Source organism: Spirochaetae bacterium HGW-Spirochaetae-1 (assembly GCA_002839375.1).
Lineage (GTDB): Bacteria > Spirochaetota > UBA4802 > UBA4802 > UBA5550 > PGXY01.
The window spans coordinates 379864-556027 of the sequence record PGXY01000004.1 but is presented as its reverse complement, the minus strand read 5'-3'; the positions used below and the strand labels follow the sequence as shown (position 1 = coordinate 556027).

149 protein-coding genes, 1 tRNA gene and 2 pseudogenes are annotated in these 176164 nt (G+C 46.1%); 68 read left to right on the top strand and 84 right to left on the bottom strand.

Going from position 1 to position 176164, the window contains the following annotated elements; all coding sequences use genetic code 11:
* Positions 1-726 precede the first annotated feature (726 nt).
* The 10 genes from CVV44_10315 to CVV44_10270 all read left to right on the top strand — a co-directional run bounded on the left by CVV44_10315 (position 727) and on the right by CVV44_10270 (position 6171).
* Positions 727-1461, top strand: a complete 735-nt coding sequence (locus tag CVV44_10315) for a hypothetical protein (protein ID PKL39247.1) — start codon at positions 727-729, stop codon at positions 1459-1461.
* A 227-nt stretch (positions 1462-1688) separates the two neighbouring features.
* The gene (locus CVV44_10310) at positions 1689-1952 is read left to right on the top strand and encodes a hypothetical protein (protein ID PKL39246.1); all 264 of its coding nucleotides are present in this window, start codon (positions 1689-1691) and stop codon (positions 1950-1952) included.
* Positions 1921-2289 (top strand): XRE family transcriptional regulator, encoded by a 369-nt coding sequence (locus CVV44_10305; protein ID PKL39245.1) that lies wholly within the window; start codon positions 1921-1923, stop codon positions 2287-2289. The genes CVV44_10310 and CVV44_10305 overlap by 32 nt, the downstream gene beginning before the upstream one ends.
* 333 nt (positions 2290-2622) lie before the next feature.
* Positions 2623-3012, top strand: a complete 390-nt coding sequence (locus CVV44_10300; GenBank protein PKL39244.1) for a hypothetical protein — start codon at positions 2623-2625, stop codon at positions 3010-3012.
* Positions 2999-3274, top strand: coding sequence for an XRE family transcriptional regulator (locus tag CVV44_10295; protein PKL39243.1), 276 nt, complete (start codon positions 2999-3001; stop codon positions 3272-3274). Before CVV44_10300 ends, CVV44_10295 begins: the two co-directional genes overlap by 14 nt.
* A gap of 92 nt (positions 3275-3366) precedes the next feature.
* Positions 3367-4520, top strand: a protein-coding gene (locus CVV44_10290; GenBank protein ID PKL39242.1) for an IS3 family transposase whose coding sequence is annotated in 2 segments (ribosomal slippage) — positions 3367-3622 and positions 3622-4520 — 1155 coding nt in all. Because the reading frame shifts where the segments join, the coding sequence is not laid out codon by codon here.
* A 94-nt stretch (positions 4521-4614) separates the two neighbouring features.
* Positions 4615-4896: a plasmid maintenance system killer gene (locus CVV44_10285; protein ID PKL39241.1), complete on the top strand. Its 282-nt coding sequence runs from the start codon at positions 4615-4617 to the stop codon at positions 4894-4896.
* A gap of 12 nt (positions 4897-4908) precedes the next feature.
* The gene (gene higA, locus CVV44_10280; protein ID PKL39240.1) at positions 4909-5211 is read left to right on the top strand and encodes an addiction module antidote protein, HigA family; all 303 of its coding nucleotides are present in this window, start codon (positions 4909-4911) and stop codon (positions 5209-5211) included.
* 380 nt (positions 5212-5591) lie between these two features.
* Complete coding sequence (locus CVV44_10275) at positions 5592-5843, top strand: AbrB/MazE/SpoVT family DNA-binding domain-containing protein (protein PKL39239.1); 252 nt, start codon at positions 5592-5594, stop codon at positions 5841-5843.
* Between the two features lie 4 nt (positions 5844-5847).
* Positions 5848-6171 (top strand): growth inhibitor PemK, encoded by a 324-nt coding sequence (locus tag CVV44_10270; GenBank protein ID PKL39238.1) that lies wholly within the window; start codon positions 5848-5850, stop codon positions 6169-6171.
* Between the two features lie 135 nt (positions 6172-6306).
* On the opposite strand, the gene CVV44_10265 is transcribed toward CVV44_10270, so the two are convergent.
* Positions 6307-7335 carry an IS5/IS1182 family transposase gene (locus CVV44_10265; protein ID PKL39237.1) on the bottom strand — a complete coding sequence of 343 codons (1029 nt, stop codon included), beginning with the start codon at positions 7333-7335 and terminating at the stop codon, positions 6307-6309.
* Between the two features lie 388 nt (positions 7336-7723).
* Here CVV44_10265 and CVV44_10260 point away from each other — a divergent pair, with 388 nt between their 5' ends.
* From CVV44_10260 to CVV44_10250, 3 genes are all read left to right on the top strand, one after another.
* Entirely contained in the window at positions 7724-8278 is a 555-nt protein-coding gene (locus CVV44_10260; protein PKL39236.1) for an N-acetyltransferase, read from the top strand.
* Positions 8279-8542: 264 nt separating this feature from the next.
* Positions 8543-9241, top strand: a complete 699-nt coding sequence (locus CVV44_10255) for a hypothetical protein (GenBank protein PKL39235.1) — start codon at positions 8543-8545, stop codon at positions 9239-9241.
* Between the two features lie 271 nt (positions 9242-9512).
* Entirely contained in the window at positions 9513-10286 is a 774-nt protein-coding gene (locus CVV44_10250; protein PKL39234.1) for an SAM-dependent methyltransferase, read from the top strand.
* Between the two features lie 393 nt (positions 10287-10679).
* Here the strand turns inward: CVV44_10250 and CVV44_10245 are convergent, their stop codons facing one another.
* From CVV44_10245 to CVV44_10230, 4 genes are all read right to left on the bottom strand, one after another.
* Entirely contained in the window at positions 10680-14153 is a 3474-nt protein-coding gene (locus CVV44_10245) for a hypothetical protein (protein ID PKL39233.1), read from the bottom strand.
* Positions 14153-14494 carry a circadian clock protein KaiB gene (locus CVV44_10240; protein PKL39232.1) on the bottom strand — a complete coding sequence of 114 codons (342 nt, stop codon included), beginning with the start codon at positions 14492-14494 and terminating at the stop codon, positions 14153-14155. Before CVV44_10240 ends, CVV44_10245 begins: the two co-directional genes overlap by 1 nt.
* Positions 14491-16245, bottom strand: a complete 1755-nt coding sequence (locus CVV44_10235; protein ID PKL39231.1) for a KaiC 1 — start codon at positions 16243-16245, stop codon at positions 14491-14493. Before CVV44_10235 ends, CVV44_10240 begins: the two co-directional genes overlap by 4 nt.
* A gap of 324 nt (positions 16246-16569) precedes the next feature.
* Positions 16570-17439, bottom strand: a complete 870-nt coding sequence (locus CVV44_10230; protein ID PKL39230.1) for a hypothetical protein — start codon at positions 17437-17439, stop codon at positions 16570-16572.
* 370 nt (positions 17440-17809) lie between these two features.
* On the opposite strand from CVV44_10230, the gene CVV44_10225 reads away from it, so the two are divergent.
* The 4 genes from CVV44_10225 (at position 17810) to CVV44_10210 (ending at position 20806) form a co-directional block, all read left to right on the top strand.
* Positions 17810-18322 carry a hypothetical protein gene (locus tag CVV44_10225; protein PKL39229.1) on the top strand — a complete coding sequence of 171 codons (513 nt, stop codon included), beginning with the start codon at positions 17810-17812 and terminating at the stop codon, positions 18320-18322.
* Between the two features lie 34 nt (positions 18323-18356).
* Complete coding sequence (locus CVV44_10220) at positions 18357-18929, top strand: hypothetical protein (protein PKL39228.1); 573 nt, start codon at positions 18357-18359, stop codon at positions 18927-18929.
* 13 nt (positions 18930-18942) lie between these two features.
* The gene (locus CVV44_10215; protein ID PKL39227.1) at positions 18943-19338 is read left to right on the top strand and encodes a hypothetical protein; all 396 of its coding nucleotides are present in this window, start codon (positions 18943-18945) and stop codon (positions 19336-19338) included.
* Positions 19339-19480: 142 nt separating this feature from the next.
* A complete protein-coding gene (locus CVV44_10210) occupies positions 19481-20806 on the top strand; it encodes a ribonuclease (GenBank protein ID PKL39226.1) in 1326 nt (441 codons plus the stop codon).
* A gap of 160 nt (positions 20807-20966) precedes the next feature.
* Here the strand turns inward: CVV44_10210 and CVV44_10205 are convergent, their stop codons facing one another.
* Both CVV44_10205 and CVV44_10200 read right to left on the bottom strand, forming a co-directional pair.
* Positions 20967-22442: a hypothetical protein gene (locus tag CVV44_10205; protein PKL39225.1), complete on the bottom strand. Its 1476-nt coding sequence runs from the start codon at positions 22440-22442 to the stop codon at positions 20967-20969.
* A gap of 174 nt (positions 22443-22616) precedes the next feature.
* On the bottom strand, positions 22617-23501 hold the full coding sequence (locus tag CVV44_10200; GenBank protein PKL39224.1) for a hypothetical protein: 885 nt from the start codon (positions 23499-23501) through the stop codon (positions 22617-22619).
* A 234-nt stretch (positions 23502-23735) separates the two neighbouring features.
* Here CVV44_10200 and CVV44_10195 point away from each other — a divergent pair, with 234 nt between their 5' ends.
* Complete coding sequence (locus tag CVV44_10195) at positions 23736-25106, top strand: hypothetical protein (GenBank protein PKL39223.1); 1371 nt, start codon at positions 23736-23738, stop codon at positions 25104-25106.
* A 5-nt stretch (positions 25107-25111) separates the two neighbouring features.
* Here the strand turns inward: CVV44_10195 and CVV44_10190 are convergent, their stop codons facing one another.
* The 6 genes from CVV44_10190 to CVV44_10165 all read right to left on the bottom strand — a co-directional run bounded on the left by CVV44_10190 (position 25112) and on the right by CVV44_10165 (position 30402).
* Positions 25112-26662, bottom strand: a complete 1551-nt coding sequence (locus CVV44_10190) for a hypothetical protein (protein PKL39222.1) — start codon at positions 26660-26662, stop codon at positions 25112-25114.
* A 337-nt stretch (positions 26663-26999) separates the two neighbouring features.
* Positions 27000-27653 carry a hypothetical protein gene (locus tag CVV44_10185; protein PKL39221.1) on the bottom strand — a complete coding sequence of 218 codons (654 nt, stop codon included), beginning with the start codon at positions 27651-27653 and terminating at the stop codon, positions 27000-27002.
* Positions 27654-27664: 11 nt separating this feature from the next.
* A complete protein-coding gene (locus CVV44_10180; protein PKL39220.1) occupies positions 27665-28501 on the bottom strand; it encodes a short-chain dehydrogenase in 837 nt (278 codons plus the stop codon).
* A 93-nt stretch (positions 28502-28594) separates the two neighbouring features.
* Positions 28595-29746, bottom strand: coding sequence for a hypothetical protein (locus CVV44_10175; protein ID PKL39219.1), 1152 nt, complete (start codon positions 29744-29746; stop codon positions 28595-28597).
* An 11-nt stretch (positions 29747-29757) separates the two neighbouring features.
* Positions 29758-29830 (bottom strand) — tRNA-Ala (locus CVV44_10170).
* Between the two features lie 137 nt (positions 29831-29967).
* Positions 29968-30402: a hypothetical protein gene (locus tag CVV44_10165; protein ID PKL39218.1), complete on the bottom strand. Its 435-nt coding sequence runs from the start codon at positions 30400-30402 to the stop codon at positions 29968-29970.
* Between the two features lie 108 nt (positions 30403-30510).
* Here CVV44_10165 and CVV44_10160 point away from each other — a divergent pair, with 108 nt between their 5' ends.
* Positions 30511-31308 carry a hypothetical protein gene (locus tag CVV44_10160; GenBank protein PKL39217.1) on the top strand — a complete coding sequence of 266 codons (798 nt, stop codon included), beginning with the start codon at positions 30511-30513 and terminating at the stop codon, positions 31306-31308.
* Between the two features lie 66 nt (positions 31309-31374).
* On the top strand, positions 31375-32304 hold the full coding sequence (locus CVV44_10155) for a hypothetical protein (GenBank protein ID PKL39216.1): 930 nt from the start codon (positions 31375-31377) through the stop codon (positions 32302-32304).
* Between the two features lie 10 nt (positions 32305-32314).
* Here the strand turns inward: CVV44_10155 and CVV44_10150 are convergent, their stop codons facing one another.
* The 3 genes from CVV44_10150 to CVV44_10140 form a co-directional block, all read right to left on the bottom strand.
* Positions 32315-32740, bottom strand: a complete 426-nt coding sequence (locus CVV44_10150) for a hypothetical protein (protein ID PKL39215.1) — start codon at positions 32738-32740, stop codon at positions 32315-32317.
* A gap of 144 nt (positions 32741-32884) precedes the next feature.
* Positions 32885-34216 carry a DNA repair protein RadA gene (locus CVV44_10145; GenBank protein ID PKL39214.1) on the bottom strand — a complete coding sequence of 444 codons (1332 nt, stop codon included), beginning with the start codon at positions 34214-34216 and terminating at the stop codon, positions 32885-32887.
* Entirely contained in the window at positions 34216-35094 is an 879-nt protein-coding gene (locus CVV44_10140; protein ID PKL39213.1) for a hypothetical protein, read from the bottom strand. Before CVV44_10140 ends, CVV44_10145 begins: the two co-directional genes overlap by 1 nt.
* Before the next feature lie 677 nt (positions 35095-35771).
* Between CVV44_10140 and CVV44_10135 the strand changes: the two genes are divergently transcribed.
* The 3 genes from CVV44_10135 (at position 35772) to CVV44_10125 (ending at position 37815) form a co-directional block, all read left to right on the top strand.
* Entirely contained in the window at positions 35772-36047 is a 276-nt protein-coding gene (locus CVV44_10135) for a hypothetical protein (GenBank protein PKL39212.1), read from the top strand.
* 61 nt (positions 36048-36108) lie between these two features.
* Positions 36109-37221, top strand: a complete 1113-nt coding sequence (locus CVV44_10130) for a hypothetical protein (GenBank protein PKL39211.1) — start codon at positions 36109-36111, stop codon at positions 37219-37221.
* A gap of 9 nt (positions 37222-37230) precedes the next feature.
* Positions 37231-37815, top strand: a complete 585-nt coding sequence (locus CVV44_10125) for a Holliday junction branch migration protein RuvA (protein PKL39210.1) — start codon at positions 37231-37233, stop codon at positions 37813-37815.
* Between the two features lie 145 nt (positions 37816-37960).
* Here the strand turns inward: CVV44_10125 and CVV44_10120 are convergent, their stop codons facing one another.
* From CVV44_10120 to CVV44_10080, 9 genes are all read right to left on the bottom strand, one after another.
* Entirely contained in the window at positions 37961-39355 is a 1395-nt protein-coding gene (locus CVV44_10120; protein ID PKL39209.1) for a hypothetical protein, read from the bottom strand.
* Between the two features lie 107 nt (positions 39356-39462).
* Positions 39463-41220: a pyruvate kinase gene (gene pyk, locus CVV44_10115; GenBank protein ID PKL39260.1), complete on the bottom strand. Its 1758-nt coding sequence runs from the start codon at positions 41218-41220 to the stop codon at positions 39463-39465.
* Between the two features lie 57 nt (positions 41221-41277).
* Positions 41278-43101 (bottom strand): hypothetical protein, encoded by a 1824-nt coding sequence (locus CVV44_10110; protein PKL39208.1) that lies wholly within the window; start codon positions 43099-43101, stop codon positions 41278-41280.
* Between the two features lie 96 nt (positions 43102-43197).
* The gene (locus CVV44_10105) at positions 43198-44268 is read right to left on the bottom strand and encodes a hypothetical protein (GenBank protein PKL39207.1); all 1071 of its coding nucleotides are present in this window, start codon (positions 44266-44268) and stop codon (positions 43198-43200) included.
* A gap of 211 nt (positions 44269-44479) precedes the next feature.
* A complete protein-coding gene (locus tag CVV44_10100; protein ID PKL39206.1) occupies positions 44480-45640 on the bottom strand; it encodes a hypothetical protein in 1161 nt (386 codons plus the stop codon).
* Between the two features lie 11 nt (positions 45641-45651).
* Positions 45652-46620 (bottom strand): hypothetical protein, encoded by a 969-nt coding sequence (locus CVV44_10095; protein PKL39205.1) that lies wholly within the window; start codon positions 46618-46620, stop codon positions 45652-45654.
* Positions 46621-46648: 28 nt separating this feature from the next.
* On the bottom strand, positions 46649-47374 hold the full coding sequence (locus CVV44_10090) for a hypothetical protein (GenBank protein ID PKL39204.1): 726 nt from the start codon (positions 47372-47374) through the stop codon (positions 46649-46651).
* Positions 47371-47889: a hypothetical protein gene (locus CVV44_10085; GenBank protein PKL39203.1), complete on the bottom strand. Its 519-nt coding sequence runs from the start codon at positions 47887-47889 to the stop codon at positions 47371-47373. Before CVV44_10085 ends, CVV44_10090 begins: the two co-directional genes overlap by 4 nt.
* A 171-nt stretch (positions 47890-48060) precedes the next feature.
* Positions 48061-48591 carry a hypothetical protein gene (locus tag CVV44_10080; protein PKL39202.1) on the bottom strand — a complete coding sequence of 177 codons (531 nt, stop codon included), beginning with the start codon at positions 48589-48591 and terminating at the stop codon, positions 48061-48063.
* Between the two features lie 216 nt (positions 48592-48807).
* Between CVV44_10080 and CVV44_10075 the strand changes: the two genes are divergently transcribed.
* Complete coding sequence (locus tag CVV44_10075) at positions 48808-49818, top strand: hypothetical protein (GenBank protein PKL39201.1); 1011 nt, start codon at positions 48808-48810, stop codon at positions 49816-49818.
* Between the two features lie 23 nt (positions 49819-49841).
* On the opposite strand, the gene CVV44_10070 is transcribed toward CVV44_10075, so the two are convergent.
* From CVV44_10070 to CVV44_10060, 3 genes are all read right to left on the bottom strand, one after another.
* Entirely contained in the window at positions 49842-50768 is a 927-nt protein-coding gene (locus tag CVV44_10070; protein PKL39200.1) for an alpha/beta hydrolase, read from the bottom strand.
* A gap of 153 nt (positions 50769-50921) precedes the next feature.
* Entirely contained in the window at positions 50922-51584 is a 663-nt protein-coding gene (locus tag CVV44_10065; protein ID PKL39199.1) for a hypothetical protein, read from the bottom strand.
* Between the two features lie 105 nt (positions 51585-51689).
* Complete coding sequence (locus tag CVV44_10060; GenBank protein ID PKL39198.1) at positions 51690-52289, bottom strand: hypothetical protein; 600 nt, start codon at positions 52287-52289, stop codon at positions 51690-51692.
* Between the two features lie 217 nt (positions 52290-52506).
* On the opposite strand from CVV44_10060, the gene CVV44_10055 reads away from it, so the two are divergent.
* The 4 genes from CVV44_10055 to CVV44_10040 are packed head-to-tail and all read left to right on the top strand — an operon-like array spanning position 52507 to position 54436.
* On the top strand, positions 52507-53028 hold the full coding sequence (locus CVV44_10055) for a gamma carbonic anhydrase family protein (GenBank protein ID PKL39197.1): 522 nt from the start codon (positions 52507-52509) through the stop codon (positions 53026-53028).
* Between the two features lie 26 nt (positions 53029-53054).
* A complete protein-coding gene (locus CVV44_10050) occupies positions 53055-53417 on the top strand; it encodes a DUF4389 domain-containing protein (protein PKL39196.1) in 363 nt (120 codons plus the stop codon).
* A 30-nt stretch (positions 53418-53447) separates the two neighbouring features.
* The gene (locus CVV44_10045; GenBank protein ID PKL39195.1) at positions 53448-53888 is read left to right on the top strand and encodes a hypothetical protein; all 441 of its coding nucleotides are present in this window, start codon (positions 53448-53450) and stop codon (positions 53886-53888) included.
* Between the two features lie 59 nt (positions 53889-53947).
* The gene (locus CVV44_10040) at positions 53948-54436 is read left to right on the top strand and encodes a pyridoxamine 5'-phosphate oxidase family protein (GenBank protein ID PKL39194.1); all 489 of its coding nucleotides are present in this window, start codon (positions 53948-53950) and stop codon (positions 54434-54436) included.
* 9 nt (positions 54437-54445) lie between these two features.
* On the opposite strand, the gene CVV44_10035 is transcribed toward CVV44_10040, so the two are convergent.
* Positions 54446-55195, bottom strand: coding sequence for a hypothetical protein (locus CVV44_10035; GenBank protein ID PKL39193.1), 750 nt, complete (start codon positions 55193-55195; stop codon positions 54446-54448).
* Between the two features lie 25 nt (positions 55196-55220).
* Between CVV44_10035 and CVV44_10030 the strand changes: the two genes are divergently transcribed.
* From CVV44_10030 to CVV44_10020, 3 genes are read left to right on the top strand one after another with little or no spacing between them, the layout of a single operon-like run.
* A complete protein-coding gene (locus tag CVV44_10030) occupies positions 55221-55571 on the top strand; it encodes a hypothetical protein (GenBank protein ID PKL39192.1) in 351 nt (116 codons plus the stop codon).
* 34 nt (positions 55572-55605) lie between these two features.
* Positions 55606-57174 (top strand): hypothetical protein, encoded by a 1569-nt coding sequence (locus CVV44_10025; GenBank protein PKL39191.1) that lies wholly within the window; start codon positions 55606-55608, stop codon positions 57172-57174.
* A complete protein-coding gene (locus tag CVV44_10020) occupies positions 57171-57752 on the top strand; it encodes a Cro/Cl family transcriptional regulator (protein ID PKL39190.1) in 582 nt (193 codons plus the stop codon). Before CVV44_10025 ends, CVV44_10020 begins: the two co-directional genes overlap by 4 nt.
* 100 nt (positions 57753-57852) lie before the next feature.
* Here the strand turns inward: CVV44_10020 and CVV44_10015 are convergent, their stop codons facing one another.
* Complete coding sequence (locus tag CVV44_10015) at positions 57853-58458, bottom strand: N-acetyltransferase (protein ID PKL39189.1); 606 nt, start codon at positions 58456-58458, stop codon at positions 57853-57855.
* A 250-nt stretch (positions 58459-58708) separates the two neighbouring features.
* On the opposite strand from CVV44_10015, the gene CVV44_10010 reads away from it, so the two are divergent.
* Both CVV44_10010 and CVV44_10005 read left to right on the top strand, forming a co-directional pair.
* Entirely contained in the window at positions 58709-59899 is a 1191-nt protein-coding gene (locus tag CVV44_10010; GenBank protein ID PKL39188.1) for a hypothetical protein, read from the top strand.
* 132 nt (positions 59900-60031) lie between these two features.
* A complete protein-coding gene (locus tag CVV44_10005; protein ID PKL39187.1) occupies positions 60032-60322 on the top strand; it encodes a hypothetical protein in 291 nt (96 codons plus the stop codon).
* Positions 60323-60843: 521 nt separating this feature from the next.
* Here CVV44_10005 and CVV44_10000 read toward each other — a convergent pair.
* The 12 genes and pseudogenes from CVV44_10000 to CVV44_09945 all read right to left on the bottom strand — a co-directional run bounded on the left by CVV44_10000 (position 60844) and on the right by CVV44_09945 (position 76123).
* Positions 60844-62064, bottom strand: a pseudogene (locus CVV44_10000) (Myo-inositol-1-phosphate synthase).
* 535 nt (positions 62065-62599) lie between these two features.
* Positions 62600-63625, bottom strand: a complete 1026-nt coding sequence (locus CVV44_09995; protein PKL39186.1) for a hypothetical protein — start codon at positions 63623-63625, stop codon at positions 62600-62602.
* 280 nt (positions 63626-63905) lie between these two features.
* Positions 63906-65177 carry a hypothetical protein gene (locus CVV44_09990; protein ID PKL39185.1) on the bottom strand — a complete coding sequence of 424 codons (1272 nt, stop codon included), beginning with the start codon at positions 65175-65177 and terminating at the stop codon, positions 63906-63908.
* 229 nt (positions 65178-65406) lie between these two features.
* A complete protein-coding gene (locus CVV44_09985) occupies positions 65407-66549 on the bottom strand; it encodes an acyl-CoA dehydrogenase (protein ID PKL39184.1) in 1143 nt (380 codons plus the stop codon).
* A gap of 10 nt (positions 66550-66559) precedes the next feature.
* Positions 66560-67111, bottom strand: a complete 552-nt coding sequence (locus CVV44_09980) for an XRE family transcriptional regulator (GenBank protein ID PKL39183.1) — start codon at positions 67109-67111, stop codon at positions 66560-66562.
* A gap of 30 nt (positions 67112-67141) precedes the next feature.
* A complete protein-coding gene (locus tag CVV44_09975; protein ID PKL39182.1) occupies positions 67142-67909 on the bottom strand; it encodes a 3-hydroxyacyl-CoA dehydrogenase in 768 nt (255 codons plus the stop codon).
* 555 nt (positions 67910-68464) lie between these two features.
* Positions 68465-68839, bottom strand: coding sequence for an NAD(FAD)-dependent dehydrogenase (locus CVV44_09970; protein PKL39181.1), 375 nt, complete (start codon positions 68837-68839; stop codon positions 68465-68467).
* 1 nt (position 68840) lies between these two features.
* Positions 68841-70109 (bottom strand): pyridine nucleotide-disulfide oxidoreductase, encoded by a 1269-nt coding sequence (locus CVV44_09965; GenBank protein ID PKL39180.1) that lies wholly within the window; start codon positions 70107-70109, stop codon positions 68841-68843.
* Positions 70106-71863, bottom strand: coding sequence for an FAD/NAD(P)-binding oxidoreductase (locus CVV44_09960; GenBank protein PKL39179.1), 1758 nt, complete (start codon positions 71861-71863; stop codon positions 70106-70108). The genes CVV44_09965 and CVV44_09960 overlap by 4 nt, the downstream gene beginning before the upstream one ends.
* Positions 71864-71894: 31 nt before the next feature.
* Positions 71895-73622 carry an FAD-binding oxidoreductase gene (locus tag CVV44_09955; protein ID PKL39259.1) on the bottom strand — a complete coding sequence of 576 codons (1728 nt, stop codon included), beginning with the start codon at positions 73620-73622 and terminating at the stop codon, positions 71895-71897.
* Positions 73623-73730: 108 nt separating this feature from the next.
* Positions 73731-75401 carry a glycerol-3-phosphate dehydrogenase gene (locus CVV44_09950; protein PKL39178.1) on the bottom strand — a complete coding sequence of 557 codons (1671 nt, stop codon included), beginning with the start codon at positions 75399-75401 and terminating at the stop codon, positions 73731-73733.
* Positions 75398-76123: a hypothetical protein gene (locus CVV44_09945; protein ID PKL39177.1), complete on the bottom strand. Its 726-nt coding sequence runs from the start codon at positions 76121-76123 to the stop codon at positions 75398-75400. The genes CVV44_09950 and CVV44_09945 overlap by 4 nt, the downstream gene beginning before the upstream one ends.
* Before the next feature lie 346 nt (positions 76124-76469).
* On the opposite strand from CVV44_09945, the gene CVV44_09940 reads away from it, so the two are divergent.
* Complete coding sequence (locus CVV44_09940) at positions 76470-78911, top strand: hypothetical protein (GenBank protein PKL39176.1); 2442 nt, start codon at positions 76470-76472, stop codon at positions 78909-78911.
* A 778-nt stretch (positions 78912-79689) separates the two neighbouring features.
* Here the strand turns inward: CVV44_09940 and CVV44_09935 are convergent.
* The gene (locus tag CVV44_09935) at positions 79690-80328 is read right to left on the bottom strand and encodes a hypothetical protein (protein ID PKL39175.1); all 639 of its coding nucleotides are present in this window, start codon (positions 80326-80328) and stop codon (positions 79690-79692) included.
* A 452-nt stretch (positions 80329-80780) separates the two neighbouring features.
* On the opposite strand from CVV44_09935, the gene CVV44_09930 reads away from it, so the two are divergent.
* The gene (locus CVV44_09930; protein ID PKL39174.1) at positions 80781-80963 is read left to right on the top strand and encodes a hypothetical protein; all 183 of its coding nucleotides are present in this window, start codon (positions 80781-80783) and stop codon (positions 80961-80963) included.
* A gap of 6 nt (positions 80964-80969) precedes the next feature.
* Positions 80970-81194, top strand: a complete 225-nt coding sequence (locus CVV44_09925) for a hypothetical protein (GenBank protein ID PKL39173.1) — start codon at positions 80970-80972, stop codon at positions 81192-81194.
* Positions 81195-81507: 313 nt separating this feature from the next.
* Here CVV44_09925 and CVV44_09920 read toward each other — a convergent pair whose 3' ends face one another.
* The gene (locus CVV44_09920; protein ID PKL39172.1) at positions 81508-81909 is read right to left on the bottom strand and encodes a hypothetical protein; all 402 of its coding nucleotides are present in this window, start codon (positions 81907-81909) and stop codon (positions 81508-81510) included.
* A gap of 252 nt (positions 81910-82161) precedes the next feature.
* Here CVV44_09920 and CVV44_09915 point away from each other — a divergent pair, with 252 nt between their 5' ends.
* The 3 genes from CVV44_09915 (at position 82162) to CVV44_09905 (ending at position 84530) form a co-directional block, all read left to right on the top strand.
* Positions 82162-83406, top strand: a complete 1245-nt coding sequence (locus CVV44_09915) for a phosphoribosylamine--glycine ligase (GenBank protein PKL39171.1) — start codon at positions 82162-82164, stop codon at positions 83404-83406.
* A 34-nt stretch (positions 83407-83440) separates the two neighbouring features.
* Positions 83441-83980 (top strand): hypothetical protein, encoded by a 540-nt coding sequence (locus tag CVV44_09910; protein PKL39170.1) that lies wholly within the window; start codon positions 83441-83443, stop codon positions 83978-83980.
* Positions 83981-84149: 169 nt separating this feature from the next.
* Positions 84150-84530 (top strand): hypothetical protein, encoded by a 381-nt coding sequence (locus tag CVV44_09905; GenBank protein ID PKL39169.1) that lies wholly within the window; start codon positions 84150-84152, stop codon positions 84528-84530.
* A gap of 48 nt (positions 84531-84578) precedes the next feature.
* Here the strand turns inward: CVV44_09905 and msrA are convergent, their stop codons facing one another.
* On the bottom strand, positions 84579-85130 hold the full coding sequence (gene msrA / locus CVV44_09900) for a peptide-methionine (S)-S-oxide reductase (GenBank protein ID PKL39168.1): 552 nt from the start codon (positions 85128-85130) through the stop codon (positions 84579-84581).
* Between the two features lie 329 nt (positions 85131-85459).
* Here msrA and CVV44_09895 point away from each other — a divergent pair, with 329 nt between their 5' ends.
* Positions 85460-86374, top strand: a complete 915-nt coding sequence (locus tag CVV44_09895; GenBank protein PKL39167.1) for a hypothetical protein — start codon at positions 85460-85462, stop codon at positions 86372-86374.
* Positions 86375-86406: 32 nt separating this feature from the next.
* On the opposite strand, the gene CVV44_09890 is transcribed toward CVV44_09895, so the two are convergent.
* Positions 86407-86799, bottom strand: a complete 393-nt coding sequence (locus CVV44_09890; protein PKL39166.1) for a hypothetical protein — start codon at positions 86797-86799, stop codon at positions 86407-86409.
* Between the two features lie 127 nt (positions 86800-86926).
* On the opposite strand from CVV44_09890, the gene CVV44_09885 reads away from it, so the two are divergent.
* Complete coding sequence (locus CVV44_09885; GenBank protein ID PKL39165.1) at positions 86927-88096, top strand: class I SAM-dependent rRNA methyltransferase; 1170 nt, start codon at positions 86927-86929, stop codon at positions 88094-88096.
* 75 nt (positions 88097-88171) lie between these two features.
* Here the strand turns inward: CVV44_09885 and CVV44_09880 are convergent, their stop codons facing one another.
* The 3 genes from CVV44_09880 to CVV44_09870 all read right to left on the bottom strand — a co-directional run bounded on the left by CVV44_09880 (position 88172) and on the right by CVV44_09870 (position 96526).
* Complete coding sequence (locus CVV44_09880) at positions 88172-90160, bottom strand: hypothetical protein (protein ID PKL39164.1); 1989 nt, start codon at positions 90158-90160, stop codon at positions 88172-88174.
* 735 nt (positions 90161-90895) lie between these two features.
* Entirely contained in the window at positions 90896-92047 is a 1152-nt protein-coding gene (locus CVV44_09875) for a glyceraldehyde-3-phosphate dehydrogenase (protein PKL39163.1), read from the bottom strand.
* Between the two features lie 69 nt (positions 92048-92116).
* On the bottom strand, positions 92117-96526 hold the full coding sequence (locus CVV44_09870) for a hypothetical protein (protein ID PKL39162.1): 4410 nt from the start codon (positions 96524-96526) through the stop codon (positions 92117-92119).
* A gap of 224 nt (positions 96527-96750) precedes the next feature.
* On the opposite strand from CVV44_09870, the gene CVV44_09865 reads away from it, so the two are divergent.
* On the top strand, positions 96751-98082 hold the full coding sequence (locus tag CVV44_09865; protein ID PKL39258.1) for an MATE family efflux transporter: 1332 nt from the start codon (positions 96751-96753) through the stop codon (positions 98080-98082).
* Entirely contained in the window at positions 98072-98929 is an 858-nt protein-coding gene (locus CVV44_09860; protein ID PKL39161.1) for a hypothetical protein, read from the top strand. The genes CVV44_09865 and CVV44_09860 overlap by 11 nt, the downstream gene beginning before the upstream one ends.
* Positions 98930-99199: 270 nt before the next feature.
* Here the strand turns inward: CVV44_09860 and CVV44_09855 are convergent, their stop codons facing one another.
* Positions 99200-100384, bottom strand: a complete 1185-nt coding sequence (locus CVV44_09855; GenBank protein PKL39160.1) for a hypothetical protein — start codon at positions 100382-100384, stop codon at positions 99200-99202.
* Between the two features lie 541 nt (positions 100385-100925).
* On the opposite strand from CVV44_09855, the gene CVV44_09850 reads away from it, so the two are divergent.
* The 4 genes from CVV44_09850 to CVV44_09835 all read left to right on the top strand — a co-directional run bounded on the left by CVV44_09850 (position 100926) and on the right by CVV44_09835 (position 106226).
* Positions 100926-101471 (top strand): hypothetical protein, encoded by a 546-nt coding sequence (locus CVV44_09850; GenBank protein PKL39159.1) that lies wholly within the window; start codon positions 100926-100928, stop codon positions 101469-101471.
* Between the two features lie 441 nt (positions 101472-101912).
* Positions 101913-102329, top strand: coding sequence for a hypothetical protein (locus CVV44_09845; protein PKL39158.1), 417 nt, complete (start codon positions 101913-101915; stop codon positions 102327-102329).
* A gap of 25 nt (positions 102330-102354) precedes the next feature.
* On the top strand, positions 102355-103326 hold the full coding sequence (locus CVV44_09840) for a hypothetical protein (GenBank protein ID PKL39157.1): 972 nt from the start codon (positions 102355-102357) through the stop codon (positions 103324-103326).
* Positions 103327-103352: 26 nt separating this feature from the next.
* A complete protein-coding gene (locus tag CVV44_09835; protein PKL39156.1) occupies positions 103353-106226 on the top strand; it encodes a hypothetical protein in 2874 nt (957 codons plus the stop codon).
* Between the two features lie 254 nt (positions 106227-106480).
* Here CVV44_09835 and CVV44_09830 read toward each other — a convergent pair whose 3' ends face one another.
* Positions 106481-107053, bottom strand: coding sequence for a hypothetical protein (locus CVV44_09830; GenBank protein ID PKL39155.1), 573 nt, complete (start codon positions 107051-107053; stop codon positions 106481-106483).
* Between the two features lie 84 nt (positions 107054-107137).
* Here CVV44_09830 and CVV44_09825 point away from each other — a divergent pair, with 84 nt between their 5' ends.
* The 3 genes from CVV44_09825 to CVV44_09815 all read left to right on the top strand — a co-directional run bounded on the left by CVV44_09825 (position 107138) and on the right by CVV44_09815 (position 110714).
* Entirely contained in the window at positions 107138-108070 is a 933-nt protein-coding gene (locus tag CVV44_09825; protein ID PKL39154.1) for a hypothetical protein, read from the top strand.
* A 600-nt stretch (positions 108071-108670) separates the two neighbouring features.
* Positions 108671-109525, top strand: a complete 855-nt coding sequence (locus tag CVV44_09820) for a MoxR family ATPase (protein ID PKL39153.1) — start codon at positions 108671-108673, stop codon at positions 109523-109525.
* Entirely contained in the window at positions 109515-110714 is a 1200-nt protein-coding gene (locus CVV44_09815) for a VWA containing CoxE family protein (GenBank protein ID PKL39152.1), read from the top strand. Before CVV44_09820 ends, CVV44_09815 begins: the two co-directional genes overlap by 11 nt.
* A gap of 7 nt (positions 110715-110721) precedes the next feature.
* Here the strand turns inward: CVV44_09815 and CVV44_09810 are convergent, their stop codons facing one another.
* The gene (locus CVV44_09810; GenBank protein PKL39151.1) at positions 110722-111765 is read right to left on the bottom strand and encodes a hypothetical protein; all 1044 of its coding nucleotides are present in this window, start codon (positions 111763-111765) and stop codon (positions 110722-110724) included.
* 84 nt (positions 111766-111849) lie between these two features.
* Here CVV44_09810 and CVV44_09805 point away from each other — a divergent pair, with 84 nt between their 5' ends.
* Positions 111850-113058 (top strand): hypothetical protein, encoded by a 1209-nt coding sequence (locus CVV44_09805; protein ID PKL39150.1) that lies wholly within the window; start codon positions 111850-111852, stop codon positions 113056-113058.
* On the opposite strand, the gene CVV44_09800 is transcribed toward CVV44_09805, so the two are convergent.
* From CVV44_09800 to CVV44_09780, 5 genes are all read right to left on the bottom strand, one after another.
* Positions 113055-114161 (bottom strand): hypothetical protein, encoded by a 1107-nt coding sequence (locus tag CVV44_09800; GenBank protein ID PKL39149.1) that lies wholly within the window; start codon positions 114159-114161, stop codon positions 113055-113057. The genes CVV44_09805 and CVV44_09800 overlap by 4 nt on opposite strands.
* Positions 114162-114408: 247 nt before the next feature.
* Complete coding sequence (locus CVV44_09795) at positions 114409-115056, bottom strand: hypothetical protein (GenBank protein PKL39148.1); 648 nt, start codon at positions 115054-115056, stop codon at positions 114409-114411.
* A gap of 119 nt (positions 115057-115175) precedes the next feature.
* On the bottom strand, positions 115176-118892 hold the full coding sequence (locus tag CVV44_09790) for an FAD-linked oxidase (GenBank protein ID PKL39147.1): 3717 nt from the start codon (positions 118890-118892) through the stop codon (positions 115176-115178).
* A 179-nt stretch (positions 118893-119071) separates the two neighbouring features.
* On the bottom strand, positions 119072-120082 hold the full coding sequence (locus CVV44_09785; GenBank protein ID PKL39146.1) for a hypothetical protein: 1011 nt from the start codon (positions 120080-120082) through the stop codon (positions 119072-119074).
* 138 nt (positions 120083-120220) lie between these two features.
* Positions 120221-120535 (bottom strand): YggU family protein, encoded by a 315-nt coding sequence (locus tag CVV44_09780; GenBank protein PKL39145.1) that lies wholly within the window; start codon positions 120533-120535, stop codon positions 120221-120223.
* Between the two features lie 141 nt (positions 120536-120676).
* Here CVV44_09780 and CVV44_09775 point away from each other — a divergent pair, with 141 nt between their 5' ends.
* The 5 genes from CVV44_09775 to CVV44_09755 all read left to right on the top strand — a co-directional run bounded on the left by CVV44_09775 (position 120677) and on the right by CVV44_09755 (position 127706).
* Positions 120677-121297, top strand: a complete 621-nt coding sequence (locus CVV44_09775) for an MBL fold metallo-hydrolase (GenBank protein ID PKL39144.1) — start codon at positions 120677-120679, stop codon at positions 121295-121297.
* A gap of 117 nt (positions 121298-121414) precedes the next feature.
* Positions 121415-122644, top strand: a complete 1230-nt coding sequence (locus CVV44_09770) for an aspartate aminotransferase family protein (GenBank protein PKL39143.1) — start codon at positions 121415-121417, stop codon at positions 122642-122644.
* Between the two features lie 4 nt (positions 122645-122648).
* Positions 122649-124178, top strand: coding sequence for a hypothetical protein (locus CVV44_09765; GenBank protein ID PKL39142.1), 1530 nt, complete (start codon positions 122649-122651; stop codon positions 124176-124178).
* 19 nt (positions 124179-124197) lie between these two features.
* On the top strand, positions 124198-125571 hold the full coding sequence (locus CVV44_09760) for a peptidase U34 (protein ID PKL39141.1): 1374 nt from the start codon (positions 124198-124200) through the stop codon (positions 125569-125571).
* The gene (locus CVV44_09755; protein ID PKL39140.1) at positions 125568-127706 is read left to right on the top strand and encodes a hypothetical protein; all 2139 of its coding nucleotides are present in this window, start codon (positions 125568-125570) and stop codon (positions 127704-127706) included. The genes CVV44_09760 and CVV44_09755 overlap by 4 nt, the downstream gene beginning before the upstream one ends.
* A 310-nt stretch (positions 127707-128016) precedes the next feature.
* Here CVV44_09755 and CVV44_09750 read toward each other — a convergent pair whose 3' ends face one another.
* The 3 genes from CVV44_09750 to CVV44_09740 all read right to left on the bottom strand — a co-directional run bounded on the left by CVV44_09750 (position 128017) and on the right by CVV44_09740 (position 130435).
* Complete coding sequence (locus CVV44_09750) at positions 128017-128346, bottom strand: hypothetical protein (protein PKL39139.1); 330 nt, start codon at positions 128344-128346, stop codon at positions 128017-128019.
* Positions 128347-128428: 82 nt separating this feature from the next.
* Positions 128429-128704, bottom strand: a complete 276-nt coding sequence (locus tag CVV44_09745; GenBank protein PKL39138.1) for an acylphosphatase — start codon at positions 128702-128704, stop codon at positions 128429-128431.
* Between the two features lie 60 nt (positions 128705-128764).
* Complete coding sequence (locus CVV44_09740) at positions 128765-130435, bottom strand: hypothetical protein (GenBank protein ID PKL39137.1); 1671 nt, start codon at positions 130433-130435, stop codon at positions 128765-128767.
* A 163-nt stretch (positions 130436-130598) separates the two neighbouring features.
* Here CVV44_09740 and CVV44_09735 point away from each other — a divergent pair, with 163 nt between their 5' ends.
* Positions 130599-131030 (top strand): hypothetical protein, encoded by a 432-nt coding sequence (locus tag CVV44_09735; protein ID PKL39136.1) that lies wholly within the window; start codon positions 130599-130601, stop codon positions 131028-131030.
* Positions 131027-131869, top strand: coding sequence for a hypothetical protein (locus CVV44_09730; GenBank protein ID PKL39135.1), 843 nt, complete (start codon positions 131027-131029; stop codon positions 131867-131869). The genes CVV44_09735 and CVV44_09730 overlap by 4 nt, the downstream gene beginning before the upstream one ends.
* Here CVV44_09730 and CVV44_09725 read toward each other — a convergent pair.
* The 3 genes from CVV44_09725 to CVV44_09715 form a co-directional block, all read right to left on the bottom strand.
* Complete coding sequence (locus CVV44_09725; GenBank protein PKL39134.1) at positions 131838-133709, bottom strand: hypothetical protein; 1872 nt, start codon at positions 133707-133709, stop codon at positions 131838-131840. The two genes, CVV44_09730 and CVV44_09725, sit on opposite strands and share 32 nt — an antisense overlap.
* Positions 133710-133999: 290 nt before the next feature.
* A complete protein-coding gene (locus CVV44_09720) occupies positions 134000-134803 on the bottom strand; it encodes a hypothetical protein (protein PKL39133.1) in 804 nt (267 codons plus the stop codon).
* Between the two features lie 36 nt (positions 134804-134839).
* The gene (locus CVV44_09715) at positions 134840-136162 is read right to left on the bottom strand and encodes a hypothetical protein (GenBank protein ID PKL39132.1); all 1323 of its coding nucleotides are present in this window, start codon (positions 136160-136162) and stop codon (positions 134840-134842) included.
* Positions 136163-136364: 202 nt separating this feature from the next.
* Between CVV44_09715 and CVV44_09710 the strand changes: the two genes are divergently transcribed.
* Entirely contained in the window at positions 136365-138563 is a 2199-nt protein-coding gene (locus CVV44_09710) for a hypothetical protein (protein PKL39131.1), read from the top strand.
* A 341-nt stretch (positions 138564-138904) separates the two neighbouring features.
* On the opposite strand, the gene CVV44_09705 is transcribed toward CVV44_09710, so the two are convergent.
* The gene (locus CVV44_09705) at positions 138905-139126 is read right to left on the bottom strand and encodes a hypothetical protein (GenBank protein PKL39130.1); all 222 of its coding nucleotides are present in this window, start codon (positions 139124-139126) and stop codon (positions 138905-138907) included.
* Positions 139127-139282: 156 nt separating this feature from the next.
* Here CVV44_09705 and CVV44_09700 point away from each other — a divergent pair, with 156 nt between their 5' ends.
* Positions 139283-140215 (top strand): RluA family pseudouridine synthase, encoded by a 933-nt coding sequence (locus CVV44_09700; GenBank protein PKL39129.1) that lies wholly within the window; start codon positions 139283-139285, stop codon positions 140213-140215.
* Here CVV44_09700 and CVV44_09695 read toward each other — a convergent pair.
* Together CVV44_09695 and CVV44_09690 are read right to left on the bottom strand one after the other, a co-directional pair.
* Positions 140193-140759, bottom strand: coding sequence for a hypothetical protein (locus CVV44_09695; GenBank protein ID PKL39128.1), 567 nt, complete (start codon positions 140757-140759; stop codon positions 140193-140195). The two genes, CVV44_09700 and CVV44_09695, sit on opposite strands and share 23 nt — an antisense overlap.
* 13 nt (positions 140760-140772) lie before the next feature.
* Positions 140773-143787, bottom strand: a complete 3015-nt coding sequence (locus tag CVV44_09690; GenBank protein ID PKL39127.1) for a hypothetical protein — start codon at positions 143785-143787, stop codon at positions 140773-140775.
* 218 nt (positions 143788-144005) lie between these two features.
* Here CVV44_09690 and CVV44_09685 point away from each other — a divergent pair, with 218 nt between their 5' ends.
* The 3 genes from CVV44_09685 to CVV44_09675 all read left to right on the top strand — a co-directional run bounded on the left by CVV44_09685 (position 144006) and on the right by CVV44_09675 (position 146590).
* Complete coding sequence (locus CVV44_09685) at positions 144006-145301, top strand: hypothetical protein (protein PKL39126.1); 1296 nt, start codon at positions 144006-144008, stop codon at positions 145299-145301.
* Positions 145302-145379: 78 nt separating this feature from the next.
* Positions 145380-146129, top strand: coding sequence for a YebC/PmpR family DNA-binding transcriptional regulator (locus tag CVV44_09680; protein ID PKL39125.1), 750 nt, complete (start codon positions 145380-145382; stop codon positions 146127-146129).
* Positions 146130-146131: 2 nt separating this feature from the next.
* Positions 146132-146590, top strand: a complete 459-nt coding sequence (locus CVV44_09675) for a crossover junction endodeoxyribonuclease RuvC (protein ID PKL39124.1) — start codon at positions 146132-146134, stop codon at positions 146588-146590.
* 22 nt (positions 146591-146612) lie between these two features.
* Here CVV44_09675 and CVV44_09670 read toward each other — a convergent pair whose 3' ends face one another.
* The gene (locus CVV44_09670) at positions 146613-148511 is read right to left on the bottom strand and encodes a hypothetical protein (GenBank protein PKL39123.1); all 1899 of its coding nucleotides are present in this window, start codon (positions 148509-148511) and stop codon (positions 146613-146615) included.
* A 251-nt stretch (positions 148512-148762) separates the two neighbouring features.
* Here CVV44_09670 and CVV44_09665 point away from each other — a divergent pair, with 251 nt between their 5' ends.
* Positions 148763-149551 carry a hypothetical protein gene (locus CVV44_09665; GenBank protein ID PKL39122.1) on the top strand — a complete coding sequence of 263 codons (789 nt, stop codon included), beginning with the start codon at positions 148763-148765 and terminating at the stop codon, positions 149549-149551.
* A gap of 396 nt (positions 149552-149947) precedes the next feature.
* Here the strand turns inward: CVV44_09665 and CVV44_09660 are convergent.
* Positions 149948-150601: pseudogene (locus CVV44_09660) on the bottom strand (nitroreductase).
* 277 nt (positions 150602-150878) lie between these two features.
* Between CVV44_09660 and CVV44_09655 the strand changes: the two are divergent.
* Positions 150879-152480: an acyl-CoA dehydrogenase gene (locus tag CVV44_09655; protein PKL39121.1), complete on the top strand. Its 1602-nt coding sequence runs from the start codon at positions 150879-150881 to the stop codon at positions 152478-152480.
* A gap of 17 nt (positions 152481-152497) precedes the next feature.
* Here CVV44_09655 and CVV44_09650 read toward each other — a convergent pair whose 3' ends face one another.
* Positions 152498-153100 (bottom strand): TetR/AcrR family transcriptional regulator, encoded by a 603-nt coding sequence (locus tag CVV44_09650; GenBank protein PKL39120.1) that lies wholly within the window; start codon positions 153098-153100, stop codon positions 152498-152500.
* Complete coding sequence (locus tag CVV44_09645) at positions 153097-154437, bottom strand: hypothetical protein (GenBank protein PKL39119.1); 1341 nt, start codon at positions 154435-154437, stop codon at positions 153097-153099. Before CVV44_09645 ends, CVV44_09650 begins: the two co-directional genes overlap by 4 nt.
* A gap of 93 nt (positions 154438-154530) precedes the next feature.
* Between CVV44_09645 and CVV44_09640 the strand changes: the two genes are divergently transcribed.
* Positions 154531-156567, top strand: a complete 2037-nt coding sequence (locus CVV44_09640; GenBank protein PKL39118.1) for a hypothetical protein — start codon at positions 154531-154533, stop codon at positions 156565-156567.
* A 70-nt stretch (positions 156568-156637) separates the two neighbouring features.
* Here the strand turns inward: CVV44_09640 and CVV44_09635 are convergent, their stop codons facing one another.
* From CVV44_09635 to CVV44_09610, 6 genes are all read right to left on the bottom strand, one after another.
* On the bottom strand, positions 156638-157693 hold the full coding sequence (locus CVV44_09635; protein ID PKL39117.1) for a hypothetical protein: 1056 nt from the start codon (positions 157691-157693) through the stop codon (positions 156638-156640).
* A gap of 18 nt (positions 157694-157711) precedes the next feature.
* Positions 157712-158473, bottom strand: a complete 762-nt coding sequence (locus CVV44_09630) for a hypothetical protein (GenBank protein ID PKL39116.1) — start codon at positions 158471-158473, stop codon at positions 157712-157714.
* Positions 158474-158535: 62 nt separating this feature from the next.
* Positions 158536-159834 carry a hypothetical protein gene (locus tag CVV44_09625; protein ID PKL39115.1) on the bottom strand — a complete coding sequence of 433 codons (1299 nt, stop codon included), beginning with the start codon at positions 159832-159834 and terminating at the stop codon, positions 158536-158538.
* A 250-nt stretch (positions 159835-160084) separates the two neighbouring features.
* A complete protein-coding gene (locus CVV44_09620) occupies positions 160085-162157 on the bottom strand; it encodes a chloride channel protein (protein PKL39114.1) in 2073 nt (690 codons plus the stop codon).
* A 315-nt stretch (positions 162158-162472) separates the two neighbouring features.
* Positions 162473-164050, bottom strand: coding sequence for an arylsulfatase (locus CVV44_09615; GenBank protein ID PKL39113.1), 1578 nt, complete (start codon positions 164048-164050; stop codon positions 162473-162475).
* A gap of 268 nt (positions 164051-164318) precedes the next feature.
* Complete coding sequence (locus tag CVV44_09610; protein ID PKL39257.1) at positions 164319-165242, bottom strand: radical SAM protein; 924 nt, start codon at positions 165240-165242, stop codon at positions 164319-164321.
* 283 nt (positions 165243-165525) lie between these two features.
* Between CVV44_09610 and CVV44_09605 the strand changes: the two genes are divergently transcribed.
* Positions 165526-167364 (top strand): hypothetical protein, encoded by a 1839-nt coding sequence (locus tag CVV44_09605; protein ID PKL39112.1) that lies wholly within the window; start codon positions 165526-165528, stop codon positions 167362-167364.
* Between the two features lie 6 nt (positions 167365-167370).
* Here CVV44_09605 and CVV44_09600 read toward each other — a convergent pair whose 3' ends face one another.
* The 4 genes from CVV44_09600 to surE all read right to left on the bottom strand — a co-directional run bounded on the left by CVV44_09600 (position 167371) and on the right by surE (position 170993).
* Positions 167371-168951: a carbohydrate kinase gene (locus CVV44_09600; protein ID PKL39111.1), complete on the bottom strand. Its 1581-nt coding sequence runs from the start codon at positions 168949-168951 to the stop codon at positions 167371-167373.
* A 108-nt stretch (positions 168952-169059) separates the two neighbouring features.
* Positions 169060-169410 carry an anti-sigma factor antagonist gene (locus CVV44_09595; GenBank protein PKL39110.1) on the bottom strand — a complete coding sequence of 117 codons (351 nt, stop codon included), beginning with the start codon at positions 169408-169410 and terminating at the stop codon, positions 169060-169062.
* A 117-nt stretch (positions 169411-169527) separates the two neighbouring features.
* On the bottom strand, positions 169528-170226 hold the full coding sequence (locus tag CVV44_09590) for a hypothetical protein (GenBank protein PKL39109.1): 699 nt from the start codon (positions 170224-170226) through the stop codon (positions 169528-169530).
* Between the two features lie 17 nt (positions 170227-170243).
* Positions 170244-170993, bottom strand: a complete 750-nt coding sequence (gene surE / locus CVV44_09585; protein ID PKL39108.1) for a 5'/3'-nucleotidase SurE — start codon at positions 170991-170993, stop codon at positions 170244-170246.
* A gap of 148 nt (positions 170994-171141) precedes the next feature.
* Here surE and CVV44_09580 point away from each other — a divergent pair, with 148 nt between their 5' ends.
* Positions 171142-172095: an aldo/keto reductase gene (locus CVV44_09580; GenBank protein ID PKL39107.1), complete on the top strand. Its 954-nt coding sequence runs from the start codon at positions 171142-171144 to the stop codon at positions 172093-172095.
* Between the two features lie 8 nt (positions 172096-172103).
* Here the strand turns inward: CVV44_09580 and CVV44_09575 are convergent, their stop codons facing one another.
* From CVV44_09575 to CVV44_09560, 4 genes are all read right to left on the bottom strand, one after another.
* Entirely contained in the window at positions 172104-172493 is a 390-nt protein-coding gene (locus tag CVV44_09575; GenBank protein ID PKL39106.1) for a response regulator, read from the bottom strand.
* 166 nt (positions 172494-172659) lie between these two features.
* A complete protein-coding gene (locus CVV44_09570; GenBank protein ID PKL39105.1) occupies positions 172660-173268 on the bottom strand; it encodes a hypothetical protein in 609 nt (202 codons plus the stop codon).
* Positions 173265-174197: a riboflavin biosynthesis protein RibF gene (locus CVV44_09565; protein PKL39104.1), complete on the bottom strand. Its 933-nt coding sequence runs from the start codon at positions 174195-174197 to the stop codon at positions 173265-173267. Before CVV44_09565 ends, CVV44_09570 begins: the two co-directional genes overlap by 4 nt.
* Positions 174198-174223: 26 nt before the next feature.
* A complete protein-coding gene (locus CVV44_09560) occupies positions 174224-175855 on the bottom strand; it encodes a chorismate synthase (GenBank protein ID PKL39103.1) in 1632 nt (543 codons plus the stop codon).
* Positions 175856-176164: the final 309 nt, after the last annotated feature.

Sequence of the window (176164 nt, the reverse complement as noted above, 5' to 3'; positions counted from 1 at the left end):
CATACCAAAAAGTTGTTGATTTAATAAATTCTTAAGTGTTACTGTAATTTATGTTTTAATTGCAACGTCGGGTATGCTCAAACGTTATATGAAATCAAAGCGCACAACAGGTTGCAAATTGGTATATATTCTTTTGACAATAATTTTAATATCTAATAATGGAACATTACATTATGAATGATTTATCCTCATTAAAAAGAATATTTGCTAATAGTACTCTTACTCTAATATTCATTTTTTTTGTAATTTGGTCGTTTTTATGGATACCAATAAGCTTGCTATTCGAGCAAAATCATCATATGATTATTTTTTCAGGAATGTTAGCACCTATATCAGGTTTCTTTCTAATTTTTTCTGATAATTTTATCAATATATTATGTTCATGGAATAGCAATGGTTTTAGACAAGAATTATTGCCATTTTTTATTTATTGGGGAGTATTATTATTTGCATTGATAAATATTCATAGATATAAGAAGAGATTAAAAAGTAATTCAAAATAATTTATTACTTTAGTATTTGTGCGCTTTGACTTCATATAACTGAGCATACCCGCTCGCTCACTACCGTTCGCTCGGGCTTCGCCACATTGCCCTCTCTCCTTACCGAAAAGTTGTTGATTAAATAAATTCCAAAGTGTTAATGTACTTATTGTCTAAATTGCAACGTCGGGTATGCTCTGACGTTATAGGCAACTAATTTTTAGAATAATTAGCTAATAAAAATATGATACAAGTTAAAAATGAATTCTTTTCCCCAAGATTTTGTGCCTTTTTTGACATCTTAGGTTTTAAGTTTTTTTTAAAAGATCAAGGACCATTATTTTTAGCTAATGTACTTGAGAAAATTCTTAATGAAAATTATAAATATCATTCACCAGAATGGAACCTCGATGGGGTAGTAATTTTAAATACACTTGTTGAATATATAGTTTTTTCTGATTCAATTGTGTTACTATCTAGAAAGAATTCTCTACCGAATGATTTTTATTTAGCCTGCAATCAATTGTTTAGTTTTTTTATTTGGGAAAAAATCCCACTACGCGGAGGAATTTCATTTGGTAATATTTATTACAATAATTATAAAAATATTCTAATAGGGCAGCCAGTAATTGATGCATACAATGTTGAAGGTAATCAAAAATGGATTGGTTGCTCATTTCATAAGTCATGTTTTGAATATGATAATACTTTGAAACATCCATTATCACATTCTATCCACTATTTCCCTTATAAAATCCCAGTAAAAGGAAATAGAGTTGGTACAGTTAATATTGCGTTAGCAGGTTGGGCTCGAGATAAAAATATTTTGTCTAGATTGAAAGATTTGAAACGTTTTAGTCCAATAGATTCACATTTATACTATCAAAACACTATTGACTTTGTCAAATTAACGACTAATTATAAAAAAAGTGCTAGATATATGTTAGATAATGGATATTTATATGACACAGAATGTTAACAAATTATAACATAGTTTAAAAATTAGCTGCATATAACACAGCATATAAGCTCGTCGCTATCGCTCCTCGGCCTTCGGCACATTTGCCTCCGCAAAGCTCCGGCAAACGTCTTATATGCTCGAACGTTATGCGCAATAACAACAAATCTTTCGGCCGAGCGTCCTGCCCGGCTTTTTAAGAATATTTTTTTACTTGACGCATAGTCATTTATTGACTACTATTGCTTATGTACAAACTAATATTGAGAAAAAGCGTACTAAAAAGCATCGAGAAAATGCCTAAAAAAGTGCAAGAAAAAATGAATCTCCTTGTGAAAGATTTACGTGATAAAGGACCTTTCCGCTCAGAATGGCCAAATTATTGCAAATTAGATGATGATCAACATCATTGTCATTTGTCATATAAATGGGTTGCTTGTTGGAAATATGAAAAAAATACAATAATTATAGAGGTATATTATGCAGGCTCACGTGAAAACGCCCCATATTAAAATTGATATTAAAGGTGATATTCATCCTAAAATTCTTTCTGTATTAAAAGAATTATATGGGAAGAAAGTAAAATTTATTAAAGATAAAGATGATGAATATGTAAATATTCTTGAGACTGATTGGTATAAAAAAATTAATTCTGAAATGACGCCTGGGAAAATTATGAAAATTTATCGTGAAATTCATAAGATAACCCAAGAGGATTTAGGAAAGAAAATGGGTGGCATTTCTAAACAAAATATTTCACATATGGAGAGAGGTATTAGATCGATTAGTAAATCAAATGCCAAGGTGTTATCAAAAATATTTAACGTACCGGTCGATCGTTTTATTTAATATTTATCTTTATAAAATATTTTTCTCTGCCTTCGACCATCCGTGGTCTCAGGCAGAATTAACTTTTTCTAATTGTTGTCACTGCGAATAACTGAGCATACTCGCTCACTACCGTTCGCTCGGCCTGCGGCACATTGTCCCCACTCCAAACCGAAAAGTTGTTGCTTAAATAAATTATAAATAGTTATGATGTTGATTGTGGCCACAACAACGTCGGGTATGCTCAAACGTTAGGCGAAAGATTTTGCCGCCCTATTTCATTCGCACATACTTACTCAATAATAAATCTCACAAAATTATTCTTGACAATACATCTTATATGATGTATATTGAATTATGTCAAAGTGGAATATTATTTATTATGAAGCTGCAGATGGGAAATGCCCGGTAGAAGAATTTATCGATTCAAGAAATATTAATAATAAAGCCAAAATATTTAGCATGTTTACTCTTCTTGAAGAAAGAGGACCAAATCTACCAAGACCTTATGCAGATCTTTTAAAAGACGGAATACACGAATTAAGAATTAAATTATCTGGCGATCAAATTAGAATTCTCTACTTTTTCTGTTATAAAGAATTTATCATACTTACTCATTCTTTTAGCAAGAAAACAGATAAAGTCCCAGAAGCAGAAATTAAAAAGGCAATTAATTATAGAGAAGATTTCTTAAATAGAATTACAGAGTCCCAGTTACGGGAGGCCAACAATGAAAACATTTAAAAAGCATTTAGAAAAAGAATTAAAAGACAATAATTTTAAAAAGAAATATGAAGAAGAAAATGAGTTATTGGAAATTTCTTTAAAAATCCTGGAAGAAAGGAATAAGCTTGGCTTAACCCAAAAAGAACTGGCAGCAAAAGCTAATATAACTCAGCAACAATTATCAAAAGTAGAGAATGGAATCAATTGTAATATGGCTACCTTCTTGAAGGTATGCAATGCTTTGGACATTAAATTAGGGTTAAAAAAGGCAAGAGTTTAGTTTTTGTGTAAGCGGCAAATTCCTGGCCTTGCCCGGGAAAACCGGACACTCAGTTAAGCTTATAACCGATAATAAGTTTAATGGAGTTGTCAATGAATACAAGAAGAAAATACGACAAGCAGTTTAAAATAGATGCGGTTACCATGGTATCCACAGGGAACAAGACAGCATCAGAAATAGCCAGGGACCTGGGTATTCGTCCTGACCTAGTATCCCGCTGGAAGAGAGAGTTAGAAGAGGAAAGCAAGACGGCATTTACTGGTCAGGGAAATCCCCGGGATGAAGAGATTGCCCGTTTGAAGAAAGAGAATGCTGAACTGAAGATGGAAAGGGATATCCTAAAAAAGGCAATGGCCATTTTCTCCAAACCCGAGAAATGAAATATACGTTCATGAAAAATAATAGCATGATTTTCCCGGTAAAGAAAATGGCCCAGATGTTTCAGGTTTCTCCAAGCAGCTATTATGCCTGGCTGAAAAGAAAGCCAAGCGCTCATGAGTTTCGAGATGCTGAATTGGTGTTGGCAATAAAGCGAACCTTTTCAAAATATCGTGAGAGATACGGCAGTCCCAGGATATACAAGTATCTCCGTGGCAGTAGATATAGCTGCGCCAGGAGCCGTGTTGCCCGTTTAATGCGTGAAAGTGGGCTTGTAGCACGCCATAAAAGGCGATTCAAGGTTACAACTGACTCAAAACATGACCATCCCATCTCGCCCAATCTGGTGGATCGGAATTTTTCTGTAGACTCCGTTAATACATACTGGGTAAGCGATATAACCTATATTGCAACTGTGGAAGGATGGCTTTATCTCTGTACGGTTATCGATTTATTTTCCAGGAAGGTCGTGGGCTGGTCAATGGCTTCCCACATGAGGGCCGAGCTTGCTATTGATGCCTTAGATATGGCGGTCAAACACCGGAATCCTCACAAAGGACTGATCTTTCATTCTGACTGTGGGATACAGTATGCTTCAATAGCTTTCAGAGAGAAACTGGAAAGTTATAAAATGATTCAGAGTATGAGTCGTAAGGGCAATTGCTGGGACAATGCTCCGGCTGAAAGTTTTTTCTCAACATTAAAAATGGAAGAAGTGTATCTGAGAAAATATCAATCAAGGGAGGAGGCGCGGCAATCTATATTTGAGTATATTGAGGTGTTTTATAATAGGCAAAGAAGTCATTCTTTTCTTGACTATATGAGTCCGGCAAAGTATGAGGAGCTTAGTTTACTGAAAGTTGCTTAACCCGGTGTCCGGAATATCCGGGCAAGCCCATCCTGCCCGCTTCGATTACTAATAAAATAGTTGACATTATTAACGTTTGGCGTTACTATATATCATGATTAAGTCTTTTAAATGTAAAGAAACAGAGAAAATCTGGAACCAACAATTCTCTAAACATTTTCCTGAAAGCATTCATAAAATTGCTCTTAGAAAATTATTTATGATTCATAGAGCTGGAGAGCTTAGAGATTTATCAATTCCACCTGCTAATAGATTAGAAAAATTAAAAGGTGATCGTAAAAATCAATATAGCATCAGAATTAATGACCAATTTAGGATTTGCTTCTTCTGGGAAGAATCAAATGTCTATGAAGTCGAAATTGTTGATTACCATTAAGGGATAATAATTATGAAAAAAATTAGTAATATACATCCTGGCGAAATATTAAAGGAAGAATTTTTAATACCCTTTAATATATCAGCTTATAGACTTGCAAAAGATACAAATATTCCTCCTACCAGGATTTCTCAGATTATTAAAGGCAAACGTAGTATAACTGCTGATACAGCATTGCGATTTTCAAAATATTTTGGAACAACACCTGATTTCTGGCTTGGATTACAGATGGAATATGATCTGAGAGAAGAGAAATCATTAAAAGAAAAAGAATTAAAAGGGATTAAAACAATAAGAATAGCTCATTCTGCCTGAAAATATTTTACTCGCTTTTCGAGCATCCGTGGTCTCAAAGCGAAGAGAACCATCTTATATAAATGCGGTCAAATCGCACAACAGAGCATACACGGCGCTCATCCTTATCTATTAGAAATCTAACATTATACTTATTATTAAAAAGGAGTTGCAATCCTGAATTAAGGGTTTTAAAGTTTGCTCAATTGGCCTAGCGGCCAACTGCGTGTATGCTCTGACGTTATATGAAATTATCTTCCCCCTTTTACTTCGTAAAACCAGTTTTCCGAATAAATCTTCTCCCGTTCTTTATAATAAAATAATCATGTTTAATCAGATATTCTGCTTGAAAAATAAATCACCTATTATTACATTGTAATTACATTTAGCGAGGTTATAGTATGATTATAAAAATTGTCCCTATTGGCAATTCTAAAGGAATAAGAATTCCTAATTACATCCTACAACAGTTACAAGTCGATAAGCAGATAGAATTAGTTTTTGACGAAACCAAAAGCGAAATTATTTTAAAGCCAATTAAAGAAATAAGGCAAGGATGGAGTGAAGCTTTTAAGAAAATGAATTCCAACAGTGATGACAGCCTAATCATTGATGATTCCATTGATTTAAATGATAACGATTGGGAATGGTAATTGCATGGAAATTTTACAATATCATGTCTACCTTATTAATTTAGATCCTACTGTTGGTCACGAAATTCAAAAAACCAGACCATGCCTTATCATCTCACCTGACGAAATGAATGAAAATATTAAAACCGTTATTATAGCTCCTATGACCACAAAATCCCTTAAATATCCAACACGAGTTCCTGTTACTTTTCAAAATACTAAAGGTTGGATTGTTTTAGATCAGATAAGGACTATAGATCAAAAAAGAATAATTAAGAAATTAGGAAAAATTAATTCTAATACCGTAGCTGAAATTAAAAACGTCATTAAGGAAATGCTTATTGATTAATTTCATCTTAAGGGGACTTCTAAAAACCCCTTATAATATAGTATAAAATAGTTTCTTGATAAGCCTTGATCCATTTTTGAAATAAAAGCTTATCTGTTTTTCAAAACATGGAATCGTTTTCTTCCGATTTACCTGTTATATCCTGCATAATTGAGTAAATCGGCACATGTTATATGTCAAATTTATTAGTCCCACAATTCCGTCATTCCGTTTATGTCCAATTGCACGGCTGTTACTGCCTTTCATGCTGGTTTTTATAAATCCAAATACATGTTCAACCCGTGCTCGGGATTTTGATTTCAATCGATTCTTCTCTTTTTGTTTTTTGCTTAATGGAGCACCGCGGTATCCCTTCTCATGTATTCTATTCCTTATACTCCTGTGTTCCAGTAACTGCTTTACCGGGTCTCCTGAATAGGCGCTGTCTCCATAAAGTTCATGATGAGCATCATCTTTATTCAACAAGTCTCCCAAGACCTGAGAATCATGAATGCTCGCATCTGTCGTCTTATAGGCCCGGATCAGTTTGGTTTTTCTATCTACTTTTATATGGTTCTTGTAACCATAGTGATTGATTCCGTTTTTCTTCGTCCAGCGAGCGTCTGTATCTTTTTGACAATATTTGTGCGGATTATCTTGCCAATCGTCAGGGACCTCTCCCTTTTTTATCTGCTCATTTTCTTCTTTGCTGTTTCTTTGGCGTGGGGCCTCGACAAAACTTGCATCTACAATCGATCCTTTATATGCAATGATTCCATGCTCATCCAGATACCTGTCATATTTCTTGAACAGTTTCTCAATAGCATTCGCCTGCGTGAGATTTTCTCGAAACAGCCATATCGTATTTTGATCAGGAATATCATCACTGATATTTAATCCTAAAAACCTCATAAAGCTCAATCTATCGTTGATCTGATACTCCATCTGCTCATCTGATAAGTTATAAAGTCTCTGTAAAATCAGTATCTTGAACATCATTATATAATCACCAGGCGGTCGGCCGCCTGGACCTTTAGCCTGTTTCTTGAATACTTTTTTTAGTAGAGGACGAAACAGCTCCCAATCTAACATTTCATTTATTACTATAAGAGGATCACCTTTGCTTTCCAGTTTTTCCAATCTGAATTGCTCATCAAATAATCCTCGTTGCTTGTTTTTCTTCATGATTCCCTATTCAATAATTTTATTATTGAATAGTTATAACTGATTATGATAATTTGTCAATTAATCTTGAGTTTTTAGAAGCCCCCTTAAGAAATAGTATTTATTTCGTCATTTTTTTAATTTTTTTGTAGCTTCTATTTCATACCTTTTATTATCTATGTAAAATTGACTTGATGACAGTCACCGTTGCATCGGGCTCAGGCGTCCTTCCTTCGCCCGCCTGGTTGCTTACCGCGCTCCGCCTTCATAAAACACGGCGTGTTGCGCGGCGGCGGTGTACCGCCTTGGCCTACAGCATATTTTGCCTCCGCGGGTACGCTCCGGCAAAACATCGCAAACGCCGCGGACGTTATGCGACATTTTTATTCTCAAGAGGAAGACATTATAAATGGAATTAAATAATATTGAAATTAAAGAATCAGGTGTAAATGACTTTAATAATATTATGGAAGTTGAAGAACTAGCATTTGGCTATGATAAAGAAGCCATATTAACTGCAAGTCTTCTAAAAGACAAAACAGCCAAGCCCATTCTTTCGCTACTTGCATTCGATAATTATGAAGCGATTGGTCATATTTTATTTACAAGAGTATATATTGATGAAATGATAAATCAGCCCCTACTTCATATTCTAGCACCTTTGGCAGTTAAACCTGATTACCAAAAACAAGGAATTGGTGGACTTTTGATCATGGAAGGATTAAAACGGTTGAAAGAAATGGGATCAGAAATGGTTTTTGTTTTAGGTCATATTGAGTATTATCCTAAATTTGGTTTTGTTCCAAATGCTCAAATAAATGGTTTTTCTGCACCATTCCCAATTCCAGAGGAATTTAAAGATGCATGGATGGTTCAATCATTAAATTCAAGAAAACTTTATAATAAAACTGGAAAAATTATATGCGCCAATGAATTGAATAAACCAGAACACTGGAGAGAATAAAATCTGCGCCTAACAAAGCATATAAGCTTCGACGCTTCGCTCCTTGGCCTACGGCACATTTTATCTTCATTTCATTACAGCAAAACGTCTTATATGCTTTAACGTTGTGCGCAATACTGCGCAAACCTTTATAAAATGAGCCGACGTCCATGTCGGCTCATTCCACGCCTGTATTTCTTCTATGTAATAAATATCTTATTGACATTATTATAGTATCTTGTTTTTGTTTTAAAAAATACAGGTTAATGAGGTCTGGGTCCTATTATGAAGAAATTATTCATCATCTTATCACTTTTTATTATCACGCTTTATCCACTGAAGTCTTTCGCAGAAGAAGCACCCATTATAAATTTTGGAACTATTATTTTGGGTTTAGGTGATTTAGCCTCTTTTAATAATTATAGTGGTGAATTATTTGAAAATTATAAAAACGACTTTAATTTCAACCAGGGTCTTTCTTTAGATGCACAATTTATTGTTTTCAAAGGTTTTGCGGTAGGGGGGACTCTTAACTTCAAGTACTTTGAATATGAAACATTATTACCAAGTTTCTTTACAGCGACAACATATCAATCAACTGCAAAAAATTTTATTATTGGTGTAGGGCCATCTTTATTTTATTACTATCAATTAAAGGATCTTATTCCATTTCTTGGTTTTCAATTTTTATATTCTCTTAAAAATGTAAAATTTCTCGAAAATGGTACTGAATCTGAGATGGTAAAATATAATTTAAATCTATATACCTACTCTGCAATAATAGGTTTATCATATATGTTGACTAAATACCTTGCTTTCTATTGCTCATACAGTTATAACAGACAAATGAGCAAAATGACAAACGTAAAAGTATATGGTTCAGCCCCTGATGAGATGTTTTTTTATTTTCATGATAATAAAGATAAAGAAATATGGGGAGATATTAATAGTTTAAATATCGGAGTAAAAATTTTCATTAATTGATTCATTTTCCACACGTCAGCCTTCAACATTGTGTTTCAGGCTGCCTGTTCAATATGCACAGTAAAGCACATAACAGCGAATACACTAATCACTGATGTTACATTTCGCTCAATTGGCCAAAGACGGTCAACTGCGTGTATTCGCTAACGTTATTTGCCATTAATTCCTAATATTTGAAAGGGAATTATAACGGCGGCATCCATGTCACCGTAAAAGTATCTTGTATAAAATAATAAACTATAACATCACGAAGTTCCTGGAGGAACACAAAATGAGCAATGAAGAGCATAATATCCACGATTTTGATATTGCATTAATTTGCGAATATTTTTCCAGTATGGATCGTCAAGGCCCAGGAAGCCAGGAAGCAACAATAAAAGCATTGAGCTTTATTGATAATATACACGAAAAATCAAACATTGTTGATCTTGGTTGTGGTACTGGAGGTCAAACTATAGTTTTGGCTCAAAACACTCCAGGGAATATTACAGCTATTGATTTATTCCCTGGTTTTATTGACAAATTAAATGACAATGCACAAAAATTGAATCTTCAAAACAGAGTTAAAGGCGTTATTGGTTCAATGGATAAACTTGATTTTCAATTAAATGAATTGGACCTTATTTGGAGTGAAGGAGCTATATATAATATCGGTTTTGAAAAGGGTATGAATTATTGGAATAAGTTTTTGAAAAAAGGCGGCTATGTTGCTGTTACTGAGGCGTCCTGGTTTACAGAAGAACGGCCAAAAGAAATATTTGATTTTTGGAATGAAGCATATCCTGAAATAGACACCATTCCAAATAAAATTGCTCAAATTCAAAAAGCAGGCTATGTTGTTATGGCATCATTCATATTACCTGAAATTTGTTGGATTGACAATTTTTTTGTTCCGGAAATAACAGCACAAAAAATATTTTTGGATAAATACAAAGGCAATAAATCTGCCGAAGAATTCGTAAAATACGAAAAGCATGGAGCTGAACTTTATAATAAGTATAAAGAATATTATGGGTATGTATTTTATATTGGAAAGAAAATATAGAAACCCCACGAGCATCCGTACTGACGGCTAACGTAGCGGAATTAACGGTATACAACAGGGTTTACCCGGCTCCCGCTGGTCGCCAAATTCGGGTAAACGCGAACGTTAAGTGAAATGGTTAATTTTGCCCGCCGTCCTGGCGGTCTTGATAATTAGCAATTGGAATAATATATGAATACTATTATAAAACCACTAAGAAACAGAAAAAGATCAAAAAACAAAGAATACAATATGAAGAGAAGGAGATACAATGTATTATCCCCTGGGAGTTACAGATCCAGATTATTGTATTCTAAATTTTTCAGCAGAACAAATGAGAATATATCAGAATTTTAAATCAGAAAATATTGTTATTAAGCAATTATATAATAATTGAAAACCGGGACAATTTCACTACCGCGGTACCAGGAATTTTGTCTGAAAGATTTCCCCCGGTACCGGTTTGCTGAAAAGGAAACCCTGCATTTCTTCACATCTGAGAAGGTGCAGCAGTTTCGATTGCTCCTCTGTTTCCACGCCTTCTGCGACCACCTTGAGATTCATCGAATGCGCAAGGTTGATGATTGTGGAGACCAGCGCCAGTCCTTCGGGCCCCGCAACCATGTCTATTATGAATGACCGGTCAATTTTTAATATGTCCACCGGCAATCTGGCAAGATAACTGAGAGAAGAGAATCCGGTTCCGAAATCGTCAATGGCAATAGTGATACCCAGGGCCCTTATATCCCGCAGAGTGATTATATGGCGTTTAACGTCCTCCATAATCAGGCTTTCGGTAATCTCCAGTTCCAGCCCGGACGCGGCATGAGGGCCAAGGGCGATGACTTCCTTTATCTCGTCTATAAAGCCGATATTTCGCAGTTGCAGCGCGGATACATTTACGGCGATGCGAACTACATCCAGCCCCGCTTCGCGCCAGCGCAGGTTATCCGTTACAGCCTTGCGCAGCGCCCAGCGCCCCACTTCATGTATTAAGCCGGTTTCTTCCAGAATGGGGATGAACTCCAAGGGCGGTATCAGGCCCGAATCCGGTTTATTCCAGCGGATCAGGGCCTCTGCGCTTGCGACCTTCCTGTTGGCGAGATTTATCTTGGGCTGGTAAAAAAGCACGAATTCTTCGTTGTCGATCGCCTGGCGCAGCTGGTTTTCCAGGGTGAGCTTGTGAGAAAGCGATTCTGTCATTTTCTGCGTGTGAAACAGGTACCGCGCACCGCTGGACTTTGCTTTTTTAAGAGCTGCTTCTGCGTTCCTCAACAGGATTTCAGCATTGGAGCCGTCGTCCGGATATATCGCGATACCGACTTTAGCATTGATGCGGAACACATTTTTATTCATGCTGAATTGGTGCTGGGAAAATGTTGCCAGGGTATTCTCGATAAAGTGTACCGTATCATTATCCAGATTGACTTTCGGCATCACCACCGCAAAATGGTCTGCATCTATTCGCGCCAGGAGGTTGATGCCACCTATATTGAGGCTCAGCCACTCAGCAACCTGCTTCAATAGATCATCGCCATTTTTCCATCCGAGGCTGTCATTGATGTTCTTGAAGCGTTCCAGGTCAATTTTAAATACGGCAAGCTTGTGATTTCCAGCGACGGCGCTAAGCATGTGCTGCGCCACACGGTCAAGGAACAGTCTGCGGTTGGCGAGGCCTGTGACTTCATCGTAGTACGCAAGATAGTCAAGCCGTTCCTTTTTTTCGATATGATCAATGGCAAAGGCAATGTCTCCGGCCAGTTCTTTCAACAAGCTCATTTCTTCTTTTTGAAAAAATTCTATTTCACCGGCATAGAGAGAGAGAACGCCAACGGCTTCGCCCGCAACAATCAGCGGCAAAGCGACCATTGAGAAGATACCGTATTCCCCGTATCTTTTTCCTGCAAAAACCAGGGGGTCCTTTACCGAATCTTTGGATATAACAAACTTTTTATTGGCAATGGCCTGTACCACATTTTTATTTGACACATCATCACCTGACAGCAGCAGGTTCTTTATGTCTGCCAGCAAATCCATGTTATCTCCATGCGAAGCTGCCGTGACGATCTTCTTTGTGCGCTGATCTACAATGTATAACAGTGCCATGCGGAAACCGCCTTTCTCTACGGCGATTTTACAGGCTTCATTAAACAGTCCGTTCCGGTCCTGCGCATGCACGATCAAGATATTGATACTGCTGAGTAACGAATAAAGGCGGTTGAGATATGTGATCCTGGCTTCCACTTTCTTCTGTTCGGTGATGTCTTCGCCTATGCTTGCTGTTCCGATTACTTTGCCGTATTCCGAGCGCAGCACCGTATGGTTCCAGCGTATCAACCGGCGCTCGCCTGAACGGGTGAGAATCCCGCTTTCAAGATGCCGTGATCCCGGCCCGTCCAGGAGGAGCTCCGCATAAACCTTTTTTTTCGTATCGATAATTTCAGGCGACAGAAAATGCTCCGCCCAGTACCGTCCGATAACTTCCTCTTTTTTCCAGCCGGTAATACGAAGTATATACTCGTTGCAATAGGTGATCCGTCCCTCGCGGTCGCGCATTACCGAAAGAAGCTCCACATTTCCCAGCAGATCAGTGAATTTCCGTTCACTTTCGAGTAATTTAAGTTCCTCCCGTTTGCGGTCGGTAACATCCTGATTGACGCCAATCAGCCGAATTGTGTTGCCCTGCAAGTCCTTCTGGACTCTGAGACGGACTTCCACCCAGACAATTTCCCCTTTCCCGGTTAATATGCGAGTCTCGGTCATGGAAAAATAATCCGGATCCCGGGTTTCAAAAGCCAATTGAATCTGTTGACCAATCAGGGACGCATCTTCAGGACAGACGTAACGACTGGCAAAATCCGCAGAAGACATCCGGTAGCCGCCTGCTTCCTCCGCTGTAATTTTGTGCAGTAAATAATATTGATCATTAAAGATGAATTCGTCCGTTGAAAATTCATATTCCCAGTAACCTATCCTGGCAATTGTTAAGGCTTCAGAAAGTTGTTTCTCCCGGGCCTTCCGCTCCGTAATGTCTGTCATGGTAACGACACTTCCCAGCAGTTCGTCCCGTGCGCTCTTCAGATGGCCGAGGCTTACCAGAAAATCAAACCGCTGCCCGTCGCCGTGCAGTGCCGCCTCAATCGGCTGATGAAGGTTTTGATCGATGGGGCCGAGGGAAGAAAACAGTGTACCGTCAGGCAGGCGCAGGGGAAAGGCCTGCTCAAAGAGTTCTCCCTTCAGATCCCTGCCGGAGAACTCCTGAGCCTTCCTGCTGGCGCGAATGATCCGCCCTGTGCCGTCGTAGATCACGATGGCGTCCGCGGCCTGTTCCAGAATTGAGCGTGCCAGTCTTTCATCGGCAAGTATAGCTTCATTGCGTTTCTGTTCAGTCAGGTCCATTGCCACCATACAGAAGGAATCGGGCCCCTCGCCCGGTGACATGCGGCTCACCGACAGGAAGACCGGCACCGGTGTACCGTCAGCGGCAGTAAGGGCCAGTTCCTCACGACGGGTGACGGAAATGACGTCCTGCAGCAGGGCCTTTATCACCTGCCGGCTTTCCGGCTCAAACCAGTTGTAGATCTCCGAGCCGATCACTTTTTCAAGGGGACTTCCCATCATCCCGGCAAAACGCCGGTTGGAATAGAGCACCAGACCTTCCGGAGTCATGATGACCGCCCCTTCGCTCATGTTCTCAACCAGAGTCCGGTATGGTTGATCCGCGCCCTTGAGGATAAACAACCGTGCACCGGCCGCGCCCGGAACCAGCAGAGCGTCAGCCTCGCCTCCCATTATATCGCGCAGAGATTGTTCGGCGATTTCAAGCCGGGCGCGAAGATCTCTGTTTTCCGCGAGGAGATTCTGGTGGGCTGCAGGTTTTTTTAACATCACGATTTCTTCTTAATATCGAGCCCCACCAGCACGCGGTCGGTATTCGACAGATCGCCGATAACGCGGCGCAGAGGGGGCGGGAGTTTCTTGATAAGTGTCGGCACGGCGACAATCTGTTCACCCCGTGCCAGCTGCGGTTGCTGGTACAGGTCAATTACGTCAAGCTCATAAAACCCTTTCAGATTTTCCTCGCAGATTTTTTTAATGTTGGCAATGGTGTTGCTGGATTTCGCAGAATGTCCGGCAATATACAGTTTCAAAATATAATATTCGGAAGATTTTTTTCGCGTCGGACTTTTAACTTTTGGTTTCGCGGCGAAGTCCGGGTTTGCTTTCATTTCGATTTCACCTTCCCTTTGTTCGGCTTAGCGTCAACATTACGGCTTATTCCCATATCCAGGCGTCCCTGCGCGAGCTGCGCTTTCTCTGCTGTTTCCTGGCCGATGATTTTTAACGAGGCGATCTCCTGCACTGCGAACTCCGCGCGCAGCATGGCAATCTGCGCCTCCAGGGTCGTTCGTTTGCGTTCCAGCTCGATCCGCCGGAGCTCAACGTCCTGATTGCGAAGTATAAGCGATGCTTCATTTTCCGCCTCCTTCGTCAGCCGCGCCGACCCGGTCAGTACCCCCTCCGGCCCCACGTAAACGTCACGTAATTCCACGCCGTGGCCGGTGAGTAAAAACTCTCGAATCTGGTTTGAGTGCGACATACCGCGGGATTTCATGATAGCCAGGAGGCGGTTGCGTTCGCTGCCGGTATCGATATCGCGCAGAAGCAGCCAGGTGTCAATGAGGGATGAAATAGCAACCTCTCCTTCATCCATCGGGCTGCTGCCCTTGGTTAAATTGGTGTACAGGCCAGTAATCTGATTCGTTTTTAGAAAATCCGTCAGTCGCATCAGCATTGAGTTGACCGCAATCTCGTTATCCCCGATGATGAAACTGTTTAACGGATCCAGGATCGCAACCTGTGGTTTGAATTTAGTGATCAAATCGTGTTTTACGGCCAGGTGCGATTCAAGGCCCATAAAGGAAGGACGCATCGAATGAATCTCAAGCAAACCTTTCTTTGTCCACTGTTTCAGATCGATCCCGACGGAAAGCATATTGCGCATGATCTGATCGGGTGACTCTTCGAATGAGAAATATATTACCCGCTCATTGCGACGGCAGGCTGCTTCTGCAAAGTGCGCGGCAAAGATGCTCTTGCCAGTCCCCGGCGAGCCGGAGATCAGAACGCTGCTGCCCCTGTAATAGCCCCTGCCCCCCAGCATGGCATCCAGCCGCTCAATACCGCTGGATATGCATTCACTGGAGGCTCTGTGGTCCAGATTCAGCGAGGTGATGGGAAGTACGGAAATGCCGTCGATATTAATCAGAAAGGGGTACTCGTTTGTGCCGTGCTTTGATCCGCGGTACTTCACCACGCGAAGGCGCCTCGAAGAGGTCTGCTCGTTTACGTGGTGGTCCAGCAGGATCACACAATCGGAGACATATTCTTCCAGTCCCTGGCGTGTCAGCGTCTTATCTCCGCGTTCGCCGGTGATGATGGCCGTCACCCCTTTCTCCTTCAGCCAGAGAAACAGGCGGCGCAGTTCGGCGCGCAAAATAATCGTGTTGGTGAAACCTCCGAAGAGCGACTCGATGGTATCCAGCACAACCCGCTTTGCTCCAATGGAATCAATTGCATAGCCCAGCCGGATAAACAAACCTTCAAGGTTGTATTCGCCGCTCTCCTCAATTTCACTTCGTTCGATGAGGATATAATCCAGGATCAGTTTTTTGCGCGCAATGAGGGCGTTCAGATCAAAACCGAGAGACTTGACATTATCAGTCAGATCTCCGACCGTCTCTTCGAAGGTCATGAATACCCCCGGCTCATTGTATTCTGTGGCTCCCCGGACCAGAAATTCCATGGCCAGCAATGTTTTGCCGCAGCCTGTACCGCCGCAAATAAGCGTCGGTCTTCCTGCGGGAAGTCCTCCATCGGTAATTTCGTCAAGCCCCTTTATACCGGTGGGAGCCTTGGACAGTTGAGCCCCGGCCTTTTTTCTTGAGTTGCTTCCGGAAGAGGGCTTTGATTTTGCCATAATTTATTCCTCATTTTTTAAATACATGAACAACTGCCCACAGTGCACTAATAATATAGCCTTACCAGCCCAATGATTCAAATTTATTGTATTAATTGGAGGCAGATGTCACATATTAACGGCTTTTTTTGTGTTTATCTGATTTTTAATGGTTTTTGTAAGGAAAGGACCCCAGGAATAAGTGAAATACAGTTTTCCGCTCTGAATTACATTGTCATGCAGGAAATAACGCGCAGCTTAACAACTACACAGGACTCCGAAAGACTCCGCCCTGCTTGGGTTGCGCCCATCCGAGGGCTATGGCAGAATAAATTGTTCCGCTTTTTATAGTGATGGTTCTGACCGAATGATATTGTTTCTCTTGATAAATTCCCCGTGGCCATAAACTTCCTTGCCGATGAATTTCATTTCCACGGCTCCCGCAGGGCAATTGTTAATGCAGCCAAGACATGCTATACACTTACCTGTATCTACGGTCCCTTCTTCGGGATTAATGGCATTGACGGTGCATGCTCTTTTGCATTTCCCGCAGCTAATGCATTTTTCCGTATTGATCCTGTGGCCGGTTATCATGAGTTTTGTCACACCGATAGAAGGACTCCCCTTGATTATGTTTCTCATGCTGAAATTTCCCGATACTTCTGCAGTATTTCCTTCTGAAATTTTAGTAAAAATTTCAAGAGCGAATTTCTCAGCGGCGCTGAATGTATCAGCCCCGGGTCGATCCTTATATTTAAGGACTCGCTCACTGTTACCCGAGGACCAGGTTAGAGCGTAAGAAGACATGCAGCTGAATTCAGCAGTACCTGCAGGGACTCCCCCTTTCTTTGCAAGGAGTTCCGTGAGTTCACAAACAGTATTATGCTGATTTCCCCCCTCACCTCCGAATGTGACAAAAACAGCAATCGGTGTACCGTCGATGTGAGGTATCCCATCAAGCCATTCCCTGAAATTTTGCGGGACCTCATAATAGTATACCGGGGTGCCGACAGCTATAATGTCGTAATTATCAAGTGATCCCTTGTCGATATCCCTGTAATCACCATAATCTACTTTAAGCCCCGTTTTTTTCCAGGCCGCTGCTATGGCCCTGCCGACTCTTTCGGTGTTCCCTGTCTGGCTGTACCACATAATCAGCCCTTTACCAGGTTTTCCTTTTTTCATGTTAACCCCTGACATTACAATTTTTCTCATCCCTTTCCCCAGGGCAGTGAGCCCTATTGCTGCAAAAATCCCTGTGATAATAAAGCTTTTCCTTGATAACACTCTATACCTCAGTTTTATATTTTTATAATTTGACAATTATCGAACTATCTCCCTTTAGTCAACTAAATAAAATGCGAAATACCGGGTTTTCTGTGATTAATTGAATTAAATAGAGTCATTCGATGGATGCAGGTAATTTTACATGAAATATCAAAACTTGATGATCATAAAGGTATTGAATTATTACATGTTTGTGGTGCAGAATGTTCAAGCTCGACATCGCCCATACCATGCATGTTGAGTTATACGATACATTTCACCCATCATACCGGCGGGCAGAGGAGGAAATAAATATCACATGTATAAATTCATTTTCTGCATTATGCTGATACTGTTGTCATGTAATTCCGGTAATAAATGCATAAATTATAATCCATTACATCTATCCAAAGATGATTACCATATTGTCGACATGACAATTACCGGCCCGTTAAATACTCATGCAAATTCTGATATTATTATGATTTCGGGCAGTTGGGATCAATATGATCTGATCGGAGAATTCCAGATTGTAAAATATTTTGACATTCAAAATTACTTATCGTCAGATTTATTGCGCTTATTGTATAATTCCTCTATTGATCCTTTCAAGGAAAAAGAATTCAATACTGCCATTCATGACATCATTCTCAATTCCAGCAAAAAGGCTATTGAAATCGGCAATACATACAAAGCCGATGCTGTCTTTTTTTATGGCAGTAAAACAAATCCACTATCTGAATACAAAAAAAACACCATGAATATCAGGCTAAAAGAAGGCTGTGATAATTATATATATTCCAAATATTTGCTTTTAAAAAACAGGCAATGAACTATCATACATATACAAAACCGAGGTTACATTCATGTCAATAGTTGTGGCGGTCAAAAAACAGGGCAAAATAATCATCGCAGCGGATTCCATGATTTCTTTCGGCAATACGGTCATTCATGAGGATAACAGTCCCGTCAACAAAATATACCGCGTGGGCGGCACCTATATCGGCACTACGGGATGGTCCATTTATGACAACATACTCAACGATTACCTGCAGAAGCAGCAGGATATTGACCTGGAATCACGCAACGCGATCTTCTCGTTTTTCATTAACTTCTGGAAGACCATGCACAATGAATATTCCTTCGTGAATGACCAGAGCGAAGACGAGGAGAAATCTCCCTTTGCCGACCTTGACAGCGAATTCCTGGTGGTCAACCGGAGCGGCATTTTTTTCGTATCTTCGGACATGGGCGTAACCCAGTTTAAAAAATTTTTCGCCATCGGTTCCGGATCAAGCCTGGCCCTGGGTGCTCTGAACGTGCTGTATGATCTTGCTCTTTCCCCTGAGGAAATCGCAAAAGCGGCCATTAACACGGCAATCAAGTTCAATGATGCCTGCGGAGGCAGAATAATTATGAAAAAACTGGATCTAACATAAGCGGCACCATATCATGAAACATAGCAAAGTCATTGACCGGCTGAAAAAATGGCGGGACCGGCAGGCAACGCTTGTGGTCATTCTGTACCTTTCCTGCAAGGACCCGCGGGTGCCCCGAACGGCAAAAATCATAGCCCTCAGTGTCGTTGCATATGCCCTGAGTCCCATTGACCTCATCCCCGATTTCATACCCGTGCTCGGTTATCTCGACGACCTGGTGATCATTCCCGCGGGCATTTATATCGCCCTCAGGCTTATACCCCGGGAGGTAATTGAAGAAAACAGGGAACGGGCGGAACATATCAGGAAAAATGATCTTCCCCGCTTCAGAGCTGCAGCAGCAGTTATCATCATTATCTGGATTTTACTTATCCTCGCTGTCGTGTATTACCTGTATTATCATGCATAATTGAACGTGACCGCATTGCATGGTATTTCCCTTACCGAAAAAATATCTTAAAACACATGATTATAAAATAAAAATTAATTGCATTTTTGAAGGGGCCTGTTATATTTATAGTATTCAATAAGACATAATAGTTTAATTGTTAATGCTGAATTCCGAAAATAAAACATTCGTTCTCGACACCAACGTTGTCCTCTACGACTACCGCTGTATTTATTCCTTTGAAGAACATAATGTCGTAATACCCATCACGCTCCTGGAAGAAATCGACAAATTCAAACGCGGGAACGAGATCATCAATTTCAACGCCAGGGAATTCTCACGGGAGCTGGACGCCCTCATCGGAGACAAATTTCTCCATGAAGGCGTAAAACTGGAATCGGGCGGCGTCATAATAGTTAAAACCAATATAAAAAAGGACGACTATCTCCGTGAAATTTTCTGGGAGGATAAACCCGACCACCGGATTCTGACCGTGGCGTATAACCTCTCCAAGGAATACGGTACGGATAAGGTATGCCTGGTATCCAAGGATATCAATCTCCGCATGAAGTCCAAGAGCATCGGTGTTTTTGCCGAGGATTATGAAACGGGGAAAATAAAGAACATCGATGAACTCTACTCGGGGAAAAACATGATCGAAGGCATTCATCACGATGTCATCGACCGAATATACAAGGAAACGCATGTCCCCCTGGAGGAAACGGGTATCGGCATTACGCCCGTTCCAAACGAAAACTTTATCCTGAGGAACACCAGCCAGAGCATCCTGGCCACATATATCAAAGAGGAAAACGCCCTTCGCATCGTGGAAAAAAGACGGGCCTACGGCATCACCCCCCGCAATGCCGAACAGATTTTCGCCCTCAATGCCTGCATGGACCCCCGCATCTCCCTGGTCACCCTTTCTGGCAAGGCCGGTACGGGCAAAACCCTCATGGCTCTGGCCGCTTCCCTTGAAAAAAGAAAAGAGTACAAGCAGATATTTCTGGCCCGTCCCATCATCCCTCTGTCTAACAGGGACATCGGTTATCTGCCGGGCGATGTTCATGATAAACTCGATCCCTACATGCAGCCCCTTTTCGACAACCTCTCCGTCATTCAGAACCAGTTCGCCGAGGATTCCCCCGACTACAGCCGGATAAACGACATGATCAGCAATAAAAAGCTGCTCATCACGGCCCTGGCATACATCAGGGGGAGAAGCCTTCCCCGGGTATTCTTCATTGTGGACGAGGCCCAGAACCTGACGCCCCACGAGGTAAAAACGATCATCACCCGGGCCGGCGAAGGCACAAAGATAGTCTTTACCGGAGACCCCTACCAGATAGACACGCCCTATCTCGATTCCCGCAGTAACGGTCTCACCTGCCTGATCGATAAAATGAAGGGCCAGGAAATATACGCCCACATAACCATGGAGAAGGGAGAACGCTCCCTGCTGGCTGAGATAGCCTCGAATCTGCTGTAGATATTCAGGAATTTACTTCGCGAAAAACCACTTGATGGGACACAAGATATCTTACCTGAACCTGTTCCTGACAACCAATAGGTCAGATTACTGGCATAAAGTTCCGGACAGGCAAGGCTTTTAAAATTTTACCGAGAGCTATTTCCCGGGCCGATTCACATTACCGGATGAACTGCCATTCAAAGGTATAGCCCACAACCCGTATGCGGCCGGTTTTCCCCCAGACAGCCACCTTCGTGTGCCTTTGATTGCACAGGTATTTGCCGATGAAAGCCTTCACCAACTCATCCTGATGTTCCAGATTGTTAAGCAGTTCCTCAGGGATCTCGATATTACCATTGAGATATCTCTCGGTTTCACAAAGACCCCGTTCAATAGGCCATTGCCGGATGTTATCCGTTGTATGAAGCAGAAGGTCAAAGGATGCCCCCTTTACATGAATCCGCAATGTGGCGGGTGAAGTATAGCACCAGAAATCCAACAGTTCGCCCGCCCAATATTCTTTCGTGATAGTCCCCGGCGGTGTAATTCCATCCGGCAGGCTGTTAACGTTCTCCATGTTTATTGAATAGTATGCATCCTCATTATCACCCAGGTTCTCCAGTGAGCTGTCATAATCTCTGTTCTCAAGGATGGTCCCGGCAAGGGGCTCACCAGTATTATGGAACACCCAGGACCCGGGACCCTCCATCTCCGTTACATCCTTCTCGAAGTAACCGGTTTTTCCCTGTTCATTCATCCCCTCTACGCGCATTGTCCTGTGAACGCAATTCTTGCCGATACGGTAAATGCTGATTCTGTCCGTAATCTTCCCCTTGATTTTCGGATGCATGATCCAGGGAGGAGAGGGAAGCTGCATTTTCGGAAACTCTTTGCCCCTCTGATCGTAATAGGAATACTGGAAAAAAATTGGATCGTTCCCGCCAAGATCGAAGTCATAAAACCGGGTGAACATATCGCCATATTCATTTATAATGAAAAGGAAAGAACCGCTGCTGCTCACGTTTACTGCCCTGAATCTTCCCCGGTAAGGTGTGGTGATTTCATAACTCAGGTCCTGGGGAAGCCATGGATCAATCATTGTCAGGTTCTGTCCGGTGCTGTTCAATGTCCAGATGTGAGAGCACCTCCCAAGGCCTATCTTAAACAGGTTCCCGGCGGGGTCTGTCCAGTTACTATCGGTTACGGGAGACACACTTGACCAGTCCCATTTGATTATATCCTCGGGAAGTTTCATTCCCACGCCCAGCCAGAAGGGCGGGCCCCAGTTTTTCTGCCAGAAGAAGAGGGATCTGTCACTCATGGCATTGTTCATTGTATAGATATCATGCTCGCTGTTAATGGCAATCATGTATTCATTGTCCAGGGCAATTTCAATTACATCTCCTTCAAGGCCGTCGGGAAGGTCCAGACTTTGCCACTCTTCATCAATGCCGGTCTGTTCCAGGTTGGCCTTGATCCAGATGGAACCCCCGCGGTTTGCGGCATAATATTTATTGTTAAAGGTCTCCTGGTTTCCCCGGAAGATTATTTTTACCGGAAGATCAGGAGGGGTCAGAGCATCGTCAGTCTGGTAACACCGGATAAATCCTGATAGTGTAAAAGATAGCAAAAGGAAAACCAGTTTCTTTTCCATAGGATACTCCGGAAAGGTTAATTTTTGGATGCCAAATATTAAACCAACCAGACGGTTTGTCAAATATAATATGAATAAGTGAATAATTTTTTCATTTGTTCATATTACTTAATAGAGATTCTTTTTAGATAAGGTTTCTATCAAAAAAAGGTAATTATTCACCGCCTGTAACCGTCAGTGCAGGAGTTCCAGGCCACAATAAAACTGGAGCCGACGCTCCCTGCTGTCCACAAAGCCGAAAATATTTCCATAGAGCATTTTTCCGTACAGGCCCACTGATCGTCCCACGGCCTTCCACTCGTAGAGCATGCCAGCCTTGACCACAACAGTATTCACGTTGTTGATAACGGGATATGAAACCGTCCTGGTGACCACCGATCCGCCGTCATTGAAATAGATATCATCGTCGCGCTCGGCGTATCCCCGGAATATGCACCGGTCAAAGACGGAAAGAAAGACCCTCCAGCTGCCGCTTACGGAATAGGCGATATCAAACCCGGCCGAGAGGCCATGACTCTGGGAGAGATCCGTATTGTGCAGTTCCGGCGTATTTTTCGAACAGAAATAAAACTGGTAATCAAATATGATGGCCATCTCGATAATTTTTTTCCACACAAAACGGCCCCGCAGGAGCATGGAATTGAGATTGATGTTCCGGTAGAGATTGTCATAAATCATTTCATATGCGCTGTCGTTGTGTTCATAAAATCCCATGGTGGGGTGAGCGCTTTCGTGCTCAAATCCGCCATAGAAGGACAATTTCTGCACATCATCATCCAGCACGGCATGGCCGTAATACAGTGACGCGAAACCGCGCCAATTGTGATTTGGCAGAATTCCCTGACTGAAACGCTTTTCATTTCTTGATTCAAGAAAAGCTCCCAGGTACAGGTTCCAGAAGGAAATATGTTCCCCTATTTTTGCCGATGGCACTCCGTAAAATTCAATGCCCGACGAGGGATTGTCGGGGTCTGCCAGTACTCCCGTTCCGGCCCATACCACCCGTATGAAAAACAGGAAAATTATAACCGTAAAAAGAATTTTTTTTTCAAAATGCATAGTTATCCACCAGAGTCAAAATAATTTTTTCAATAAGCCCCATCATTCTATATACGGGATTATGATACAGGACATACCAGTACCTGTCAATTCTATTGACTCAATGTTTCCATTATAGCGTTTATGATGCCGCTCCGTCATCACAGAAAATGGAATGAATTAATTTCACCGCCGAGTATTGACTGAAAGAGCTTTCTGTACTATGATCAAAGACAATTAACAGAATGGCGGACTATGATGATTAAAAAACTGCGGGACTACATACTGGAACCCTATTACCGGCATCCCTTCATCGAGCAGAAACAGGCCCAGGCGCTCTTTTTCTATATTTTGATGGGCATACCGGTCATTTTCATCATCCTGCTCCTGGTTGCTTTCTTTTCCCCTGAAAATTTCATGGCAGTATTTCCTGTGATCATCTTCATGTCTGTTGTCGCTCTGATTTCCCTGTTTATGCTGCGTCGGGGATTGTACGAAATAGCAGCCAATACCATCACGATTAGTATTCTGGTTTCCCTCCTCGGCGGACTGGCTATCTGGGTAAAAACCAATCCCCTGTTGGTATTCTCTTCAGATTTTTATCTGCTCCTTGTGGTGATAATACAGGCCTCGTTGTTCTGCTCCCGGAAGTGGGTCATCTTTTACAGCCTGACCATATTGATTGCAAATTTCGCATTCTACATCGCGGTCTTCTACACTACCGATCCTGCCAATCACGGGAATATCACCCTCAGTGTCATCTTCATCACACTTGCCGTCTCCCTCTTAACAATACTGACCCAGCTATCCACGGGCATCTTTACCAGCGCCATGTCAAAACTGGAGAATGAACTGAAAGTTAATGTGGGGCAGTTCCTGACGATCCAGGACCTCCATGATTCCTCGGAAAAGCTTCAACATGATTATGATACAGTAAAAGAGGTTTCCCTCAAGGACGCACTCACGGGCCTGAAAAACCGGCGTTTTCTCAATGAAATAATTTTCGATGAAATCAATATATTTTTAAGTCAGAAAACATCCATTATCAGATCCGGTATTAACAAGAGATCACGGATCCTGGGTGTATATGGCATCTTTATCGCTGACATCGATCATTTCAAAAAAGTCAATGATACGTATGGCCATGATTCCGGCGACATGGTTCTGCAGCAGCTTTCGGAGCTGCTGCTTCATTCCATCCGCAAAGATGACATAGCGATTCGATATGGCGGCGAGGAATTTCTCATCATTCTGAAAAACTCCACTGCTGAATTTCTTCCCGAGTTCGCGGAAAAATTACGCACGGCCATCGAAGCCTTTGATTTTAAATTGCAGAATGGTCTTGTATTGCGGCAAACCTGTTCAATAGGCTTCTGCGGCCTGCCCTTCGATGAGAACAATCCCGACAGCATCGGCATGAATGACTGCATCTCCCTGGCCGATGGCGCGCTCTATTACTCCAAAAATAACGGACGTAACAGGTGGACGGGAATAGAAAAGGGATTGTTCGAACTGAGAAGTGAGCAGATCAAGGAAGTGTGTTCCTCGCTGGAAAATTCCTGCAGGGAGGGCGTTATACGGCTTCGAACCGGAAGGGCCGGCCAGGAGGAGTATATCGAAACATGATTCTATCAGCTGCTTTGCGACAGCGCCATGAGGTTCTGGGCCGATTGCGCTATTTCCTTTGACGTTCCTGTTAGCTCCTCTGATCCCGACGCAATCTCCTGGGCCGTGTTATTGATAACGGTAAGACTCTTGCTAACCTCTTCAAAGGCCTGTTTCTGTTCATTGATGGCCACGAGAATGTTGTTAGCTTCGTCGATAACACCTCCCAGTGATATCCGCGCCTGCTTGTTCTGTTCCAGGTCCTGCCTGGTTATCTCCCGCACGCCGTCCACCATGTTGCTGAAATCGGAGATGTGGCCTATCATGCGGTTCAACGATTCAATAAATATCTCCATTGTTTTGTAGGCCTTGTTAATTTCCGTATTGCTGCTGGCGAAAAGATCATTGATTGATTTCACGTTGGTTGAAGTGTTATCGGCGAGCTTACCGATCTCATCGGCAACGACGGCAAAGCCCCGGCCGTGTTCCCCGGCCCGTGCCGCCTCGATGGCCGCGTTGAGCGAAAGAAGATTTATCTGTTCGGAAATATCCTCGATAATTTTAACCGTTTCTTCAACGTTTTTAAATCGCGATGCCGCGCTGCTCATGACCTTCAGGGTGTCCTGAATTTCCAGGCGGGATTTTTCCACCATGTGATTTAGATCATCACGAATGACCATACCCCGCTGCATGTTTTCCTCAGCCTTGCTGACAATGGAATACAGAGCCTCCATCTCATTGCGGACCCTCTGGGTCAACTGAACCTGCTTCTCGGCCATGTGGTACATGCTTTCCCCGCTTGCTGCCACTTCCTCGACTGTGGAGGTTATTTCCTCTACGGAAGACGCCTGGGTCTGAGCATTGTCCGAAAATGAATCGACGGCCCCGGCCATCTGTTCCGTTGAGGCAGCCAGCTTTGAGGCCACTTCCGTGGTCTCCTCAAGAATATTCCTGATATTGGAACTAAAGCTGCGGTTCTCATCCAGTGTCTGCCTTATGCGCAGATTTGCCGTATCGGAAATGCTGGCGAAGGCATAGCAGCAGGCGCCCGAGAGGATATAGGTTATAAGCCCGTCGGCGGTAAAGTCTACCATCTGCTCCCCGGTCAGAGAACCCCTGGCCAGAAAAAACTGCCCGACGGCTACTATGAGAACTGAATTGAGGCCCGTGTAAATCAACACCCATCTTTTCCTCGTCAGGATCGTGGCCAGAATAATGATTGGGTAGAGATAATCGATTGAATTCATCTTTGTGACGGCATCCTTCTGGGCCGTGGTGGAAAAAAAAGATGCCCATATCCCGGCCATCATGATGACTACAAGAAGATGTGAGGCAGCCCTGCTCTTCCCGGCCCGGACAAGAAAAAGGGAAACAGCCACCATCACTTGTATGGTGAGAATGGAAAGCACACTTACATTCAGGATATCCCGACCCATTTTAAAAAGGTATACATTGACCAGTACTCCCAGAAGCAAAAATATAACTCCGGCCATGATAACGATGACCTTCACCTTCTGCTGTTCCGTGTAATCACTGTCTTCATATTTATTCAGAAAATAACCGAATAAACTGTTCATGATATTTCTCCTTTACCGCCCTACCGGGTATGAATACACATAACTCTTCTCATAATTTCGTATCTACAATGTATCTCGACATCAAACAGAAACAGCTTATATCATACAACAATCAGGGATAAAGGTCAAAACTTTTATTTGCCTTTCCATGGAAGCAAAAAAGCTCCATGAAATAAATGCGGGAAATCAGGGGATATGTATCATTATAAATAGAGAAGGGATGTTTCGCTTATGCCGGATATTTAAGCCAGTCCCGGCTCCGTTAAAATGAAAATATAACAAAACCGAAACCGGCCTAATCAGAAATGATAATAAGAGATATACTGCTGTTGTCAGCCTATTGCGGTCCAACCCATGAAGCCGGTTCTCCAAATATCATGAAGGGCGAGGGGTTGATGGACCCGCCGCCCGCCGCCATATGCCCAACACCGATAAACAAATGATCATTAACCTTCCGGAGTTCATCATGCATGGAATCTACGGGAAAGGAATTGTAGGGACTGTAATCAAGATGATAGGAATCGCGTTCATCATAGGCTGATTTGCCCACATAGGTGTCAATTCTCCGGGTCCTGGTTTTAATTATCTTTCCATCATCGCCGGTAGAAGAAAAGATATTATATCCCGACCCCTTTTTGGCATCCACGGGCCGGAAGGCCTTACCGGTCCATTTTCCCGGCCCAAAAAAATGATCTGTATAAAAGTCAACACCGGCTGCCATGATCCCGCTGGGCAGATTTGCCGCCAGGTATTCACCGTTCAGGTCATTAATTTCCGGAGCGGGCAGTGAATAGTAAAGCTGGAGAAAACGCGACTTGGAAAGTTTTTTGATGTCCTCTACCGTGACCTCAGCCATTTTTTTCCCCATAATTGCCTCGGCGCTTTCTCCCTTATATCCAAAGCTGTTTTGAAGAATATTTATTCCCGTAATGCCGATGCTGCTGAAAAGCAGTACGGCCACTGCGATAAGTATAATTTTCTTTGCGTTCATTGTGTCCTCCCTTAATTTGATCGTCCCGTAAAATTATCCATGGCCCTTCCGGAACCAAAAACATTGAGCAGCGCATCGAAGATATCCGTGGGTAAAAGCCTCATGGCCATCATGGTATAGATGCTGTGAGGCGGCATCATGACATACGGCTTGTCTTTCTTTACGGCCCCGATGATTTTTTTAGCTGCCGTTGCGGGTTTGATGAAGGGGCTGAAAAGAAAGGGCTTGAAACCCTTGAACATGCCGGTGTCAATAATATAGGGGCATACACAGGTGATCTTCACGCCCCGGTGACCGAATTTTTTCATTTCCCGACGAAGCGCCTCAGAGAGCCCCACCTCGGCAAACTTACTGGCGGCATAGTCGGAGAGTATGGGCATACCCAGAAGCCCGCTCGACGAGGCCACATTGACGATATTTCCCTTCCCCTGCTTAACCATATCATGAATGAATTCCTTGGTGAAATAGAGATGCCCCCAGTAGTTGATGGCCATAGTGCGTTCCATTTCCTCGATACTGAGATCCAGAAAACTCTTCCCCGTTATCGTGCCTGCGTTATTGATCAAAACATCAACGCCGCCGAAATCCTTTCTGATCTCCTGCGCAACGGAGCTCACCTTTTTTTTGTCGGAGATGTCGCAGATATATGTTTTAATCCTGGTGCCCTGTTTTTCCGCAAGGGCCGCCGTCTCCTCGAGCCCCTTCCCGTTAACGTCAACCAGGGCGCAGTTGGCCTTTTCCGCGGCAAAACCCCGGGCCATAAGCCTGCCGATACCGCTCCCGGCTCCCGTGATGAGAACATTTTTGTTTTTTAAATCCTTCATAATTCCTGTTACCCCCTTTTTCATTCTTAAATAGCATAAGGGGATATAGCCGTATTTAAATTTTTAATTCGACCGGATTTATAATCCCGGACCCATTATTTTACGAGCGTGAGGAGGTTACCGGGCAGAGGAACCGTGCGATTCCCTGTATTGTTTGGGCGTGATGCCGGTGAAACGTGAGAAGGCATCGTAGAAAGTGGATTTTGAATTGAATCCCACGGCGTAGGCAATGGTAAGGATTGACCGTCCCGCTTCTTCCAGCAGGAGCCTTTTCGCCTCTTCTATCCGGTATTGATTGATGAAGGTGTTGAAGTTGGTATCCCGTTCGCTGTTGAGAAGATGGGACAGCTGATGGGGCGTTATGGAAAGGATGTCGGCCAGATCTTTCAAAGAAAGTGTTTCGCTTGTGTACAGCTTTTCCTCTTTCATAAGACGTTCCAGGTTGAACAGAAGCGACTCGGGGTCAATGCCGGTGAGAAGTTTTTTGCGGTGATACTGCTTCTTCGCCTCGATGATCACGAGCTGAATCAGGCTGGGATATCGCACACCGGTAATATAAGAACTGATGAGCAGAAGCGAGATGATCACTGCCCCATACTTCACGGCCGCCATGCTGCTCAGCAGGTATCCCAGGAGCACCATTTCTGAAGCGGCCAGGGTGATGACGGCATAGACCGCATTAACGGCCGTGATGGGCATCCTGCTCCTTCGGTATTCTTGTATCATCCTCATAGACAGCATCCCCAGGAGAAGCAGGACCTCTAACGATGCAGCCCCGGTTATCATCCTTATCACCACGAGAGAACGGGAATTGAGGCCCGTAAGCAGGGACTCTATCATGGTCAGCTTTCCCGCATTGCTCTGCACAAGATAATACATGTCCAGCGGCATTGCCAGGAATGCGGGGATAAAGATGAGCCATTTCCTTCCCGATAAATCGCTGGAGGGAAAAACAACAAAAAAATAAGCCCGGTATGCCAGGGGTATGGCAAGAAACAAAAATGTAAGATGCATGAAAAGAAGACCGGGATAGGACAGTGCCCCTTCCGATATTATCAGGGCGAATTGAAACTGCAGAATTGTTAATATGAAAAGGAGCGATGACAGGTTATAGTTCTCAACCTGTTTTCCGCGGATAAAAACGTGTATAAGGGAAAAAAGCAGTGAAAGACAACCGCCAAAAACCAGTATGTATCGGGCAATCGCTTCAGGTAACATAATCCTGATCCTGCCGGCATGCACCGCATGACCGGCGGGGTTTTCTTTCATGCTTCATTATGTGGAGCTGAGGGGGATCGAACCCCTGGCCTCCAGAGTGCGATTCTGGCGCTCTCCCAGCTGAGCTACAGCCCCTTTTCTTACGCCGGCCCTTGCTATTCATACTCTCCCATTCCCGGGAGCATTGATGTTTCATGAACCAGATTGACACTGTTTTTCACGATCATTTTTTTCAAGCACAATTGTATAATATTATACTTCTTTTTTATTTGTCATATAGCCAGGGTGATGCTCATACCGATAGTGCCCATTCCTGCCACGATCTGTAGAGAGTTCAGTATAAAGAGCGGCTTGTTGAGACAGTAGGGATTTTTCTGACCCGAAAGGTATTCCCATTCCCGGTAGGCATGGCTCAGCACAAAAAGCGAGGCAATGGCATAAAATACGGGCGACGAATGGTAATTGCTGACCCCGAGAGAATTATAGATAAGAGCGCCACCAAGGAGAATATCCGTTGCGGCAATACCCATGTTTTCCGGTGTAGCCCAGTCGGATCCCGACACATTCATGCCGATAAGCAGGGATGTTGCTTCCAGGGCGGCAATACCACCCGATCCCAGCATGGTCCACCGGTTCACCTGATCCAGTGATGCTTCCCGGGAAAGATATATCGTGCCGTTCCCGGCGAAGAGCGGGGATGACAACATTATAATAGAGCATAATCCGCAAATAATTAATATTTTTTTCATGGCACCCTTGCTGGTTTCAGTTCTATTTCTACCAGGAAATAAAACCATACCGGGCGGTAGAAGTCAATGATTTTCCTGTATCGCTCCAGCAGAGCCAAACAGAGAGCATTAGCTTCGTCCAATATAACTCCTGATTATTTACTTTACAAAGATGCACCGAAAACCCATTATAAGGACATGGAAAGTGAATATCTCGATAACGAAGGGAACATCATCGATTACTATTCGGTTTTTGAAATTCCCTATAATGCTGAACCCCATGCCATCAGGAACGCTTTCCGGACGCTCATAAAGCAGCATCATCCCGATATCTCCCATGATTATTCAAACGACAATACAGATCTTATAGACCTGATTATCCGGGCATACCGCGTTCTGGCCGACACCGAAACCAGGAAAGACTATGACCGCTATCTCTTTAAAAACGTGCAGCTCAGATACAGCACCACCCTGGTAATTCCGCGGCGAAGGGTCAAGTATTCCGCTTCACTGAATGAGCTGCTGAAGGCCAACCTGAAGCCCCGGGGAATAAAACGGAAGGATATTCTTCTAAATTTCGGGCAGGATATTGAAATCTTAGTCACACCCGAGGAAGGCCGCCGGGGAGCCGTCGCCTATATCGAACTTCCGTCACGCATGACATGCCCGCTCTGTTCGGGCCGCAACCCGCAGTGTCATGTATGCCGCGGCATGGGAAGGATACACACCACGTCCCATCTCGAGGTATCAATCCCGCCCCATACTGAAAGCGGCACCGTAATCGACGTTGACCTGCTGAAAATAAGGCCCGACCGCTTTACCTCGTTCAGGGCCCGGGGCATACGTATCAGGATAAGCCGTCTCCCCGATAATTCAGCGGTGTGAATTTCTTTACTGCCGGGTTGATGGACAAATCCCCGGAACTTTTACCATTCAACTACAGGACAATGTATGATAAACGGGGAGCACATCATTAATACAATTGCACATGAAATAATAGTCCATCTCGGGAAGGGCATACGTACCGGCGACGACATACTTGAATTCGCCTGGAACGTTATCGGCGTCGCCGATCTTCATGAAACGGCGGAACTCATCTGCGCCGATGATGCTTACGGCCAGGGACTGGCGGAAATGGTGTTTTTCCCGGATCATACGATCCGTCTCCTCCTGGAACCCCTTATCCCGGCGTCAGGTCTTTCACGAGAGGAAACCGAAAAGGTGCGGGAACTGGTTGCCCGTTCCGTGGAATCAGTAGCCGTTTCACTGGCCGATGACGATATCTCCATTACCGTCGATGTTCCGTTATGCGACACCTTATCAAACCATTATATGCGCCATCTCAACCTGACAAGGAAAACTCCCATCCCCCTTTCACATCCCATTGATAATACGGGGAAAGCAGCCCGATACATGGAGGCACGGATGCGCATCCGCAACTCCCCGTACCTGCTCACGCCTCATCAGGAAAGGCACATAACCGATCTTGTGCGGAACCTTGCGGGACCGGTACATTGCAGCGACAGAGACTTTCTGCAGGCCGTTGATTTCCTGCTCCGTATCATGAGTGAAAAAGAACAGGACACAGACCTCCGCAGCCTCCTGTATGAAAATAAAAAAACATGGCTCAATATCCTCGTGCAGACCCGTCGCTTCGATGAAATGAGCAGGAGCTACAGTATGGATTTTCTCATGTCACAGAGGATTTTTCCGCCGGCAACGGGATACGATGAAGCGCTGCGGAACATAGAACTGGTTGATGTGGTGAGCACTGCACTTTACGGAACAGCAGCCCCGTCGCCTGCCGGTGATGATTCACGTGTAGTTGAAATAAAGGAGATCAATGCCGGGGCCATGAAAAAAATACTGGATAACCTGTGATGCGACGGCCTTACCGGTTATCAATAAGATAATCGAGCACCAGTCCGAAAAATTGCCGCTCTTTCCCCTGATAGCGCCATCCCAGGTGATTCATACAGACGGAGCACAGGGCCACGTCCCAGCGGTAGCCTTTAAACCAGGTAAACTCCTCGGTTGGAACTCCGCAGCTCACGCATCCCCGGGCCGATGAAAAACAACCGATACGATATACAATTCCCGCGGGATTGGTAAATGCAATACTCATTCTGCCCTCTATTTCAATTCTCTCCTTCGGCGAGGTAATGATATTCCTGCAGTAACGGCAGATGAGGAGATGTTCCTCTTCATCCCTTTCCTCGGTATTTTCGTGGGGCTGATCTGCGACAGAAGCATAGTCCACGGGGTCGGGCTGTCTGAAAAACAGCCTGTGGGGAGGGTCATTCCTGTATCCTATCATTAAAAAACTCATATCCTCTGTCCGGCGGTGAAAATACCCCTGATATATTAATACTATGATTTACCCCTTCACAGCAAGTTTTTATTGATACTTCATGGGAAAATCGGCGGGAAAAGAAGGATACACCGGGCCCGAAACAGCCGGTCAGAAAAGGAGATTTATGGCTTCGCTGATTTTTTTAACGCCGTGAATGGTGCCTTCAAAACCGGCGTTCCTGGCATCCTTCATGTCGCTTTCCGATACGACGACCGTATGAAAGCCCGAGGCCCGGAATTCCTGCATTCTCCTGGAACACTGTGATACGGGCCTCACGTCCCCTGACAGGGATATCTCGCCGAGAAATCCCGTTCCTTCCGGCACGGGCCGGTCCTTCATACTCGAGGCTATGGCCATAGCCACGGCAAGATCTGCGGCCGTTTCATTGATCCGGAAACCTCCCGATACGTTTATAAAAACATCAAAGGAATTCAGCTTCAGCCCGGCATGTTTCTCCAGAACGGCATTGATGATGATCAGGCGGTTCTGGTCTAACCCGTCGGACATGCGCCGGGGATTTGAAAAGGTGGTAAAGGTAACGAGCGACTGTACCTCGAAGAGAATGGTTCTGCTGCCCTCAATGGCGGCCGAAACGGCGTTCCCCGGCGATGACGATGAAAAGCTGTTCAGAAAGACCCGGTTCTTGTCCTTCACCTCCTGGAGTCCCGAGGCGGTCATGCGGAAAAGGCCCACCTCGTTGACCGATCCGAAGCGGTTTTTGAAGGCCCGGAGCATCCTGAAATCCCGGGAGAAATCACCCTCGAAATACAGCACCGTATCCACCAGGTGTTCCAGCAGTTTCGGGCCGGCAATGGCGCCGTCCTTGGTGATATGCCCCACGAGTATCACCGGCACGCCGGACTGCTTGGCCATATCCACAAGCCGCGACGCCGATTCTCTAATCTGGCTCACGGACCCGGCTGCCCCCGGTATTTCACCGGAATAGATGGTCTGTATGGAATCCACCACGATACACTGCGGCTTTTCCGCCGCGGCCAGAGCGATAATATCCTCCACTGCCGTATTCGTGGAAATTTTTATCCTGTCCAGATCAATACCCAGACGCTCCGCCCTCTGACGCAGCTGCGCCGGCGATTCCTCGCCCGAGACATAGACGGTATCGAGGTAATGGGCCACCTGGAGGGCCATGGTGGATTTGCCGATGCCGGGTTCGCCGCCCATGAGGATCACGGAACCGGGCACGATGCCGCCTCCGCAGACCAGGTTGAACTCCCCGATACCAGTTTGAATACGCTGCACGCCTTCTATAGATACGGAAGACAGGGGGACAGCCGCGGGTTTTGTATGTTTATGTGAAGGCCGGGAAGCTTCCACTTCGACCATGGTATTCCATTCCTGGCAGGAAGGACATCTTCCATGCCATTTAACCGAGTCGGCCCCGCAGGCCGTACAGACATAATACTCCTTTTTTTTAGCCATTACTTCTGTTTTTGCTTGAAGAATAATTTCGACGGATCGTCCTTAAGACTCCTGAAGAGGTCCTTGGCCGAGATAGATGCATCCTTGAGGTTTTCATACACTTCCTCCTCGACCAGGAGCTTGCCGAGAGTCCCGCGTCCCTTCTCGAGGCGGAAGATGATCTTATTCAGGTTACTGGTTGTTTCCGAAAGATTGCGCAGGCTGATGGAGATTTCCTCCTTGTTTTTTTCGGAAAGATATGCCATGTTTGTGGCCAGCTTGTTGAGTTGATCCATGAGTATCTGGGTCTTTGCCGAAAGGAGAATGATCGTGCCCTTGGCACCAAGGACCGATTTGCGGATATCAGAGCGGTTCTCCTCGGTGATATTGTTGAGGTTTTCCACGAATTTTTTCGAATTCTGAAAAATCTCAGCCAGCATCTCGCTGCCGCTTTCATCCTGGAGAAAGCTCTGGAAGGTGAGCATCATCTGGTCAAAGCTTGCAGGATCAATGGCGTATATTTTGTCGCCATCCTGGTAAAAATCATCCACATTGACCGAGGGCGGGATAAAAACGTTAATGTATTTTTCACCGATGAGGCCTGTGGTGAAAATGGCGAACTTGGCGGTCTTGAGAAGATTATATTTCCGGTCAACCCAAATGGTCACCTCGGTTTTCTCGCCGGACTGATTGATATCTTCCACAAAACCGATTTTTATACCCCCGGCGATTTTAACCGGGGAATTGATGCTGAGACCGTTCAGGAACCCGAAATAGAGGCGCAGGTGATAGCCGGACTGCGATACATTGATCTTTGCCAGAAGAGCCACGAATATGATAAAGATGGTAAAGCTCACCGTTATCATGAGGCCCACTTTTGCTTCATTATTTAATTTCATACTATTGTCCCGTCACCATCTTCTGGATACTCCAGGTAAGGGATAGTATCCACGCACATTAATAAAGTAAAGAAAAAAACGGGATTTTTTATGGGTCCGGGGTGCTTTAGGCAGGTAATTAATCACATTGTGGTGCAACGCCCCTGCAGTACAGGAAACAGGCAATCAGCCGGTTCCGGTATAGGCGGATATTTCCAGGTGAAAGTGTTACGGCAGGAAAAAGCGCAAAGTCTGCCGGTTAGATAATAGTAAGATGATCACAATCGCTTCAATAAAAATTGAATAGTCTCATCTGACTTTTTTGTATTGTTCTGAAGAAGGGATTCCTTTATTTTCCGCATCTGTATCAGCTTATCCTGTAATTCTTTGACCTTGTCAATTCTCTCTGCGAATGTATCACGCTCGTCCATTATCACTCACCACACTAATTGATTCTTCTCTTTTCACACGACCGTATCTGCCCGATACAGCACACTACACACAGGATTGTGATATCCCCCCCGGAGGGATTAAAAATATTTTTTAAAGGAATTTCCCAAAAGATTACACCATACGTAATCCGGGAAAAATGTTTTAATAAACCTGAAGTGTTATCACACTGCTTTTAAAGCGAATGGAATCGAAACGATAAAAAGGGAGCCCTTCAGGATCAAGTAAAAAAAATCCCTTGGGACATAATGATTAAAAAAATATCATTCCTACTGAATGATCTGATAGATTATACGGCAAAAGTAATCGAAGAATGCAACCACAATATCAACGTTGATCAGGAAATGCAATGTAAAAACGATACGGCCAAAAAAAAAGAAGAGTCGCCCACCCTACATGGACGTCGCCTGCCGCTTGCTGCGAGAAACCGCCGGACCGGTAAAAGAATTGACAGAAACCCCATCCGATGTGTTGTACTGATTACAGTGTTTCCATTAATTCATGACGGGCAGCTGTGTAATTAAAAAATTAATTAACGACAGTGTCGTATTTTTTCAGCAAATAAACAGGTAGAGGTAGTGTACGATGAAAGGAACTATCGAACTCTCGGGGAACAGCCTCAAAATAAAATCCTCGCGCATCTCCCTGGTCGTATTTACCATTATCGGCGGTCTCATGTTTCTGGGCGGCCTGACCATCATGGGAAAAATCCATCCTGTTGATCATATTCTTTTCAGCTTCGGGATACTCTTCACTGCCGCAGGGCTCTTCGCCCTTCTCAATTCACGGTATTATAAAATGAGCATCGACGGGGAAAAGGGATTCATCGGCATTCTCGATTCATCACTGAAAGCCATTACACCGCTCCGGATACCCCTTGACTATTATTCATGGATAACCGTACAGAAAAAGATGGGCTCCGGTAGCACCGGCTTCGAGGTCCATCTCATGAACGAACTGGGGGCTTCAGTGCTGCTGGCCCTTTTCAATGACAGGAACGGGGCCATGAACTTTGCCCGGGATCTCCAGAGCCTCATGGGTGTGGATCTTCTTCTGGATCATGAGCCTTACAGCCGTATTCGGGCCGGTATGAAAAAAAGCACGACGACGATAGAAAGCTGCGGGATTGAAGGCCTGGACATCAAAGTAACCGTTGACGGGGCCGCAACGACCTTTTCCTGGAAAAGCCGGTACAGGTTTTATCATTACATCCTCATGGCCTCGATCCTGTACGGATTCTTCCACATCATACATTTTCTGATAATTCCAATTCAGGACATAGATACGCTTAAATATTTTCTCTACGGACTGATTGTCTTCATGATGATACTTCTCGTGCTGATGTTTCTCACCCAGATCCTGGGAAGGCATGTCCTGACCATTGGGCCCCGGGGAGTAAGCTATTACCTGAATATCCTGGGGAAGTGGCTCAGATATCAGGAGATATCACGGGGTGATATCGGCATGGTGAAAAATTCACTGAATATGAGCGACGATACCCTGAACATAATCAGCAAGAAGGGCCTTGATACCATGGTCCGCCTGAGCTCGGAAATGAAAGACGGCGATAACGAACTCTCCCTTTCCAGGGCATCGGATATTTTTTCCCTGCAGAAGGAGATAATCATGATAGATTCTTCGGCCCTGAATATCGCCGAACGCTTTTGCATAGAACAGAAAATAATGAATATCCTCTGAAGGACTACCATGATAGCAAAACTGACCGGAAAAATCGATGAGCTGAAACCAATGGAGTGCATCCTCGACGTGGGAGGTGTGGGATACCAGGTACATATTCCCCTTTCCACCTATGAGACAATTCAGGGGAAAGAGGATATCACGCTCTTCATCTACACGCTGCACCGCGAGGACCAGATGAAACTGTTCGGTTTTTCCACACAGCGGGAAAAGGAGCTTTTTACCGTTCTGCTCAACATAAGCGGTATAGGCCCCTCCATGGCCCTGTCGCTCCTTTCGGGAATCAGCATCGAAGATCTGGTCAGGTCTGTTCAGAACGACGATAGCAGCCGGCTTGTTAAAATACCGGGGATCGGGAAAGCGAAGGCGGAAAAGCTTATATTCGAACTGAAGAGAAAGCTGAAAAAAATAGAGTCCATCCCGGCCGCATCGGGTACCGCGACGGGCATCCGCAATGACGCTCTGGAGGCCCTGGTATCACTGGGATTCGACGAGGCCCGGGCAGCGAAGGTGATAGACGGCGTCAGGGAGGGTAATCCCGAAGCGACCCTGGAGACGGTGATAAAGGCGGCACTCCGTCAGTTCTCGGCATAAAGCCCGGCCATCGGCTTTATTCTTTTTTTATCACCGCATTTTAAATTGTTCCGGAGCCCAAAGGGAACGTGGTATATTTGCCGGTATGGGAATGGTTTTACCGCTCGTTAATCCGGATGTCTTTTTACCGATGGCAGTATCCCGGTTAAAATTTTATAGCGTCAATTTCTCCACGCTCCGCGGAGCCGAACATGCCGCAGCTGACGGCAAAATCGATAAATATCTCCAGGAGCAGCGGGTCGAGCTGTGTGTTCTTGGTCACAAATTCGGTCTTCATCATTTTGAAGGCCTCTATATTTGACATCTTTTTTCTTCCCGTGAGGGCAAGAAATACATCGATTATTTCGATCACCTTGCAGGGAAAAAAGGACAGGACGCGGCCGTTTTTAAATTCATTCTCATCATAGGTCATGAAATAATCGGCGTTTTGGAAATCATATTTTTTTCCCGTGAGCTTTCCCATGACGGGAGCGGAAAAATTATAACTCCTTTTCCCGCCATAGTACTCATGATGGAAGGCGGCCATGGCGGTAACCGGGAAGGAGTGACTCTTCGTTTTCAGTAACATGTTGTATCCGGTCAGAACATGAAGCCTCACAATTTCAGGGTCATAGGCGTCATTGCCGTCATGATAGGCGATGAAGGGAATCTTGCCTATATCGTACAACAGGGCCCCGACCGCATACTGGACCAGGTCTTTTTCCGTATCAATACGCCTGAAACCTCCCCTGACAACTGTTTCAACGGAAATATTGATATCGGGCAGCCGGCGGCGATAATATCGAAGCAGTTTTTCCTTGAAATTACCGCGGATGTTTTTTGTAAAAAGTCCCTTATCGATATAATTATTATAGTATAGGCCAAAACCGATGAACCAGAGCAGGGCCTTGCACATATTGGTTATAGTGTAGGAACCGGTATCAATTTTTTCTATCAGGAGAAAGTTTTTATCGGAATTATTAACCCTGAAAAACTCAATGAGCATCTTCACTATCCATTCTGTTTTAATGAAAACGCCCAATATATTTTCCCTCACGTTCTCCGTGGAAAGGTTGTCCTCCAGGTTTGCGTAATTGGCGTAAAAGGTGTTGGCGATGACCTCCACCATTTTTATGATTGCTTCGATATCAAAATCGGAATTGCTTTTCTGCAGGGCGTGCAGCGATTCAATGCTCCCGTCCAGTATTTCCTCCCGCTCGGCGACAGAGCAAGTCTGGAAACGGCCAACCTGTTCCTCGGTATTGCCGTACAGTTCCATTGCCCTGGCAAGGGCTGAACCGGCATTGGCAGCCAGGGGCCTTCGCTCCCTGTTGCGGGCAGAAACCTTTCCCTGCCAGTTATCCTCGATAAAGAGTTCGATATCCCTGGCTGTTTCACCCAGAAAATGCTCGAGCTTTTCAACCGGAATGGTGACCAGCTGTCCTTCGATATTTTTTCTGAATACCGGAACACCGGCTCTCACCAGGCCACGCAGGTTTTCCGATACCACGTCGTAGGTTACTGATTTCAGATTCAGCTTTTCATTTTTTTCTTCTGCCATAACCAACTGCACTACACTTTTTATAATTAATGCACTTACTATTTCATATCACGAGAGCAATGTCAACAGGTAAATAAATGTGAATAACCGTGGACGGCTCACACATCTCAGGACTTGATGGAACGGACACCGCTGAAGACCAGTCCCCTGCCGGCATCGACGGTTACAACGGTACCGCTCTTCAGAATCTCCGTGGCCTCCATGGCTCCGGCCAGTACGGGGATTTCCAGGGCACGCGCCACTATGGCTGCCTTTGAATCATCGGGGTCCTCCTCGGTTATGACCGCCGCGGCGTTCTTTATTGCCTGGAGCACATTGTCAGTGCTTTTCTCAATGACGAGAATGTCACCGGCGGTGAAATATTTCAGGGCATCGCTCTCACGGTGTATGACACAGAGGTTTCCCGTGGCGGAAAATTTATTGAGTCCCCTTCCCTCAAGGAGTACATCACCGACGATATGGACCTTTAGCGTGTTTGTCGTACCGCTTATCCCGGCCGGCATCCCCCCGGAAATGACTATCAGGTCGCCGTTTTTTATTATGGCGGTTTCCGCAGATTTCGCTATGGCCTGGTTAAAGATTTCGTCTGTGGAATCTTTCATCTCCGTCAGCACGGGATAGACTCCCCAGGTCAGGGAAAGCTGGTTGAAAACCTTTTCAGAAATTGTCGTGGCAATGATGGGGCAGGCGGGCCTGTATCGGGATACCATTCGGGCCGTATGCCCCGACTTGGTAACCGATACGATTGCCGAAGCGCTCAGCGTATGGGCGGTTTCACAGGTGGCGTAGCTGATGGCATTAGTCACATTTCGCGAAACTGATATATCCATATCATGAAACCGCTTTATGTAATCAATGTTTTTTTCGGTTTCAACGGCGATTTTTGACATGGTGAGCACCGCCTCAACAGGATACTTTCCCACGGAGGTTTCACCGGAGAGCATGATGGCGCTGGTGTTGTCGTAAATGGCATTGGCAACATCGGTGATCTCGGCCCTGGTGGGACGCGGATTGCGTATCATGGAATCAAGCATCTGTGTTGCCGTGATTGCCGGCTTGCCGGCGATAAAGCATTTTTTGATGAGTTCCTTCTGTATGGCCGGAAGCTCCTCGAAGGGAATCTCCACGCCCATATCACCCCGCGCCACCATGACACCGTCACTTACCCGGACAATGTCATCGATATTGTTCACGCCGTCCCTGTTCTCAATTTTAGCTATGATTTTTATAAACAGCCCGTTGTTTTCCTCCAATACCTTTTTCAGGTCCTTCACATCGGCGGCAGTCCTCACAAAAGAGGCCGCAATGTAATCAAAGTTATTGCGGATGCCGAATTTCAGATCCTCCCGGTCCCTTTCACTGACAAAGGGCTGGTTGATGTTAACCCCGGGAACATTGACTCCCTTGTTATTACTGAGCTGTCCGCCGTTAACGACCTCGCACTCGACATCGGTCTCCGTACAGGAAAGCACCTTCATCTCCAGGAGACCGTCATCCATAAGGATGCGGTCACCGCGGCTCACATCACGGGGAAGACCAGCGTAGGTTACGGATACACGTTTGTCGCTGCCGGGTTCATTCCTTGTAGTCAGGGTGAATACCTCTCCCTGCTTCAGCTCAACAGGTCCATTTTCGAATTTGCCGATCCGGATTTCGGGCCCCTTGGTGTCCAGGAGGAGTCCTACGGGAAGACCAAATTCAGCGCGTAGTTTCATGAACAGTTCCACGCGCTTCTGGTGTTCCTCGTATGTACCGTGGGAAAAATTGAGCCTGGCCACGTTCATCCCGTTCAGGAACAGCTGCCTGAGCACGGCTTCATTGTCCGTTGCCGGTCCCAGTGTACAGACGATTTTTGTTTTCCTTATATATTGTGCCATGCTATCACAGGCCTCCGGTTCCTAGTATTGCAGATTTCCACGCCGTTACAGACCGCTCACATCGGTATCTTTATCGAACGAGACCGTTATATCATAGGTTATTTCCACTTTTTTCCCCGCACCGATCTCCATCTTCCATTTCCGTATGCCCTGTGCGTAATCTGTCGTTTTTTCAAAGACACCGTCCTTCATGAATGGGTGGGACAGGTTTGCAACCTCTACCTGTATCTTCTTGTTGCGCGAAACGGGAATATTATCGACGATGACGATCTCCCGGTTTGCCTTAATCTGATTCTCCACGACGATCTTGTAAATATACAGAATGCGCCGGTTCCCGCCGAATACTCCCGCCGTGTCCTCGTATTTTTTTACCAGTTCTTTTTTCGCCGTTATGCGGGGTTCCATGCCAAGCACAATATCCTCCTTTTTACCCACGGGTGTGAAAGGCATAGCCACCTTCCCCATGAACTCATTTTCCAGGAAGAGCTGGGCTTCACCCTGGAGCCAGGGAAGGGCCGTGCTGTTCGATGTCTCCACCCGGAGGAAACTGTTCGTGATCTGCGACGGGATTACTTCGTAATAAAACCGGACATTATCGGCACCGCTGATGGCATAATCCTTGATAAATTTTTTCTGATATTTAGCCGACGAAAGGATGCTCTGTTTTAAAGGCAGGGTCAGGTCAAGATAGGGTCCCTTTTCAGAAATAGTGGTTTCCGGCAATAAAGCCGGAGCCCCTTCCTTTTCCTCCACGGATTCGGAGGCGGCAAAATCCATCTTCTCGGCCTTCTTGGCCCTGAAGGAACGGTTAGAAGCACCGCCCGCATATTCGTCCCGATCCTCCACTATATCCAGGTACCAGGGCTGCACTACAGGCGGGTTGATGGTATTCACGGGAGATCCCGTGGACAACGCCAGGGTGATATCCTTCCAGTCCTCGCCGGTATTCTGGAAAATATTTCCATAGATAACCAGGTTGATATCGCCTTTCTCACGGCTGGCCCTGACATCATAGAGCATGTTCCAGTAGGTGTTGGGAATGACATAGCTGACCGTAACCTCCACGGACCGTTCCGTCGGCGAGAATATTGAAATGATAACACGTTTCTCGATATCAACTTTGCCCGATGTTCCCGTGAAGAGCTTGCGCCGCTCGGCGTATTTTGTCGTTATATCATTGAACTGCTGAACCGCCATGGATGATTTGTTGCTGCTCACGGCCTGGTTCAGGGAGCGATAGGTTTCAAAATAGCTGTAGCCGGCGATCTGGGAAAGCTCAAACTCCCAGTTCTGTATTTCCTTGCCGATTTTTTCCCTGTTTTTTTCAATGGATCTCTTTTCATTCAGAAGCTTCTTTTTCTTTTCAACAACCCATCCCAGGGTATCATCCCACACCTTTACCTGGGGTATCCGTGTTGCCAGTTCCTTAGACACGGTCTGGTCGGTAAACTTTAATATGGAATCAAGGAACTCTTCCTGGGATTTAATGTTTTTAAGATCATCGACGAAAACCTGGTCCTGCTCACGCAGCTTTTCCAGTTTTTCCTCTATCTCCAGGATGCGTGTCTGTTTCTTTTTTATAAGTGCTTTCTTTTCCACTTCCAGGGAAAGTATCTTTCCCGGAAAATCCCTGGGCAGGCTCCCTTTCACGGACCAGTCATAGAGGAGTTCCGGCAGCGTTGAAAGCACAATCATGTTCTGTCCTTTCACCAGGGATACGCTGGCCGTGCGTGTTATTTCAGCCTGGTTCTGGTACAGTTTAACCGAAATAATTTTACTCTGGTAGGCTGCCTCTTCATTGCCCCTGCCCGTTCCTGTAATATATAGAGATAGTATGCATATAGAGATAAATCCTGCCATGCGTTTCATTTTCAGTTTCCTCCGGATTATTGTTACTGAACAGTTCCCCTATCATATCGCCAATCGCCAAAATGTCAACCGTATAATCCGGTACTCTTCCCATGATCAGTGCAGGGCCTCCAGGAGGCATTGCGAGAGTTTCCTGGCTTGACCCGATCCGCTTCCCTGGAACACAAAGCTGACCAGAACATACTTCTCTTCCCTGAACCTGAAGCAGATAACGTTCCATCCGTGTGTCCGGTATTTTCCGTTTACATGGCTCGCTGTACCTGTTTTGCCTGCCAGGAGAATTACCTCCCTGTTATTCACGGTCAGAGACTTCAGTGTTCCATGCAAGAGGGTTTCCCTCATGGGTTCAATGACCATGGCGGCCGTTGCGTCCGATATGGCCAGCCCATACTGCTCTACCCTGCCCGTATACGGCGCCTCGAAAGGGCTCAAAATGGAAGAACGGGCAAAAAGGGCCCCAAAAGCAGCAGCAACCTGGAGGGGGGAAACCTGTAAAAGACCCCCTTCTCCGATGGCGGCAGCACACCGGCGGAATGAAGTGGCGCCGGGTATATCCTTGAAATCCTCCTCGGTAACTGCCACGAGCCTGCATCCCGTATTTTCATGGAGATGCCACGTGTTCATAAGCAGACGGAAAAAATCACCGGGATTCCCGCATGCAGCGGTGAGGAAATACACATTGCATGAATCAATCAAGGCCCTGCTCAGGATAACATCGCCGTGTCCATTCCGGAGAGAGCATCTGAAATGCGGTTCTTGTCCACTGTCACGCGACAGGTTGAACACCCGCATATCATCAGCTGAAAATCCCGGTCCCGGGTCCGGCGTGAAACGCCCCTGGCACCTGACAGAAACACGGGGATCGAACCGGAACAGGCTCCTGTTTTCAAGCAGGACCACGGCAGACCAGACCTTGGCCAGCGATCCCGGAGGGAAGCGCTGCTCCAGGGCTATACGCCGGTTAAACACATACACAATCTCGCCGCTCGCTATGTTCATAATAACAACGGCAGAGCCCGGGTTTTTCATTTCAAACCTGGCCAGTATTGGATCAAGCCGCGAGGTATCGGGAAATGCATTCACTGGCTTTTGCGTCCCGGCCGGCAGGGAGGACAGAAATAATATAGCCGGAACAAAAATAATTATTTTAAATTTATTGAATCTCATCAGGCATCTCAATGAATATCCTGTCACAGTAAATGTCTGCGATCATGATAAAAAGAAACAGGCAGTGCTCATTTAAACGCAATTATTGCGCTTCCATAGTATTAATAAACCTGATTGTATCGCAATACAAGTAATTTTTTACAGAAGCTGTTTACTGTGGATAAGATAATTTTGAAAAGGAATAAGCAATTCTGACTGTTATTAATTTATGCTACAGTTTATTTTCCTCAATCACATATTCTGAATCATAATTTACTTGGCTGCACAAATCATAAGCTATGGAGGTTAAAAGCTTACTATTATTTCTTATTGTAAATAATCCTTGCACTGTTTCTAAATTAGGAAAATTTAAAGAGGTTAAATTGTTATTCAAGGAAATAGTTAAATCATTATTAATATTAACAAGTGCTCTCATTTCTATTCTATTAATATTCAAATTATTAGAAATAATTAGACTATTAATCTGTAAAATATTTTGAAAAGAATTTATTTCGGTTAAGTTTGTATTTCCAGAAATTTTTACATCCATAATATTGCCGTAAAAATTCTGAAAACAATTAATTGAAATCAATTGAGCATTAGTATTAATAGTGATATTCCCATTAAAGCTTTTTATCAGACTATTTAAGTCATCAAGCGACTCTAGTATGCCATTATATGAAATGTTTATATCACCTTCAATTGAATGTAGAGAATCAAACCCGCTTACTGTTTTTAATTTTTCATTATTAATAATATTAAAATCACCCTCGATAACCGCCAAATTTTTAAATCCATAAGTATCTTCTAAATATTTATTATTTATAATATTTAAATCACCTCTAATTATAGTTAAAAAATTCAGAGCCTCTAAATTCAACATATCCAATGAATTAACTGAATCAATTGTCAAATCTCCATCTATTATTGATTTTTTATATAACAGTTTCAAATCATCAGTATCCTTTATTAGTACATTACCAAAAACAGAAGGATTAAAACGATTAACAGTTAAAGTATATTCATTGATTCTTTTATTTACTCCGATGATTTTAACTTTTACTAGATTATCTCCATATTGTAACGGCAATGACCTACATTCATTTTTTTGTCCAATTGGAACCTCGCCTAAATAAAAATAGAAATCAGACTTTTCTAATTGGGGTACCGGATAAAGGGTTATCTCATCAATTGATGATTCGATAGATAGAGAATATTTTGTAATCTTTGAATTAAATTCCGGGGTTAGTGTTCCACTTGAAATATCTAAAGACATCAATATTGGTTTAGAAGTATATTCAGAAATATTTTCATTATAATAATCATAATCCATACATGAAAACAGCAGAGCTGCCACAAGAAATATCCCTGAATAATACATCATTTTCCTCATAGAGCATTACCTCACATCATGTAGCGCACACCTGCACTAAAAATTACAAATTGCATTCCGGCCTTTGTTTCGATTATATAATTATACTGTGTCTCAAGAAAAAGCTGCGCCCTGCCAAACATGATTCCCGCGCTCATTCCCGCGCGTATCATGAACTCCAGGGCGCTCCTGTCTTCACTGCCGATTTTATTGTAACAGATGCCTGCAGCCATGAATGGGGCAATGCTGCAGCGGGTAAAATAAAAGGGATAGCCTATACCGCCAAGCATGGGCACTATGGAAGAATACTTTTTGTTTTCCCTGTCGATGAATCCCAGGTATCCGGTCATTAGAGCAGGCATGAAATTATGATACTGGAGGCCCAGGCCCGCGTTTACGGCGAATCCCCTGGACACCCTTTCGGACAGGACATGAACGGGCTGTATATATCCCGCGGAGATATCCGCCCACAGGGAGTTCATCCCAGCCCATGAAAAGGATTTTTCATCATAAGGGTCATTCAGATAGGCATTGATCTTTTTCGAGAGACCCATGACACATCGAGGGAGGTCTCGTTCGCGAAGAAAGGTATCGCTGCAGGCATAAAGTATACTGCCCGATCCGGCATCAACGACCCTGATGTTAATGGTGTAATCCTCGATCCGGTCAATGCTTCCCATGACGACATACTCGGCCGACAGGAATCGCCCGATCTGCGCAGCGCAGTGAGTATCATAACACTGCAGGGTCCCCCTGTTCTGCTGTACTATGATGTCCCGGTACTTGCTCCGCTCCAGGATGCGGACCCGCTGATTTTCATACAGCAGTATTTCCAGCCGGTTCCGGGCAATCTCACCACTGGCGGAGGAGACATTGTTGACGGTAAAATCAAGGACCACTACATTCAGCGGCTCAGGCGCCCATGATTCTGCATTGAGCCCCTGGCTGACGAAAAGAGTTATTATTATAACCACTGTTATGTTATATAATAATTTCTTCACAACACTGCCTCGATCCCGGCTGAAAAACTTATTTCACCTTAGCATATATTTCACCGGCAATTTCCCCGGCCTTCATCTCCAGATCGGCCGGTGACCCGCCTTCAAAGGACCGGGCGAAAAGAATCTGTCCGTCCTTTCGTACCAGCCGTAGAAAAAGAATGCAGGAACCATCATTCCCGGCCAGCTGTCCCCGGAGAATCATGTCAGGCTTGCCGGATGCCCCCACGGTGCATCGCTTCGCGCACACTGTTTCCAGTTCCCGCTTCAGTGCATTGAGCACTCTGCCACCGCCTGTCTCGTCCAGATTAACGAGAGTGAAGGGCTCGACCGATATGACCGGGACCGGAAGCGAAGACCGTTCTTTCTCACCGCCCGTACCGTCACGCGGCAGAGTCTCCGGTTCGGAAATATCCTGAACGTCTTCAATCTTTTGCTCCTGGCTTTTCTTTTCCATTATAACGGCCTTCACACCGTAATAGCCGCCCGTCGCAACGGACCCGGCAACGACAGCAGCCGTAACGACTGTAACCGCCGCACTCTGGAGCATACTGATCCCGATACCCAGTCTCTTCGACAAAAGAAAGACAAGAACAACGGCGCCTATGACGGGATTATACCTTCCCAGCTTTTTCAGCGTAAGCCGGAACGATTGACCGGCATGAGCAAGCACATGCTCCCTGACATGCGGAGCCGCTTCATCGGTGAACCGGTATTTTTCAAGCAATTGCCTGATTGCCGCAGCCTGGTCTTTCATAATAGATCCTCGATGGAATTCACTCCCTTCTCCTGCAGGTATCCGATTATATGCTGCATGACGGACTGGTAACGGTATCGCACCTGCCGGCTTGTCATACCCAGGGCTTTTGAAGCTTCCTTGTAGGTATATTTCCGTATCGCCACCAGGTCAAAAATAACCCGGCTCTTCCGATCATCAATGCTGTCGATGGCTTCTTCGATGATAATCCTGGTATCACGGAACCCGTTCACAAAGGCATGGGCCGGATCATCGAAGATGCTCTCAATATCATCATTGCCCCTGCCCTTTTTCCGGTAATAATTCATGACCTCAAAACGCATGGTACCCAGGAGCCAGGTCCGGGGGTCAGCCACGTCATGCATTTTCTGGTAGTAGAGTATGAATACGTTCTGGGTTATATCCTCGGCGTCATCGAGACTCCCGACCTTGGTACATATCGTACTGAAGATCATGGGATAGTAAGCGCTGAACGTATCACTATACTCTCTGTCTTTTTTCGATAAAAGAACCATTCACCTGGCCAATTATATAAGCGTTATCTGACGTCAAAAATTGACAATCTTACAAAAATAAAAATGCATTTTTAAAATGCAAGAACAAACCAGTCAGACGGTTATTTTTCAATAACGTCACATTAATTTCATGTACATGTAAAAATTATTTTACGGAAATTCGATGGATTTTTATCGGCGGTTTTTATCCATGGCGGCCCTGATTCGGGCCCAGAATTCATGGGGTTCGATGCTATAGGTGATAAACTGGTTGATATGGTTTTTAATATCATCGGGAAAAGTCTGCCAGTATTTTTTTTGCCAGTCCGGAGGAAGGTCCCGGAGTTCCTCGCGGGACATTCGCCCTGTTTTGAACATGACATACTGCAGGATCATGGTTTTCAATACATCGGGGGGGAGTTTCTTGACCGCACTGGCCGGCGCCGCTGAACCGGGAATCATCTCCTCAAGCAATTGCGCCAATTCCCGGTCGGTGATGTCGGGTTTATGCTGCTTTGCCAGGCGCACCACCAGGTCCCGGGCCGTGCGCCTGATATTGTCCCTGGTAAGTCCCATCTGCTTCTGTATGTCCTGGGCCATGCCCCGGGCCATGCCGTTGATGTTCATTCCGCCGACGGAGGAACTGCTTTTTTTCTGAGCCAGAAGACGCTCAAGTTCCTTCCGCTGTTCCGGCGATGCCTGCTCCATATATTCGCGCAGCATCTGCTGTATTGCCTCGTCACGATTCATGGTATCTATCTTTTATCAGGCCTTAATAAAAATCAATAGATTTACTCCATCAAAAACTATTTTTACAATTACCAGTAACTTTTACCCACAGGCGCAACTTACTTCATTATGGACGCTTTTAAAAGAACTTTTACAAAGCGCCTTTAACTAACATCTCATTACTCACGGATTACGGCTGTGAATAGTAAAATGAAATTTATTTTAAAAACAACCATCGTATTGACGGTGGTCATTATGGCGGCCTTTATGACGGGCTACATCCTGACCGGAGGAACGTACACGGTACCGGCGACCGTCGAAACCGATCCATCCATACCGCGGATAGCGCTGAACGATACCCTGTTTCATGTTGAAATCTTCGGCCGCGAGAAAAACCCCCTCGTCATAGTACTCCACGGTGGACCAGGAGCTGATTTCCGGTACCTCCTTCCCCTGAAAGAACTCTCGGACCGTTACCAGGTTCTCTTTTACGATCAAAGGGGCACGGGGCTCTCGGCCCGTAACTGCGGGGAAAAGCCCACACTGGAATCGTCTATTGCGGACCTCAATGCCATGGTTGAACATTTCGGGAAGGGCAGGAAAGTCAATCTCATTGGTCATTCCTGGGGAGCCATGCTGGCAGCTGTGTATGCGGGGAGATATCCCGCCAAGATCGATCACCTGGTCCTGGCCGAACCGGGATTCCTTACAGCAGACACGGCAAAAGTATTTCTTCAAAGAACAAAACCGTCCCTGAGCATGTCATCCCTGTCCTTCATGATACGGACATGGTTACAGTCCCTCCATCTCAAGGGCGGTGATGCCCATGCCCGGCGGGATTTCATCATGGGACAGTTCATGACCGCCTATGATGGGAATGATCATCCGATGCAGGGATACTTCTGCGGGGACCGGCAGTCCGAGGAGTCAAAACAGATATGGCGCTTCGGGTATGAAGCCATGGAAAGCATAATCAGGTCAGGAATGGACAGTAATGGGAATTTCACAACCGATTTCACCGGCGGCCTTGAAAAATTTAAAGGAAAGGTTCTTTTTATTTCCGGCGAATGCAACACCATAACCGGCAAGGACCAGCAGATTCGCAACATGACCCATTTCCCCTGGGCCGAACTTGTGGTATTAAAAGACACGGGACATTACATGCTGTCAGAAAATTCACATGAAGCTATTGCCGTCATACGGCAGTACTTTCATCAGTGACCGTAAACCGGCCTGAAGCAGCATCAGATTATATAACGTCTCACGAAGAGGCCGATCTTTTCTATTGCCTCCCTGCCTTCACTAAAAAGATTGGCATAGAGCTGAAAATCATGGAACATCTCCTCCCATATCTCCAGGGTGACGTCCACGCCGTTCTCCTTCGCCTTTGCTGCGAAACGGGTTGTATGATCGAGAAGAATTTCAGCGTCTCCAGTCTGCATTAGAAGAGGCGGCAGCCCGGAAGGATCGCCGTACACGGGAGAAATATGAGGATCACGCGGATCGGCACCGGCACAGTATGCGGCGGAAATCCCGGGCAGAATTTTAGGCGGTATCATGACCTCCTGCTCCGCCAGGCTGTGAATTGTCTCACCTCCCATGGACAGGTCCGCAAAGGCCGAAAGAGTCACGGCAGCCCGGGGAAGGGGTTCCCCTCCCTGCTTCAGTGCAAGAAGCGTGGCCAGGGTAAGACCGCCGCCGGCCGAATCGCCGGCTATGAATGTATTACGGGCACTCTCTTCACCCATCGGTCCGTTCAGCTGCATCCACCGGTATGCCGTGAGAGCATCATCCAGGGCTGCCGGGAAAGGATTCTCCGGCGCCAGCCGGTAATCGATAAGCAGCACGGCACAACCGGCGGCCCTGGAAATCCATGCCGCCAGGTTGCGGTGCGATATAATGCCGCCCGCCACATATCCGCCCCCATGAAGGAACAGTATCCTGTTTTTCGGTTCTGCATCACAATCATAGATCCATGCAGCCGGGACCGTCCCGGCCGTCACTTCACTCAATGATGCCCTGTCCGAAAAGGGCTGTATCCCCATGTTCATGAAAAACCTGAGGCGGTTTATATCATCCTGATTTCCCGAATAGTCAAATCGCTGTATAATTTTTTTAATGCTGTCCCTGATACGGTAAAACTCCCTGGAAGCCATATCCCCTGTCTCCATCCATCTTGAATAATAAACATCTGCTCTGGACAGCTTTTAGTATCAACAACATTTTCCTTTTAAATGGAAACATTAAAAAAATATTAATGATCAGCCATTCATTCGATAATCAGAATTTAACCGGGCACCTTACATTACCTGTCTGGCTGTTCTTCACTGCCGGACAAAGTCTTTTTTGTGCAGGGCTTTGGCGCTTGCCCAGTACTTATCCTGCTTTGACTGTTTCCGTACACCCGTCATGGTCTTGAAGGGATGATCCGTTGAAGCAATATTGACTACCCAGGCTGGAAGAGAACCGCCCACATCGGCAAAAAGCTGATACACGATGACGATCTCCCCATTGCTCTGCCTTGTGATAGTGAAAGTTCCGTTCATCTTGGCCATATGCACCAGCCCGGAATCCTTTTTATAGGTACTCTCAATCCTGTTAATATCAACCTTGGCAACCCCTTTGGCGAAATCCACGTGCTGAACCACATTTATGACCACGTCCCTGTCGGTCACAACGGGAAGATCAAGGATAAAATACATATCAAAATTGCTGTCGGTCTTTTTGTTTATCACGGAGAGCCCTCCGCACATACCATACCATTCATAGTAGTGCTCTGGATCCTTCATGACCTCCACAGCCACCTCAAAGGGAGTTTTGCTGTTCATAACCGCCCGCATTTCCTTGTAGGGTGAACCTGTCACATCACGGGTGAAAACCTTTACTCCCTTTGAATCCTTACTCAGTTTCCAGGTTTCCTGAGCTGTTGTAGGCAAAATCCCCACGGCAAAAATCATTACGAGAAAGAATAATGAAACCTTTTTCATTGAATACCCCCTGTTTATTTAAAACCGTCCAGACGGTTATAAATAAACAGGGGGTATTAACAAATCAAGAACATTTTTAACTTTGTGTCGGAAATTTTACAGGAATCACCTTCCCTTAAAGTTGAGTCCTTTCAGGGCAAAATTGAAGATAAAGTCGATGATCTCATCGATGCTCAGTCTTCCATCGGGCGAATACCACATACGCGTACGGACAATCATGGAGGCAATGCAGTACACGGCCATGCGGTCATCGGCCGTGTTAAAAATCTTCCGCTCCATGCCGCGCCTGATGATTGTGCTGGCTATCCTGTCATAATCATCGCGAAGCCTGATAATCTTTTTTTTATTGGCCGGAGACAGGCTGCCCAGTTCCATATCGAATAGGAGTTTCGACGACCGCCGGTGTCCCAGGGTCAGCCGTGTATGATTTTCGATGACAAGGCGCAGCTGCCGGACCGGGTCGCCGTCATCTTCATGCTCCAGGTGCCGTATCGGTTCAATGATCTGGTTCATCTCATCTATTAGGATTTCAAAGAGTATCTGTTCTTTGTTGGTGAAAAAATTATAGATATTGGCGGGTCTGAACCCGCAGGCCTGGGCGATGTCCCTCATGCTGGTTTCCATGTATCCCTTTTCCCAGAAAAGAACGCGGGACCTGTCCATTATGAGTTCTTTCTGGGGTTTATCCTTTGATGTTTTCGCCATGTATCATTCCCCTGAAGCCTTTCAGTATATCCAAACCGATATTATACAAGAGCGATCAATAATTTTTGCCCTCTGTCAAGTAAAAATCACTCTGCGGCCAAACAGTGCCCAATCATCATGCGGCAATCTAACAAATAATCCCCATGCCGTGATTAGTGATTGACGGCAGCTTGTATGGAGGATATGCTCATGCTATTAAATCTGCAGGGAAATAATCATGAAGTATACATTGAACGGCCGAGGCCCCACGACAAAGGGTGAACATTTTATCGCCGATAATGCCGTGGTCATCGGCTCCGTAATACTTGAAAACAATGCCAGCATATGGTTTAACGCCGTTGTACGCGGAGACTCCAACACCATCACCATCGGTGAAAACAGCAACATACAGGACAGCTGCGTTCTTCATGTTGACGACACCTATTCTCTCGCGATCGGCAGAGACGTAACGGTGGGACACAAGGTCATGCTGCACGGCTGCATCATCGGCGATGAATGCCTTATCGGCATCAACGCCGTAATCCTCAACGGCGCCGTCATAGGAAAAAACTGCTTAATCGGCGCCAATACCCTCATCACCGAGAACAAGCACATCCCCGACGGCTCCGTAGTCATGGGATCTCCCGGCAGGGTGGTGCGGCAGATAACGGAAGATGACATTGAGACCATACGGGATTCGGCCCGTCACTATGTCAAAAATTCCCGGCGCTACGCCATGGACCTGATACGGGAGGAATGACTCAAAGTCTGCAAATAACACCTTAAATGGGCAACATTATTACAGGAGGAATATCCATGATAGACAACAGTGAAATCAAACAGCACCTGAAAAATACCGGCACCTGGCTGCGGCTCTTCTACATGTTTTTATTTATCATCTTCATGGGAGCTGCGATAAATATCTTCGCCATCATTCTGATATTTCAGATGCTTTTAAATCTATTCACGGGAGAACCCAACAGACAGGCGCGGGTCTTCAGCGCCCAGCTTTCACAATACATGTACCAGGTGCTTCTATTCCTCGGTTACGCCACCGATGACCGCCCGTTTCCTTTTTCAGACTGGCCCGCTCCCGAGTTGGAGCTGGATTATGATACATCGCTTCCAACATCTGTCGATGAAGACTGATGTGACACTCCGTGGTCAGTAAAAAAGACCATGACCCTGAACGATTATATAAAAGAAAAAGTCAACCGGGCCGGTGACAATCCCCTGATTGAATCCCCTTTCGGTTTCAGTAAGAAGGGCGCCTTTCTCAACAAATGGCAGATAAGCCTGAACCTTGCCTCCCTGTACGCCCGTTCCGGCGGAGTCTTTTTCTCATCAAGCAATCCCGTGGAAATATATGTCCCTGCCACGGAAAAGGGCACCGTTCCCCTCACGGAAGACGAGCAGCCCTATGGCTGGACAGGGAAAATCAATCCCGATCTGGCTGAGCAGGCCGTATGGTGGGCCTTCGAAATCCTCACCGATTCAGAATCCAGCCGGTTCCTTAAGGAAGAGCATCCGCGGGTCATATTCCATTTTTTTGAGATGGGGCGGCGTCATGAACTTGCCGTACGGTTCGGTGAAGGGGATTGGGAAGTAATTGATGAATAGGATATCATACGACGGAAAAGTGAATTGACTTTTCCCGGCCGGTCCGGTAGACCATAACCATGCGAAGACATGACAAGGAAATAAAGGATGTAGCCGTCATTGAGGCCGTGCTTAACAAGGCGGCCATCTGTCACCTCTCACTGGCGCGGGACAATCAGCCCTATGTTGTACCGGTCAATTTCGGCTACCGGGAATACAGCCTCTACTTTCACTCGGCGCGAGAAGGTAAAAAAATAAAGATGATTCGGGAAAACAGCAATGTCTGTTTTGCCGCTGAAACGGATATCGAACTGGTCACCGGTGAAAAGGCATGCGACTGGGGCGCCCGGTATTACAGCGTCATCGGTTTCGGATCAGCCTATCTCATGGACTCCCGGGAGGAAAAGACACGAGCCCTGGACATCATAATGGAAAAATATGCCGGTACGGGTATATACGAATACAGCCATGATCTGGTAGAGAACATGGCTGTGATTCGCATTGATATTACCGATATGTCAGGCAAAGTCTCGGGGTATAAGGATCATACCGCCCTGTTGAAGAAATAAATTCCTCTCTTACAGTGAAACCGATGCCCCGAAGCTGGCGTAGAACCGGTTGATATCCTTGGCACCGGGAGCAGTATAATCATAAAAATCCTTCGTCGGAACAATGATATAATGAAATGAACTGGTGTAGGTTACGATACCCACGGCTATCTCAAGGGCCGCGGAAAAATCGATATCGCTGATACCCCTCAGTCCGTATGAATCATAATTATAATATCCGCCTGCCACACCCAGGGTCAGACCAGCTTCCTTGGTCAGCTCAAATCCATGGCTCAGGGCAAGCTGGACATAGAAGTCTTTCGCATCGCCCGATTCCTGGTAAATGTCATGATAGAAGGTCAGCGTGGGTGACAGGGGCACCGAGGTGAGCCCGGCAGTCAGGTACCAGTACATAAAGTTATAATCGGTATTCCATGTCAGGAAATACCAGAACCCGCCTCCCACAGAAACCATGTCGGCAATGGTGGTGGAATAATCGACGGCGAAATCCGTCGAGTGAATATCTTTATTGTCTACTCCGTCAGGAGAAGCCGACGTATCCACGGGCTTTCCGTCAAAAACCCAGTCTTCCGAAAGCTCGGCACCCAGGGTGAGTACCAGGCCCGACCCCATAACATCATAGGCCACGGTGGGAAAGAAAACGCCGTCTTCCTGGAAATAGGGCGTACCGCGCCAGTAATAGTTGCTCCAGTAGTCCAGCCCCACGGTGAGACCGATACCGCCCGCATCGCCCTCGGCAGCTTCAGTTTCCTGGGCCATGGCGCCTGCAGTATAAAGGAAAACGATGATAAGAGAAAAAGAGAACAGCAAAAACGTTTTTTTTAACATTTCTCATACTCCTTGCATTTTTATATATACGATATACATAATGGGACCTGTTTACACGGACGGTCAATCGCTCATCAGGAAAAATACCTTCTGTCTCCGATTCCGACATGTAACTTTTTTAATTAATGTATTATACAAAAAAGACCGGCATTTTCAATTAAAATTTTCCCGGGAATCCACATTCATATTTTTCATTACGCATCGGGAAATAAAAAAAAAGAGATTCAAAGATAACGGTATTATTCCGATGAATACTCTAATAAGGTATTTTTATATTTCTGCTGACCTTCATCCTGACAGAATATGAAACGGGAAAAAACAACTGAAAGTGGGGCTCACTAATGAACGTACTCGCCACTGAAAGAATTATAAACAGAACCAGGTATATATTCGCTATTTTTTTTATAGTCCTGGCAATTTCCTCTCTGAGATCCGGTTCTGAAAAGGCCATTTATCTTTCCATTCTCATTGGCGGCGTTATCCACCTTTCTGTAGCCATAGTAAACCAGGTGTATATCGCCCTGAAAAAAACGCCCATGGCACTTATCTATATTTCAGTGACCATTGAAGTTATGATTCTCTTTTTCGTCAAATTTTCCTTTCACTATGATGCCTTCAACGGATGGGCGCTGACTGTCAAGGAATCGGCCACTTTTATACTTTATATACTGTATGTTATCATTCATTCCCTGCGCTTTAACGGCAGGCTGAACATATATATGGGAATTATCACTATTACGAGTTATATTATCCTTATTGCCATGGGAATCGCATGGGGCGGTATGAGCTTTGTCACAGATTCAAAACTCATTTTCGAGCCCGGCGCTTTGCGGATACCGACTGAACTGGCAAAAATTCTTTTCATGATGGGCAACACCTACTTTGTGTATCTCATGGCCAACTTTACAACAAATAATGTACGACTTATCGAAAATGCCCGGCAGACCGCCAGTGACAACCTGGAAAGAACCAATACACTTCTCAGCAACGTGCGCGATGTGGCCTCTACTCTTGCCAGTTCCATGGAGGAAATGTCGGCCACGACCCTTTCCCTGGCCGAAAACACCCAGTCCCAGACCGCCATGGAAGATGAAATAATGACTGCCAGCACAATCAATGATTCCAGTATTGATGAACTGGCTGCAAATGCCGACACTCAGAGTGTCAGCTTTAAAACCCTCACCGGCAAAATGAACGAGCTTTCCCATTCTATTGAAGACCTCAACCAAGAGACGGCCGACGCCCTGAAGCAGACCCGGTCCATCGCGGAACGTGTAGCCGACGGCGAGAAGGCACTTCAAACAACCAATGAAATAATGAGGGCCATTGAAAACAGCTCATCGGAAATGACTAATATCATGGGCCTCATCAACGATATTTCCGACCAGGTCAACCTCCTTTCTCTCAACGCCTCAATCGAATCGGCCCGTGCCGGTGACGCTGGCCGGGGCTTCGCCGTTGTAGCCGATGAGATTTCCAAACTCGCCGACAGGACGGCCCACAGCATCAAGGATATCGGACAGATCATTCAGACCAATAAAACAGATATCCAGAAAGGCCTTGAAAGCGTAAGCTACCTGAGTGACATCATTAAACTGATCATCAACGATATCGGGGGCATCGGTAGTCTTATGCAGCGCATATCGGAATTCATGAATCTGCAGATCAAATATAATAATGACGTGGCAGCCGAATCGGAAAGCATGCGATATATCTCAGAAAAAATAGACGAATCACTTGAGACTCATCGTGCATCTACCATGAACATTTCCGACGCCATCAAAAAAATCAGCAAGGTGGGTCAGGAGAACTCCAGCGCCGCCGAGGAAATGGCGGCAAATACGGAAGAGATAGCCAGTGTGGCCGAACGGCTCAACAGGCTCGTGGATTCCTTCGAATTCACGATATGAATACACAGAACTATCTTCGATCGACGGCAATCATTGACTGGACACACCCGGCGGTAACAGGCAAGGCACGTGAACTTTCACAAGGCCTGAACACACCGGCTGCCATTGCACTAAAATGTTTTGAATTCGTCCGCGATGATATATTCCACAGCCATGATCATAAAATGAATCCCGTGACGCTGACTGCCTCGGATGTGCTGCTGCACCGCACCGGGTACTGCTATGCCAAGAGCCATCTCCTGGCGGCTCTGCTCAGGGCCAATGGTATCCCCACAGGCCTGTGCTATCAGCGCCTGACGCTTGAAGAAGGTTCACCGCCCTATTGCCTTCACGGCCTCAACGCCGTATATCTTCCCGAAACAGGCTGGTATCGCATGGACGCCAGGGGAAACAGGAGTGATGTTGACGCCCGGTTCACACCTCCCGTGGAGCGGCTGGCCTTCCCCGGGGGAAAACCCGGAGAGGTAATGATAACGGGAATCTGGTCCGATCCACTTCCCATAGTGGTGGAAGTCCTGTCGACATACAGGACCTATGACGAGGTGAGGAAAAATCTCCCCGATGTGGAGTTGGGCTGATCCACCTCCCTGCAATGAATAATGCGCTCCGCGCCCCTATCCCTTCTTCCTGAACACCAGGAATTTTGATCCCGGGAAATCTATCCAGGGACAGCAAATTTTACTTTCTTATCATCGCCCAGTGGCGCACATCAGAACCAGGTATGACGGATTCAGCAGCAATTTCAAAACCGTACCTCGCATAAAGACCTATGTTTTTTTCATTATGCGTGTCAAGATAACAGGGAAGGCTCTCCCTGTCAGCTTTTTCAAGCCCCGGCCGCATGAGTTCTGATGCAAATCCCTTCCCCCTGTATTTTTCATCAATCCCGATTGTGGAAAGGTACATATGCGGTTCTCCGAGACTTTCAGCATGTATGGCTCTCATATGCTCGCTGGCCATGATCTGCCTGCCGATCGCTTCTTTCCCCTGCCTGAACAGCATCTTTAACGCGCCGAACCGTACCTGGTCAACCAGGCCCCTCTTTAGTGCCGTAAAGGGCAACCATATAGATGCGCCCTCGAACCCCGGTGATACGGCACAAACAAATCCTTTTTTCTGTGCGTGGGCAGCGATGAACCTGAAAGTATAAAAAGTCAGCTCAACCCTCGTACTCTCATCGGGGAAAAAGAAAACAAACAAGGGATCATTTTTAAACGCCCTGGACAAGACATACGCTGCATCATTAATCATATTTTTATTTATTTGTTGCATAAAACATTCCATCCTTCGAACCTCTTTCAGTTGAATGCAATATTTAACAGAAAATTCCAGACAGGCAAGGATTTTAAAAATTATTGTTTTTTTATTTTTGCATTATAATATTATGGGTACTTCTAAAAATCAGGTTTTCTCATTATTACAAGAATGATAAAACCTGATTTTTCCAATGCTTGTACCCACAAGGGAACTTCCAAAATTTAATTTTTAAAGGTTCCCTTATATCCGGATACAGAAAATACTTACAGGGTGATACATGGAACCGGCATACATTACGGTATTTTTTACTATTTATTGTTTTATCGGGTGGCTGATTGAGTTCGTTTACAGGTCATGGACACAGAAACGTCTCATTAACCCGGGATTTCTTTTCGGACCCTTTGTTCCCGTTTACGGAACAGGCGCCCTGCTGATTCTCGGTGTACAAAATTACATCGGCGATCTAAACATGGCTGTGCAATTCATTGTATACGTCATTCTGCTTTCCGTGATCGAGTATATAACCGGGGAATTTTTCGAAAGACTGTTCGACCTCAAACTATGGGATTATTCAGACAGCAAGCTTAACATCAATGGCAAGATATGCCTGACGTTTTCACTGGCCTGGGGTGTTCTTGCCATGGCCGTTGTCTATCTTCTGCAGCCGTTCATAGCAAAAAATGTATACCGGCTGGAAAACGGTCAGGCTGCAATGATATCCGGCCTGCTGGGTGCCTATTTTATCTCTGATTTGTCGGCATCGGTTGTTTCACTGAACAGGTTCAGGGCCAATTTGCGCTACCTGTACGAAAAATATGTTACCCTCAACAACGCCGAAGTTGAGCGGATACTTGGTTCATTCAAACGGATTCTCGGCGCTTTCCCTGACCTCAACCGAAAACTTGATGAAAACCTCGGTAAAAATATCAAACTGAAAGTAAATACCGCTATGGGTAAAATGTCTGACATTGTGGAATCAGTAATTAACGAAAGGCGTCCCGACAGCGATGAATATAACAATATAGTCAAAGATATTCTCGATCATCCGGAATTTATGAAGCTCAATAACTTTTTTCATCACAACTCATCGATTTATGAACACGCAAAAGCCGTGTCATATATTGCCTACAGAACCTGCAAGTATTTGAATCTGGATTATATATCTGCGGCCCGGGGGGGATTACTTCACGACTTTTTTCTGTATGACTGGCGTAATCATGACGAGCCTGAACTTCACCGGGACAAATATCATGGTGTGGAACATCCGCGCATCGCTCTTGAAAATTCAATGAAGTATTTTCCCGTCAATGACATAGAAAAGGACATCATCGTTAAACACATGTGGCCCCTTACGCTGATTCCTCCACGATACCGGGAATCCTACATTGTAACGTTCGTTGACAAACATGTCTCCTCTCGGGAGTTCATTGACGAGTTCAGAAAAAAAAGAGGCAGAATGAAAGAATAGTAGACTTTACAATATATTAGATTTATGCTTATTGCCGATAATGATTTAGTATACTACTTATCGTGTTCAATGGAACCGGCAAGGATGATATTACATGGTTTGTAGCAGTTGATTGAATAATAAATTTATTAAATAAGAGGAGCAGTCATAATGGAAAAAGCAAAGTCAGTAAAAAAAACCACGACGAAGAAGAAATCGGCAAGCAAACCCAAGGCTCCGGCAAAACCGAAAAAGCCTGCCGCTAAAAAAGCCGCACCCAAGGCGAAAAAGCCGGCCGTAAAAAAAGCCGTCAAGAAAGCTGTGAAGAAAACGGCAAGCAAGCCCAAGGCTCCGGCAAAACCGAAAAAGCCGGCCAGGCTCCGGCAAAACCGAAAAAGCCGGCCGCAAAAAAAGCCGCACCCAAGGCGAAAAAGCCGGTCATAAAAAAAGCCGTTCAATCGGCCACCCCGATGACGGATTTTGTCATAGAGCGCGTTAGAAAGATTGACGGGCGCGGCAAGTAATAAATTCATATGAAGAAACGGCGTGCGCCCATTGGCACGCCGTTCATGTCAAAAACCGGTCACAGTGATATCATGTCTATTGCTTGTACTGAACCTGTCGGAGCATGCGAATCTGTTCCGGGCAGGCAAAGCTTTTTTTGAATTTTAACGCCATCGACCGCCAGATCCTAAAAGAAAAGGCACTGGCCTGCATTCTTAACATACATTATGAGGATTCCCTGGCAATTTCAGCTGCGACCCTGGCGAATCCTGACTCAGCGAGACCTGGATGCATGAAATATCCAGCCGGAAAGCGAATATATTTTATGCAAGTGGAAAGATATAAACGCCCCCGGTTATCCCGCGGGCTTTTATATCTGGCCTTCTTCTCAGGTTTTATTCGTAATCGTTTTTCCCGTCCTGGAAGGTATAGGGCAGATCTTTCGCCTTCGGGTTGCGGTCCTTCAACTGGGGAGTCGTAAGATCCGTGAGGACACGGCGCGAGAGGGCGTCACATTCGAATTTCGCATCCTGTGTCCTCAACTGGAGCGGAGGAGTCTTTTGCGTCCACGCCGACGGGCCTCTCAGAAATCCGACGATTCCCATCTCCGAGGCGACCTTACAGAAACGAATTGCCGATACCACTACTCCTCCCGAGTTCGGAGAATCCTGCACAGACAGACGAGCTGCTATTTCGTAGCGCGCGCCGGCGAATCCGTAGGCGACTATATCGAAGTTCGCGATCTTATTGTCCGAGCCGAGATGTCTCCCGCCCGGTTTTTGCTGAACCGTAAGCGACGGACCGGCGAAGAGGGTCATCCCGCATATCGATTCGTCGCGTACTATATTCTGCCCTTTGAGTACATTCTCCTTGGAAATATGTTTGTTCACGAGCCGCTCCTGTTTTGCCATGTTAAGGAAGTCGGTATTCGCGGTTCTGCCGGTGCGTATATTTTCCTGCCCCTGTGTGGAGCCGGCTGCCATATTCATCTGGATATGCTGCGTGATCATAAGACCGGAATCAAGCATTGCACCCTGGAGCACTTCTGACATGCGTGATGATCCCCACGCGGAGCGCATATCCGAGCCGACGATTGTCAGTCCGGCATCGATGAAACGCTGTTCGACAACCTGTGTTTCCTTCGTCTCAATGAGGGTGGGGATGCAATTGACAAAATGAACACCGGCTTTGATCGAAATGTCGATCCAGAATCGTGTCGCATCTTCGGATCCTACGGGGAGATAGTTGATGAGCACATCAACTTTTGTGTCTTTTATAAGGGTTATGATTTCATCAGTCGTTTTTGCGCGTTCGTCGCTTGTGCGGAATGATACATCCTGGTGATACTTAAGCATGTGAGGCGCTACACCGTCCATCACGGGTGCGCAGTAAACCATCGTTCCTTCGGCAATGCAGGTGTTGTCGATTTCCCGGACATGATCCATGGCACAATTGGGCGCGGCACGGAGCGCGACGCTAAGCGGCTTGTTCACTTTACGCGGATCGATGTCAAAACCAATCACGAATTCTATATCGTTGACCGTATATCCCCCGATATCCTCATACATCAGACCGACTTTATCTTCGGGGTTCTGGGCATAATATTGAATTCCTTCAACAAGCGATTTTGCGCAGTTGCCTGCGCCGATAATTCCTACTTTAATTCTCGACTTTGCTTCCACGGACAAGCCTCCAGAGCTTCTCAAATAGTTCAATAGTCAGGTAAGCCCTTCCGGCCGCCTGCTTTGGCGCACATTCTATGTCTGATTTTTCCCACAAGAGATGTGACAATATATTTATATGCAATATTCGTGCCATAGTTTGCGGTAAACAGTATCATTGTTCAACAATTTTTTATTTATTTATCTATGCATTTAAGCATAGATAAGGGTAATTTTTTCAATAAAATTGATTTTATTGTGATCATGTGCTGTGAATAAATAACAGTGAGAGAAATAACGGCAGACAAAACAACTTTTTTTTTTTTTTTATAGCGGCGAATAAAATACATGTATCGATTTTACAACAGGGACTGGCTCTGTAAAACCGTTTCACAGGTCTCGACAAATCAAGCCGTTTTCTCGGCCTGCTGCTTAAGCTGCCCATTACACGACAACCATCTTCCATGGAATTTAGCGGCATTGACCAGGGGATTCTGTTCGAGCGTCAGGAGTCCCTTTGTATTTCCATTTGATCCTTCTTTATGGTACCTTGTAATTAATTAAGGATATTAAAGCCTAAATCATCGGCGCTGTTATTTGTTATATTTTTCTGGTGTGATCCGTCCACATCCATCATGTAAATTTCAGCATTGCCGTCACGATCTGAACGGAAGAATATTTTTAATCCATCAGGAGAAAATAACGGGTATCTGTCACTTGCACTATTGTTTGTAAGCCGCGTTTGATCTGACCCGTCCGCATCCATTGTATAGATTTCATTATTTCCGTCACGGTTTGAATAAAAGGCAATCCTTGACCCGTCAGGTGAAAAAACAGGGGCATAGTCATCTCCACTATTATCTGTAAGCCGTGTTTGATCTGACCCGTCAGCATCCATTATATAGATTTCATTATTCCCGTCACGGTTTGAATAAAAGGCAATCCTTGACCCGTCAGGTGAAAAAACACAGTTTCCTTCTACAAAAGTATTATACGTAAGTTGTGTTTCATTTGACCCATCTGCATCCACTATAAAAATTTCAACATCACCATCACGGCTTGACTGAAAGGCGACCTTTGATCCGTCGGGTGAAAAAACGCCGCTTATATCTACAGACGTTGAATTGGAGAGAACTATTTCATCAGTGCCGTCAATAATAAATGTATCAAAATCCGTACCGCTAATGTTTCTCGTAATAAGAATTTTTGAGCCGTCAGGTGAAAAGCCCCGCAAATATTCATCAGCTGCAGTATTGCTAAGGTTAGTCTGGGCTGATCCGTCTATATTCATAATGTATATCTCGCCATTACCATCCCTGTTGGATTCAAAAGCTACTTGTGATCCATCAGGGGAAAAAACGGGAAACTTGTCGTCAGTACTATTATTGGTCAGCCTGGTCTCATTTGTACCGTCAGTATTTATTATGTAAATCTCCGTATTGCCATCACGGTCAGAATAAAAGGCAACAGTATAGACTTCAGGTGAACTGTTAGCCCCGTTGTCACCACACCCTGATACAATAAAAACAAAGACGAAGGCCATTATTATAAGAATTCCCGGCAGCAGATGAACACGTTTCATAATATCCTCCTTACAGGTAGATTAATGAATATCTGGTGAAACCATCGATTTGAACTGTATTATAGTATTATACTGCAGGTTAAAGTCAGACTTGTAAAGTAATAAATTCAATGAGCTGAGGCTCATTTATGTTCACTAAATGCCTGATACACGAAACTGCTATGGCAGAACAGGGCCCTGCCTCAGAGGTCCGGGGCCTGAAAGCCCGCTGCTAGAAGGAAATTTCCTGTACATCAAAGGCACGTTCATTGCCATGATACGCGCCTTTGATATATTCGTCCTAGATATGCAGTCCCACACTGAGAGAAAAATTAACCCCCGAGATGTTGGCGGTAATGCGCTTGTCGTTCTGGTCCCGGGCGAAGTTGTAGTAGGGATACCGGGGAAAAATACCCGAGGCATCAATGTCACCTGTCTCCCGGTTGTCATCGGCCGTATAGAACAAATCCGGCTTAATTGTCGTGGCAATGAGATAACCCAGGGAGAGGTTGATGGAGATGCGCTTTGAGATGAGAAATTCTGCGATGATACCGGGATTGAATACATGAACTACGGAGCCGGCGGCGTTCACCACGATGCGCTGTTCGGCATATTCAGGTGAAACGTAAGTACCGCTGTTGTCTGCATCGAAGCTCACCGGTACTGGAAAGCCGTGGATCTCCTGCTCGATATTGACCATCTTGCCCATGCCGAACCAGTACTCCATGCGGGCGCCCAGGGTGAGCCACCGGTAGACCGGATAGAGACCATCCACATAGAGCTTAATCATGGCAACGTTCACGTGATAGTTGTGCTGAATGCTAAACTCACGACTAGAAATGTAAATGGAAAAAGGGGTAAAGGCGCTGGTTTCAACCCCGGTCTGGGCAGTGGTAGAAGCGTTCATATCATATTTGTCGGTTCTGAATTCTATAATCTTTCCGTAAACAAAGCCGCCGCCCACGCGGAGATAGCGCAGGGGCTTATAACCCACGTTAAGGCTCATCATCGGACCCATGCTGCCGTCGTTGGTGATAATGGGATTCATGCCAAGGGAAATGCTTATGCCGTATTCGCTCTGGAAAGCCGACCAGTAGACCTCGTCGGCGGTCTTGATCATTTCCTCGCGCTGTACCTTCACGGTTTTAGCTACAATCACTTCACCCTTTTCCGTCGAGATGATGCGGGCCGTGATGCTTATGGTCTCACCGGTTTCGGACACCGTTCCCAGAAGCAGAAGTTCGGCCCCGGAAAGTTCTCCGGCTTTGACCGCCTGTTCCTGGTTTACCATGCCGGTCATGGAAAGCTCCATTTCCTTCATGATCTTGCTGATGCTCTTTCGTTCAACGAGCCGGAAGACAGTGCTGCTGCCCATTTCTCCCGTAAGCAGGGCGCCCACCGTGGCACCAATATCGTGCTTTTTCATCATTGGCGTCACATTATCAAAGTCCAGGACGGCAATGCGCTTCTTGATAAGCACCTGTCCGGTCTTCTGTATGTATTCCCTGGACAGGTCTTCCGCCAGGTCATTGATCTCCGACATGGCAAAGACGGACGATGAGACAAAAATCATTACACTCAGTAGAAGTAGACGGGGTCATCAACAGGATAAATACTATGCCTTGTAAATCTCTTAAGTGCAGAACTTCATATAAAGTTTTCTTCAGAGTACCTGCTGCACTTCAAAGTTGACCTTAGGAGTTGATCCCGGCGACCGCCCAGGTCCCGGGCCACGAGATTCACCGGGTTTCATCCTTTTATCCACGGTGATCCCGTTTATGGCCGCCATGAAAATAAAAAATTCAGGGGACCATGGAATTATCAGTTTCCCTCGCAATAACCATTCTCTGTATTTCTGATGTACCCTCATAAATAGTAGTCACCCTTGCATCACGGTAGATCCTTTCAATTTTATAATCCTTTATGTAGCCGTATCCTCCGAAGATCTGAAGCGCACGGTAGGCGCATCTGTTAAGAGCCTCACTGGCAAACAGCTTGGCAATAGATGCCTCCCTTGTAAAGCTGCATTTCTTTTCCTTTGACATGGCTGCGCTCCAGGTAAGAAGACAGGCTGCCTCATAATCTGTGCTGATGTCGGCTATCATATTTTCTATTGACTGGTGGCGGATAATTGGTTTTCCGAACTGCTTTCTTTCACGGGCATAGTGCACACTTTCGTGAAGACAGGCTGCTATCATGCCCGTAGCCTGTGAGGCAATTCCGATTCTTCCGCTATCAAGTGCGTTGAGCGCAATTTTCAGACCCATGCCCGGCTTCCCCAGCATCATATCCTTATCTATTCTGCAATTTTCAAGAAAAACTTCAACTGTATTTGAAGCGTTCAGACCCATTTTCTTCTCAGCTTTTCCAATGATCAGACCCTTGGTCCCTTTGGGAACAAGAAAAGCAGTGAGCCCTCCCTTGCCGGATGAGGTCCTGGCAATAACAATAAAAATTCCGGCATAGGCTCCATTTGTAATAAACTGTTTGCTCCCGTTAAGGATATATGAATTGCCCTTTAATTCCGCTGTAGTCTTGAGTCCGCCGGGGTCAGAGCCTGCATCGGGCTCGGTAAGACAGAATGCCCCTATATGTTCCCCGGACGCAAGGGGAAACAGAAAATTGCGCTTCTGCTCCTCTGTTCCAAAGTTGTATATGGGTTCAGTTGTAAGATTTGTTACGCTGAGGGTTACCGCCACTGATGCGCAGGCCCAGGCAATTTCCTGCAAAGCCAGACTGTAGCTCACCGGGCCTGCATTGGCGCCGCCGTATTCTTCGGGTATCATCATTCCGAAGATGCCCAGTTCCCCCAGTTTTTTAATTATTTCCTCAGGGAATCTTCCGGCCTCGTTATACTCCCTGGCAACAGGTTCAATCTCGCTGCGGGAAAAAGTCCGGATCATGTCACGTATCATTATTTGTTCGTCGGTCAGAGTAAGATTCATTGCAGTATCCTTATGGTGTGTAGAGTGTAACGATCAGCACGGTTTCAGTCTTACCTGGATTTTTCAGAGAGTGCTTGATTCCCGAATTGAAATGAAGGGTTTCATCCTTTTTAAGGTGATGGTTTTTCGCTCCGACCTTTATCTCCACCTGGCCTTTGAGGGTATATACAAATTCCTCCCCTTCGTGCTGATAATGTATTTTGGGGTGTTCCGATTCCGGAGGGATAGTTACCCGAAAGGACCGAAGGTGATGGTCCTTTGCCTCCGGGGTAAGCACCTTATACTGATATGCCTCTTCCCGTCTTTTAAATCCCTGGATTCTTTCATTTTTATTGTCTTTAGATTTTAATATATCATCGGGGCTTACAGTCAATGCTCTGGATATTTTCAGGATATCTCCTACGGGAGCAAAATCATTTCCCTCTTCTATCTTTTCAAGATGTTTAACGGAAAGACCTGTCATCTCAGAAAGTTTTTCTATTGATATCTTTTTTTTATTTCTGAGTTTCACAAGTCTTTCGCCAATGGGATTTACAGCTGATAATTCAGGTTTTTTTTTCATATTCACCCTGTTTTTTAATAATAGTATTATTTACTTATTCCCCATTCTTACACCTGCATCAAGCCGTATAACTTCTCCGTTCAGCATTTTATTTTCAATAATATGAAGAACAAGTTTTGCAAATTCTTCAGATTTTCCGAACCTCTTTGGGAATGGAATCATTTTTACAAGAGAATCCTTAACATTTTCCGGCATCTGACCAGTCATTGCCGTTTCAAAAATACCCGGTGCAATTGTATTATTCCTTATTCCGGAATCTGCAAGATCCCTTGCGATGGGCAGGGTCATGGCAACAATTCCCCCCTTCGACGCAGCATAGGCGCACTGTCCAATCTGACCGTCAAAAGCGGCAATAGATGCGGTATTTATAATCACCCCTCTCTCGCCATCTTCTCCCGGAGTGTTTTTAAGCATTCTGTCTGCAGCCAGTCTGATAACATTTACCGTCCCAACCAGATTTATATCAATAGTCTTTTTAAATGATTCAAGATTTAACGGGCCTTTGCTCCCGGCAATTTTTCCTGCACTGATAATACCTGCGCAGTTAACAACACTGTTCAGATTACCGAATTTCTCAATAGTTTTATCAATAGCCTTAATAACATCATTTTCATCGGCAATATTGCATTTAATGAAAATGCTGTTTTTACCAAGCTCCTCTGCAAGGGATTTCCCGCTTTCCTCGGCAAGGTCGAGGATTGCAGCTCTGCCGCCGGTTGCAATAATTTCCCTTACAACAGCAGCACCCAGTCCTGCAGCCCCGCCTGTAACAATTGCAGTCACATTAATTAATTCCATACAGTATCTCCATATAAGATTTTTCTCTGATATTCAGAAATTTTCGTTGCCGGAAATCGGCCCGGGGGACACAAGACATCTTATCCGAACCTGTTCCTCACGACCAATATGTCAAATTATTAGCAGAATATTCCGGGCAGGCAAGGCTTTTTTTAAATTTTAAATTTTAAATTTTTCTGTTATGGCCTCCCCGGTCGCTTCGATACGATCGCCTGATTGCCGGGTAAAAGCAATGCCGTCGTATCTAAGCAGCGATCACTCAGCAACCGGGGCCTTACTCCTTTCGCGGTATTTCACCCCAGGACCGAGACCTCGGTTGCCGAGTGTTTCACGCAGTGAAACGTATCGAGGCGCCCGAGGCTGGCGAGACTTTAGATATACAGGAAATTCCGTCACCAAAAACCGGTTCATGGGATACAACGCAGGTTATCGGAACCTGTTCCTGATGACCAATATGTCAAATTATTAGCAGAATATTCCGGGCAGGCAAGGCTTTTTTAAAATTTTATTCTACAACGGCCTCTTTCATTCACTCACATTAAAATTGTTTTCCGGCTACACCGCTATCTCCGACATATCTCCCGTGGCAACGAGGTTCACTTCACTTCCGCAGAGTCCGCGGGCTACCACGTCGCCGGGTTTCATCCGTTTATCAACGCTGATCACGTTTATGGCCGTCATGAAATGAAATATTTCCCGCAGGGGCACTTCCCGGTCGGTCTTCACGCTCAGGCGGGGAAAATCGTGGAAAGATGTCTGCACCGTTGAGGTAATGCTTCTCATGGGGCACACCAGTTCCTGCTGCGCATAGTCCTTTCCCTTTTTGCACCGGTTCCCCTGCACCGTGAATTCTTCACCGGACCGTTCTATCTCAATGGCGCATCCCAGTGGGCACGATATGCAGGTTATAACAGCTGCTGTATGTTCCATGTTATTGTTCCTCCCTCAGTTCAACGGTAATTTCACGGGCATCTTTGGGAATATCCTCCATCTTCAGCACAACCCGTTCCATTTCCGGCGGCTTCACGATGCGGTACTTCTTTGTCACGAGTTCAACATCTCCGGCCATAATGCGCAGCCGTGCATCGGTGAAGGTCTTGCTGCTGCGGAAATACAGGATCGCATCATGGGTACTGCTCGTGTCGATAAACTGGGGAACCGTGTACATGACGTGTCCCCGGTGTCCCACGGGCACCAGCTTCCGCTCAAGCAGGCCATCCCGTGCATAGGCCGCTGCACGCCGCCCCGCTATTTCACCGCTCTCGGAAACATAGTCCACGAGGTCGTTCACATGCAGGGCATTGCCGCAGGAGAAAATCCCATCGCGCATGGTCATCATGGTGTGGTCCACCACGGGTCCCTTTGTTTTTCCATCCATAGCCACATCAAGGGGATCAAGAATGTCGTTCTCGGGAATGAGACCCACGGAGAGAATGAGGGAGTCACAGTCTATATAGCGCTCCGTTCCGGCGATTGGCCGGAACTTTTCATCTACGGCCGCTACAGTCACGCCTTCGACGCGTTTCTCGCCGTGGACCTGCGTAACCGTTGTACCCAGGTGAAGGGGAATATTGAAATCCTCCAGACACTGGACAATATTTCTCGTCAAGCCCGAGGGCTCTTTCTGCAGCTCATACACGCCCTCCACCACGGCCCCCTCCAGCGTGAGGCGCCGCGCCATGATAAGACCGATGTCCCCCGAGCCCAGGATCACGCACTTTTTCACCGGCATGAGTCCCTGGATGTTTATAAAGTACTGGGCCAGTCCAGCAGTCAACACCCCGGCGGGCCTGCTGCCGTGTATAAAAATCTGCCGCGAGGTCCTCTCCCGGCATCCCATGGCCATGATCACCGCCGTTGCCCTGGAATAGAAAACACCTTCCTTCTTATTTACCAGCGCAAGATGATACGCACCATCCCGGCGGGATATTTCCGTGAGAAATGAATTGAGAAAAACGGGGATATTCCGCTCCCGGGCCATTTCCACATACCGCGAGGCATACTCGGGCCCCGTGAGCTTTTCCTTAAACCGGACAAGACCGAACCCGTCATGTATGCACTGTTTCAGGATGCCTCCCGGCCGTTCCTCTCTTTCAATAACGCAGACCCTGGCACCGGCATCATGGGCCGATATGGCCGAGGCCAGTCCAGCCGGCCCGCCGCCGATTACTATGACATCCCATTCTTGTTCCGTTCTCATGCCTGACCTCCGCCGATGATCGTCTTCACCGTTCGTCCCCGGTACTCCCGCTCCTCCTTGGTATGGCCGAAGAAGAAGGGTGAACCCGGGCCCTTTTTGGTGATACCGGTTATATCTACATCCAGTTCTTCGGCCATGATCTCCAGCACGCGCGGCGTGCAGAACCCGCCGTGGCATCGTCCCGCGCTCACCCTGACCCTTCTCTTCAGCCCGTCCATGGTGGCTACGGGAATGGGAGATCGCATGGCATCGCGGATCTCCCCCTCGGAAATCTCCTCGCAGCGGCAGACGATCCTGCCGTAGGCCGGGTTCCGCCTGATGAAGAGATCGCGCTCATCCAGGGGCATGTTTTTCAGAACCGGTATCCCTTTACGTATGGGATTATAATTTTTCTTTTCATTGACGGTCATTTTTTTTCCCAGGATTCCCAGGGATATTTTTACGATATCTTCTGCTATGGCCGGCGCCGAGGCAAGCCCCGGCGACTGGATTCCCGCAGCATGGACCAGATTGTCCACATGCTCCGAGGCCTCGACGATGAAATCCTCCTCGTAGGTGCAGGCCCGTATCCCGGCGAAATAGGTTATTATCTGGGACCGGTCAAGCTTTCGGTTTAGTTCTATATGATGCATCAATTCGTTAATATCACCGGGGTCCGTGGCATAATTTTCACGATAGGAAACCTCCCGGGCCGTGGGACCGACAAGTATGTTTCCCTCGGGCGTCATGACCAGGCCGCCTCCCTTGGTCTTTGAATCAGACTTCAGCAGATTCGGCATGGCCGTTATATGGCTCTGGTACCGGCCGGTTTTGAGATCCATGATGGCGTCGGTTCCCTTTCTTCCGTGCAGGGAAAAAAAACGATCATCGGCATAACCGGCTATTGTATCAGCCCAGATCCCGGCAGCGTTAATAACAACACGGGCCGTACAGCTGCCGCGGTTTGTTCGTATCCTTTCAATACTGCCTTCCTTCATGTCAAAACCCGTCACCACGGTGCTTAAGATCACCTCGGCCCCGTTCTGCACGGCGTTTTCGGCATAGGCTATCACCATCTTGTAGGGCGAGAGAACTCCCGCCGAGGGAAGGAAAAAGGCGCCGTACTGTTTATCCACGAGCCAGGGTTCCATTTTAGCCACCTTCTTGCGGCTCAGGTAGCAGTATCCGTCAACGTTATTTTTCTTCGCCCGCGCCTTCATTATCGGAACTGCCAGTCTCATAAGAGGACTGCTGAAGAGAATCATGGAACCGGGCCGGTGAAATTCCACGCCCAGTTCCTTTGTCACCCGGGAATAAAGCCTGTTTCCCCGGACATTATAGATGGTTTTCTTCGTTTTCGCCCTTGCCGCGAAACCGTCATGTATCATACCGTCATTGCGACCCGAGGCGTGTTTGGCCATATCCTCCTCTTTTTCAAAAAGGGCGATTGATATGTCATACCGGGAAAGCTCACGGGCTATGGCAGCACCGGTAATTCCTCCCCCGATGATAACCGCGTCAAAATGCCGGCCTTCCAAAAAGGAATCCCGGAGAGCGGGTACCGACATGGAATCCGCCGGGGCGCCGGGAACCTCGATATCGTTTACCACGGCCTTGTAGCCCCTGCCGGCAGCTGCATAACCGGCGTTAATCTTTTCATCCCATGTTTTAACCGTTCCCGTAAGCACTATGGAGGAACGCCATTCCACGGCCTCAATGCTTTTGAACCCCTTCCGGTCCAGGGCTTTTCTCACGGCTTGATATTTCTTTCCCATAACATCCTCTGATAATCATTCTGGTTTGAGGTTAACTATTTTTTATTTTGCGCCAGTCCGTCCCTTTCAGATCAAGTCCCATCTGCCCGCCGGGATTCATAATGTTCTTCGGATCGAAATGTCCCTTCAGTGTCCTGAGAACATCCATCTGTTCTTTCCCGAGATGCCTTTCCATCCAGGGCCCTATCATCCGTCCCACACCATGATGATGTGACAGGGAACCGCCACTGCGTTCAACAGCGTCGATAATTCCGTCCTGAAACTCAACATAGTCTTTGATATCGTTGTCCTTTATGAAATATATAAAGTAGAGATTCGTTCCCTGGGGATAAAAATGTGAACAGTGTGTCATGCATATGGTACCCGGACGGCTCTTGACGAACTTCCTCACTTCCTGATGGACTTTGTGCAGATTGTCCCATTTCACTCCCGTTTCCAGCGTGTCTGATAGAATCCCATAATCCATGAGATCTTCCCTGATGTAGGGGTCCCTGTAGCGTCCCGGCTCCCACTGCCTGGTGGCGAAACCGGTGAGATACATGCCGCCGTGTTTTTTACATATAGTTTTTACCTGTTTCTTGATGTTGGCCGTAAAATGCTTCTCCCCGTCGGCGGAGCCCAGGAAGAGACAGCGCTCCATGGGCCTGAACCCTCTCAGGGTCATGAGCCTGTCTAAAATTGTCCCATCGATGCCGTAATGTTTCAGGCCCATATGGGTTTCTTCTTCATCGGATATTCTGAAAACGGCAGGCATACCGAACTCACTCTGAGATATCTCCCGGCTCGCATCAACAGCGTCTTTCCATGATGGGAAGATAAATCCGAAATATCGTCGGTTCTCCGGCATATATCGGTATAGCTTCCATGTCACTTCCGTGACAACACCGAAGGTTCCCTCGCTCCCCTTTAATATATCCGTAACCTTTGGTCCCGTTGCCGTTCCCGGGTAATCCAGCGTTCGGATTGTTCCGGAGGGCGTCACGACTTCCATGCTCAGCACCAGGTCATAGGCGTCGCCGTAATATGACGATTGCTGGCCGGAACCCAGTGTAACGATCCATCCACCCACGGATGAATATTCAAATGACTGGGGGAAATGGCCGCAGGTATATTTTCTTTTCGCCCCGAACTTTTCCGGTGCCTTATTCAACGCTTCTTCAAAGGCCGGTCCCATCATTCCGGCCTGAACGCGGACGGTCTGGTTGGTCTCATTCAATTCAATAATCTTATTCATGTGCGTTGACATTACAAGAGTCACGCCGCCCTTGGCGGGATAAAGACCGAAATTAACCGATGAACCTCCGCCGAATACATACACAGGTATCTTCTGCCGGTTGCAATATGTAACAACTTCCTGAATATCCTCACTGCTTCGGGGGTGGATCACAATATCCGACACCCTGTTTACCTTGCCACGGCGCAGATACATGGCTTCCTCAATTGTCTTGCCAGTTGAAAACTTCAGCCTGTCATATTCACTGGAAGAAATATTTTCAGCGCCGACTATCTTCGCAAGGCTGCCCACCTGGGTCTTTGACAGTTTTACAGCAGCCTTATAGTGTACCGGCTCATTCCCGGTCGTTTTCTTTTCCCTGAAATCGTCATCAGTCATGTTGCAAATCTCTTTAAGCGCCTGTAAAAATTTCCCATTGGGATGCTTGAAACCAAGAGGATCACCCCATTTAAAAATAGATCGGTATGAGCCCTGTACCGGGGCCTCCTCATTCCAGTCCGGTTGAAATCCCATTTTTTTAGCCATATCTTCCTCCATTTAAATTATTCTTGTGTTGTTGATGGGGCCCCTACTCAAGAGTACTGGGCTTTCCAGCATGCGCCTTTAACTATATATGAGCGCCAAGTCCGGATGTTATTCCGGAATCCGCAACTGGTCCAGAACTTCTTTTATCTCTTTTTTCTTCCGCTTCTCATCCCACTTCAGCTCGCGGGCCGCTGTGTCAGCAATTTTTTTGAGGACCGCGTCACCGGGATGGCCCAGAGTACCCAGACCGGTTCTCCTGAAGAGAATATCCTTCAGGGTCAGGGCCATCTCGTTCCTGATGGCATATATCACCTGGGCCAGCATTTCCCCGTCTCTGTTCAGGGGCGCAGACCATTCCTTTTTTTCACCGGCAATGGCCATGACCGCGTCCAGTTCCCTGCCGTAAATCCGGCTGAGATAGTCCATGTGAGAATCGCGGAAACTGTTATATTTCTTCTTGCATTCCAGGACGAACATCTCCATGTCGGGAATCTCGCTTCCCGCGAGATATTCCTTGGCAGTGATTTCCTCACCGATTTTTTTCCCGATTTTTTCCTTCACCATTTTCATGACACTGCCGGCCAGGTTCCGGCTCGTGGTGTATTTCCCGCCTTCCACTGTTACAAGACCATCGAGGCCGTCCTCTTTGTTGTCGTAAATCTCGTACTTGCGGGAAGACTCATAGACGTCCTCGGTCTGGTCTTCCACGAGGGGCCGAAGGCCGCCGTAAGTGTAGAGAATATCATCATATTTTATCAGAGACCCGTTTCCAAAAGACTCATTTACTTCCGATATAAGGGACTCTATACTCTTTCGCGTAACGCAGTATTCATCGGGGCTTCCAACATACTCCGTGTCCGTTGTTCCGATAAGAGAGTGGTTTCTCCAGGGAATGAGAAAAAAATGTTTCCCTGCCGCCGTGGTGGAGCCCACGATATGATCGTTGATGAGCTTTTTCGTTATAATGTGAATGCCTTCGGAGCGCCGCAGTTTTTCATCGGCCTTTTTCCCTCCGGCCAGGTTAAGGAGGATATCGGCCCAGGGACCGCCGCAGTTAATTACCAGCTTGCCCCTGATATCATGTTCTTTGTTTTTTATCAGGTCCTTCACCCTGACACCCGTTATTCGCCGGTGCTTGCCGTCCCCACCGTTAGTGATAAAATCCATGGCTTTTGTATAGTTGGATACCTGTGCGCCGTATTTCACCGCCGATTTAATGAACGCCAGGGTCAGCCGTTCCGGGACAATGCTGACACAGTCATAGTACATGGCTGCCCCGGTAAGCCCCTCCTTTTTAACATTTGGTTCCATTTTCAGGACCCTGTCCCGGGAGACCATGCGGTGCATGGGCAGCTTTTTGCTTTTATCCCATGTCCACCCCTTGTCGAAGGAAAGTATATCATAAAGAATCATGCCGATTTCAATGAACCATTTATTGTTTGAGAGACGGGTATCGCTCGATGTGAACATGACGGGCATGGGATAGACAAAATTAGGGGCGATATTCTCCATGATACGCCGCTCCCGCAGCGACTCCCGGACCAGGCCGAACTCGAACGTTGCAAGATACCGGAGCCCGCCGTGGATCATCTTTGATGTGGCCGACGAGGTGGCGGAACCGAAATCCCCTTTTTCCACCAGTGCCACGGACAAACCCCTGCTTGCGGCATCGTACGCCACAGCCGCACCCGTGATGCCGCCTCCCACGATAACAAGATCAAACTCCTTTCCCGCATACTCTTCAATAAAACGTTTCATCAGGGAACCTCCTACGGTCATGATAGACCATTTATCTCCCGGTATTTTTTATAGATGCGTTCCTCCGTATAGAGCAGCACATCGGCCATTATATTTTTTGCCCTTGTATCATCGCGATTTTCAAGGGCTTCCAATATCTCGTGGTGGAATTTCAGCGACCGGCGGCTATTATCCCTATCATCGAAATAGAGATATCCGTAATCACGGTACACCTGGTTGAAAAAGTTCAGTATGAATACATAGAGAAGGTTACCGCTGGCCTTCCCGATGATATGATGCACGCGCAGGTCTCCCTCGAGAACGGTCTCTTCTATTTCAGAAGAAATGACGGACCTGAGCTCCGACAGATGCTCTTCGGTTCTGTACAGGGCCGCCCGGCCTGCCATTTCGGCTCCCATTATTCTCCGCACATCGAGCAGGTTTGCCAGAATGCCGACATTGATGCGGTCTCCCATATAGATGAGCGTTTTCAGCAGTTCCAGGTTGCCGCTTTCCAGGTAATTGCGCACATAGATACCGTCTCCGTGATGAATATCGATAAGTCCCAGCATCTCCAGTTTTTTCAGGGCTTCACGTACCGTTGAACGGTTTACATCAAGACTTATGGCAAGTTCACGTTCAGCGGGAAGTTTATCGCCGGCTGCCAGTTCACCCGAAATTATCTTTTTTTCTATCTGAAGAACAATTTCTTCGTGCAGCCTGCTCTTATTGACGGGAATAAGCGTTTTCAGCTTCTGTGTCATGGGTTTTTCTGGCTCCAATATTGGTCCGATGGTCCATTGGTCCGACCAATTACAATGTACATATAAAACATCATAGCGTCAAGTATATTAATGCGGAAAAAGGCATCAGGTAAAACATATTAAAAAGAAGTCGAGGCTGCCGGGGCCGATGAAAAAACGCTGCAGGGTATAGAGTCACTGATTTCCTATTTCTCTTTAAAAACAAAGTCCAACCGGACGGAAATTAATATTGACATTAAAGTGGTTCACTCTAATATGGAATACTATTCATCATTTAAATAATTTCATATTATCTTGAAATAAAGAAACTCTTATTTAACATGTCAAAAGTTATAAATATTATATAATGGAGTACAATATGTGCAGAATGTTGAAATTACTATGTTTTTTCTTCGCTATCGCTATATCTCTGTCTGCCTGCGATGGAGTAGAAGGAGCCTCCGATTCGGATTTACTTGTCGCTTCGTTTCTGCCGGAAAATAACTCAGCGGATATAAGCACCACAACGGATATTACTATTCTTTTTAATCGCCCTGTTTTACAGGATGGTTGGATGATATTGATAAATGACACACCGGTTATGTCCGGCAGCTTTGATGTATCAGGAAAAATACTTACCATTACACCTTCACAACCCTTCAACCGGGACGAGCATATTGAGATTGAACTGATCAATTTCGTAAGCGCCGAGGATGTAAATATTATTCTCGGAGAAGACAACAGGTTTTTTTCATTTAACACAACCCCCGAGCCGAGCTTCTCAATAAGCCCCATGAATGGTACAACAGAAATCGAGGTAGACAGTAATATTATACTTACATTTGACGAGCCGGCAGACCCGGACGCATCATGGAGTGTCGTTATTAATGGTACTGATGAATATACCACAGGACAGTGGAATACTTCCTGTACTCAACTGACAATTGAACCAGCGGTTGATTTCAGAAGAAATACAGAAGTAACCGTTCTGGCACGCGGGTTCCAGGTCAGTCTTGATAATTACTCATTCAGTGATGCAAATTCTTCATTTTCAACGGTAAGCGAGCTTCCCATCATATCTGCAACTCCGGCGAACGGTGCTGCAGATATTGCCCTGGATACAAACATCGTGCTTGCTTTTGACGAACCGGTTGACACGGGTTCTTCCTGGACTGTCACTGTCAATGGGACCGATGAATACACGTCAGGCAGTTGGAATGACGATAATACCCGGTTAACAATTGACCCTGCCACCAGTTTTTCAAAGGACCAGCGGGTGACGGTTACCACAAATGGATTTACCGCAAGTCTTGACGGATGTGATTTTTCACCAATAACAATATCTTTTGGAACAATTGGGAAAAAAATACTATACCGTGCCAGTCATGACTCCGCTTCACCTTGCGAATTATACGTTGCCTCGTTATATGGAACCGGCCAGGTTAAGGTTAATGGCCCTCTACTTCAAGGCAGAACCATCATTACTTTTAGCTGGTCACCTGATGGTTCCCGTATTTTTTACCTTGCTGAAAAATCATTTAATAATTTTTATTATCTTTATTCAGTGCTTCCGGATGGAACGGGATTGACGCAGGTTAATAATAACCTCGTTGCTGGAGGGAGTGTTCAATATTATAAAGTTACCGGTGATGGTTCAAGAGTTATTTATTGTGCTGACCAGGAAACCGACGGAATATTGGAATTATATTCAGTCGTTTCTGATGGCAGAGATTGTATAAAACTTAATGGAACTCTTAATAGAGGTGTATCTGTTCATAGTTATGACTTGTCTCCTGATAATTCTCTTGTAGCATATATAGCCTCTGAAGCAGCCATAAACATTCATGATCAACTGTTTGTCGTTTCACCGGATGGTACAGGTAAAGTAATATTCAATCAGGCTCCAGATGGGTATGTTCGTTCCTTCGCCTGGTCACCCGATGGTTCAAGAATCCTTTATACGGTCAAATTTTATAATGATGATAGAGTTAGATTATATTCAATCAGGCCGGATGGAACCGATAAAATTTTATTAAGTACTTTAATTTATGATGATTCAGTTTTATCATTCTCCTGGGCCAATAATAGTAATTGTGTTGCCTTCACGACAAAAGATCATGATTTGGATTTCTACAGGCTGTACACTGTACAGGCAGACGGTAAGGAAGAAACCCTGGTCAGCGGCGCATACAATGTATTTAATTATTCGCTGTCTCCGGACAGTACAAAAATATGCTTTGTCGGCAATTCTGATCTCTTTATAGTACCTATTGGCGGAACTGACATTGTAAAGCTGACCATGTATTCATGTCACTTATGGCTCTATGCCTGGTCTCCAGATGGCGCAAGAATCGTCTATCAGGCTGATCAGCAGACTTACGACCAGTGGGAGCTTTATTCCATTCTTTCTGACGGCACAGATTTGCTCAAATTAAATAAAACAATTATTGCTGGTGGAGATATCCAATCATATAATAACTTAAGCGCTTTCCTTTTTACTCCTGACGGTTCGAGGATCATTTATCGGGGAGATCTGATTAGGGATGAGAAATATGAACTCTTTTCCGTGGCACCGGATGGCACTGACAATATTCAATTGACCAATTCGTTTACCGGGATTGTATGGGCTCCATTTTATATCACCGCAGACAGTCAAAGAATAATATATCTCGCTAATCATGAAACAGGTAAAGGAACACAGCTCTATTCTATTAGACCTGATGGAACAGATCCAATAAAAATAAGCAATGACACGGGTGGTGCAAGTATCTACTCAGTAGGTAACTTTGTCGTTCAGCCGGGAGAATAATAAATACTTAGATTAAAAAATTCAAAATATAATCACAGTATGAACAATGGCTGAGGTGTCTGGTTTCGTTGGAAATATAGGAAATTCCTTCGATAAAAAACGGTTGAAGGGACAGTGAAATATAAGTTGCAAGGTACAAGAAAAAAGGGACAAGTTAAACTATGCTGGCAATTTAGACTTTCACCTTGCATCTTGAACCTTGCTACTCTGATATTACATTGACAAAATATTCCGGGAAGGCAAGGCTTTTTTAAAATTTTCGCTGAAGGATTATCCGGGACAAGTTTTTTGAAAGTGACTCTTCATTTTCCGCGCTGCCATGCTTGACTGCCACTAAAGAGAGTATCAGGCAGAGTACGTGAACAATGAGTTTTATCGGGCGTTTTTTTGTATACATGGTAAACTTCCCCCATCATTTAATTAAAGTCATCTTATACCCATTATTACGGTCACAGCAATACTTTTAAATATATAATCAACTGCTGCACCATCAGCCAGCGCATAAGGCAATGGTCCTTCGTCTATCTTGATGTCTACGTACAACTCGGTTACAGCGGCTACTTTAAACAGGATGCATAGGACCCCTTTGACGCTGCCTCTACATCAAAAATTAATTAGAATGCGAACTAGAGGTATTCTGGAATTATAGTGGGTAATTTTGCTGCTGGTGTTGCCTTTTAGCATCTGTACAGTTCCCTGAAACAGCTGCCAGAGACTGATAAAAAAAGAGACCGGTTTAAAACCAGTCTCTTTTTTTATTTTTGTATGTTTATCTGTATTAAGGATTAACAATGCATGTGTAGGATCGGACACCACTGATAGTGGCTGGATTAATGTCCATATATTCAACATAAATATCATCAGTTGTATTCCAAAGGTCTACATTAGTCCATGACGTAGATACTAAACCGATATAACGGTATAATCCATTATTTGTAATATGGCTGGTAAAATTATAACCATCGGCATAATCAGATCCTGTCCAGTTTATTCCCATAAAATCTATTTCTATGCTGGTGTTATTCTTAACCCAGAGAGCATAATAACCGCTTGGTGTATTAAGTGTATAGGTACCAGATGTTCCGGCTCCCGGGGTGTGATAGACATTACTGTCGAAAGCTGTTCCGATATCACTAGCGCTCTCCTTTTGTATCGTTACACTGCTGGGTTTTGATGTATAGGTGTAAGAGCACGTGTCGCCTACGTCCATGGTACCGCAGGAGCTGGGGCCAACATATACATTGCTCAGCATGGCACCAGTGTTGTTCACAAAAGTGATTGTATAAGGGGTAGGATCGGGGTCCAGATCGTCATCGTCATCGTCACCGCCGCCGCCACCGGCATCACATCCTGCCAGAATGAGAGTTAAAGCAAATAAAAGAGAAAAGATTAGCCTGTAATTAAAAAGTAACTTCATGATTATAACTCCTCCTATAGAGTAATAGATGTAAGCTTTTGACTGAATTAGAGCAAAACTCTAAAAGTGTCAAGCATATTGTATTAATATTAATAAAAGATATAATATTTAATGCATATATAAAAAAGATTATCTCTGTATTTAGAGTATCATGGTCATGTAAGGCTTTTTTAGTTCTGTTGCAGGATAAAAAACCTTAAAGAGCTTGAAATATAGGAAATTCCTTCGATAAAAAACGGTTGAGGGGACACAACAGATCTTACTTGTGCTGAATCTGTCGAAGCATCGGAACCCGTTCCTGATGACCAATAGGTCAAAAGATTAGCAGAAAGTTCCCGGCAGGCGAGGTTTTTTAAATTATTTTGACTTGACTCTTACTTTTATACGAGATATCTTTGCTTAAAAGTCAATATTCTAGGCTCAAAAATACTTTTTACCAAGTGAGCAGTGTTATGATTTCAGTACATCAAAAATACATCATCGATGATAACGGCAAAAAAACCAACGTAATCCTTACCAAAAAAGACTATGACCGCCTCATGGATTACATTGAAGACCTTGAAGATATCGCTGCTTATGATAAAGCAAAACAGCAACATGACACACCCGCCTCATGGAAAGATATAAAACGGTAAGCTGCTATGTATGAAATTCTTTTCTCTCCTGCCGCCACGAGAGATTATAAAAAAATACCTCAAAAAGATATTCCCCGTCTCAACAAAGCCATTGACACCCTGGCTCAAAACCCAAGGCCCGTGGGATATAAAAAATTAAGAGGGGTCCCGGTCTATACGGAGGTTTCTCACCATGTTCTGATCAGATGTACACATATACTATACGAAGGTGAAGGCCTGTTAATTGAATGAAAAACCATATTTTATCGGGTCGTGGATATGTGGCAGCTTAGATTGTCATTCCTATTAAAAATCCTTACCGCAGAAAGCGAGCCCATGGACGGGCGAGCGCATTGGCTGTGGTCGAGGATGGCACACGATGTGCCTCCGCAGACCACACTGAGCGAGTTACTTGCAATCATAGTGCCAGCCCCTCGCGGCGCCTGAGCGAGCGCCCTTTTTTGTGGCGCGACAAAAAAGGGGCACCACCATCCGCCCCGTGGTAACGGGGCAATTGGTTCCAATGCCGTGGATTACGGCAAAAACTGCCCCGCAGAGCCCACCCTCAATCCCCGTTCCGCAGGAGCCACTGGGAGACCAGTTCCTCTGCTTCCTTCTCCTGTATTTTCTCCCTCTGCGAGTCCCTGCCGAAAAGCACGGCATGTTTCAGCCAGTGGTGGGCCACCTCATGGAAAAAAGTGGTAATGAATTTATTGTATTTACTCCTGAACAGCTCATAATTGAGCACGATAATGCTTTTCCCCGTCACCAGTTCTGCCGGGATATAATAACCGTCAAGTGTATCATTAATGACAATGACGATACAGTCCTGATAGATGGTTTCCGCCACCTTCGTGGGCAGTTTTTTCAGCAGAAATTCCACGGCAGCCTTCACATCGCCGTTATCTCCGAAGAAAAAAAGGTCATTCATTGCCGAAATGTTTTTCTGTTGTGTGTATGATGACATTACGCATTTCCCTTATCTGCTCTGACCCCTATTACCTACACACCTGGTAGTTATGCAAACAGGAGAAAGATGAAAATATCTTCTATAATCTAAATAATTTCCCCTCAATTTTCAAATTTTTTCTTTACGTACACGCCTGCTACGGAAGAAATCACCTGTTGTACCTGCAATGTTAATACACCTGCATTATAGCTTTTGAATTGACTTTTTTAATGCTGTTATGAAAAATACAGGAAGAAACTGGGGGAAATCATGAAATATCTCGTTATCGGGTCCGGCGGCAGGGAACATACCATAGCCTGGCGGCTTCTGAAAGATGGAAGCGCCAATGAGGTGTATGTGGCGCCGGGCAACGGCGGCATCGATCCGGCATATCGTGTTAATCTGGGCATCAACGACTTCGAAGGAATCACACGATTCTGCCGGGAAAAAGGGATTGATACGGTCGTGGTGGGCCCCGAGGCGCCCCTGGCGGCCGGCATCGTAGACCACCTGCAGAAAGAGAATATCCCCGTATTCGGCCCTTCGGCAGAAGCAGCCCGGCTCGAAGGAAGCAAACTCTTCGCCAAGATGATCATGGAAAAATACGGGATACCCACGGCTGGGCACCATGATTTTACAGGAAAGGCCGAACTTCTTGATTTCATTAAAAGCCAGGAGCAATTCCCTGTTGTCATAAAGCTCGACGGGCTTGCCGCGGGAAAGGGTGTCGGAATACCCGAGTCCCGGGAAGAGGCCCTTGCCTTCACCAATGAAAACGTGGGGGACACGACCCGCGTCTTTGTCGAGGATTTTCTCCAGGGTGAAGAGGCATCGGTACTGGGCATTTCCGACGGCACGACAGTCCTGACCTTCGTGGCTGCGCAGGACCATAAGCGTATCTTCGACGGCGACCGGGGACCCAATACGGGCGGTATGGGCGCCTATGCGCCGGCTCCCGTAGTCACCGACGAGCGCCTGAAACGGATTCATTCCATGGTGCTGCAGCCCACCATTGACGGCATGAAAAAGGAGGGGGTTCCCTTCAAGGGCATACTCTATGCCGGGGTCATCATACACGGTGATGATATAAAAGTTCTGGAATTCAATGTCCGCTTCGGCGACCCCGAAGCCCAGGTAATCCTGCCTCTCCTGGAAGGCAAACTGGGCGATTTTATACAGGGCTCAATAAAAGGCACGCTGCATACAAAAACTATATCATTCAAAAAAAAGCATGCCATCACCGTGGTCATGTCGTCGGGAGGATATCCCGGTGATTACGAAAAGGGGAAAGAGATAACCGGCCTCGATTCACTGAGCAATTCCATCACGGCCTTCCATGCCGGCACAGTGGAAAAAGACGGAAAATTTTTCACCAACGGCGGGAGAGTCCTGAATATAACGGCGCTGGGAGACTCTCTTGTCCAGGCCAGGGACGCGGTGTACAATGAAATCGACAGGATTTCCTTTGACGATGCCTTTTATCGGAAAGACATCGCCCACCGGGCTTTAAAGTAAAATAACCGTGTAGGGGAGCAAAGGGGAAAGATACATGAAAAAACAAGTGCCTGTAATTATTATCGCCGTGATGCTGATTCTTTTTTCTTACGAGTTGCGTTCTAAGCCGATACAATACAATGAAGATGGATCCATCCAATATACGGCAAAAGACGGCAGTGTCACCATCATTCCCATGGACGGAAAAACACCCTATGGCGAGCCCATTGAGGATGGGAAACGAACCGTGCGCCGTGGTGACTTCACCATTGAGGTAATTTATTCCAGCCGGCTCTCCGACGACATCCTGGATGGGCCGGTTAAGCAGCTCTTCGATGAGTTAGTGACCCAACTGGGACGCTGGGTCAATGATAACCCCCTTCCCGCTGAATCCCTGCGACTGGTCATATCGAACTGCCGCTTCTGCAAGACCGGCTATTGCAGAAGACAAAAAAGCAGGGGAATTATTCTCACTACCTATAGGGGCGAAACCGAATTGAAACGCTTCATCATTCAATACGAGGACCTGGTTAAAAAAGGTGCAGCTGTCGATGCAGCAGCGTCAGCGGTTAAGGAACTCATGCCCGTTAAGTGAAACACAAGCGGCACGCGCCTCTCCGCCTGCCGCGTCAAAGTCCCGCTATTATCAAATCCCTTCAAATATTCGGATATTTCATCCATGCAACAATATTTATATATAAATTAACAGGCTAAATAATGTATATTCATCTTTTTTTAATGAAGAAATTTTTTTTAATATTCCCTTGACTACGGGCTTCCGTGAGCTGAAATGGTTTTATCAAGATGAAACATTTTTCATATGCATGAAGGATTTTATGAACATACGACTGGATTCAATCAACTCTATTGAGGACATTATTGAGAACCTGAGCGACGAGGAAAAAGAACTGCATCATGAACTTATAGTGGAATGCAGAAAACGTGAGGTGCAGACTATTCAGGCCGGTATAACCACCAGGAACAATATAATCAGGCTGGGTAATGCTGCCTTTCATATTATCTCCAACCTGGAAAAGATTTATCGGACCTCGCAGAATCTGGAACAGGATTCCATAAACACAAAAAACAGGATAATGGAAAACAAGCTTCGGAATATGCCCGACGATAAGTTTTTCAACGCCTGACTTCCGGGACAGTATACAGTATAAAGAACACAGCGTTGCGCTTCCCGATCATTTATCCCAGTACTTCAGGATGAAACGATCCCTGCCGGAATTATTCCGGTACATTTTATACCTGAAACTGTCTTTATTGTGATAATCCTGGTGATATTCCTCGGCACGATAAAAAACACCGGCCATGCGTATCTCGGTGACAATGGGGGCACCGAAACGCTTTGACTTTTCCAGCCTGTCTCTCGATTTCTGTGCCATGGCTTTCTGCTCTTCGGAATGATAAAAAATAGCCGTTTTATACTGGGTGCCGCGATCAACAAACTGCCCGCCCGTATCGGTGGGATCGATCTGCTGCCAGAAAACATCTAAAAGCTCATTATAGCTTATTATGGCCGGATCATAGGTAATCTGCACCGCTTCGATATGGCCCGTTGTTCCTGAACATATTTCTTCATAGGTTGGATTGTCAGTATGTCCTCCGGTGTATCCGGAAGCAACCCCCACAACTCCCTTCAGGTTCTCAAAAGGCGGCACCATACACCAGAAACACCCCCCGGCAAATGTGGCCTTTTCCTGTTTTATCCCGGCCTGTCTTTCCTTTCCATCCATTATACTCTCCATGCCTGCCAGTAAAATTATCGTTAATAATATATTCAAATACTTCATATCAAATCACCAGAAACACGTGAATGGACATTCCCTCTCATCATCAACCTTTTTCCTTTCAGGTATTGACATGTGGTTATTACAGAAAAGGAAAGTTACTTTTTTACGTGCCGGTCTGTGTGAATAAATTATTTCTTGCACTTTTAAAAATATCGGGCTGTAATAGAATACAGAGCGCCTGTGGCGTATGAATTCGTATTGACTCACCGGGATCACAGCAAAATCGCAATCCTGATTGATTAAGAAGATACTACACTCATGGAGCCGGATTAATGAAGAGCAGAACAAATCAACTGTCTAAAATAATGAAAAACAATAAACCCGCTGATTATCTCAAAGAGATAAAACGCATATTTTTATTTCATTATCCCGAAAAGGATTTCCACCCGATCAATAAAGCCTACACCATAACAAAAAATCTTTTTGAAGGCAACTATCCCGGCTACCGCTCGTGCAACACCCAGTATCATGACTTCCACCATACGCTGGACGCTACCCTGGCCGCGGTACGGCTCCTCGATGGATATTCCCTTGGCAAAAAGCCCATGGTTAATGAAACAGCCCGGGACCTCATCATTGCCGCCCTGTTCCATGATTCGGGATATATTCAGACAAAAAGTGATTACCGCGGTACGGGAGCTAAATATACAAAAGATCATGTAAACCGCAGTATTGAATTCCTTGCACAAATTAACGGTCAGTTGAAACTGAGCGGTTCCAGTGTTGAGAGAATCTCATGGAATATACAGAGTACGGGCCTCAACACCAGTTTTAACGACATCCCATTCAAATCCAGGGAGGAGCGGACAGCCGGGGCCATGCTGGGCTCGGCCGATCTTCTGGGCCAGATGGCCGACAGGGATTACCTGGAAAAGCTCCTGTTCCTCTATTATGAATTCAGGGAGGCGGGAGTTCCCGGATACGACACCGAGTTTGATATAATCAGGAAAACCAGGGGGTTCTATGAACTCACGGACAGTCGCCTAAAGAATGAATATCTCAATGTCCAGCGCTTCTCCAGGTTTCATTTCAAAACACGATACCACATCAACTCTAATCTGTACACAGTGGCCATTAAGCGGCATATGAAATATCTGAACGGGATTATCGATGATGAAGACACCAATTTCAGGGTTAAGCTCAAGCGCGGCGATCAGAAGATGATTAAATCAAAAGTCACGAAATAAAGCAGGGGAATTGAAGCATGCATTTTTGACAATCAGCCCAGCTGATCAAAGAGCAGGCCCTCCCTGCCACAAATGTGATCCACGGCCTCAAGGAACTTTTCATGGGTAATATTTTTTTCCCGGACTGCCAGGACAGTGCCTTTCCGATCGGTGATGATGATATCGATAAACACCTCATCCTCCTCACGGTGAATACGGAAACGTAACGGGGAATCCTGTATTTCCAGCTGGCTGTTCGCATCTTCCACCATGGTAATCATATCATCGACATAATCCTTTACCTCATTCCTGCCATCATCGCCATGATGCCGCCGGCTATTCCGTCCTTTACCGTCTTTTCCCGGATCATGCTGCACACGGGTATCGGGATAAAAAACGACATCAGCTTTCTTTATGCGGTATTCCTTATGTGCTATTTCATCCATGGTTCACCTACTCATTATTAATATCGGTACTATTGAGTCAATAATAGAGATATTCAGGTAAAAAAAGGCTGAAGAATTAAAAATGAATTGTCATGCATCATGCCGTCTCATATCTGTATAAACGGCCATGGAAGCAGTATATCTTAAAAAAAACAGGGAAAAATCCATTCTGAACCGGCACCCATGGATATTTTCCGGAGCGTTGCAATCGCGCGCCTCCCACATAGAAGACGGGGACATGGTCGCCGTGTGCAGTAGCGACGGTGTCCATCTGGGCTATGGATACTTCAACAGCAGAACCCCCATCGCCATTCGTATGCTTTCGTTTTCTGAGCGGCCCGTCACGAAGGATTATCTCGGGGAACTTTTGACAAATGCCCTGAATAAACGCACGCATAATCCCCTGCTCTCCGGAACGAGCGCCATACGACTGGTCTTTTCCGAAGGCGATTTCCTGCCGGGACTCATTGTGGACCGGTACAATGAACACCTGGTGGTCCAGTTCCTGACGCTGGGCATGGAAAAGCTTCGGGACCCTATAATCAATCTTCTCGTGGAACTGGTGCAACCCGCCGGTATTTATGAGCGAAGTGAACATGAGGGACGAAAACTCGAAGGGATATCTGAGCGTTGCGGCCAGGTATATGGAACAACACCGGAAGAGGTTGTCATTGAGGAAAACGGGGTATCCATCTTAGTCAACCTGCATCACGGTCAGAAAACGGGTTTTTTTATTGATCAGCGCGAAAACCGGCTCATGATTCAGGGCCTGGCCCGGGATAGAAGCATTTTGAATCTCTTCAGCTACACGGGAGGATTCTCTCTCCATGCCCTCAAAGGAGGGGCACGGGAAGTCATCTCAGTTGATTCCTCGCAGGACGCCCTTGGCATGGCGGAACGAAATGCCGAACTTAACGGCTTTCATAAAAATAGCCGTTATATAAAATCAGATGTATTCCAGTATATACGCGAGGCCCCGCTGGACAGCAGCCTCATTATCTGTGATCCGCCGGCCCTGGTAAAAAACCGCTCATCCCTGGAAAAGGGGTGCCGGGGCTACAAAGACCTCAATCTCCAGATCGCCCGCCGATGTCCCGCCGGGACACTGCTGCTTACCTGCTCCTGTTCACGCTTTGTGGATATGGACCTGTTCCAAAAAGTCCTGTTCTCAGCCCTGGCAGACTCGGGCAGAAACGGCTCTATCCTGGGAAAATTCAACCACCCCGGCGACCATCCCGTCAGCATCTACTGCCCTGAAACGGAATATCTGAAGGCCGTGCTATTGTATATTGAATAAATCAGGAGTAGTATCTCTAAAAAAACCGGCAGCAATCGCCGCCGGAATTTTTGCACATTCCAATTACCGATTATGCTAAGTCGCTGACACCCCATCCCATCCGGCAAGTCTTGCAAAAAGCCACCAGGCAGCCTGAGCTTTTACTACACAATTCAAAGTAGCTGCACGTGGGCTATCTGAATGAGCACAGTCCGTACAGCCGCTGAAAGAATCTCCGTCTCCCATAGTGAGAATATCCAGTATATCACCGTCATGACGTTCAAGATATTCAACTGCCCAGTTGTTAGCACCTGAATTATAATTCAAATTATCGGTGATATATAAATCACCAAAGTAATTGTTATCGGGATCATAGCATTCCAAATCATAGTAATCGATGAGCCAGCGGTTGTTGGCAATACAATGAGAACGAATCTGCGCTGCCGCCTGGGCAATAAATGCAGTCTCATCCTGGCCTCCTGTATGACCGGTCATGAAAACGAATTCTACCGGATGTTCCGCTGCGCGGGGATTAGTTCCTTCTGCACTATATTCGGCAATGAGATTTTCCATATTTGTTATATACCGATCAATATTGTGGCCGTCGATACTACACCATGACCACATAACAACATTTATGTGATAATTATCGGCATTATCAAGGAAGATACGCGTAGCATTCGCCCAAGGGGTATTTCCGTATTCATCTTCAGAATCTTCGGTGCTGAGATCATGATATCCCGACATGATGGGATCATAGGAATCAAGATCTAAGCCCTCGCTGCCGTCTTCGCTTAGCTGATAAAGATCACCAAAAGCGGGATAAGCCTCAAGGGTGTTCATCCCTGATATGATCTGGCTCCCATGCGAGGTATTCTGATAGGCAATATGCAGGACATCTTTCGCGGTATTTATCCACTCTTCAGGAACCTGAGATAGATCAATACAGGTATGGTCTGCCATGACAGATACTTCTATAGGATTCTGCACCGTGCCTTCAGTGATATCCGAGTAATTTGAATTGTATGAGCCATTATAAGCACATACCCGGTAAAAATACACAGCTCCTGAAGAGAGCCCTTCATCGGAATACGCGGTGACATTGGCAGCAACTGCTGCAATTTCCTCAAAGATTCCCGATTCACCCATCTTCCGCTCAATTCTGAACCCGGTTTCATTTCCGGACATATCATCCCACTCAAGATTGATGCTTGTGGTGGAACCTGAAAGCGCGGATAAATTCTCGGGCGCATATATGTATTCTGCCGCATCAACCACGGTGAAAGCATGTGTTGCCGAACCGCCTCTTTCACCATCTCCTGAAAAGATGCTCACATCCAGTCGATAGGTCCCGATGGTAAGGTTACTGCCAAAAGTTGCCGTTGCACCGGTTTGAATCAGGCCTCCATTGAGATACCACCTATAAACCGGTTCCTCCTCCGCAGTAATATTTTCTCCATTGGCGGTTACCGTCATTGAGCCTCCCTCCTGGAGCAGGTTCAACTGGCCGGTCAATACAACATTGATTGGATCATTCATGACTTCGTCGATAACGATCGTCGCATCACCGCCTTCATTAATGGTAACATTAATCGTCGCGCTCGTTGTGGCATCATTGACAATCCGCACTGTCTCCATTGCGCCGCCGATATCCCTGGTCTCATTGCTGATTACCAGGGTGAGATCATAATAACCGGCGGGAATTGCATCGTTCGTGTATGTAGCGCTGTCCGTGCCGATATCAAATACAACAGGGATTGGTGTCGCAGTGGAAACGCGGGAAATAAGCTGAGATGAAATCTGAACTGTCCCCGTGTAATCTCCCCAAGTAACCGTGAGAGCCAGGGCACCTTCCCCTGACAGCGGGCTTATGGTAATGTTGCATGTTGTTCCAAGTGAATTGACAAGCGTGGTTTCGCCCTGTCCAAAGCCGATAATTGTTCCCTCGGCGTTCAGGCCATCAACCTCTATCACCCATGTACCCAGCACGATATCATCAATAGTAACCGAGCTTTCCACGGTTGACACAGAAAAAGTAGCTCCTCCCGGCCCTGTTCCACGAACATCATATCGGCTGATATCCATATCGATTTCAGGTAGAATACTCCGTCCATTGTTTACCGAGAAATCAATGGTCAGAGTACCTTTATCGCCCTGCGGTAGACATCCGGGAATCAGGATCAAAGAAAATGTACAAAGAAGCAAAAAACACAGGCGTAACAGCCTGGCACCTATTCTTTGCCCGGTTAATAATAGAAAAAATTTCATGACGTACCCCCTTTTTCGGATAGTTTAATTTTTCAGGGGGCTGATTTGACTTATTTGTATTTATTTGAAGTGATATATGATTTTGCTGTCAACTCAGGGCCCCTGCTTTTCTTTACATACTGAGACAGTTATGCAAAGAATATACAGTTTAAGCTTTTTTTAGAAGCTCGTGTATTCATATATAGTGCTAAAACATTTCAAGTGCAGATATTTTTTGTAGTTGGACCTCCCACTCTAACAGTTGTAAAATAGTGATATATATGGACATTTTCAATTATTAATGAATATACAGTGTTTTACCTTGTATAAACGCTGACCATGAAATTTGCTTTGCTATAAAAATTCTGAATGGCGAATGGGAAAAGCTCTAAATTAATGCTTTTGTAAATCGGAGTAATATACTAAATTTATGGAGAAAAATCAAAAATAAATGGGATTTTTTTGAATAAATTGAAAAAAAAGGGCCTTTCGGCCCAATTTTTTTAAAGTAATGTTCTTATATCTTATATGTTTATACCTTCTGAAAAGACAGGCATCTCAACAGAAAATTTCCTACCGCCTTCCCGTCATATGATCATAGAGCCTCATGAGCGAACAGACATAACCGAATTCATTATCATACCAAAAGTTCAGATCCACCATGGTGAAAAACTGGTTGTTTCTTTTTGAAGTCCTTCGATGCGTGAAGGGAGAGTCATACACGGTTGACCAGGGGCTGCCGATAATATCACCGCTCACGAGCTGGTCAGTAGAGAACTTCATGATGTCGGGATTTTTCCTGCTATATTCGCGGAAAATTTCATGTATTTGATCATTGTCGAATTCACCCATGAGGGTTATATCGAGAATAACGATGGATCCAGTGTTGGTGGGAACACGAATCGATGAAGCCTGTGACCCGATACCCAGATCCCGTATTTCCGGGATCACTTCCAGGACGGCATTGGCGGCTCCCGTTGACGTGGGAATCATATTGTTGATGATGCTTCTTCTTTTCCGTGTATCCTTGTCTCCCGCCTTCGGCAGGGAATCAAGCACACTCTGGGAATTGGTGGCAGCATGAACCGTCGTGAGTGAATAGGAGATGAATTTATCGCCGAAATGGTCAACCAGAGCCTTGATGGGAGGAGCACAACAGTTCGTGGTGCACGATGCATTGGATATAACAGTATGGATACTTTCATCATACTTGTCAAAGTTAATACCGCCCACAACGGTGATCGAATCCTCGGGAAGCATGGCACCCTTGTTCTTTATCTTGAAAGGAGCGCTCAGGATAACTTTTTTCGCGTGATTGAGATGTCCCCGCAGTGAATTATTTTCCGTAGCAGTAGGGTCCGTCATTTTACCCGTTGTATCAAAAACGACATCCACGCCGTACTCAGACCAGGGGATATTGCCAGGGACACGGCACGGCGCATCATTGAGCCATATGATTTTTACCCCGTTCATGTACAGGTTGCCGCCGCGTATCTCTACCCGCTCATCTCCCTGCAATCCGAAAAAAAACCGGGAATAGGAACCATAGGTCGAGTCATAGCTTAAATAGGTCGCCAGGTCCTCGATGCTTTTCCCCACTTCACGTCCCGTGGAAATTACTATACTGTCCTGTTCTTTGCGTGCCGTCAGGCTCCAGACCAGAAGTTTCCCTATTCTGCCGATACTGTTGACCCCCACCGCCGATGTTATGGATATGCTGCTCATATTTTTCTCCTTGTAAATCGTAGTTACCCGTATATATGGCAGGGTCTCAGTCCCCGCATATAATCATGGTCAATGACCGTTTCTTTTTCTCGTGGGATGATGCCCCAGGTATACGTACCCGGTATTCCCGTCAATGGTAATATGGTCTCCTTCCAGTATCCTGACCTTTTCCCCGTCCATGAGAACCCGGTCAACGACGGCTATGTTCCGGTCCTCATCAATCTTCATGATGTTAAAATCACTGACACCGCTCTTTTCAAGACGCCGCATCTGGAGAACGGCATGCGAGGTCATGCCGCCGATGCAGGTCAGTATCCCATCCGACTCTTTCAGACCCATGACGTCCTCGGGGTTCGTTTCGGGACGCATGAGGATTATTTTTTCTCCGGGATATTTGTTCCGCATAATGCCTATGCGGTCCATGTCAAAAACCGCCCTGCCCGATACGGCTCCCCCCGATGCGGCCAGTCCCTGTCCAAGGAGGGAGTGCTGCAGATCAGCCGGAGACTCCTCCAGTTCCTCTACATCGAATATATGCTTGGTCATTCCGCGTATCTGCAGTATGTAGATCAGGTCATTCTCCATGGTGAACTCAATCTCCACGTCATTGCCCCAGCTGTCCCTGATCTGTTTCACCAGGAGAAAAAGATTCCGGTAAATATCCGGGAACTTGTTTTCCATGGAAGGATAAATGCTGCTATGCTCATATATTTTTTTCTGTTCTTCGCTGATGGGGAATACCTTCGCCACTCCGCTGACAATGTCATGACCCTGGGCACGTGTCTTGTATTCACCGAAGAGGCTGATTTTTTCCTTTCCCAGGTACTGGCTGTGCACCACGCCTGTGATGTTGAACGGCGAATAGTTACCGAAAACCATCTGCTGAACAACGACGGCGGTTCCCCACTCACCGGAAATATTGATATAATCCCTGTAGTTCCTGGCTATCTCCGAATCCCAGGATTCATAAACGGCAATGATGGCATGGAGGAGCTGTTCGTAAGGGTCCTTGGGTATGGAGTAGCCAAAATTGTTAATGGCATAGCGGTAACGAAGGGTCAGAGCCTCCATCTGTTTTCCCGTAAGCATCTCCTTGAGAGCAACGCCTGCTTCCTCTTTTGCCTCATTCATGAGGCTCTCGAAAATGCTTCTTTCCATGCCAAAGGAGGATATGGCCAGGTCCTGGATAAGCCGGCGAAAACAGTCATAGGCGAACCATTTATCATGGCGGGCATACTGATCCAGGATTTCCTGGGTTATTCCCACATTGGTTATGGTATCCATAACACCGGGCATGGAAAAGACGGCGCCGCTGCGAACAGAAAGCAGAACGGGATTCCGCTTGTTGGCGTAACGGCCGCCCGTATACAGGTCGATATTTTTTTTCAGAACATGTAGTATCTTTCTTTTAAAACGGGGATTTTTCAGGTTCCCGTCCTTAAGTCTCTTGTATAGACCGGAGGAAATGATAAAACCGGGAGGAACATTGACTCCCTCCATGTTTGCCGCAAAGAGCAGGCCATGGGCCTTATTTCCCACCTGCCAGATCGGGGCGTATATCTTCCCCTGCCCCGGGAAGGCCTCTGTTTTCCCGATTGCGAAAGCCACATTTCCCCGGAACCGTTTCCCCGTGTCGCTGTTGACGCACACCAGGTCCCCGTGCTCTTCAAGATCATAGATAATACAATCACGCATGGAGATAAGAAAATTATCAAAGAGCTGCAGGTGGGGGGACTGCATGATCTGGTCACGGAGCAGCCTGTCCACAACAGTGTCGATATTCTGCGGTTTGCCATTGGGGATAAAACGCCGGGAAATATTATCGACGCCGATGGTATGCACTGCTGCCCGGCATACATCTTTGAACGTTTCGTTGAAACGATCCGATATTTCACCATGGATGGTGATGAGGTAATTCACCACATCACGAAACTGGGAGGTTTTCATATTGGGCGTTTCCAGCAGGTTCGCCACGGTAATCATCTCCTGGTTGACAAGTCCATCGACCAGAAAGGCGCGGATAAACAGCTGCATGACTGTTTTCATCCGTTTGTAATCGGGGACCACGAGGGCATCACTGAAAAAATCCTCTACTATTTTTTCAAAGAAAGAAAAACGGACCAGGTTCATCTGGAAAAAAACCTTCAGCGTATCAAATTTTTTCTCCTTATAGGAACCGTACATGGACGGAATGCCAAAGGCGATGTGCCGTTTGAATTCAATGGTGTCCAGGGCCTCGAACCGCCTGCTGCTGAGAAGCACCGATTCCTTCAGCTCATGCTGCACCTTTAAAAGTTCATCCAGGGCCTCTATGGTATTCTCTCCCTGTAATATATCAAAAAAATCCCTGGGTGGATCAAAGAGGCCCTCCGAGGCATATTTCATAAGTTTATCAATCCCCCGGATATCGGAGAAATTGTATTTATCAACGAGCATGCGGTAGACATGAAGAAAGGTGATGAATTTCTCGATGTTCACCTTGGAAATATTGCACTGGCTCACCACATTGAAAAGTTTGCGGAAATCATCATCGGAAATTTCATAGAGCATTTTCCATATGGATATTTTCGACTCATCGAGGCCCGCCATGCCGGAAATATAGTGAAGCATGCTGGTCATTTCCGTTGGGTTTCTCGAATCAAAATACCGGTTGCAGTAATCAAGCACCACGGTCTTTTCTCCGTTGCCGACATCTTCAAAATCGTTTTCCGTGACGAATGTATTGAAGTATTCCTTTCCCACGGCCTCCAGAATATCCCAAAAATGAAGATGATCATACTGGGAAAAATTCTTTTTGAGCTTCTGGAAAATTATTTGGGCGGCCTTCTCGTCGGCCATGTTGATCATCCTGAAAAAACCGTCGATATTTTCGTATACCTCGCCGGGGATCATATTCAACAGGATTTCTTTTTCTCCGCTCATCCAGTATTCCATAACATTCTGGAAAAGGGTGACGGTCCTGCTTGATGATTCAACATGCACCTGCTTCCTCAGGAAATGGATGAGATCGTTCATGCGGTGATTGGTATCAATTTTTTCCGTGAAGGAACGAATGTCTCCCGTGGCGCCGATATCATGGTAGAAAGCCGGAAATACCGCGGCCAGGGACGTGATAAGATAAAACACCTCACCAAGATCGCTGTTCAGAAGTTCCGAGATGTCCCTCTGGAAAACATCGGTGTCTTTCAGGTACACGCCGCCGAGCTTCATGTTGACTATAAGACTGGCTGCAAGTTTTTTCATAACCGGCGGATTCAGCTCGATGAGTTTCATCCATGTTCTGATATTTTCCAGGTGGCTGGCATTGACGATCACTGACCAGTCTGAGGCGACACCGGAGAACTCGGGAAAACAGAAACGGGAAGCTACAAGTATGTCATTGAAGTAATCGATGAGAGAGATGTTCCCCGACTCTATGATTGTTTTCCCGATATTGTAGATGGTGGAAAAGGCCGAATTATAATTCCCATCCCGCTCGATCTCTGAAAGGAGTATGGGCATCACCAGGTCGATTATGTTCTTAAGGAGGTCATGATTTCTCCTCGCTACAAACACGGTGCATGCCGATGCCACCGTCCTCGATATAAACAGCTGCAGTTCACCGTCATTCCCTTCATGGGACTTCTTTATCAAATAGGAGAGAAGGGGAAGTATGGAATTATCCCGGACCAGTGTCCCCTCTTCTATCATACGTCGTATGCGGAGACATATCTTCTCCCATGTTCTGGCATTATGTGAGAAATCCATCAATATATGGTGTTGAACAAGCAGATCAGCCGGTGCTTCCGATAGGACCCGTTCAATCTGGCGGAGATTCCCGTCATAGGTGGTCTCTGACACGATATCGAACATATGAACAAGTTCATCCTGCACAATCTCGTCGTCGATGTATGATATCAATGTTTGTATCTCGGAGTCATTGGTCTTTATGGAACTGTTTACATACAGGCGATACTGGAGGAACAAAAATTTACCTATAATGCCTGTAATATCACCATCCCGGTCTCCCGCGGTGATAAGCAAGCTGCCCAGGTTCTTTACCCTGTTGTTTATGGCCTTGAAATAAAAACCCTCTTCACTCTCCTGCATCATTATATCGAGAAATGACGAGGCATTGGCATCAAAAATTTCCTTTACGGGGATAAATTCATCTTTCCCGTCAATCACCTGCTTAACCACAAAGATATAACGGTCAAAAAAAGTATCACTGGCGCGGAGAGCCGACACCTTCCTGCGTGCCACGGCTTCAATAAGATAATGAAAAATGATATTCAAAACATCGTGGGCATAGGGGATACTATCGTAAAGGAAGTCATACAGGTAGGACCGGAACTCGGCGATGACATACTTCCAGTCAATGTTCGTATGTTCAAGTTCAAAGATGAGATTCTCCACCTTTTTCACGGCTCCATACCTGTCCCCCACTGGTAGGTACAGAGCCTGAAGATCAGGTGGGTGCATGTGATTTAATTCATTCATGTCAGCCCGGTGTCACATGTGATAACATACTGATGATAAGAAAAGTATAACCATGGAATGAGCGCACAGTCCATAGGCCAAAGCACTTATTGAAAATGGGACAGCCCCTATTTTATATATAGGGGAATCCCCTATAGAAGGGTGGGTCATAAAAACTATATGAGGTCGGCTCAAGGAACAGGTTTTAGATTGCCATAATAATGGCGATCTATATAGTTATGCCCATGAAATATATATCTCTATTTAAAAACCGGGAATTGCAGGCCATTGCCGTAAAAAGCTGGGATATAAGCTGGCCCATGATATTCATCATGTTTTTTGAATTCGTGATAAATCTCACCGATGTCTATATAGCCGGTAAGCTTGGCCGTGAATACCAGGCCGCCGTGGGATTTGTCTCCACTCTGTATTTCATTTTCGTGGTCATCGGCAACGCCCTGACAATCGGGACCGTGGCTGTAACGGCCCGGCAATTTGCCTCGGACAGACAGGCCTTTGCGGACTCGGCCTGGTCCATAACCGTAACCATTCTTGTCCTGGGAGGCCTGCTGGGAGTTTTCGGCCTTCTCTTTTCACCGCTGATACTCTCCATCATACATATCCCCCGTGAAGTAAAGGAAGTTGCCGGACCGCTGTTGGAAATATATGCTGCATCGCTGGTGTTCCACTATTTTCTCATCAACAGCAACGGTCTCATGCGGGCCGGTGACATGATACGAAAATCCATGTCCACCATGGCAGTGACGGCCCTGAGCAATATCATCCTCAATTTTATCCTGGTTTTCCACACACCGCTGGGATACCGTGGAATAGCCCTTTCCACCGCTCTCAGCGTTCTCCTGGGCTGTATCCTGAATTATCTCCACCTGGGCCCGGTTTTGCGGCAAAAAAAGACCTTTTCCCGGGAAAACGTGAAACGAATCGCCGTTATTGGATGGCCCGCCGTTCTTCTTCGCGGGGCCTGGCAGCTGGGCTCAACGGTTCTTTTTCTCATTATCGGCTCCCTGCCCTTTCACAGCGTGGAGACACTGGCCGCCTTTACCAATGGCATGCGCATAGAATCGGCGATTTTTCTGCCTGCCTTTGCCTTTAATATGGCCAACGCCGTAATCGTGGGGAATTATCTTGGTCAGAAAAAAACCGATGACGCCTTCAGGGCGGGACTTATCACGGCTTTTCTCAGTGTTATCGTCATCGTCATACTGACCCTCCTTGTCGTACTCAATGCCGGTCAACTTTCCCGTTTTCTCTCCAACGATTCTATTGTCGTTGCGGAATCGATACGCTATATTTATATCAGCATGATAAGCGAACCCTTCATGGCCTGGGCCGTGGTGCTGAGCGGCGGCCTGAACGGTGCGGGGGACACACGCAGCGTCATGATTATTGTGGTTATGAGCCTCTGGCTTGTCAGAATTCCCCTGGCATATGTCCTGGGTATTACGGCGGGTCTGGGTGCGCCGGCCATCTGGTGGGCCATGAACGCCTCCATTTTTTTACATGCCCTTTTTGTAACACGACGATATTTACAGAGGAATTGGTTATATGATGAATAGGGAAAAACTTGGTCTGCAGCACAAGGATGTTCTTTTCACTGCATTAAAACTGGCAGGCACAAATCTCTCGGAGTACAGCTTCGCCAACCTGTACCTCTTCAGGGATGTACACGATTATCATGTCATTTCAGACCGTGAAACCTGGATAGAGGGACGGACCAGGAAAGGCCGGCGGTATATAATGCCCACGAGAGATATTCGCGAACTGGAAGTCTCCTATCTCCGCGATATATTGATGGAATATGAAAACATGTATCCCATCCCCGAGGAATGGCTCACTGCCTTCAGCGGCGAAGAGTATTTATTCAGCTACAGCAACGACGATTCCGATTACATGCATCACATAGAAAAAATGGGCTCCTATGCCGGGAAAAAAATGCATAAAAAGAAAAACCTTCTCACACAGTTTCTCGCTCTTTACACTCATCAGGCCCTTCCTCTGACGGAAAAAGAGATGGCAGATGCCCACCGCATACTGGACCTGTGGCAGAAGGAGATGACCGTTGCCCCCGAGGAGACAGACTATTATTCCACAAAGGAGGCTCTGACCCTCTACGATGAGCTCATTCTCTGCGGCGGCATCTATTACGTCGACAACGAGCCGGCGGGATTCATCATTGGCGAGGAGTTGAACGAAAAGGTTTTTGCGCTCCACTTCGCCAAGGGCCTGCGCCGGTACAAGGGAATCTACCAGTTCATGTATAACAATTTTGCCAATATCATGCCGAAAAAATACTGCTGTTTCAATTTTGAACAGGATATGGGAAACGAGGCTCTTCGCCAGGCCAAGGAGTCTTATTATCCTGAAGACATGGTGAAGAAATACAATGTCATGCTGAAAAAATAAACCGGGCGGGTATTTGATACATAGTAAATTCCGACGCCGAAAACCAATCCATGGGACGCAAGATGTCTTATCCGAAGCTGATCCTGATGATCGATATGTTAAATTATCAGCAGAATATTCGGGCAGGCAAAGCTTTTATAAATTTTTTCCCGCTTCATTAAGACAGTCATGTAACAATGGATTCAGTAAAACGGATTATTGCTGCGCTTATTGCGGATAGAAGGAATTTATTCCTGCACAGATAAAATGCATCCCTCGGTGTCGAAACCCTTAAGTCAAATTCACTTTCACAAGGTTGATCTTGCTGTATGCAGTTGCGTCGGTTTCGTCACGCATTTCAAAAGTGCCCAGATTATGATCAGAGTCAGCAGCAAATTTTAAATACCCGTAGAGATAACCGCTTTTAGGGGAACCCTGTGCTGTCGCTTCATCCAGTAGATCGTCATACATCACTGAGTCCAGGGCTACAATGTCTTTGGATAAGTACAGTGTGCTGGAGGGGCCTGTTCCGCTGGCGCCTCCCAGGGTAATGAATGCGTGGGGAGAAGAGGTGTTGCCATTTATATTTCCAAACAGTCCATCTGCTACAATAAGCCTGAGCTTCTCTTTTATAGGCATGCAGATATCGGCCAGGCCGGCGCTATTGCGCCAATCTCCGGGTCCGCAATCATGCATAGCCAACATATGGTCCAGAGAACCGATCATCATTTTCATGGCTCCTGTGCTCATACCAGAACTGTGCCAGCTGAGTACCGGCATCAGGATAATATGGTCAGCCTCATCTATTGCACGGGCGATTTTTTCTGCGCTTGAAGGCTCATGACCGGAAGTAAAGGTAATGTCGGATCCGTATTCTCCCTGGTACAAATCCCATGAGATGGAACTCTTATGCCGGCATACATTGATAATACGGTCCTCTGCTGGTGATTCGGCTAGTGTTCGCGACGGATCTGAAATTACAATATTCGACGCAGGAATTCCCAGAAGGTCAACCAGTCCGTATATTACTGCGCTGATGGGAGCGGCGACATTATTTTTTCTGCTGTTGTCATTGTTGTTGTATGCGTTAAGATGAATCATCACCATTTCGCCGTTGTTATACGGTACAAGTGAGCGCCATGCTTCTTCATCCGTGCTTTTCCCGGCAAGCTCCCTTACGCCACGCCCTACCATGGCATCAACGGCATCCTGGTCTGTATATTGATAAAAATCATCAGGATTTACCCCGTTCCACGAGGTTGCGTCAGAATCGATTACGCGCACAACACGGTTAACAGGTATTGAGTCTTTGTTAGATTGATTACTGTCTGCGCATGATGAAAAATAAATGGCCGCAGCACCGCTGGCAGCTGAAAGAAGGAAATCCCTTCTCGTGGTAAGACCCGATCCCGGCCTGTTTAAAATGTCTGTTTTTTCATCCCTTTTGTATTTGCCGTCCATTGTCTTATTCTTCATAGTCGCCCCCTCGTCTTTGGAGTGATTTCAGGAATAATACACAAAAAGCTTTATATCGTACAATAGAACTGGCAAATGAAAAGGATTAGATAATATAATAAGTCGGATGATTTACGGGATTTATAACTTTAACATAATATAAGGTTGATAGCCGGTCAAGCCGTTTTTCCCATAATCTGCGGCTACTGTCTTGAATTTTAAATTGAACTTTTGCCATAAGGATATCAGCATTATATTAATATCTGTAATCCTGGCACATACTATATCCTCAGGATTTTTCAGACGCTACGGATGACACACATGCAAACAGAAAGATGTTTTTAATGTCCTTATCAGATTTGATGGAAAGGAAAATGTTTTAAAATTGATACAAATGAAATATGTATTAAGGCTGTTCATGATTTTTTTATGAGCTTGTGATAATTCATCGGGAAGTGATATCAGTACCAGGTCCTGGGGAAAAGAGGAGCGCCTATCACCGTATAATCTGCACTATGAAACCAACCCTTCAGCGGTCATTGATTCCACCGGCAATGCCATAGTGACCTGGCAGCAGACCGACATGATGACATCAACTACAAGGATTGCCTCGAATCGGTATACAAAAAGTGACGGATGGGGTATTCCGCAATTCGTGGATCAGCAGAATGCCGGGACCAGCGCCGATCCATTGATAGGTGTCGACTATGAAGATACGATTCTAACATTTTGGCCATGGCTTTATTATAACGGATCGACAACCCATCACTGCTTCAGTGCACGATATACGGACGAATTCGGATGGGAGATCCCCGAATATGCTGATTACCATAACGGAATTTATTCCCTTACAACCCCGGATTTTTCCATGTCTCCGGCAGGAGGGGCCTTTGCCGTATGGGTGCAGGAGGATTCAACGGTATATAATATCATGGCAGCTCGCTTTACAAGGGATTCGGGCTGGGGTGAGCCGGAACTGGCTGAATTCGATGATACGGCCAATGCCCTCTATCCCCGCCTCTCCATGAATCCCGACGGGCAGGCCATAATTGTATGGATGCACTCTGACGGGTATTTCTACCAGGTGTGGGCTAATCTGTTTGAGTGATACGGGCATGCACAGCACTACAAAACAGTCCATGGACACAAGATGCCTTATCCGAAAGGGTAAAATAGACTATTCCCCCTGTTTTATAAGCTCCCCGTTAAGGTATTCAGGAGGCTCTGACCCCATTCAGGGAAAAAGGGATGCAGGTGGATGAGCGAATATTTAATAATAAGTACTGCAAAATATCCATAATAAACTCTATATGGATGTATTTAAATATTGACAATTATCGAAAATTTTAGTATTTTTTATTAAATACCATATAATCCGACCGGATGGGTTTATAGTGGGATATAAAGATAAAATATCGAATTGGGCCGTCTGGTATCAGGGAATTGTCATAATAAAATATATGGGTCAAGTGTAAGAACTCCTGTCCGATTCCTGGCAAAACATTAAATCTGTTTGTACCCGGAAAATTCAGGACTGGAAGATGAAGCTATGAACAGATTTATTAATGTACTCACGATTCTGATAATTGCATCCAGCCATGGCGCAGCAGGAAATAACAGTATTGCCGTGCGGCTCAGCATCAATACGTTTAAATCAACACATAGTGACAACACCATGGTTGAAAAGATGACATCAGTCCTGTACCGGGAGCTTGTAAGGCTTCGCGGCCAGGACTGTGTGATATATAAAAACACCGGCGGATTTGACAGAAGCGCGAACAGGCAGCTTACCGGTTCGGTTGAAAAGATCGACGCAACGTATTTTATTACGATAAAAGTCCTGGATGGAGAAAAGGGAGAACAGCTCTTTAATAAAACCTGCACTGCAGACTCCGGTGACATTGAAAAGACAATGAGGGATATCGCAAAACAAATCCATAAAGACAGGCGTGTCTGGCAGAGATAGCCGGGTTGCGTATAAAACACGACATATGGAGACACTCATGAAGAAATTTTTACCTGCTTTTCTTCTAATATTATTTCCATTCACTGTACTGGCAAAGGACCGTGTAGCCATACTTGATTTTCAGACATATAACTGCCCGCAGTCCGTGGCCCGTGTCGTGGGACAGATGACGAATTCTCGCATCTTTGAGACGAAGGTCTTCACCCTGGTGGAACGGGAAGAGATGGAGGCCATTTTAAGGGAGATGTCGTTGCAACAGACGGGATGCACCGATTCGTCCTGCGCAGTTCAAATGGGTAAACTTCTTTCGGCGAACAAGATCCTCACCGGCACCGTACTGAAGATGGACACTTTCAACATCGCGGTAAAAGTCATAAATGTTGAAAACGGAAAGGTCGAAGGGAGTTATCGTTCCGAGGCAATGAACGCTGCGGATTTTGAGCCGGCGGTGTTGTCTATAGTGGAGAAGGTGCGTTACGATTTCCGCAACGAGCTGTACCTGAGCATTGCCGCGAGCGCCGGGTACAGAAAGGCGCTGGGAGATTATTCGGGTATCGCTGATAATGGTTATGGTGGCAGTATCCATGCCGGCCTGCACAATTTTCTTTTCAAAGGCGGTGTCCTGTCCATGGGTACCGGTTTTTTTACCTTTGAGGGCGCCGATGGCGCGATTGATTCAATCCTGGCAATTCCGGTAACCGCCGGTTTCGGCTACAGCCTGAACATTTCCCGCAACATTCATATCATCCCCATTTTTGGCACCGGTATTCACGCGAACCTCATGAACCATGATCCCGATAACGCGGACCAGTACGGCAATTATGAATATACACGGGAGGTTTTCATCGATCCCGTTATATTTTTGCAGTGTGACGTGGAGATGACCATAACTCCTTTTGTGCAGCTTTTTCTATCGCCGTCATATACCATCATGTTTGAAAAAGGAAAGACCGGGCAGATCCCTGGACTCGATGGCGGCATAAGGTTAACGTTTTAACATGAATTAAACGCAGGGGGAAATCGATGAAAAAAATATCTATTTTTATAATGATAATATCTGCATTTGTTTCAAGCATGTCGTGTTTTGATAACAGCATGATAGAAAAAGGCGAGCTGTCAATGGAGGACCCGCGGCTTCCTGAAATAAATATCAAACAGGGCGGTACTCCTATACCGGATAACAGCGGGGTATATGATGTAACAGGCGCCAGGGTAGGTGGCGCTTACACGGATGTTGTGTTTACAATAGAAAACATAGGTACTGCCGAATTGAACCTTATCGGATCTCCCCGTGTTTCCATAGAGAATGACACTGACAATGAATTCCAGGTCATCGAACAGCCATCAGAGGCGGTTATTGCCCCGGGAAGAAATAGCACGTTTTCCGTACGCTTTTCTCCCGTGAGTTCGCAGGAAAAAGCCGTAACGGTTTCTATTGTGAATGATGATTTTGATGAAGGCGATTATACTTTTACTCTTAACGGGATCAGCGTTCCCGATGTTGATTTCAGGGCAAGGCTGAGACGGGGAATCGCACCCTTAACAGTCAATTTCGAGAGTCTGTCGACCGGGAATATAACAAAGCTGGAATGGGACTTTAACGGCGACGGCACCGTGGATGCCACCGGAGCGACCGCTGAATATCAGTATATCAACCCAGGGACATATACAGTCGTACTCAACGCTACCGGAGTTGGCGGTGTAAATTATCGCATTAAGACCAGTTACGTGACAACCAGCAGTCCTCAAAAGCATGTTATCGATGACGGATTCAACATGGCAACAGCCGTTCGGGCCGCCGATATCGATGGTGATTCGTACATGGATATTGTTGCTACCAGTTACGAGTTTACCATGGGAACTCCGGTAGGGACAGATGAGATAGCCTGGTGGAAAAATGACGGGAGCGGTACTTTTACAAAAAATATTATCACTGATACATTCGAATATCCGCAATATCTTTCAGTCGCCGATATGGATTTTGACGGCGATCTCGATGTCATCTGCCAGGGAAAATTTGACGGCGGCCAGATTTACTGGTGGGAGAATGGCGGCGATGGCACCTCATGGACCGAACATGCCATTACCTCCTCCTATCACAACATGCTGTATTTTGATGTGTATGATATGGACGGCGACAGCGACATGGACCTGGTGAGCTTTTCTGACAGTACGGCATATGGTTCAGCTGATTATGTTAATTTTTGCAACAATCAAATCAACCTGGGATATGGCTGGTCCATGTCTTCAATAATAAGCCTGTTTGCCAGTGGTGGCATTGGCAGCGCTCATTTTCTTTACCTGGCCGATTTCAACAATGACACGTATCAGGATATTCTTGTAGGCGGCTATTACGGCGTTCGCTGGTATATGAACTCAGGAAATAATACGAGTTATACGGAATACGAGATTGGCGATATTTCTACTACAGATAACATGTCTCACAAGGCCGTTGCCGATATCGACAATGACGGCGACAGTGATGTTTTTTCAATAGTGAGCAATACCGGCACTGAGATTCTATGGTATGATAACGCCATGGGGACAAGCGGATGGGAGCAAGACTGGGAAGCCTTTACCATAACGACAGATTCGAAGGGCATTGACAGGCTGCGCGCCTTTGACGTCAATGATGACGGGAAAACGGACCTTATCGGCGGTTCACAAAATTTTGGGGATATCTGCTGGTGGGAAAACAATGGCGTATACGGTGACAGTTCCTGGTTGAAGCACCAGGTGGCCAGTACCTTCACGGGCATCTGCGGCGTGGATGCCGCCGACTTTAACGGTGATGGCGTTGTGGATATACTCGGCACCAGGATTTCAGGCGAGATCGCCTGGTGGGACATCAGCCACACTGACTGGTTCAGCAGGACTATTGACTCGTCAAACGGGTCCCCTGCTGCGCCTTATCCTGTTGACATCGATGGAGACGGCGACCTGGATTTAATCGGTGGATACGCTAATCTGGGAGAGGTGGTCCTGTACGAGAACCATGGTGACGCTTCTTTTATTGATCCTGTGACTATTGACAGCAGCTTTACGTCTCCGTATTCGTTCTATGCCGTCGACCTTGACAGGGATAATGATGTCGATATCATCGTGTCGGGCAGTGCCGATATTGCCTGGTACGAGAATGACGGGGATAATAATTTCACCCGCCATGATGTTGCAAACGACTTATCCTACGCCTATTCGGTTTGCGCCGCCGACTTGAACGGCGACGATGAAATTGATTTAATCTGCACTTCTCATTATAATAACGCTATCTTCTGGTGGGATAATGATGGGAATGAAACTTTCGCGACAAAACATATACTCGATGGTAATATAAACTGGCCCAAGTCGATTGCCGTGGGCGACATTGACGGCAACTCGACTGTTGATGTAGTCGTAGCAGGATCAGGCACAAGCGGCCTGGCCTGGTATAACAATAACGGGACAGGGACTTTTGTAAAGACTGTCCTCGGTTCGGGATCCAACAGCGTCCATATATGTGACCTTGACGATGACGGGCATAAGGACATAGTCGTATATGAATGCATAGATAACGCCATAGACTGGTGGAAAAACGATGGAAGCCAGAACTTTAGCCTCCAGACATCTCTGGCCACGGGACTTGATGGTGATTACACGAAAATTTATATTGCCGATTTCAATGGCGATGGAGACCACGATATTGTATCGACAAATGTATATGGCAATGCGATAGTATTGCTGGAAAACGATGGCAGCGAAGTCTTCACCATGCATTCCATTGAAACGGAATTCGCCAGTCCGTCGTATGTTCATGCCGCTGACATGGACAATGACGGTGACAGTGACATACTGGCTGTTTCCGGTGATGACGATACCATTGTCTTATGGGAGAATAATATACTGGAATATGGAGAATAATTTTAACACCACACAGCCTTAAGGGGGCATATCGCCAGACTCGATGCACCGATTTTCCCATCGAATGGACTTTCTGGCGATACCGATATAACCGGATGAAGAAGCAATCCGCGTCATATACAAACAGGCTAAGCAGATATTTACTACTGGCTGTACTGACGAAAGCTGTGTCACACAGATTACCGACGGCATCAACGCCCATGAATCCCAAGTACCGAATAAACATGCAGGCGCCGGACCTTTAAAATAGTTGTTCAGGATTTAAGAATTGACTCCACCATATGATTTATCAATACCCTGGCATCATTCAGTCCTTTCGACATCTCCCTGTGCCCAAGCAAATGCAGTTCAACCAGGCCATGAATAAAGGCGTATAGAATTGCTGTTTTTTCAATTAATATTTTAGTATCCGTCTCTTTGTTTGACAGAGCCCCGGAAACAAACAGAGCGACTTTCTGGAAAACAGAATAAGCCGCCTGTTGTATCTCCGGATACTTTTCCTCATCCCACTTGGTGTTAAACATTAGTTGGTAATGCCCTGGATTTTCCATTGCAAAATTATAATAAACAATAAAAATCTCAATTAAAAGCCGTTTGGAATCTTTAACTATTCCTTCTAATTTATGAATCTTTTCTCCCAGTAGAGTGAAATCTTCTACAACAATCGTAGCCAGAAGCGATTCTTTATTCTCAAAATGCCGGTATAATGCCGAGCGTGATAACCCGGCCAGCCTCCCGACTTCCCGCATTGATACTGCCTCAACTCCTTTGCTGTCAATCAGGTCATGGGTAACTCTGAGCAGACTTTGCCTGGTTTCCTTATTCATTTCTATTATTATCCTTAAATATTTATAAATTCAGTTTTTTATCATATAATGTTGACTATGTCAACATAGTTTGTTATATTATTTATGTTGACAGCGTCAACATTCAAAAACAGGAGAAAATATATGAAAACATATCTTATCACAGGTTCAACCAGCGGATTGGGTCTCGAAATTGTAAAGAATCTTGCGAAAAATAAAGAAAACAGGGTGATAATGGCAATTCGTAATCTTAACAGGGGCCGGGAAATTACCCGGGAAACGGGAAGCAATGTCGAAGCAGTTCAGCTTGATTTATCGCAGCTATCCAATATCAGACAATTTATACAAAAATGGGACACGCAAATTGACGGTTTGATAAATAACGCCGGTGTACAGTTCGTTGACCATACAAAATTTACACCCGATGGATATGAAGAAACCATAGCGGTTAACCATTTAGCTGCTTTTATGCTCACTATCGGCTTACAACCGTATATCAAAAAAGAAGGAAGAATTCTATTTATCGGGAGCGGCACTCACAATCCGAATTATCCTTATGGAAAGATGTATGGATTCAGAGGTGCTCAGTATACATCTATTGATGAATTACTCCGGGGAAAGTCCGGCGCGGGAAACACGAAGCAGAAGAATCTTGACAGGTACGCTACGTCAAAGTTTCTGAACACGATTACCGCTGTGGAACTGTCAAAAAGATTTAAAAATACTTCTTCATATGTGCTTGACCCAGGGCTTATGCCTGGAACCGGTCTTGCTCGCAGGCAGAATAAAATCATACAGTTCTTATGGAGGAATATAATGCCGGCAATGAGGTTCCTTTTGCCTGATACGAGTTCAACCAAAAAATCGGCCGGAGCTGCTGCCTGGATCATGACAACACCACATATTCAAAACAAACCGGGTACCGTTTTTTCTTACAATAAAAAGCCGTCTGTTTATGTCTGGAAAGACAACGTTTTCGATGAAAAAATTGGCGCTGCAATTTATGAAGATTCTATGAAAGTCATTGGAGAATTTTAAATTAAATTTTGCAATATAGGGAATTCCGCCACCGGAAACCAGCCCATGGAACACAAGATGTCTTATCCGAAGCTGGCATCCCGGCAACTGTTGAGTGAATGTATTGACAAAATATTCCGGGAAGGTAAAGCTTTTTTAAATTTGATGAACTTTTCCTCGCTCTGAACAGAAGTACACATAAAGTATACGAATGAGAAACAGTGATTGCTGGAGGAATCGACCGGTGACACTATTTCACTGAAAAAATAATCCAGGCGGGTATTTTCGTACCCGCCTGAATAGCTCTAAACGTTCTGGGAGGATAGTTTAAACTTAACAAGAAGATATCAAAGGGTATTTGATAAATATATAATATACTAAAATACTGTAAGTGTCAAGTCATAATGCTGTTTTTTTTAATTTGAAAGAAAAAAACAGTGGATACAGGATACCAGAAAGTTCTTGCCATGATCAGCATCATATAAATCATTGGCCTAGAAACCAGAAATACTGCATAAAGAAGGTCATCCCGGGGAATATTTCATCCATATCATACGGATGAAATCCCTAAAATGGCTCTCCCCGTGCAGTATGCTTAACCTACGAGACAGGCGGATAATTATGGATTATTTTAAAGGTACACCGGACTATGTCATATCTCCCCAGCTGAAAGATAACGTCAACGTATCCATCGCGCTGGGACGGCCCCTGATTGTAAAAGGCGAACCGGGAACGGGAAAAACACTTCTGGCCCATGCCATAGCCAGGGGGCTGGACAAGGAACTGTTTATCTGGAACATTAAGTCCACCACTAAGGCGCGCGAGGGTCTCTATGTATATGATACGGTCCAGCGCCTCAACGATGCGCGTTTCGGCGAGGGAGACGTATCGGATATCAAGGAATACATCAAGCTAGGAAAGCTGGGCGAGGCTTTTGCCGCCGATAAGCAGGTTGTTCTTCTCATCGATGAAATAGACAAGGCCGATATAGAATTCCCCAATGACCTTCTCAATGAGCTCGATGAGATGTCCTTCTATATACCGGAGACCCGGGAGACCATCAAGGCCGCCACACGACCCATCGTAATCATTACTTCAAACAGCGAAAGGGAACTGCCCGACCCCTTCCTCCGCCGTTGCGTCTTTCATTATATCGAGTTTCCCGAAGAAGCACTCATGGAGGAGATTGTCAAGGTGCATCATCCCGACATAGAAAAAAAGCTGCTGAGAGAGGCACTGAAAAAGTTTTACTGGATCAGGCAGTTCGATATGCTGAGGAAAAAACCCTCCACGAGCGAACTCATCGACTGGCTCCAGGCTCTCATGGTGGGAGGCATCTCCATAAAAAAACTGGAGCAGGAAATTCCCTTTCTCGGAACACTCCTGAAAAAAAAGGAAGACATCGAACTCGTTGACAAATCGGGAAAATCTCATTACGCCTACAACGCCAGCATGAGGACACGGGATGTTTATTAATTTCTTCTTTAACCTGAAATCGCGGGGCGTTCCCGTTTCCATGCACGAGTGGATAACCCTGCATAAGGCGCTGTCCATGAATCTCAACGACTGCAGCCTGACGCGATTTTATCATGTAGCCCGCTCAATTCTGGTAAAGAATGAAATATTTTTCGACAAATATGACCTGGCCTTTCTCGATACCTTTAAAGACATTGAAACTACCGACGAGCTCCTGGAAAAAATCCTGGAATCACTGAAAAAGGTTGAACAGCTCAAGCTTTCCGAAGAGGAAAAAAAGCAGATGGAGCAGCTAAACCTGGACGAAGTGCTTAAAAACTTCGAGGAACAGCTGAAGGAACAATGGGGCGAGGGATTCAAGGACCATATCGGCGGCAACAAGGCCATCGGCACGGGAGGGCGTTCCACACAGGGGGCCTGGGGATACAATCCCGCCGGTGTGCGCATCGGCCAGGGCGAATCCATTCACCGGCGGGCCATACAGATAGCGGAAAAACGGTCCTTTAAAAATTATTCCAGCGATATTACCCTGGACACTCGCCAGATGAGGGTAGCCCTGTCACACCTGCGATCACTCCTCCCCGTCGGGCAGGGAGAACGGCTTGATGTGGAAGCCACTATCGACGAGACCTGCAAAAATGCCGGAGAGATCGAATTCGTATGGGAGAACAAGGAGAAAAAGGCAGCCAAGGTGGCCCTCTTCATGGACGTGGGCGGCTCCATGACGCCCTACTCTGAACTGGTTGAGCGTCTTTTTTCCGCAGCATCGTCACAGATAAACAAATTCAGGCACTTCTATTTTCATAACTGCCTGTACCAGGACCTCTGGACCAACATGGAGCGGAACGAATCGGTCTCCACCATGGATTTCCTGAAAAGCGAGGATCCCGATTACAAGGTGATTATTGTGGGGGACGGCGAAATGGCCCCCTCGGAGCTCACGTGGGTAAACGGCGCCATCGATTACTGGTATTATAATGAAATTCCCGGCATTATATGGCTTCAGAAGCTGAAAGATCACTTCAAAAACGTCATCTGGCTCAACCCTCTTCCGGCCCGGTCATGGAACTATGTTCACACGATAAAAATGATCAGGGAAATATTCCCCATGTTTGAACTGACCCTGGACGGCATCGACGAAGGCGTGAAATACCTCATGACGGGCAAATGCGCCCTCTATGATCTGTAAAAAGGAATTATTTCCCTCCGCTCAATGACTCCTTCATCTCCAGCTTGGCCATGGCGCGCTCACGGTACTCCCGGGCCTTCTGATGATTGGGATCAATTGCCAGAACATTGTTCCATTCCCGCACCGCAGATTTATAATCACCGCTGTCATAATATTTCTGACCCAGGTTATAATACTTCCAGATATTGTTTTTGAGATACGTCTCAAGCTGCTGGATATAGACCTCGGTCTTTTTAAAACCCTTTTCTTTTCTTTCCAGGGCCTTGAAGCTGTAATAAGCCGGAAAATACTGCTTCCTCTGATATAATCTCAATGCGTTTTTGTAATCTGTATCAATGGCAATTTTTTTATTACATTCATTTATCATTTCCTTAAGCTCCGGCTTAACCGGATTGTAATAGATCGCCTTTCCCAGCAGGTTTTTTGCATATTCGTATCGTTGTTTTTCCATAAAGGCTACGGCTTTCTTCTCATAGGGCTCAGACCGCTCATCCATGGCTTCTTCGATATCCTTCATCAAAATAGATGCATCGGGACTCATGGGACTCAGCTTTTTTGCCCGCTCGCATTGATTATATGCGTCTTTGTACCTGCCCTGCCGGTTCAATTTCCTTGCGTACTTCATTACGGCGTTTAAGGTTGTTTCCAGGTTGTCCCTGCATTCACTGATCTGAAAATCCACATCCTCATAGTTATCATCCTCTTCCTTGACAATGAGAAACATGTTCAGAGCCGCTTCATATCTTTTCACCTTCATATATTGCTTGCCCTGCGTGTAATAGCTGTTGGCCTTCTGGCGCGACCTCTGTTCCTTCTTTTTCAGAAAGCGGCTTGTTTGTCCGTAATAATACTTTATTTTACCATATTCGGGATCGATTGAAATGACTGTTTTAAATTTATCATGGGCTGCCGTGTACTGTCCCTGGTTGTATAACCTTACACCTTCCTCATAGGTAGTATCTCGTTTCTCCTTCATATGCCGGAAAATCATGGCGCACCCGGTACTATGTAATGCGGCAATAATGACAAGAAATGCGATAACCTTTTTCATGATAATACTAAATCCCCCATTAAGATTTTAACCATATTCTCGCCCTTGCATCCCTACCATGTCAACGATTTTTACCTGTTTTTGATGACAGAAAAAGAATGTATCCCTTCCACAGGGTCAAAATGTTTATTCTTGACATTATTCCCGCTTTTCCGTATCGTCACAAACCATGAACATGTCTGTATATACACAGGTAGCATTATGCCGGGGATGATAACGCATCAGCGCATCCTCATCGACAGCATCAAGCTTCTGGGAGCAAGGAAAAAATCGACCTATCTGCTCCGATCCATCGCCGCCCTGTTTTCATCGGATGAATACTACCGCGCCGCCGTCTTTGGCTCCCTGGGTCCCAATATATTCGATTATATTCCGCAAAGAAATAGAAAGCACTATTACGGCCATGAGATATCATTCTTCCTTCACAATGGCAACAGTGAAAAACTCATCGCCGCCATGTTGGACCGCCTCTATTCATATGAGGATAAGAACAATGAATGGAGCGCCGAACAGCGCGCCTATCTCTATGGCTTTATTTCCCATATGATTGCCGACGCCCTTATACATCCCTTTATTTTTTTCTGGTCCGGCTTTCCCGATTCCTTTGACCGGAAGGAAACCGTTTTTTACCGTGAACAGAACCTCCTGTTTCAATACAACATAGACAACTACTACCTGTACAAGGATGAGAGGAGAAATGAACTGGAGCCCGATATCGGAAAACTCCTGCCCGTCAGAAAGCGTGCCCTGGCCGATCAGCTGCGTCACGCCATTAAGGACATCATCCTTGAGGCCCTGAACAAATCATATCCTGATATTTATCCGAAAATTATATGGCGGGATAAAAAAGAGAATGAAAGCAATTATACCGGGACCTGGGGATATCTCGACGCCGTTCCTTTTCTTATTAAAACCGTCTATGGTATAAAAACGAATAAAAATATTTATTTTTCCAATTTTGTGCGCGAGATTCGCATGAAAAAATTGTTCTATTCGGACTTCCTGGTGCAGTATCCCCAACCGCGCAGGCTGAATACCCATGTGCTCAACTTCCACCGGGAACGCTGGAACTATCCTACGGAAAAAACCGGGCTGCATTATGAATCGATCGATGACCTTCTCAAACAGGCCTGTGAAAAAATTGTTACGGTCTGGGAAAAAATAGAGGCTTCACTCTACACCGGTCAGTATCCCGATATAACTTCCATGCTTGCCGACAATGCCTATACGGGAGTAAAAAACGCCGGTTTTGATGCCATGGATATTAAGAATCCCTCAAGAATACTGGACTAATCAAGCCGATCCACAATGAGCTGGAAATAATCCCTGGCTAATTGCTTCAGCTGGGCTTCTCCCATGAGTTTGATGAGTCCCGGATTTCGGCCAATATCCCTGTTCCCCGATTTTTCAGCGACATATTTAACGAAATTCATGGCTGCAATCCTGTGGGGATTGATGGCATTGTAGTTGACATAGCTGTACATGACTGAGAGTCCCAGGTACGGTTTCGCATAAATGGTGCTCATGAGCGAAAGCTCCTCGCCGTTGACCTGGTCATAATAGTTAAAGCGGTTGTTGATCATTTTATGTGTAAGCTCATGGATGACGAACATCTCCCATATTTCATCGCGGATGCGGCTGCTGCCGCTGAAACTTTTATTCAGGCAGAATTTAATATCGTCCGTTACACGTGAGCCGACAAAAAAAAGCGATTTAACATTTTCACCTTTGATGGTTTTTCTCGCAATGAGGGCGTCATTGAGCACCTCTTCCATGTTTATATAAATCATGTCATAGTAGAAAGTGGAATTGCTGGTGGAGAATTCATCGTAGTAAATGAAGGGCTGTATGTTATAAATTTTATCCTTATGTTCCATAAGGGGGTGTTTTGTGGTAATTTCCACCTTTTTGCCATAGATACAATAATCAAGGGTTATCTTTCTGAATTCCCGGTTCTTATCACGGGAAAATTTCAATATGATATTCCGATCAACGAGAATATCCTCGATCCGGTGCAGTTCCTGATCATCAAGCCGGACTGATTCAAGATACACCGACAGCATAGTCCTGGCCAGGCCCTTCAGAGCCCCCTCGGGAAGGGAATTAAGATAGCTTTTATAGGCGTTGATGTGAAATCCCTCGTGGGCCATTATTTTCAGAGGAATGCTGTCCTTCTGGATCAGGTTTACAAAATGAGGGTTTTCATTAAAGAGAAGAACAATATAGGCATAGAACTTGCCGTTGACATTTTTAATATTTACCGATTCAGATTGGTAATAATTATTGCCCCAGCTGGAATAATCATAGGCGTCATCACTGGCCGCAAGATTCGTCCCCGGCAGATGGAAAATAATGCAGGCAAAGAAGATTCCTGATATGAAAGACTTACGCTTCATTGAATATCCCCGGTCTTTAATCTACTGAAAAAGAATCATTATGACAACACAGGACAGTGAAGAGTTAGCAAAGTATACTCTTTTTTTCAATTACTAAATATAAGAGGGGGATAAAAAGCCGATTCCGGACCTGCATGGGACTCTCAGACAGTTCGAGAGATGCGGCCCCGGGGGAAATCCGTTTATAACGGCAGGCAATAGGCCCGGAGAAGGCGCACCGCCATGGTCAGGGTATATGACGGGACCCTCACCGCCTCCAGTTTTTCAAATCATAGAGCTGGCGGTAAACGGGATTGCCATCCATGTCAAAAATGAGAAGAGCCGCCTCGTTAAAAAAGTAATAGTTTTTCTTGTAGACGCTGAGATGATATGTCCGTAATACCAGCTTGTCCACAAGATGGTAGGCTTTGCCGGTAGTGGGATCAACTCCCTTCCTGGGTTCATGGGGATATTTTTTATATTCAACTATCTCTTTACCGAAGAAATCTTTTTTAATATTTCCCTGTTCATCATACACGGGATATTCAAAATTTTTAATATCATCAGGACTGGCTACAAATGTTTTTATACGTTCGGCAGGCGGAATGGGCCGTTCGAAACTGCTCCGTGTCGCTTCGACGTTTTCAAAAGTCGCTATGGTAAAAATATACATATCAATGGGATCATCGGTGAGATTTTCGATGACCATCTCAATTTCAAGAATATCTCCCTTCCCCGTCACATCAATACGTTTGTTAAAGTAGATGGGTTTTACCGTAAACCTGTTGCTGTATTGCGCCAGAACAGGGATGTTCTTCTGTGTTTTTTTACCGGCATCCGTCTCTTTCGGTGGTTCCTGAGAAAAGAGAAAAACCGGTATGGAGAGAAATAATATCAAGAGCGCCCTTTTACCCATAGCTATCCTCGTTCTTATCACAAGTATTCACTTACTTTTTCGGCTTTTTTCCGTAACCGGTAAAGCTTTTTATGGATATGGCAATGGACTCCTTTAAATTATAATTTTCACAGGTTCCATTATAGTATAATCCGCTCAATGCCGTTCTGCTTTTTGATATTCTTTTTAAAATCCCGTTTCCAGTGCTTACCCAGTATTTCATCGGCAAGGTAAACCACCATGGACTGCCCCTTTACCGTAAGGCGCCCGTGTATTTTTGATAGACCCTGTACACAGCTCGGACAGGTCGTCAGTACCGTGGCCTTCTCATGGCGGTGATAATGACGGGATATATTGTCGGATTTTCTCTCCCGCAGCTTGTTGGAAATATCCGGCGTGGAAAGGGACAGTGTTCCCCCTTCTCCGCAGCAGTTAGGCGCGCTGACGGGCTTCGCATTCAGCAGGACTGAAAAGGTCTTATCGACACCCAGGCGCTTCATGGGGGAATGGCAGGGATCATGATACAAAAGCTGTTCGCCACTCCGGTCGATGCGGTAAAGCTCCTCGCGGGCCATGAATTCATTAACATCGATAATGGCCGAATCGGCAAAAATATTTTCAATCTTGTATTTGTTCAGCATCTCAAAACAGGTCCCGCAGGAAACCACCACGTCTTCAATATCCATGTACCCGATAGTGTCGGCCATACGATGAAACATGACCCTGTTTTCATAACTCTTGTTCTTCGCCTGTTTTACCCTGCCATTAAACAGCATGGGGTAACCGCAGCACAGATACTCCGGCGCTATAACGACCCGAATGCCCGCATAATAGAGAAGGGCGATGACGGCCATGCTGATTTCGGGAAACATGCGCTCTGAGCCGCACCCGGGAAAATAAACAACGCTTTTTTTGACCGGCTTCGACGGATCTGAAAAGGCATAGAAGGTATTGCTTCCCCTGAGATTGAATATTTCGCGGATAGTCCTCTCGCCGGAATGCGGGAAGGGCGCTTTCAGCATTTCAGTAACTTGCGGCAGAATCTTCGCCGTGATGGGGAAAAAGGGCCTGCCGAAATAATAGGCCATGCGCTGGCCGCTATAACCGATTTTCAGCAGCAGTATTCTGAAAAAGGTATTAATCCTCACACCGCGACGCCGCAGATAAAAAAGAACAAAGGAGGTTATTAACTTGAATTTTGACCGGTGCCTCTCCACCAGTAATTCCTTGATGGCAAGGGTGACCTCGCCGAAATCAATATTTACCGGGCACGGTTTATAGCAGTTATGACAGCCCGTGCAATGATCGGAAATTTCCCGGAGCATGCGGAAATTCCGAAAGCTCAGGCGGCTCGAGGTCTGCGCCTCGTAGAGCACGGCCTCGGAGATAAGAGAGACCCCCAGTATTTTATTGCGGGGGCTGTAAAACATGGTGGCCCCGGGATGATGCGTATTGCACACGTCTTTGCATTTCCCGCAACGGACACAGGCCGCAATGGACGTGGTCAGTTTCCCCAGGTCCGATGCTTCCAGGATGAAAGCCTCCTTGCCGAGAAGGTTGAACGACGGCGTATAAATGCTGCTGGCGGGGAAATCGGAGCGGAGTTTCCCCGGGTTAAAAAGATCATCGGGATCGTTCTGTTTTTTATAGACGGCATAATCATCGAGGACATGCTGGTCTATGAATTTAAGTTTTGTGAGGCCTATACCGTGCTCTCCCGAGATGACGCCGCCCAGGTCCTTGGTCTTTCGCATGATGATGCCGGCCGTTTCATCGGCCTCCTGAAGCATGGCGTAATCATTGGAATGGACGGGAATATTTACATGGATATTCCCGTCACCGGCATGCATGTGCGTGGCAATGATTATCTTCCGGTTTCTCCGATCCCTGAAAAGCCCGGTTATTTCCTCAATGAGCTCGTCGTAGCCATGGAAGAGCTGCCTGAAGCTTTCGATCACCTTTTTTTCCAGGTTTATAAGCAGGTCATTGTCCCTGATATATTCGAATACCAGCCGGGTGTCGCCGGTGAACCGGGGATCGACATCCTTCAGCACATCAATGGGCTGTCCTATATTGCCTATGTACTGCATGAACGTTGATTTGATCTCCTGGAGCTGGGCCAGGAAGGTCTTCAGCTTATGGGGAAGAAATGAATCGTCCTCCAGTGCTTTATTCGTATAAAATTCATCCACATCGTTTATAAGTCCGACATAGTTTTCCAGTTCCTTCCGGATATTGAGCATCTCGATAAAATCGGCGAAGAGCGGCAGCGATTCAATGGGAATGACCACGTCCTCGTTGAGCTTGAATGCATTGGTGTGCCTCGCGATTGCGCCCAGGTTTTTCCTGTCCTTCCAGAAAGCCTCCCTCATGGACTCCGTTTCCGCAATAAAGCCCTCGGCGTCATAGGTCTTCACCATGTCGATCATGGCGCTGCTTGCCTCGACCAGGGCTTTTTCATTGTTGCCCTCTATATCGATAAGGAGCACGGCCTTGGGAAGCTCGCTGCGGTCCGATTTGTTCCGGTAATTTATAGCCACTTCATATTTTTCGTCGAAGTGTTCCAGGGCCGTCAGGCTCGCTTCGGTGTTTCCGGCAAAGGAATTGAGAATATCAACGATGGCCCGCGAGGCGTTTATCAGGTTTTTCCCGAAAAATTCAAGACAGACCGTCCGGCAGTGATCAAAGGGCCGGTATAACACGAATTTCGCCGAGACAATGATGCCGTCGCCGCCTTCCTTCTGTATGCCGGGAACCCCTCCCAGGGCCTTGTTGGTGATATCCTTACCCACGCCCTTTTTCCGTATGTCCGTTCCCTTCAGGGTTATAGTGTTGATCAGGTCGCGCGCTTCCTTTCTTCTTATGCGGTACACCAGGAAGGTCACTTCGTCATCGGGCATGATTTTATGATGGGGATGGTCCTGACGCAGGACCTCGATGATCTCGCCCCGTGAATTGACGATGCGAAAGGAATAAATATTGTCAATTGCCGTTCCCCACATGACGCATTTTTTTCCGCCGGCATTTTCGGCGATGTTCCCGCCGATAGTGGAGGCCCAGGCCGAAGTGGGGTCCGTGGCAAAAATGTAGCCCTGCCCGGAGCAATGGTGCATGGCGTTTTCGGTAATAACACCCGCTTCCACTTCCACCACGGGAATATCGCCCCCGTTTTCATGGATGATTTCTATGTCGCTTATTTTACGCAGTTTTTCCGTGTTGATGACGGCCGTGTTCTTGTACACCGGTATGGCGCCGCCCGTGAGCCCCGTACCGCCGCCCCGGGGAATGATTTTCAGGTTCAGCTTCTGGGCCGTCCGTATGATGCCCGGTATTTCTTCCGCCGTGTCGGGATAGAGCACAACCTGGGGATATTCGACGCGCCAGTCCGTGGCGTCCGTAACATGAGAGACTTTTTGAAAGGCCGAGAATAAAATATTTCCGCCAGCCGTTACCTGGCTAAAGGCGGAATGTATTTTTTTTCTGGCGCGCTCTTCCTGTTTAAAGCTCTGGAAAAATTCCTGGTCCACTCTGCGGGCCCGTTTGATGATCTCAAGAACCAGATCATCCGTGGCGTTTTTCCTGATAATGGCCAGCTTGAGCTTGTGTTGCTTTTTCAGGTTATACTGCTTTTCCCGGTGCTCCAGAAAATCATTGAAGATATAGGGATTTCGGTCTATAATGAAAATATCACCCATGATCTCGAAAAGGAGCTTGGCGCTCCGGCCCGTTACCCTCTTGCTTCTCAGTTCATTGAGCATATCCCAGGTTTCAGCATCGAAATACTTGAGGATGATCTCTTTATCGGAGAAGGAGGTATAGTTATAAGGAATTTCACGATATTTGGCGTCTCTATTCATAGGACATACCTCCCTTCTTCAGCATTTCCAAAACAGTTCATTGTACAATAATAAAGACCCTGCCGGTCAATAATAGAACAGGCCGGATTTTTTACAAGAAAAAGAACCAGTTACGGCATAGATGAATTAATTACAAGCATTTTCAACAATTTGCAGGGGAATCTATGATGGAGAGTATATTAAAATCCCACGCCGAAGTTAAAGGCATAGTAGCTGGTTTTGTTCCGCGAGAACTGGCCATCGAGAGAATTGCCCTTATGATATTCCAGGGAAAAACGCAGCCTGGTCATGGGATGGCGGTAATGGCTGAATTCAACTCCCAGGGCAGTGGTGGTATCGAGATTCCATCGGTTATCCTGGACGTTCCTGAAATGCGTCGCGATATAGGGCTGCCAGGTGACGGGATCAATGATACCCATGGGCAGCCAGGGCCGCAGTTCAATACCATATTCCGTATAAAACGGTTCCAGATCATAGGACGGATCATGGCGCATCACCATGCCGAACCCGGCATAGAGTCGTATACGATCAAAAAATGTATAGGCCCCGAATATATCGGCGCACTCCTTGCTGGCATTGATCCGGTTCAGTCCCGGGTACGCGACAAGGAACTCATCACCGACATGGGATGAAAGATGGTAGAAGCGGGCCTTCATGGAAAAATCCTTCCAGGCATAGGTGATGGGGGCTCCCACGTAATAATCGGCGTTGAGGAGATTGGTGGCTGCCTGGGGATAATCGGTCTTGGCGAAAACCGCCCATATGCAGCCCTCGGCATTGAGCTGCAGCGCGCCCCAGTCGCCGTATATCCTCACCAGGGGAAGACGGGCACCGAAGGAGATGGGTGCAAAGATTTTGCTGTTGTCGAAGATATAGGTCTTTTTGCCGTCGGCATCATATATGTACGCGTCATAGGTGGTATCGGCAACTCTGAAAGTCGATGACATTTCAACGCGGCGCGGATCGGCGAGGAAGCCGGGGAAGAGGTCCGAATCAGGAAGGAGTTCTGTTTTGATCAAACCATGGGACGCATGTTGTTCATCAGCTTCATCGGTTAACAGTATGATACCGGTGCCGTCATTATTGCCGCTAGGAGGAACAGGGATATCGCCGCCCTGGGAAAAAATCTGAACAGGAATTCCCATGGCAATAATAATCGAAAAAAGTATGGTAATCAACCTGTTCTGCATAGCTGATATCCGGCCCGTTTACATTTCTCACATGGGCTGAAATTAAGTTTCTTTTAATAAAATATATGGAAAATACAAGCTTTTTTTAAGGATAATCCATTGTGCCTCTGTCCATACTGGAACCGTTATCGCCGACGGTCAGGAGCGTAGTTTCCGGAACACCTCGTCGGTGGTCATATCGACGATAAGCAGGCGTTTTTTCCGGCTTTTATGTCCTTTCACGATAACAACGGAGGATTTTGGGACGTGGAGTGTTTTGGCGAAAATACGAACGCATTCCTCATTGGCGGCGCCGTCCACGGGCGGTGAATTCAGATAGACCTTTATGACGTTATCATCACAAAGAACGATCTGCGTTCTCGATGATTTGGGCGAAACGGTGATATCAAGGATGGTTTCTTTCTTTTCCACAATACGGTCCTTCCCGTAACTATTCCTGCCGCCCGTGATCATATGTGTCAAATAATATTTGACACATATACCGTAAGTGCCTGATATTAAAAACAATAATCATGCGACTCGTTTACCTTGAAGTAAAAGCTGCATGAGCTGTAAAGGATTTCACGAAATACATCAATCCCACGGAGAACTACAATGGAAATATTAATATATGAAAACGGCCCGTTCATGGTCAATTCATACCTTGTCATTAACAAGGAAACATCGGCCTGCTTCATTCTCGATCCCGGTTTTGAGGTAAACCCGCTGCTGGAGAAAATCCGCAGCGACAAGCTGAACCTGGAAGCTATCATCGCCACGCACGGCCATATCGATCATGTCGAGGGCGTCAATGCCATAAAAAAGAAATACCCCGTTCCCTTCATGGTTAATGAACTGGATAAACCCCTCCTTGAAACCATTCCTGTTCAGGCGCGCATGTTCGGCGTACCGGACCCGGGCGTTCCCGTTCCCGACGCAAACCTTCCCACGGAAGGAAACATAACCGTAGCCGGACTTACCCTGGAACTTCTGTACACGCCAGGACATTCCCGCGGGTCCGTATCCATACAGATCGACAGCGTGGTCTTCAGCGGCGATGCACTTTTTAACTTTTCCATAGGCAGGACCGATCTTCCCGGAGGGGATTATGTTGAACTGATATCATCCATAAAAGAAAAACTCTTCACACTCCCCGATGATATCAGGGTGTTGCCGGGTCACGGCCCGGAAACCACCATCGGCAGGGAAAAAACGATGAATCCTTTTTTTAATTGATTCCCCGACAAAAGGTTTGAATTTTCCCCGGTCCCGGAGTAGACTGAATACTCTCATTTTCCGGCTTATGCAACGATTCCTTTTTTACCAATTTCGAATCATGCTGCGGAGGGGACGATGAAAGGGGAAAAAGAAATAATTATCGACGATTACGCCCGGCACATATCTCCGGGAAAAGTTGACCTTTACAGGAAATACGGTCTCCTGCTTGTTCCCCGCAAAAGAAGCGGCTGCTATCTCCAGGACCGCGAAGGGAAAAAATATTTTAACTGCCATTGCAACGGCGGTGTCTTCAACCTGGGACATCGCAATCACGCCATCATTAAGGCACTCACGACGGGACTGAAAACCTACGATATCGGCAACCACCATCTTATCAGCGAACCCAAAACCATGCTTGCCCGGGCCCTGGCCGAATCACTGCCCCGGGGCCTCGATCAGGTAGTCTACGGTGTGAGCGGCGGCGAGGCCGTTGACCTGGCCATAAAACTTGCCCGTGGCGTCACGGGCCGCGGCGGGATCGTTTCAGCCAGGGGCGGATACCACGGCCACACGGGATTCGCCCTTGCAGCGGGCGATAAAAAATACCGTGAAAAATTCCGCCCCATGGCCCCGGGCTTCAGCCAGGTCCCCTTTGATGATACTACCGCCATGGAAAAAGCCGTTACGCAGAAAACTGCGGCAGTGATCCTGGAAACCATTCCGGCCACCATGGGTATTGCCGTCGCTGAAAATAATTATTTCCGGAAAGTAAAAGAAATATGCCAAAACCAGGGCGCCCTTCTCATTCTCGACGAAGTCCAGACCGGCTTCGGCCGAACAGGGAAACTCTGGGGTTTCGAACATTTCAGGGTAGTGCCCGACATCGTTGTCCTGGGCAAGGGCATGAGCGGGGGTATCTATCCCATGAGTGCCACCATCTTCAGAAGCACCCTGGCCTCATTTTTCAAAGACGACCCCTTCATACATATATCCACCTTCGGCGGGAGCGAGGTAGGCTGCTTTGCAGCCCTGGAGACGCTGAGAATATCCCGTGAGCCCGGCTTCCTGAAGAATGTGAAGGATATAGGGGCCATGCTGAAGAAGGAACTGGGGAAACTCTCACGGAAATATCCCCGTCCCGGACTTTCCGTGCGGGGACTGGGACTCATGATGGGACTGGCCTTCAAGGATGAAATCACGTCCCTGTTCATGCTCAAACTTCTTTTCGACAGGGGTATTTATCTTGTCTATTCAGGCAACGATCCCCGCGTGCTGCAGTTTCTTCCTCCTCTCATCATGAAGGAAAAAGATGCGGCTTTCCTGTTGAAAAGGATCGAGTCAGCTTTAAAAACGGTATCGGGTTAAGGCCATGAATACAACCAAAAGCTCATATTCTTCCTGCCTGGAATTGTTTAAGGATATGGCAGACGTCTACGGACTGAAGGAAAAACGCCTGCGCTTCATGAAACTGGCCGGCGTCAACGGAGAAATCCGCCGGTTAAAGAACAGGTTTCTCCAGGACCGTGCCGGGCATAAGCCATTCATTCCCCCCGACCTGTCTTCCCTGTCACCGCGGGCCCTGGATATCCTCATCGGCCTTTTCGGCCAGCATGGCGAGGCCCGGACAATCCTGGATCTTGACCGGCGTATACTGGACCTGGACCATGATGAATTCCAGGCCTTCCTTTCGGAAAGGATCGACAGCACGGGTGCACGAAACAATCTATACGCGCTGCTGTTAGGTGATGGTGAATCGATGAGATCTATCATAAGCCGTCAGGTTCCCTACCTGGAAAAGTATATCCCCGTCATGCGGATCATTGACGAAATGGCGGCCCGGAACCTCGGGCTTCGCGACGAACAGGCCGTGACTTTGGAACATATCATCGTTAATTTCGATGAAATAAAACTGAACCTGAGCCGTGATACGGCGCTGTATAAACGTTTTATCCGGGACCTGCGGCCCCTTTATCATGAGCAGTCAAATCTCTCCATCATCGGCTACGGGGAGATATCAACGGTAATGGAGATATCTAAGGGCGGTTTTCTCGATTCGGGAAACCGGCATCTGCCGCCTAAGGACCAGGAATGGATATGGAAAAAAATGCCTCCTTTCCCTTCCCTGGAGGAGGCACTGTCCTTTGAAAAACTCTACCAGGAATACCGCCGCATCATTGTTGAAGAAGTGGGCATTGACGTACCGGAACAGAGGATCGCCTGCTTCCCCTTTAAGGACCAGTACATGGTGTACGCCGGCCAGAAAAGGATCGATCCCTCGCGGGTCTGTCACCACCTTATCAGAAATCTGGACCACGGGGAAGCCATCACGCTTTTCAGGCTGCTGTTGACAAAATTCGGGCTTCTCCATTCCTTCAACCATTCAGAAGGAACCGTTCGTATCGGCTTTGACGGACAGCTCTCAAACTGGGTCCATATTCCCGGCAAAAAAAGCAGGGGAAGTATCTCGGCCGACGATGATCTTTTCTATGTTGATACAAGTTCTCCCCTCATACGTATCAATGGAGTGGAACAGCTCAATGTGGAGCTCTTCATCAAGAACGCCCCGTCTTTCCTGCGCTATCTCCTGAAAAAACTCTTCCTCCAGGAAGTGGTGGACCGCTATTATGATCTGCGCTCCGTGCTCATCGATCTCATCGGCAATCTCCACAAGGAACAGCGCTCCGACCTCATCGATGATTACATAGATCTTGCTAATGAATTCATCAGGGAGAAAAATATGGGGCCGGAACTTACCCGGAAAGAAATTGATACCTATTATTCACGTGACGCGAATATCTGGAGATTCTATCAGACGGCCCGCCGAATCGATAAATTTTTCATTGAAAAAATTCTGAGAAAACGCTATAATCTGAGACTACCGGGAAAAGTAGAACGCTGAAAACAGCAGGAGGACTGGAATGTGTGATACACTTATTGCCACGCCATCGGTAACGGCCCGGGGAGAAATGATACTGGGAAAAAACTCCGACAGGGAACCCAACGAAGCGCAGAACATCACCTATATTCCTGCGCGGACCCACAACCATGGCACTGTCGCGCAATACACCTACATACAGATACCGCAGGTCCGTCACACCTATGCCGTGTTCCTGTCCCGTCCCTTCTGGATGCCCGGTGCCGAGATGGGAGTGAATGAACACGGTGTAGCCATAGGCAATGAGGCGGTGTACAGCAAAGAGCCCTATGCCAAAACGGGCCTTACGGGCATGGATCTACTCAGGCTGGCCCTGGAACGCGCTACAACGGCCAAGGAGGCCTATGAAGTTATTCTTTCCCTGATCAGTCAGCACGGCCAGGGGGGAAACTGCGCCATGGAAGGGAAGCTCTATTACCACAACTCATACATCATAGCCGATCCCCGCGATGCCTATGTACTGGAAACGGCCGACAGGCTCTGGGTGCTAAAAAAGGTCATCACCACGGCGAGCATTTCCAACAGTCTTTCCATCGAGGATGATTTTACAAAAACCTCGCCGGGCCTGGAAGATTATGCCAGGAAAAAGGGATATACCGGCAAAAATGAGCGGCTCAATTTCAGCAGGGACTTCAGCGATACGATATTCACCCATTTCGGCCGGGGACACATCCGGCACAACTGCAGCACCGGTCTGCTCTCGGCGGGAGAAAAGAGCATCACGGCCCTGGACATGATGCGCTATCTTCGCGACCATAACGCGCCGGAGCCCTTCATGCCGGGGAAAAAACACATGGAGCGCATATGCATGCACGGCGGAGGATTTATAGCCTACCAGTCAACAGGCTCCATGGTGGCCGTGCTCAGGGACGGACAGCACCCGCTTATTTACTTCACGGGAACTTCGGCACCCTGTGTGAGTCTTTTCAAACCCCATGCCTTTCCCGCGCCGGGTGAGGCATATGTGGAAAACCATTTTTCTTCCCAAAGTGATCAGGGCATGGATATCTACGGTTCAGCGGGCCGTCACTATGATCCGGCAACACTCTGGTGGACCGGCGAGGATATCCACCGCCGGGTCCTCATGAATTACCCCGAACTGGCCCCGTCGCTTCAGGCCGGAAGAGACGCCCTGGAGAAGGATATGACGGCCCTGATGGAAGAAGAGCAGAACGGAAAAGACAGCCAGAGGTTTCACAGGAAATGCGCCGATCTTACGGAAAAGCTCCTTTCTGAGCATGCTCGCATGGCCCGGAATGTGAAGGAAAGGTACAAGGCCATAAAGAAAATAAATGCCCCGCTTCTCTTTCGTCTCCACTGGGGTAGAATAAACCGCAAGGCCAGGTTCCTGCCATGAAACATAGAAAAAGCACCGTCACTTTGATTTTCTTTTTGGCCGTCATAGCTGTTTCCTGTAGTACCGGTATCACGCTACCGCTTGAAACGGGCTGGCGTCTCTCCATGGATGACAACGGCCAAAACGGCACCATTGATTATGATGATTCATCATGGACCGTTATCGATCTTCCCGCCATGCTGTCACGGGAAAAAAAGCGGCAGGTGCTTTGGATAAGAAAAAGTATCACCATCCCCGAAGACTTCAGGAACAAGGACCTGTCCCTTTACGCGGGGAAAATATGGGATGCCGATACAGTCTGGTTCAACGGCGAGATCATCGGCACAAGCGGTTCCGAACATCCTGATTTTTTTTCAGAATGGAACATGGACAGGGTATATCATATCCCGCAGGGAATAATCCGGTTCAAAGAAAATAATATCATCGCCATCCGCATCTATGCCAATCAGAAGGCCCTCGTCAACGGAAGACCCTATATAGCACAATCACGGCAGGTCCGCATCGATTCATTCTGGAAAAAATTCATGGCGCAGTATGTCCCAATGGCTACGGGCTTCATAACTCTCCTCATGGGTTTCTCTACGCTTTTCCAGTTTTTCAATAACCGGACGGACAAAGTATCGCTTCATTACACCGGCGTTTCATTTCTCTGGTCGATCCTGACCCTGCATTATTACATTCCCAATTTCGGCATATCCTATAACATAAAGGAAAACCTGAACTATTTTCTCCTGGCAGTGGAGATAGGCTGGATATACTTTTTCCTGGAAAGCCTGTTTAATGTTAGATATAAAAAGATCCGCATCGTCATCATATGCTGTGTCTGCGCCGGTTCCCTGCTCAGCCTGACCGGAACGGAGAACGATCCCGTAACGGGCTGGCGTTCCGACATCATAGGAGCACTGGGTATAATCGCTCAGGTTATATGGGGATATGTCATACTGAAATCCATTCGTGTAAAAAGAGAAGCGCGCATAATCTTCGCGGCCTACATCATATTCATGCTGCTCCTGCTTCATGATATTCTGGCTCTCACCAATATAATATCCTATGATTTCTTTTACATTCCCCTGGGGTATACGGCCATAATTATCGCTTTCGGCACGATCCTGGGGTTTCAATCAATCAATACGGCACGGCAACTTACAGCGGCCGGTATGGAGGTGGAGAAAAAGAATGCCAGCCTGAACAGTATTCTCAATAACATCCGCCATGCCGTCACTGAACTTTCACATAATTCCGGCGAACTGGACAAAACAACACAGACACTGACGAAACGAATGGATTCCCAGGGAGCAAGCCTGGAGGAGACGGGTGCTGCCATAGAGGAGGTGACCGCTTCCTTTGAGTCCGTTGCGGCCAGCACCACACAGCAGGATGAAAACATTATCAGCATCAAGGACCTGATACTCCAGTATGTGGAATCAATAAATAAAATTACGGGCGCCGCGCGGAATGCCCTGGATCTTTCCGACAGGAGCAGAGAACAGACCGGAGAGAGCAGGGAAAGCCTCAATAAAATAGTCGAGGGTATGAACAAGATTAAAAGTTCTTCAGGCGCAATACGGGAAATCACCGAAATGATCAATGATATTTCGGAACAGACCAATCTTCTTTCGCTCAACGCTGCAATAGAAGCGGCCAGGGCCGGAGAGCACGGCAGGGGCTTTGCCGTTGTCGCCCAGGAGATCGGAAAGCTGGCCGATCGCGCCATCCAGCAGGCCAAATCGATTCAGAATATCACCAATGAAACCCTGCATGATATAGAGGAGGAAACCCGGGTAGTCCTGTCATCATCGCAATCGATCAATGATGTAGAAAAATCCGTTCATAATGTGGGAAGCGCCATCAGCCTGATTCTTGAACTATGCCTGTCCCAGGAGAAGCTTACAGATAATATTCAGCGAAACATGGAATCAATTGCCGTTCAGTCCGGCGAAATAACAAATTCCACCCGGGAACAGAGCACAACCATTTCAGAAGTTTCCAGGGCCCTGGATAACATGACCTCCATCATGTATGAAGTAATTACAAACGCCGACGCCCTTTTTGACGTTTTCGGAAAACTGCAGTCACAGATAGGGAATCTGCAGGGCATTTCGGACTCGGAGGAAATAGCCGGCCTTACAAAATAGAGAAAGGGGGAAACCTTTCAGGAAAGTTTCCCCCTTTCTCATCTTCTCGTGTTATTCTTACACGTACAACTTTGGGTACACACAGTACCGTACTCGACTCACCCCTCGGGGTGTAGTTAAAGAAACATAAATGTTGTAGAAACCGTGTAAAACATTTATAATTGAAATATAATGATAACGGAATAAAAGTCAAAAATTTTTATTCTTTTTAAAATTTAAAATTAAAATACAGGTAAAAAAACACCCCTGTGCGGAGACAGGGGTGTTGGTGATTATGCCGTTTAATGTACAGCAGATAAAGCGCGCTTTATTAAAAACTGCTCAATGCTGCATCAATAGTATCGAATAATTTAATAACCGATGTTACCTTGGTAAGCTCCAGGACTTTTTTTACTTCCTCATTGGCCGAGGCCAGTCTTAATTGCGACTTCAGACTTTGATTTATATTAAGAAAAATACCGATTCCCGAACTGGTGATCATTTTAACATCGACAAGATTAAGCACGAGTTTTTTAATATCATTATTGATAATTGCCTGCTGCAGCTTTTCCTTTAAATCCGGAACATCAAGGGTATGAACTTCCGTCATCACTATCTTCACGACAAATACGCCCGATCCTCTGTCATTTATTTCTATCATTGCTCCTCTCCCTGATTATATCGTTAGATACGTTCTTATAGAATATTCCGGGTCAAGTCAACAAAAAATTAAACTCATGACACTAGAACCGGTAATCCCCGCGAACTGCACCGGTGTAATCGACGCTGTCAATGGATTCAATCATACCGTAAAATTGTACCCGCCGCGGATTGCTTTCGAGTGCACTTATATATCGTTCAATCGCTATCCCATCATCAGTGTCGAGCAGCACTTCCACGGTCCCATCGTAAAGGTTCGTGGCCGCGCCACTGAGTCCCATGTTCCGGGCATAGGTGCTGCAATACTGACGGCAGCAGACACCCTGGACCCGGCCGTGAAGAATAAGACGCCTTGCCATATCGGGCTCCTGGTAATATATATACAGTTCTCCCCTGGTGCCAGGGGGATACTTTCTGCTTCACCGATATACATCGGGCTGATTTGCATCGGTATATTTCCTGCTCTGACCCCGGAATCCATTCCTGACAAGGAACTCGTTGAAGGCCTTTTTCATGGGACCGGTAATAGCTGCCTTGGGAAGGGAATAGCGTCGGTCATACTTGGAACAGTATACCCGCAGCGTATACCCCCCTGATCCGGTACCGGAAAAGCGAGCCTTTACCGTATTCCCCTCGCTGAACTCCAGCACCCAGGCCCCGTTCAATGACGCCAACTCGCCGGTCACGGGATGCCGGTAATCCCAGGAGCAGGCCGTATTCAATATGAGATCACCGAACCTTTCACCGGCCTGTCCCGGACTTCCATTAAAAATATTCTTCAGCTGCTCCATTTCAGACATGTCAGAACCGGACACCTCTCCGCGTGTAAAATAGACCCTGCCGAAATCCTTCCAGATATCTTCCATGAGCTCACGGGGATTTTTCCCCGTATGGAGAATGATTTTCAATAAAAATACCGTGGAGAAAATGCCGTCCTTCTCACGCAGGAAGGGATTGCCCACACCATTGCTCTCCTCAACTCCCCAGTTACCCAGTTCCGCTATCCACTTGAATCCCGTGGGTGTTTCCACAATCTTCACCGGCATTGGCTTATATTTTTCCGTGAGCCAGGCTTCCATTTTATCCACACTGCCGGCAGTAACCGTGGACCGGCAGAAATACATAGTGCCGTCGAAAAGCCTGTCAAGCCCGATGAGATCACCATACCGGGCAAACAGGGCAAATTCGTCGGCCGACTCCACAAAAAATCCCCTGCCTCCGTCGAGCCGGCGGTCCACGTCGGAATCCCATGCCGAGACTATATCAAACTGACCCGTATTGTTCATTTCGATAAGCCTTTCAATGTAATCAAAATCAGGTTCGGGATGAAGCGGCTCCCCTTTCTCATCACAGCCGCCCAGGTCTTCGCGCGGCTCCTCGCGGAGTATAACAGTGTCCATGCCGAGACGGTTGATGAAAACCTCCCTTGCAAATGGCCCGGCAGCACCATGCATGGCATCGAAGGCCCCACGAATTCCCCTTTCGGCAATCATTTTCCGCATTTCGGTAAAACCGAATATACCGTCGAGCAGATCGGCATACATGGCGATGATATTCACCCTGCTTATGAGGCCCATTGCCTCTGCAGCGTCGTAATCGGTGGTGAGAAACCGGTCGCACCGGTTCTGGAATTGGTGTATCCGATCCACAGTATCGTCCAGGGCAGGCGCTCCGCCGGCATTGTTGACTTTGATTCCCACATCGGTAAAAGGATTATGGCTGGCCGTGAGTATAATCCCACCGGCGGTCTTCAGGCTTCTGATCCCATGAGACATGGCAGGCGTACTGGCAATGCCATTTTCGGCGATAATAACCCTGAAACCATTAGCAGCGAGAATCGATGCCATGGTCCTGATTCTACCGCTGTTCCCCTTCCTGGGATCACCTCCCAGCAGCAATGTGTCATTCTTTTCCGAAACAGTATGTGAATCCGTCAGTTCCCGAAAATATGAGGCTATGCCCTGTGTAAATTGTTCAAGAAAAAGAGGGCGATTATATACATCCTGGGTTTCCCGTAATCCCGAGGTGCCCATTTTTTTAATTGCATGGGGGTTGTCGATCGTAATCTCCTTAATGACAGGCATGCTCATTCCAGGGCTCCTTTTGTTTCTGTATAATTCCCGTAATCACTTCTTAATAGATACGGTCAATAATATTATTTGTCAAACGAAATTATAGGTTGAAGGAATCGGGCCAACTGTGCATTATTGGATATGAATACTGATCAATGCAAAATCAGAAGGAAGTATACTCATGGATAAAAGTTATCACGGTGCCTGCATCCCGCTATTAATGATCATCGTCATGACCATGTTTGCATGTTCCGGGAAGGACCTGCGAAACGCCCGGCGTTACGAAGGCGTGAAAGGCGATACACTGCGTGTATGCGTACGGGAAACCGCAGTCGATGAGGATCTGGAAAAGGATTCGGTACAGCACAGAAAGCAGGTCCTGGAGCTGGGAAAAAAACGGGCCGTCGCACTTCTTATCGGTCATCTGAGGATAACCTACACTGCCCTAGCTGACGCCGGTGCCGTTGAAAAAAAAATTATAGAAGCACTGGAAAAAGGAACCATTATCGCCATTGAATGCAAAGAAGACTGGTGTGAGTCCTTCATTGATTTTCCCCTGAAGGATATAATCGATGAGGCGGAAAAACAGGCTGCGGGAAACGGGACAAAATGAAACCCGGTTCCATTCAGATCATCACTACCGACGACGGGTCTCCCACACTCTATTTCGGCGAATACGATGAAGCCATGCATACGCAATCAGGTGCCTATACAGAATCACTGATCAAGCACATATACCCGTCACGGATTCTTGACGCAGGCGGTGAATCCCTGTCGGTCCTGGACATTGGTTTTGGACTGGGATACAATATACTCGCTCTCCTGATGGAAATTAAAAAATGCCATAAGGCCAGACCCCTGTCGGTCGTGTCGCTGGAAAAAGACAGGTCCTACGCCCCGTTCCTCGAGAAGATACATTTCGACGATGAACGTGAAATATACTTTGATCTTGTGAAAAAAGCCTTCATGACCGGCGAAGCCCGGGAGGGCCCTATCAACATTTCAGTACTCCTGGGAGATGCCAGGGAAACCATCCTTACGGTTCAGCACCGATCCTTTGACGCCGTATTTCACGATCCCTTCTCACCGTCGAAGAACCCCGAGCTCTGGAGTGTTGAATATTTCCGTCATATCCTGGGCCTGATGAAGGGGACTGCCGTTCTGACAACCTATTCCAGTGCTGCACAGGTTCGGATGGCCATGCTGGACGCGGGTTTCATCGTGGGAAAGGGACCGTCCATGGGAAGGAAACGGGAAGGCACCATAGCATCGGGGGGACCCATCGTCGATCCCCTTGACGCCGGCGAATTGCAGGCCCTTCGTGAAAACTACAAATCCACGCCATACCGGGACCCTGGTTTAAGAACAGATCGCGAAGATATATTAAAGCGAAGATTAAAGGAAATGGAGGAGGTGAGGGTCAGAGCATATCATCAAGCTCATCAAAAATAGACTTGGAGGGATCGAGTGTATCGAGGTTTTCTTCAAGGTTCTGTTCCGATACCTTCTCTGCACCCATTGACTTGAGGATGTTTTCCTGTTCCCCTTCCTTGTATTCGATGCTGCCGGAAAGATCCCCGCCCTGGGCAAGCCTGCTCACAAAGGCTGAAGCGTAATTATACATGGACTGAATTGCCTCATATACTTTTTTCCCGTGGAGTTTTTTCTTTCCCTCAATATTGTCATCGAGCATGAGGGGGTCCTGGGGATTCAGTACAAACTTCTGGATCGTATTCATATCTTCAATCAGAGGCTTTAATTCCTCCGACAGTTTTTCCATATAGGCACGGACTACCATGCGGGCCATTTTACCTGACTGGTCTCTCTTTTTGAGAATATCCTGCAGGCGTTTTGAATAAGCAATATACTGAGTGTTGCTCGATGGTTTTTCATTGCGTATCTTCTCGTAATTGGCGAAAATAGCCGCGTAATCACGCAGGCCGTCCGTGGGCTTTCTCATATCATCATACAACTGCTGAAGGCGTGTACCGTAATTGAATTTCCCGTCAGCGGTGAATTCAACATTGAACTTTATTTTATTTGTCGTCAGGAGGAACGAATACTCACTGTCGAATTCGCTGAACAGAAGAAAGGTAACAAGCACCTTGTCATTATCACTGATATGCTCGAAAAGGCCCTTTTTATCATAAACATTGCGCAGTTCCTGGAGATTCAGCCTGTACATAAGCTGAAGGCCTCTTTTAATATTGTCGGGAATGCTCTTCTTTTCCTCCCTTTGCCGGTCTTCGGAATCGATAACGCCTTCTTCATCATCGCCCATCGTGGTATCATCATATCCCGGTTTGTTGAAAATGCGGTTTCCCGGTTTTTCAGCATCGGAGATGGAAAAAATATCTTCTATCTCCTGGCTGTCAAACTGGATAAAATGCCCCTCATAGAGACAAAGCAGCCAGTGCAATCGGGGATAGAGCTTGTGAAAAAGAACATTCAGGGCGTGCTTCACCTTTCTTTTCCGGGCCGATAATCCCTGTGATTTTTTGTTCTCTACCATCTCCTGCAGTTCCAGGGCTTTAATGAAACCGTTGTATATGCTGTTTTCATAGAGTTTAACGAGGTGGAGGCGACGGTAAATTTCCATGAGAGGGTCCTTCAGTTCCGAGACATTCTTTGGGACATCGGGAAAATTAATATAATGCTCCACTATCTGGTCCGTGGTCATCTTATCATAGATATTGCCAATCATCTCGATCACTTCGAAGTACAGGGGCTTGATCCTGTCGAGACGCTGCGTTATACGTGCTCCATTGGTAAGGTTTTTTTTAAAAATATCCAGGTAAATTACCTGTATTTCCATCAGGGCAGACTTGTAGGTGTTGTTAAAGCGTTCGAGAAACTTTGGGTGGAAATAAAGACCATTGAACCGAGCGACCTTCAGCAACCGAAGATGCAGCCTTATTTTCAGCCTGTTCATGAAGGCGCTGAAGTGGCTCTCAATGACAGGGCTTCTCGATGACAGCAATCCTGATATCGGCTTCCCGTTTGCTCCCGTCCTGTGCCGCTCGCTATAGGGAACTGCGCTGCGGGCCTTTTTATTATGTTCGTCAAGCCGTTCCTTGTATACCTGCTGCTTATCCCGATCTATTATCAGGCTTCTGCGTTTAGACCGTTCGGTGACAATTTCACCGCCGGCATCGACAAACTTGTCAAACAGCTTCTTCCTGGTGGATTGATCCAGCCTGTCGACACCGATATTTTCTTTTGTTTTATCAATTTCAGTCATAATTATTATTTTTTTAACACGATTTGTCACCCTGGCAGGGACGGTAAACATTCACTCAACAATATTCTTTGGAGCCTGCCATGACCTCCAGTGCAAATGAAAATTAATACTAATTAAGCACGAGGTTTATTGTCAATTATAATCTCTTTTCATTATTAATCAAACCATATCAACTCTACCAAAGAGCAACCAGGTTTTTTCAATTTCCAATCAAGCCATAGTTATAATTACAATATAGAAATAACTAGTACTAAAATACTGAAAATATTATTATTTTCAATGCTTTCTTTATGGAGCGTCAAACATGGCCAAAGAGTGGGTAAAATACATACGATCAATGGTCATTTCACAGGTTTCCTTTTCCCTGCGCCTTTCCCTGTTTTTTCCCTGCCCGATAACGGTCGTCCTGATTTCTTCTGGGCATCGGCCGGGATTACTGCCGTTCTTTTCCGGTCACGATGACTTTCCCCCGCAGCAGGTTTTTCTGTGTGCAGCTTGATCAGCTCGCCTTCTTCAATAGTATAAATAGCGTCGGCCTTGCTTACAAACTCTTTCTCATGGGTGGCCAGGATTGTTGTTATCCCCCGTTCCTCTTTAAGTCGCAGGAAAAGGTTGATGATATCCCGGGTGGTTTGCCCATCCAGGTTCCCCGTGGGCTCATCGGCCAGGATGATCTTGGGATTATTCACAACAGCCCTGGCAATGGCTACACGCTGCCGCTCTCCTCCCGAGAGTGTGGCCGGATATTGCCGTATAATGTTGCCGATTCCCAGCAGTTCCACCAGCGCATCGATTTCCTTATACACATTAACTGAAATATTCCGGTTGAGGGAAGCGGGATAAAGAATATTTTCATATGCGGTCATTTCGGGAAAAAGGTTGAAAAACTGAAAAACAAATCCCATAGTGCGGTTCCGGAACCGGGCCCGTTTGAAATCGCCCCACTGGAAAATATCCTGGCCATTATAAAAAACCGTTCCGGTGTGGGGCTTCAGGAGCCCCGATAGTATGCCCAGGAGTGTGCTTTTCCCGGAGCCCGACTTCCCCGTTATGGCCACAATGCTCTTCCCCTCCAGGCTCAGGGAAACATCCCTGAGTATCTCCCGCTCACCGTATACCATACTGATGTTCCGAATATCAAGCATTCACATTTCTCCGCGCGGCATTAATAAGTCGATAATTCACTTTCCCATTGTCCTGAAAAGATTTTTATTCGACGCGAATATCGCCGGTATCAGCGCTGAACAGGACGATATGACAATGGACAGGCCCACTGAATACGCCAGGAGGTTCTCCTTAACGGGTTTCAGTTCAAGTCCCTTCAGCGCCGGTATCCACTCCGCTATCCGCGATGAAAGCAAATGAGTAAGATAACTCCCGGCAAAATATCCCACGACACCGAGAATAGCGCCGATAAAGGCCGCCTCAAAAACAAAACCGGCAATAATACGCAGCTTCGAGACCCCAATGACGCGCTTCAGGGAGATGTCATAACTGCGGTTATAGACGATAACCAGGTAGGAATTAAAAATCGAGATGATTGTGAGCAGCCCCAGGACCGCTCCCAGGAGAAAAAACATTCCGTCCAGGATTGTCATGGCCTTGTTTGTTTTCTGAGAGATTGCGCTCTGGGATTCCACCTGGAGACCCATGCGCTCCAGCTTTCGCGTCGTATCCGGCAGGGTCTTTGTATCTTTTACCCGGGCGAACATGCGGATATAGGAAAAGCCCTTAACTGCATATCCCTCATCCATTCGGTGCTTACGGCAGAACTCGGAGACAAAGGTGCTCGGCACAACTATGCCGGGAAAATCGATTTCCCCCGAGAGCGAATGGAGAACTCCCGGGATTTCATGCATCATCTCTTTGCCCTGGGGATTTACAGTGGATATAATGATACTCCCGGTAAATCCCACAAGCTGCTGTTCGCTCAATTGCGGAAGGCCCATCTGTGCAGTGTAGGTATTGATAAGCTGAAGCCCGATTTTAGGAATGATAACCGGGACCGGCTCCCGGTTGATGAATTCTTTCCAGCGGCTGTTCCTGTTTCTGAAATATCCCGCATCAATCCCGAAAACAGGAACGCGCTGGACCTGGTAATAGCCGAACATACCGACACGGATGCGTGTTGTGTAATTTATTTTAGTGAGGCTGTAAACATCACTGAATTCCTTCATGCCCCGAATGCTTTCCACCAGCGATTCGGTTAAAGTGTTCTCCTTACTGGCAAATACATCATGACCCGGTTTGGTTTTTGGATGTATGATAATTTCATTTATATCCAGCGTGCCGAATAATTTCTGGCCGATGTAGTCCTTAACGGACTGCCGCAGGGACAGATAAAGCACCATGAAGGAAATGAGGAAGAGTATGCCAAAACTGGAAAAAAGGGCCTTCAGTATGTTCTTTGAAAGATCCTTAAAATAAAATCTCAGATTTAGGACAATATATCGAAACATATTTTTCCTGTTTGAAACCATATTTATAATAAATAACGGTATCATTATATAAACGGTAAAAATTATGAAGTCAAGCTATTTTCGTTGAATCGGAATTAAACAGGTACAGTGGGAAAAAATGATATCATTTTCAAATAAATCATTTACAAAAATAATTAATAATGAATATTAAAGGACGTCAGGGTAGGGAGTCCCCTGGCTAAAGTTTTATATTGCCGTTGACAGAAATGTATCACAAATAACCGCCATGATAAAAAAACTTCTCATACTAGGGTTGCTTATAACAACTTTTTCCCCTGCTAATATTATACTTACTGCAGGAAAAAAATACTCCATCGCGGTTTTTCCATTCACCACACCGCGTGATTCAATCTCCGTAGATACCATAACCGAGTCTATCAAAAATCAAATCTTAAAACATGACAATCTTTCCATTTCACAGAAAAACGGGATCGGCAATTACCGGTGTACGATACGGCAGCGAAGCATCGAACCGTCACGTATTTCCATGAATGCCGGTTATATACTTAAACCGGTGCCGAATAACCAGCCTTGCTATCAGACATTTACAGCCTCAGGTGATTTTCTCAGCGGTATAAAAATTTTCCATTCCACGTGCGGCATGAGAGATGAAATGGCCTATGTATTCTCTCTCATGAACGCCATGGGCGGAACAATCATCAGATCAATACCCGTGACTTTCACACCCACGGAAGAATCGGGATCTACACTCATCACCTTCCCTCCCGTGCCTTCTTCAAAGGATAAAATCTTTCGCTTCACCCTTACTCCAGCCAACCTTGCCCATCCGTCTCCCCTGCTCATCGGTTTCTCCACATCCAACACCTACAGAGAAGGGGCATTCTACGAAAACAATATTGCATCACAGTCGGACATCATCTTTGACGAAGTGTACAGTGACGGCATAACCATTTCTAGAGAAACCAGCGGCGATAACGATGACAATGATAAAGCAATGCCGGATGTGGACTGTGACTATTACCTCTCCGGGGCCATGGAAGAACAGGAGGGCGTCTATACTATTACCGCCTTCCTTTATTCCGTTGAAGCCCGTACAGTTGTTTTTACCGTAACACAGACCGTGGAAGACGCTAATAATATTCTCGACGCCGCGACATCCCTGGCCGGACACTTGTCCCGCTTTCTTGGCACTGATCATCACCGAACGGGGAAAGCAGAACCTACCATGGGCGGTTCCCCTACTTCGGTTTTTATAACCTGGGATGCTTCCGGGGAAAACGATACGTACCGTATCTACAGGGCTGCCCGTCCCCAGGGACCCTTCAGGAAAATTGGTGAATCAGGGTCCACAAGCTATATCGACTATAGCGCTGAACCGGGGATTGAATACTGGTATACTGTTGAGGCGTTGAGGGATTCCATACCCGGCGACCAATTCCAGCCGGGTCCTGGCTACCGTGCCCTTCCGGTCCCCGCTGGAGAAAAAATTGATGCCGTAATAGAGTCCAAGAAGCATCGACGTCCCGCCATCCGCAATCCCCGGGAAAAGGCCCTGGTGAACAATGAACTGGCCTTCCTGGACAAGTATTACATGAACAGCATCACGCTCTCCCTTATCTTTTTCCTGGGCAAATCCTATGTGGAGAACGGTACAATCACTGTTTTAAAGGACTTTGATGTAATGATCGCTGACCGGGAATCGCATACCATATATCTCATAAAAAACAACGCATATATGTTACACTTCTTCTCCTATGATATCTTTAAACTTTTAGATGCAAGCAGGCCGGTCCACGGCGTGCTCCATGCCATAACCTTTGGCCCTCAGGGTAACGCCGAAGCTTATATATTGAATGGGCTGGGCGTACAGGATAAAAAAGGGACCTGGATTGCCGAAACATCGGTAACCTTCCAAATGATTTTGCCATCGGGAACTAATGACTGTTACCTGGACCTGGAGGCAGCACCCCGGCTCCTCAGGGAACGCCCCTATCAGCCCTGCCTGATATACGCCAATGGAACCCTGGTAGGGAAAAAGGTGCTGCTGCACCGGGAAAAATTCCGTACGCTGATCCCGAAGGAACTGGCCACTGCGGGCGTGCTGAAGCTTACCCTGTCATTCCCCCCTGCATGCTCCTACGAGGGCCTTGCGGAAGAATCAAAAAACCCGGCACCGGAGGTATTGCTGACATCCATGACAATTTCCCAACGGGACACGGAATCGGAATTATTTGATCGGCTCATTAAAAACGGCATCTACTTCTGCATCGCCGAGGGGGACAGACCCTTTGTACGGCAGGACGGCACAGTTCAGCATCTCCCATCCTTTGAGGTCCTGGGTATGACCACGGAGTATTTTAAAGACAGCGAAGACTGGCGATCAAACACTGTCATGATTGGCACGAGCAATACAAAGCTTATTGAAGAGATGAAGAAGGTGTGGAAAAAGGGCGGCAACAAATAAGTCTCTGGCTATAGTACAATTGAAAATTTCTCTTTATTCTCCTTTATTATCGTTGACACTACACATATATGTATATACATTTGTTTAGTAGTCAATCAGATTTGTGGTAATGATTCTCACCACCCGCAAGGAGGATGTCATGCAACTTACAAACAGCGTTAAAAATGAAATGATACATATAGTCACGGAGCAGCTAAAGCACAGCACCCTGCAAACCGCTTCTCCTGACCTCATAGCCCGTCATCTCCTGAGCTACTACAATTATGATTTACAGAAGGTTCTGGATCTGGCGGTGTGACCCGGCTGGTATATATTCTGCTATATTGAGCAAAGCCGGAACATCAGTCCCACTGCGTCCTACAGTAGTTCATCCCCGGTTGTGATACCTGGAAGCCCTCGTCGTGCTCCACGACAAGAATTTCGTCCTTCAGGTCTTCCAGTATAGCCCGAAGCTGTGTGCCCGTGAGGGCAAACTCGGTTTCCAGGGCATCCATGGTAACGAAAAAACCATGGTTCGTTTTATGATAAATATAGTTTAGTATATCGCGTGTCTGTTGTTTCATGAAAGATTAAATACCCACGGCTTATTTTTAGGACATTGTGCGCTTTTTATCTGAGGTTTAAAGTACTTTTTTAAAGTAGTCATGCCCGGGGACAGAGCCCTCCTCTCCAATAAGGGCTTGATTTTTATGCACGGAATACGCATATAGGTGTGACCCATGGAAAGAATAATCGAATCAACCGTACCCGGGAACTTTGACGGATACCGCCTTGACCGCTACCTGGCGGAGCGATTCACCTATCTCAGCCGTTCTGCCTGGCAGCGTGAAATCGGTGCCGGAAATATCAGCCTGAATGGCAGCGTAGTCGTGAACTATCATAAAAGGCTCAAAGGCGGGGATTTCATGTCCTTCACTGGACGGGATATCTACGAACCGGAAGTGGACCGTGACTATGCGCTATTATACGAGGATGATGATATTCTGGCCGTAAACAAACCGGGAAACATCCCGGTACACCCCTCGGGCAGGTTCTTCCACAACACCCTTCTCATGATCCTGCAGGAGGACAGGGGACAGAGCCTCTTCCCGGTGCATCGCCTGGACCGAGAGACTTCCGGGGTCATACTCTTCGCCAAAAATGCCGAAACAGTTTCTCTTCTCAATAGAAAATCGGATTCCTGGGAAAAAATCTACCTGGCCCTGGTCCACGGTACGGTTGGCGAAGGACCCTTTATGGACAACACCCCTATAGGCTCTGACCCCCGGTCCCATATACAGAAAAGACGCGCTGCCTATGAAGGGGCCCCCGAAGAGGCCCTGACTCTCTTTGAACGGATAAGCGTTTTTGGCAAGTATTCCCTGGTACAGGCAACACTGAGAACGGGCCGCCAGCACCAGATACGGGTTCATCTGCTTCACCAGGGATACCCCATTGTGGGAGACAAACTCTACGGCCTGGATGAAAGGTACTACCTTGAATTCATCGAGAAGGGATACACGCCGGAGCTTCTGACAAAGCTCGGATTTCCCCGATCGGCCCTCCACGCATGGAAGCTCCATTTTCCCCATCCCCGGATGGGGAAAATTATCAGCGTCGTGGCGCCCCTGCCCCGGGATATGGAAGAATTTATTGGCGGCCTTGAGATTTGATCATTTCGCGGAATTTGTAATAATGCCGCATCATCACACCAATGCCCAGCAGCAGAAAGATATACTTCAGGATTGAAACAAGGGAGGAAACGAGTACCGCCGGTTCTCTTAATATTTTTGTCACAATTATGAAAATATGGAGGCTGTTTTCAGCCATTTCCAGCATAACATACACCAGAGGCAGAATGTAAATCAAGCCGTCACGTTTCCTGACAGCTTCACCGCCAAGCAGTCTTGTCTGGACCCTGAAATAGGCCGTAGCCGATGACAGGAGAAATGCCGCAGAAAGGGCATATAAATAATCGATCCAGATGGTCTGGACATAATAGTCAATGCCGCCGGTTCCCCACGATGCCAGGACCGTATCGAAATCTTTGCTGGTAAAGGCTATCTGGAGAAAAAGAATCTCAAGACCACCGGACCCCGACAGCCGTGAATCAATACGGTTGATGATTAAAATGAGAACAGCCGTCACCACAAGGGAAAAGATAACCACCTTTTTCTGGGCCAGGGCATCGGTTAGTTTTGACAGCATGCCGGTCATTATCTCCTGCGTTCTACTTCTGATCCGTTTTTTCTTCTTCGTCGCCGAGCCTGATTTCGTAGGCCGATTTATTAATAGGAAGGGGCATTTCCTCGTCCTTCTCGTCCTCCATGGCATTTTTAGGCGACTCAACTTTCCATTTATTCTTTTCATCCTCGTTCTTTTTGTTTATACCGTCTATCCGGGCCTGGATCGTCACGTCATTGGGATCTTCAAGCAGCGCCTTCTCATAATTGACCCTGGCCTCGGCCAGGTTTCCCAGTTTTTCATAGGAAAGGCCCAGGTACAGGAAGATGGATGAATTTTTCTCCCGCTGCTGAAGGGACTGGTTCAGATATTGAATTGCATCCTGTATCCTCCCCATGGAGAAGTAGAGAACACCCATGAGATAGAGAACCTTGGGGTGGTCCTTTCTCAATTTCATGGCGTTCTGGAGATAGATGAAAGAATTATCCAGATCCTGCAGTGTGAGGCAGAGAAGCCCCAGCCGGTAATTGGCCTCGAAATTGTCCTTGTTGATTATAAGAATGGCGCGGTAAAGGGTTTTTGCTCCCTCCCAGTTCCTGTCCTTCTCCAGACGCAAAGCCGCGTTGAAATAATATTCCTCCTTGTAGGAAAGAATAACATTGAGATAACTGCGCAGTTCCGTCATGTATTCCGTGTAACGCTTCAGGTCAAAGAGAAAAGTCGTTTCATCCTCGTAACGTTTTTCCGCTTCGGCGAGTTCTGTTTTTTTCAGCTTGCTCAATATATCGGCATTGCGCGCCAGGGCATTCCTGAGGAAAAGGCCGAAATAGAAGTCTTTCTGGTCATGGCTCACAAGCCCGGTGATGGCATCATTCCTGGAACCCATGAGATCATAAATCTCACGGTCGGCAAAAGCCTTTCCCGTTACTGGTCTGAATCGCCTAATGGTCTTCCCCTGGTCTTCCGGAAGGAACCTGGCAAGGTCCCCCAGGTCGGTGAAGAGCAGGTGTGAATATAGCTGAGTCTCATCGAAAAACAGGTTCTTCGGCTCCTTCTTGTTATGCATGAAGTCCAGAATCATATTTCTGTTGTTTTCAGAAAAACGGAAATCGTTGTCCGATGAAAGGACAACCAGTATATCAGAAAAAAGATACACGATATGATTTTTATAGAGATCGTCCATGTTTTTCACGGCCAGATTTACCAGCGCCGGGTCACTCAGGTCCGTATGGAAGGTCTGGACAAACATCCCGCCTTCCTCAAGGCGTTCCTTCAGCATGGCGTAATAAACACGGGAAAAGCGGAATTCATTCATGGTCTGATCAAGAAGGTTCGGGTTATCAACAATAGTTCTGAACTTTCTTTTTTCCCTGTAAAGGTAGATCATAATATCCTGCTCATCGGGGATATAGAGCTGCTCCCCGGCGATGGGAAGCCGGTTGTGATCCACATTCTCCTCCGAAAGGGGGTCCACGCAGAGTGCATTCTTGAAATAAGCGAAAATGGGATTCCTGAAAAATTTCTGGTTGCCGTCGATGATGAGGATGCGCTTCTGCATATCCTCGTGGTGCATGGCAATGGCGATGAAGGCACGTTTCATATTGCGGATGATACTGTCCTCCATTTTAAATACAGGAAAGCCGTTCATGGTCACCATGGCCTCGGTTTTTATATACAGGGCGTTGATGTTGGTGCTCTTGATCTCTCTGAAGTTATGCATCCTGCTCACGTAAATATCGCTGTTCAGAGGTATCTTAAAATAAACATGCATGACGATTATAACGGGAATAAACAGAAGTGCGAAAATAAAATATACGGCCTTTTTGTAATTCTTCATCTGCCGGTTCACCAGGTAAAGGCCGGGAATGATAATATTCAAAAAGGTGAGTACGTAAATCAGTATGAAATACCAGCGGTAGGTGAATTCGGTGAGAGCCATGACCGCAAGTAGAGGAACAGGCAGTATAAGCAGGGAAAAATCAATAATCCTGAAACGCCTCTTGTGGTCAAAATTAGCCATGAGCGTATTGATATTCTGCAGGATAACAAAACTGAAAAAAATCGCCGGTGCTATGAAAAGACACATGCCATAGTAAAAAGGAAGCAGGCTGCCCAGCCGATACAGCACGAAAACATATGAAAGGAAAAAAACAGGGAAAAGCATCTCGGCATAGATGTGCCACGAGGTTAGTCTGAAAAACCTGCTCAGAAGAAATCCCGCCAGGAACGAAAACAGTATTACGCCCATAAATATAAATTTTATATAATAGATATCCCCGTAAAATTTTATGAAACTGACATACCCCAGATAAACATACATGAAAATATAGGAAAAGTTCAGATAGGTAAAAAATAGATCATCCCGGTGGGCGATTTCCTCTTCCCTGCTTTCCGTCTCCTCCTCAAAATGACGGGCAAACATGGGAGAAGGATTATAGGACAGCCGCAAAATAACCGTCAGGGGGATCATTAACACGGGAAAGACTACTACAGCCGCGTTCATCACGGACCAGGGAATATATGCCGCAAGTAAAAATCGTGCGGAAGAAATTCCAAGGCCAAGAAAAAAACCCAGGAGCATAAGACTGAGCAGCATAACCAGCCCCTGCTTTTCATCAATGAAATCACCGCAGGAAACTTTCAGGAAATAATTAATTTTAATGCCCACCAGAAAAAGAAGTATGAAGATATAAAGAGGAATAGCGTACATCCACAGGGAAAAGACATACACGATAGGTTCATCAATTCCCGGCAGCAGATAGAAGCGGAGCAGATAAGGGACGGCTGCAAAAATGAAAAGCACGTCGACAATAATTATCAGCACCCTCCCTTTTTCCATGCGGGAGAAGAGAAGCTTGCCTGCCAGGTTCCCCAGAAAAAGGGCACAGAGTGCGATAAAAAAGACAAGGCGCGATACGGGGAAATAATAAAAATAATATTTCAACGAATATATATAATCAGTAAGAATGAACGCGATGGACACAGAACTCAAAAGAGAACTGGCATATATTAGTCTTCGCTGGTTTACATCTGAATAGCTGAATTCTTTCAATCTGGACATTCGATAAGCTCCAGTAGCGGTTTTTTTAAGGAACGTTAATGCATACTTAAATTATAAGAGAAAAAACAATAAATAATTACAACTACTTTTCTTTGCGGCAAAAGGATATTATTCTTATTTTAGAGTATTGCCTGCACCGTCGTACATCAGGAGATTTCCCGGAATGCCTGTAATGTGTCCCGGCTAATATACCGATAAAGAAACCGGACCATACTATCATGAAAACAATAGCCCATATCATTCCAGTCATATTGATACTAATGTCTGTCATAAATCTCCATTCCCAGGAAACGAAAGGGGATGCCTCATACCGGCAGCTTCATGACCGGGGGCAGTTCCGGGAAGCGCTCCCCATCATCCTGAAGAATCTTGATGAAATATACAGCACCAGGGTTGAGGACAAGCGTGTTCCCACGGAATTCATCTCCCTGAAAAATACTGAACAGGATATAGACCTGAAGGCGGTCTTCAGGGACAGAAAGGCCCGGGGATTTTTCATAGAAGAAAACAGCGAGCTGTATACACTTCACCTCTATGCCGGCCGATGCTACGCCGGGACAAAGGAGTATATCAGGGCCATCAACCAGTTCATCATGGCCCTGCGTTATAAAAAGATCGAATACGGAAAAGATGATGCCATCTACTACGACCTTTCACAGGCCTTTAAAAAGGAGGGACTGTTCCAGGCCTATGTCGATTCCCTTGAAACGGCCTATACACTCAATACCGCGCAGTACCGATACAGCCTTGAGCTGGGCCTGGACCTTGCCCGGACCAGTGAGAAAAAAAAGGCCCTCTTTCATCTTGAACGATATATTGATCAGAGCGGTGAAACCATTGAACCCCGTCTCCTGCTCATGGCCGGGAACCTTCATGAGGATCTGGGCCAGTACCTCAACACTGAGAAATACTATATCCGCTACCTGGAGAACAAACCTGATGACGGCCCCATCCATTTCGCCCTGGGATATATCGCTTTTAAAAGGACCGGCAATTTCGCCCTTGCCCAGAAATCCTTTGAACGCTCCCTGGAACTCCTTCCGCAGACGGAAATATTCCGAAGGTCCAAGGCCCATGAGTACCGAGGGGACATGTTTCTCCATAACCTGAAATATGAGAAGGCAGCTGCAAACTACCGGGAGACCATTGGGTACCAGGAACAGGTTCTGAAAAAAATAAATGAAACGGAAACCCGCATAGGTGAACTGGATAAAAAAATATCGGCCATCAAAACAGGACTGCTGAAAAACCAGGATTACGAGCAGTTCGAAGAATTCGAATATCTCCAGGGTGAGAAGGGCAAACTCTCCCTTGATCTTAACAGGCAGAAACACGATTATGCCGTGCTCAACGGCGGTGCTATCCGCTGGAACCTGGCCCGGTCCCTGGATAAACTGGAAAAATATGATGAAGCCATAAACTGGTACCGTGAGACCATTTCCTTCGACTATAATGCCAATGAAGCCCGGGACAGAATCATAAAATTACAGTTGAAAATAAAACGGGGTTATTAAACTGTTGCAGGAACCTTAAGAATTCTAAATTTCGAAAAATCTGACAATTCTACTATAAACAACAGGGAGGATACCGATATGTCCGGTCATTCAAAATGGGCTACCATTAAACGCAAAAAAGGAGCCATCGACGCCAAAAGAGGCGCCATGTTCACAAAAATAATCAGGGAAATAACCGTTGCGGCAAAAAACGGCGGCGACGATCTGAATGCCAACCCGCGTCTCAGAACCGCCGTCAACAAGGCCAAGGCGGTAAACATGCCCAATGACAACATTGACAGGGCTATCAAAAAGGGAACGGGATCGCTGGAGGGTGTCATCTATGAAGAAGTGAGATATGAAGGATACGGGCCCGGCGGCGTGGCAATCATGGTTGACTGCCTCACGGACAATAAAAACAGGACCACACCTGAAATCCGCACCATCTTTTCAAAAAACGGCGGGAACCTGGGAGAAAACGGTTCCGTGAGTTATCTTTTTGACCGAAAGGGAATGATAGTCATAGACGAGGGGCAGACCACCGAGGATGATGTCATTGAGATGCTTCTGGATTTTGACGTTGAGGACATCAAGACCGAAGACGGCGCCATCACCGTCATCACGACGCCTGAAGGATTCAACACCGTTTCAGAATTCCTCCAGGAGAAAAATATCAAGGTGTCGGTAAACGAGATAACCTTTATACCCAAAACAACCACCCTGCTTGACGAGAAAAAGGCAGGCCAGTGCCTCCGCATCATGGAACAGCTCGAAGATCAGGACGATGCTCAGAACGTCTACTCCAACTATGACATCCCCGATGACATAATGGCGAAATTGAGCGAATAACCGTGCGCATACTGGGCATTGATCCGGGCTACGGAATCCTCGGGTGGTCCATTATTGAGAAGGACTTCGTGATGGTGCAGTACGGCACCATCACCACGGAAAAGGGAATGCCCCTGGACGACAGGCTCCTGGATATCCACACCGGGCTTAAGCAGCTCATCGAAACCTATCACCCGCAGCACGTGGCAATGGAAAAACTCTTCTTCTCCAGGAATACCACCACGGCCCTGGATGTGGCCAAAACCATAGGCGTCATCATCCTCACCCTGAAACAGGCGGGACTTGACTACTGCGAATACACGCCCTCCCAGGTCAAGCAGGCCATAACGGGTTATGGTCGGGCTTCAAAAGAACAAATGCAGTCCATGATTAAGAAGCTCTTCAAGCTGGAGGACATCCCCCGGCCCGATGATGCCGCCGACGCCCTGGCCGTGGCTGCCTGCCATTCTTTTCGATTGTAAAGAACCCTCGATGCCGGGGCTCTCATATGACCGTATACATATCCCTTATGGCAAGACCGTCATTGAGGGAAAAAGTATATTCCTTTTCATGTTCATTTTGCCGAAGATCAGGCAGCACCACGGCCCGTTCCAGAACCCTGGACATTTTTTCATTCTCCGTCATGACATAGGCCGTGAGTTTTGAAATGCCCCTGTCCCGGGCAATACCGATGATCCGGTCCACCATGTAACTCCCGATGCCCATGCCCTGATATACCTCATCAACGATAAATGCTATTTCATGCGTTTTTTCATCGTCACTCCAGGCAAAACGGCACTCGGCGATAATGTGTTCAATTCCTCTTTTCTGGACAATACCCACAAGGGAGAGTGTATTGCGGTAGTCAATATTGACATAGGGCTGCATCCTGCTGTGTGGCATGGTTCTTACCGATGCGAGATATCGCATATACACGGTGTTTTCCGAAATTTTATAAAACATGCGCCGCATCATTTCCTCGTCGGAGACCTTGATGGGCCTGAACAATATCTCCCCGCTGCGACGTATTTTTTTTACTTCCTCCAGGTCCCGGGGATAATTCATGGCATGGTCTACACAGTATATCTGATCGGGGTACATGATTCCCGCCTGTTTCGCCTCCAGTATGAGGGATTCCCGATGCCTCGGATGAGCAATGTCGATCATGGCAATGGCCCGCTCCCTGATAGTCTTCCCGAAAACTGCAGCAATGCCGAATTCACTGACCACGTACCGTGTGCTCCCCAGCATGGACCTCACCTTCTCAGGCCTGTCGGAATGGGTGATGAGGATATTGCTCTGTCCCTGCTCATTGGTGGATCGCAGAACTACAATGGATTTCCCGTCACGGGAGTGCGTCGCAGCCGTGGAGAAATTGAGCTTACTATCGAATCCGTCCAGATTGTATTCATTTCCCGCAATTGAAACGGTGTCACCCGAAACATCAATTTTCTCCACATCCACAATGCTGGTCAGCCGCGCTATCCTGCTCAGCTCCTTCTGATAATAGGAATTCATAAGCGGAAGAACGGCCACGGCCCGGTTATTGTCAATGAATCGGAAGAGGTTTTCTGAACCGATGCACGATGTGGTCGCTACCGGTCCCCGGCTATTAAATGCACAATTCCTTGCCATGGTATCGGATTCCACAAGGTCAATTATCCAATCAGATACGACATGGGAACAAATAGACAAATCCTGTTTGTCTCTTAAAGATGCTGCAATGGCATTAAATACACTTCCCAGTCCCATTGATAGCGTTGCACCGTTCTCGATGAGATAGGAAACATGTCTCCCGATCTCCATCTCCGTTTTGTCCATTTCCCTGCCGGCATCTGACAGAAGGGGAGTATTACGCTCGATAATATAATCAAAGGCATTCAAAGGAATGGAGGTCTCACCGTGAGTCCGGGGAACATGGGGGTTTATTTCAGCGATGACCAGGGGAGTGTTGTCAACGACAAGCCGCGTTATATCATGAACCGGGCCCAGCGATACGTTCCCCGCCCTGTCGGGAGTGGACACCTGGACAATAGCCACATCGGTTTCCACCGCTCCCGATACAAAAAGATAAGGGAGCTCGGCGATAGTTGTAGGAATGAAATCAATGAAACTTGTAGCATATTTTTTTGCTATATTTTCTCCAACGATAAATGTCTTCAGTCGATATTTGCCCAGGTTACAGTCCTGGTCCTGGAAAAACGCCTGTATGGGTGCCGTCATAATGAATTCAAGATCCTTGAGGTTGCCGTGCAGGGTATTCATTATACCCCGCAGGGTCGTAACGGGAGTCACGGGGCCGCTGGAGAAAAATATCCTGTCGCCGGGCCTTATAAGCTCATATAGATTCGCATCTGTTATACGCTTCTTTTCGATGATATTCCTGATCTTCATGGCCGTCATATATCACAACCTGTTAAAGGAGCACTTATAGTACAACAAAGCAACACTATAATGTATATCGGCATATATCAGTGACGAATTGATGCATTCATCTTGTGAGTCATTTCAGCCTGTCGTGGTTGTTTAAGTTTAACATATACACACCCCTGACTACTTCACCTGAAAAATACATATATTTAAAATTATTCTTGCTATTTTACCATAAAATCACATTAATATAGCGTTTTAATTAATGGAATAAGGAGCAGTATATGAAAAAGATTTTACTGGCATTAATTTTCGCAACAGGATTTGTTTTCACCGCCAGCGCCCAGGATATGATGGACGATAGCGGCGGCGGAGCAAACAGCACCGACATTGCAATCTATGCCAATGGCGGTATCGGCTATGGCTCCGCCATATACGGTATTGGAGTGGGGGATAATGCTGAAACAAGTGACTTCTATTCAGGGAACGGTATGGGCGTTCATCTCGGCGGCATGTTAACCTGGAAATATCTTGCACTGCTGGGTTCCTGGCAGTATGCTGGCGCCCAAGACCTTGAAGATAAAGACGGCAATCCTTCGGGAATTGATAAGTTCAATTACAATGTCCTGGACCTCTCCCTGGGCCTCATACTGGCGCGTGAGCCCGGCGATATGGGATATACCCTTCTCTATGGCGGTTTCCGGTATTGGGGTGCAAAGATTGAGTCATCATTCAATTATGATGAAGTAGGTACCGGCTGGAGTGCAGGTATCCGTGACCTCAGCACCTTCTCCTTCGGCAGCGCCGCCCTTGCACTACAGTTCGGTTTGATACTTGATTCAGCACCGATAAAAAAGATAAATGGTCACGATACTTCACTCGATTTTAAAAGTTTCGGTATCGGTTTTGAAGCCGGTCTCGGCGTTGCCCTGGAGGATATGGGACTTCTCGTGATGTTCCTCTATCGAATGGACGTCGTGGCTTCGGTTGAGGATGAGTCTGCCTCCGGTTCATGGAGAGCTGCCGGTGTCGGCAACTATAACCTGTCCGTAACCTATCAGTTCGATATTTAATTTTATCGTGCATAATGATTATACAAGGGGTGCCCGTACCGGGTACCCCTTTTTTATGTCCGAAGGAGCTGGTGTGTGGCATCATCAGTTTTTATTCTTTCCTGCCTTTCTGAGGGAATCACGGATAGCATTAATAACCGCCTCGCTTGATTGTGTCGCGCCGGTCACTGTATCAACTTCAAGAGACCCGGTTTTAGTAACACGGTCGGCGATTTCTTTGACGGCTGTATCATACTTATTTTTCTGAAAACTCAGCACCTCGATCTTTTCAATTTTATTTGCCTTTACAAAAACTCTCACCTCATAGGTGAACGTATCGGTTTTATAACTCCCGTCGTATGCGCCGTCTTTGACACCTGAGAGGTCAAGCGCCTCATTCTGCAAATTTTTATCCGCGGGATAGCCGACCGTCTGGGCGAGTATGATTTTCTGTTTATCCGTCAGCGATAAAACCTTTTTGAGACTCTCCCTGTCTACCATGCCCCGAATAACTGTTGATAACCCTTCCGAAGCGCAGTAGAGATACACATTCTGACCGATAAAGCCTGAATGTGCCGATGTGTACATGGCCTTTTCCTCATCACTCACGGCAAAACCGGTAACTCCAATTTTTGTATAGTCAGCGACATATACCAGGTTTACCGGCGCTTTCTTTACAAAAGGCTGCAGCATGCTCCCTGTTATGCCCCTGAAGTCTCCTTTCGCCACGGGGCGTAAGGCATGTTCTTTATATTGATAAATATATATACCTTCCTCAAGAGCGACATAGATATCTGTTTCCTGCCAATTGACTGCCGAGGGTGCCGTACGCAAATTTTTAGAAGGCCTGTTCAGGCCGAACGCGGCCCAGAGGAGGTTTGAGAGGACCTGGTCGGGAAGTTTCTTTTCGCTGAAATTCCTTGAAGACTTTCTGTCTTTCAGGGCTTCCATAAGCGGTTTGCCGCCTTTTGTTTCAGGTGGAGGCAATTGAATGGTATTCATTCCCTCAACTGAGACTGTTAAATCTCTGCCGGAACAGCCGATTAAAAAGATTGTCAGAACTGTAAGCATAAATAATTTCAAATAAATCTGCCTTTTCATTATTGATCCTCCCTGGATATGAATATAGCGCCGCCACCCGAACTGGTCTCAGGTAACCATAATTTCTGATTATTGGCAGAACGTCCCCGGCTGGCAAGGTATTTTTAAGTTTAATGATATATTTAAAAATCCCATGCAAAATGAATATCGTATACCCTGAGCGGAAAAAGCTTGACATTATGTTACCACTGGTTACTATATTTACCAATGGTTACTTTTTATCTCCATAACATCCCTGGAGGCCCCCATGTCACAGCCAAATCGCAACAACCCTTACAGCTTCAGCGAATATCTCGAATGGCGCAAAAATGTCGATTACTATGCCGACGATCCCTTCATACACAAAGTAGTAAAACACTTCTGCGGCCCCGACAGTGAAAAGGTCGACACCCGGGCGCGCGTAATATCGAGAAAGGCATCCTTCCGCTGGCGCGACATGGCCGATGCCATATCCCGGCCCGAGAAGTGGCCCTTCATGCTGCACTACGATGGCCATCATAACCGGATCGACCGGATCGTGCGACCTCACGAGATTGAAGTCATGGAACGTGAAGTGTTCGGCGAACGCCTGTTTTCCGATTCTATTACACCATGGGAGAAGCTCATCGGCATGTACATCATCTACCAGAACAGCGAGGCCGGGATCGCCTGTCCCCTGACCTGCACCGAGGGGCTCGTGAAACTTCTGGAGAAATACGCTGATACACCGGAAACGAAACGCATCCTCTTGCACTGCAAAGAGGGGATCGACGGCCATGTGGCTATTGGTGCCCAGTACCTCTCGGAAATACAGGGTGGTTCCGATGTAGGGGCCAATATTCTCGAAGCGGTGCAGGAGAAGGGGTCCTGGCGCCTGTACGGGACTAAATTTTTCTGTTCAGCCACACACGCCGATTACGCCGTAGTGACGGCAAAACCGCATGGCTCTGAAAAGATCGCCCTCTTCGTGGTGCCTTCATGGCTTCCGGGAAACAGGGAGAAGGAAATACGCAACGGGTACACCATCGACCGGATCAAGTGGAAAATGGGAACCTGCGAACTGACCACGGCTGAGCTCACCTTCAACGGCGCCGTCGCCTATCCCGTTGGGCCCCTGGATAAAGGCCTGGCAAACGTCGTTGGTATTGTTCTTACCTATTCCCGCCTTACCGTGGGCCTCGCCTCGGGTGCCGGCATGGCCCGCAATTATCGTGAGGCAAAAAAATACAGCGAGTTCCGCGATGCCTTCACCATGCGGATCGGCGCCTTCCCCCTGGTGAAGCTGCAGCTGCGTGAAATGGACACAATTTCCCGGAGGACCACGGCGGGCTCCTTTAAACTTTACAGTGAGTTTCTTGGCCTGGAGGGAGGCCTCAAAGGGGGCCTTGCCTCGGACGAGTCGCCGGCAATGCGGCAGAAACGCTTCAACGTGCGAGAGCTCATAATGCTCCAGAAAATAACTGCGGCGGCCGATTCTACCGACCTGACGCGCAGGGCAATGTCTATTTTCGGCGGACACGGTGTCATGGAGGATTTCTCATCCCTGCCGCGCTTCTACCGGGACGCTGCCATCAACGAGCTCTGGGAAGGGCCCCGAAATGTGCTCATAACCCAGATACATAACGATGTTAATAAAGCGACCGGCTGGTATAAACCCGAGGATTTTATCACATCGGTTCTTCAAGGCGCCGACCCTTCCCTTATCCGGGAATATGCAGCCGAGATCAAGGAGCTGACGGCCCACCCTCATCTTTTTGGCGATGATGAAAAAACGATTGATATCTGCCGTCGATGGGACCGATTCAGCACGAACCTTTTTCATTCATACCAGGATCTGGCGCTCGCTGAAGTTGAGGAAAGTGAACGGTAGTCAATCCACGGGTTTCGTTACTGCTTGAATTTTGCGGCAATAATGCGGCCCAGTTGAAGCATATGGTCGGTGACCTCGCTCCTGTTTCTTCCCGGATAATTTCTGAAGGAGATGAGTACACCGTTCATCGCAGCAAAAAAAGCGTGGGAGAGTTTCCGCGAGCCGCCTTCAGGGCCTGTCTCCGGGAAGAAGCAGTCAAGGCGGTCCAGGAGCATGCGCTCCATGGCGTTGAGACGCTCCGTCAACTCACTGCTCAGAGAGCCATCCAGCATGAAATGGGTCATCATGCGGAAATATTGATCGTTATCGATGAGGAAGCGCAGGTATGTTTCCGCCATGGACTCTATTCCTTCTTTCTCCACAGCGGCGATAAGATCCATGAGTTCTCCGGCTCCCCGAAGGAACGCTTCGACAAATAGAGACTGCTGGTCCGGAAAATAGCGATAAATCAGCGCGTGGGATATTCCCGCCTCTCGGGCAATATCGCGAATGCTCACCTGGTCAAAGGGCTTAAGCGCGAACACCCGCTCCGCAGCCGCTACAATGATATCGCGCCGTGCTTCCCGCTCCTGTTCTCTATGTGCACCGAATGACGTTTCCTGTTTTCTATTGGTTTTCAGGCGATGATCTCCACTCTGTTTTTTCCGGTTTTTTTTGCCTGCGACAGGGCGTTCTCAGCTGATACTAACAGTTCATGGTCAGCTTCAATATCTCTCAGGGATTGAGATTCTCTAAGCGATACGCCAATGCTCGCGGTTACTGTAAAAACCCCGTCAGGGGTTACCACTGAATTATTCTCAATTTCTGCCCGTATCTTTTCTGACAGGCTTGCAGCATATTCAATTGAAGAACTGGTTGATAAGACAATAAAACTGTCGTCAGCAAAACGCGACACTATATCATTTTCAGTACTATTCCTGGTAATGATTTTGGAAGTTTCAAACAATATTATGTTTCCCGAACTTGACCCATAAAGAGTATTGATAGTCTTAAAATTATCAATATCAATCATAATTATCGCAACAGCATTATTGCTCTTAATAGATTTTTTTATTTCTTCCTGGATACGCTCGATTATATATGCCCGACTGAAAAGACCGGTAAGGCCGTCTTTCACCGTCAAATTATCGGTTCTCTTTATTGTTTCACGCGAAGATTCGATTTCTCCCGTTAATTTTTTCATGTTTTTATGTATTGATCCGGCCATGGTATTGAAAGATTCGGCGAGAGACTCGAATTCATCCTGTGACCCGGTCAATGAAATACGGGTTTCAAGATTCCCTTCCGATATTTGTTTCGCACCCTGGTTGAGCTGTTTTAAAGGACGTATTATATATTTAAAAAGCGTGAGGGCAAATACTGCATGAAAGAAAAGCATGACAATAATAACAAAGATAGCCTGCTTATAAAGATTCCGCATCGACTCATTAATCCCGCTCATATCTTTGACCACAAGCAGTATCGTGTTTCCCGAGTGAATATCACTGAAGGGAATATAGCAGTACATAATTTTTTTCTTATCATCTATCCGGAGATAGTATTCTTTACCCGAAAAATTTTTTACGGTAATCGACCTGAGAGCGTCCTTAACCATTGTCGCCGGAGTATCCAGTTTCGCGTCTGATTTATAGATGACCTCGTTTTTATCCGTTATGATGAAAAAATTCGTGGCAAACGGCTTAATCAATTCTATAAATTGATGAACATGTTCCTGTTTATTGTCGTGCACAAACAAGGTTCCCTTCAGTATCTCATCCGAAGATCTTTTTATAACATCGATCAAATTTGAAAATTGCTGTTCAACTTCCAGCTTGGAATTCTTACTGATAAGGTCTACCTGATTTTCAAATAAAATAAAAATTATAAAGGAGACATTAATTAGTGCGAGCATCATGTAGAAAAATAGTATTTTAAAACCAATGGATCTGGTGAATTTTATTTTCATCGTATTTGACATTACCTGAAAGATTTGATAATGTTACCAGAGGTTACCGTATTTTCAATGACTTTTTCACCCTTTAACACAATAATTAACAGGTAAACAAAAACCATGGAACCTATTTTACTATATTATAACCTTAAAATTGCATTCTCGGGTCTGATTCTTTTTGCTCTGATTAATTATCTTTATATATATTTAAAAGTGCCGCGGAAGGATACCCGGGCGTCATTGATAATAACCAGCCTGGCTTCCCTCTATCTTCTGAGCGATGTTTTCACCGACTTTTTCACCATTACCATGCCTCATGAAGATACTGCCAGGTTTTTAGTCTTACTAAAAGAACTAATTCCGCTCTTATTTTTATTCATGGCCCCTTATTATCTCGGGCGCCTGTATGTATTGAAAGGACCCCTTAAAAAAATCAACCTCGGCTTTTTCCTGGGCGGGCTTATGGCTTCGGGCCTGATAGCCGCCGCCATTATTTATGAACTGATTTTTATACATGATGCCATTAACATGGCAGTCAATGGTGGAACCGCACGCGTGCTGAGTCCCGGGTTATTATACAGTATAAGAAACATTCTCTTTGCGGTCTATTTGATATATACCATTATTCTCATGCTGATATCGGAAATGGAAAACAAAAGCAGCTTTCCCATAAAAAACATATTCACCGGCCTTGTTATAAGCAGTTATATCGTCTTTTATTATATTTATATCATTGTCTTCACCAGCCAGGGAGACGGGTCTCCTTACGCCGGCTTCCCGCATTTTTCGCTTGGCATTGTTATTTTCATAGTATTTATGTCTTTCTCGATAACCGATATCTCGGTTATTTCCGGAATGAAACTCATCGACATTCAAAATACCATAAATAAAAGCCTGTATCAGGATCCGGCTCTGGGACTGCCCAACAGGCATTGTTTTAAAAATGATTTACTGAACGAACTGAATACGTCTTTCCATAATGACATAAACATGTCTCTGTTTTTTTTAGACATTGACGATTTCCAGAATATCAATGAGTCCTATGGTGAATCCGTGGGGAATGAACTCCTCAGATTGCTCTCACGCAGACTGGCTGAAAATTTTGCCCATGCCGGCACCCTGTACCGTATCGGCGGTGATGAATTCGCGTTTTTAATGAAAGGGGCTGCCACCAATGAAGAAGCCGGCGATTTCGCTGCAAAAATAATATCAAGCCTGAGAAACCCCTTCTTCCTGGAAAAGGAGTCATATCTCATGACAGTCAGTATTGCCATACTCCTCGTCCCCCGCGACGGCGGGAATCCCGATATCATTATGAACAATGCATACAGCACAATACACAGTGCAAAGAAAAAAAAGAATACCTATATCTTTTTCGACAAAGCATTGCTGGAAGGCTCGGCGAGAAATATAAATACGGTCAATCTTCTCAGAAACTGCATCGTCAATGAAGAATTTGTCTTACATTATCAGCCCATCGTCGACACGGAAGGCAAGATAGTTTGCGCCGAGGCCCTGCTGCGGTGCACCAATAATAATCCCGAAATAGGCGGCCCTGGGAATTTTATTCCTTTAATCGAAAAAGCGGGCCTCATGAAGGACCTTGACAACCTGGTCGTCCGAAAGGCCTTTTACGATATGGAGATGAAAATAAAAAACAGGCTGGGTATCAGTATAAACATGTCCGCCGCACAGCTCACCGATCCCGCATACGGCGATTTTCTTGCCTCATTCGCAAAACAGCATTCAATTGAATCGGGACGGTTGATTCTTGAGATTACCGAAACCACTCTCATGGATAATATACTTATGGCGCGGGAAAGCCTGGCCAGGCTGAAGAACAAGGGATTTATTATTGCCATTGATGATTTTGGCAAAGGTTTTTCCTCTCTCAGCTATCTGGCTGAACTCCCCGTGGATATTCTTAAAATCGATATGGATTTTGTCCGTCCCGTACCGGGAGACAAGAAAAAGGAAATGCTGGCAAAATATATTATTGATCTGGGAAAATCCTTAAACCTGACGGTACTTGCCGAAGGATTTGAGCAGCCGGAGCAGGTTGATTTTTTCCGAAAGCATGGATGCGCGCTTTACCAGGGATATTACTTTTCACGGCCCCTGCCGCTTCAAGATCTTCTTGAAAAATATTCATTGTAATAACGACGGCAAAATTTTTCGGCCCGTTCAAAAACCAAGGATACTGTTCGCATGAATGCCGGAAAAGTTTTTATGGGGATATGGCAATTCCCATGGGAGCGGCTGTTAACTGAATAAAAAGTTCAACCCCTGATTCAGGCGCGTCGATATTCGCACGATATATCCTATTATCAGCTTTCGATGTCCAGTAAATCTTCCCCTCTTGAAGGTCCAGGGCGAGCTGGTCTTTAACGAATCCGCCGGCCGTAATCCAGTCCGTGGAGCTCCCGAAAGCGAGGTCAGTTCTTTTTATAATAGAGCTGATAACTGTACCATTTGACTCAGATTTGACATAATACACATACCCGCCGGAACCGTCTATAGCGATGCCCTTCAGGGGCACAAAAGGGGTGACTGTCCCGTCTCCTGACGCTGAAAATTGCTCTGTCCCCGTGCCTGCCGCAGCCATGGTGCCTGTGAGCATCGCTCCGACCAGTCCGCTCCCAAGTGTCCCATTTGTGTCCCAGGAAGTATTGGCCGTGACCAATATATTGCCGTTAACTGTATCAAGCGCGATGCAATAAGTATAGTCATAGATAAGATTGCTGATCCATTTTACCGGCGCCGGCGAAGAAAGGGGTGAGCGCCATACATCATTATGACTTGAGGCATATTGGAATGTATTCCAGTACATGACGGCATTGCCCGGGTCAATGGCAATGGCTGAAGGGCCATGATAGGCCGCAACATAATATATATCACCAATAAATGTTTCATCGCCAGTTCCATCAAGATTTGCTCTATTAATAATATACTGCGTCCCCGTGTCCTCGGTCCAGTAAATCTTTTGCCCCGGCATATAGAGTTCAATGTCCAGTGGTGTTCCCGTGGCAGTGAGTATTTCCTCTTGAAGGCTCCCGTCGGTACTGGCCCTTTTTATGCTTCCCGTGCTTTCCGACCAGTAAATCCTGAAGCGAGCATCCGGGACATCCTTATCAAACAGCACTTCAAATCCGGCACTGCATGCCGTGTACAGTGCTCCAGAGATAACTATACTCATGGAAAGGAAAAGACATTTCACCACGTTGTTTGATTTCAAGAAACTTATCGTCATGAAATATTTTTTTACTCCTTTCTGTATTATCATTTCATGCCTGGCTTTAATTTAAAAAAGATATCCCGCTCCCATGGAAAATCCAACCCCGAATAGGGGCGCCGTATTGTCATAAATATAATCGAACCTCAAGCGCGGGGAGATCACCCAGGAAGAGATGAGAAATTCCGGCCCGGCTGTAAAGGATGAATGAAACTTGGCACCTTCAGTTTCGCGGTATCTACCCTGCACCGCGTAATAACCGATTCCCAGGGCGGGAGACATGGCCAGATGTAATGAATAACCGCGGATGCTCACGGGAATTATCCATACGGCGCCGAGACCGGAACGGAAAGCTGAGATTTTTCTTATATCTCTTTCTGCGTGAAAATATTGAACATCTAAGTTCATACCATCGGGTAAAAATGTATAACCGGTCTGAAACCGGATTTCGCCTGAAACGGACATTCCAAAGCTGCAGGGCAAAACAGATTGTATTTCCCCTGTATTAAAAATAATAAAAGGTGACCCGAACAATAAGTATTGCATGGAATCGTCTGCCGGTTTTTTGCCGCCGGTTTTTCCCGCTTCGAGTTTTTCAATACCTGCCTGGTAGTTCGTTTTCACCACTGATTCATCAATGCTTATCCCCATTTTTTTGAAAAGCAGGACATCATCCTCATACTTTTCCGTCCGATGGATTTCTTTGATCTGCGCATAGTATATGGTAAACGTACCATGATAGTTGGCGAACTTCACGTGCTTGTTTTTAACCTCTTCTATTATTTTGCCATTGAGGATCATATCGTCTTTGGTGACAACCACATCAGCCATGCCGATACAAGGTAGCAATAACATAACAGACGCAAAAAACAGAGGCCGGATTTTTCTCATCATCATTTATCGGTAATTTTTATGATTCTGTCTTTTTTAACATTAATACTGCCGATTGAGGTCTTAAGTGCAATATGATCCGCGGTTTCTTCGATGATTGTCCCTTTGAAGGTGTTCCCGTCGCTGGTATGGATAACCAGGTACCTGTCCGCTTTCATTTCCGGTTCTTTTTTTTGTGATACTATTTTCTCGATTTTTTCCCGCGTGTCAGCAGAAAGATCTATTTTAATCGTGTTTTGTTTTTCAATGCCATTGTCAGTATTTACATCATTTTCCTTGATCATCCTGCTCAACTCAGGATCATTTAATTTTGTGTTTAATTGCATTGAAATTTCCACAAGTTCCTTTTCTCCGCTCCGCGATCCTAGTATAAACAGCTTCCGGTTGGAACAACGGGCATACTGTGATGAAGGATCTGACGTGACAACCTTCAAATAATTATCCACGGCCCGTTTCGTTTCCCCCATACCGGCGAAACACCGGGCCTTGAAATAGGTAATACGGGAAATATCTTCAGGTTTTGCCTCGTGTTCCACTGCATCAAGAATCGCAAGGGCCCGTTTGTAATCCAGCAGGTTGACCAGCTGCTGACTTTGTGACAGCGAGTCATCCTTACCGCTCAATACCCGCTGCCGCGCGAGACTGAAACCTTCAAGATACCGCAGCAGGACCGTAGCGGTAATCGCGCTGTTCTCCCTGCCGTATTTTTCAATAATAATCAAATAGTTTTTTCGCGCTTTTCCGTCAAGCTGGGAAAGTGCGTAACAGTATCCCTGATGAAGTAAAATCCCGGCCCTTATGCTGTCAGGCAGATTTGTTTCAGCAAGGCTTTTATCGTAAAGTTCTATAGCGCGTTTATAATGAAAGTTCCGTTCATAATAATATGCCAGGTCCACGTTGATAGAAACCGGATCATTTTCGTGGTGATAGGTGAGCGGAATTTTACCGAGCATGAGCCTGTTAAAGTTGATCACCCTGATCGCCGGTAAAGAAAACAAACTGAACATTGAGGCGAATTGATTGTTATTTTCTGTTTTGAGATTCGCCAGAGAATTAATTTTATACTCAATGGCATCGGCTTTGTCCTGGGTCATCCTGTTCTCAAATAATTTCTTATGTGTTTCATAGGTGGTCACCAGTCCAATATTGTCAATACGGCCCTCACTGCGGTCAATATCCTGAAGAAGCATTGTAAGTTCATTCAGCCTTATCGAAATCATGGTATCATTTACCATCATAATGAAGGAAATGAATATCACGGTCGCCGGAATCAATAGTATAATGTTTCTGTTTTTTTTCATGACATAATTATTGGCTTTTTCACATAACGTATCATCCTCTTGCTCAGAGGATAATGTCAGACGCTTCATTAAAAATACCTACTGTTCATTGGTATGACAAGCAATTAATAGCACCTGCCGGATCAGGAATAGAAAACATAGGTTTTTATGTCTCTATTTAATGAATTAGATCTGGATCCAGTCGCGCAGGGTTTTAGGTCCGATGATTCGTGAGGGCAAGAATTTTTAAAATTTTACTTTGTAGTTAATTCTACAGATTTTTTAGTGAACTTATTTTTCCTATTTCACCTGAAATTACAATTGAATCATTATAGGAGAAAATATATTCGGGTTTTGGCATTGCTTTTATAATCGATTTATTTTCACTATTACTTCTTATAAGGAGAATGTCTATTCCGTATTTTGCCCGAATATTTAATTCTTTAATTGATTTGCCAATGAACTTTTCAGGGATGGATATTTCTGTCATTGCGTATCCTTCAAAAAAATGCACATCCGAATCTATATTCTTCATTGTTATTTTGCTTGCATAAGAGGAAGTGATATCTCTTCTTTCAATTTCTTTATTATATGCATCAAGAATATCTTTACGCCATATCATGCCAAGAAGTTTATCCCCTTTTTTCTTATCAACAACCGGTATCCCCTGAAGATTGCTTTCACTTAATCTGTCAATAGCTTCCTGACAGGTATCATCAAGAGTGAGTGCTTCAACAGTTTTATTTGAAATATCATCGGCGATTAAAAGATCGCGCAAAATATCTTTTTCATATAAATATTCTTTAATATCATAAATGGATATTATTCCTTTAAACCTTTTCTGTGAATCTATAACCGGGAAATAGGGATCTCGTCCTATAAGAATCTTATTAACAACTTCATCAAATTTAATATTTGAGTATATACTTTCAATATCCTTCGTATAAACATCCTTAACAAAAATTGATTTCATTATATTAATTTCTGCTCCGTCTTTAATATGAATATTCCGGTTTACCAGCTTAAGCGTGTAGATCGATTCCCTGGAAAATTTTGTGGCAATTAAAGTGCTGATTATACAGGTGATCATCAAAGGAAGGATGATATTATTATCCTTTGTTAATTCAAAGACGACAATAATTGCTGTTATCGGGGCATAGGTTGTTGCAGCAACAAGTCCTCCCATTGCTACCACTGCATAGGTACCGGATCCCGATGTTATTGCAGGAAAATAACTATGAACAATTGTTCCAAATGCAGCACCGGTCATTGCCCCGAGAAATAATGACGGAGCAAAAATACCTCCCGAACCGCCCGATCCAAGAGACATTGACGTAACAAATATTTTCACAAAAATCATCATGACGGCCATATACCAGATAATTTCACCATGCAGCGCGCCGGTTATTGTTTCATATCCGGAACCCATTATTTCAGGGAAAAAGACTGCTACGGATCCTATGATTAAGCCTCCTACTGCAGGCTTAAGATATTCCGGAAATTTAAATGTTAAGTCAAAAAAATCTTCTGAAGCATAAAGAACCTTAATAAATAGTGCACCAACCATAGCTGTAAATATTGCTAATATAAAATAAAAGATAATCTCATACGGGTGGGCAAGCTGATAGCTTTGCGGCATGATTTTAAAGGCGGCAAAATCACCTTCAAACTTATGAGATACTATTGTCGCCATTACAGAGGAAATAACTATGGGAGAAAATTGCGTAAACGTGAAATCCTGAAGTATTATTTCTACAGCAAAGAGAGCTCCTGCTACCGGAGCATTGAATGCTGCTGCAATCCCGGCCGCGGCTCCGCATCCTACAAAGGTATTCATTCGATTTCTTGATACTTTAAAAAATTGTCCTATTGATGATCCAATACTGGCACCAATCTGTACGATAGGGCCCTCTCTTCCGACAGAACCGCCCGTACCAATCGTTATCGATGACGCAATAGCTTTAATTATCGCAACCCTCGGCCTTATAACACCACCTTTTAATAATATTGCCTGCATGACCTCAGGAACACCATGACCTTTTGCTTCCCTTGCAAAAAAGAAAATAAGTGGTCCTACAATCAGGCCTCCAATGCCGGGTACAAGTATCTTTAAATACCATGGCGCTGAAATTATATTTGATAAAAGAGAAGCGTTGCCCGGGAAGGATAAATCAGAAATTGTTTTAATCATTATTCTGATTAGAACCGCGCCAAAGCCGGCAATCGTGCCGATGATCAAAGCCATAATAACCATAAATGAATGTTCAGTCATCTTGGCTTTGTCTATAAGTTTTAAAAGTTTTACTGAAGATGTTGTATATATTTGGGAAAAGAGATTTTTCATGCTTAACAATTATTTCCTCGAAAAATTTCCAAAACAATTCTCCTTTGAGATAGTAATATTCAGGAACAGCCATCACGAAAACCCGACCCACTGAATCTGAACATCTCTTCTCTGATCCTGTTTCAGGAAACCATGACGATTCTTTATTTACAGAACATGCCGGGATTGCAAGGCTTTTTTAAATTTTCATTCACCGGAATAGTCGCGTGCCAGATATACATACATATATTAAAACTGCTACAGCACCCATTTATTAATACCTGCCGTAGCATAGACAGGACCTATACATTTTTACCAGCACTGTAATATTTCAGACTATTTCTTCAGCCATCCACGCGGGTTCTTCGCTATCCCCTGCTCCCATTTTTCAATTACCATTTCCATTTGCCGACACACTTCAGGATAGCGCTCGGCCTGATTATAGCATTCCCCTTCGTCAACGTCGAGCCGATACAGGTTCGGCCAGTCGCCGAAATTACCCTTGGCGACCTTCCCCATGAAGGTGGATTTCTTGTCAACGGGCTGCGGCCATGTGTAGTGGTTGATGCTGCGGAAATACTTCCAATCACCCTGCCGTATTCCTTCCAGCTCCTCGTAGTGATAGAAGTACAGGGTATCATGCGGCGACTTTGCCTTCCTGCCCGTCATAAGTCCCTCGATATTTTCCCCATCGATGATCCGGTCCGAAGGAGCGGCAAGCCCGGCCGCCGCCATCAGGGTCGGGAATAAATCGATATTCATGGCCGGTTCAGAACAGACCGTTCCGGCCCGGGACCGGCCGGGCCACTTCACAATGAAGGGCACACGGTACCCTCCTTCATAGCTCTGCCCTTTCCGTCCACGGAAACCGCCGGGGCTCCCGTTATACCAGGGACCATTATCGCTGGTAAATATGACAATGGTGTTGTCCGCAATGCCGTTCCGCTCCAGGCACTTCATGATCTCGCCCACACTCCAGTCGATCTCCTCGACGGCATCGCCGAATATTCCCACTTTTGATTTATCCTTAAACTTTTCCGACGCATACAGGGGCTGGTGCGGAAAGGTGTGGGCCAGATAGAGGAAAAAGGAACCATCCTTCGACTTATCGATAAAGTCCATCGCTTCTTTTGTATACATGCCCGTGAGCCTGGCCTGATCACGCTTGATGTCCGGTTCCAGCATTTTCTCATCGCGGTACAGGGCACAGGGCCACATGTCGTTGCTGTGCGGCACGCCGAAGAAGCTGTCAAAGCCGTGCCGGCGGGGGTTGTATCGCGAATTTGCGCTGAAATCGCCCAGGTGCCATTTCCCCACCATGCCGGTTCGGTAGCCCGCTACCTTTAACGCTCCTGCCAGGGTTAACTCATCATCGGGCAGACCATCGGACCAGCAGTCATCCTGCACGTCCACAGCGCCCAGGCTGCCGAACCATCTACCAAGCCTCCGTATCATGAAACGCATTGCCGATTCGTTCGAGGCGGGAAGCACAAAAGTGAGACCGGAGCGAACCGGATACCGTCCGGTCAACAGACCGTATCGCGAAGGAGTACATACGGAGCACGAGGAATAAAAATTCGTAAAACGAACTCCCTGGCGTGCGAGAGCATCAACATTCGGCGTCGTGATGGCCCTACTTCCGTTACAGCCGATATCACCCCAGCCCAGATCGTCGCAGAGTATGGTAATGATATTCGGCTGCTTGCCGGCGTAATCGGGCAATTTCCCGATGACCTTCTCCGGTATAACCCTCTCACCGCCGGTAAATTGGACTGCATCAAATCCCGCGCCATGCTCTGAATCACCCACTGTACTGCCGCACGCCCAGATCCCGGCACCTGCAGCTGCTGCCGCAGTCGCTGTTACTGCACTGATTTTTAAAAAACCTCTTCGTGTTATCCGATCTTTACCCATGATTCCCTCCCGAGACCTGTTTTTCTTTTAATCTAATTCCTGGGTCAGTCCCCCACCACTGCTTTTACGGTCTTAAAAAGCATAAACTTTGGGGGAATGGAAAAAATCTGTGAGAACAGAGTTGTCATTTGCATGGATATAATTACCTGCCAATGATCACATTATTACACGAAACTTTCATATTCTTTCAATACTATTTTTCCCGCATGACGATATTTTCCCATACTTTCAGGGAAATAGACGAAGAGTAATTTCTCCGGTACCCTGTTCAAAAGGGATGGTCTTTGTCAAAATCGGGAAGATATTCATCGTGGCTCTCAAATTCCTGGACCCAGCCCCGGTGAAAGCCCAGCCGGTAAAACTCCTCCACGACCATATCGTATTCCTCGCGGGTAATAGTCCTTCCCAGCATGGAATGATGGTGCACGGGTTTAACGGGATGATATTGAGACATGAGGGACACATGGACCGATGGAGACAATTCCTCGGCGATGGCGCGCAGACAGGCAACGCTGTTCTCCACATGGCCCGGCAGGATGAGATGACGGATGATGAAACCAGATTCAACCATGCCCTTACCATTGATGCGCAGGTTCGATCCCTTCTGGCGGTACATCTCACGCAGGGCCCGCAGGGCCACGGAAGGATAGTCCATTGCGCCGGAATAATCGCGGGCCAGGCGCTCATCCATGTATTTAAAATCGGGAAGATACACATCGATGAATCCTTCCAGGGATTCAATCGTCTCCTTCAGGTCATAAGCTGAGGTATTCATGACATAGACGGGATGCCTTGCACGACATCTCAACCCATCAATGATTGACTTCATTTGTGGTATATCATGTGAAGGCGCGACAAAACCGACGCAGGTAATCCCCGCATCAAGAAAGCCTTCGATGGCATCGAGTGCCTCTTCCAATAGAATTTGTTTCTCTTCCGTATCGTTACGGCTGATCTGAAAGTTCTGGCAGTAAATACATTGAAGATTGCAGTGGGTGAAAAATATATTGCACATGCCCGTGTCACCTGAGAGGACCGGTTCCTCGCCTCGGTGCAGACATATGGCGGCTAAACTCAGTCTGTCACTGCTGTTGCAATATCCATATTTCCCGTTCTTCCGGTCGGTATTGCATTTTCGGGGGCATTTTGAGCAGGCCCCCTGAGTATATAACTCGGCTCTTCCTTTTTCCATATCTCTGACAACCATGACAGCGGTTTTTATTTCTGCAAGCAACAATTTCCGGCCCCTGTACCGGGATTTAAATAAGCTTCGATAAGCGTATTCTGCCGTTATAATGCGCTACATAACAGTCAAAGACTCCATTTCCCATCCTGCGGTAATATTTTCATTATGGAAATAATTTTTTAATTGCTATAAATATTCATATTATTTCGAATACACAAAACATTATTTGTTGCATAAAATCCGATATATCATTATACTCAGAGAAGAGAAACCGGATTCAGAGAGGTTTATGATGAATTCTTCCGGACAACAACAATACAGCAGGTTTATCCGAAATTTTAAATTTTTCTTTATACTTAAAACAGAGGGTATCAGTTATTTCCTTATTGTCCCTTTCATGGTTTTTTATGGTTGGTCAAATCTGGCTCTAACCAAGGAACAGCTCTGGATATTGTTCATAACAGCCCCGATAGCCACAACGATTTCCTTCATCACCACGCACATAAACAATATGATTGTAATTGCACCCGTCTGGTCCTACTTTAAAAAGCTGGTAAATAACGAAAAGTCCGACGAAGAAGAATACCAGAAAGCCCTTCATCGTTTTCTTTCTCTCCCCTTTTACCACAGCTTCGGTGCCTTCTTCCGCTGGGTTGGTGGTCTTTTAATGTTTTGTGTTCCTTTTTTCATCTTTGGCAATCCCAATAGTATGCAGATCACCAACATGATAATGCTTATCATAATCAATGCTCCCCTGGGGACCGTTTTATACTTTCTCCTCACGGAACTTTTTATTCAGAAAATCTATAATGAAGGTGTTTTCCCCTTTCCCCTCAAGACCAGGCTCAGATGGAAGATGAGCCTTTTTACCAAGCTCACAACATCGATCACGACGATTGCCTTTCTTCCTTTCCTGATCCTGATGACCTATATGCTCACCCTTATTCAGAACACAGGCGGGTATTCAAAAGAAATCTATCTCCGCATGATTTTTTTCGGCATCGTGGGTCTCTCCGCCGCGATATTGGTATCGCGGGTGCTGTCAAAAACAATCTATGTCAAAATAAACAACATCCAGGACTTCCTGGAAAAAGTCGGCCACGGAGACCTCTCTGCTTTTGCGAAAAAAATCGCGGTCATGGATGAACTTTCCACTATAAATATTTCCATTTATACCATGAAAGAAAACCTGAAAAATATGGTAAATGCTATATCATCCAGTTCAAATGAGATCGAGAATTCCGTCAAGGACCTCAATGATTCATCATCAAAATTAACAGACATGTCCAGTGACCTGACAGCCATCGTAGAGGAAACAGGGGGATCTTACGAGGAAATGTTCGCGGCCTTTGATACGACACTGGAGAGTATTGATGAGCAGCGCTATCAGGCTGAAAGAGTAAAGAATGACATTCTGACCATCAACAACAACAGCACTGAACTTTCCGAAAGCATAGACAAACTCCATTCCTCGATCAATGAGGCCATCAACCGCGTGGAGCAGGGAGAGTCTTCAATAAATAATTCCGTCAAGGCGATTGAAGGGATGGCCCAATACATGAAGACCATTGAAGAAACGGTTAATCATATCAGCGATGTGGCAGACCAGATAAATCTTCTGGCCCTCAATGCCGCTATCGAGGCAGCCCGCGCCGGAGAACATGGAAGGGGATTCGCCGTAGTCGCCGATGAAGTTAACAAGCTGGCTGACCAGACCAGCGCCCTGGTTAAAAGCATCCGTAATGATATATCGGCACGGACATCGGGAATATCGGTCGAACTACAGTCCATTTCCGATACCGTGGATATTTTCAAGGCGGTCCGCGCAAAAATCGGCGATACCCGCACCGAAATTGATAAAACAAGTGATTTCATCGGGAGTCTTATCAAAGAAAATCACGAAATCGCCGGGAATATCGAGACCATGCGGGAAATGTCCGATATGATACACACTTCTTCTCTGGAGCAGAAATCAGCACTGGAAGAACTGACCAAAGCCGTTAATTCCATCAGTACCATCACCCAGAAAACGTCTGAAAGTGCTATCATTGTGCATGAAAATTCTCAAAAAATAGAGAACAATACGCTGAAGCTGAAGGATAATATCGCCACGTTTAAAATACGATAGTCTGGTTTAGTGTTTCGGCGGATATCCTGTTATATCCCTGATGTCGTCGTAGAGAGGTTTGAGTCTCTCATACATCTTCATGTACACATTGTTGAAAAGGTCACGGTACATATCCCGGTGTGCCGGGACCGGCTCAAAAACATCACGTACACGCGTCATTTCCTTTACGGCCGTTTTAAAATCGGGGTGCAGGCGCAGCCCCACGGCGGCATCGATGGCCGCTCCCAGGGCCGATGTCTCAAAAGTATGGGGACGTTCCGCCGGCAGATCGAAGATATCAGCCGTAAGTTGCATGGCCACACTGCTCTGTGAACCGCCGCCGGAAACGCGCAGCTTGGTTATTTTTATTTTATTCTTTTTCTCTGTTCTCTGCGCGCCCTCCTTCAGGGCATAGGCAAGCCCTTCGAGAATGGCCCGGTAAATATGGGCCCTGGTGTGCACATCACCGAAGCCGATAATAGCTCCCTTTGCCTCGGGTCCCGGAATTTTTACTCCGGGAGACCAGAAGGGCTGCAGGGTGAGCCCCATGGAGCCGGGAGGTATGGAGCGAATGAGATCATCGAAAAGGGCTTCGGGAGCCACCTTCAATTTTTTCGCCAGCTGCTCCTCCCTGAGACCGAACTCCTGCTTAAACCAGCTCACCATCCAGTAACCCCGGTAAATCATAACCTCCGTGTTATAATATCCCGGCACCGCGCTGGGATAGGGAGGAAAGAAAGGAACTATTTCCACATAATCCCTGTTCGTCGTTTCAACCGTGGCCGTGGTTCCATAACTGAGACAGCCGATCTCCGGCGTAAGACATCCCGAGCCAAGGACCTCGCAGGACTTGTCCGCGGCCGCCGCGATGACCGGCAGCCCCTTGGGGATACCCGTTTCCTTCGATGCCCTGTCGGTAATATAACCCAGAAGGTCGGCCGGTTTTACAAGCCCATGCAGTTTCGATTCCTCAATGGGAAACATCTGCCATTTCATGTCGGACTTTTTGCACCAGGTATGAGTCTTGTAGTCAAAGGGGAAATAGCCGATGGTATTCCCCACGGAATCATTGAACTCACCGGTGAGCTTATAGGTAAAAAATCCCGAGATGATAAGGAACTTGTGTGTTTTATCCCAAATCTCGGGCTGGTTCTGGCGAATCCAGTTTATTTCACATTCCCTGACGGTGTGCATGGCTGAATCGTACATACCGATAGCTTTCAGTGCCATTTTCAGATGAACCGGGGGCCAGGCTTCCGGTTCCGCCTTCCGCTGGTCGAGCCACACGATCGCCGGCCGGAGCGGCTTGCCGTTTTTATCCACATTGATGAACGTGGCTCTCTGCGTGGTGAGGGTCACGCCCTTTACGGCCTTTTGATTGAAGGACATCTCCTTCATGAGCTTTTTGCAGGTTATGCAGAGCGTTTTCCAGTAATATTCAGGATCCTGTTCGGCCCAGCCGGGATGCTCCGAGAAATAGGGTTCAATGGAAGTTTTCACCATATCGATGATATTGCCCTTCAGGTCGATGGTGGCGGCCCTGATTGATTGTGTGCCCGCGTCAATGGTAAAAATACAATCATCGGTACGATTTATTTTCTTTGCCATAACTCCTCCGGTAACATGAAAATATTACGAGAATATCTGTGAAAGAATATATGCTGTAATGTCAAAATATACGGAAAGGGACAGGTCTATCGGAATGGCAGGATAAACTTATCTGATCACATCAGCTGCTTTGTTATTTGTTTCAAATATCTGTACAAAATCGGTAATACCCACTATATCCATCACCTTTTTAAAGTGATCCGACATGCCCACAAAAGCTATTTTACCGTTCTTATCATTGATATTCTGAATGATATTGATCAGTGTTGCAATACCCGAGGAGTTGATATACTTGGTTTTTTCAAAATTGACGATAATTTTATCGATATTGTGCTGATCCATTAATTCTGAATACACCTTTTTAACATCGGCATCGGCATCAGAGGTCATATCTCCTTCAATAACAATGATGGGAATATTTTCAATTTGATCCGATGATATCCTGTGCGTATATTTCATGTACCCTGCCCGTTCAACCTTAAAAAAGATGACTCACGATTCCATAGTATAAGCCCATATAGGAGTGATATGTCAAGAAATTAATTTGAATAAATTCCCCGGGGGCTGCAGAAACCATCATCCCTGGTTTCCACGCAACGTATTCAGGTGCTCTTTGATTTCCCCGGACCAGGGCTGTATCTGCAGCGCCTTGAGAATAAACTTTTCTGCTTGTGCTTTTTCTCCGCGTTTCATGAGAACAAATCCCATGGTATCATTATAGGCCGCGCTGCTTCTGTCGGCATCATAAGCCAGCCTGGCAAACCTCAGGGCTTCACTAAGATCTCCCCCATTTTCCGCCAAAATGCAAGCCAGGGAGTTATACGCATTAGAATTCTTTTTATCTATTTCAATAATGGCGCGGTAGGCGAGAACAGCCTCATCATAGCGGCCCTCCTTCTCCAGGCAGAAGCCCTTCATATTGTGGGCTGCCGTATCGCCGGGAGATATTTTTATGACATCGTCGAGAACCTGCTGCGCTCGCTCGTAATTTTTCAATTTTATCTGCGCATAGGCATAAAGCTTTTTCACATCGAGAATATCCACGAAGGTGGTGGGAAGATTTATGATTCTTTCAAAATATTCACCGGCCGTTTTATGCAAACCCATGCGCGCATAATTAACGGCAAGGTTATAAAGTATTTCGGGATTGTACCGGTCCAAAACCTCAGCAGCCTTCAGATCCCGTATGGCCTCGTTATAATCGCGGACGATAAACTTCTTCAGAGCCGAGTCAAGAAAATCCCTGATTTTTCCATTCAGATCGATATCAGCCATTTCTTTTACCGCATATCCTATTCTCTCCGCAGATCACCGCCGGCGACGGTGCTTAAAAAGGCATGGTCCGTGCAGTCAATGGAAAGAGGCGTGATGGAAATATAACCTTTTTTTACCACATCCATGTCAGAGCCCTCGGGAGCCACCGATTCTATATCGCCTTCGAGCCGGACCTGCATTTCATGAGTGTTGATGTGTTCCTTCATGTATGTATCCCTATACAGTCTCTTGCAGGGAACGGTGTACTGCGTACCCCTTACCTCCTCCATGGGAATATCGGGATAATTGATGTTGAAAAACCAGGGACTGTTTTTTTGTAAGATCAATTCATGAATGAATGACACCAGGAAAAGCGAGGCGTCCTTGAAATATTCCGAGGGACGATGATAGCTGTCCATTGACAAAGCAATACCGTTTTTACCAAAAATATAGGCTGTCCGTGCTCCCGCAACAGTGCCGGAAAAAAATAGATCATCGCCCAGATTGGGACCGTGATTTATACCCGAGACGATAAGGTCCACGGGAGGGATGATATCGCCATGCAGTCCCACATTGACGCAATCGGCGGGGAAGCCGTTCAGCGAAAACTGTTTATCCCCCTCCTTCTTCAGCACCATGGCACGGTGAATGGTGAAGGCATTTGAGCAGCCGCTTCTCTCGCTGTCGGGAGCAATCATATACGTATCAAATGAAAGGGACAGCACGTCAAAAAGCACCCGTATCCCCTCGGCATGAATGCCGTCGTCGTTCGTAACCAGTATTCTCATAGAGTATATCTTCCCTGCATGCAAACATATCGTGATACAACCATGCTGTCAATTATATCATGGATTATTCTCTTGACCTTTTCCCCCCGAGGCGTCAAATAGTATTTATAATACGACCGTAAAAGATACTCCGCAAAGGAACAGCACTATGGATATGATGCAATTGGGGAAAAGCGACCTCCTCGTCTCCAGAATAATCCTGGGGACATGGGCCACGGGTGGAGAGAACTGGGGCCCCTTCAATGAAGAGGATGCGGTACAGGCGGTGCAAGCCGCCCTGGACGGGGGAATCAATACTATCGATACTGCCCCGGCCTATGGAGTCGGCCGTGCCGAAGAGCTCCTGGGACGGCTGCTGGAAGGAAAAAGACAAAACATCGTCATCGCCACAAAGGGAGGCCTCAACATGTCAAAACGCTTCCCCAAGGACCTCTCTCCGCAATTCCTTGAAGAAGACCTGCACAATTCACTCCGCCGGCTCCGGACCGACTACATCGATCTCTACCAGTGTCACTGGCCCGATCCCGCTACGCCCCTTGAAGACACCCTGGCTGCCATGGTCAGGTTCCGTGAACAGGGAAAAATCCGCCATATAGGCCTGTGCAATTACGGCCGTGAAGAACTTATGGCTGCAATGAAACTGGCACCCATAGTTTCACTGCAGCCCCAGTATTCGCTGCTCAAAAGGGATATTGAAGAAGAAATAATAGGGACCTGTATTGATACAGGCACAGATATCATATCCTATGGTTCTCTGGGAGCCGGGATGCTCACGGGAAAGTACAGTAAACCGGGCGCCTTTGAGAAAACCGACGTGCGGTCATTTTTCTACAAGCATTTCAAGGCACGGTACTGGCCGGCCATCTCGGATCTCCTGGAAACAATGAAAATAATGGCCGCCGGCCGGAATGCCTCGCCGGGAAATATCGCCCTGGCATGGATACTCTCCCGCAGGGGAATAAGCGCCGCCATCGTGGGCGCCCGCAACAGCAGCCAGGTTCAGGATAATCTCCTGTCACTTGCGGTGCAGCTTACAGATGATGAAATCGGGGAACTGGACAGGCTCTCGGCCCTGGTTTACGCGGAGGGCAATGCCCGGTAAGAGGGATATTACTCGCCTATAATTTTTTTTATGAGGGCCATGAGGTCCTTGTTGTTGAAGGGTTTCGCCATGGTTCCATCAGCACCTATTCTGCCGGCAACGGTCAGATAGTCCGCTCCCGAAATGCGCCCCCCTCCGGACATGGCTATTATCTTCAGGTCAGCGTATTCTTTTTTCAGCTCCAGGATAGTTTCGATTCCTTCCTTGCCGCTCATGATAATATCGGTTATGATAAGATCAAAGGGTTTGTTCCTCTGCATATCTATTCCCTCAGTACCATCCTCAGCGGTCAGGGCTTCATATCCCGAAAGGGATATTACTTCCTGCAGAATGGTGCGGATATCTTCATCATCATCGATGATGAGTATTCTTTTCATAGGGACTCCTGTGGCGGACATGTATAACAGTATACATGTATCCTACTACTCGTATACTGAAACAAAAAGCACTATTTAATAAAGTATTCCGGAAGAAGTAGAAATAAGCAAGTATTTTTTCAAAATGCGGGATATTCGCCCATATGCTTCAGAAATCAAAGATGCAGTTCTATCCCCGCCATGAAAATTAAAGCGCACCTTCCATATGAAGTAAAAATAATTTCCTTTCTCTCCCTGATGTAAATTCACCCGGATCCCCCCCGGCTCGTATCACTCGATGACAGGGGATAAAGAGAGGGAAGGGATTCTTTGCCATGGCATTTCCCACAAACCGGGCGCCGCCGGGATAGCCCGATACCATGGCCAGTTCCCCGTACGTGACCGTATACCCGCAGGGGACCTCAAGAAGGCGCTGATATACACTGCGTTCGCCTTCAGAAACAAAGCTCAGGTCCAGGGTAATTTCCATGGCCGGTAATTTTTCATCGGTACGGGGCGACATGAATGTCCTGGCGGAAAAAAAAATAGCTTTCCCCGAAAACAGGTGGACAAGAACCGGTCCCATTTTTCTTTTACTGAAATAGAGATTAATAATTTTCCCCGCATTGGCAATAATGGGATTTCTTCCCGTTCCCGTACTCTCGCCGGCAGCTGTCCCGGCAGGATTGAGAATCACCGCACGCAGGGCCCTGCTGTCCGCAATAAATGAAACAGGACACAGTGGGGTGTCTATGGTCCTGGTGCGAAGATCGACAAGCCGGTCAAGACTGTGTGATATTTTTGATTTTTTCATCATATGTTTTTCAGAACCGCTCGTGCATCGTCGCGGTCTCTTTTAATCTGCTCTATCAATTCTTCAGCGCTCCCGAATCTCACCTCGTCACGAAGTTTCCGATGAAATTCGATCGTTACCGGTTTTCCATAAATATCATCGCTGAAGTCGAAAATATTCACCTCGATGCTCCGGTCCATATTTTCAAAGGTCGGATTATTGCCTATGTTCAGCATCCCATGCCGGGTTCCGCCGTTTTCAAAGCAAACAGTAACGGCATAAACTCCGTCAGCAGGAATAATTTTATCGGGATCATCGGGACGGATATTTGCCGTGGGAAAACCGAGAATCCTTCCGCGGCCGGCGCCCTGCACCACCATTCCGCTGAGACTGTAATTTCGGGTCAGGAGACGGTTCGCTTCGACAAAGTTGCCGGCCATGATCGCATGTCTCAGCCAGGTTGATGATACGGGTTTACCGTCAATTATTTCTTCATCGACCCTGGTCACACCAATGCCCGTTTCACGGGCCAGCTCCAGCAGAAAATCCATGTTTCCTTCGCGATTCTTTCCAAAGGCGTGATCATATCCTATGACGATTTCTCTGACACCCAGCTTACCCACAAGCAGGTGATTATAGAAATCCGAGGCATTCATGTTTGCCATGGCCTTTGTAAAATTGAGAAGGATGATATTGGTAAACCCCATGGCCGTGAGAATGCGTACTTTTTCATCTGTCGTGGTGATGATCTTCGGTGCATTGTCGGGATTCAGAATTTTTTTGGGGTGAGCCTCAAAGGTCACCACGAGAGGATCACCATTCATGTACTCAGCCTTTACTCTGAGCGCTTCCAGTATTTTCCGGTGTCCCGCGTGCACTCCGTCAAAATTTCCGATTGTCACTACGGGATTTTTGAAGGAACTTTTATCGGGGATATTGCTGAATAGTGTCATTATTTTTCGTTTTTCTCGAGATATGATCAGTCATGCACACCGCGCAGACATCTTTGCATACGCAGGGAATCAAGCATTACAAGTGCAGCCATGGACTCAATCACGGGAATAATCCTGGGCACTATGCAAGGATCGTGCCGTCCCTCAATGGCAATAACGGTATCCTGATCCGCTGTGTCACAGGTGTGCTGTTCCCTTGCGATAGAAGGGGTCGGCTTAACCGCAATACGGACAACAATGTCCTGCCCCGTTGATATACCGCCCAGGATACCGCCGGCATTATTGCTTTCGAAATTCCCTTCCCTCATTGGATCATTATTCTCGCTTCCCTTCATGGACGCGGCGGAAAATCCGGCCCCGATTTCCACACCCTTGACCGCGCCAATGGAAAAAAAGGCCATGGACAGCCGGGCATCGAGCTTGCCGAAGACCGGGTCTCCCAGTCCGGCAGGGCAGTTCTTTATAATACAGCGGACAATACCGCCCACGGAATCCCTGTTTTTCCGTGCCGCCATTATGGCCTCTTCCATCTCAGCCGCTTTATCCGGGTCAGCTGCCCGAACGGAATTTTTCTCGATAAACGAATAATCAACACGCTCTCCCGTGATACCGGCAATCATTTCAGCATATGCGCAAATCTCAATCCCTTCATTGCCAAGCATCTTTCTTGCCACGGCTCCAGCCGCGACCCGCCCTATTGTCTCACGACCCGATGAACGACCGCCGCCACGGTGATCACGAAGACCGTATTTTTTCCAGAATGAAAAATCGGCATGTCCCGGTCTGAAGACATGGCGCAATGCATCATATTTCGATGAATCCTGGTCCTCATTATAGACAAGCATGCAAATGGGGGTCCCCGTGGTCTTTCCTTCAAATATACCCGAGAGTATATGAACGCGGTCCTTCTCGTCACGTGGTGTGGAAACACGGCTCTGACCCGGCCGGCGCCGGTTCAGCTCGGCCTGAATATCATCCTCGCTCAGATCAATCCCGGGTGCTACCCCATCCAGAACCGCCCCAACAGCAGCGCCATGGCTCTCTCCGAACGTGGTTACCCGAACTATTTCACCAAAGGTGTTGGGTGAGGACATACCCATTACCATGGTAGAAAATATCAGCTCTGCCAGGTTACAGTGAATCTCTTTTTCCGTATCCTTTTCAATATCAATGACAATATCGCTAATATGTTCGACTGTCTCATACAGTCTGATATTTCTTTCCTTTAGTATTTCAAAACCCCCGTCTCCCGAAAGAAAAACAGGAATGCCATCGCGTGTTATGCGTTCCCAGAGGAGATCATCTCCTGCTTTTAAAAGAACCATGATGGAATTGTTACTTAAAAGTGCCCGTGACCCCGCATCGTAGAGCGAACCGCCTCCCGTGGAGATTATACACCAGTCCAAACCGGCAACCTTCTCAACGGCACGTTTTTCCAGATGCCGGAATTCATTTTCGCCGACACACTGGTATATTTCACGAAAAGTCAGCGTTTCTCCTTTTTCCTCTGCCCAGATTTGCTCCAGTATGCCATCTGTCTCAAAAAAGGGGATATTCAGCAGTTCCGCCAGTCTTTTCCCTATTGTTGTCTTGCCCGATCCCTTTGGTCCGGTAATGACAATTTTCATACATTCCCCGCTACACAGGATTTTGTTCATACTTATAAAAATGGCAATGTATAAGTCAAGGGGTATTTTTTACAGTCTTCATTTGAGTGAGTCCGCGCGTATTCTCTTTGAGGTTTTGTATGGGGTCAGAGCCTCTTTCTATAAAAACATGCTCTGACCCCTATCGTTTAAACGAATTTTATTCAATCCCCACACTGCTCCTTCGTTTTATTAATAAACGATTTTCATGTAAAAGGAGCATAGCACCATGTCACGAAAACCAAGAAACATCTCCCAGGGGAATACCCATCACTGCTGGTCCCGGTGTCACGGGAAAAAGGATCTCATGCGGAGCAGCCA

Excerpts from the sequence above, each read along its gene's own strand:
- CVV44_10315 (PKL39247.1), top strand. The coding sequence starts at position 727 with ATGATACAAGTTAAAAATGAATTCTTTTCCCCAAGATTTTGTGCCTTT.
- CVV44_10310 (PKL39246.1), top strand. The coding sequence starts at position 1,689 with ATGTACAAACTAATATTGAGAAAAAGCGTACTAAAAAGCATCGAGAAA.
- CVV44_10305 (PKL39245.1), top strand. The coding sequence starts at position 1,921 with ATGCAGGCTCACGTGAAAACGCCCCATATTAAAATTGATATTAAAGGT.
- CVV44_10295 (PKL39243.1), top strand. The coding sequence starts at position 2,999 with ATGAAAACATTTAAAAAGCATTTAGAAAAAGAATTAAAAGACAATAAT.
- CVV44_10285 (PKL39241.1), top strand. The coding sequence starts at position 4,615 with ATGATTAAGTCTTTTAAATGTAAAGAAACAGAGAAAATCTGGAACCAA.
- higA (PKL39240.1), top strand. The coding sequence starts at position 4,909 with ATGAAAAAAATTAGTAATATACATCCTGGCGAAATATTAAAGGAAGAA.
- CVV44_10275 (PKL39239.1), top strand. The coding sequence starts at position 5,592 with ATGATTATAAAAATTGTCCCTATTGGCAATTCTAAAGGAATAAGAATT.
- CVV44_10270 (PKL39238.1), top strand. The coding sequence starts at position 5,848 with ATGGAAATTTTACAATATCATGTCTACCTTATTAATTTAGATCCTACT.
- CVV44_10265 (PKL39237.1), bottom strand. The coding sequence starts at position 7,335 with ATGAAGAAAAACAAGCAACGAGGATTATTTGATGAGCAATTCAGATTG.
- CVV44_10260 (PKL39236.1), top strand. The coding sequence starts at position 7,724 with ATGGAATTAAATAATATTGAAATTAAAGAATCAGGTGTAAATGACTTT.
- CVV44_10255 (PKL39235.1), top strand. The coding sequence starts at position 8,543 with ATGAAGAAATTATTCATCATCTTATCACTTTTTATTATCACGCTTTAT.
- CVV44_10250 (PKL39234.1), top strand. The coding sequence starts at position 9,513 with ATGAGCAATGAAGAGCATAATATCCACGATTTTGATATTGCATTAATT.
- CVV44_10245 (PKL39233.1), bottom strand. The coding sequence starts at position 14,153 with ATGTTAAAAAAACCTGCAGCCCACCAGAATCTCCTCGCGGAAAACAGA.
- CVV44_10240 (PKL39232.1), bottom strand. The coding sequence starts at position 14,494 with ATGAAAGCAAACCCGGACTTCGCCGCGAAACCAAAAGTTAAAAGTCCG.
- CVV44_10235 (PKL39231.1), bottom strand. The coding sequence starts at position 16,245 with ATGGCAAAATCAAAGCCCTCTTCCGGAAGCAACTCAAGAAAAAAGGCC.
- CVV44_10230 (PKL39230.1), bottom strand. The coding sequence starts at position 17,439 with ATGAGAAAAATTGTAATGTCAGGGGTTAACATGAAAAAAGGAAAACCT.
- CVV44_10225 (PKL39229.1), top strand. The coding sequence starts at position 17,810 with ATGTATAAATTCATTTTCTGCATTATGCTGATACTGTTGTCATGTAAT.
- CVV44_10220 (PKL39228.1), top strand. The coding sequence starts at position 18,357 with ATGTCAATAGTTGTGGCGGTCAAAAAACAGGGCAAAATAATCATCGCA.
- CVV44_10215 (PKL39227.1), top strand. The coding sequence starts at position 18,943 with ATGAAACATAGCAAAGTCATTGACCGGCTGAAAAAATGGCGGGACCGG.
- CVV44_10210 (PKL39226.1), top strand. The coding sequence starts at position 19,481 with ATGCTGAATTCCGAAAATAAAACATTCGTTCTCGACACCAACGTTGTC.
- CVV44_10205 (PKL39225.1), bottom strand. The coding sequence starts at position 22,442 with ATGGAAAAGAAACTGGTTTTCCTTTTGCTATCTTTTACACTATCAGGA.
- CVV44_10200 (PKL39224.1), bottom strand. The coding sequence starts at position 23,501 with ATGCATTTTGAAAAAAAAATTCTTTTTACGGTTATAATTTTCCTGTTT.
- CVV44_10195 (PKL39223.1), top strand. The coding sequence starts at position 23,736 with ATGATGATTAAAAAACTGCGGGACTACATACTGGAACCCTATTACCGG.
- CVV44_10190 (PKL39222.1), bottom strand. The coding sequence starts at position 26,662 with ATGAACAGTTTATTCGGTTATTTTCTGAATAAATATGAAGACAGTGAT.
- CVV44_10185 (PKL39221.1), bottom strand. The coding sequence starts at position 27,653 with ATGAACGCAAAGAAAATTATACTTATCGCAGTGGCCGTACTGCTTTTC.
- CVV44_10180 (PKL39220.1), bottom strand. The coding sequence starts at position 28,501 with ATGAAAAAGGGGGTAACAGGAATTATGAAGGATTTAAAAAACAAAAAT.
- CVV44_10175 (PKL39219.1), bottom strand. The coding sequence starts at position 29,746 with ATGAAAGAAAACCCCGCCGGTCATGCGGTGCATGCCGGCAGGATCAGG.
- CVV44_10165 (PKL39218.1), bottom strand. The coding sequence starts at position 30,402 with ATGTTGTCATCCCCGCTCTTCGCCGGGAACGGCACGATATATCTTTCC.
- CVV44_10160 (PKL39217.1), top strand. The coding sequence starts at position 30,511 with ATGATTTTCCTGTATCGCTCCAGCAGAGCCAAACAGAGAGCATTAGCT.
- CVV44_10155 (PKL39216.1), top strand. The coding sequence starts at position 31,375 with ATGATAAACGGGGAGCACATCATTAATACAATTGCACATGAAATAATA.
- CVV44_10150 (PKL39215.1), bottom strand. The coding sequence starts at position 32,740 with ATGATAGGATACAGGAATGACCCTCCCCACAGGCTGTTTTTCAGACAG.
- CVV44_10145 (PKL39214.1), bottom strand. The coding sequence starts at position 34,216 with ATGGCTAAAAAAAAGGAGTATTATGTCTGTACGGCCTGCGGGGCCGAC.
- CVV44_10140 (PKL39213.1), bottom strand. The coding sequence starts at position 35,094 with ATGAAATTAAATAATGAAGCAAAAGTGGGCCTCATGATAACGGTGAGC.
- CVV44_10135 (PKL39212.1), top strand. The coding sequence starts at position 35,772 with ATGATTAAAAAAATATCATTCCTACTGAATGATCTGATAGATTATACG.
- CVV44_10130 (PKL39211.1), top strand. The coding sequence starts at position 36,109 with ATGAAAGGAACTATCGAACTCTCGGGGAACAGCCTCAAAATAAAATCC.
- CVV44_10125 (PKL39210.1), top strand. The coding sequence starts at position 37,231 with ATGATAGCAAAACTGACCGGAAAAATCGATGAGCTGAAACCAATGGAG.
- CVV44_10120 (PKL39209.1), bottom strand. The coding sequence starts at position 39,355 with ATGGCAGAAGAAAAAAATGAAAAGCTGAATCTGAAATCAGTAACCTAC.
- CVV44_10110 (PKL39208.1), bottom strand. The coding sequence starts at position 43,101 with ATGAAACGCATGGCAGGATTTATCTCTATATGCATACTATCTCTATAT.
- CVV44_10105 (PKL39207.1), bottom strand. The coding sequence starts at position 44,268 with ATGAGATTCAATAAATTTAAAATAATTATTTTTGTTCCGGCTATATTA.
- CVV44_10100 (PKL39206.1), bottom strand. The coding sequence starts at position 45,640 with ATGAGGAAAATGATGTATTATTCAGGGATATTTCTTGTGGCAGCTCTG.
- CVV44_10090 (PKL39204.1), bottom strand. The coding sequence starts at position 47,374 with ATGAAAGACCAGGCTGCGGCAATCAGGCAATTGCTTGAAAAATACCGG.
- CVV44_10085 (PKL39203.1), bottom strand. The coding sequence starts at position 47,889 with ATGGTTCTTTTATCGAAAAAAGACAGAGAGTATAGTGATACGTTCAGC.
- CVV44_10080 (PKL39202.1), bottom strand. The coding sequence starts at position 48,591 with ATGCTGCGCGAATATATGGAGCAGGCATCGCCGGAACAGCGGAAGGAA.
- CVV44_10075 (PKL39201.1), top strand. The coding sequence starts at position 48,808 with ATGAAATTTATTTTAAAAACAACCATCGTATTGACGGTGGTCATTATG.
- CVV44_10070 (PKL39200.1), bottom strand. The coding sequence starts at position 50,768 with ATGGAGACAGGGGATATGGCTTCCAGGGAGTTTTACCGTATCAGGGAC.
- CVV44_10065 (PKL39199.1), bottom strand. The coding sequence starts at position 51,584 with ATGAAAAAGGTTTCATTATTCTTTCTCGTAATGATTTTTGCCGTGGGG.
- CVV44_10060 (PKL39198.1), bottom strand. The coding sequence starts at position 52,289 with ATGGCGAAAACATCAAAGGATAAACCCCAGAAAGAACTCATAATGGAC.
- CVV44_10055 (PKL39197.1), top strand. The coding sequence starts at position 52,507 with ATGAAGTATACATTGAACGGCCGAGGCCCCACGACAAAGGGTGAACAT.
- CVV44_10050 (PKL39196.1), top strand. The coding sequence starts at position 53,055 with ATGGGCAACATTATTACAGGAGGAATATCCATGATAGACAACAGTGAA.
- CVV44_10045 (PKL39195.1), top strand. The coding sequence starts at position 53,448 with ATGACCCTGAACGATTATATAAAAGAAAAAGTCAACCGGGCCGGTGAC.
- CVV44_10040 (PKL39194.1), top strand. The coding sequence starts at position 53,948 with ATGCGAAGACATGACAAGGAAATAAAGGATGTAGCCGTCATTGAGGCC.
- CVV44_10035 (PKL39193.1), bottom strand. The coding sequence starts at position 55,195 with ATGGCCCAGGAAACTGAAGCTGCCGAGGGCGATGCGGGCGGTATCGGT.
- CVV44_10030 (PKL39192.1), top strand. The coding sequence starts at position 55,221 with ATGATAAGAGAAAAAGAGAACAGCAAAAACGTTTTTTTTAACATTTCT.
- CVV44_10025 (PKL39191.1), top strand. The coding sequence starts at position 55,606 with ATGAACGTACTCGCCACTGAAAGAATTATAAACAGAACCAGGTATATA.
- CVV44_10020 (PKL39190.1), top strand. The coding sequence starts at position 57,171 with ATGAATACACAGAACTATCTTCGATCGACGGCAATCATTGACTGGACA.
- CVV44_10015 (PKL39189.1), bottom strand. The coding sequence starts at position 58,458 with ATGGAATGTTTTATGCAACAAATAAATAAAAATATGATTAATGATGCA.
- CVV44_10010 (PKL39188.1), top strand. The coding sequence starts at position 58,709 with ATGGAACCGGCATACATTACGGTATTTTTTACTATTTATTGTTTTATC.
- CVV44_09995 (PKL39186.1), bottom strand. The coding sequence starts at position 63,625 with ATGAAACGTGTTCATCTGCTGCCGGGAATTCTTATAATAATGGCCTTC.
- CVV44_09990 (PKL39185.1), bottom strand. The coding sequence starts at position 65,177 with ATGATTTTTGTCTCATCGTCCGTCTTTGCCATGTCGGAGATCAATGAC.
- CVV44_09985 (PKL39184.1), bottom strand. The coding sequence starts at position 66,549 with ATGAATCTTACTCTGACCGACGAACAAATAATGATACGTGACATGATC.
- CVV44_09980 (PKL39183.1), bottom strand. The coding sequence starts at position 67,111 with ATGAAAAAAAAACCTGAATTATCAGCTGTAAATCCCATTGGCGAAAGA.
- CVV44_09975 (PKL39182.1), bottom strand. The coding sequence starts at position 67,909 with ATGGAATTAATTAATGTGACTGCAATTGTTACAGGCGGGGCTGCAGGA.
- CVV44_09970 (PKL39181.1), bottom strand. The coding sequence starts at position 68,839 with ATGGAACATACAGCAGCTGTTATAACCTGCATATCGTGCCCACTGGGA.
- CVV44_09965 (PKL39180.1), bottom strand. The coding sequence starts at position 70,109 with ATGAGAACGGAACAAGAATGGGATGTCATAGTAATCGGCGGCGGGCCG.
- CVV44_09960 (PKL39179.1), bottom strand. The coding sequence starts at position 71,863 with ATGGGAAAGAAATATCAAGCCGTGAGAAAAGCCCTGGACCGGAAGGGG.
- CVV44_09955 (PKL39259.1), bottom strand. The coding sequence starts at position 73,622 with ATGGCTAAAAAAATGGGATTTCAACCGGACTGGAATGAGGAGGCCCCG.
- CVV44_09950 (PKL39178.1), bottom strand. The coding sequence starts at position 75,401 with ATGACCGTAGGAGGTTCCCTGATGAAACGTTTTATTGAAGAGTATGCG.
- CVV44_09945 (PKL39177.1), bottom strand. The coding sequence starts at position 76,123 with ATGACACAGAAGCTGAAAACGCTTATTCCCGTCAATAAGAGCAGGCTG.
- CVV44_09940 (PKL39176.1), top strand. The coding sequence starts at position 76,470 with ATGGAGTACAATATGTGCAGAATGTTGAAATTACTATGTTTTTTCTTC.
- CVV44_09935 (PKL39175.1), bottom strand. The coding sequence starts at position 80,328 with ATGAAGTTACTTTTTAATTACAGGCTAATCTTTTCTCTTTTATTTGCT.
- CVV44_09930 (PKL39174.1), top strand. The coding sequence starts at position 80,781 with ATGATTTCAGTACATCAAAAATACATCATCGATGATAACGGCAAAAAA.
- CVV44_09925 (PKL39173.1), top strand. The coding sequence starts at position 80,970 with ATGTATGAAATTCTTTTCTCTCCTGCCGCCACGAGAGATTATAAAAAA.
- CVV44_09920 (PKL39172.1), bottom strand. The coding sequence starts at position 81,909 with ATGTCATCATACACACAACAGAAAAACATTTCGGCAATGAATGACCTT.
- CVV44_09915 (PKL39171.1), top strand. The coding sequence starts at position 82,162 with ATGAAATATCTCGTTATCGGGTCCGGCGGCAGGGAACATACCATAGCC.
- CVV44_09910 (PKL39170.1), top strand. The coding sequence starts at position 83,441 with ATGAAAAAACAAGTGCCTGTAATTATTATCGCCGTGATGCTGATTCTT.
- msrA (PKL39168.1), bottom strand. The coding sequence starts at position 85,130 with ATGGATGGAAAGGAAAGACAGGCCGGGATAAAACAGGAAAAGGCCACA.
- CVV44_09895 (PKL39167.1), top strand. The coding sequence starts at position 85,460 with ATGAAGAGCAGAACAAATCAACTGTCTAAAATAATGAAAAACAATAAA.
- CVV44_09890 (PKL39166.1), bottom strand. The coding sequence starts at position 86,799 with ATGGATGAAATAGCACATAAGGAATACCGCATAAAGAAAGCTGATGTC.
- CVV44_09885 (PKL39165.1), top strand. The coding sequence starts at position 86,927 with ATGGAAGCAGTATATCTTAAAAAAAACAGGGAAAAATCCATTCTGAAC.
- CVV44_09880 (PKL39164.1), bottom strand. The coding sequence starts at position 90,160 with ATGGATATCAGCCGATATGATGTTCGTGGAACAGGGCCGGGAGGAGCT.
- CVV44_09875 (PKL39163.1), bottom strand. The coding sequence starts at position 92,047 with ATGAGCAGCATATCCATAACATCGGCGGTGGGGGTCAACAGTATCGGC.
- CVV44_09870 (PKL39162.1), bottom strand. The coding sequence starts at position 96,526 with ATGAATGAATTAAATCACATGCACCCACCTGATCTTCAGGCTCTGTAC.
- CVV44_09865 (PKL39258.1), top strand. The coding sequence starts at position 96,751 with ATGAAATATATATCTCTATTTAAAAACCGGGAATTGCAGGCCATTGCC.
- CVV44_09860 (PKL39161.1), top strand. The coding sequence starts at position 98,072 with ATGATGAATAGGGAAAAACTTGGTCTGCAGCACAAGGATGTTCTTTTC.
- CVV44_09855 (PKL39160.1), bottom strand. The coding sequence starts at position 100,384 with ATGAAGAATAAGACAATGGACGGCAAATACAAAAGGGATGAAAAAACA.
- CVV44_09845 (PKL39158.1), top strand. The coding sequence starts at position 101,913 with ATGAACAGATTTATTAATGTACTCACGATTCTGATAATTGCATCCAGC.
- CVV44_09840 (PKL39157.1), top strand. The coding sequence starts at position 102,355 with ATGGAGACACTCATGAAGAAATTTTTACCTGCTTTTCTTCTAATATTA.
- CVV44_09835 (PKL39156.1), top strand. The coding sequence starts at position 103,353 with ATGAAAAAAATATCTATTTTTATAATGATAATATCTGCATTTGTTTCA.
- CVV44_09830 (PKL39155.1), bottom strand. The coding sequence starts at position 107,053 with ATGAATAAGGAAACCAGGCAAAGTCTGCTCAGAGTTACCCATGACCTG.
- CVV44_09825 (PKL39154.1), top strand. The coding sequence starts at position 107,138 with ATGTTGACAGCGTCAACATTCAAAAACAGGAGAAAATATATGAAAACA.
- CVV44_09820 (PKL39153.1), top strand. The coding sequence starts at position 108,671 with ATGGATTATTTTAAAGGTACACCGGACTATGTCATATCTCCCCAGCTG.
- CVV44_09815 (PKL39152.1), top strand. The coding sequence starts at position 109,515 with ATGTTTATTAATTTCTTCTTTAACCTGAAATCGCGGGGCGTTCCCGTT.
- CVV44_09810 (PKL39151.1), bottom strand. The coding sequence starts at position 111,765 with ATGAAAAAGGTTATCGCATTTCTTGTCATTATTGCCGCATTACATAGT.
- CVV44_09805 (PKL39150.1), top strand. The coding sequence starts at position 111,850 with ATGACAGAAAAAGAATGTATCCCTTCCACAGGGTCAAAATGTTTATTC.
- CVV44_09800 (PKL39149.1), bottom strand. The coding sequence starts at position 114,161 with ATGAAGCGTAAGTCTTTCATATCAGGAATCTTCTTTGCCTGCATTATT.
- CVV44_09795 (PKL39148.1), bottom strand. The coding sequence starts at position 115,056 with ATGGGTAAAAGGGCGCTCTTGATATTATTTCTCTCCATACCGGTTTTT.
- CVV44_09790 (PKL39147.1), bottom strand. The coding sequence starts at position 118,892 with ATGAATAGAGACGCCAAATATCGTGAAATTCCTTATAACTATACCTCC.
- CVV44_09785 (PKL39146.1), bottom strand. The coding sequence starts at position 120,082 with ATGCAGAACAGGTTGATTACCATACTTTTTTCGATTATTATTGCCATG.
- CVV44_09780 (PKL39145.1), bottom strand. The coding sequence starts at position 120,535 with ATGATCACGGGCGGCAGGAATAGTTACGGGAAGGACCGTATTGTGGAA.
- CVV44_09775 (PKL39144.1), top strand. The coding sequence starts at position 120,677 with ATGGAAATATTAATATATGAAAACGGCCCGTTCATGGTCAATTCATAC.
- CVV44_09770 (PKL39143.1), top strand. The coding sequence starts at position 121,415 with ATGAAAGGGGAAAAAGAAATAATTATCGACGATTACGCCCGGCACATA.
- CVV44_09765 (PKL39142.1), top strand. The coding sequence starts at position 122,649 with ATGAATACAACCAAAAGCTCATATTCTTCCTGCCTGGAATTGTTTAAG.
- CVV44_09760 (PKL39141.1), top strand. The coding sequence starts at position 124,198 with ATGTGTGATACACTTATTGCCACGCCATCGGTAACGGCCCGGGGAGAA.
- CVV44_09755 (PKL39140.1), top strand. The coding sequence starts at position 125,568 with ATGAAACATAGAAAAAGCACCGTCACTTTGATTTTCTTTTTGGCCGTC.
- CVV44_09750 (PKL39139.1), bottom strand. The coding sequence starts at position 128,346 with ATGATAGAAATAAATGACAGAGGATCGGGCGTATTTGTCGTGAAGATA.
- CVV44_09745 (PKL39138.1), bottom strand. The coding sequence starts at position 128,704 with ATGGCAAGGCGTCTTATTCTTCACGGCCGGGTCCAGGGTGTCTGCTGC.
- CVV44_09740 (PKL39137.1), bottom strand. The coding sequence starts at position 130,435 with ATGAGCATGCCTGTCATTAAGGAGATTACGATCGACAACCCCCATGCA.
- CVV44_09735 (PKL39136.1), top strand. The coding sequence starts at position 130,599 with ATGGATAAAAGTTATCACGGTGCCTGCATCCCGCTATTAATGATCATC.
- CVV44_09730 (PKL39135.1), top strand. The coding sequence starts at position 131,027 with ATGAAACCCGGTTCCATTCAGATCATCACTACCGACGACGGGTCTCCC.
- CVV44_09725 (PKL39134.1), bottom strand. The coding sequence starts at position 133,709 with ATGTTTACCGTCCCTGCCAGGGTGACAAATCGTGTTAAAAAAATAATA.
- CVV44_09720 (PKL39133.1), bottom strand. The coding sequence starts at position 134,803 with ATGCTTGATATTCGGAACATCAGTATGGTATACGGTGAGCGGGAGATA.
- CVV44_09715 (PKL39132.1), bottom strand. The coding sequence starts at position 136,162 with ATGATACCGTTATTTATTATAAATATGGTTTCAAACAGGAAAAATATG.
- CVV44_09710 (PKL39131.1), top strand. The coding sequence starts at position 136,365 with ATGATAAAAAAACTTCTCATACTAGGGTTGCTTATAACAACTTTTTCC.
- CVV44_09705 (PKL39130.1), bottom strand. The coding sequence starts at position 139,126 with ATGAAACAACAGACACGCGATATACTAAACTATATTTATCATAAAACG.
- CVV44_09700 (PKL39129.1), top strand. The coding sequence starts at position 139,283 with ATGGAAAGAATAATCGAATCAACCGTACCCGGGAACTTTGACGGATAC.
- CVV44_09695 (PKL39128.1), bottom strand. The coding sequence starts at position 140,759 with ATGACCGGCATGCTGTCAAAACTAACCGATGCCCTGGCCCAGAAAAAG.
- CVV44_09690 (PKL39127.1), bottom strand. The coding sequence starts at position 143,787 with ATGTCCAGATTGAAAGAATTCAGCTATTCAGATGTAAACCAGCGAAGA.
- CVV44_09685 (PKL39126.1), top strand. The coding sequence starts at position 144,006 with ATGAAAACAATAGCCCATATCATTCCAGTCATATTGATACTAATGTCT.
- CVV44_09680 (PKL39125.1), top strand. The coding sequence starts at position 145,380 with ATGTCCGGTCATTCAAAATGGGCTACCATTAAACGCAAAAAAGGAGCC.
- CVV44_09670 (PKL39123.1), bottom strand. The coding sequence starts at position 148,511 with ATGACGGCCATGAAGATCAGGAATATCATCGAAAAGAAGCGTATAACA.
- CVV44_09665 (PKL39122.1), top strand. The coding sequence starts at position 148,763 with ATGAAAAAGATTTTACTGGCATTAATTTTCGCAACAGGATTTGTTTTC.
- CVV44_09655 (PKL39121.1), top strand. The coding sequence starts at position 150,879 with ATGTCACAGCCAAATCGCAACAACCCTTACAGCTTCAGCGAATATCTC.
- CVV44_09645 (PKL39119.1), bottom strand. The coding sequence starts at position 154,437 with ATGTCAAATACGATGAAAATAAAATTCACCAGATCCATTGGTTTTAAA.
- CVV44_09640 (PKL39118.1), top strand. The coding sequence starts at position 154,531 with ATGGAACCTATTTTACTATATTATAACCTTAAAATTGCATTCTCGGGT.
- CVV44_09635 (PKL39117.1), bottom strand. The coding sequence starts at position 157,693 with ATGATAATACAGAAAGGAGTAAAAAAATATTTCATGACGATAAGTTTC.
- CVV44_09630 (PKL39116.1), bottom strand. The coding sequence starts at position 158,473 with ATGGCTGATGTGGTTGTCACCAAAGACGATATGATCCTCAATGGCAAA.
- CVV44_09625 (PKL39115.1), bottom strand. The coding sequence starts at position 159,834 with ATGAAAAAAAACAGAAACATTATACTATTGATTCCGGCGACCGTGATA.
- CVV44_09620 (PKL39114.1), bottom strand. The coding sequence starts at position 162,157 with ATGAAAAATCTCTTTTCCCAAATATATACAACATCTTCAGTAAAACTT.
- CVV44_09615 (PKL39113.1), bottom strand. The coding sequence starts at position 164,050 with ATGGGTAAAGATCGGATAACACGAAGAGGTTTTTTAAAAATCAGTGCA.
- CVV44_09610 (PKL39257.1), bottom strand. The coding sequence starts at position 165,242 with ATGGAAAAAGGAAGAGCCGAGTTATATACTCAGGGGGCCTGCTCAAAA.
- CVV44_09605 (PKL39112.1), top strand. The coding sequence starts at position 165,526 with ATGATGAATTCTTCCGGACAACAACAATACAGCAGGTTTATCCGAAAT.
- CVV44_09600 (PKL39111.1), bottom strand. The coding sequence starts at position 168,951 with ATGGCAAAGAAAATAAATCGTACCGATGATTGTATTTTTACCATTGAC.
- CVV44_09595 (PKL39110.1), bottom strand. The coding sequence starts at position 169,410 with ATGAAATATACGCACAGGATATCATCGGATCAAATTGAAAATATTCCC.
- CVV44_09590 (PKL39109.1), bottom strand. The coding sequence starts at position 170,226 with ATGGCTGATATCGATCTGAATGGAAAAATCAGGGATTTTCTTGACTCG.
- surE (PKL39108.1), bottom strand. The coding sequence starts at position 170,993 with ATGAGAATACTGGTTACGAACGACGACGGCATTCATGCCGAGGGGATA.
- CVV44_09580 (PKL39107.1), top strand. The coding sequence starts at position 171,142 with ATGGATATGATGCAATTGGGGAAAAGCGACCTCCTCGTCTCCAGAATA.
- CVV44_09575 (PKL39106.1), bottom strand. The coding sequence starts at position 172,493 with ATGTCCGCCACAGGAGTCCCTATGAAAAGAATACTCATCATCGATGAT.
- CVV44_09570 (PKL39105.1), bottom strand. The coding sequence starts at position 173,268 with ATGATGAAAAAATCAAAAATATCACACAGTCTTGACCGGCTTGTCGAT.
- CVV44_09565 (PKL39104.1), bottom strand. The coding sequence starts at position 174,197 with ATGACACTATTCAGCAATATCCCCGATAAAAGTTCCTTCAAAAATCCC.
- CVV44_09560 (PKL39103.1), bottom strand. The coding sequence starts at position 175,855 with ATGAACAAAATCCTGTGTAGCGGGGAATGTATGAAAATTGTCATTACC.